The 230,686-nt window shown below is 43.9% G+C and carries 183 protein-coding genes and 3 pseudogenes (2 of these 186 cut by a window edge); 44 read left to right on the top strand and 142 right to left on the bottom strand.

The features are described 5' to 3' along the window. Positions 1–841, top strand: the final stretch of a protein-coding gene (locus tag IFU39_RS15525; RefSeq protein ID WP_192133517.1) for a cation-translocating P-type ATPase. Its footprint begins 1,811 nt before the window's first position; 841 of the gene's 2,652 nt are visible here — the last part of the coding sequence; the start codon falls outside the window, past its left edge; it ends in the stop codon at positions 839–841. A gap of 127 nt (positions 842–968) precedes the next feature. On the opposite strand, the gene IFU39_RS15520 is transcribed toward IFU39_RS15525, so the two are convergent. Further along, the gene (locus IFU39_RS15520) at positions 969–1,169 is read right to left on the bottom strand and encodes a hypothetical protein (protein WP_101314998.1); all 201 of its coding nucleotides are present in this window, start codon (positions 1,167–1,169) and stop codon (positions 969–971) included. Positions 1,170–1,245: 76 nt separating this feature from the next. Then, the gene (locus IFU39_RS15515; protein ID WP_192133516.1) at positions 1,246–1,629 is read right to left on the bottom strand and encodes a VOC family protein; all 384 of its coding nucleotides are present in this window, start codon (positions 1,627–1,629) and stop codon (positions 1,246–1,248) included. A gap of 296 nt (positions 1,630–1,925) precedes the next feature. Here IFU39_RS15515 and IFU39_RS15510 point away from each other — a divergent pair, with 296 nt between their 5' ends. Further along, positions 1,926–3,266, top strand: a complete 1,341-nt coding sequence (locus IFU39_RS15510; RefSeq protein WP_192133513.1) for an MFS transporter — start codon at positions 1,926–1,928, stop codon at positions 3,264–3,266. Between the two features lie 156 nt (positions 3,267–3,422). On the opposite strand, the gene IFU39_RS15505 is transcribed toward IFU39_RS15510, so the two are convergent. Further along, positions 3,423–4,079 carry a DUF2625 family protein gene (locus tag IFU39_RS15505; protein ID WP_091013641.1) on the bottom strand — a complete coding sequence of 219 codons (657 nt, stop codon included), beginning with the start codon at positions 4,077–4,079 and terminating at the stop codon, positions 3,423–3,425. Positions 4,080–4,343: 264 nt separating this feature from the next. Here IFU39_RS15505 and IFU39_RS15500 point away from each other — a divergent pair, with 264 nt between their 5' ends. Beyond that, positions 4,344–5,741, top strand: coding sequence for a DUF1565 domain-containing protein (locus IFU39_RS15500; protein WP_244660994.1), 1,398 nt, complete (start codon positions 4,344–4,346; stop codon positions 5,739–5,741). A gap of 217 nt (positions 5,742–5,958) precedes the next feature. Here the strand turns inward: IFU39_RS15500 and IFU39_RS15495 are convergent, their stop codons facing one another. Both IFU39_RS15495 and IFU39_RS15490 read right to left on the bottom strand, forming a co-directional pair. Further along, positions 5,959–6,942, bottom strand: a complete 984-nt coding sequence (locus IFU39_RS15495; protein WP_091013636.1) for a sensor domain-containing diguanylate cyclase — start codon at positions 6,940–6,942, stop codon at positions 5,959–5,961. A gap of 25 nt (positions 6,943–6,967) precedes the next feature. Next, positions 6,968–7,774, bottom strand: a complete 807-nt coding sequence (locus IFU39_RS15490) for an alpha/beta fold hydrolase (RefSeq protein WP_192133511.1) — start codon at positions 7,772–7,774, stop codon at positions 6,968–6,970. A gap of 218 nt (positions 7,775–7,992) precedes the next feature. On the opposite strand from IFU39_RS15490, the gene IFU39_RS15485 reads away from it, so the two are divergent. The 5 genes from IFU39_RS15485 to IFU39_RS15465 are packed head-to-tail and all read left to right on the top strand — an operon-like array spanning position 7,993 to position 11,759. Then, entirely contained in the window at positions 7,993–9,207 is a 1,215-nt protein-coding gene (locus tag IFU39_RS15485) for an MFS transporter (RefSeq protein ID WP_091013631.1), read from the top strand. After that, positions 9,200–9,769: a TetR/AcrR family transcriptional regulator gene (locus tag IFU39_RS15480; protein ID WP_091013628.1), complete on the top strand. Its 570-nt coding sequence runs from the start codon at positions 9,200–9,202 to the stop codon at positions 9,767–9,769. The genes IFU39_RS15485 and IFU39_RS15480 overlap by 8 nt, the downstream gene beginning before the upstream one ends. A 46-nt stretch (positions 9,770–9,815) precedes the next feature. Next, entirely contained in the window at positions 9,816–10,466 is a 651-nt protein-coding gene (locus IFU39_RS15475; RefSeq protein WP_192133508.1) for a hypothetical protein, read from the top strand. Positions 10,467–10,500: 34 nt separating this feature from the next. Continuing rightward, a complete protein-coding gene (locus tag IFU39_RS15470; protein ID WP_105599872.1) occupies positions 10,501–11,058 on the top strand; it encodes a DUF1697 domain-containing protein in 558 nt (185 codons plus the stop codon). 53 nt (positions 11,059–11,111) lie between these two features. Next, positions 11,112–11,759: an Imm50 family immunity protein gene (locus IFU39_RS15465; protein WP_192133506.1), complete on the top strand. Its 648-nt coding sequence runs from the start codon at positions 11,112–11,114 to the stop codon at positions 11,757–11,759. An 80-nt stretch (positions 11,760–11,839) separates the two neighbouring features. Here the strand turns inward: IFU39_RS15465 and IFU39_RS15460 are convergent, their stop codons facing one another. The 3 genes from IFU39_RS15460 to IFU39_RS15450 all read right to left on the bottom strand — a co-directional run bounded on the left by IFU39_RS15460 (position 11,840) and on the right by IFU39_RS15450 (position 14,748). Then, positions 11,840–12,283, bottom strand: a complete 444-nt coding sequence (locus IFU39_RS15460) for an Hsp20/alpha crystallin family protein (RefSeq protein WP_192133504.1) — start codon at positions 12,281–12,283, stop codon at positions 11,840–11,842. Between the two features lie 191 nt (positions 12,284–12,474). Beyond that, positions 12,475–13,677 carry an MFS transporter gene (locus IFU39_RS15455; protein ID WP_192133502.1) on the bottom strand — a complete coding sequence of 401 codons (1,203 nt, stop codon included), beginning with the start codon at positions 13,675–13,677 and terminating at the stop codon, positions 12,475–12,477. A gap of 111 nt (positions 13,678–13,788) precedes the next feature. Beyond that, positions 13,789–14,748: a helix-turn-helix transcriptional regulator gene (locus tag IFU39_RS15450; protein WP_091013614.1), complete on the bottom strand. Its 960-nt coding sequence runs from the start codon at positions 14,746–14,748 to the stop codon at positions 13,789–13,791. A 243-nt stretch (positions 14,749–14,991) separates the two neighbouring features. On the opposite strand from IFU39_RS15450, the gene IFU39_RS15445 reads away from it, so the two are divergent. After that, positions 14,992–16,578, top strand: a complete 1,587-nt coding sequence (locus IFU39_RS15445; RefSeq protein ID WP_192133500.1) for a choice-of-anchor I domain-containing protein — start codon at positions 14,992–14,994, stop codon at positions 16,576–16,578. A 509-nt stretch (positions 16,579–17,087) separates the two neighbouring features. On the opposite strand, the gene IFU39_RS15440 is transcribed toward IFU39_RS15445, so the two are convergent. Both IFU39_RS15440 and IFU39_RS15435 read right to left on the bottom strand, forming a co-directional pair. Further along, positions 17,088–19,331, bottom strand: a complete 2,244-nt coding sequence (locus IFU39_RS15440; RefSeq protein ID WP_192133498.1) for a carboxylesterase/lipase family protein — start codon at positions 19,329–19,331, stop codon at positions 17,088–17,090. Between the two features lie 724 nt (positions 19,332–20,055). Next, entirely contained in the window at positions 20,056–21,969 is a 1,914-nt protein-coding gene (locus tag IFU39_RS15435) for an AraC family transcriptional regulator (RefSeq protein WP_192133496.1), read from the bottom strand. Positions 21,970–22,198: 229 nt separating this feature from the next. Here IFU39_RS15435 and IFU39_RS15430 point away from each other — a divergent pair, with 229 nt between their 5' ends. Continuing rightward, complete coding sequence (locus IFU39_RS15430; protein WP_244660992.1) at positions 22,199–23,851, top strand: alkaline phosphatase; 1,653 nt, start codon at positions 22,199–22,201, stop codon at positions 23,849–23,851. A 164-nt stretch (positions 23,852–24,015) separates the two neighbouring features. Further along, positions 24,016–24,381 carry a VOC family protein gene (locus IFU39_RS15425; protein WP_105599888.1) on the top strand — a complete coding sequence of 122 codons (366 nt, stop codon included), beginning with the start codon at positions 24,016–24,018 and terminating at the stop codon, positions 24,379–24,381. A gap of 116 nt (positions 24,382–24,497) precedes the next feature. On the opposite strand, the gene IFU39_RS15420 is transcribed toward IFU39_RS15425, so the two are convergent. From IFU39_RS15420 to IFU39_RS15405, 4 genes are all read right to left on the bottom strand, one after another. Continuing rightward, positions 24,498–25,721 carry a GNAT family N-acetyltransferase gene (locus tag IFU39_RS15420; protein WP_192133494.1) on the bottom strand — a complete coding sequence of 408 codons (1,224 nt, stop codon included), beginning with the start codon at positions 25,719–25,721 and terminating at the stop codon, positions 24,498–24,500. Between the two features lie 192 nt (positions 25,722–25,913). After that, a complete protein-coding gene (locus tag IFU39_RS15415) occupies positions 25,914–27,392 on the bottom strand; it encodes a methyl-accepting chemotaxis protein (protein ID WP_192133492.1) in 1,479 nt (492 codons plus the stop codon). A gap of 300 nt (positions 27,393–27,692) precedes the next feature. Further along, complete coding sequence (locus IFU39_RS15410; protein ID WP_091013596.1) at positions 27,693–28,736, bottom strand: pectate lyase family protein; 1,044 nt, start codon at positions 28,734–28,736, stop codon at positions 27,693–27,695. 289 nt (positions 28,737–29,025) lie between these two features. Beyond that, positions 29,026–29,868: an AraC family transcriptional regulator gene (locus tag IFU39_RS15405; protein ID WP_105599895.1), complete on the bottom strand. Its 843-nt coding sequence runs from the start codon at positions 29,866–29,868 to the stop codon at positions 29,026–29,028. 114 nt (positions 29,869–29,982) lie between these two features. Between IFU39_RS15405 and IFU39_RS15400 the strand changes: the two genes are divergently transcribed. Beyond that, a complete protein-coding gene (locus IFU39_RS15400) occupies positions 29,983–31,968 on the top strand; it encodes a beta-galactosidase (RefSeq protein WP_192133490.1) in 1,986 nt (661 codons plus the stop codon). A gap of 135 nt (positions 31,969–32,103) precedes the next feature. On the opposite strand, the gene IFU39_RS15395 is transcribed toward IFU39_RS15400, so the two are convergent. The 7 genes from IFU39_RS15395 to IFU39_RS15365 form a co-directional block, all read right to left on the bottom strand. Next, positions 32,104–33,246 carry a DUF4179 domain-containing protein gene (locus IFU39_RS15395; protein ID WP_192133488.1) on the bottom strand — a complete coding sequence of 381 codons (1,143 nt, stop codon included), beginning with the start codon at positions 33,244–33,246 and terminating at the stop codon, positions 32,104–32,106. Further along, positions 33,236–33,766: a sigma-70 family RNA polymerase sigma factor gene (locus IFU39_RS15390; RefSeq protein WP_192133667.1), complete on the bottom strand. Its 531-nt coding sequence runs from the start codon at positions 33,764–33,766 to the stop codon at positions 33,236–33,238. Before IFU39_RS15390 ends, IFU39_RS15395 begins: the two co-directional genes overlap by 11 nt. A 191-nt stretch (positions 33,767–33,957) precedes the next feature. Then, complete coding sequence (locus IFU39_RS15385; protein ID WP_192133486.1) at positions 33,958–34,359, bottom strand: hypothetical protein; 402 nt, start codon at positions 34,357–34,359, stop codon at positions 33,958–33,960. 36 nt (positions 34,360–34,395) lie between these two features. Beyond that, positions 34,396–34,722, bottom strand: coding sequence for a hypothetical protein (locus tag IFU39_RS15380; RefSeq protein WP_192133483.1), 327 nt, complete (start codon positions 34,720–34,722; stop codon positions 34,396–34,398). A 13-nt stretch (positions 34,723–34,735) separates the two neighbouring features. Beyond that, the gene (locus IFU39_RS15375; RefSeq protein ID WP_244660991.1) at positions 34,736–35,452 is read right to left on the bottom strand and encodes an SMI1/KNR4 family protein; all 717 of its coding nucleotides are present in this window, start codon (positions 35,450–35,452) and stop codon (positions 34,736–34,738) included. After that, positions 35,412–36,092 (bottom strand): hypothetical protein, encoded by a 681-nt coding sequence (locus IFU39_RS15370; RefSeq protein ID WP_192133481.1) that lies wholly within the window; start codon positions 36,090–36,092, stop codon positions 35,412–35,414. Before IFU39_RS15370 ends, IFU39_RS15375 begins: the two co-directional genes overlap by 41 nt. A 28-nt stretch (positions 36,093–36,120) precedes the next feature. Then, a complete protein-coding gene (locus IFU39_RS15365) occupies positions 36,121–36,588 on the bottom strand; it encodes a DUF6386 family protein (RefSeq protein WP_197997799.1) in 468 nt (155 codons plus the stop codon). 188 nt (positions 36,589–36,776) lie between these two features. Here IFU39_RS15365 and IFU39_RS15360 point away from each other — a divergent pair, with 188 nt between their 5' ends. Beyond that, positions 36,777–37,154: a PilZ domain-containing protein gene (locus tag IFU39_RS15360; protein ID WP_091013573.1), complete on the top strand. Its 378-nt coding sequence runs from the start codon at positions 36,777–36,779 to the stop codon at positions 37,152–37,154. 83 nt (positions 37,155–37,237) lie between these two features. On the opposite strand, the gene IFU39_RS15355 is transcribed toward IFU39_RS15360, so the two are convergent. Both IFU39_RS15355 and IFU39_RS32950 read right to left on the bottom strand, forming a co-directional pair. Then, on the bottom strand, positions 37,238–38,581 hold the full coding sequence (locus IFU39_RS15355) for a uracil/xanthine transporter (protein ID WP_223199750.1): 1,344 nt from the start codon (positions 38,579–38,581) through the stop codon (positions 37,238–37,240). Between the two features lie 50 nt (positions 38,582–38,631). After that, positions 38,632–39,219, bottom strand: coding sequence for an ankyrin repeat domain-containing protein (locus IFU39_RS32950; RefSeq protein ID WP_192133477.1), 588 nt, complete (start codon positions 39,217–39,219; stop codon positions 38,632–38,634). 184 nt (positions 39,220–39,403) lie between these two features. Here IFU39_RS32950 and IFU39_RS15345 point away from each other — a divergent pair, with 184 nt between their 5' ends. Next, complete coding sequence (locus IFU39_RS15345; RefSeq protein WP_192133475.1) at positions 39,404–40,306, top strand: LysR family transcriptional regulator; 903 nt, start codon at positions 39,404–39,406, stop codon at positions 40,304–40,306. Between the two features lie 71 nt (positions 40,307–40,377). On the opposite strand, the gene IFU39_RS15340 is transcribed toward IFU39_RS15345, so the two are convergent. From IFU39_RS15340 to IFU39_RS15315, 6 genes are all read right to left on the bottom strand, one after another. Next, positions 40,378–42,282: a beta-glucoside-specific PTS transporter subunit IIABC gene (locus IFU39_RS15340; protein WP_192133473.1), complete on the bottom strand. Its 1,905-nt coding sequence runs from the start codon at positions 42,280–42,282 to the stop codon at positions 40,378–40,380. A gap of 128 nt (positions 42,283–42,410) precedes the next feature. Beyond that, positions 42,411–43,262, bottom strand: coding sequence for a BglG family transcription antiterminator LicT (gene licT / locus IFU39_RS15335; protein ID WP_036668684.1), 852 nt, complete (start codon positions 43,260–43,262; stop codon positions 42,411–42,413). Between the two features lie 233 nt (positions 43,263–43,495). Next, complete coding sequence (locus tag IFU39_RS15330; RefSeq protein WP_091014346.1) at positions 43,496–44,920, bottom strand: glycoside hydrolase family 1 protein; 1,425 nt, start codon at positions 44,918–44,920, stop codon at positions 43,496–43,498. Positions 44,921–44,941: 21 nt separating this feature from the next. After that, positions 44,942–46,615, bottom strand: coding sequence for an S-layer homology domain-containing protein (locus tag IFU39_RS15325; protein WP_192133471.1), 1,674 nt, complete (start codon positions 46,613–46,615; stop codon positions 44,942–44,944). A 170-nt stretch (positions 46,616–46,785) separates the two neighbouring features. Further along, positions 46,786–48,243, bottom strand: a complete 1,458-nt coding sequence (locus IFU39_RS15320) for a glycoside hydrolase family 1 protein (protein ID WP_192133469.1) — start codon at positions 48,241–48,243, stop codon at positions 46,786–46,788. A gap of 290 nt (positions 48,244–48,533) precedes the next feature. After that, positions 48,534–48,827 carry an antitoxin Xre/MbcA/ParS toxin-binding domain-containing protein gene (locus IFU39_RS15315; protein WP_192133467.1) on the bottom strand — a complete coding sequence of 98 codons (294 nt, stop codon included), beginning with the start codon at positions 48,825–48,827 and terminating at the stop codon, positions 48,534–48,536. A 148-nt stretch (positions 48,828–48,975) separates the two neighbouring features. Here IFU39_RS15315 and IFU39_RS15310 point away from each other — a divergent pair, with 148 nt between their 5' ends. The 3 genes from IFU39_RS15310 to IFU39_RS15300 all read left to right on the top strand — a co-directional run bounded on the left by IFU39_RS15310 (position 48,976) and on the right by IFU39_RS15300 (position 51,756). Beyond that, a complete protein-coding gene (locus tag IFU39_RS15310; protein WP_192133465.1) occupies positions 48,976–50,040 on the top strand; it encodes a suppressor of fused domain protein in 1,065 nt (354 codons plus the stop codon). Between the two features lie 64 nt (positions 50,041–50,104). Continuing rightward, positions 50,105–50,866 (top strand): LuxR C-terminal-related transcriptional regulator, encoded by a 762-nt coding sequence (locus tag IFU39_RS15305; RefSeq protein ID WP_192133463.1) that lies wholly within the window; start codon positions 50,105–50,107, stop codon positions 50,864–50,866. Positions 50,867–50,976: 110 nt separating this feature from the next. Beyond that, complete coding sequence (locus tag IFU39_RS15300) at positions 50,977–51,756, top strand: hypothetical protein (RefSeq protein ID WP_091013550.1); 780 nt, start codon at positions 50,977–50,979, stop codon at positions 51,754–51,756. 114 nt (positions 51,757–51,870) lie between these two features. Here the strand turns inward: IFU39_RS15300 and IFU39_RS15295 are convergent, their stop codons facing one another. Then, the gene (locus IFU39_RS15295; RefSeq protein ID WP_105600034.1) at positions 51,871–53,622 is read right to left on the bottom strand and encodes an ABC transporter ATP-binding protein; all 1,752 of its coding nucleotides are present in this window, start codon (positions 53,620–53,622) and stop codon (positions 51,871–51,873) included. A gap of 143 nt (positions 53,623–53,765) precedes the next feature. Between IFU39_RS15295 and IFU39_RS15290 the strand changes: the two genes are divergently transcribed. The 3 genes from IFU39_RS15290 (at position 53,766) to IFU39_RS15280 (ending at position 58,654) form a co-directional block, all read left to right on the top strand. After that, positions 53,766–55,208, top strand: coding sequence for an ABC transporter permease (locus IFU39_RS15290; protein ID WP_192133461.1), 1,443 nt, complete (start codon positions 53,766–53,768; stop codon positions 55,206–55,208). A gap of 40 nt (positions 55,209–55,248) precedes the next feature. Further along, positions 55,249–56,760, top strand: a complete 1,512-nt coding sequence (locus IFU39_RS15285; RefSeq protein ID WP_192133459.1) for an ABC transporter permease — start codon at positions 55,249–55,251, stop codon at positions 56,758–56,760. 73 nt (positions 56,761–56,833) lie between these two features. After that, entirely contained in the window at positions 56,834–58,654 is a 1,821-nt protein-coding gene (locus IFU39_RS15280) for an ABC transporter substrate-binding protein (protein WP_105599918.1), read from the top strand. Between the two features lie 60 nt (positions 58,655–58,714). Here the strand turns inward: IFU39_RS15280 and IFU39_RS15275 are convergent, their stop codons facing one another. From IFU39_RS15275 to IFU39_RS15265, 3 genes are all read right to left on the bottom strand, one after another. Continuing rightward, entirely contained in the window at positions 58,715–59,356 is a 642-nt protein-coding gene (locus IFU39_RS15275) for a sugar O-acetyltransferase (RefSeq protein WP_192133457.1), read from the bottom strand. A 62-nt stretch (positions 59,357–59,418) separates the two neighbouring features. Further along, entirely contained in the window at positions 59,419–60,402 is a 984-nt protein-coding gene (locus IFU39_RS15270) for an ROK family protein (protein ID WP_244660990.1), read from the bottom strand. Between the two features lie 516 nt (positions 60,403–60,918). Further along, on the bottom strand, positions 60,919–61,368 hold the full coding sequence (locus tag IFU39_RS15265; protein ID WP_197997798.1) for a hypothetical protein: 450 nt from the start codon (positions 61,366–61,368) through the stop codon (positions 60,919–60,921). Positions 61,369–61,510: 142 nt separating this feature from the next. Between IFU39_RS15265 and IFU39_RS15260 the strand changes: the two genes are divergently transcribed. Together IFU39_RS15260 and IFU39_RS15255 are read left to right on the top strand one after the other, a co-directional pair. Further along, on the top strand, positions 61,511–61,780 hold the full coding sequence (locus tag IFU39_RS15260; protein ID WP_244660989.1) for a hypothetical protein: 270 nt from the start codon (positions 61,511–61,513) through the stop codon (positions 61,778–61,780). Between the two features lie 182 nt (positions 61,781–61,962). Continuing rightward, positions 61,963–62,463 (top strand): AAA family ATPase, encoded by a 501-nt coding sequence (locus IFU39_RS15255; RefSeq protein WP_197997797.1) that lies wholly within the window; start codon positions 61,963–61,965, stop codon positions 62,461–62,463. A gap of 135 nt (positions 62,464–62,598) precedes the next feature. Here the strand turns inward: IFU39_RS15255 and IFU39_RS15250 are convergent, their stop codons facing one another. The 3 genes from IFU39_RS15250 to IFU39_RS15240 all read right to left on the bottom strand — a co-directional run bounded on the left by IFU39_RS15250 (position 62,599) and on the right by IFU39_RS15240 (position 64,326). Next, positions 62,599–62,802, bottom strand: a complete 204-nt coding sequence (locus IFU39_RS15250) for a hypothetical protein (protein WP_047843932.1) — start codon at positions 62,800–62,802, stop codon at positions 62,599–62,601. A gap of 73 nt (positions 62,803–62,875) precedes the next feature. Next, positions 62,876–63,397: a hypothetical protein gene (locus IFU39_RS15245; protein ID WP_143786462.1), complete on the bottom strand. Its 522-nt coding sequence runs from the start codon at positions 63,395–63,397 to the stop codon at positions 62,876–62,878. 191 nt (positions 63,398–63,588) lie between these two features. Next, positions 63,589–64,326 (bottom strand): cyclase family protein, encoded by a 738-nt coding sequence (locus IFU39_RS15240; RefSeq protein WP_192133451.1) that lies wholly within the window; start codon positions 64,324–64,326, stop codon positions 63,589–63,591. 200 nt (positions 64,327–64,526) lie between these two features. Here IFU39_RS15240 and IFU39_RS15235 point away from each other — a divergent pair, with 200 nt between their 5' ends. Beyond that, positions 64,527–65,162 (top strand): type 1 glutamine amidotransferase family protein, encoded by a 636-nt coding sequence (locus IFU39_RS15235; RefSeq protein ID WP_192133449.1) that lies wholly within the window; start codon positions 64,527–64,529, stop codon positions 65,160–65,162. Here IFU39_RS15235 and IFU39_RS15230 read toward each other — a convergent pair. Continuing rightward, complete coding sequence (locus tag IFU39_RS15230; protein WP_341073785.1) at positions 65,146–66,093, bottom strand: NADP-dependent oxidoreductase; 948 nt, start codon at positions 66,091–66,093, stop codon at positions 65,146–65,148. The two genes, IFU39_RS15235 and IFU39_RS15230, sit on opposite strands and share 17 nt — an antisense overlap. Before the next feature lie 176 nt (positions 66,094–66,269). Between IFU39_RS15230 and IFU39_RS15225 the strand changes: the two genes are divergently transcribed. Then, positions 66,270–67,148 carry a PhzF family phenazine biosynthesis protein gene (locus IFU39_RS15225; RefSeq protein ID WP_192133447.1) on the top strand — a complete coding sequence of 293 codons (879 nt, stop codon included), beginning with the start codon at positions 66,270–66,272 and terminating at the stop codon, positions 67,146–67,148. A 74-nt stretch (positions 67,149–67,222) separates the two neighbouring features. Here IFU39_RS15225 and IFU39_RS15220 read toward each other — a convergent pair whose 3' ends face one another. From IFU39_RS15220 to IFU39_RS32940, 5 genes are all read right to left on the bottom strand, one after another. Then, on the bottom strand, positions 67,223–68,170 hold the full coding sequence (locus IFU39_RS15220; RefSeq protein ID WP_091013519.1) for an alpha/beta hydrolase: 948 nt from the start codon (positions 68,168–68,170) through the stop codon (positions 67,223–67,225). 109 nt (positions 68,171–68,279) lie between these two features. Next, on the bottom strand, positions 68,280–68,996 hold the full coding sequence (locus IFU39_RS15215; protein ID WP_192133445.1) for an expansin EXLX1 family cellulose-binding protein: 717 nt from the start codon (positions 68,994–68,996) through the stop codon (positions 68,280–68,282). Between the two features lie 338 nt (positions 68,997–69,334). Continuing rightward, positions 69,335–70,540, bottom strand: coding sequence for a cation:proton antiporter (locus IFU39_RS15210; RefSeq protein ID WP_076216431.1), 1,206 nt, complete (start codon positions 70,538–70,540; stop codon positions 69,335–69,337). 3 nt (positions 70,541–70,543) lie between these two features. Next, on the bottom strand, positions 70,544–71,050 hold the full coding sequence (locus IFU39_RS15205) for a cation:proton antiporter regulatory subunit (protein ID WP_036617317.1): 507 nt from the start codon (positions 71,048–71,050) through the stop codon (positions 70,544–70,546). Further along, positions 71,040–71,513 carry a GreA/GreB family elongation factor gene (locus tag IFU39_RS32940; protein ID WP_091013515.1) on the bottom strand — a complete coding sequence of 158 codons (474 nt, stop codon included), beginning with the start codon at positions 71,511–71,513 and terminating at the stop codon, positions 71,040–71,042. Before IFU39_RS32940 ends, IFU39_RS15205 begins: the two co-directional genes overlap by 11 nt. Positions 71,514–71,900: 387 nt before the next feature. On the opposite strand from IFU39_RS32940, the gene gdhA reads away from it, so the two are divergent. Next, entirely contained in the window at positions 71,901–73,286 is a 1,386-nt protein-coding gene (gene gdhA / locus IFU39_RS15195) for an NADP-specific glutamate dehydrogenase (RefSeq protein ID WP_179198416.1), read from the top strand. A 155-nt stretch (positions 73,287–73,441) separates the two neighbouring features. Further along, positions 73,442–74,296 carry a pentapeptide repeat-containing protein gene (locus tag IFU39_RS15190; protein WP_192133443.1) on the top strand — a complete coding sequence of 285 codons (855 nt, stop codon included), beginning with the start codon at positions 73,442–73,444 and terminating at the stop codon, positions 74,294–74,296. 158 nt (positions 74,297–74,454) lie between these two features. Here the strand turns inward: IFU39_RS15190 and IFU39_RS15185 are convergent, their stop codons facing one another. The 6 genes from IFU39_RS15185 to IFU39_RS15160 form a co-directional block, all read right to left on the bottom strand. Further along, positions 74,455–75,432 carry a diaminopimelate dehydrogenase gene (locus IFU39_RS15185; RefSeq protein ID WP_370739099.1) on the bottom strand — a complete coding sequence of 326 codons (978 nt, stop codon included), beginning with the start codon at positions 75,430–75,432 and terminating at the stop codon, positions 74,455–74,457. Positions 75,433–75,644: 212 nt separating this feature from the next. Further along, the gene (locus tag IFU39_RS15180; protein ID WP_192133441.1) at positions 75,645–76,223 is read right to left on the bottom strand and encodes a hypothetical protein; all 579 of its coding nucleotides are present in this window, start codon (positions 76,221–76,223) and stop codon (positions 75,645–75,647) included. A 32-nt stretch (positions 76,224–76,255) separates the two neighbouring features. Next, the gene (locus tag IFU39_RS15175; protein ID WP_165790037.1) at positions 76,256–76,402 is read right to left on the bottom strand and encodes a hypothetical protein; all 147 of its coding nucleotides are present in this window, start codon (positions 76,400–76,402) and stop codon (positions 76,256–76,258) included. 47 nt (positions 76,403–76,449) lie between these two features. Then, entirely contained in the window at positions 76,450–77,433 is a 984-nt protein-coding gene (locus IFU39_RS15170; protein ID WP_192133439.1) for an alpha/beta hydrolase, read from the bottom strand. Positions 77,434–77,666: 233 nt separating this feature from the next. After that, positions 77,667–78,422 carry an exodeoxyribonuclease III gene (locus IFU39_RS15165; RefSeq protein WP_036617303.1) on the bottom strand — a complete coding sequence of 252 codons (756 nt, stop codon included), beginning with the start codon at positions 78,420–78,422 and terminating at the stop codon, positions 77,667–77,669. A gap of 110 nt (positions 78,423–78,532) precedes the next feature. After that, complete coding sequence (locus IFU39_RS15160) at positions 78,533–79,090, bottom strand: GNAT family N-acetyltransferase (RefSeq protein WP_192133437.1); 558 nt, start codon at positions 79,088–79,090, stop codon at positions 78,533–78,535. Positions 79,091–79,221: 131 nt separating this feature from the next. Here IFU39_RS15160 and solA point away from each other — a divergent pair, with 131 nt between their 5' ends. Beyond that, complete coding sequence (solA, locus tag IFU39_RS15155; RefSeq protein WP_446740343.1) at positions 79,222–80,355, top strand: N-methyl-L-tryptophan oxidase; 1,134 nt, start codon at positions 79,222–79,224, stop codon at positions 80,353–80,355. A gap of 130 nt (positions 80,356–80,485) precedes the next feature. Here solA and IFU39_RS15150 read toward each other — a convergent pair whose 3' ends face one another. The 9 genes from IFU39_RS15150 to IFU39_RS15115 form a co-directional block, all read right to left on the bottom strand. Then, positions 80,486–82,330, bottom strand: a complete 1,845-nt coding sequence (locus IFU39_RS15150; protein WP_192133435.1) for an RICIN domain-containing protein — start codon at positions 82,328–82,330, stop codon at positions 80,486–80,488. 40 nt (positions 82,331–82,370) lie between these two features. Continuing rightward, the gene (locus IFU39_RS32935) at positions 82,371–82,805 is read right to left on the bottom strand and encodes an AbfB domain-containing protein (RefSeq protein WP_244660988.1); all 435 of its coding nucleotides are present in this window, start codon (positions 82,803–82,805) and stop codon (positions 82,371–82,373) included. After that, positions 82,780–83,724, bottom strand: a complete 945-nt coding sequence (locus IFU39_RS15145; RefSeq protein WP_244660987.1) for a glycoside hydrolase family 43 protein — start codon at positions 83,722–83,724, stop codon at positions 82,780–82,782. The genes IFU39_RS32935 and IFU39_RS15145 overlap by 26 nt, the downstream gene beginning before the upstream one ends. Before the next feature lie 439 nt (positions 83,725–84,163). Continuing rightward, positions 84,164–87,202 (bottom strand): beta-galactosidase, encoded by a 3,039-nt coding sequence (locus IFU39_RS15140; RefSeq protein ID WP_192133433.1) that lies wholly within the window; start codon positions 87,200–87,202, stop codon positions 84,164–84,166. 329 nt (positions 87,203–87,531) lie between these two features. After that, positions 87,532–89,028 carry a glycoside hydrolase family 30 protein gene (locus IFU39_RS15135; RefSeq protein WP_192133431.1) on the bottom strand — a complete coding sequence of 499 codons (1,497 nt, stop codon included), beginning with the start codon at positions 89,026–89,028 and terminating at the stop codon, positions 87,532–87,534. An 87-nt stretch (positions 89,029–89,115) separates the two neighbouring features. Continuing rightward, a complete protein-coding gene (locus tag IFU39_RS15130; RefSeq protein WP_091013492.1) occupies positions 89,116–89,961 on the bottom strand; it encodes a carbohydrate ABC transporter permease in 846 nt (281 codons plus the stop codon). Beyond that, positions 89,954–90,841, bottom strand: a complete 888-nt coding sequence (locus IFU39_RS15125; protein WP_091013489.1) for a carbohydrate ABC transporter permease — start codon at positions 90,839–90,841, stop codon at positions 89,954–89,956. Before IFU39_RS15125 ends, IFU39_RS15130 begins: the two co-directional genes overlap by 8 nt. 90 nt (positions 90,842–90,931) lie before the next feature. Next, positions 90,932–92,203, bottom strand: coding sequence for an ABC transporter substrate-binding protein (locus IFU39_RS15120; protein WP_091013486.1), 1,272 nt, complete (start codon positions 92,201–92,203; stop codon positions 90,932–90,934). A 180-nt stretch (positions 92,204–92,383) separates the two neighbouring features. Further along, positions 92,384–93,412, bottom strand: coding sequence for a LacI family DNA-binding transcriptional regulator (locus IFU39_RS15115; RefSeq protein WP_105599944.1), 1,029 nt, complete (start codon positions 93,410–93,412; stop codon positions 92,384–92,386). A 290-nt stretch (positions 93,413–93,702) separates the two neighbouring features. Between IFU39_RS15115 and IFU39_RS15110 the strand changes: the two genes are divergently transcribed. Further along, on the top strand, positions 93,703–94,065 hold the full coding sequence (locus IFU39_RS15110) for an iron-sulfur cluster biosynthesis family protein (RefSeq protein WP_017687018.1): 363 nt from the start codon (positions 93,703–93,705) through the stop codon (positions 94,063–94,065). Between the two features lie 373 nt (positions 94,066–94,438). Continuing rightward, positions 94,439–94,864: a hypothetical protein gene (locus IFU39_RS15105; RefSeq protein WP_091013482.1), complete on the top strand. Its 426-nt coding sequence runs from the start codon at positions 94,439–94,441 to the stop codon at positions 94,862–94,864. 85 nt (positions 94,865–94,949) lie between these two features. Here the strand turns inward: IFU39_RS15105 and IFU39_RS15100 are convergent, their stop codons facing one another. The 4 genes from IFU39_RS15100 to IFU39_RS15085 all read right to left on the bottom strand — a co-directional run bounded on the left by IFU39_RS15100 (position 94,950) and on the right by IFU39_RS15085 (position 96,770). Continuing rightward, complete coding sequence (locus tag IFU39_RS15100; protein ID WP_091013479.1) at positions 94,950–95,384, bottom strand: hypothetical protein; 435 nt, start codon at positions 95,382–95,384, stop codon at positions 94,950–94,952. 104 nt (positions 95,385–95,488) lie between these two features. Further along, the gene (locus tag IFU39_RS15095) at positions 95,489–95,782 is read right to left on the bottom strand and encodes a hypothetical protein (RefSeq protein WP_192133429.1); all 294 of its coding nucleotides are present in this window, start codon (positions 95,780–95,782) and stop codon (positions 95,489–95,491) included. Between the two features lie 12 nt (positions 95,783–95,794). Next, positions 95,795–96,196 carry an NAD(+)--rifampin ADP-ribosyltransferase gene (gene arr, locus IFU39_RS15090; protein WP_192133427.1) on the bottom strand — a complete coding sequence of 134 codons (402 nt, stop codon included), beginning with the start codon at positions 96,194–96,196 and terminating at the stop codon, positions 95,795–95,797. A gap of 229 nt (positions 96,197–96,425) precedes the next feature. Continuing rightward, complete coding sequence (locus IFU39_RS15085; RefSeq protein ID WP_105599956.1) at positions 96,426–96,770, bottom strand: winged helix-turn-helix transcriptional regulator; 345 nt, start codon at positions 96,768–96,770, stop codon at positions 96,426–96,428. A gap of 197 nt (positions 96,771–96,967) precedes the next feature. Here IFU39_RS15085 and IFU39_RS15080 point away from each other — a divergent pair, with 197 nt between their 5' ends. After that, positions 96,968–97,696, top strand: a complete 729-nt coding sequence (locus IFU39_RS15080; RefSeq protein WP_105599957.1) for an SDR family oxidoreductase — start codon at positions 96,968–96,970, stop codon at positions 97,694–97,696. 330 nt (positions 97,697–98,026) lie between these two features. Here the strand turns inward: IFU39_RS15080 and IFU39_RS15075 are convergent, their stop codons facing one another. From IFU39_RS15075 to IFU39_RS15060, 4 genes are all read right to left on the bottom strand, one after another. After that, a complete protein-coding gene (locus IFU39_RS15075) occupies positions 98,027–98,539 on the bottom strand; it encodes a pilus assembly protein (RefSeq protein WP_146117045.1) in 513 nt (170 codons plus the stop codon). Positions 98,540–98,787: 248 nt separating this feature from the next. Beyond that, positions 98,788–99,432 carry a hypothetical protein gene (locus IFU39_RS15070; protein ID WP_192133425.1) on the bottom strand — a complete coding sequence of 215 codons (645 nt, stop codon included), beginning with the start codon at positions 99,430–99,432 and terminating at the stop codon, positions 98,788–98,790. Positions 99,433–99,566: 134 nt separating this feature from the next. Further along, a complete protein-coding gene (locus IFU39_RS15065) occupies positions 99,567–99,905 on the bottom strand; it encodes a hypothetical protein (RefSeq protein ID WP_192133423.1) in 339 nt (112 codons plus the stop codon). Between the two features lie 103 nt (positions 99,906–100,008). Then, entirely contained in the window at positions 100,009–100,485 is a 477-nt protein-coding gene (locus IFU39_RS15060) for a hypothetical protein (RefSeq protein WP_192133421.1), read from the bottom strand. Positions 100,486–100,711: 226 nt separating this feature from the next. Between IFU39_RS15060 and IFU39_RS15055 the strand changes: the two genes are divergently transcribed. The 7 genes from IFU39_RS15055 to IFU39_RS15025 all read left to right on the top strand — a co-directional run bounded on the left by IFU39_RS15055 (position 100,712) and on the right by IFU39_RS15025 (position 107,323). After that, positions 100,712–102,391, top strand: coding sequence for a PucR family transcriptional regulator (locus IFU39_RS15055; RefSeq protein ID WP_192133419.1), 1,680 nt, complete (start codon positions 100,712–100,714; stop codon positions 102,389–102,391). A 231-nt stretch (positions 102,392–102,622) separates the two neighbouring features. Further along, on the top strand, positions 102,623–103,399 hold the full coding sequence (locus tag IFU39_RS15050) for an ABC transporter ATP-binding protein (protein ID WP_017687011.1): 777 nt from the start codon (positions 102,623–102,625) through the stop codon (positions 103,397–103,399). Beyond that, on the top strand, positions 103,399–104,265 hold the full coding sequence (locus IFU39_RS15045; RefSeq protein WP_105599969.1) for an ABC transporter permease: 867 nt from the start codon (positions 103,399–103,401) through the stop codon (positions 104,263–104,265). The genes IFU39_RS15050 and IFU39_RS15045 overlap by 1 nt, the downstream gene beginning before the upstream one ends. A gap of 53 nt (positions 104,266–104,318) precedes the next feature. Continuing rightward, entirely contained in the window at positions 104,319–105,347 is a 1,029-nt protein-coding gene (locus IFU39_RS15040; RefSeq protein ID WP_192133417.1) for an ABC transporter substrate-binding protein, read from the top strand. A gap of 11 nt (positions 105,348–105,358) precedes the next feature. Beyond that, entirely contained in the window at positions 105,359–105,544 is a 186-nt protein-coding gene (locus IFU39_RS15035; RefSeq protein ID WP_105599972.1) for a hypothetical protein, read from the top strand. Then, on the top strand, positions 105,541–106,917 hold the full coding sequence (locus tag IFU39_RS15030; protein WP_192133414.1) for an amidase: 1,377 nt from the start codon (positions 105,541–105,543) through the stop codon (positions 106,915–106,917). Before IFU39_RS15035 ends, IFU39_RS15030 begins: the two co-directional genes overlap by 4 nt. Positions 106,918–106,936: 19 nt before the next feature. Then, the gene (locus tag IFU39_RS15025; protein ID WP_192133412.1) at positions 106,937–107,323 is read left to right on the top strand and encodes a RidA family protein; all 387 of its coding nucleotides are present in this window, start codon (positions 106,937–106,939) and stop codon (positions 107,321–107,323) included. Between the two features lie 182 nt (positions 107,324–107,505). Here IFU39_RS15025 and IFU39_RS15020 read toward each other — a convergent pair whose 3' ends face one another. Further along, positions 107,506–109,563: a methyl-accepting chemotaxis protein gene (locus IFU39_RS15020; protein ID WP_192133410.1), complete on the bottom strand. Its 2,058-nt coding sequence runs from the start codon at positions 109,561–109,563 to the stop codon at positions 107,506–107,508. Between the two features lie 479 nt (positions 109,564–110,042). On the opposite strand from IFU39_RS15020, the gene IFU39_RS15015 reads away from it, so the two are divergent. Further along, complete coding sequence (locus IFU39_RS15015; protein WP_192133408.1) at positions 110,043–110,465, top strand: hypothetical protein; 423 nt, start codon at positions 110,043–110,045, stop codon at positions 110,463–110,465. Positions 110,466–110,599: 134 nt separating this feature from the next. Here the strand turns inward: IFU39_RS15015 and IFU39_RS15010 are convergent, their stop codons facing one another. The 5 genes from IFU39_RS15010 to IFU39_RS14990 all read right to left on the bottom strand — a co-directional run bounded on the left by IFU39_RS15010 (position 110,600) and on the right by IFU39_RS14990 (position 116,938). After that, positions 110,600–111,763: an iron-containing alcohol dehydrogenase gene (locus tag IFU39_RS15010; RefSeq protein WP_192133406.1), complete on the bottom strand. Its 1,164-nt coding sequence runs from the start codon at positions 111,761–111,763 to the stop codon at positions 110,600–110,602. Positions 111,764–112,032: 269 nt separating this feature from the next. Then, the gene (locus IFU39_RS15005) at positions 112,033–112,911 is read right to left on the bottom strand and encodes an amidohydrolase family protein (protein WP_192133404.1); all 879 of its coding nucleotides are present in this window, start codon (positions 112,909–112,911) and stop codon (positions 112,033–112,035) included. After that, entirely contained in the window at positions 112,898–116,065 is a 3,168-nt protein-coding gene (locus IFU39_RS15000; protein WP_192133403.1) for a GNAT family N-acetyltransferase, read from the bottom strand. The genes IFU39_RS15005 and IFU39_RS15000 overlap by 14 nt, the downstream gene beginning before the upstream one ends. 238 nt (positions 116,066–116,303) lie before the next feature. After that, positions 116,304–116,639, bottom strand: coding sequence for a type II toxin-antitoxin system PemK/MazF family toxin (locus IFU39_RS14995; protein ID WP_091013425.1), 336 nt, complete (start codon positions 116,637–116,639; stop codon positions 116,304–116,306). Continuing rightward, positions 116,636–116,938: an AbrB/MazE/SpoVT family DNA-binding domain-containing protein gene (locus tag IFU39_RS14990; RefSeq protein WP_017687001.1), complete on the bottom strand. Its 303-nt coding sequence runs from the start codon at positions 116,936–116,938 to the stop codon at positions 116,636–116,638. The genes IFU39_RS14995 and IFU39_RS14990 overlap by 4 nt, the downstream gene beginning before the upstream one ends. A 431-nt stretch (positions 116,939–117,369) precedes the next feature. Between IFU39_RS14990 and IFU39_RS14985 the strand changes: the two genes are divergently transcribed. After that, on the top strand, positions 117,370–117,975 hold the full coding sequence (locus IFU39_RS14985) for a DedA family protein (RefSeq protein ID WP_192133401.1): 606 nt from the start codon (positions 117,370–117,372) through the stop codon (positions 117,973–117,975). Between the two features lie 116 nt (positions 117,976–118,091). On the opposite strand, the gene IFU39_RS14980 is transcribed toward IFU39_RS14985, so the two are convergent. From IFU39_RS14980 to IFU39_RS14970, 3 genes are all read right to left on the bottom strand, one after another. After that, positions 118,092–119,291, bottom strand: coding sequence for an MFS transporter (locus IFU39_RS14980; protein WP_192133662.1), 1,200 nt, complete (start codon positions 119,289–119,291; stop codon positions 118,092–118,094). Between the two features lie 377 nt (positions 119,292–119,668). Continuing rightward, complete coding sequence (locus IFU39_RS14975) at positions 119,669–120,706, bottom strand: ROK family protein (RefSeq protein ID WP_192133398.1); 1,038 nt, start codon at positions 120,704–120,706, stop codon at positions 119,669–119,671. Between the two features lie 199 nt (positions 120,707–120,905). Continuing rightward, the gene (locus tag IFU39_RS14970; protein ID WP_192133396.1) at positions 120,906–121,175 is read right to left on the bottom strand and encodes a hypothetical protein; all 270 of its coding nucleotides are present in this window, start codon (positions 121,173–121,175) and stop codon (positions 120,906–120,908) included. 109 nt (positions 121,176–121,284) lie between these two features. Here IFU39_RS14970 and IFU39_RS14965 point away from each other — a divergent pair, with 109 nt between their 5' ends. Next, positions 121,285–121,500 carry a helix-turn-helix domain-containing protein gene (locus IFU39_RS14965; RefSeq protein WP_192133394.1) on the top strand — a complete coding sequence of 72 codons (216 nt, stop codon included), beginning with the start codon at positions 121,285–121,287 and terminating at the stop codon, positions 121,498–121,500. 49 nt (positions 121,501–121,549) lie between these two features. Here IFU39_RS14965 and IFU39_RS14960 read toward each other — a convergent pair whose 3' ends face one another. Continuing rightward, positions 121,550–122,770 carry an SIR2 family NAD-dependent protein deacylase gene (locus tag IFU39_RS14960; protein ID WP_192133392.1) on the bottom strand — a complete coding sequence of 407 codons (1,221 nt, stop codon included), beginning with the start codon at positions 122,768–122,770 and terminating at the stop codon, positions 121,550–121,552. Then, the gene (locus IFU39_RS14955) at positions 122,733–124,028 is read right to left on the bottom strand and encodes a hypothetical protein (protein ID WP_192133390.1); all 1,296 of its coding nucleotides are present in this window, start codon (positions 124,026–124,028) and stop codon (positions 122,733–122,735) included. The genes IFU39_RS14960 and IFU39_RS14955 overlap by 38 nt, the downstream gene beginning before the upstream one ends. Before the next feature lie 318 nt (positions 124,029–124,346). On the opposite strand from IFU39_RS14955, the gene IFU39_RS14950 reads away from it, so the two are divergent. Continuing rightward, positions 124,347–124,958 (top strand): TetR/AcrR family transcriptional regulator, encoded by a 612-nt coding sequence (locus tag IFU39_RS14950; protein WP_090809647.1) that lies wholly within the window; start codon positions 124,347–124,349, stop codon positions 124,956–124,958. Positions 124,959–125,152: 194 nt separating this feature from the next. Then, a complete protein-coding gene (locus IFU39_RS14945) occupies positions 125,153–126,475 on the top strand; it encodes an amidohydrolase family protein (protein WP_192133388.1) in 1,323 nt (440 codons plus the stop codon). A gap of 68 nt (positions 126,476–126,543) precedes the next feature. Here the strand turns inward: IFU39_RS14945 and IFU39_RS14940 are convergent, their stop codons facing one another. From IFU39_RS14940 to IFU39_RS14920, 5 genes are all read right to left on the bottom strand, one after another. Then, positions 126,544–126,759 carry a type II toxin-antitoxin system HicB family antitoxin gene (locus IFU39_RS14940; RefSeq protein WP_192133386.1) on the bottom strand — a complete coding sequence of 72 codons (216 nt, stop codon included), beginning with the start codon at positions 126,757–126,759 and terminating at the stop codon, positions 126,544–126,546. Between the two features lie 119 nt (positions 126,760–126,878). After that, positions 126,879–127,472 (bottom strand): YdeI/OmpD-associated family protein, encoded by a 594-nt coding sequence (locus tag IFU39_RS14935; RefSeq protein WP_192133383.1) that lies wholly within the window; start codon positions 127,470–127,472, stop codon positions 126,879–126,881. 185 nt (positions 127,473–127,657) lie between these two features. Then, entirely contained in the window at positions 127,658–128,398 is a 741-nt protein-coding gene (locus IFU39_RS14930) for a hypothetical protein (RefSeq protein WP_192133381.1), read from the bottom strand. Between the two features lie 316 nt (positions 128,399–128,714). After that, entirely contained in the window at positions 128,715–129,251 is a 537-nt protein-coding gene (locus IFU39_RS33230) for a DUF5412 family protein (protein ID WP_192133379.1), read from the bottom strand. A gap of 171 nt (positions 129,252–129,422) precedes the next feature. Next, entirely contained in the window at positions 129,423–130,268 is an 846-nt protein-coding gene (locus IFU39_RS14920) for a polymorphic toxin type 44 domain-containing protein (RefSeq protein ID WP_192133377.1), read from the bottom strand. Positions 130,269–131,046: 778 nt separating this feature from the next. On the opposite strand from IFU39_RS14920, the gene yidD reads away from it, so the two are divergent. Then, on the top strand, positions 131,047–131,151 hold the full coding sequence (yidD, locus tag IFU39_RS14915) for a membrane protein insertion efficiency factor YidD (protein ID WP_192133375.1): 105 nt from the start codon (positions 131,047–131,049) through the stop codon (positions 131,149–131,151). A gap of 42 nt (positions 131,152–131,193) precedes the next feature. Here the strand turns inward: yidD and IFU39_RS14910 are convergent, their stop codons facing one another. The 53 genes and pseudogenes from IFU39_RS14910 to IFU39_RS14650 form a co-directional block, all read right to left on the bottom strand. Further along, entirely contained in the window at positions 131,194–131,697 is a 504-nt protein-coding gene (locus tag IFU39_RS14910) for an EVE domain-containing protein (RefSeq protein WP_192133374.1), read from the bottom strand. A gap of 67 nt (positions 131,698–131,764) precedes the next feature. Then, a complete protein-coding gene (locus IFU39_RS14905; RefSeq protein WP_192133372.1) occupies positions 131,765–132,712 on the bottom strand; it encodes a helix-turn-helix transcriptional regulator in 948 nt (315 codons plus the stop codon). Positions 132,713–133,587: 875 nt separating this feature from the next. Further along, on the bottom strand, positions 133,588–133,992 hold the full coding sequence (locus IFU39_RS14900; RefSeq protein WP_192133370.1) for a hypothetical protein: 405 nt from the start codon (positions 133,990–133,992) through the stop codon (positions 133,588–133,590). A 1,120-nt stretch (positions 133,993–135,112) separates the two neighbouring features. Further along, positions 135,113–136,315 carry a tetratricopeptide repeat-containing glycosyltransferase gene (locus IFU39_RS14895; protein WP_192133368.1) on the bottom strand — a complete coding sequence of 401 codons (1,203 nt, stop codon included), beginning with the start codon at positions 136,313–136,315 and terminating at the stop codon, positions 135,113–135,115. Positions 136,316–136,887: 572 nt separating this feature from the next. Next, positions 136,888–137,355, bottom strand: coding sequence for a 2-C-methyl-D-erythritol 2,4-cyclodiphosphate synthase (gene ispF / locus IFU39_RS14890; RefSeq protein ID WP_192133366.1), 468 nt, complete (start codon positions 137,353–137,355; stop codon positions 136,888–136,890). A gap of 502 nt (positions 137,356–137,857) precedes the next feature. Then, positions 137,858–139,636 (bottom strand): amino acid adenylation domain-containing protein, encoded by a 1,779-nt coding sequence (locus tag IFU39_RS14885; protein WP_192133364.1) that lies wholly within the window; start codon positions 139,634–139,636, stop codon positions 137,858–137,860. Between the two features lie 19 nt (positions 139,637–139,655). Next, on the bottom strand, positions 139,656–140,765 hold the full coding sequence (locus IFU39_RS14880; RefSeq protein WP_192133361.1) for a nucleotidyltransferase family protein: 1,110 nt from the start codon (positions 140,763–140,765) through the stop codon (positions 139,656–139,658). A 37-nt stretch (positions 140,766–140,802) separates the two neighbouring features. Then, the gene (locus IFU39_RS14875; protein ID WP_192133359.1) at positions 140,803–141,219 is read right to left on the bottom strand and encodes a VOC family protein; all 417 of its coding nucleotides are present in this window, start codon (positions 141,217–141,219) and stop codon (positions 140,803–140,805) included. A 267-nt stretch (positions 141,220–141,486) separates the two neighbouring features. Next, positions 141,487–143,424: a serine hydrolase domain-containing protein gene (locus IFU39_RS14870; RefSeq protein WP_192133358.1), complete on the bottom strand. Its 1,938-nt coding sequence runs from the start codon at positions 143,422–143,424 to the stop codon at positions 141,487–141,489. A 195-nt stretch (positions 143,425–143,619) separates the two neighbouring features. Next, on the bottom strand, positions 143,620–144,582 hold the full coding sequence (locus tag IFU39_RS14865) for a pyruvate kinase (protein ID WP_192133356.1): 963 nt from the start codon (positions 144,580–144,582) through the stop codon (positions 143,620–143,622). An 11-nt stretch (positions 144,583–144,593) separates the two neighbouring features. After that, entirely contained in the window at positions 144,594–145,193 is a 600-nt protein-coding gene (locus IFU39_RS14860) for a deoxynucleoside kinase (protein WP_192133354.1), read from the bottom strand. A 319-nt stretch (positions 145,194–145,512) separates the two neighbouring features. Next, positions 145,513–146,031, bottom strand: a complete 519-nt coding sequence (locus tag IFU39_RS14855; protein ID WP_076216326.1) for a dCTP deaminase — start codon at positions 146,029–146,031, stop codon at positions 145,513–145,515. Continuing rightward, complete coding sequence (locus tag IFU39_RS14850) at positions 146,028–146,528, bottom strand: dCTP deaminase (RefSeq protein WP_192133352.1); 501 nt, start codon at positions 146,526–146,528, stop codon at positions 146,028–146,030. The genes IFU39_RS14855 and IFU39_RS14850 overlap by 4 nt, the downstream gene beginning before the upstream one ends. 68 nt (positions 146,529–146,596) lie before the next feature. Further along, a complete protein-coding gene (locus IFU39_RS14845) occupies positions 146,597–147,622 on the bottom strand; it encodes a thiamine-phosphate kinase (protein ID WP_192133350.1) in 1,026 nt (341 codons plus the stop codon). 689 nt (positions 147,623–148,311) lie between these two features. After that, complete coding sequence (locus IFU39_RS14840; RefSeq protein ID WP_192133348.1) at positions 148,312–149,694, bottom strand: glycosyltransferase family 2 protein; 1,383 nt, start codon at positions 149,692–149,694, stop codon at positions 148,312–148,314. A gap of 437 nt (positions 149,695–150,131) precedes the next feature. After that, a complete protein-coding gene (locus tag IFU39_RS14835) occupies positions 150,132–152,927 on the bottom strand; it encodes a glycoside hydrolase family 3 C-terminal domain-containing protein (protein WP_192133346.1) in 2,796 nt (931 codons plus the stop codon). Positions 152,928–152,944: 17 nt separating this feature from the next. Then, on the bottom strand, positions 152,945–153,727 hold the full coding sequence (locus tag IFU39_RS14830) for an ABC transporter permease (RefSeq protein WP_192133344.1): 783 nt from the start codon (positions 153,725–153,727) through the stop codon (positions 152,945–152,947). Positions 153,728–153,736: 9 nt separating this feature from the next. Then, a complete protein-coding gene (locus IFU39_RS14825; RefSeq protein ID WP_192133342.1) occupies positions 153,737–154,519 on the bottom strand; it encodes an ABC transporter permease in 783 nt (260 codons plus the stop codon). Continuing rightward, the gene (locus IFU39_RS14820) at positions 154,516–155,532 is read right to left on the bottom strand and encodes an ABC transporter ATP-binding protein (RefSeq protein ID WP_076217258.1); all 1,017 of its coding nucleotides are present in this window, start codon (positions 155,530–155,532) and stop codon (positions 154,516–154,518) included. The genes IFU39_RS14825 and IFU39_RS14820 overlap by 4 nt, the downstream gene beginning before the upstream one ends. A gap of 947 nt (positions 155,533–156,479) precedes the next feature. Continuing rightward, positions 156,480–157,559, bottom strand: a complete 1,080-nt coding sequence (locus IFU39_RS33415) for a glycosyltransferase (protein ID WP_192133340.1) — start codon at positions 157,557–157,559, stop codon at positions 156,480–156,482. A 1,035-nt stretch (positions 157,560–158,594) separates the two neighbouring features. After that, complete coding sequence (locus tag IFU39_RS14810) at positions 158,595–158,873, bottom strand: hypothetical protein (RefSeq protein ID WP_192133338.1); 279 nt, start codon at positions 158,871–158,873, stop codon at positions 158,595–158,597. A 273-nt stretch (positions 158,874–159,146) separates the two neighbouring features. Next, a pseudogene (pstB, locus tag IFU39_RS14805) lies at positions 159,147–159,901 on the bottom strand (phosphate ABC transporter ATP-binding protein PstB). 96 nt (positions 159,902–159,997) lie between these two features. Continuing rightward, positions 159,998–160,901 (bottom strand): annotated as a pseudogene (gene pstA, locus IFU39_RS14800) (phosphate ABC transporter permease PstA). Then, positions 160,898–161,865: pseudogene (gene pstC / locus IFU39_RS14795) on the bottom strand (phosphate ABC transporter permease subunit PstC). The pseudogenes pstA and pstC overlap by 4 nt, the downstream one beginning before the upstream one ends. A 105-nt stretch (positions 161,866–161,970) precedes the next feature. Then, positions 161,971–162,834 (bottom strand): phosphate ABC transporter substrate-binding protein, encoded by an 864-nt coding sequence (locus IFU39_RS14790; protein WP_192133336.1) that lies wholly within the window; start codon positions 162,832–162,834, stop codon positions 161,971–161,973. Between the two features lie 70 nt (positions 162,835–162,904). Further along, complete coding sequence (locus IFU39_RS14785) at positions 162,905–163,558, bottom strand: stalk domain-containing protein (RefSeq protein WP_244660986.1); 654 nt, start codon at positions 163,556–163,558, stop codon at positions 162,905–162,907. Positions 163,559–163,866: 308 nt separating this feature from the next. Further along, a complete protein-coding gene (locus tag IFU39_RS14780; protein WP_192133334.1) occupies positions 163,867–164,694 on the bottom strand; it encodes a sugar phosphate isomerase/epimerase family protein in 828 nt (275 codons plus the stop codon). A gap of 149 nt (positions 164,695–164,843) precedes the next feature. Further along, the gene (locus tag IFU39_RS14775; protein ID WP_192133331.1) at positions 164,844–166,163 is read right to left on the bottom strand and encodes an LLM class flavin-dependent oxidoreductase; all 1,320 of its coding nucleotides are present in this window, start codon (positions 166,161–166,163) and stop codon (positions 164,844–164,846) included. 33 nt (positions 166,164–166,196) lie between these two features. Then, a complete protein-coding gene (locus IFU39_RS14770; protein WP_192133329.1) occupies positions 166,197–167,381 on the bottom strand; it encodes an MFS transporter in 1,185 nt (394 codons plus the stop codon). A gap of 154 nt (positions 167,382–167,535) precedes the next feature. Beyond that, positions 167,536–168,561 (bottom strand): hypothetical protein, encoded by a 1,026-nt coding sequence (locus tag IFU39_RS14765; RefSeq protein ID WP_105601696.1) that lies wholly within the window; start codon positions 168,559–168,561, stop codon positions 167,536–167,538. Then, positions 168,554–172,237 carry a non-ribosomal peptide synthetase gene (locus IFU39_RS14760; protein WP_105601697.1) on the bottom strand — a complete coding sequence of 1,228 codons (3,684 nt, stop codon included), beginning with the start codon at positions 172,235–172,237 and terminating at the stop codon, positions 168,554–168,556. The genes IFU39_RS14765 and IFU39_RS14760 overlap by 8 nt, the downstream gene beginning before the upstream one ends. A gap of 37 nt (positions 172,238–172,274) precedes the next feature. Beyond that, complete coding sequence (locus IFU39_RS14755) at positions 172,275–173,147, bottom strand: ABC transporter permease (RefSeq protein ID WP_047843969.1); 873 nt, start codon at positions 173,145–173,147, stop codon at positions 172,275–172,277. Beyond that, positions 173,144–174,124: an ABC transporter ATP-binding protein gene (locus IFU39_RS14750; protein ID WP_017686951.1), complete on the bottom strand. Its 981-nt coding sequence runs from the start codon at positions 174,122–174,124 to the stop codon at positions 173,144–173,146. Before IFU39_RS14750 ends, IFU39_RS14755 begins: the two co-directional genes overlap by 4 nt. An 87-nt stretch (positions 174,125–174,211) precedes the next feature. Beyond that, positions 174,212–175,486 (bottom strand): ACP S-malonyltransferase, encoded by a 1,275-nt coding sequence (gene fabD, locus IFU39_RS14745; RefSeq protein ID WP_192133327.1) that lies wholly within the window; start codon positions 175,484–175,486, stop codon positions 174,212–174,214. A gap of 30 nt (positions 175,487–175,516) precedes the next feature. Then, entirely contained in the window at positions 175,517–176,587 is a 1,071-nt protein-coding gene (locus IFU39_RS14740) for an HAD-IIIC family phosphatase (RefSeq protein WP_192133325.1), read from the bottom strand. Between the two features lie 58 nt (positions 176,588–176,645). Next, entirely contained in the window at positions 176,646–176,879 is a 234-nt protein-coding gene (locus tag IFU39_RS14735; protein WP_017686948.1) for an acyl carrier protein, read from the bottom strand. A 35-nt stretch (positions 176,880–176,914) separates the two neighbouring features. Next, positions 176,915–177,766 carry a 3-hydroxyacyl-CoA dehydrogenase family protein gene (locus tag IFU39_RS14730; RefSeq protein ID WP_192133323.1) on the bottom strand — a complete coding sequence of 284 codons (852 nt, stop codon included), beginning with the start codon at positions 177,764–177,766 and terminating at the stop codon, positions 176,915–176,917. Between the two features lie 27 nt (positions 177,767–177,793). Continuing rightward, complete coding sequence (locus tag IFU39_RS14725) at positions 177,794–186,787, bottom strand: SDR family NAD(P)-dependent oxidoreductase (RefSeq protein ID WP_192133321.1); 8,994 nt, start codon at positions 186,785–186,787, stop codon at positions 177,794–177,796. Next, positions 186,765–194,510, bottom strand: a complete 7,746-nt coding sequence (locus IFU39_RS14720; RefSeq protein WP_206759562.1) for an SDR family NAD(P)-dependent oxidoreductase — start codon at positions 194,508–194,510, stop codon at positions 186,765–186,767. The genes IFU39_RS14725 and IFU39_RS14720 overlap by 23 nt, the downstream gene beginning before the upstream one ends. Positions 194,511–194,538: 28 nt before the next feature. Next, positions 194,539–206,481: a non-ribosomal peptide synthetase gene (locus IFU39_RS14715; RefSeq protein ID WP_192133316.1), complete on the bottom strand. Its 11,943-nt coding sequence runs from the start codon at positions 206,479–206,481 to the stop codon at positions 194,539–194,541. A 13-nt stretch (positions 206,482–206,494) separates the two neighbouring features. Further along, a complete protein-coding gene (locus IFU39_RS14710; protein WP_192133314.1) occupies positions 206,495–210,343 on the bottom strand; it encodes a type I polyketide synthase in 3,849 nt (1,282 codons plus the stop codon). Positions 210,344–210,363: 20 nt separating this feature from the next. Continuing rightward, entirely contained in the window at positions 210,364–212,928 is a 2,565-nt protein-coding gene (locus IFU39_RS14705) for a non-ribosomal peptide synthetase (RefSeq protein ID WP_192133312.1), read from the bottom strand. A gap of 23 nt (positions 212,929–212,951) precedes the next feature. Further along, entirely contained in the window at positions 212,952–213,659 is a 708-nt protein-coding gene (locus tag IFU39_RS14700) for a thioesterase II family protein (protein WP_192133310.1), read from the bottom strand. An 88-nt stretch (positions 213,660–213,747) separates the two neighbouring features. Beyond that, positions 213,748–214,554, bottom strand: coding sequence for a helix-turn-helix domain-containing protein (locus IFU39_RS14695; RefSeq protein ID WP_192133308.1), 807 nt, complete (start codon positions 214,552–214,554; stop codon positions 213,748–213,750). Between the two features lie 74 nt (positions 214,555–214,628). After that, positions 214,629–215,435, bottom strand: a complete 807-nt coding sequence (locus IFU39_RS14690) for a phosphotransferase family protein (RefSeq protein WP_047843976.1) — start codon at positions 215,433–215,435, stop codon at positions 214,629–214,631. A gap of 143 nt (positions 215,436–215,578) precedes the next feature. Further along, the gene (locus IFU39_RS14685) at positions 215,579–216,775 is read right to left on the bottom strand and encodes an acyl-CoA dehydrogenase family protein (protein ID WP_047843977.1); all 1,197 of its coding nucleotides are present in this window, start codon (positions 216,773–216,775) and stop codon (positions 215,579–215,581) included. Positions 216,776–216,867: 92 nt separating this feature from the next. Next, positions 216,868–217,293, bottom strand: coding sequence for an acyl carrier protein (locus IFU39_RS14680; RefSeq protein WP_206759561.1), 426 nt, complete (start codon positions 217,291–217,293; stop codon positions 216,868–216,870). Positions 217,294–217,423: 130 nt separating this feature from the next. After that, entirely contained in the window at positions 217,424–217,861 is a 438-nt protein-coding gene (locus IFU39_RS14675) for a GNAT family N-acetyltransferase (protein WP_192133306.1), read from the bottom strand. Between the two features lie 249 nt (positions 217,862–218,110). Next, positions 218,111–219,010, bottom strand: coding sequence for an ROK family protein (locus tag IFU39_RS14670; RefSeq protein WP_192133304.1), 900 nt, complete (start codon positions 219,008–219,010; stop codon positions 218,111–218,113). 28 nt (positions 219,011–219,038) lie between these two features. After that, positions 219,039–220,511, bottom strand: a complete 1,473-nt coding sequence (locus IFU39_RS14665) for a glycoside hydrolase family 32 protein (protein WP_192133302.1) — start codon at positions 220,509–220,511, stop codon at positions 219,039–219,041. Positions 220,512–220,536: 25 nt separating this feature from the next. Continuing rightward, entirely contained in the window at positions 220,537–222,144 is a 1,608-nt protein-coding gene (locus IFU39_RS14660; protein ID WP_192133300.1) for an ABC transporter substrate-binding protein, read from the bottom strand. A gap of 55 nt (positions 222,145–222,199) precedes the next feature. After that, positions 222,200–223,081: a carbohydrate ABC transporter permease gene (locus IFU39_RS14655; protein WP_036617174.1), complete on the bottom strand. Its 882-nt coding sequence runs from the start codon at positions 223,079–223,081 to the stop codon at positions 222,200–222,202. 16 nt (positions 223,082–223,097) lie between these two features. Beyond that, positions 223,098–223,958: an ABC transporter permease gene (locus IFU39_RS14650; RefSeq protein ID WP_223200008.1), complete on the bottom strand. Its 861-nt coding sequence runs from the start codon at positions 223,956–223,958 to the stop codon at positions 223,098–223,100. Between the two features lie 540 nt (positions 223,959–224,498). Here IFU39_RS14650 and IFU39_RS14645 point away from each other — a divergent pair. Next, positions 224,499–225,575, top strand: a complete 1,077-nt coding sequence (locus IFU39_RS14645; protein ID WP_192133297.1) for a LacI family DNA-binding transcriptional regulator — start codon at positions 224,499–224,501, stop codon at positions 225,573–225,575. Between the two features lie 119 nt (positions 225,576–225,694). On the opposite strand, the gene IFU39_RS14640 is transcribed toward IFU39_RS14645, so the two are convergent. The 8 genes from IFU39_RS14640 to IFU39_RS14605 form a co-directional block, all read right to left on the bottom strand. Further along, entirely contained in the window at positions 225,695–226,513 is an 819-nt protein-coding gene (locus tag IFU39_RS14640; protein ID WP_036617166.1) for a purine-nucleoside phosphorylase, read from the bottom strand. Positions 226,514–226,679: 166 nt separating this feature from the next. Continuing rightward, positions 226,680–226,850 (bottom strand): hypothetical protein, encoded by a 171-nt coding sequence (locus IFU39_RS14635; protein WP_017686928.1) that lies wholly within the window; start codon positions 226,848–226,850, stop codon positions 226,680–226,682. Positions 226,851–227,053: 203 nt separating this feature from the next. Continuing rightward, positions 227,054–228,055, bottom strand: a complete 1,002-nt coding sequence (locus IFU39_RS14630; RefSeq protein WP_105601718.1) for an endo-1,4-beta-xylanase — start codon at positions 228,053–228,055, stop codon at positions 227,054–227,056. Between the two features lie 239 nt (positions 228,056–228,294). Then, positions 228,295–228,642 (bottom strand): hypothetical protein, encoded by a 348-nt coding sequence (locus tag IFU39_RS14625; protein ID WP_105601719.1) that lies wholly within the window; start codon positions 228,640–228,642, stop codon positions 228,295–228,297. 65 nt (positions 228,643–228,707) lie between these two features. Then, a complete protein-coding gene (locus IFU39_RS14620) occupies positions 228,708–229,586 on the bottom strand; it encodes an aminoglycoside phosphotransferase family protein (RefSeq protein WP_105601721.1) in 879 nt (292 codons plus the stop codon). A 41-nt stretch (positions 229,587–229,627) separates the two neighbouring features. Beyond that, positions 229,628–230,107, bottom strand: coding sequence for a DinB family protein (locus tag IFU39_RS14615; RefSeq protein WP_091020290.1), 480 nt, complete (start codon positions 230,105–230,107; stop codon positions 229,628–229,630). Between the two features lie 75 nt (positions 230,108–230,182). Then, positions 230,183–230,389 (bottom strand): hypothetical protein, encoded by a 207-nt coding sequence (locus IFU39_RS14610; RefSeq protein ID WP_181155580.1) that lies wholly within the window; start codon positions 230,387–230,389, stop codon positions 230,183–230,185. Between the two features lie 209 nt (positions 230,390–230,598). Next, positions 230,599–230,686: the 3' portion of a hypothetical protein gene (locus IFU39_RS14605; RefSeq protein ID WP_091020292.1), read on the bottom strand. Its footprint extends 191 nt past the window's final position; the window shows 88 of its 279 coding nt (coding positions 192–279); its start codon lies off the right edge, out of view; it ends in the stop codon at positions 230,599–230,601.

Below are 230,686 nucleotides of genomic sequence, written 5' to 3'. Positions count from 1 at the left end.
CCGGATTGTTCGTGCATGGCAGCGTAAGGGCAAAGTGGCAGCCATGACCGGAGATGGAGTTAATGACGCACCAGCGTTGAAACAAGCCGACATCGGTGTAGCGATGGGTAGCGGAACAGATGTCGCCAAGGATGCGGCTGCCATGATTCTGACGGATGATAACTTTGTCTCCATCGTAAATGCGGTCAGTGTTGGACGGATGGTATTTGATAATATCAAAAAAGCCATCGCATACCTGTTCGCCGGTAATCTCGGCGCCATTATCGCCATTTTGTTTGCCTTGATCGTCGGCTGGGTTAATCCATTTACGGCTCTTCAGCTGCTGTTCATCAATCTGGTGAACGACTCCCTACCTGCCATTGCTTTGGGTACAGAGAAACCCGAGCCAGATGTCATGCGGCGTAAACCCCGTGATATTAACGAGGGTATCTTCGCAGGTGGAACCCTGCAGGCTGTGATTACACGTGGTGTCCTTATTGGTGCGGCTGTTATTGTGTCCCAATATATAGGACTTGGCATCTCGGAGGAAATCAGTGTGGCTATGGCCTTCACAACCTTGATTCTCGCACGCAGTCTGCAAACATTTGCAGCACGTTCCAACACACAAACCATCTTCCAAGTGGGCTTCATGACCAATAAATTCGTGCTTGGCTCCATTCTGGTATGTCTGTGTCTCTATGCAATCACACTGATTCCAGGTGTTCGCGGTGTATTCGCAATCCCGGATACATTCGGCTGGAATGAGTTCCTAATTGCAGGCGGACTTGCACTTGTCGCCGTCATTCTGATGGATGTCATCAAGTGGATTCGCAATCGCGGCAAACAAGTTACTGCGGCGTAAGATTTGCAGTTACAACATGCACAAACAGGCGCCCGTTATCGGAGCGCCTGTTTATTTACAGTTTTTTTTACACAAAGAGAACAGTCCACACACATACTGATGTTTCTAAAACATCCTCGCAAAATGTTTAAGCATTAAGCTGATATCTATATACCAACCAACAGATGGACAGGATAAGGATACATAATCCCCAGGATACCGAGGGGATGGTCGCCGACCAGTTAAACTTTTCTTTCCCTTTTGAACCATTTGTTAATCCGGATGCTATCAGAGCCACTCCAATAATTAAACCGATCTGGGCAAACAACAACAAAAATCCTTCTACCATGTAGATTACTCCTTTAAATACTCCGCTATCGATTTGAACATCCTTAACGATTCATAAGTCCTTTTTCTGTATCTAATTATCCCTGTTTGATGCCAAAAGCGATCCATCGTCCATCGATATCCTCGATCACAAACTCCTTGTTATTATAGTCTGTATGATTGAGGGCACGTACGATTTTCACATCTGCATTGATCAATTCCTGTTGAAGCTCTTCCTGGTTCTGGGTGATAAAATATGCATCATATCCATAGCCATATAATTCTCTGTTGGGTATAACTTTCTGTCCATTGCTTTGGGTTAAAATAATCTCGGTAAGATCACGATACAGGCAGATGTGAGGTTCCGCGGCATCGAGATATTCGACGACCCGAAAGCCCATCTTTTCTTCATAAAACTGCGCGGTTCGATTCATATCCAGCGTCGGAAATACGCTATGGGACATTAATAATGCATGAGTCATGGGTATAATCTCCTTCATTTTCAATTCAACATGCTAATTCCTTACATATCTAGTTACCTAACCGCTGATCCATCTGCTTATGTATGTTCAATGATCATTTTAGTTAAATTCAGGAAATCCGTCTATTGTTTATTATTAAAATCTTACTATGCTCATCACATCCGAATCCGAATGAATTAGTATGACATTATTGCCATATGATAAATTTGGGTGTAAAATGATATATTGCTTTTCATCACATATCTATTAAAAGTTCTATCCGAATTCATATTCATACCCAAGACAGGAATGGTACCGTGAAAGATAAAATTGTCATGCCACTCTGGACATGCTGCTTGTTCATCGTTGTGATGAATACCACCATGTTCAATGTTTCTTTGCCAGTCATTATTCAAGATCTACAGATTACCTCGGACCTGGGGTCTTGGGTCATCTCAAGTTATTCGATTGGTTACGCCCTGTCGACGGTGATCTACAGCCGATTGTCAGACCGTATCCCGGTACGCAAACTGTTAACGGTCGGGCTTCTGATCCTGGGGTTATCTTCATTGCTGGGGTTGTTCGCGCATAACTTCGCTATCTTGTTACTGACACGCATTCTGCAATCTGCGGGTGCAGGAGTTATGGCAGGTCTGGGTCTCGTCATTGCAAGTCGTTACATCCCGGTGGAACGACGCGGAGCTGCCATCGCGCTGATCTCATCAGGTAGCGCCATGGCTTTTGGACTTGGCCCCATTGTCGGCGGACTCATTAGCGAATACTGGGGCTGGAACGGACTTTTTGCCATAACGGTGCTTGTCTTGCTCGCCCTGCCTGTATTGCTCTATTTCCTTCCACGGGAAACAGTCAAAACAGATCAGCCGTTCGATGTTATTGGTGCCATACTAACCGTCATTAATGCCACTACACTTCTCGTCGCGATCACCCAGCAATCCTGGTTATGGTTTGCCGTGGGCGTTATTTCACTTGTTGCACACCTCCTGTATATTCGAAAAGCGAGTCTTCCGTTTGTGAATCCACAAGTATTCCGAACGCCAGGATACACCCGGTTAATCCTTATCGGATTCTGCGTGCTGGTCGTGAATCTGGGCAATCTGTTTTTGATGCCGCTTGTGCTCGCTGATCTATATGGACGCTCTTCGCTCGCCATTGGTTTGCTGATTGCTCCTGGGGCAATTGTTGCAGCATTCTGCACCCGTTTCGTTGGACGCTGGATCGACCGTTATGGCAATATGCGATTTATGATCATTGGACACATCCTGCTCGCAGCGGTACTTGCCTTATTCATGCTCGGACTTGATCAATCCGCCCTGATCATTACCAGTGGTTATCTCTTTTTCTCACCGGCACTCTCGGCATCCATGGCTTCATTGAATAATGAAGCGTCACGTGTGCTGCCCAAGGCACAGATTGGTTCAGGAATGGGGATGTTACAATTGATTCAGTTCTTCGGTGGATCGGTATCTGTAGCCGTGTGTGGGTTGCTGTTGCACAGCATTCCGGGAGTATCAGTAGAGGAAGCTTATCATGTGGTGTATGCTTGTCTGTTGCTCATCTGTGTTGTTTCACTCGGGCTGACCATCTGGCATAGCAGAGCTTCACGCTCAGGCATTAAACCTGTTACATTGGACAATTGATAATTGAGGTTTAAAGTTCAGAGCAAAAAGGCCCGCGCCAAGCGCGAGCCTTTTTTAGTTTGGAACAGAAATGCCGTTTTTTTTTAAAAGTGGATCACTCAATGAACTTGAACTTCCCGGTTACTTTCCTGATTTCATCCTACAGCAGCATGCCAACTATTTACCGTCCAGTGCGAACTTCCAGGCCTCCATGATGCTAATTGGGGCTTTACTGCTGCTCTCGCCGCCACCTTCCTGCGTCCAAAGTGGTGGGTAATACGCGAATACTTGACCTGTCTGTAGCTGAGACATATTCTCTTGCCAGCCTTTCCAGCGAAAGGTCTGATAGAACTGCTCCAGATCGCCATTTGCCAGCCAGTTGATGAAACCTGAATATGCCAGTTCTGTCGATTCCCATTCGAGTGTATCCGGTGCAAAATAATAAATGTGTCCCGTGCGGCCATACTTGCCTGTATCCAGTCCGAAGAAACCGCCTGCCGCATCATATGCAACGACCATCATACCCTCCAGCACATCTACCCAAGGTTGCTCACTTACCCCATTCCAACTGGTGAGACTCCCAGATGTACTGTCACCACCCGCACCAAGCAGCGTGATCCAGCCATGGTCCAGTACGATACCTTCTGTCTCATAAGCAACAGCCCCCAAATAGGATTTGGTACTTATTTGCAGACGATAGAGGGTATCCGTTCCAGCCTCCTGCTTTGCTGGAACATACACATATGTATTTTGCCCACTATCCAGGAGTTCCTTGAGTTCTTCCCACGCGTGATTCTCCCGATCTACTAATTCAGCTACAGTTAATGTATTCATGAGCAGTCTCCTCGCTGATTTTATAAGAGCATATCATGGGTTATTAACCCGTTCAAATCTGCTATAATCTAGGGCGTGTCTAAAAACTCCGAAGGAAGCAGATTTTGCCGAATTTTCGTTCCAAGCAAGGAAGTTTTCCGCAGGCGTGCCGGGGCACGTCAAGGGAAAGTGACGCAGCAGGGGGCGAAAAGGCGGAAAAAGATGCACTTCAGCGAGTTTTGAGACACGACCTAGCTTCAAAGCTAAATTCAAGGGGGAAACGATTTGATTCGCGTAGTTATACTTATGATTCCGATTCTGATGGTGCTTGTATCCGGTTGTCAGAATCATACATCTGCCATGAAGGAACCCGTTTCTGTTCATAAGTCTGATCCCCAGGTCATCCATTACATATCACCCCAAGGAAACGACTCGAATAAAGGCACCATTCAATCTCCTTGGAAAACGTTGCAGCACGCAGCAGACCATGCTTCGCCAGGAAGCATCATATATTTGCGTGAAGGTGTCTATCATCAGAAAGTCAAAATCACCCGGAGCGGTAATTCTTCCGCTAATCCAACGCTATTTTCAAGTTATCCTCAGGAGCAGGTTATCATTGATGGTAAAGGTTTATCTGTTCGGGGCATTGAAGGGTTAATTGAAATTGAAAATGCCAGTTATATCACGATTCAGAATCTCGAAATTCGTAATTTTACAACCACACTTGGGGGCCAGGTTCCAACCGGGATCTATGTCCACGGAGCAGGTGAGCATATTCAGCTGTTAGGCAACACCATACACGCGATCTCTAGTTACGCACCTCCTGAAGGTCCCGATTTGCGGGGCAGGGATGCCCACGGTATTGCCATATATGGCACAGAGCACCCGCAAGCATTACGCGATATCATCATCAAGGATAATGAATTGTATGATCTTACACTTGGTTCCAGCGAATCACTTGCAGTCAACGGTAATGTCGATACCTTTGCCATACAGGACAATATTATCCATGATTCCGACAATATTGGTATTGATCTGATCGGGTACGAGGGTACGTCCGAGGACGACACGTACGATCAGGCTCGGAACGGCATTGTACGAGGCAACGAAGTATACGATATTACGTCCAATAACAATCCCTCCTACGGTACAGACCTGCCCAATGATACCAACTCGGCGGGCGGCATCTATGTAGATGGCGGGAAAGATCATATCATCGACCAGAACCGGGTATATCGGAGCGATATCGGAATTGAGATTGCCTCGGAACATGCCGGACGTTCGACCAGCAACATTACCGTGCGTGATAACCTGATTTATTCCAACAGATTGACGGGTATTGCCATGGGAGGTTATGACGAGGAACGAGGAGCTACCGAGGATAGCAAGATTATGTACAATACACTTATAGGGAATGATACCCTGAATGCAGGCAATGGACAGTTATTCATGCAGTCACGGACAAAGAACAATACGTTCATGCGTAACATTCTCGTATCGGGCAGCTCGGAAGTACTAATATACAACGAATATACTAGCAATACCGGCAATGTGTTTGACCATAATGTCTATTATTCACCAGGAGAGCAGGAAGACGCCCTGTGGGTTTGGAAAATAAAGCCTACTCCGGCATCGCCGCCTACATCAAGGGATCTGGCAATGATGCACACTCCATATATGTGAACCCGGCATTTATGGATGAACCGAGCGAAGATTTTCGTCCTCAGGCGAATTCTCCGGCTAAGGCGTATGGTTACCTTGCTCCGCGATAAATCAACCCTGAGTCTGTCATCTCAACTTAGTCAATCTGTTTCACGCAAATAAAAGGAGCCTGTGCATGTGGGATCACTTCCCCCATGTGCACAGGCTCCTTTTCGTTTCTTTTGATGCAATCCAATCCTTAACTTCTTACCATCTGAGCTGCATGTGTCACCCGGTTTCGTCCTCCGGTTTTGGAGGCATACAGGGCGTTGTCCGCTCTTTGGAACAAGGACTTTTCTGTATCTTCCTCTACTATAGTGGCCGCACCGATACTCACCGTAATGTTATATTCACTCCAGTCGGCTGAAGCAACCTGTGAACGATATCGTTCTGCGATACCGATCGCCTGCTCCTCTTCACAACCTGGAAGAATGATAACAAATTCCTCCCCGCCGTAACGTGCAACCACATCCGTACTTCGCGACACCGATTGCAGCAGCCCTGCCAGATTACCTAGCACCAGATCCCCGATCGGATGTCCGTACGTATCATTAATGCTTTTGAAATGATCAATGTCCACAACGAGAAGGGAGAAATAACGTTGTTTCTCCTGAAACATCATTAAACTTTCAAACATTTTTTCCTGGAAAAACCTGCGGTTCTTCAATCCTGTCAACAAGTCGGTGGAGGCCAGTGTCTCCAACTGATCATTCACTTTAATTAACGCCTGCTCTTTAATTTTATATTCCTCATGCAGTCGTTCAAGTTCTTTATTCGCTTCTTGCGTCGCTTGATACAGCTCCTGTAGTTTGGTTTTGGTATGCAAAATATCCTTCTCATGTTCGATTCGCTTACGCATGACTACAACGACACAATCTACCACACTCTCCCCGTTACGAGTCTGACGAACACCGTTAAGCAGAACGGGAACAGCCTGCTGATCACGAGTACGAAACGTGAAATACATCTCGTCCACATGTCCATATAACTGGATGTAAGGATAGAAATACGTATGGAAAAATACCTTATTGCTCACCGACATGGTGGATTCAATATGTTGCCCTATGAGCTCATCGCGTTCATATCCAAGCATCGTAAGCAAAGTTTGATTAACCGACTGTACGACGCCCGAATCAGAGATAGAAAAGTATCCACAGGGAGCCAGATCTAATTGTATATCCATGGAATAACTGCCTTTCTTCCGCGTTTTATGCGCTCGTTAAATAATCCTTAATCATTCGGATGGTTTCTTCCGGTTGACTTAGATGCGGATAATGTCCCTTGGCCGTCATCTGTTGCAACCTGCTATTCTTCAGATGAGCGTGTAAATAATCCCCTACTTCTACCGGGGCAATGCTGTCATCCGAGCACTGAAGAATCAATGTTGGCACAGTTGCCTGCTCCAGATCAATACGACAGTCAGATAAAAACGTCACTTCGGCAAATTGTCTTGCAATATGCGGATCTCTGGAGCAGAAGCTTTTCTCCAATTCTTCCGTCAGCTCTTTCCGTTCTGGATTGTTCATCACAATGGGTGCCAAATAACTCGCCCACCCAATAAAATTCATCTGCATCATCTCAAGTAATTCATCGATATCATTCCGATCAAAACCTCCATAATAATTCGGCAGATCATTCACGTAACGTGGGGAGGGCCCTAACATTATAATTTTTTTGAAATATTTGGGTTTCTGAATGGATGCCAGCATACCAATCATACTGCTGACGGAATGCCCGACAAATATGGTGTCCTTTAGCTCAAGCGCTTCCATAATTTCCAGCACATCCTGAGCGTATCCTTGAAGGTTGCTATATTTGACAGCATCATAATAGTTAATTTGAGATTCGCCAGATCCAACATAATCAAACAACACCACACGGTAGTTCTCCATAAAACCTGGAATAATGTAACGCCACATATCCTGATCACATCCAAAACCATGAGCAAATACAATCGTTTGGCTACCCGAGCCAAGTACCTTAACATTATTTCTTACAAGTATATTAACCGTCATTGCATATCACCTCTCCGAGGTAGTATTCACTTGAATCATTTTATCTGGTTATTATACCGGAAAATGTTGGGATATGAATTAAAAATTATTAATACTTCTCTCACCCACCAAAAAATAATGAACCCCTGCTCTGAATGTGCGCTTTACAATCTGACTACCGTCAGGTAAAATCAGTTCAACATGTCGCGCGACAGAGATCAACATTACGGAGGAAAACCATGAGTACTTCAACATTCAGTCCTACACCTCAGCAACTCTGGGGAAGATCATTTATTTTCATCATGTTAGCCAACGCATTATTGTTTATGGCATTTGAAATGTTGCTTCCCACCTTGCCTTTGTTTGTCTCAAGTCTTGGTGGCGAAGCCTCCCAAATTGGGCTTGTTACCGGCGTATTTATGTTCTCTGCCATCTTGATTCGACCCTTCACTTCTGTTTTGGCATCTCGAATAGATAAAAAATATCTGTTAATTATCGGCATCACTATCTGTGCATTAATGACAGGTGCATACTACCTATCGTCAGGTATTTGGATGATTCTTATATTTCGAGTGATCCACGGATTCGGATTTGGTTTGGCAACGACATATTTTGCAACGATTGCCACTGAAAACATACCAAGAGATCGCCGGGGAGAAGGTATGGGGTATTTCGGCGTAGGGGAGACGGTCGCCATATCCATCGGTCCTTTGATTGGAACAAGCCTGTTGTTTAGGTACGACTACCAGAGCCTGTTTATGGGAGGTATGTGCATTTTGCTGTTAGCTCTCCTGATGACAGTGTTTGTCTCCAGAAAGCCGAAAACAGGAGGTAGTAGCGAGTCCATGCAAACTCATGTACCTTCGGTGAAACTGATTGAAAAGAAGGTACTCTTCCCTTCTCTCCTCATTATGCTTGTTGGTATTGCAGCGGGTTCAATCATGTCCTTTGTGGCTTTATTTGCTGCCGAAAGAGGATTCGAGAATATAGCCTGGTTTTTCTTCATCGTTGCCATCGCCAGCTTCGCCGTTCGACTGTTCTCGGGGAAAATGTTTGATCGATGGGGACCAGGTTCCGTGTTGTTACCTTCTGCCGTGTTTGCAATCGCGGGACTACTGGTTCTGATTATCGCCCAGAGTAATGTGCAATTCCTGATCGCCGGCGCGTTATACGGCTTTGGTTTTGGTGCCATATTCCCGGCGATTCAGACCTGGTGTGTGAATCTTGTAGATGAACATGAGCACGAAAGTGCGATGGCTTCCTTCTTTAACTTCTTTGACCTCGGAATTGGCGGTGGTTCGTTGATCCTGGGCGTGGTGGCTTCTGCATTTTCCTATACGGTGGTGTATGCTATCTCTATAGGTATTTTTGTGGTATATATCTTGTTATATTTGGTATACTCCCAAAAACAGCAGAGGTATACCGCTCGCCAACTGGAGGTAGACATTGAGTAAAAAACGAATCAAGGAAATTGCCATTCAACATTTTAATCGTCTGGGTTACGAGGGGACCAAGATGGCGCAGATTGCCGAAGAGGCAGGCATTCGCAAGCAATCCCTGGCTTATCACTATTCATCCAAGAAAGCATTATTGCTGGAGTTATATGAGGAAGTTGTGCAGGAGGAACAACAGTTTGTACGCCAATTTTTCAGCGACTCTGTTACCCAAACCCATGCTCTGGATCAGCAGCTATATGCCTTTTTGCATGAACACAAAAATCGTTTTCTGACTCATCCAAACGTCGCTTTTATGTATATCCTGTCCTTTATCACACCACTGGAGGTGCATGATTTTGTACTGGCCCAGTATCGAACGTACCTCGGGACACTGAAGAAAGAGCTGGCAGCCGTATTTACCAGACATCCTGATATACGCCTGAGTCCGGAAGAAGCCACCGTAGCTTTTGTCACCGTGATGGATGGATTGGATGTACAGCTCGTGTATGAGACACGGCAATCCTATGAACAAGCTTTGGCAATCACCTGGAATGTCTTCTGGTCAGGCATCCAGCGTTAACGGATCAATTACGATCAGACTACACAAGTAGGAGGAATCAGACAGAATGCAACAACTGGATGCGGCCCTAAGCCGTTTTGTGGAACAGCAGGATTTATATAATGAAGCTTATGGACTTTTCAAAAATCATGATCTGCGTCCCCGCGAACAACATCACCAGCCGGAAGTGGATACACGAATACCTCTTTCTCCAGAACTTCAGTATCTGTACAGTCATTATGAAATGATGGATGCTGATGCGGAAGGTACACTCAAAATGAAAAATGCCGCCGTCGAAATCGGTGATGCAGCGCTGATCTCCTTTGTCGCACCTGAACATCTGCTTCGGCAGCAACTGGGTTTCCGCTGGATTGGCATGAATGAACCTTATGAGGAGTCCTCCACTTGGCCAAAAAATCACGTCGTCATCGCAAACTTTAACGATGATCCGTTAATTGTAGATGTGGAAGCACCAAACTCTCCCGTATATGCCGCTTTTACAGGTGGAGAACCAAACCGTGTTGCTGATTCGCTGTCAGACTTTTTCAGTGCACTAGCCATCCTGATTGAAGCGGCGCGCACCTATGCCGGAGAAGTAAAAGATGAAGAAACCTATGAAACCAAGCCCGAGTATCTGGAGCAAGTGGAACCTTTATTGCAAGATTTGTTGGGAGAAGAGTATACTGCTCATCTTTTCGAATATCTGTCCTTTTGTTAAAACGGTGAATTGAAGGAATTGGAGGGGTGCCCATATGATCTATGTGGCTTTGCTACGAGGCATTAATGTAGGCGGGAACAATAAAATCAATATGAAGCAGCTGAAAGAAACGTTTGAACAAGCAGGCATGCTGGATGTTGTTACCTACATCAACTCTGGCAATATTATTTTTGCCGATCATCAGGAACGTGCCAATGCGAATGTGGAGATATCCCATGTGTTAGAACAGGCCATCGCTGCCGATTTTGGCTTACAGATCAGGGTAATGGTGCGGAATATGGATGAAATCCATAGCGTTATTCAGGCGCTGCCAGAAGAATGGGTTAATGATGACACCGCCAAAAGTGATGTGATGTTCCTTTGGGATGAGATCAATGAGCCCTCTGTGCTGGACCAACTGCCCATCAAACCGGAAATCGGCACACTGATCTATGTTCCCGGAGCGATTTTATACTCAGTCAGCAGAGAAGATGCATCCAAAAGTGGCATGAACAAGCTTGTGGGTTCCAAAGTCTATGCTTATATGACGGTTAGAAATGTGAATACCACACGTAAGATATATGCCCTGATGCAAGCAGCAGCAGAGAAATAATACAGACAGGTGGAGATGATGCCACGCAGCTTGTGGCAATTGGAGGTAGTCTAATGAACAGAGCATGGACATTAAATGTCAGCGTCCGATCCGTAGAGCGGGAACCTTTCTGGTATGCACCCCAGACTCCCTGGCAGATACAGGGACAAGGTTTTCGAGTGAAATTCCATACCAATAGGGCAATCGACTTGCTTGCTCAAGATCGACTGCTTGTTACCGTTGGTGAGGAAGGTACCGCGAACTGGGCTGCTTTTATCGGAACAGTCGTGGAATGCGAACCAGACTCTCTCCTGCTCTATACAAGTCCTCAGTACGAGGCACAGTTAATGGATATTCGGAGGTTGGAACGCGAATTTTCTCCTTTGGCTTCCATTCTCGGAGCGCAGCATGTAATCGAAACTCTGGGCTATTTCCCTCCCTTCCATTATGACGAAATTACGGATGTGCAGCTGGAAACAGTCCAAAATATACAATCCCTCTCTCTTGTGCTAACGCATAATGCTGATCAGGAATCGGAACAGCAGGTGCACTTCCATTTTGAACATATTCAGCAAGAGTTGTTCTCCCCTATGGAGGCATCTAACGTTTGTTTACAGCTAAGTTTCACTTATGCAGCCGATCAGATTCGTGTTAACTTGGATGCCGTATCCGGCTTCTCCGCTACATTCCTATGCAGCACAATTCATATTCAATTCCATTAACCCGGTTATGTAAAAAATCCCTTCATGGGACAACATGAAGGGATAGCTCAACTTCTTCAGCTACACATGTTGCATCTGGTTTAGTCAATCTGAATGCGTCTGCGAGATTGATCATCACCAGGACGTTTCGGAATTTCGAGCTTCAGCACACCTTCTTCCAATTTGGCCTTAATGTGCTCCTCATCAATATGATCTACATAGAAACGCCGGATAAATTCGCCGGATCGGCGTTCCTGCCGAATGATCCGATTGGAGTCATCCTTCTGCTCCACTATATCATTGCGTTTGGCACGAATAATCAATTCATTACCTTGAACCTGAATGTCTATATCCTCTTTGGCAATGCCCGGAAGCTCGGCTTCTACCAAATATTTGTCTTCTTCCTCACGAATGTCGGTCCGGAATGGCTGGGAGCCAGTTCCAAAAGGGGAGAGGAATGAGTTCTCAACCATGTCATTGAAGGATTTCAACATGTGTCCGAACGGGTCTTCATTTCGTTTACGAAACGGAATCAGATCAAACATGAAAATCAGCTCCTTTTGTGTGGTTGGTTTATTGGTGTTGCTTACATTGATTATTATAATACCCGTGCAAATAAGGCTCAAAGTCCGTAAAAGACGAAAAAAACCGATTTTCTTTCACCATGGTTCACTATTTTAAAATAGATCCTTTTTTCTTTTATTTTGACCTTATTTGATCTTCTGACTTTATCTGACTATAACGAATGAATGGGCTCCGTTACAGTATTGGATTCATTCTTCCGCATTCCCATCATCATGATTGCCAGCAAGACAACCAGAACAGCTACGAGCATAAATGGAACATGTTTGTCCACCTGATAAAGTGTCGTTGTAAGTAAAGGCGTAATGACGGCGGATATCCCCTGAATCGCTGCTACCAATCCCGCTGCACCTCCCTGCTGTTCTTTGCTAACTGCCAGCGAAGCACCTGCCATGAACCCCGGCATCATCAGACCCGAACCCATGCCAAACAGGAAAAACGAGAAATAATACATGGATAACACATTAAAGACCAAAAAAAGGATCATGCTTGCGATCAGAAAAAGGGATCCGAGCAAAATCATTGGGCGTGGCTGCCATTTCAACCATTTCATCTGAATGACCTGCATGATCAACATCGCTGCTCCAGATAACATGAGTCCAAACGAAACCATTCGGGCAGTCGCCGCTGAGGATAGAGCCAGTTGATCCTGAAAATAAAATCCCCCGACAACCTGTAGTGTCATGATACCCATCATCGTGACTAAGCCGGCAGCAAGGTACATTCGTAATCCACGTTGGAACGGGTTTACTTTAGGCGGTTTTGCCTGAATGACCGGTTTGGCTGACGGGATTAACAGCAAGGCAATAATAAACGCAGCGATCGCTATAAAAATGCCAAAATAAAGCGGCCAGAGCAGACCGATAAGTGTAAAAGCTCCTGCAATCGCTGGTCCGAATACAAGGCCAAGTCCATTCGCAGCACTGATAATCGCCATCCCGCTTCCCCGCTCTTCACCTTCTGTCACATCACCCATATAGGCTTGGGCAGAAGACAGCACCGCCGGAATGAACATGCCGATCAGACTGCGCGTCACAATCAGAAGGGTTAACAATACGCCCCCTCCGATCCATGCATTTAATCCCCCATACAATGCCAGTGCAAATAATGCACAGCTCACAGACATACCTATAAATCCAATCAATATGACTGGTTTTCTTCCTCTTATATCACTCCATCTGCCCCACACCGGAGCCATAACAGCCATCATAATGGAACCAAGTGAGATAATAAGACCGGAATGGCTTTCTTTCATGCCCAACTCGCGAATAAGCGGCGGCATAATGGGTGCAATTAGCATCAGACCCAACATGGCTGCAAATACGCTAAAAAAAATACTTCCTCTGATTCGGTTCATGCTCATACACTCCTCTATATTTCAGTACAGTATCCACTGTACCTGGAGTATACAAGGCGGAAAGAATCCCCACTGCCTCCATACGGAACAATTCACGCCAAGACGGATTTATTAATAAATCTTTTTCATCTCTGAGGGCTTCACGCCGAATTTGCGATAAAATTGCTGCGAAAAGGCACTGACATTGCTGTAACCGACCGCAATCGCGGCCTCGGTGACGTTGTTATTCTGATTGCGCAGCAGCTTCATGGCGTTGTCGAGACGAACCTGACGCAAATATTCGAAGACCGTGCTTCCGAAAAGTGCCTTGAATCCTTTTTTTAATTTAAAATCGTTAAGACCTACTTGTCTGGACAATGCTAGCAAAGATGGAGGATCTACCATACAGGCCTCCATAATCTCCCGTGCCGTATGTAACTTCCGGATGTCCTCTCTGGAGAATCCCGCGGGGATTGGCGCCAGATCAAACAGTTGGATCATAAATCGATTCAAGATCTCCAAGGCTGTCGCTTCCATCATTAAGGATGATCGATAACTGTTGTTTAATTCCACAATCAAACTGTCGATCATCGTTCGTATCCGGTTATCCAATTGAAATACAATCGGCCTGAACACTTTTCGTCCCAACACCTGATTAAACGCAATCGACTTGAAACCACCCAGTTGTGCCGCAGCATAATTGAACAGAGAAACCGGAATCCCCAGCGAAAAGGACGTATACAGCTCCCTTGCCGGAGGATGAAACCACGCTTCGAAATCATGCATAAAAATAAGGGCCCCTTGCCCAAGCGATAATGAATAATCCTGACCGGATATATCCACATGTCGCTCTCCTGACAAGGCAAATTGCAATTCCACAATGGGTGTCTCGGACGCAAAATACGTAGGATAAGGCTGAAGATATTCAACCTGGGAATATAAAATCTCAATGCCACTGTATGTTGTCACTCTTTTGACCTTACCGCTACCCGCCTTGGGAGAGAGCAGATACGTGTGTTCATCTTGCTGACTGTAAGGTTCCTGGGTCAGGTAATGCTGATATACTACGCCTAATGCATCATCCATGCGCATGGTATTCACCTCGCCTATATCTTGATCAGACTCATCAGTAAAGAAAGTCCGAATTAATTGATAATGATTCTCAATTAATTCTAGCGTATTTTCTCCCGTTCGACCAGTCCTATATATATGAAGGTCACGTATAACCTTTTACACAAATCGCAGACTTCTCTTACCTCACCTTAACATTAGCTCCCTATACTAAAACAATTGCACAACTCATTACACACGAAACGATAAAGGGGATCTGGAACATTGAAAAAGAGAAATCAATGGCTTGCCGTTCTGTCGATGACTGCTATTCTTACCGCAGGAGCAACCAGCTACACATCCATGATTCATGCTGCTGACGTAACTAAAACTACCAATAATCATGTCGTACTGCGTACAGCCATCCAAAATATGCAGGGTACGGTCACATGGAACGGAAGCAGTCGCAGCGTTGATATCCAGATCGCAGATACTAAAGTACAACTTCCAATAGGAACGTCTTCAGCCACCATCAACGGTGTGAAAACTCCTTTGGACAGTAAAAGTTACATCACCAAAGGTACAACGTATGTATCTTCCCAAACGCTAAAATTAATTAAGGATCAACTGATCCTGAAACAAAATAAAAGCGGTTTTGAACAGACCGCATCCTTTCAGATGCCTGGGGGCAAAGCAGAAATATCAGCCTCTACGCCAGATGGACAGCGCCTGCTCGTAACCGAAGCAGACAATGGTAGCATTGCCATACTGGATATTGCTGACTTGAAAAACATCAACGTCCTGAAGACAGTCAGCTTCCATGACCTCTCCGCCAAAGCTGAAGTCACAAGCGTAACGGTGTCCAAAGATGGTAAATACGGTCTTGCTATTATTCGTACAGGGGATACAGATAGTGAAGCAAACAAAGGGTTGCTTGCCATTGTGGATCTGACAACCTACAAAACCGTCAAAACGTATGAACTCGGCATTGGTCCCGACTCCATTGCACTGTCACCTGACGGTCTGCATGCGGTTATCGCGATAGAGGATGAAGAGCTGAATAAAGCTGCGGATGAAATTGACTATGCCAACACCAAACGTCCGGGTAGCATTATGGTTGTATCTTTTGCTGGCGGGAACGTATTGGAGGGTGAAATCACCAACTTGCCGGTCTCTTTGGACAAGGTAGAAGGCGCCATCTATCCGCATGATCCACAACCGGAGTATGTTGCCATTAGTCCAGATAGTAAAACAGCAGCCATTACGTTACAGGAAAACAATGTCGTTGCCATTGTAGATCTGGAGACAAAAAAAATTAGCTCAATCTTCGCTCTGGGTACCACTTCACATCAAGCAGATCTGAAAGATGATGGTATCGTTCAGTTTAAAGAGACGTTGACCGCTCGTTATGAACCGGATGGAATTGCTTTCTCGGCAGATGGTAAATACCTGCTGACAGCTAATGAAGGGGACTTGGGCAAGAATGAATTTGAGGATGGTGTAAAAGCGGGCGGACGCAATATTGCTGTCTGGGATCTGCAAGGCCAGCGGATGTACGATAGCCAGAACCTCATTGACAAGGCAACCGCTATGGTTGGCTTGTATCCAGATGATCGCAGTCCCAACAAAGGCAGCGAAGTGGAGAATCTGACCGTTGCTACTGTGGACGGCACTACGTATGCAGCCGTAGCTTCCGAAAGGGCAGATGCCATTCTGTTCTTCGATCTTGCTGATCCGGTCAATCCGGACTACTTGGGTCTGATCCCTACAGCAGGAGAATCACCAGAAGGAATTCATCGTGTTAACGGACGCAGCCTGTTTGTAAGTGCAGATGAAAGCACCGGAACGCTTAGTTTTTTTGCCAAGAAATAGTTCGAGTGCACTCGGTATGTAAAGACTGAAATGAACATTTTCACTTTGTATTGAGTAGGAAGGGGCGATGAAGCCCCTATCCTCTCATACTATTGAACGCACTATTCCATGTACCCACATAAAATGCTGCAAAGGTTATCGAGATTTTATATTTTCCAATTCCCGCCTGTTCCGCTCGACTTCCTCTTGTAATACTCGTACTTCCATCCTTAATGCGGATACTTCCTCTTTGACACCAGACCTCTTCATCACAAGATAGAAAACCAAATATAATATAAGACCAATCATAATAAAGAAAATTAATAGCGTTATAATACCTGCAATACCAAAATTACTAACTCCATCCATAATGTACGTTTTCCCCTTTCCCACATCTTATTAATTTATATTTACAACAATACCATATTTAAGTATAACGAACAGTATAAAAAGCCAAGAGAATATGCTCCCTTGGCTTTCAATTTATCTATATACCTTTTATCTATATATACCTTCCTATCCGGTGATCCTTATTCCCAGAAAAAACGACCTGCGAACACTTTTTCCGTCAACAGTTTATACGTTTCTTCAGGCAATTCTTTTTTCATCTTTGCCATAACGGCGTCTTTGCCTTGATTATATTGTGTGGACATGCCAATCTCTGCGGTTGTATTACTTGCATCCAGACGCATGATTGGGGCTTGGGCATTTTTCGTCCAAGGTGTCCATGCCGTTAGATCAGGTGATCCACCCGTACCTGGATTGCCTGTGTACAGGAACTGCTTCAGATATGCTGCCATCGCGGCGGACAACTGATCACGTCCTGGTTTGTTTGTATCGCTAAAGTACCCATCAGGGAAATAGGCAGCAATTCCGTCTGCGTGTCCTGTATAGAAGTCCATATCCGCACCATGTGGTGCGCCCAGTAACGTGAGCAAACGCTCAGAGATGACCCCAGGTTGTGTACCCCATGCAAAACGATACGCATATACCGGTGGCTGACCTGCTTCATTTGTCAATTGCTCCGCTACACGCTCTGCATTAAAGCCTGCATAAGCTTCGCTTCCGTATTTCAACGCAGCATCATATTGTTCCGCCTTGGTTTTGTCAGTAAACAGAGTTTCATCCGTGATGGATGGAGAGAAGTTTGGATCACCGAAGGCAAATCCGGAGAACTCCGTTTCCAGGCTGCCGAGCAATACTGGAACTTTCTTATAATTGCCATTATTGATGGCGTCAAATCCTTCTTTTGGAATCACTGTGCCATCACGGAACAGATGCGGGAATGGGTCCATACGGATTGCCGTTGCACCAAACGCTGTGACCAACTTGTCCGCAGGCAGTGCACGCAGGTAACTCTCCAGCTGTGCCTGAGATTGTTTACCAATCCATGCTTTTGCTTCTTCTGCGTTAGCCGCTTTTCCCTCTTGCACGAGTAGCTTCACAAGTACATCCTCGGATTTTTGCTCGCCTTCTTCCGGTGATGCTGTCGTCAATCCTCCGCTGAAAGCAACTGCTTTTTGATACAGTCCTTTGCTAAGTGGCGAGATCAGAGTTGCCAGCACATCACGTGCACCAGCAGATTGTCCGGCTAATGTAACATTGCCTGTGTCTCCGCCAAACCCTTCGATATTATCCTGTACCCACTCTAGTGCACGGAATGCATCGAGCAGACCATAGTTACCTGAGTCATCCAGGGCATTGCCTGTTTTCAGTGCTGCATTCTCGAAGAATCCAAGGGCTCCCAAACGGTAATTCACTGAGATGATAATGCTGTTGGTGCTCCGTGCAAGCTGTTCACCTTGAAAATCTTTACCTGATCCGGTCATATTCCCGCCGCCGTGCAGGAACACCATAACCGGAAGTTTCGAACTGGTTGTGTCGGGACGCCAGATATTGAGATACAGCGAATCCTCGCTTCCTGCTGTAGTCTTGCCGGAGATCTGCAAGCTGTTCGCTGCAAATTCCTTAGCCGATCTGGTTCCTGTCCATGCTTCTGGTTCTTGCGGGGCTTTCCAGCGCAGTTCCCCTACCGGAGGTGCCGCGTAAGGAACACCAAGCCAGCCGAGCGTGCCATATTGCTCATAGGTTTTGCCATCAATCGCGCCATACTTGGTCTGTTGCACCGTTTGAGGTTTGAACGACCCAGCTTCTTTATGTTTCAACCAACTCTGCTCCAAAGTTCCACTGCCATTCTTGAGCTGTATCTGCAAAGCCTGTGCGGTTGCCTCTGCCATCAGGCGATTGGTAAGTTGACTCGCTCCCTTCCCTTGAAGCGCCATGATTCCTTTCCCAGCCGCATAGGTGGAAGCCGCTCCCTGCTCATAATCCGTACCTGCTTCATATCCAAGCACCTTCAGCAGCATCTCGGCATAACCTTCCGCTGTAAGGGGTGCATTAGGTTCAAACTTCTCCGTTCCTGTTACGATCTCAGACACATATGGATGCTGCTTCAAGTAACCAACGACCGGTTGTAATACTTTGCCCGCCTGAGCCGCATCGTCATACGTTTCCGATCCCTGATAAGCGAGTGCTTCTTTCTCCAATCCGGACAAACGCAAGTAAAGTACTGCGGCCTGAATGCGTGTTGCCTTTTTGTTCAGATAAGCTGCATTAACACCTTGACCGCTACCGCGAATAAGCTCGGATTGGATCAGCTTGTCCATCGCTGCTGAAGAAGAAGGTCCTGTATTGCCTGCTGCATAAGCTGGTAGAGCGGATACACATAACCCCAGAATTGTTGCCACGGCAATCGAACGTTTAATGGTTTTCATGTCATAAATCTCCTCGCTGTCGAATGGTGTGTGATGGGATAATTTCATTGGAAATGTTCAGTTGAAATGCGTATCTAAGAATCAGTATTCCAATGTCTGGATGAGTCTATATCTCTATTTATGAAAAATTAAATCTGCTGCGCTCCTTTCTGCTCGAAATATCTGCTACGGCGCTTGCGGTAATGCCATCAGGCATTTTTTTATATAAAAAAACCTGAACCGAAGGCAAACAGACATCGCTTTAGCGTGGTCTACTGCCCTCAATTCAGGTTTTGCCTGCAATCAGTAACAACCCTGAGGAATGAGGTTCATTCCATATGATAATGTAAACGCAATCAATCGTTTGATGAACAAAGAACCAACGAATGAACTGAAACAGGTATTGCCCTAAACACGGTTACAATCCTGTTGTTATGGTGATGTTAGCACATAATGTAAGCGTTCGCAATATCTTTTTTTAATCGTCAATATATATCTCTGAAAGGGTAACATTAAAAACAAGCTCTGCAAGTTCCATATCATATCGAATCGGAATCTACATTGATTCGGGTATCTGCCTAGCTAGAAGCCCATAAATATTAAGCATGGCGGTCGCTGCGCCCAGCGGTTGTAAGCTTTAATCATACAGAACCGCCGACATAACAAAACAGGCCATAGGCGCATTCACCTATGACCTGCTCTGATATGACGTGATTCGCGTCAAACTTGTAGAATGTTATGTTCTTTATTCCTGTAGCTTGCTCACTTGCTCAATCAGGCTATCCAGCCCCTTGTCAACCAGATAAGGTCCATAATTCCAATAGTTGCGAGAAACATTAATGATCCGATGATTTTTGATCGCAGGAATACTCTGATACACCGGCTCCTTGAACAGTTCAGTCATCTGCTCCATCTCTTCATCTTCCATCTGGGTGAAGAAGTAGTCTGCAGGCTTATCCGCCAGCTTCTCCAATGAAAGCACGGTTCCACCATCTGCATAGGCTTTGTACTGTTCAGGCATATCAAATCCGAAATCCTGGTATATCAGCTTGCCCAATGTGCCACCTTCTCCCCCAAGTAATACCTCCTTATTGTAGATGACAAAGGACATGGCCGTGGTGCCCGGTTCAATATTGATGTTCAGTTCATCCCGAATCCCCTTCAATTTATCTTCAAAGGTAGCAATCCATCGCTCTGCTTCCTCTTTCCGATCCATAATCTCACCCATCGTTCTCAGGGTGTTGATCACATCCGGGTCACCGCCCCAGGCTACCGTAATCGTGGGTGCAATTTTCTCATAGGTGCCGATCACTTCCGTGCTTGTATAATCAGGTACGATGATCAGATCTGGCTCCAGATCCGAGACGACTTCTACGTTCCCCGTTCCTGATCCGATATCCGGCACATTAGCCATCTCTTCCGGGTACAGATCCAGTGTTTCCTTGTTGGCACCCGCCGGCTTCATTCCGAGTGGCAGCAAATAACCACCATATGTGATCACAACCGGTTTGGCAGATTGAGCTGGAATCTCAACCGTTCTCCCCGATGCGTCGGTATACATTTTGGTTGCAGGCAGTGAAGCATCTTCATTTGCTGTTGACTGTGGATCAGCTCCTCCCCCGCAGGCTGCTAATAGCAGGGATAAACTAAATAATAAACTGACCGCCAAAGTAGGCTTAAAACGAACATTCAAGTCATTCACGCTCCAAGTGTTGTATTGATAATGATTATCGTTATTATCAATATAGCGTTGTGTGAGTTCTCCAGCAATGAACGATTCCGACTTCTTATTAGTACGATTTGAACCTTTAAACAGATGACTGTGCATTTTATATTGAGCAGGAGTTTCTCCCATCATTCGTTTGAAGATTCGGCTAAAGTAGTACAAATCTTTATATCCGACGCTCTCAGCCACATCACGAATCTGAGCCTCTGTCTCTGTTAGCAATACTTTGGCTTGGTTCATCCGGGTTTGGATGACGTATTCCATCGGACTGCAACCGAATTTTCGCTTGAATACCCGTGCCAGATAATGACTGCTGTAATGAAATTGGGCCGCCATATCCTCCATGGACACTGGATGTGCGTAGTGCTCCTGAATGTATGCTGCAATCTGCTCGGCTAATTCTGGAGGATCAGCTACCTGATCACTCGCCTGCTTCCATTGACGAAACTGTTCGTATACAAACTGATACAACAGTCCTGTAACCTGCAACCTGTCCAATTCTTCGCTGCTTGCCCAGCATTCATGCATTCTCTCCATTATGGGAATTAGCAACAGCGGATATGTTGCTGCAAAATAATACTGCTGCGGGGAAAATTCATACTCTTGTTGTACGTTTTCTACTCTCGACGGGTCGGTACCAGTGGAGCTTGGCTGGGGTTTATATAAAATAAGATAATATTCCAAGGGGAGATCCAGACAATGGATATGTATAGTTGTGCCTTTGCCAACATGCAGAACCTGCGTCTGGTTGGACCTGAGCTTTTCTTTACCCAAATGAACAATGGCTTCTCCTCTGACCATCAGCAAAAAAGCATGGGCTGGCAAAACATAAGGCTTAAGAACCTGTCCCGGCTTCAAGACCAGATGACGAATGTCCATGAGCTTCACCTGATTTTTATTCCACCACTGAATGGCTTCTGACCATCCTTTCATTACAAACCACCTCAAAGCCGATCATTAGACGAGGGGCATTCCCTAGCCCGATTTTCTCCTTAACATACAAGAGTGGTCCTCATTTTGTCCAGTTCACCGGAATTCTAGCATCCTTAACTAATCGTAAATTTTACATATAGTTAACCCATTTCATACGTTAGTTTAGCAATTGTTGTATACACTTGGTTTGAGATACCAAACTATACATATATTCTAGGAGGATGCATTCATGTTAAACCGGTTTAATGTCCGTGCAGCCAAAATGATGCTCGCGGTGACAACAATTGTTACGGCTACACTCGGAGGAAGCAGTGCAGCGTGGGCTGTGGAAGACACCACCTCAACAACATCTGCATCACCGATTAAAAATGTAATTATTCTGATTCCTGACGGTATGGCTAACGATGCTACCGCTCTGGCTCGTTGGTATAAGGGCTCGTCCCTGACACTGGATTCCATGGCAAGCGGCATGGTTCGGACTCACTCCGCCGATGCGCCGATTGCAGACTCAGCTCCTGCCGGAACTGCTTTTGCAACAGGTTATAAATCTCATACCGGATTTGTTGGTGTACTGCCGGACAAAGCTACGATGCCTGGACAAAAGGCTATTGCGACTGGAGACGAAAGAAAACCGGTTGCTTCCGTGTTGGAAGCATCCAAACTGGCGGGTAAAGCAACCGGCATTATCGCCACATCCGAGATTATGCACGCCACACCAGCGGACTTCTCCTCTCACTATCCAGACCGTAAAAACTACGATGCACTCAGCAAACAACAAGTCTTCAATGGCATGGATGTTGTGTTGGGCGGAGGTAGCAAATATCTTGAGCCAGCCGGACGTAAAGACGGCGATAATCTGATTTCGTCCATCAAGGCACTGGGTTACGATTACGTCACTACACCCGCTGCAATGAAAGCATCCGATTCGAACAAGCTTTGGGGTATGTTTGCACCCGCAGGCATGGCTTATCATATGGACCGTGATCCTGCGAAGCAGCCAAGCCTTGCCGAGATGACATCCAAAGCCATTGAAGTTCTGTCCAAAGACAAAGACGGCTTTTTCCTGATGGTCGAAGGCAGTAAAGTGGACTGGGCAGCTCACGCCAATGATCCGATTGGTATTATCAGTGACGTGCTGGCTTTTGACGATGCCGTAAAGGTAGCCATGGATTTTGCCAAAGCCGATGGAGAGACTGCCGTTGTGGCTGTTACGGACCACGGCAATGGTGGACTCACCATTGGTAACAACGCAACTTCCGGCACTTATGACAAAGAGCCGTTGTCCACATTTATCGGACCTTTGAAAAAGGCTAAGCTAACAGGCGAGGGCGTTGAAGCGAAGTTGAATGCGAAGCGGACAAACATCAAAGCAGTGATGAAACAGTACTATGGTATTACCGATCTGACTTCCGAAGAGATTGCCACAATTAAAGCGGCCGAGCCAGGCAGTCTTAACTATGCAATCGGTCCAATGATCAGCAAACGTGCAGGGATTGGCTGGACAACCGGTGGTCATACAGGTGGAGATGTCGTGTTGTACACGTATGCTCCGAACAATGACCGTCCATTCGGTGTGATTGATAACACGGATGTCGCCAAATATATGGCACGAGTACTGGATCTGGATCTCGACAGCGTGAGCAAACAATTGTTTGTACCTGCCAAACAGGCATTTACGACCAAAGGCGCGACGTACAAACTGGACCTGACGGATGCCAAAAATCCGAAGATCCTCGTTACCAAAGGCAACACCAAGCTGGAACTGCAAATCTACAAAAACATTGCACTGGTAAACGGCAAAAAGACAACTTTGGAGGGTGTCATTGTTTATAACGGTGTAGATGCATTTGTACCACAGACGGCCATTGATCTGATTCAATAATTCGCTAGAACTGCTGGAACTATAGGAGATTACACCATTTGGCTGCCGAATATTTCGGCAGCTATTTTATTGTTTACTGATAAGGAGTAGGCTCCTGCTAGCGCCTATCGTATAATGAACATAACAAAAATACATATCATGCAAGAAAAAGGAGAGATTCACCCATGTTGATCAAATTAAACTGGATCACGCTGAGGGTCAGTAATTTGGAAGCTTCACTCGGGTTCTACCACGACATACTTGGACTTCCGATTCAGCGCAGATTCGAAAGCCGCGGACGGCAGATTGCCATGCTGGGCATGGAGAACGAAGCCAAGCTGGAACTAATTGAGGGCAGTGAATCCATTCTTAAACCAGAGGCCGGCGTGTCGATCGGTTATGAGGTGAACTCGCTGGATGAAGCCATGGAACGACTAGCAGAGCTGAATATTCCAATTGTACGCGGCCCCATCCAGCCCAATCCGCACCTGCGTTTTATATACATTACAGATCCAGACGGCTTCGAGGTACAACTCGCAGAGCATGTTTAATTAGGCGATTGTGAAATGAGTGTGCGTATCACGATAACCAGTTGTTTGTGCATGTGTGCAGTCAAACCTGTATGCACACCCCCTCCTAGGGCAGCGTAAAACGTTATTATGTCTGTTTACAGCTTCATGCTGCGCATCAGCGGAACACCTATGCGATTCAGCAACCGATCAAGCAGCAGCCAGCACCAGCGTCTGCCCCATGGAAGCTGGCGCTCATACACAGCGGAATATTCAAAATCCGCCACAGCACCGCGATTGCGCTTGAACTGTGCAGCCCCGGCGCTCTCATGTAACAGATGGCCGTTCTCTCGAGCCTGTCCGATCAGGCATGCCGATAACATGCGGTATAGTCCTACAGACTGGGGCACCGCCGTATCGTAACCAAACAGCGGCGTTGTCATGATTCCATTTCGGCAGAAATAACCCATCACCGCGTCCAGGCGCCCCTCCTTTCGCAGTCCATAGAGTCTGAGTGTTCCTGATGCCATCGCAGCAGCAATGAAACGCTCGGTAAATTGCGGATTGTGATAGGAGTATTTTTCAAGGTACAACAGCTTGTACAATTCCACAATTCGCGGAATATCTGCATCCGTCATATCTGACTCGGAAACGAATTCGTAGTCGTGCTTGGCCAATAATTCGTAATCCCGCTTCAACAGCCAGCGCGATTTCGAGTTGCCAAAATTCGGATCATGCGCTTGGTACAGATAGATTTGTCGGCTCGGAATCAGTCGACACCCCGCTTCTGTTAGTCTCGCCGTCAGATCGGGATGAAGTCCCGGACACAAGGAACGAAACACAATGACATGCTCTGGGTATCGCTCTTGTACCGCTGTAAGCAAACATTCTGCCTGTTCACCGGACATGGCTGGATAGAGATTGGTGGACAACAGCCAGTTGTTCACATGCACCACTTTGTTGATCTGCGATTGCTTCATTCCCCAACCGATTAGACTGAGCAGCACAGAAAGTCCTTTTTCCAACATGGGCTTCTGCAACATGCTCAATTCCTGTTTGGCGTAACTCACGTAATGCGTATATGGCGAACAAACGTAAGCATTATCATACTCTGTATCATTCACCGTCAGCGGAATAACGAGATCATCAATCCGGGCGAGCAACAATGTCGTTTCCACGTTGGACATAAAGCTTTGGGTCCCGTCCAGCATCATAGGCTCCAGATAAGCTCTGGCATATCTGCCGTCCTCTGTATCGGGCCAGTCCATGCCTTCGAACGAATGCTGATCATAAAGACGCACGCGTTCAGCGTGATTATCATTCCTAACTTCATATGTACGGTCATCATAGGCCGAGCTGTCTTTCATTCCTTTATTCTTCAACCTTTTACTCCCCCATGAGGTAACATCTTCTTTTAACTACCATTTACATGGTTAGTTCTACTCTATTCATACTCTACACAACACACTGTATAGGAAAAAAATGTCGGCATCAAGCTGTTTTGCAGATAAAAAAGGCCCGTCCAGTACGCTAAATACGCACCGACAGGCTCTCAACTATTAATATTAGTAATATTAAAGTTTGTTCACAACGGAAGAAGCTTGATGATCCGAGACCAATTCATTCAGGTCTACAATCAGTTGCTCCAGTTCTCCAAAGCTCTCTACCATCTTCTGTGTCAGGTTGCGTTGTTCTTCCATGCTTGCCAGAATCTCTTCTGTCGCTGCACTGGATTGCTCAGTCACACTCGAAATCTCGGAAACCTCATTCACAACTCTGGTGGAAGATTCCTTCATGGTCGCCGAACTAGTCTCGATATCTGTCGCTTGATTCAATACATGCTGAGAGTTGCTGTTGATGGTACGAAATACTTCCTCTGCCGTATGCACGCTATCTCTCCCTTGTTGTAACGAAAGACGAATGCGTTCGAATCGATCCGTCAGTGCCTGCGTCTGCCCTTTTAATCGAGACAGAATGGTTGCGATATCACTTGCGGACTGACCCGAGTTCTCTGCCAACTTGCGAACTTCCTCTGATACAACAGCAAACCCGCGTCCATGCTCACCCGCACGAGCGGCTTCAATGGCTGCATTGAGTGCGAGCAGGTTGGTCTGACTCGCAATATCCGCTATGCTGTTCAGCATAAGTGTCATGGATTCACTTTCCTCGTTGAACTTTCGCATGTCATTTGCAGTTGTATTGATCGTTTCATATAGATCTTGCATTTGGATGTTCAGCTGGTCCATCTGTGTGCTTCCTGTTTGCGTGCTCGTTGCCATACTTGCGGACAACTCTTTCATCTGTTGGGAATACGAAGCAACGTCCTTGATATGCTGATCCGACACAGATAAGGATTCCGAGATCTCGGCTACACTGGTCGCCTGAAACTCAACACCTTTTGCAACCTCACTGAACCCGAGTGTCACCTCATTGGTGATAGAACCGGTCGCATTCACTTTTTCCTTCAATTGATCCGTATAACGTGATAAACCTTCGACCGATTCCTTCACACGCTCCAGCATGGTTTCCACTCTTTGCTTAGAATGCTCCACCTCATTCTGGCGTACTTCACTTTCATGGAAGAGCCTTTGATTCAGCTGGGAGACCAGCATCAGAATGACTCCCGTGAGAGCGAATAGTCCCACATTAACGATATTACCTATTAGCTCAACAGAGTCAACGGTATTCATAACAAATAACTGAAGAACACTGTTGACTAGTAATACCGAAAATCCAACCACAAAAAATTTCTTGTTAGGAAATAACAAAAGAACTGCGGTTATGACCAAACTTAACGCAAAATTGACCGTTCCCCAACCGACATAGACTCCACATATTGTCAGTAATACGGTAATCAGCCATGGAATGAGATGAATATGTTTCTTTTTCGCATTAGCGTATGTAATCCAAACTACAAAGATCAGAGCTACTCCATTGGACACAAGTAACTTCGGCATCGTAAAGGCCAGACCCATACCAATGGCAATAATAATCCACAAAATGATACCGATTAATTTGTTCCTTTTCCAAATAATTTCGTCCATACGATCCATGCATACCCCGTCCTTTTAAGTAGGTTAAATGTGAGTTGTAGGGCCTTCCTGTACTAGATCTAGTAGTCTTTGGTCCTGCTTATGTGCAAATCGCAAATACGCATCGCCTTAACATAGTACATATTAACTTCACAAGTATGAAATCAGCGCTACTTTATGTATATCGGTATTGTTAATTAAAAATTAATATGAATTGTAAAATGATATGTAAGCATATCATTTTACAAAAAAAAGGTCTGTCTTATGCGTTATGGTGCACAAGACAGGCCTTTTGGGTCGTGAAAGGATGTGCAGCAACTCTTACTTGCCAAATACAAGTGTCGTATTGGAGGAACCTGCATACTTGGTGACGAACTCACGTGCGTAGCTGGCACTCTCTACCTGATAACTGTAATTGGAGCTTGGTCTCCAGTTCGTTTTAGGAGAAGTCGGGCTATTCAGGGCCGGCGTACTGCCCGAATCCGTAAACTCACCTTTTCCTTTGTCATCCAAGATGCCGCCCTTTTCAGCACCTGCACCAAAGTAGTTGTTTTCGGAATAAATCCGTGCTTTTTCACCAATTGTGATGGCCTGATTAAAGTTGTTTGCATAGTTGTTTTTGAGATGGAAGTAACCATATCTTAAAAGCCCAGGACCACGTACATATAAATTTTCGAAGTAATTATTGGACATCGTCACATGAGGTACTCCATTGTAACTGCTGTTACCATCATTCGGATGACCGAGGATGACGCCATACTTATGGTTCGCAAATTTGGAATTGCTAATCGTAATATAGTCGGCGCGATCGCCAATATACAGAAGCTTGTCCAGATCACTACCGCCAGAGCTGTAGCTGTGACCAGCAAACGTCACATGATCAATCCAGTAATTGGAGCCTGAAGTGATATACATCTGGATATCATCATTGGCATTAATATTGGAAGCGTGTTCAAAAGTCAGATTCTGAAATATCACATTGCTTGAACTGCTTGTGGATCTGAAATGAATATTCGTTAATGTATGTTTGCCAAAGGAACCTACCAGGGTCTTGTTCGCTCCGAATTCAACTTTTTGCAACGTAGAGGAGGAAATATTCTGTTCAACGACGACAATTTTGGCCGTAGATCCCGCCATGTGTGTTCTCAAATCATTGAGATTACTAACGTAAACCACCTGACCGTTCTTGCCACCTGTCGTAGCTGACTTGGATACACCATTCTCATTCTTGGCACTGCCTGCAAAACCAGTCAACCCGTTCGTACCTGTGTTTGGATAACTAGCCGCACCATATGTAGACGGGGCTGTGGAGACAGTTAACAACAATAGAGTTACAGCAAGTAAAAGCATCGAAAATTTCTTCAAAATTTCACCATCCTTTATAATATTATCCTCAAATACAACTCGATTATATCGTGTAACTTTGGCTGTGACAATACGAAAATTGCAAAAAGACAATAATTATCATTTTTATGCAACAGCAGATCAGATATAGTGAAAAAACGTAAAACCAGGCCATTCGTTCACACAAAATAGAGCCGCTAATTAGCGGCTCTATTAACGAGTACTATGTGATCCAACTTGGAACTGATCTGCACTCGGATCAGTTCCTAAAGCCTCTGACAAAAAAACATCGCTTGCGGATAATAATATGTTACGACTTCTGATAGCTGCGGCGGAAGGAGCCAGGTGTAATTCGTTCCAGCTTCTTGAAGATGGCTCCATAATAACTGGTCGATTCGAAACCGACTTGACGAGCAATATCCTCCATCCCGCGCTGCACATTATCAAGCAGCAATTCCTTGCTCTTGTTGACTCTTACCTGATTAACATAGCTGATGGGACGAATACCTGTCGTTTTCTTAAACAAATGACAGAAATATTCTGGTGTGACACAGATCAATCCAGCCAGCGTTGGCAAAGTAATCTCTTCAGCATAATGTTGTTCAATATAGTCCAGAACCGGTTTTAATCGCTCATACTGCTGCCCGACCGTATCGCTGCCCTCAACAGATACGCGTTGAATAATCTCTGTCAATAAGGTATAGAGAATGGCGGAACAGGCGTAATTGCTTAATGTCTGCTCTTGTGGTGTTAAAGCAGCTTGCAGCAGCTCCCGCATTCGGGATAGAAGGTATTCAGGTTGTGCAAGCGTGTATACGCATGTGTGGACAATGCCCACGGTTTCAAATAAATTTGCTGACCCATTGCCATCGAAAATGATCCAGTCGACTTCCCAACTGTCGGATAGCGCATAGTATTCGTGCTTCTGTCCAGGGAATAACAGCATGCCCATACCTGGCTTGACGATATGTTCCGTTTCACTGAGCTTGAGCTTACCCACACCGCTGCGGCATTGTATCCACTGATAATCCTCAATGCCTTGGTCTCGGCGGATATGCTCCTGTTCATGATGCAGGCCAATGCCAAGTAAATAAAAAGGGAGCAGCTTGTCTCGGGCAGATAACACCGGAAAATTACGATTGGGATGAGGCATACGTCTAACTCTCCTGATCTTAATATTGTTATACCATATTAATTATTTAAGATATTCACTCAAATTAATATAACATATAATCGCAATATATTGATAAATGAAGGAGATCACAGGATGACAATTAAGATCGGAATTGATTATTATCCAGAGCAATGGACCCCGGAGTTATGGGAAAAAGATGCCCTACTTATGCAACAGACGGGGGTTGCTGTTGTGCGAATGGCAGAGTTCGCCTGGAGCCGAATGGAACCGACTGAGGGTAATTATCAGTTTGAATGGCTGGATGCAGCTATAGAAGTATTCGCTTCGCGTGGTATGGAAATTGTGTTATGCACCCCCACCAATACCCCGCCAAACTGGATGACTACCCGTTATCCGGATGTGCTGCCCATGGATGAACAACGCCACATCATTCGGCCAGGTGTCCGTGGACATCGCTGCAACAACAGCCCTTCCTTGAGAATGCTGGGCTCCAAATTTGTGGAAGCGATATCACAGCGCTATGGTAAGCATTCCGCCGTTATTGGCTGGCAAATCGATAACGAGATGCACTACCAGGAATGCCATTGTGATACATGTAATCGCGCATTTGTTGCTTGGCTGCAAAAGCGTTATTCCAATCTGGAGGAGTTGAACCGGGAGTGGGGTACGGTCGTCTGGAGTGGTGAGTACAGCAGCTGGGCTGAGGTAACAACACCACTCGGTGCCAGCAAACCGATGAATCCTTCCTATCTTCTGGAGTACAAGCGATTTTGTTCTGACAGCGTAGGCTATCTGCTGGGATGGCAGCTTGAGATTTTACGCCGTAACTGTCCAGACCAATTCGTGACGCATAACATGTGGCAGTATCCGAATAGCCTGGACTATTATGATATGCACAACGAATTGGACTTCGTCTCTGTTGATTATTATCCGAATGAGCTGTATCGCGATTATGGCGATCGGTTTCCGAGGAACGGAGCGCTTACGCTGGACTTGGTTCGCGGCATCAAACGCCGGAATTTCTGGGTAATGGAACAGCTCAGCGGAGCACAGGGAGCCTGGATGCCGATCCAGCGCACCCCGTATCCTGGACTGATCCGAGCTCGCTCCTGGCAGACAATCGCCCGCGGTGCGGATATGGTCGTCCATTTCCGCTGGCGGAGTGCAACCGTCGGAGCCGAACAATTCTGGCATGGGCTGATCGACCACAGCAATGTTCCTGGACGCAGGTTCAGAGAGTTTGCCGAGCTTACTCGCGAGGTGAACCAGTTAGGAGAACTGCTGGCCGACTCAACCATTGTTACCCAGGTTGCAATTCTGCATTCGCATGATCAGCATACGGCACTTTCCCTTCAGCCGCAGGCGGAAGGAGGAATGCACTATATAGACAACTTGTCCTCTATGCATAATGCATTTCTGAGAATGGGTGTTGGTACAGACGTTATCAACTGGACCGAGGAGCTCGACGGGTACAAGCTGGTCATTGTCCCTTCTCTCTTCCTGTTAAGTGAAGAAATAGCACAGCGACTGGAGCGATTCGCAGCTAAAGGGGGGACGGTTGTCCTCACCAATCGGACTGGTGTGAAGAACATGAGGAATGTATGTGAGATGCTGCCTCTGCCGGGGCTACTGGCAGAAGCAGCAGGTGTTGTCGTAAGTGAATATGATGCCATCGGCAACAGTGAGCATCGGATACGAAACGCGGAGGGCAAGACATTCGCTGTAAAGCAATGGTGTGATCTACTGGAACTGCGAGGTGCAGAGCCGATCGCCTGGTATGACAACGACTTTTACGAGGGTGTACCAGCGGTTACTGTCAATAAGCTTGGTGAAGGTGAAGTGTATTATGTCGGCACTTGGCCGGAGCCATCGTATTTCTATCAGTTGTTTGAAGGCATATTGAAGGAAAAGGAATTGGCGCCCAAAATCCAGCTGCCGGAAGGTGTCGAGATGTCGATTCGAACGAAGGGGGAGCAAAACTTCCTGTTTCTGATCAATTTGACGAATGAGCAACGAGAGGTTACACTGAACGTTCCTTATCGCAGTTTGTTGACCAACGAGAGATTGGATCAGAAGTTGACTCTTCCAGCTCTGGGAGTAGATATTCTAACTGTGTAAGATCAGCAGCTTTTCATATTTAAGAAGGGATGTCTCACAAGGCTTACGACCTTGAGGGACATCCCTTCTCTGCTTTCACTAACGTACACCTAATCCGAATAAAAGTACTGCCAGTTAGTTAGTTAGTTAGTTTGTTTATTTGATTTTTATTGCCAGCTCATCATTCTTGGCTTCCTGCAAATCATCATAGACCTTACCTGGTTTGCCACTAAGTTTTAATACCAATGACTCCGGATTGTCCAACAGATTGCTGCTGAAAGAATACATCATTCCATCTTCAGTTCCGCTTCCACCTACCATGGATAACTTGGTCTGCTTCCCATTACTGGAGGTCGAAATGATCTCACTAGGTCTAACGACCTCGGTGATCGATAACTTCGGTTTGTAATCATTTTCTTGATCAGGTGCATATTCAAATCTGACCCGAGTTACCAGCGGAGACACCTCCACCTCTGACAATAAGACCTCATAGCCTCCAAGAGCAAAAGTCCGATTAACGTTGATGATTTCCGTTTTGGGGATAGAGAATTTGGGATCCAGCGCAAAAGAAATATTCATTTTTTTGGAGAATTGATATTTCCGTTCCTTTTCCCCTTTTTCTGAATTTTCCACCACATCTGGAACAACGGAAGAAAGCTGAAACTGAAGATTCACTTGCTCAGGCAGCGGTTTATTTCGACTTCGCTCAATTGTATTCCGGCCATAAATGGTATGTTTATCATTCGAGAAATGCCCCCCTCCTATATTTCCGTTATCAAGGACATAACCTGTTCTTGCATCCGTCATCTTGGTATTGACTATCGAATAAATCTCTTGCGAAGCATCCGTTCTGGCGGTATACAATACGGTTATCCTGTTCTCATCTGCCATAACTGCATTCACGGTAAACTGATATATTCCAGATGTAACCGTCCGATCCACGAGTTGCACATAACCATTATTGAGCGTTGAAGTAATCGTGGCACGGTCCATATCCGAAGTTAGCAGGCCACGAAAGGGCTCTAGTACTCCCCAATCGGTTACAGGCTCAGTATATGTTGCCGGTTGTTGCCCATAGTTTCCAAGTGGGCCTATAAGAAACCAACCTGCAGCCAAGACCGTGACCAGCACTGCCGTGATCCATTTGACACGAAAGGTCCTACCTGATCGTTTTGTTCTAGCCTTTGCGAGACCACGTTGAATTGCCGCAGTCGTGTCCGCCGGATTCCAGTGCTGGTTCTCTCTTTTCACCTGATATGCGTCTGCAAGAAGTGCTTTCTCCTCCGGGTTAGTGGTCATGCCAATCCCTCCTGTTCTTCATCAACTTGCGCAACTGTTGGAGTCCTTTGTGCTGCCAGGTCTTAATCGTCCCTTCCGGTTTGCCGAGGATCGAGGCAATATCCGTCAGTGTCATGTCGTTATAATATTTCAGCAATAACACATGGCGATATTTTGGTTTCACCTTTTGCAAAAGAGATTCAATAGCTATTCGATTATCATCAACGCTAATCATCCAAGACGCCGGAATGCTGTCCTCCAGATCCTCCTTCGCCAGAGGTGTTGCCCGCTTGCGGCGCCTCTGTTCATCGATGCAGACATAGATCAGAATCCGAATGATCCACGACTTGAACGCCTTCTCATTGTTCAGCGTACGACGTTTAATCCAAGCCCGGCATGTCATCTCCTGCACAGCTTCCAGCGCATCTTGCCGGTTACGCAGGTAGCTATAGGCAATAGAAATGAGCGTATCTTGATGTTCCTTAATAGATTGCACAAATGCCGTCTCGTCTTCGGTCTGCACATAGATCCTCTGGTTCATCTCTGCTTTTGTTTCCACCCCGCATCCCTCCTTCTCTCTCTTTCTGTGGTATAAGACGGGTGAGTGAAGCAAACGGTTTTTATTCATCAAAAAAAGCTCCGCCATCATCATGAGGGAGCTTGATTACATAGCACTTCGGCCGCCGGTATACTGAATTACGCACAAGCATGAACAATTCAAGATCAACTAACTTACAGGTTACCGGTGACTTCGATCCCGTCGGCCAATTGCAGATGGTTTCTCACCCAAGCTGTGAACTGATTCAAAAAATTCCGTAATTCAGGCTCTGCAACCAGCTGTTGATCCAGCTCTGATAAAATCCCCACCCACACTTCCTTCGTAATCGGATTCTCCCAGCAGGGATCAAGAGCCTTCATCTCTTCTCCAGTTCGAGGATCAGTTAAGGGAAATGCGCGATCCAATGCAGGACGAATATAGTCAAAGTCTTCATTATATATGAACAGCATGTCTTCCATCTCTACTTCAACCGATTCTTCTATGTATAAAGGGGATAAAACAAAACCCACATTCCGCTGCGGACCCTGATACTGATACATGAGCGCAGGAATTGTCCTCTTTGATTTTTTAGCCATATATGCTCCTCCTGTTTCAGGCAAATCTCTTACCGATCAGAGTTCAAACCAGATTAAATCACCATCAACCTGGCTGGTTTCTCGCTCCATCTGTTGCATCCAACTCCGCGCCTCTTCACCCCAGATATGAAACAAACAGTAGATATACGACTCCCCATCCACAATCTCTTCCAACCCGGAAGCCTCTTCTATCCACACTTCAAGGGCTCTCGGCCAGGAAGGATCTTCACGTTTCAGTACAAAACCGTTGGCTTGGCGTTCTAAGCTGTACATGTTGGTAAACGTTAATGCACTTGCCAGACGCTTCACAACTTCAGGTAAAATCGCAGGCTCCGTTGCTCTAATCCCATATTCCCAGCCCAATGTACAACCTCCTTTAGACTTCGTTCGCTCCAGATTGTTGCTTTTGTTCATGCATTTGATGGATCGAACGATCCAACCACAACTCATACCAGTCCAGAAAATGTAGTCGATTCGAATTGCCCCAATACTGATCAGGATAAATTCCATTACGGTTAGCCCGGTCATCAACCCAGACCTCTCCGTAGGAGGCTCCCTTAACAATCAGATTCATGGATATGCCACAGCCAAAATCACTGATGCGCAACATGCCTGCTGACCACTTTGGATCAAAATATTCATGTTCCAGCGCTTCCCATTCCTCTTCTTCCTTGCTGTCATCGAACCAGTCATAGTTCCAGTTCCATGCTTCCGTGAATTGGAAAGGGTCCGAGACCGCGTTCAGCTCATCTTCATAACCAAGCACAGCGTATACGCCATCATCCGGATTTTCCAGACCATAATAAGGTCCTGCACCACCTGTTCCCATATGAAGAAGCCATATCTTATAATCCTCCGGCAACTCAATTCGCCATTTCTGTTCAAATTGCGCAATATCCTTCTGCGTCCACACAGACGCCATTTCATATTCATGGTTCTCTGCGCCAAACAGGTCCAGATCCGGGTCCAGGCTTCGTAGAGTGATCAACTTTTCACGCATACGCTCCAATTGCATCTTGTACATGGCTTCCCCATCTCCCTTAGCTACTCTATTACGTTTGTTCCACGGCGTACCCGCGTTGCTGTAACTCATCCAGTACTACTGCCACATCTCGCTCAGGACACAACTGCTTAATCAGGCTGGCGGTCACCGGTTTTTCTTCATATACTTCAGCTACGGCTTCCAACGGCAGATCCGGCAAGTCATAGTACCCTTTGGCCCAATCAACGTAATCTACCGGGTTCTTCTCCAAATATCCCAGCAAAAATTCTGCACCACCTCTGGCGTCCGCTTCACCTTCCTCGGCCATCGCCATCTGAATCCAGTTACCAACCTTCCATGACAAGTCGTTCCCTTCCTGCCATAGGCAAAAGGTCACATCCTCCAGATCCAATGTTTCCTCCTGATCTCTCAGAACAGCCATCAACGTCTCCGGCACTTCATCGTACATTCCCGGATAAATCTCACCATCCTCACGAGCATGCGGACTTAAAGGTGACTCATGATCAAATCCTTTGATCAACGTGCCTGAGTTCGTAAACAAGACATGCAGATGATCACCTGCGCCGTTATTGATGCTTCCCCATGCCACACCTGGCTGAAGTTCAGCTTCATAATGATGAACGCGTAGCCATTCTTCCTCCGAAAAGATAATATCCAAAGCAGCGAGTATTCTCATTTGTTTACGCAGGGCATCTGCATTCATCATCGTTATCTCGTTCCATTCCTGCATATGAATCCCTCCTGTTTGTATCTGTACACTATATCCGGATTAATTCATCCAGCGTGTTATTTCCCTGAATACTTGGTATCATGACAATGGTGATCCGACTAGCTTCTCTGGAGACGATACATGCATAATTTCCAGGTTTTAACTGAAACAGAACCCCTTCACATGTCTCATCCGGCTCTAATTCACCGCCAGTGACATCATCCGCCGCCCCCAGATAGACGTGCCCAGACGGAACTTGCAGATGATACACCTTTTCCCGTTCCGCTCCGCGATCTGGATCTGAATCCTCCTCTACATCCTCCAGGCTCCATTCCACCTCATACACTCCATCTGCACCCAGATTCAGGAACAGACAATGACCTGCATTCACCTCAGCCAGCTCATCCACTGGAATGGACCACCAGTCCGAAGTATCCTCAGCACGATGTTTTAACGCTGCTAGATCATACAGGCACAATGTTGCCGTATCTGTAACCATTTGAAATGTTCCTCTCATATTCACCCGTCCCTTCTGTCTGATCCAGGTCTGACCTCAGAAATATATTCCATCATTATATCAAGCCTGATACACGTGTAAAAGGAACCCATGGACCATCTCTGCTTGCGCAACTCTTCATTTCTTGCTCCAAATGGTCGATATAAGCATAACTGACTTTTTTTGAACCTGATGGAGGAAGCCAAGCCATGTCAATGAACAATAGAAAAGAACCCTTTCGCTACACATTGAAGGAACCAATCCACTTTGAGATCTATATTCTCAGCATCAACGGGGTTAACGCACCAGCCAAACCCATTCAGGCCGAACTCTGCGATATCAGTCGATCCGGCTGTCAGCTGTCATTTCCGCTGTCCCTTCCTGTAGAGAATAACGATATTCGGATTGGAATGAATATGCTGCTCTTTGAAGACCCTCTATATATGGAAGGCACTCTCCGCTGGGGTCAAGAAAAAAACACCTCATGGCATTATGGTGTTCAACTCGAAATGCAGGATGGGAACCAGGACCGTCTCTCTAGAGAGATGCGAATGCTTGCAGGACAAGGCAAAATTATTGTGAAATAGTTAGATGCCATATAGACTGATAACAAAAAAACAAAACAAAAAAAACAGCCCAATCAAATTGGACTATCGCAAGATGAAACTCTTTATGCCGCTTTACTTACTGTCGCTGGTTGTTCCATTTTGGACCAGTTCACGGTTTTTTCAAGAACCAGTGAGACCAATACCCCAATGACGAGACCATTACTTATGATCGGGATGAGGTACATGGGCAAGGTTTGAAAGGCCTCAGCAGGAATATTCATGACTGCAACTCCCGTGAGGACCGGCAACGCTACACGATAGATCGTTTTAGAATTAAACGTTGTACCTTCAAGCGTTCTTAGTGCCGTGCCGAACATCTGAAGATAAGCCACGAACAAAACCGCACTGCCGACGCTTGGTGGTATTTGTGCAAAAAATGCTGTCACTGAAGGTGTAAGACCTATCATACATAACATCCCCGCTCCAATTATCAAGGCAGCACGACGCAGAATGCGAGTACTCTCCAAGAATCCGATCGATGATGCAAATAAACCAAAGGGCAGCACACCTACACAGGCTGACAACATCGTGAACAGACCCGTTAGCGCATAGGAATGCCTATACTGACGGCTTGTTGTTTCTGTCCGGTATAGTTTCTCAACTGTGCTTAATGTGGTGATCGAATTCGTCATGTTCACCAACCCCACGAAAAATGCAGTAATGACAATACCCGGTTCCCATCTGGGTGCTCCCCACGGAAACAGTTCGAGACCTGCCGGGGCCTGATTCGGCTGTCCGCTATGCTGTCCAGGAAACAATAGACTATAAGCGATCCAGCCTGCCACAATCCCAATCAGGATCGCGTAGTTCCCCAGTTTCCCCCTACCCTTTAATTGAATCCATGCCACCAAAAACGCAATGACAACGGACAATGCGGCAACAGGCAGATCGAAACGACCAAACTCCGTATATCCAATCATACCTTTGAAAAAATTCATGGTTAATTGAATCGTCATTAGAAACAACATGGCACTCTTCACCATAGGTGTGAACAGCTTTTGCAGCACTTGCGCTGCTCCCAGCCAACCCAGAATCACCATCGTTAGTCCCGCTAACAGAAAACCTGCAGCCAGTCCACCGCCAATACGCTCCAGACTCATACCTGCCGATGAAGCAGATACCGTCAAACTTAGCGTCAATCCCCACCATAACCCTGACGGACCATCCATAATCGCATATCGATGACCAAATACGGCTTGAAGAATACACACTGCTCCGGTAAGGATAAATGCGTGCTGCATGGAGGCAGCGATGGCATCCGGAGACAGATGAAAATTATGTCCAATGGATAGCGGAACAACAACGGTATTGGTAAACAGGAAGAAAAACCACTGTATACCTGCCAAAATCAGTGAAGATACGTCCTTCATATTCTTTTGTAAAAAATGCTCTTGATGTCTGTTCATTCGTTCGGAATATCCTTTCACTGTTCTGTATTATAAATGTATAAGTCTCTTCAGACTTGGGTTAATAGTCGTTCCATCTCGGCATACCGATGCCGGCTCGCATGTGCAAGCGGTGTAATCCCGTCCCGATCCGCAATCTTTGGATCTGCACCATATTGCAAAAGCAAGGCAACGATCTGCTGGTGACGCGGCCCGCCATCTCCCAAAATGACCGCTTCCAGTAAGGCTGTCCACCCCAGGTTGTTGATATGGTTCACATCCACATCACTGCGTGTCAGCAGAAGCTCCACAATGTCCACATGGCCCCGATCTGCTGCTGGGATAAGAGCTGTACCGCCAAAACGATTCGTTAACCTCGTATCTGCACCTGCTGTAATCGCCAATTCGACCATGCCATACATACCTTCAGCACTCGCATATAACAGCAGGTTGTCCAATCGTGCATCCCGAAGATTAATGTCGGCTCCGGCATCCACTAACATCCTTGCCGTGTCTATCTTGTTACCGTGCACCGCAGCCAGCAGAGGTGTTCGCCCCAATGCATCCCGTTCATTCAACCGGCTTCCCTGTTGTGTGATAAATCGAATGACCTCATCGGTATGTCCCGCTTGCGCAGCATCATGTATTGTTCTAACCACGTTGTTTTATCCTCCAATTCAAGGTCTTTCTCATGCAATAATATTCATATAGAAACCAAACTCTGTTAGTCAGGTATGCAAATCTAATGTATGGTAACATAAGATCGTAGTATATTAAAAATACATGTTTTGTTGGCTTTCCATACGAATTACATATACATTGCAGGCGAAGGAGAACAACCACTTGGATATCAAACAATGTCGCTATTTCATTGCCATTGCTGAGGAGAAACAGATTACAGCAGCTGCCCGAAGACTTCACATGGCTCAGCCACCCTTAAGCCAGCAGCTTAAGTTAATGGAAGAAGAGCTTGGTGTGATTCTATTTGAACGCAAAGGACGTATGATGGAGCTAACGCAGGCGGGTCGCAGCTTCTATGATTATGCGGTTACCTTGACCAAATATATGGAGGAAGCTGTAATGGAGATGCAAAGTTTCCGTCACGGCATACGGGGCAAACTCACCATCGGCATCAATACCATATCGGATCGCCTGATCCCGCAAGCACTGCAACAGTTTCGCACCACCCATCCACAGGTTATCTATAAAATTCAGCAAAATGAGTCTGCACAATTATGTCGCCTGCTGGAAGATGGCAAAGTTGAACTCGCCTGTGTACGCATGCCCGTCCAGACAGAACGCTATGAGGTGCTGCACCTGCCACAGGAGCGACTCTTCTATATTTCTTCAACACCGCTGGATAGTCCGACAGAGATGGGACCAGGAGCGGAGATGGGGACTTATTTTGAGCAGCTTACAGGTATCCCTCTACTGCTTCCAAGCACAGAAGGACTCGGTATGTTCGAGCTAATTTTGGACAAGTTCCGGGAGCATCAGGTTATCCCCTCTATCATGGGTGAGTGCTCAGACATTAATATGTTGCTGGAACTGGTCCGACTCGGCTTCGCCAGTTCCATCGTGCCTCACACGGTACTACAGCTATATCATGAGCACCCATTCCACGTATATCGCATCCATGATCAGCATTCCACGGTTGGCTCGGCGCTGGTCTGGTTGCAGAACCGTTATTTGTCCAAGCCTGCACAGCACTTTGTACAACTGGTGCAGGGTATGCTTCCCATGTAAAAGGCTATAAGCAAAAAAACAGCAGCTTTACCGGATTACATTCCGGTGAAGCTGCTGTTTCATTTCTATGGTTAAGCTTTAGCTGTGAACAACAAGTCTTTTTCTTTGATCGTAGTGCGACCAGCAGACTCAATCGACTCATACTGGTGCATGTTTGTAATAATAACTGGTGTAATCGTTGTATAACCGGCTTTTTCGATCTGTTCCCGGTCGAACTCCATCAGTACATCACCTACGGCAACCTTCACACCTGCTTGAACTTTAGGCGAGAAGAATTGACCTTTCAACTTCACGGTATCAATCCCGATATGAATCAACATCTCTGCGCCTGTATCACTTACCAGACCAATGGCATGTCCGCTCTTCGATAACGAGAACACAGTACCGTTAATTGGAGAAACCACACGTCCTTCAGATGGTTGAATCGCAAATCCTTTACCCATAATCTCTTCAGAGAACGCAGGGTCTGGCACTTCGCTCAGCGGTTTAACTTCACCTGTGATTGGGCTGAAGATTTGCTCATCTTGTGCTTTTGCTTCTTCAGTTACAACAGCAGAAGTTGTTGCTGCTGGTGTTGCCGGCTCACCTGCTGGTGCTGGCTCTGTTGCATTTTCTTCTTGGAATCCAAGAATGTACGTCAGTACTGCTGCAGCTACGATGGCAATCAAACCACCAGCCAGAGCATAGAGCAGTGTGCTAATTGCTGGACTGATAAATGCTGCCACACTCGGCAGACCTGCAAGTCCTGTAATAACGTACGATTTAACATTGAAGATACCCATGAATCCACCGGCAATCGCTCCCCCGATAAGGGCTGCAATAAACGGTTTTTTGAACTTCATGTTGATACCATACATCGCTGGTTCCGTAATCCCCATGATAGCCGTGAGACCTGTGGAATATGCAAGGGATTTGGTTTTGCCATTTCTCGATCTGAGACCTACACCAAATGCTGCACCACCTTGTGCCAAGTTAGCTGCAAACATCAGTGGAATAATAAAGTCGTAACCCAGTGTTGTCATCGAACCAACTACGATTGGCAGCAACGCATAGTGCATACCTGTAATGATTAGCAGTGACATCGTACCACCAATCAGAATACTTGCGAAGATGGACATGTTATCGAACAACCATGAAATACCACCGGACAAACCATTACCAAGAACCGTACCCAATGGACCTACTGTCATCAATGTCAGTGGAACCATAATCAACAAGGTAACTGTTGGAACAACCAAGAGTTTAAGTGAGGCATGTGTTACACGATCAACGGCTTTCTCTACATATGAAGCAATCCAAACTGCTAGAACAATCGGAATAACTGTAGAAGAATACGTTGCCGCTATGACTGTAATCCCCATAAATGATGAGTTGTGACCATCCGCCAGTAGTGCTGTAATGGTCGGATGCATAATCCCTGCTGCGAGCGCTGCGGCAATATACATATTGCTACCCAGTTTACGGGCAGCACTGATTGCCAGAATGATCGGCAGGAAGTAGAATGCACCGTCACCAATCGCCGACAAAATGATATAGGTTGAACTAGTGTCGGACAACCACCCAAGTGCGACAAAGATGGCCACGATCCCTTTGATCATACCAGCACCCGTAATTGCAGGCAGGATTGGTGTAAACATACCTGAAATGAAGTCGAACAGCGCACTTATTGGATTTCTCTTTTTCTTCTCCCCAGTTGAAGCGCTTGAGGTTGCATTATCTGCGGTCGGTGATTTGGACATGTTGCCAACGAGTGCGTTATACACGATAGGTACATCGTTACCGATGATAACCTGGAACTGTCCACCGTTTTCCATCACGCCCATCACGCCTGGTGTATTTTTTAGCGTCGCTTTGTCCGCTTTTTGGTTGTCATTCAGGTTAAATCTGAGTCTTGTCATACAGTGTGTGACTTGATCGATATTCTCTTCGCCACCAACAAGCTTCAAAATATCCTTGGACAATTGTTGTTTATCCATTGTGTTTTGCTCCTTTTATGTGTAATGAAGGTTAAAAAAAAACCTAAACACTGAACAATGACAAAGCAGAAAAGCTTATCATTATTCAACGTTTAGGTTTTGCCTTTTTAGCAGTAACAATCCCAATTTTATTCAATTGTTTGTTCATTTCTGACAACTCGTTCAATATGAATGGTCAGATACAGTATTTCTTCCTTGGACAACACCCGATTATAGATCTTACGCGTATAGTCACTGATCCTTACTGCACATGCATGTGCTTCCGGATACTGCTTGCTCACCAAGTCATGAAGCGGGTTATCTTCTTCTTTATCTTCAATCGCTGTTCCTTGCAACACACGTTGGGCAAAGAACTTCAGATGAGTTAAAAACCGATAATAACTCAATGAATCTTCATCAAGTTCAATCACAAAGCTACGTCTTACGATGTTAAGTATGTCCTTAACAATGTTCGTAATACTGATCGTTTCCCTCATCTCACCGTTCATCTGGGCATTAACCAGATGCATTGCAATGAATGCGCATTCGTCTTCGGGTAACAGGACACCTAACGTTTCCTCAATAATCTGTAGCGCCTTGAGTCCAATGGCATATTCCTTCCGGTACATGCGCTTGATCTCCCAGAACAATGCGTTACGGATCTGCAATCCTTGACGATGTCGATCAATGGCAAAATGAATATGATCCGTCAGTGAAATGTAGATGCTTTCATGCAGCTTCTCACCTAACACCGTCTCGGCATAACGGATAATCTCATCCGAGCACTCGACATATTCAACCGGGATATCAGACAGAAGTGTTTTAAGTTTCTGTGATACTTCCTTACTTTCAAGCGAGAATATTTTTTCGACGAGACTCTCGTCAATCGATTCACCAGTATGCTTTTTGAAGGCAATTCCACGTCCCATAACGACCAGTTCGTTTCCTCCCGGATCAATTACGGTAACTACGTTGTTGTTCAGCACCTTCTCAATTTTCATTTCTTCACATCACCTTGCACCGTCAAAGTAGTAAAAGGCAAAACCAAAGCAGGTCACGAAATATGCCCCGCTTCTGGTTTTGCCTGATTGAACAGTAACAATCCAGTATTCATTAGCCTTAGGCCCATCTTACCATATAATTATCCATATGACAATGTTTTTGTGAAAGCGGTTAATGTGCGTTAATGTGACATAAAAAGGTGCTAGTACAACTATGCTTATAGAACTAGCATTTACTCGTTACTGTTCTTAAGACTTGCGCCATTTGTACTAATAACTTCCTTGTACCAATGGAATGATTTTTTCTTGTAACGATCCAATGTTCCTGAACCATCATTGTTGCGGTCTACATAGATGAAACCATAACGCTTCTTCATCTCTGCTGTTGAAGCACTTACCAGGTCAATACAGCCCCATGACGTATAACCCATCACTTCTACGCCATCCTCAAGAGCTTCGCCAACCTGTACCAGATGGTCATTCAAGTATTGAATACGGTAATCATCGTTCACGGTTTTATTGCCATCTTCGTCCGTGATCAGCTCATCGACTGCACCCAGGCCATTTTCGACAATAAACAATGGTTTTTGATAACGGTCCCAGTATTTGTTCAAGGTTACGCGCAGTCCTTGCGGATCGATCTGCCAGCCCCACTCACTCGCTTTCAGATAAGGGTTTTGCACACCTGCGAACAGGTTTCCTTTTCCTTCGATACGTTTCTCGGGATCACCAGTCTCACAGATACTTACATAATAACTGAACGAGATAAAGTCTACGGTATGCTTCAGAATTTCAGCATCGCCATCTTCAAACTTAATATTGATATTATTCGCTTTGAAATAACGATTAATGTATTTTGGATAATAACCACGTGCATGGATATCAGCAAAGATATCATTGCGCTGTTCAGCATGCATCGCTGCAACCACATCATCCGGGTTCGGAGTCAGCGGATACGTAGGCATGCTCAGTACCATACAGCCAATTTTGGCTTCAGGCATAATTTCATGTCCCAGTTTTACTGCTAACGCACTGGCCACCAATTCATGATGGATTGCTTGATACAGATCCTGTTTGGACAGTTCTGCTTTTGGCGTATAGATTCCGCCGCTCATGAATGGCTCTTCCAGAATGGAGTTGATTTCGTTGAACGTCAGCCAGTATTTAACTTTGCCTTTGAAACGGTTGAAAAGAACTGTTACATAACGCTCGTAGAAATCGATCATTTTACGGTTAACCCAGCCATCATATGTTTTGGACAAATGCAGCGGTGTCTCATAGTGAGAGATCGTTACGAGTGGTTCAATCCCGTATTTGTGGCACTCATCGAACAGGTCATCATAGAATTGCAGACCTTTCTCGTTTGGTTCCAATTCATCACCTTTAGGGAAGATACGGGACCAAGCGATAGATGTACGGAACACTTTGAAGCCCATTTCAGCAAACAGTTTAACATCCTCTTTGTAACGGTTGTAGAAATCGATACCGATCAGTTTCAGGTTATCTTCTGTAGGTGCTTCCGTTCTAGGCGTTGTAATCCCGTGTGGCATTACATCTTGAACAGACAGACCTTTGCCATCTGTATTATAAGCTCCTTCAAGTTGGTTGGCTGCTACAGCGCCGCCCCATAGGAAGTCTTTCGGAAATGGTGTAGTCATATCAATCATTCCTCTCATTATTTAGTCTTCTAAGTGTCGATTCGCCTTTGTCAGATACAAGCGGCCCATAATATCATGAAATTCTTCTCCATCAACCACATCATTAGGTGCAAAAAGTTGTGCCTCTTTGCCGCCCATAATATCGTATTGTGAGCTGTTTCGTATTGCTTCATATGCCCAATGAGTCGGAGGTACATCATCAAACATAGCCGCCTCTGATTGATCAGGTTCTATACCCAAGTTTTTCTTCATTTTGTCCAAAATAACCGCTAATTGAGCTCGTGTTATATCACCTAATGGGGAAAATTTATTATTCCCCGTTCCTTGCATTACACCTGCTTCTGTAACCTGCGAAATAGCCTTTTGAGACCATCGCTCAAACGTATCGCTATAACTCTCTTCATATTGAGGATTTGGGAGTTTCAAAAAATCAGCAATCCATACGGCAAGCTGAGTCCGATCCACAATTTCATACGCTTTAATTCTCCGGTCCATCCGGGTATATATATCGGCATCAGATATTCCTTTGTCTTGATTAAACAAAAAGTCAGGTGTCTGATAACTTGCCAAAGCAGGAACCCACGACCAATGTTTCAATCCACCATAGAGATTATTTCCTTCCATGAAATCATCATCGTATACGAAAATGTCCGGATCACTCCCTAGTTCCAACAACGCTTCATACGCAAGTATACTCGTACGACTATCTGTTGTAGGATCACCCTTAGCATGGTGAAGCCAAATAGGAACATTCACTATATCTTTAAGTGCATCTTTAAATCCATCCACAGACCCCGTATAATCTGCAACTGTATCCTTGGCCGCAATGACAACAGCTCCTGCAAACAGATCCGGATATTGCATCATAAACCGAAGGGCTCCGCCACCCCCACTAGATACACCAGCCAGATAAATCCGATCCGGATCAACCTCCCCTTCAGCTACAAGCTTCTGGATCAGCTCATACTGTGCAACAAAATAGGCTTGCATTTTAGCCAGTTGTTCAGTGTTATCGTAAATTTTGAAACTGTAATTCTCGGGATACTGTACAGCAAGCACGGAAGTATCATACCCCGATTCTGTCCAGACTACTGCTCCACGATTAGCCGTAAGATGACTTCTACCATCCGTACCTACTTCTCCCCCGCCATGAAGCCATACGACAAGCGGTTGTGCGTTGGTGGAAGGACTACGCTTCAGACGGTAAGACAACGTTTCACCGTTGCTGCCCGTGTACGTACCTTTTTCAAAATCATCGACGGTTCGGGTAACAACCTTATCCACATTGGTCTCATCAAAAGATAGCTCTGGATACGTTTTGTTCGTTACCTTAAATTTTGAAATCATACCTCCAGGATATTTAAACGGCTCGACCTCCATATGGATGGTATGATCCTGAATCGTCAATTTTATCCCGTCGTCTGCATAGTTAGTTTGTACAATTTCTTCTGCTTCATTTAATGGATAACCATCATAATTGCCTGTAATTTCGAAGTCAGAAGCTTTTAGATTCTGATATTTCACGGGATTGGCAATGGTAATATCAAAGGATTCGACCATTTCTCCCGGATCACCTACATAGGTATTTGCCTGAATCCGACTGACCTCAACACTTTCCGCACTCGCTGCTGCAGGCCAAATTGTGGTTAGGCACAGGGTTAATGCTAGCATCCATCTCGCACTCTGTGTGCTCATGTTCCATCTTTTCAAACGACAATCCCTCCAATGTAATGTTGGGCAACACATGGAAAAGCGGACAAGCACTAACCAAAAGGGCCCTCAAAACCATGAGTTCATTGAGATAGCTACTTTCGTGTTAAGTTTTGCCCGCTGTTTATGCGGTAACAATCCTTGTAACGAGAGAATTACAGCTGCTCACCATTGCTGGAGATTACATTTTTGTACCAGTCGAATGAATCCTTTTTGGAACGTTTGAGTGTTCCGTTACCTTCGTCATCCAGATCCACGTAGATGAAACCATAACGTTTGGACATTTCGGAAGTGGACATGCTCACAAGGTCAATCGGGCCCCATGCCGTAAATCCAATCAGATCGACGCCATCTTTGATGGCTTCTTTCATTTGTTCGATGTGTTTTTTCAGGTAATCCACACGATAGGAGTCATGGATCGAACCATCTTCTTCAACTTTATCATAGGCACCCAAACCATTTTCCACGATGAACAATGGTTTCTGGTAACGATCCCAGAAGTTGTTCAGGGTTACGCGCAGACCGATCGGATCGATCTCCCAGCCCCAGTCGGACGCTTCCAGATAAGGGTTTTTCACACCGCCAGTCAGGTTGCCGGATGTCTCTGCTTCGTTGGCAGAAGCGGATTTGGTCACGGACATGTAGTAACTGAAGGAGATGAAATCAACGGTATTGTTCAGCAAGATCTCGTCATCGCCTGCTTCTTTTTGGATCACGATGTCGTTTTCTTCAAAATAACGAGCCATGTAGTTCGGGTATTTACCACGAGCATGCATGTCCGTGAAGAAGAGGTTGATCTGATTCTCGTGCTGAGCCAGACGAACATCTACCGGATTACATGTTGCTGCATAAGTTTCCATACGAGCAAGCATACAGCCGACTTGGGAACCTGGGATAATTTCGTGTGCAAGCTTCGTAACCATGGCACTTGCTACAAATTGATGATGAAGCGCTTGATACGTCGTCTGCAGTTTGTTGTCCACTTTATCGATCAGAATGCCGCCGCCAGTGTACGGGCTGAACAGCATAACGTTAATTTCATTAAACGTCAGCCAGTATTTCACTTTATTTTTATAACGGTTGAACACCGTTTCTGCATATCGAACATAGTGCTGAATTACTTCACGGCCAGCCCAGCCATTGTATTTTTGCGTCAAGCCAAGCGGAGTCTCGTAGTGAGACAATGTAACGAGTGGCTCAATACCGTATTTCAACAATTCGTCGAATACTTCATCGTAGAATTTCAGACCTGCTTCATTCGGCTCTTGATCATAACCGTTCGGGAAAATACGTGCCCAGTGAATGGACAAGCGGAATACTTTGAAGCCCATCTCAGCGAACAATGCAATATCTTCTTTAAAGTGATGGTAGAAATCAATACCAAAACGTTTTGGGAAACGTTCTTCAATTTTGCCAGAGAGAATCTCTTCAATTCGGGAAGAGGAAATTTCCATGGCATGTCCGCCTGTACGCTTCTCTTTCGGAACATGAGCAATCATGTCCGCTGTGGAGAGACCTTTGCCGTCCTTATCGAATGCACCCTCCAATTGATTGGCAGCTGTAGCGCCACCCCACAGGAAGTTTTCGGGGAATCCTTTTTTTGCCGTGGTCATGAACAACAACCTCTTTTCGAAATTTATTTTGGTTTTTCCAGGTGAAAATGGTGTGATTTAGAGCAGAAAACAAGAAAAACCTAAACTCAAGGTAAAATAGCACCAAAAAAAGGGGCCTTCATTTCACCATCAGTTTAGGTTTTGCCTGTCTTCACAGTTACAATCCATCAAAAGATGTTATTGCGTATTCTGTTGTGTTTGCTCTTGTAATGTAAGCGTAACATATCTATTTTGCAAAATCAACTTCACTGGATCATAGGATCGTTCGCACATATACTCCATAAGAAAAATTAACGTGGCATACGCAAAATGGCTGCCCTTAAAGCCTGCGCCCCCTCCTCGGTTTCCAGGTACGTAGCGGGACTTTGGTCCCCTAAAGCCGGGATATCTTTCATGATCCATTCAAAAGTGTACTCCCCCATTTCATACAAAAGTACCCGACTTATATCCGCCGGAATCCCTTGTCGTTGTGCACGTTCTGCCCACGCGGGCTCCAGCTTCTGTTCAAGTTCTTCAAACAGTTCGGAAAATGAGTCCCAGCTTGCCTGATTAAACTCTCTGAAATACATATCTTTCATACTCATGTAAATTCACTCCCTGGATTGCAATTAATAACACCGAAGTCCTATCTGACACAATTCATCCTTAAGCCGCTTGAATCCGTTTCTGTAACAGGTAGACTTAATTTTAAATGTTTTTCGGGGGAAAGACTAGTACAGGAGGATTCAACAAATGACTTATGAAGAAAACACTTCCGGTTGGGATGCAATTGATAAAGCCATCGGTGAGCTATACGGTGAACAGGAGCCGCACCATTATGGAACATCCATTCCTTACATGCTCGGAGGTCCGGACCCTCTCGATGGCATCAGTGTTTATGCAGTGAATACACCCATGCCCCACTGGCATTTTGTCACATATGGTTTCTCTGAATTATATGAAAAAGAGATGCAGGATGCATCCAAAAGCGGGTATGGTTTTGAACTCACATTTCGTCTTACACGCAGTGAAGGAGAGACTGATCCGCCAGCCTGGGCGCTGAATCTGCTTCAAAATGTAGGACGTTACGTGTTCACTAGCGGAAATATCTTTCAGCCAGGAGATTACATGGACGCCAATGGACCCATCTGTCTGGAGTCCGATACTTTGTTGACTGCTCTCTCGTTTATTGAAGACCCGGATCTACCGGCGATCTCTACACCTAATGGTTCCGTGCAGTTTATTCAGATGGTTGGGATTACAGGTCGGGAGCTGGAAATGATTCAAACGTGGAATGCGCGCGGCTTCCTCTCGGCCTGCTCCAATTTCATGCCCAAATACGTGACTGATCTGATGAGAAATTCGTACGCAGATATTCCTTCTGTTGTACAAGCGGTTGAGCATGGAATGGAACAGGACGGATCGAGCACAGCGTTTTTATTCATACAACAACTGGGCTGGGAGTCCCCGCGTAAAAAAATGCTGATAGTGACCGTTCCGGGCAAACTCCAGCTTGGAGCCAAACAGGCTGTATTAGTCGGAACCATCCTTCGTAGCCGAATTTCGAAAGGTACCTCTCTATCCTTGATCGGACCTGATACTACTATTCTGTTCGAAGCCGGAGAACATCCTTCAGTACTAGAATCGGACAGGCAAGTTACCCTGACGGTGAACAAACAAATTGTTGAGGAGCTGGCAGAAAACCTTCAACCCGTTGAAGGAACATTCGAGATAAATTCACTGGATCATATTCTCGTTCAGATTGTTAAAACAGAAATAAAAAACCAGGAAGGGCACGTAATCAAAACCATTGGATGACGCACCTCAGATTCAATCAGAATCCTACGCTTACTAGCGACTGTGCAGGAAGGAGGAATCAAACATGCCTGCCATTACACTTGCCTCGCGGCACAAGGAGTCCGCCATGTGCCAACATGTTACCGAAACAGATCCGTTCGATTATTTACCAAAATCTCAACTGGACAGGCTTCGCAAAATCAATCATTTCCTGATTCATGCATTCCAGAACAGCCTCTCGGATATTAAAGAGAATTTAACGGGCACTTATCTTTTTCTACTCACAGGTATGGACGGTGTGCTTCTCTCCATGGATTATAGTCCAGATCTGGAAGCCGTCGTAGAAGGTTCGCCCATCCGTCCGGGCATGATCTTCACTGCACAGAGCTGTGGAGTTAACGCCATATCAGAAACGATGGATAACAATAAGCCTGTACTGCTGCTACCCGAGCAGCATGAAAGTCCTTATTTTCAAAGCTGGCATTGTTACGCCGCACCTTTGTTCATGGGATCGCAACATGTCGGTTATCTGGATGTGTCCACCATTAACGCGGATATGCAGGGCGAGCTTATTGCTATTGCCAAGCTGATTCCTGCATATATGCAGAACAGTTACCAGAATAAGCAGACTACTGAACCTTGTGACAAACCTGCAGTGGAGTTCACCGAGCGTCAGTTAACCATTCTGGAAATGATAGCCGGAGGCCTCACGGTAAAAGCCATTGCTTTGAAATTAAAGATCAAGGAATGCACCGTGAATCATCACAAAAAAGTGATTTTTAACAAATTAGGTGTGCAATCCAGCACAGAAGCTGTTTCAATTGCCAGCCGAATGTCTTATGTATAGAAGACCCCTATAGATTCCTATAGGTAGTATATGAGAACGTTTGTGCTACAATTTAGGAAGCAGGCAACATGTAGAGAGAGAAACAAACACACACATTTCAGGAGGGTAATATGACAATTCCAAAAAAAGCTTCTTTATTCGCCATGCTCATTATGATTATGCTGGTTGCAGCCGCTTGCGGTGACAAAGCAGATAACACAGCCGCAACAGAAGAGCCTACCCCGACAGAAACAACGACGGGTACTGATTCTAATACAGCCAATACAGAAGAAACAGAGAACACAGAACCAGCAAGCGAAGAGTCCAAGGAAACTGATAATTCCCAAGACGTTGAGCTGGGGACCACTGAAAAAGGTTCTTACACCAATGACTATTTCGGCGTATCTCTGAAATTCCCGGAAGCATGGGAGTTCCAGGATGCTGCAGGCATGAATGAGCTGACAAGTGCTTCATCCGAAGCGATTGCTGGTGATGATGAAACAAAGAAAAAACAAATTGAACTGTCTCAGACCAAAACATTGAATCTGCTTATGGCTTCAAAATACCCATTGGACGGAGGTCAAGTTGGCCCTTCCGCTATGGCCATTGCTGAGAAAGTGAGTTTGTTGCAAGGCATTCGTACAGGTAAAGACTACCTGGAAGCAACCAAAAAATTCATGGTGGATAGCCAGTTCCCTTACGATTATAAGGAAATGACAACGGAAACCATCGGTGGTAAAGAGATGGATCTGATGCAAATCACGATGGATCCAGGTGACGGTTCAACCATTACTCAAGATTACTATAGTACAATTATTGAAGGATATGCTTTCAACTTCATCTTCACTTACATGGATGATAAGACCAAAGCCGAGATTGATACCATCAAGAAATCGGTTCAATTCAAATAATTGCTTTTGATTACTGCCATTATATGAAGAACATATAACTTAACCCCGATAACGATCTGTGGAGATCATCGTCGGGGTTCTTTTGTCGTTGAAAAAGACTATATATTGCACTGTCTAGCTAGATATGGCTACCCAGTGCCCTTCCGTGACTTCTACCCACTTGGAATGCTCGAGATTATAACGGTCCTCTACTTCAACATTTTCTCTAGGTGTTTCTCTGCCAACATGTCTCTTTTTCTTCGCTTCTACCGCTGGATCAGGCACAGGAATCGCAGACAGCAATGCCTTGGTGTAGGCATGTTGTGGGTTGGAATATAGTTCCTCACTCTCGGCCAGCTCTACAATTTTCCCGTTATACATCACAGCCACTCGGTCACTGATATGTTTAACCATGGACAAGTCATGTGCGATGAAGAGATACGTCAATCCGAGTCGCTGCTGCAACTCTTCAAGCAATTGTACGATCTGAGCCTGTATCGACACATCCAGTGCAGACAGTGGTTCGTCACATACGATGAATTCCGGCTCCACAGCCAGAGCTCGCGCTATACCGATCCGCTGTCTTTGTCCTCCCGAGAATTCATGTGGATAACGCTGCGCATGGGTAGGATCAAGTCCCACCATCTCCAGCAATTCCTCCACACGCTTCTCCCGCTGAGATGCTGTACCTGCAAGTTGATGAATATCAAGGGCTTCTCCAATGATATCCATAATCCTCATTTTGGGATTCAGCGATGCATAAGGGTCCTGGAAAATAATCTGCATATGTCTGCGCATCGTTTTCATCTCCGAAGCTGATAAGCGATTGAGCGGGACTCCTTTAAACAGTACATCTCCACCTGTTGGCTCATGCAACCGCAGAATCGCACGCCCCGTGGTTGATTTTCCGCTGCCGGATTCCCCTACAACGCCGAGCGTCTCTCCTTGACGAATATGGAAACTGATATCATTTACGGCCTTTAAGGTATTGCCTTTCCCCAGATTAAAATGTTGTTTGAGCGACTTCACCTCAAGCAATGGCTGATCATCCTCGAGATCTCTTGGGACCAACGATACCGGTTTTGGCTTTTTCTTCTGATCCAGACGTGGTAATGCATTCAGAAGCCTGATCGTATACGGGTGTTTGGGATTAGCAAAAATCTCTGTTGTAGTCCCGGTTTCCACAATCTGTCCTTCTTTCATCACAACAACCCGATCACACATGCCTGCTACTACGCCCAAATCATGGGTGATCAGAATAATAGATGTCCCAAGTTGCTCTTGCATATCTTTCATCAAATTCAGAATCTGTGCCTGAATTGTAACGTCCAGTGCGGTTGTCGGCTCATCGGCAATGAGCAATTCAGGACGACAAGCAAGTGCAATACCGATCATGACTCGCTGGCGCATGCCTCCAGAGAATTCGTGCGGATACTGGTTGTAGCGGATTTCACTGCGAGTTATCCCCACCCGCTCCATCATCGCGGTCGCCTGCTTCTTGGCTTCCCTTTTGGACACCTTCTGGTGTTTGATCAGACTCTCGGAGATCTGTTTCCCCACTTTAATGGTCGGATTAAGGGAACTCATCGGGTCCTGAAAGATCATGCCAATATCACGTCCACGGATACTCTCCATCTCTTTCTGCGTTTTATTGGCTAGGTCGACACCTTTAAATAGAATCTCTCCCTTTTTCATCTGTGAAGGCGGCGATGCAAGCAGCCTCATAATGGAACGTGCGGTTACACTTTTTCCACTTCCCGATTCTCCTACAATACCTAGCGTCTCACCTTTTCGTACTTCAAAACTTACTTCTCGCACTGCCTGAAACTCACTCTCTCCAGAATGAAAAGAGACCGATAGATCATTCACTTTCAGTAAAGGTTCCATGCCATCACCAGCTCTCATCCGTTTTTTCACATACCCATATGTATACAATTATTACCTTGACAATTGTTTAGACCCTAAATAATATATACTATATCAATCGGAATAATGCAATTTAAACCTGAATGAAAGGAGGTGCGCTTGGTTTGAATCTTGCAGAAAGCAGCAGACTCTCGCGGTTGGTACATAATTTAAGCTTTATTTATGGCAAAATGCTGCTTCATCCTTCCTACCGATATGTTTTGTTCATTCTTGGATTACCGATCAATCTGGTCGTGTTTCTAATATGGCGTTCAAATCGAAAAAATGACGGCTGGGTAGCTGCCAGACAGGCGGCTGAGCGAGAACTGCTCGCTTCTTCCTACCGGAACAGGCTGAAGTTGGAAGTGGAAGAACAACTGCGTCGCAAACATCGTTTTTTCCAGCAGCAGGTCAGTGAGGGAGAATTCACACGTCAGACCGAGGAATGGTTGGAAGAAAGTGTTCAGAAAGAGTTGAAGGAGCGGACGTCTCGAATACTTCAGGAACAGGGAAGTCACCGTCTTACGATGGCTGATACATTCCACTCACTGATCGACAAACCATGGTTTTTCACGATATCCCTTATTCCCGGCTTTCTGATGTATGGCATCCTCTTTTTGTATGGAAATCCTTATCTAAAGTACATATTTGAAAGAATACTGATGACGGTATTTGTCATTCTGGGCATAGCCACACTCGTATTTACGATTTTGTATCTGTCTCCGTTTAACCCGGCAGCTAACATTCTGGGAGAGACAGCAACGCAGGAACAGATTGCCGCATTCAATCAGGTGTATGGCTTGGATCAGCCTTATCTTACACAGCTCTGGAACAATATCAAGGGCGTCGCCTTCTTCGATCTTGGCAAGTCTTTTGCAGGAAATGAAGACGTAACAGCTACGATTGCAAGGAAGTTTCCCATTACCTTGACACTTGCGGTCATTTCCCTGCTGTTAGCACTTGTCATTGCATTACCCATTGGCATTATCTCAGCAATTAAGCCTAATTCGTGGTTCGACTACACCTTCATGTTCATTGCTCTGATTGGATTATCGATCCCGAATTTCTGGCAAGGACTTATTTTCATTCTGAATTTTTCAATCAAAATGCAGTGGCTTCCCGCTACCTTCAACCCGCAGAACTGGCTGTCGATCATTATGCCAACCATTGTACTGGGTACGGGACTCACAGCTGCGGTGGCCCGGATGACCCGGTCTTCTACACTGGAAGTCATTCATGAGGATTATGTGATGACTGCCCGCGCCAAGGGGTTAAGCGAACGTCAAGTCATGCTGAAACACGCAGTACGTAATGCATTGATCCCCATCGTAACGGTGGTTGGACTTCAATTCGGAGCCATGTTGGGTGGAGCAGCAGTGACGGAGAAAGTGTTTAATATCAGCGGTCTCGGCAGCTATATTGTGGATAAACAATTTATCCCCGATATTCCGAGTATCATGGGCGGAGTAATCTACACAGCAATTACGATCTCCATTATCAATGTAGCGGTTGATCTGCTGTATGCTTTTATTGATCCAAGAGTGCGCTCTAAGATGAAACAACATTAATGTGTGAACTTTTTGAACTACCTCTTAAAGCAGGTGTACTATGACAAACTCGTCTTTAACACAAGAAATGCGTTTTCGGCTTAAGTCTTCTCGAGAATACAGTCAGGCCAGCTTCGCCTGGATCACGTCCCTTCTCTTGACTGCCTTGTTGCTGTTCAACAGTTATGACTGGAGTGGGCAGACGTTCAAACCATTTCTGCTAATGATCCTTGGGATCTATGTATTCTTCACACTGGTTCAAAGTATCATCACCCTTCGGATTCGAAAAGACTTGATCCGTACGGGTACGGTCACTGCTCTGACTCGCAGGATCGCCTGGGTTCAGCTACTTGCTATCATTTCAGGCAATATATTTATCGTAACGGCAGCCTTTCATCTGATTCGAAAAGCGAGGAATGTGGAGTATACCTTTGCGGTGTACATGCTGTTAACCCAGCTGTTCGTGATTGGTGTATCTGCGTTAAATATCTTCAAACCTTATGTGGCTGACAACTTTCTGCCAGCCATGGCGGTGCTCATATTTATTCTCGTCATTGACCTGGTCGTACTGATTATCGTATCCCGATATAACGCGACCTCTATCCTCCCTCGCTGGATGATCGGTGTCAGTGTAGTGCTGATTCTGACCTCAATCACAGGTAATGTATTTGCACTATTGCTCGGCATTTCCATCATTGGACGCATTCGCAGACAGGGGAAACAAAAATCAAACTTCTGGAATGATCTGTGGGAGCGACTTGCTCCAAATATGACTGCCATGTCCGGTTTGTTTTTTATTATTTTTCTGTTCTCGATATCGATCTGCAGCTTCTTTACCTTTGACTACAGCATGGCTGTGGAAAATAACTACTCGGCGCTGCTTCAACCCCCTTCCCTAGCGTATCCCTTGGGAACGGATGACTTCGGACGATGTTTATTTTCCCGGATTGTATTCGGTGCCCGGATCTCCTTGATCGTAGGTTGCATGTCGACCATCATTCCAGTGTTGATCGGTGGAGTCCTCGGAGCTTTCTCCGGCTTCTACGGCAGGCATACGGATAACATCATCATGCGGCTGCTCGATATTCTCTATGCCATTCCGGGAATTCTGCTTGCTATTGCGATTATTGCGGCGTTTGGAGCCAATACGATCAATCTCATTCTGGCGCTGAGTCTGGGTTCGATTCCAACTTACGCCCGTACCATGAGAGCCAGTGTTCTCTATGTATCTACTTTTGAATTTGTGGAAGCTGCACGTGCACTGGGGTACAACAATCGTACGATTATTTTCAAACACATTATTCCCAACTCCCTTGCGCCCATGATTATCAAGTCCACACTCACGATTGGTGGAGCTGTTATCGCTACCAGCAGTTTGAGTTATCTGGGACTCGGCGTGGAGCCGCATATTCCGGAATGGGGTAACATTCTGAAGCTCGGCAGTACATATCTGGAGACCCACTCTTATCTGGCGATTTATCCAGGTTTGGCTATTATTCTGCTGGTTCTTTCGTTTAACTTTCTCGGTGACGGTCTGCGTGATGCGCTTGATCCCAAGCTGGAGAAGGCCTAAATGATTTGTTGAAATGAATGATATAGAAAAAAGAAATCACACATCACACATTCAAAATATGGAGGGTAATCCCATGAAAAAACGTACACTGATCTCATTGCTATTAATTCTCGTCATTGTGATTTCTGGTTGCAGTGTAAAAACGAAAACCGAATCCCAGGCGGAGACCGCACCAGCAGACACAACGGAAACTGCACAAAAACCGGCTGACATTGAACTGCTCGCCATGAGTTCTTCCGAAAATGATGTAAACATTGTACGCGACCAGCTGACTAAAAACGGCTTCAATGTGAAGTTGAATCTTCAGCCGGATTACGGTAGCTTCAAATCCCAGCAGGATGCAGGGAATTATGACATTGCCTTGTCCAGCTGGACCACGGTAACGGGAAATCCCGATTATGCGGTGCGTTCCCTTTTCAAAACAGGTGGAGATTACAGTATCCTCGCAGATGCGGAACTTGATAAACTCATCGATCAGGCAGCTACTCAAACTCCAGATGAGTACAAAGACACGTACAAACAATTGGAAGATCGCTTGGTAACGGATCAGGCGTATATCGCTCCTCTGTACATTTCCCTAAAGAGTCAGGCTGTGAACCAAGACATTCTGAATGTTGACACCGTTCGTCTCTCCAAATCCCGCGCCATGGCTTGGGAACCGATTGAGTTCAAGGACCGCTCCAAAAATGCCAAAGATCCGTTGATTCTGACGCAAAGCGCATCCGTACTGACTTCCCTTGATCCAATCAAAGGAAACGACGGCTCCATCAACCAGTTGAATACCAATATGTATGTACGCCTCGTTAACTTGACAGATGACGATCAACTGACAGCAGAAGGATCACTGTCCCATAATTTCAGCATTGCTGAAGGTAATTCCGACTATTACTTCATTCTCAGAGACGATATCAACTTTGCGAAGATTGATAACAAAAAAGCGGTAGATACAGGAGAACGTGTTGGTGCAGATGATGTGATCTTCTCCCTGGATCGTGCTAAGAATAAAGATTCCGTTCCGGATCACCGGACGTACAGTCTGCATGAACACATCAAAGAAGCTGAGGTTGTAACGGATCTGAGTGCATTAAAATCCATCAAACAATCCAGCGGCAACGGCACAATACTCGAAGCATTGGAACAAGGATTGGGCAGCAAAATTACAGAACTCGTGACGGACAAAACCAAAGCAGATAATAGTGCAGGTAAATATCAGGTCGTTAAACTGACAACAACTGAACCTTTCCCGCAAGTACTGAACTACCTGGCTCACCAATCTGCGGGTATCGTGTCCAAAAAACAGGTGGAGAGCATCAACACATATGATGTAGCTTCCTTTGACGTCAACAAAGATATTCCTTACGGTGATCAGAACACGGTGACTGAAGGCGCAGCATATAATAACACCCTTTATACTAGCGGACCTTATATTTTGTCTTATAAAAATGACTATGAAGGTGTATTCTTAAAAAATCCGGCTTACCGGAAAGGCACGGAAGATGAGCCAAAAATTGCTCAGGTTAACGTCCGATTCATCGCGGATGCAGACAGCGCCCTCTCTGCTCTTCGCAGCAGTGAAGTTCACTTATACTACGGTGTACCTGAAACCAAGTATGACATCATCGAAAATGACAGCAAGCTGAAACTGCAAAGTCTGCCAAGTAACGCTGTCTCCTATCTGTTGTTCAACACGGCCAATCGTGAAGTTGCCAAGAGCAGTGACCTGAGAAAAGCCGTGCTGTACTCCATTAATCAGGATGAGATTTTGAGTTTCTACAAGAATAACAAACTCAAAGCATACTCCACAGTAAGCCCGCTCGTTCAGACGGGGAATGAGTTGAAAGCTGATCCTGCAAAAGTAAAAGAATTCTTGAGTAACTACAACGCCTCCAAGTAAACGTACAACAAAAAAAGGTTGTCACCAGGATCATCTATTTGATCCTGATGACAACCTTTTTTATTCTTCCAGCACACGGCAATCTGCCAGAACATCGGGATAGTTTCGCATGCTGTCCGCATCAGTAATTTTGCGAATAACTTTGCACGGTACGCCTGCTGCAAAAGAATGCGGTGGAATATCACGAGTCACCACGCTACCTGCTCCAATGACACATCCATTTCCAATCGTTACGCCTCCGCATACTGTAACGTTTGCCGAGATCCATACATCGTTACCAATTGTGACCGGTTTGGCATAACATAGTGACTTCACATCACCATTTTGGTCCACCATCTGTCTCCGCTCGCTAGCAATCATGGGGTGAATGGGGGTAACAATTGTAACGTTGGGTCCAAAACTGGTATAGTCCCCAATCGTCACTTGCGCATCGTCTTGTATCGTCAAATTGTAATTACCGAAGAAGTGATCGCCTATCCGGGTATGCACACCATAATGAAAAAAGATAGGGCCTTGCAGGAATCCACCTTTACCGATCTGCCCCAGTAACTGTTGCAATATCTGATCCCTTTCCTCAGTCTGTTCCTCAAAGGTCTGACTGTAACGCTGACTGAGATTATGGGCCCGCCTTTTGATGGTCTTTAATTCCTGATCACTTGGACTAAACAATATGCCCTTCATGATTCTCTCTTCTTCACGCATGATGAATCCTCCTCAACACAAGTTAGCTTATCAAAAAAAAGCCACAGACATGGCCTGTGAGGTTATAAAGCTTCTGATAGAATGCTTGATTTCAACGCCTGAAGAACCATTCCCCTTAACCCAGCATCAAAATCATGTTGAAACGAGTCCAAATGTACGATCTCGGGCAATGACGGCATGGGATGCTGCTCCATGTACTGTTTCCACGCCAAGTCCAGTTCTTCTCTCTCCACACGTTCCTGATAAATGACAATCTGGTGCGGGGCAACGACGGCATTAATCGTTTGCAGTATGTGACATACGTTCACTACAAAATCATCTTTGCTCATGTCACGTTTCCAATCTGGTGAATAAGGAAGATACTTAACCTCACCAAACATCCCGTTTTTCCCGCGGATCATATGTCCGTTCAACATCATGCCCATACCCGGCGGATATCGGTTCGGAAAATAAATTCCTGCTACACTCTGTTCCTTCATATCTGCATGCTGTGCACAGTATCCGCTAATCGCTGCATTCACATCATTCTCCACGAGAACGTTCAGTTGGAACTCGCTCTCGATCTCACGTATCAGATGTGAATGGATAAGCTCTTCATGACTGCTCACCGTGATGTCCCCATCCACGGCTTGCCCCGGAATACCGATGCCGATCATATCAATGGAGGGATACTCCGCAACGAAACGTGCAATAAGTTGCAGCACATGTTGTTTATCGAAAGCAGGCAAGATGCTCTCTTCCTTCAACACAACCTTATTCTCCAGATTCATGACGGTTGCCGAAATCAACTCCTGACCTTTCATCTCCTTGATGTAAAGAACCAAAGCAAGCTTAAAGTTATAATTATATCGATATGCCTGAGCAGGACGACCGCCATTAGAGGGAACCACTTTATCCTGGAACAACTCTCCGCCATCACATAATTCCTGAATCAGCGCATTAATGGTAACAACACTAAGATTGGTGAGTAAAGCTAATTGCGGTTTGGTGGCCGTCTCGATCTGCTGCATGACTTCACGCACATTATTCAAATTGATGTATTTCATCATTGTAGCGTTGGCTTTTTTCATAACCCTCTCGTTTCTACTCTGGTTCAATGGAGCCAAAGCAATGGTATGGATGTCATTCACACCATATCATAACATAATGCCTTACTCGAACACATGAGTTCCATCGTGCTGGCGATGGATCGAAATCGGCAAAGCTACTTGGTTCACTCAAACAAATCATCCATTGACTTCACAGGCTTCACTTCAATTGGTTGCTTGGACAAGACCATACTGGCATAGGTACCTGCCCAGATTATAACTGCCATAATAACGTAGACCATCCATACTTACCTCCCTGTTTCATGCGGATTATAATTTTGCGATCCTTCCCCACATGTGACTATTCCTTTAGTTAATAAATAAACTTTATAAAGTGTATTTCGTAAGTATGCAAGGATAATAGTTCTTTGTCAACTACAACAACACGTATCAACTCGATGCCCATAAAAAATAACTGCCGAAAGAATCATTCAACGATTCTTTCGGCAGCCGTTTGTTCAATATACAAGTAGTTTATTTCGAATAAATTCGCTGTAACCCGGGCAATAAGGTCACAACTTGAATACCCACTCCCCATGCAAAATAGACCAAGTGAATGATAGAGACATCCTGAATCCAGTACACCTGCACCATAATCCAGATGATGAGAGCAAACCCCGAATACAAGGAAAAAGTCCAAGCCCAATAGCGGTCAGGATAGAGATTCAGTCTCTCAGCCGGCCCCCAATGAACGTAGCGGATGAGCGAAATAGCAATCGTCGTAGGCATCACGCCAAGAACCAGCAATAGGATGATCCCCGGGAACAAAAAACTGGCAAACGGAGAATTCTCCAAAGATGCGGGCAAATTCACCATACTTCCGGATGGGTCTATGATTAAAATGACGCCTCCAACGATCGCCCCAATTCCCAACATTCCATGCATCAAAATGAGTAACCACGATCTGCCTATACGCTGCTTCATCATGAATTGCTCCTTCCGTCCTCTCGTTTCTCAACTTCATATATGGAGGATTATGCTCAAACCCTCTAGTACCATTCTCACACATGCCACGTATTGTTCCTGTGTTTCTTTTCACTATATTGAATCTCGAAAATCATTCGTAATGGAAAAACTTGATAAAAGAACGTACGTTCGGTATAATGGGGATATCCTGAATAAGCGAGAGGCAGATATGGACGACAAATTTATTAAGGAATTACGCGAGATTAGTCGGGATGACAGACGAAGATCGGAATTTATGATTCAAGGTTTGAAGGAAACACTGCAAGAACGCAAAGAAGAAGGCATACTCAAGCGCTGGATACGGCGTAAGAAAACTGAAAAAAAAATCTCTCAAAGATTTAATCAAGATCCTCACTCGGATCAAAAGTAACAACATAAAAAGGAGGCATAATACGCCTCCCTTGCTATTTACATATTTGAATCATTTAGATTAGTTAGTTGTGACTTAACCCATAAGTTTGCCAAAATTCACATTATGCTTCTAATAAATCAAACCCTGGCTTGGTTCTTGATAACTTTCTTATCTGACTTTCTTATACAGGGAGTGAAAATATGACAAATACTTCGGGCTCAATATCAAAAAAGAAGGCGATAATTCTGGTGACAGGAATGTCGGGAACAGGTAAATCAACGGTTCTGGGCGAACTTGCTCATAGAGGGCATAGCGTTATCGACACCGATTATGATGGTTGGAGCGAGAATGTGGATGGTTCTGGGTGGTTATGGCACGAGAATCGAATTGATGAGCTGCTCACTGAACATAACGAAGGTACTTTATTCATTTCGGGTTGTGTATCAAATCAGGGGAAGTTTTACCCGATGTTTGATGCAGTAGTGTTGTTAAGTGCCCCCCTCGAAGTAATCCTTGAACGTATAGCTTCCCGTAAGACGAACGATTATGGAAAAACTGTCGAACAACGTGAAGAAATTATACAAAACGTCGCTAGTGTTGAGCCTCTCTTACGTGCTGGAGCTACTGTTGAGATCGACACCAGGAAGCCACTTGATGAAGTTTTAACAGAGCTTGAGCTCATTGCCAACTCCACTAACTGATCACTTCTTCGCACTGTACAAAACCTCCCAGTTCGACCAATCTAAGTACCTTGTTAAACTAAGCAACCAATCACAATGATCGGCTGCTTTCTTTGTTTTATTGAGTTAACGTTTCCCGCTAGCTTAAGAGTAATTTCACTTTTTTAATTGAGTCATCTTTTTAAGGAGTACCGCGGTGCAGACAGATATAACACTGGCTAAGTATAAAAGAGCATATGCTATGGCAGCATAATATGTAAGTTCAGCTTCAATATCAGAGCTTGTAAGAAGAAGAATAATGGAAAAGCCAACAACAAAAACTACAGTACCTAACAGAACATTTTTAATTCCTTCTTTCACATATTCACCTCCCAGGGATTTTTGACAGTTCCCGACCTGCTATTTTAGCGTTTATAATCTTTCCTCCCTTAGACTATTCTTGATTGTGATCTAGCCCTTTCCCAAAACAAGTCTTTAGGTTGTATGATTCGAAAAATTCGGAACGAATATCCAGTGTTTTAATAGTGAGTAGATACCCATTTATCGTATTAGTAATCATTTCAATTTCAGATACATTGTATGAAGTTATATCCATTTTCGAAATGATCACTTGCTTACTAAGCACTTTTGATAAAGAAGAGGTAATTTGTTTCTTTACATCGTCATTTAAACTTTCAAACTGGAGTACAAGGCTTTCAAGATCATCCTTGCTACCTTTAATCAAACTGTGGGATTGGATAGCACTATGCTTTGGAGATGAAGACTTGATAGCATAAATCTCAATGATATCATTCATTTTAAATTTAAAGTTTTTACCTTCTTCTGTTTCAACAAATAGGTAGTCTTCCTTTAATTCTTTAGCAACACCACGGAAAAATTCATCTCGATTATTAACTTTAAATACTACAGAATGTTGTTCTTTAACTGTCATCTCAATAAATTGTCTCTTATTCATCATACTGTGCAATGTATCCCCCTCCCCTTTAAAGATAAAGTATTCTATATGAGGTATGTTATTCCCTTTTCATTAAACTAACCTGCCCGTTAGCTTAACTGAAAGACAGCCGACTATTTAGCCGGCTGTCTACTTGAGTATTCTGAGTTCTGTGCCTTATTTAACTATTTCAGCTTTTGATCTACCCCGTTTCACGGCAGAATGGCAAAGGATCGAACTGGAAAACCAGATGCTTTTTCCGCCTTCGGTACGATGTTGAAGATCACCGCACCTTTAGCCGGCACCTGATCCAGGTTTGTTAACAGCTCAACTTGATATGTATCCTGGGCGAGTACATAATATTCTGCCAGGAGTGCTCCATTCTTCTGATAATCCACGGCCGAATCCGTGTCAAAGGTTTCATGCCCAATGGCTTGTACCTTTCTTTCCTCAAATAAAAACATGAGCGCACCAACCGACCATCCGGGTGCATGACTGTTGCCCTTATCATCCTTGTTATCAAATGTTTCATGGTTAGGCCAGCGTTTGCTCCAATCGGTACGTAAGGCTACAAAGCTCCCAGCTTCAATCACGCCATGCTGTCTTTCAAATTCAAGAATATGCTCCACATCCAGTGTGAAATCCGGATTGTTCTGCACTTCAGCGGACTGGTCAATGACCACAAGTGGCAATACAAGCTCCTTCAAGCCCAACTCATCCAGATACCGGGTATCCCGAACGAAGTGGATCGGCGCATCAAGATGTGTCCCGTATTGACCTGGGAACTTGAAGCTCTGGGCAAAGAAACCTTGATCGTGATCAAACAGCGTATCGAATTGTGCTGCCTCAAAAGCTGAAAAATGTGGAGAGTCCGGTCCAAAAGTATGGGTCAGATCCACCCATTTCTTTTCTTTTAACAATTGAATGGCTTGAATGAGTTCGTTGGACATCCTAATCACCTCATGCACAAAATGGAATAAATTTCTCCTATTATATCTTATTCCACTGCAATTGGGGAGCATTCCCTATATTGGTTCTTAGGGCTATAAATTTCAAATTCGAAAACTTCACTGACCGTAGTTGTCAGTGAAGTTTATTTATAATAGGAGAGTAATCCATTCAATCATGAATAACAAAAGGAGTGTGTATGATGCAAACGAGGAACGTATATCTTTATGTATTCGATACGATGTCAGACTGGGAGGTAGGTTATTTAACTGCTGAACTTAACTCGGGAAGGTATTTCAGGAAAGAGATCGAGCCTTTGCAGGTCGTAACGGTAGGTGTAGATAAACATCCGGTAACTACAATGGGCGGATTAAACATCCTCCCCCATATTTCTATTGATGAATGTACATTGAGAGGTGATGACGTCATCATTCTTCCAGGAGGAAACACCTGGATGGACACCATCCATGATCCTCTATTGAAAAAAGTTGCTGCCTCTATAAAAGAGGGTACGGTTATTGCGGCGATTTGCGGTGCGACAGTTGCACTTGCAAAAATAGGGATGCTGGATTCCAGACAGCATACAAGCAATGATTTAGAATACCTGAAGATGATATGCCCAGATTATACTGGAGAAACATATTATGTAACGGAGCCTGCAGTAACCGATGGAAATCTAGTTACTGCATCTGGAATAGCTCCGTTAGAATTTACGATGCATGTGTTGAAGCTGTTGAATGTCTATGCACCAGAAACATTACAGGCCTGGTACAATCTGTATCAGACTCAAGAGTCAACATACTTCTACGAGTTAATGAACTCTATTGCACCTGAATAACGAGTTTACCGCGTGTATGATGGGATTCACTTTTCTCGTGTGCTTCCCTTACTCCCTGCTCAGTTAACGGGTAGGTTTCATCAATAATCGATTTGAGCTTGCCTTCCGCAGCCAGTTCAGCCAGCTGATCCAGTTGATCCCCTTTGGGCTCCATCATGAAGACGTTGGCCGTTACTCCGGCTTCCTTGGCAAGCTTCTCATCCGGTTGTTCCACCAAGGATACCAGATGCCCGCCAGACTTTAACACCTTGAAGCTATCGCGCTGAATATCACCGCCCATGGTGTCCAGCACAACATCATAACCGGAGAGAATCTCCGAGAAATCTTCTTTTTTATAGTTGATAAAATGATCTACACCCAACGAGCGAAGCAACGCTTCGTTTGATTCACTTGCCGTGGAAGCCACTTCAGCGCCGAGGGACTTGGCAATCTGTATTGCATACGTTCCCACACCACCTGCACCAGCATGAATGAGTACCTTCTGCCCTTTGCCTAAACGTCCATGATCCACAAGGGCTTGCCAAGCCGTCATCGCAGCCAGCGGGATCGCTGCCGCTTCCTCGAAGCTCAAATTCTCCGGTATACGGGCAATAATGTCTGCATCAACAGCAACATATTCTGCATAAGTTCCGAATTGACGCGGACGCGCAAATACCCGATCACCTTCTCTGAACCGCGTGACATTTGAACCTGCTTCAGCCACAATACCCGCAACATCGCCGCCCAGAATCAACGGAAAACTCTCCGCTGCTTCTTTCATATAACCTTGTCTGATTTTGAAGTCCACCGGGTTCACCGACGTGGCATGTGTTCGAATTAACACCTGATTCACTCCACATGCTGGCTTGGCTACTTCCTTTTCCTTCAATTGTTCCGCTCCACCAAATTCTTCAATCACAATTGCTTTCATTAGAAATCCCAGCCTTTCCATTGATTATCGTTATACTCTCTCTCTCCCTTCATTACCCTTTCCCGGCGATCACTTGACCTATTCATTCAAAATTCACAGCAATCTGGGATTCACAAGCCCGTTCAACAATCGTGATATAATGTCCATTATCATTACGTTAAATCTTAACCCAATAACTGAACAAGCGAGGTAACACGATGGAAGTAGAAGTAAGTACATTACATGCATTTTCGGACAAGGTTTATGGTGGAAACCCCGCAGGTGTTGTTTTACAAGCAGCGCATTTGTCTGAAACCCAGATGCAGGAGATTGCCAGACAAGTCGGTTTTTCAGAGACTGCATTTGTTATGCCCTCGGATCAGGCTGATTTCAAAGTGCGTTATTTCACCCCAAGTGATGAAGTCGATCTATGTGGACATGCCACAATTGCTTTATTTTATCTAATGAAGACACAACAGCTCGTTAATGTTGGTACATATACACTGGAGACACTAGCCGGAATTCTTAAAGTTGATCTCGCAGTCAATGGAGAAGTCTATCTGTCTCAGACGTTGCCAGAGTTTGGGGAGATCGTGGATCGACAGCAGATTGCCGATTCGTTACGTATTTCTATGGAGGATTTGCATTCCGAACTACCTGTACAGATTGTGTCTACCGGGCTACCCGATATCATGATAGCCGTTAAAGATGTTGATGTTCTGACCAAAATCGATCCTGACTTCCAGCGTATCAGTGAAATATGCAAGGCTCATCACGCCATAGGTTATCACGTGTTTACACTCAAATCAGATGCTGAGGACGTTCTGGCAGAATGCCGTAATTTTGCACCACTTTATGATATACCGGAAGAGAGCGCAACGGGCACATCCAATGGTGCCATGCTCTGTTATTTATCCCAGTACAACCAGCTTACAGATCCTCATCATCACACGTACACGATCAGACAAGGGTACACCATGAACCGCCCCTCTGAGATCCGAGCCAGATTAACTTTGGACAGCTCTAATGAAATCACACAGATTCAGGTTGGCGGTCGTGCAATTCATATCAAAAACATTCAAATACACCTCCCTTAGTGGGAGGTGTTTTACGTACTTAGGATATGTAAACTATCTTATGCGAAGCAGTGTAATAGCCTGGCCTGTGGTCATCATTGAATTTGTTGTAAAAATCGTAGTACCGCTACCTCCAACTGGTTCAGTCCTGGCTGCTCTATAGGAAAATGGCCTGCCCCTTCCAAGATCACACATTCCTTGTCTACCACCAGACGATCAAAAAAAGATTGGCTGAACCTGATCGGTGTCATGGGGTCCAGATCAGGGTGAACCAACAGGACCGGACACTGATTGAACTGTTCCGGGCTTACCTCAGGTTTTTTATTAAGGAATGTTCTTAATAATTCCAACGGAATACGTGTAGCTGCCGCTTGTGGATCATTCATAATAAGCCGGGTTAAGTCCTTGTTATTAGTAATCAGTTGCATACGGGATACCTGTTTGACCGAAATACGTACATGATCCAGCAGAGCAGGAAACATATCCATCATCCGTTTTCCCGCCCGGCTTACCAGACGATTCGGTGCAAGCTGATCTCGCATTTCCTGATTACTCGTGTCTACAAATGTAGTTGCGATCAAACCCTTAACATGCTTGCTGCGTGCACTGGTGTGATAGGCAAGCATACCTCCGATGCTACTTCCCAATACAACGATTGGCTTGCCATCTTTTTTGTGTTCCCGTTCGATGAGTGACACAAGCAGCTCTATCCAAAGTTCGTAGTTAATACGTGTACCAGACATTGCGTAACTTAAACCATATGGCGGAAGATCTGGCGATACCACCTCGTATCCATGTCGCTGCAACATGCGGGCATATGGAGCGAGCAACCTGCCGTTACCCCCCGCACCATGAATGAACAGAATTTTGAGTGAAGACTCCGGCGCAGGCAAGCGATCGATATGCATATTAACCCCATTTGACTCCCACCATTCTTCCTCAGGAACTGTATGCTCCCCTAACCTCACTTCTTCCGGGAAAAAGCCCTGATACTGTTTCCAATAGGGATGTGTTGTCTGATATGAAGGCAAACTTTTTTTCATACGGTACATTCTCCTCTTTTCGTATACAAAAAAAGCCGTACAGTGTACGACTTTTCGTTAAGAATACGTCTATGACCATACTTCTTTTTATAACACCTTCGTATATCTGTCAATCGGGAAACTGTACATTGCCCGGTACGATATATGCACCACCTGACCCATCATTAGGTAGAGCCGGGATCGTGTCATTTAATACCTGACCGCGAATATCGGTAATACGAACGTTTAGTTTTTCTTTGCCCAGTCCAATTCCGAGGAAATGATTATAGTCTTGCTTTTCAAGATTGAGCCACGTACCATCCTTCTGTTTCACTTCGAACTTCAGCACCGGATATTTGTGATTACGAACCTGAATGGCTGCCCACCACTGACTGCTGCCTTCCTTGATCCGATAGGAGACATTGCCTTGAATTGGAGCTTTGACCACTTTCCAACTGATATTGATTTTGCCTGCCTTTGGGTCACCGATCAGGTTAAAGGCATTCGGTGAGAGATCCAGCGCTCCGCTGGCACCCTCTGGATAGAGGTCTGTTACATAGACGGTTGTTTTGCCTTTAGGACCCTGCACCTCGAGATAGGCTCCCGCTAAAGCGGCTTTGACACCGTTATAATTGAGTTGGAACGGATTAAGTGCAGTAATCTTCATGTCCGCCGGGATGGGATCAAGCAACACTGCACCTCCCGAGTAACCTGAGCCTGTATACGTCGCGTAACCCTGATATGTATCATTCCATGCAGCAGATGCAGGCAGAGCAAATAATACGAGACTGAGCAACATCCCTGTACCGGCCCATTTTAACCGTTGAAATCTACTTTTCTTGTTCATGAGCTATTCCTCCTCGTCTGTTCTCGTGTAAATGATCCTTTCAACTGCTAGATTTGAATATAACATTATTTTACATAATGACTGTTTATTTTCAATCCCTATCTACCAAATCACATCCAAAGTCCTGCCTCTGGACTTGAACATTCATGACCACGCACAAGATATGGATACATACCATAATTTGGTTGAATGAGCATAACTACAAGCCGACATTAGGACGATTCCCAGTAATAAAAAAACGCCACACCCCGGAGTAATTTCTCTCTCCAAATGGTGTGACGCCTATTAAACACTCCGGTCAGAATACCCGGTCTGTCCAAGGACAGCCAGCGTTTGACTCAACCCGTTTCCCTTCGTTTCATCCGCTTCCTTAGTCGCTCATACGATGCGTAAATCCGCGGAGATTCTTTTGTCAGGATAGGCCCCAGCACAGCCAGAATTAACACATACAACACGGCAAACGATTGGATGGATGCCATCAGCCCTCCGGCCTTGCCGATGTTCGCCATGATAATGGAGAATTCGCCCCGCGAGACCAGGGTAAAGCCCACATTCAACGAGGCCTTAGGGCTCATTCCAGCCAGTCTGCCAGCGATCATACCTGCACCATAGTTACTGGCAATCGTCAGAATAACGGCAATAATCGTCATCCCAACAGCTCCGCCAAGTGAAGCCGGCTCGATGGTCAGACCAAAACTGAAGAAGAAAATGGCACCAAAAAAATCTTTGAAAGGCATGATCTGATGCTCAATCCGACTCACATGTCTTGATTCGCCCAACACAAGCCCCATCATCAATGCTCCAATGGCTTCTGCTACATGCAGTGTCTCCGAGAAACCAGCCACCAGGAAGAGCAGTGTCATGACGGTAAGCAGAAACAACTCTGATGACTTGATATTCAGTGCCTTATCAATATATTTGATGCTTTTCCTGCCAATAATCAGGAACAGCACAATAAACAGCAGGGCAGACAGCGATACCAGCAGAACACTTAAGAATGAAGTTGCCCCGCTGAGCACAAGCCCAGTCAGGATGGAGATATGAATCGCGATGAACAAGTCATCAAACATGATCATGCCCATAATAATCTCTGTTTCAGGGTTTGCCGTGCGTTTCAAATCAACGAGCACTTTAGCTACAATGGCTGTAGAAGAGCTGGTCATGATCCCGCAGACAACAAGTGTCTCCTGAAGGGGCAGATCCATGAACCACCCCAACAGCAATCCAGAGACAAAATTCAGACCAACATAGAACATGCCCCCGGTCAGAATGGCTTTACCAGACTTTAATAACCGGGAGACCGAGAACTCCAAACCCAGATAAAATAACAAAAACAAAATGCCAAGCCTGCCCATAAATTCAATAAAGGTCGAACTTTCGATAAAACGTAAATCCACTATGCCGATCTGTGGTGCATGTGGTCCAACAGCCATACCAATCAGGATATAGAAAGGAATGACCGAAAATCGTAATCGTGAAGATATCAGCCCAGTAAGTGTAATCAGCGCAACGGCAATTCCCACTTCGAATATGAGCATATCCATAGGCTAAGTCCGTCCATCAGTCAACAATTGTTTGAGATGTTTGATCTGATTCCGTTCACCGGCAACTACAATTGTAGCTCCAGCGGTAAAAGCATAATCCGGGCCTGGATTAAAATGCTTCTCCTTATCCTTGGTCACAACAGCGAGAATTACGGCGCCCGTGGCCTGACGGATATCCAGTTCACCAATCGTCATGCCTACGCTTGCGGCGTGAGGCTCAATCCGTAGCCATTCGATTAACAGCCCTTCAAGCATTACTTCACGTTCATCCTGAAACTTCGGTTTATAGGTCATACCACCAACAATAGCGGCTACCGCCCGGGCTTCATCATCGTCCAGGGTGACAAGAGATACCATATCACCCACCTCTTCAGGTGTATCCCCTGACTCCATATGGAACAGGTCACGTCGCTCATCGTTATGAATCACAATGACCAAATGCTCACCACTACGGGTATGCAACCAGTATTTACGTCCAATCCCTGGTAAGTCCGTCTCTTTAAAGTGCATGATCTGCACCCCCTAGCGCCGGCTCGTTCAAGGTTTCGCTCCTCAGCTCAATCCCCGTAATGCGTATCCTCATGGAACCTGATGGTGTATGAACAGACCTAATTTCCCCTACACTGCCAAGCAGTAATTGACTCCCCACTGGAGAGAGGAAGGAAATACGCCCCTCATCAGGATTGGTATCCTCTGGCATGACAATCATGAACGAATCCGATGTATGAAAATCGATATATTCAAAATCAATATGACTACCGATCAATACCGCCGAGTCCAGATCTTCATCCGGGCCCAGGAGCAGTTTTTCCACATACTCCTTATATGCCGATAATTGTTTTTCCAATTGTATCCGCTCTGGATCGCGCACGTCGAAATAGGCGTCGAGAAATGTTCTTTTCTCTTCACCGAATGTAAATAGCTGGCTCACCAGCTTCTCTCTGCAATTATGGCGGGAAGTCCTATGGTTCATAATAGATTTCACCCCCTATACAAGCCTTGTTCTCCATGTTGATTGGCATGTTTCTCTTCATCATCTTGTTTTCCTCCTTTTATTTTAAAAAGCCCCCGGGATACGAGACCTTCTTACCATCTTACCAAAACTAATATTTTAATCCAGTATATTCGTCTAACTTGCTTTTTTATTATCATTTGTGGTCATATCTTCCATTTAATAACTTAATTCTTCACATCATATGGTAGATCCATAGAACATTTTAATTACTGCATAAAAAACATTTTATGAATTTATATCTCGTATTTTTATTTGCTTTCCTGTATATTTAACTACAAACTTTTATTCAATTTATGCAAATAGGTATTTACAGACTTTAACACGATAAAGGAGTGCATCGAAAAAGTGTCCACGATAACAAAAGAAACTACAGAGTCCGTTCAAGTTACTGCCGCAGATTATGTTCATTCCGTTTATGAGTCGGTTGTCGCCAGAAATCCGCACGAAGATGAGTTCCATCAGGCTGTCAAAGAAATTCTGGATTCCCTTATTCCTGTTATTGAAGCACACCCCAAGTATAGGAACCATAGTCTGCTGGAACAGCTTGTTGAACCCGAACGCGTAATCACATTCCGTGTCCCATGGGTAGATGATCAGGGCAAAGTTCAGGTTAACCGTGGATTCCGGGTGCAATTCAACAGTGCCATTGGCCCTTACAAAGGCGGACTTCGCTTCCATCCTTCTGTATACTCGGGCATCATCAAGTTCCTTGGCTTCGAACAGATCTTCAAAAATGCTTTGACTGGTCTGCCCATTGGCGGTGGTAAAGGCGGTTCTGACTTCGATCCCAAAGGAAAATCGGATCTGGAAGTCATGCGTTTCACGCAAAGCTTCATGACAGAGCTGTACAAATATATCGGTTCCGATACGGATGTACCGGCAGGTGACATTGGTGTAGGCGCAAGGGAAATTGGTTACATGTTCGGGCAATACAAACGTATTCATGGCGGGCATGAGGCAGGCGTATTGACAGGTAAAGGTCTGCTGTACGGAGGAAGCTTGGCACGTAAGGAAGCGACTGGCTTCGGCTGTGTGTACTTCGTGAAGGAGATGCTGCAATCCAAGGGGCTCAGCTTCCAAGACAGCACAGTCGTTGTCTCCGGCTCTGGTAATGTGTCCATCTATGCCATTCAGAAGGCACAGGAGCTTGGAGCTACAGTCGTGGCGTGTAGTGACTCAGGTGGCTACATACATGATCCACAAGGCATCAACCTGGATACCGTGAAACGTCTGAAAGAGGTTGATCGTCTTCGCATCAGCGAATACATCAAAGAACACCCGCATGCTACATATACCGAAGGCTGTGAAGGCATCTGGTCTATCCCTTGTGATATTGCTCTTCCATGTGCAACGCAAAACGAGATTGATGAAGAAGCTGCGGCCCTGCTGGTTAAAGGTGGCGTGAAGGCCATTGGCGAAGGCGCGAATATGCCTTCCACCCTGGATGCCATTGACGTCTTCCACGGTGCAGGCGTGCTGTTTGGTCCAGCCAAAGCGGCTAATGCCGGCGGTGTAGCCGTGTCTGCTCTTGAAATGTCACAGAACAGCATGCGGTTGTCCTGGTCATTTGAAGAAGTAGACGCGAAGCTACATGACATCATGAAGAACATCTACACCAGCTGTGTAGAAGCTGCTGAAGAGTATGGCTGTGAAGGTAACCTCGTAGCCGGAGCGAATATCGCCGGTTTCCTCAAGGTAGCCGATTCCATGATTGCTCAAGGTGTAGTTTAATTTAAATACGTGATTCTCCACGATCAAAGGGCGTTCCCATCAATTTGGGTAACTGCCCTTTTTTTCTTGTCTTCAATTGCTCTAATCGCAAGGCAATGGTAAAGTGGTACTGACGTAATTCCATCTATTTGTACTTTTATAAGGAAGTGTTCACATTGTCTAACCAACCATTTTCCAGCACTGCGAATCCTCATCTTAGCGCAGACTGTGAGCAATGTTTTGGCCTGTGCTGTGTTGCCTTGCCCTATGGCAAGTCATCTGACTTTGCTTTTGATAAAGCCAGCGGCACACCCTGTTCCAATCTGCGCACGGACAATCGCTGCGGTATCCATACCCAGCTTCGGCAGAAAGGGTTCAAAGGTTGCACGGTATACGACTGTTTCGGAGCTGGACAGAAGCTGTCCCAAGTGACCTACGCGGGCAAAGATTGGCGTGATCATCCAGAGTCTGCAAACGAGATGTTCGATTGTCTGCCTGCCTTGCGACAACTTCACGAGTTGCTCAGTTATATGAAGGAAATGATGATGAGACCGGAGACGTCATCCCTTCACTCGGCATTTGGTGAGTTATATGAGGAGATTGAGCGCTTGAGCAATCTGGAGCCTGCGGCTCTTCTCCGTCTGGACATCGCCAATTATCGGTCCAGTGTGAATCAACTCTTGGTCCAGGCAAGTGAGATGGTACGCGCGAATGTGCCACCCACCGCTCATGGACAAGGGCAGTCGAAGAAGAGTAAAAAACGTACCGGAAGTGACTTTTTTGGTGCCAATCTAAAAGGGGCTGACCTGCGGGGTGCAAGCTTCCGAGGGGCTTTAATGATCGCAGCCGATCTCCGATATGCAGATACACGAAATGCGGATTGGATTGGCGCGGACTTGCGGGATACGGATCTGGGCGATGCAGACCTGAGAGGTGGCATCTTCCTGACGCAATCCCAGATTAATGCAGCCAAAGGTAATGTGAATACCAAGTTGCCGGATCATCTTAACATTCCCTCACACTGGGTGTAGGGTGCCATTTCCGCAAGAGCACGAGCAGGGATACAAACAGGATAGTACCTGCCAATTCATATGAATGTATGAATCGTATACAGCAACAGCAAAAAAACAGCTCGTCCTATACATCCAAGGACGAGCTGTTTCTATAAAATCACTGGAACGAATCAGAATTATAACAAGTCGCGGCGAAGATCTTCAGCCGATTTTGGAGACAAGTGACCGAGCGGAATATCAAATACCGTTTTCGCTCCCTTGTGTCCTTCCACGCTCAAGCGTTGTGCGGCTCTTGCATACGCTACAAGTACGCTTGCTGTAAATTCAGGATTGCTGTCGAGTTTCAGACCAAATTCAATAATTTGCTTTTGACCAGCACCTGTAACCCCACTGCGAATTACAAATCCACCATGCGGCATACCTTCATGCTCGGATTTCAATTCTTCTTCGCTAATGAACGTTACAGTTGTATCGTAATCTGCAAAGTAGTTAGGCATCGACACAATCGTCTCACGGATCTCATCCTGATTAGCACCATCTTCTGCTACCACATAACATTGACGCAGATGTTTCTCACGTGTAGACAGCTCTGGTGTCTCCCCTGCACGAATGCGGTTGATCACCTCTTCAACAGGTACAGTATACTGTACACCCGCCTTAACGCCTGGAACACGACGAATAGCATCCGAGTGGCCTTGGCTCACACCTTTGCCCCAGAACGTGTACTCTTTTCCTTCTGGCAGGATGGACTGTGCAAGCAGACGGTTCATGGAGAACAAGCCTGGGTCCCAACCTGTGGAAATGACACTTACGTGACCGCCTTGCTCTGCCGCAGCATTAACTTCTTTGTAGAATTCAGGAATCTTCGCATGTGTATCGAAGCTATCTACCGTATTGAACAACTTGGCGATGGCTGGTGTCTGCTCTGGAAGGTCGGTTGCAGAACCACCACAGAGGATCATAACATCAACCTTGCCTATGTATTGCTCCGCTGCAGAGATATGCTCAAAACGTACTTCTGTGCTTTCAGCGACCATCTGCTCCGGATTACGACGTGTAAACACAGCAATCAGTTCCAGATCCTCGTTCTGGGAAATGGCTTTCTCTACACCTTTACCCAAGTTACCGTAACCAACAATACCCACTCTAATCATGTTCAATCCTCTCCTGTCTTCTTCTATAGTTGTCTATTACTCTGTTTATAATGATATAACATATCATGTAACCTGTCAGGTTTCCAGTTCGAAATAAAAATACCTTGCAGCGGTGCAGCAATAATGCGGCTCCGTATGCAAGGTATTATGGCGTTCATTCGTTATTTTAGGAAGAAAAAAAGCAGGAAAGAAAAGTAGCCCTTATCTTCTGCTTATGATTCTGTCCAGGTCAACGTCAGTTCAATGACGCCTTCCTGTCCCGCCAATGTTCCTCCAATCAAGGACCAGACATCCTTCGTTTCCGGATCGGTTCCCTGAATGATAATATTTTTGTCATCGATCGTCTGACCTGCATCGGTCAACTTTTTGGCGTTGAAGTAATCTTTATACAGCTGGGATACGGTTTTCATATCTTGTTCAGTGGAGAAAATCACCATGGCCGATTGCTTGCCTTCATTCTCACCAGAATTGGCTAAACGAATCGTAGCATCTTCCGGCAACGGGAAATCACTTGGCAAGTTCTCCGGCAACTCATTGGTTCCAGCAGTTGCTTCCTCACCACGATCTGAATCCGAGTCGGTTTGTGCAGTCGTGCCCTCCGTTTCGGTCACTGCACTTGTTGTTGCTTCGCTTGCACCTTCATTAGTCGCTTGTTCACCAGTTCCAGAGGAAACTTCAGTGTCCACCTTCTCCGTATCACTCGGTTCGTCTGCTACGCTGCTGCAAGCACTCAAGGCCACCATCATCGCCAGCGCCGCACAGGCTAATATATAATTCCTTCTCTTCACCATCCGTTACCACTCCTTCTGCTTCGTTTTATGTGCTAATCACGTTCAAACGGCTGGATCACAGGCACCGCATGAACGTTATTCTTAACCCATATCACAGATACAGATAATACACTTAGAGACAATAGACAACTGACTACAAGAATGGACAGGAAGCGGGTGATTACTTTAAACTTTTTCATCCATCCCTTCTCCTCTTGTTAATCATGTATTTGTGGAATCATGTTACTCATAGGTCACTGGACGGTGTCACTAATTTCATGATCTCGGCGGCGACAATATCCGGTTGACTGTTGTGGATACTGTGTGTCGCTTGTGGAACCGTCAGCTGTGTTCCGTGTCTTGACCATGAAGCAAAATTCGCTTGGTCGTCCTGCCATGCATGACTGTCCTCATCCAACTCCTCCGAACCGGCTGTGAGGATCGTCAGGGGGAAGCCAAACTTCGTTTTGTTCTCAAGCACACACGCTGCATTTGTTCTGGAATTCCGAACCTCTTCCATGACATTGTCATTGTACGCATGTCTCAGCGTGGATATCGTGACGGCTTTTTTCATCGGTTCCGTTACCAGATTGGGGTCAATGACCAGAGATGCCATCATGCGATCCGATTGCAACAATGTTCGTGCGATGCCTGTTTTCACCAGAAAACGGGACCCATCCATCATCCATTCCGGTGTATTGAGGTCCGTACGACTGTAATACTCCGGGCTTCCGCCATCGATCATGACCATGCCAGCCACCTCATCAGGATACCTTTGCGCAAACCGCAGTGTCTCCAGCGCACCCAGGGAGTGACCGACCATGATGTAAGGGGGACGTTGACCGGATGTGCGCAGCAATTGATGGATCTCTTCCGAGATGGTATCAACATCACGAGGATCATCCGTATAGTCGCTGTATCCGTATCCGAACCGATCATATACCGCAATTTTCACCTGTGATTTCAACTTGTCATATAGCGGACTGAAATCCACATACGGATTGGGTGTACCCCAGCCTGAGGCAAACACCACGGTTACCTCTCCTTTTCCAGCGGTGTAGAGGTGCATATTGCGACCACTCACTTCATAATACTTGCCTGGCGGGGGATAGGACTTCATATCCTGCGTGGATTGATATGCTTCATACGCTGTACCTGCCAGCAGCAAAAGTCCTGTGGCAAGCATGATGCCTCCCAGCACTTTTAACCCTCTCCGTAACCCCATCTTCATCTTCTCTACCCCTTACCCCAAAGGTTCATCTATATATGTATGCTTCAATCGTACCCAAGAAATAGCGGGATTGAAACAATCCCGAGTCCAGTTCTTTCCCCAACCAAAGTCCAGTGTCCCTCCCCTACCTGTGACGCAAAAAAAACTGCAAATCTCCCATTCAGGAAACTTGCAGTTCATCTATACTTGTATTCTAAAACTCTTACCTCAATCTATCTCACGATGATCCTTACCTATAGTTGCAAAGTAAGACCCACCGGGCAATGATCACTGCCCATCACGTGGCAGTCGATATGCGCATCTGCCACCTTAGGTGCCAATTGATTGGATACTAGAAAATAATCAATGCGCCAGCCCACGTTCCGTTCTCTAACCTTCGGCATATAAGACCACCAGCTGTATACATCCGTACGATCCGGATACAGATGGCGGAAGCTGTCTACATACCCGGAAGCAAGCAAATCAGTCATCTTGCCACGCTCTTCAAGGGTAAATCCGGAATTGCCCAGATTGGGCTTCGGATTCTTCAGGTCAATCTCCTGATGAGCCACATTCAGGTCACCACAGACGATAACCGGCTTAGTCTGCTCCAATTGCAGAATGTACCCCCGGAATCGATCCTCCCATTCCAGACGGTAAGGCAGCCGGGTCAGATCCCGCTTCGCGTTAGGGGTATAGACGTTCACCAGATAAAACTCATCATACTCCAGTGTAATCATCCGTCCTTCCGGCTCACTGTCCTCCTCCATCCCGTAACGAACAGATAAAGGTTTGATTCGGCTAAATACAGCCGTGCCGGAATATCCTTTTTTGATCGCATAATTCCAATATTGATAAACATCTTCCCCCAGGTCCATCTCAATCTGTCCGGCTTGTAATTTGGTCTCCTGAAGGCAGAAAATGTCCGCCTGACTCTCCTGATAATAATCCATGAATCCTTTGGTCACACATGCCCTTAAGCCATTCACATTCCAGGACACCAGCTTCATATCCTCATCTCCTCACATCTCTCCAATATAGCATGAGCTCATTCAGAGGGACAAGCCTCATGGCTCTGGAATGAGATGGAGTCATTGGAATCCTTATGGGGCTAGCTTGCCTATATTTCGCTTCGTAACTTAGAGAACACCGCAAGGTCAATATATCTGCCTTTCTCAAACTCATGCTGCCGCAGTACACCTTCCTGTTGAAAATCAAGTTTATGTAACAGGTGAATTGACGCCTCGTTCTCCGGTTCAACCTTTGCTTCGATCTTGTTGAGCTGCATGCATGTGAATCCAAAATGTAACACAGCATGGGCCACTTCAGTCATAACACCGCGGCCCCAGAAAGAGGAACGCAAATCGTATCCAATCTCTGCACGGTTATGTACATCTTCATAGTTCAGGAACCCACAGGTTCCGATCACTTTACGAGTTTCACGGTCTTCGATCATCCAGCGTAAACCCGTGTGTTCCTTGAAAATCTTCGTATACCAATTCATCTCACCCTGTGCATCCTCCACGGATTCAAAGGGAGTGAACGGCATATATTGAACCACAGCTTCATCGGAATATAACGCGAGCAGATCATGGCTGTCCCCAGCCTCTGCTGACCGGAGGATGAATCGTTCTGTCTGAATTAATGGAAATAGATCAAACCTAAATTGCTCACTCATGCGAGGTCTCCTTTGCAACATTCAGTGTAGAAGTCCATTTTACTACACTTGCCTTCATCAAGCTTTTACTATTAATATGTTCTATTAAGGCATTACTGTAGAAAAGAATACATAGGAGAGGACGTGCTATTATCACACAATCATATGACGTTATTATCGTTGGAGCCGGCTCCATGGGTATGAGTGCAGGTTATTATCTATCGCGCAGTGGATGCAAAACTTTATTAATCGATGCCTTTGATCCTCCGCATACGGAAGGAAGTCATCACGGGGATAGCAGACTGATGCGCCATGTGTACAGTGGTGGGCCTGACTATATTGCCATGGCATTACTTGCACAGAAGTTATGGCACGAGCTGGAGGAAACGACCGGAGACCAACTTTTTGTTCCTTCCGGTGTAATAAATGTGGTAGATCCGGAGATTCATTCCTTCCACAACCGATTGAGCCATGCAGATGATGCAGGTATTCGGTATGAAACGTTGCACGCAGCCGAGGTGATGAAACGCTGGCCAGGTATTACAGTACCTGAACATTACGAGGGCATGTATGAGCCTGATGCGGGTTATCTGTATAGTGAACCCTGTATTCGTGCCTTCCGCAAAGCAGCCGAGGCTCATGGTGCCACCTTGTTAACACACACTCGGGTGGAGCATATCGAATACGGACCACATTCCGTGGCAGTTCAGACTTCAGGTGGCGAGACATACCATGCAAATCAAATCATCCTGAGCGCTGGCGCCTGGTTTCAGACATTAAAACCTTTCGTGGATCTCCCCATTCAGGCAGTGCGTAAAACGGTTGGATGGTTTGATGCACCACAAGCTTTGTACGGCGAGGCACACTTCCCCGGTTTTACACTGGCAGGAAAAGAAGGTACATATTATGGATTTCCAAGCATCGGCGGATCAGGTCTGAAGATGGGTCGTCATGATACGGGCCAGGTGTGGACACCAGGAAGTACAATGGCTCCATTTGGTACGGAAGAAACGGACGAGGGGGATCTGCGCAGGCTGCTCGAACTTCATATGCCTCAGGCAGCTGGAGAATTGAAACGTGGTAGTGTGTGCAAGTATGAATTCACTTCGGATGAAGATTTTATCATCGACCGACACCCTGCCTATGAACGTGTGTGGCTAGCAGGCGGTTTCTCCGGTCATGGCTTCAAGTTTGCAAGTGCCATTGGGCAGATTCTATCCGACTTGGTGCAAACGGGGTACACGGATCAGGATATTAGCAGGTTCACCCTATCCCGTTTTTGTTAAGTACCAGCTGGGTGGATGAATATATGTATGTCTAAAATAGCTACTTTTCTTGAGGGTGCAGTGTTGCTTGGAGCACTGCACCTCCAAGAAAAAAGGACACGTAATAACGTTTAATTCATGCGTACTCACACTAATTAACTTTGACTAGGCTCCATTGCTGATTGGCTCCGCCGTTGTCGGCCCACTGAATGGTTGAGGCACCCGCGGTTAGAGACCCTTGATTGATGTCAACCGTCAGGCCACTGTTTCGATTCGCAAGTACCACATATCCTCCCACATCAATTGGCAGCCATTGCTGATTGTTGCCCCCGTTATCCTGCCACTGAATCAGAGCGGCTCCGCCTTGTGTAGAACCCGAATTCACATCCAGCAAAAGCCCACTGCCCACATTGCGGATGTTGTAATATCCGTTACCTGCGGACTCCAGCTTCCACTGCTGGTTGGCTGCTCCATTATCATTCCACTGAATGATTGTTGCCCCACCCGTAGAAGAAGCACCGTTAACATCGAGTGCAAGTCCACTATTGCGGTTGATTAATTTGTAGATGGCCCCGGATTCATATCCTGTACCGCCATTGTAAGTTGCACCGGAAATGACGTAGGTTGTGACCGAATTGGCCTTGGCTGTAGCCGTAAAGGTTTTGTTTTGCACCGAAATATTGGTCAGTTGCTGCAACTTCTCAGTCGAAGAGGTCCGATATACCTGAGCAGACGTGCCTGTGTTCGTAAAACGACTGAGATCATAGGTTACCGTTGTATCCGTCGATTCCGAATTGGTCGTGACCAACACGACTTTGCCGGAAGCCGCATCATAGGCTGCAAGGGTATTGGCATCACTCATGCCGATAATCTTGTACCCAGGACGAATAAATTTGCTGTAATTACCCATGACATAGTATTTTTGGTTCACGGTATAACTGGTCGTTTGGGTATTGTTCAACACGTTTTTGAAGAATCCCCATCCGTCGGCACTATCCACGGCTTGCCAATACACCCATCCACTTGCGCCCATATTGCGAATATCCTTGAGGATGGTTCGTGACATCGTAAGTCCGCTTGCATCCCCATCGCCATATTCCGAGGTCCACAGATGTTTGCCCGCAGACGTCGCTGTGTTGCGCAAAGCCGTACGATTGCTTCCACCATACGTATGCGTATTGATCTGAGTAATCGCTGATTTAACCGCATTGCTGTAGCTATTGAACGACACATTGGTATCATCGATACTGTATTCTTCCGGTGCGCTCAGCTTCGTGGACAGACCCTTCGCATTCAACGAAGCTTGTAGCTGACTCAGAATTGTGTTCTGATCCGCCCGGTCAAAGTGCATGCCCTCCTGGTCATTGCTCTGCTTCCACCATGTCGAGATCGGTTCATTCAGCGGAGTTACACTATCAAATGTGATCCCCCAGTTATCCCGAAAATGCTTCACAACCTCGGTTAAGTAATCGGCAAAATCATCGTAGTAATCGGGCTTGAGGTTGTTACCTCCATTGGCCGAACCGGACACATTACCACTGATGGTCATCCAGTAAGGTGCGGAATTCGCAAAAGCTTCGATGACATTCACGCCTTGCGCTTTGGCAGCTTGCAGCATATATCGTTGGTTTGCATCTGCATTCCAGTCATACACGCCCGGAGAAGGCTGGTAACCAGGAACGGCTTTGCGATATTCAAGGATATTGGACGATGGATTATCCCCGCCTCCAATGTTGTACCGCAGGATATTCAGCCCCAGTCCGGTATTCGCGTTGAACATTTTCTCCACATACTCATCCCGATTGGAGTATTCTCCAACCACCTTGCCCCACCACGCGAGGGATGTTCCCCATCCTTCCATCGTCTGATATTGCTTCGATGGATCGGCAACAGCCGTGTAGGCTCCCGCAGCAGATACCTCTGTGCCCAGACCCAAACTACTTGTTAGCAGACTTCCTGCCAGCAGCAGCGAGCTCATTCGTTTTAACCACTTCATCCGCTTCACTCCTTATTATTTTTTAGAAAACGAACACCCATTATTGTGCAACCTCTCGGAAGGTCGCGTCTGACTTATCAAGTGCGGTAACGACAGCTTCCAATTTCAGCACATTGTTGTAATGTCTAAGATACAGGTTCGGATTACTAAACGAGGCATATGATGTCCAACTGGCGTTAGCAAGTCCATTTACCCGTTTGAACGTGGCGTCATTTCGGAAGGTAGTGCTGCCGTCATTTTTCACGAGTGTGATGTTGCCATTATTATTGCGCAGGAAATAACCCGGATAATTCATGGACTCAAACGAAATGCCTGTTGCATTCGACAGCCCGGGAACGATACGGAATTGTGCATCCTCCGCCGGACTGACATTGGCATCGATCCGTGCCTGATAGTTGTAGTGACGTATGAAGCTGCCTGGCACATTGAATGACTCCAGCTTGCGGATATCACCCGGCTGTCCGGACTCTTTCAAATACGGTCATATGCCGGACCAGTCCGGTAAGACCCGCAATCTCTTGTTTGGCACCCCAGGTCTGGAAGTTATCAGCAGAGTCGCTGTAATAATATTTTTGTGTTGCATAGCCGTCAAAGTAGATTCGCCAGGAACCATTATCCAGCTGAACAAGCGCCGGACCTTCCACCCAAGAGCCCCAACCTGCCCAATCTCCTGTACCTTTGAAGGTATAAGGACCCTTTAGCGAAGTGGATGTCGCATATTCGATGTATTTAGTGGTCTCGTTTTTGGTAAAAGCATGATAGGTTGAGCCTGTCTTCACAATAAAAGTGTCGATATAATTGGGAGCAATGCCTGCCAGTTCAGTAGGTGCAGACCATGAGGTAGATGTTAGATTGCTGCCTGAAGCGGTAATGACATAAGGTTTGAAATTCTCATAGTTGCCTGGTGAGAGGGACACGATAACGTTCAGACTGCCGTTGCTGTCTTTGAACCATTCCGGTGCCCAGGTGTGTGCGATTGTGGCAGGTGTGGATAATGTAATGTTACGAACAAATGTCCAGTTTACCTTATCCGTGCTGGAGGCGATGCCGATGGTGTTACCCGACCAGTTCGTGGTGTAGACGACGTAATATAGACCATCTGTGTGCTTCATGATGCTTGGATCGCGGATCAGATTGGCCGGAGGTGTATAGGCTGGCCCTTTTAGCAAACCGTAGTGTGTCGCATTATAGGATTCATAGATATACATATTGGACTCACTTGTGTTCGTGAAGGCGGATATCGTATAGACACTTGTCGCTGCTCTGGCTGTATTGGGGAATACCATGGTTAATAGAAGCAATGTTCCAAGCAGCAGGATCATCCCGGCCTTGAAACCTTTGGACTCTCCTACTCCTACTCCTACTCCTATTCCCTCTTCCTTCTTCGTCAACATTGGGTCATCTCCTTATCCATGAGTGATGAACAGAGGATTACCTTACTGTATTACCAAAGACAAAGCGTACCTGGGACTGCCACTGATGAGCAACACCTCACGACTACCTGTTCAAATTCCAATTACATGAAGCATCACTCCCTTCACAAGTCATGGATGAACACTCTTTATATATGTAAACGGTTACAATTCATTAATCTACAAGTGTTACCTTAGTTCGTTGTACCAACCTGATCACCACAGTTCCCCCATTCCCTTAGCTAATTCACTCACAAGACTGAATCCAAAGATTCACAAGCTCGGGTTATTTGACTAAGAAAATGAGGTAGTGTGACTGTGTTAAAAGGTGAAACGTAGCGTGCGACTCGAACTATCTCGATCCAGTTCTTGTTCTCAACCATAGTTGAATCGGTAAGACAGCTAACGATCCATACATGAACTATTCCACCGCAACCCACGGATAACGGGATAATGCGTCCAACAGGAATCGTACCCGTTCTGGCGTTTTTCCTTCTTCATCGAACAAAAGTAATTCATTCTCTTCCTGTAGCCATGCTACTGGAATTTTGTAATCCTCTTGCGGACCAATCTGCCAGTAACGGCCCAGATGATGTCCGTTCAGGTGAATCGTTCCTTTGCTCATCCCGGTCAGGCGAAGCATCAGATTCACTTTATGATGCTCCGAAACCGCAGGCTTCGCGAAACGCCAGCGGTACCAGACCGGCTGACCATACGATCCTCGGATTGGAGTATGATTGGATACAGGGTGAGACTTCTCACTCAATGTAGCACGATTAACCGATTCATTCGTGGTGTGGGGCACCAGATTGGCAGTACAATTGCCACCTGCGGCGATACCAGGCTGTCCTGCACGCTGGATTGACCCCTGTGCTCCAGGATGGATCGATTCCTGTCCTACCTCGTAGCTCACCCATTGTTGCGGAAGCAATGCATCCGTCCCTGCCATACGCCAATCCTTCAGTTCTCCCTGACTCGGATATGTGATTAGTTCCAGTCGATCCAGCGAAGAGCGGCTATACGGCATTTCCAGTGTATTTGTCTCTCCGGGCTTGATATACAAGGATATGTCTAACGTCTGGAAGGCAAACCAATCCTGATATCCTTCCATCGGAACTTCGATGCCATTGATACGAAGGCCTTTGCTCAGTGCACCCACGAGAATCGCACGATCCATGCCATCCAGCGTAAAGCTTCTGCTCAGAAGTGGAGATTCTTGGAGAGAGTTCACCTCATCGAGATGCACAAGTCCACTCTCCATACGCCAATCCCGACGAATATCCTGAACCTTGCCATCCAGATACACAGCACCAGCCAGACCTTTGCTCTCACCTAAATACGGAGAGAAGTTCAATCTGCCCATATGCTGTACCAGAATCTGAAGTGTATTCTTCCCTTTGGCCACCTGCAACTGCACTCCAGCGGCACCTATCTGACGCACTAGTGCCTGCTGAACACCATTAACGATGATTCTGGCAGTATCTTGGATATCCGGCAAAATGAGGTTAGTGATCCCTTCGGTTGGACTCTCGAAATCACATTCGTACAATAGATAACCAAAATCTTGTCCGTATCGGGAAAAGTCTTCGGGTTGTCCACTCGCCGAGCGTTGCTTCGCAGTTAACGTAATACGTGACATCTCAGGAGAATCAGACAACGTCGGCGCACTCGGTAATGTCCACGGAAGCTGCTGCTGTATACCTGTAATAGACTCCTCACCGTCAAAGAACTCGTGACCTGTTAACGTCCGTTCTCCATCTGTCCAGTCACCAAGCAGCATTATCATGCGATCCGGATCCGTGATCATGCCCTTGACCTGACCAGATGACAACACGTCCACGTCATCGAACCCGATCACATAACGTAGTCCCTTCTGATCTGTTGCTTCCAATCGCCATGTTCGATTCATCATCTCTTGATCCAGAATGACGAAACGGATCGGTGTGCCGTTTGCTTCCAGTTGAATCATTCCCGGCTCTTGGAAATGGAACAGGTCGAAGCGGTGTACATTCCTTGATGAATCATGCTCGACCAGCACTTGCAGCGAACTGTCCATGACGTTCAAGTCCACGGCTTCCAATTCAACTATGGAACGCTGCCCTGCTGGGGCCACGATGAACAGGGTCAATACTCCATTGATCATTTCATTGCCCGTAATCATCGTTCCTGCAGTCAGGTATACCTGTTCAGCAATCTGTACTCGATCCAGCAACGGAACAATCTGTCCTGGATTCAGCGATACGGGAAGAGTCCGGCTTTCCTCTAGCGTAATGTGCATGGTCTCCCGTTCATCCTTGTGACTCTCCAGGAACCAAATCTTCTGGTTGTTAGCCTGTCTGCCTCGTACAGATATGCCTTCAGGATGACGTACAACGATCTGTTCTTCTGGAATTTCCTCTGTTTCCATCAGAAGGGCCCCGAAAGCATGGACGAAATAGGACAAATTCTTGGTTACTGCATATTTCGGTGTCACCCGTCCATATTCGTTCAGCGGTGCATCATAGTCATAGGACGTAATCATGAAGATGTCACTGCTACCCATCGTTCTGCCGCCATATCCTCCGAAGTTCGTGCCACCATAGAACATGTAGTGACTGATTCCGGTATACCCGGCACGCAAAATCTCCATGATACGTCTCTCCAGCAAAGGCGCTGTCTTCTGAATGGCTGAAGGCCCTCCCCAATTCTCAAACCATCCGGTCCAGAATTCAGTGACCATCTTCGGGGTGTCCGGCTGTTTGACTCGAAGTTTCTCATAATGCCCGTCAGCACCTGACCAGAAATTAGCCCCTTCAATGGTGCCTTCCGCCCCGCCAACGCAAGTGATCAGCGTAGCGTCAATGCCACGTTGCAACAATCCATCTCTCAGCGTATTCATATGGTCACTTGCAGCAGCGTCATCCATAAGATACCCGTATTCATTCTCCACCTGAACGAGAATGACCGTGCCCCCAGCGGACAGCTGGCGTTCCCGAATAATTGGCACAAGCCGGTCAAAATACAAATTCACATAGTGCAGATACGTCTCATTGTTTTCCCGGAATTTCACGCCGTCCTTCGTACCAAGCCAGTATGGAAAACCGCCAAAATCCCATTCTGCACAGATAAACGGACCCGGACGTGCGATGACCCACATGCCCAGTTCTGCACACAAATCCAGAAATGCTCCGCAATCGTTGTCCCCTTCAAAGGACCACCGTCCTTCTTCCGGTTCATGCACGTTCCACGCAAAGTAGGTGTCGATGCAGTTCATGCCTGCCAGCTTCGCCTTCAGCAGAACCTCACGCCATTCCTCCTTTGGCATACGGAAATAATGGATCGTTGCACTGTTCAGAAATACACGCTCTCCATTCAGAAAAAAACTGCGTGCATCGTATGTTAATTCAGATTGAACACTGTTCTCAGCCCTGGCGGTGTTCTTATCCTGTTCCTGCAGCAAAAGGGATGCTTTCTCTGTCAAAGATATCCCCTCCTTCTCTTTATTGATATAAATTGAACTAAAGCTTATTTACACTGCGCACTTCGATGACAGAATAACCTTCCGATCGCTGTTATCCCCAGATTTTTTGATTTTCTTTTCTCAAAGGGGAAAATCCGGGGATAAAGGCGAGCGCTTCGCTTCTTCAGGTTTTTTCTGTCCTCTCCGTTTGGTGTAAATGTTTAATTCAATTTATATAGTTTCATATGTCCTATGACTTTTTTAAAAATATAAGGCAAAACAAATCCGTTGAACTAGATGACAATTTACACCGAGACTACAATGACAGAACAACTTTCAGATCACTGTTATCACTTTGACTGCAACGTTACGCCTTCCAGTACAACGGTTGTGATGGAATTGTCGGCCGTAGGCACTTCCAGTCCGTTAGCGTACACCGGTATGTCTTCAAGCTTCTCCATATTTCGCTCTGGTGAAGTCTGATACACCTGCGCGTTGGATGATTTTCCATACGCATACCCTTCCAGTTCAAACGCCGTTGTTCCAGCCGACAATTCATTACGAATCACCAGCACCAGTCGTTGATGTTCTGCGTCATAGGCAGCCAGCGTACGTCCACCATCCGTTGGAATAATCGTCGCGCCGGGACGAATGAACTTCGTAAACTGGGCCATGCCGTAATACTGTTTGGTCATCTCGTACTGCTCTTCTCCGTTAAAATTGGCATGAATGAAGCCCCAGTTATTATTGGCGCCTTCATCTTCAACGGCCTGCCAGTATACCCAGGCGGATGGCTGCATGATTTTCAGATCAAACATGATCCGCTCCGCCAACTCCTGCACCGAGGTCATATCCTCATGACTGTGCGGCTCGCTGCCGCCGGTTCCGTACTCGGACATCCACAGCTTCTTGCCATGGCGCTCTGCCAGCGTGCGCAGCTCTTCCATTTTGCTACCATTATAGGAGTGGGTATTGATCTGCTGGATTACGTCCAGCGTGTCCTGATCATAGAGGTTGAAATTAAACACCGTCTCATCAATACTGTTATCGTCCGCGGCACTAATGACGGTTCCATCCAGTCCTTTGCTCTTCAACGATGCAGCGACTTTCTTGATAATCTCGGCCTGCTTCTCATTCGTAAAATGACTGCCTTCCTGCATATTGCCTTTCTTCCACCAGTCGGAGGAAGGTTCATTAAGCGGATTCAGTGTACGGAAAGTGATCCCCCACTCGTCCCGATAATGCTTCACAACTTCGGTCAGATAATCGGCAAACGCATCATACTGGTCGTCACGCAGGTTATTGCTGCCATCCACGGCTCCGGTAACCGATCCACTAATCGTCATCCAGTAGGGTGGTGAATTGGAGAATGCTTCAGCAATGTTCACGCCGCGCTCCATCGAGCCTTGTAGTACAGCACGCTGACCTGCATCGGCATTCCAATCCCACTCCCCAGGTTCAGGCTGAAAGCCAGGTACATCCCCACCGGGACGGAGGGCTTTCATCTCCGGATTTTCCTCACCGCCAATATTGTAACGAACGATGTTCAGACCTAATCCTTTCTCCGGGTCAAAGACCAGATCCATCACTTCACTCACTTTCGCCTGATCCTTCCATCCCCCAAGATCGTTGGCCCACCAGGCAAGTGACGTGCCCCAGCCTTCAAAATGATCATAGGACTGATCCAGCTTCAAACGTACAGGCTGCCCTTGGAACTCAAGTGTTTTGGATGATTCATTGGCAAAATGATTGATAACAATTCCTCCTCCTGCCAGCAGGGCAACCAGGGCCACACCCATGAGGATGTAACTCCGTTTGCTCCTGCTGCGTTGTTCTTTATGCGCCATGGGCTATACAATCCTTTCTCCATGTACGTTAATGACTTCATTGACCTTGAACAACAGGTTCAATACATACACGCTACACACCTTCTGTTACTTGATTCCGCTGCTTCCGCCGCTAATGTTCGCTTCATAGACATAACGTTGTCCAAACAGATAGACCAGCACCATCGGAATGGTGAGGAAAAGGGAAGCGATCATGACAAGGTTCCAAGGCGGCATCTGTCCGCCACCTACCGTAGTCAACAGCTGCACCCCGAGTGCAAGCGGCATTTTCTCCGGGTCATTGATATAGATGAGCGGCCCCATGAAGTTGCCCCAGTTATAGGAAAATGAGAAGATCGCAATCGCTGCCAGAATTGGATACGTCAGTGGCAGTATGATCCTCCAATAGATTCCCGGGTGGCCCATTCCGTCGATCATGGCGGCTTCATCCAGTGATTTGGGAATACTCATGACGAACTGTCGAATCAGGAATACGTTGAACGCTCCGGCGAAAAAGCTCGGTACGATCAGCGGGTAAAATGTATTAATCCAGTCCAGGTGACGGAAGATGATGAACTGCGGTACCATCGTCACCTCACCCGGAATCATCATCGTACTGAGCAACACAATAAACAGGAAACGGCTTCCTTTCGCTTTGATCCGGGCGAAGCCGTAGGATACGACCGAGGCTGATAATACCGATCCGACAATCGTAAAGACGGTGATGATAATCGAGTTTTTGAGATACGTACCAAGATTGTTATTCGTGAAGATCGTATAGAAGTTCGACCATTGGAACTCCATCGGTACGAAGGTAAAGGCTGACTTGACGGTTGTTGCGTCACTTGCCAGTGCAATGGAGATCATGTACAGGAAAGGTGAAGCAAGCAGCACCCCGACCAGAATCAGAAAAATGTAGGATATCGTCTTCTCTACAGTCGATGGATTACTCATTGGCTTTTCCCTCCTCGTAGTGCACCCATAGCGCCGATGAACGGAATACAACCAGTGTCAACGCCATGATGATAATGAATAGTACCCAGGCAATCGCCGATGCATATCCCATTTTGTAGAATTGGAATGCATTCTGGAACAAGTAGGGAACGACCATCTGACTTGAATTATCAGGTCCGCCGGCAGTGACGATGAAGACCTGCGCGAAGGTCTGGAGCGCTCCGATCATGCCAGTCACGAGATTGAAGAAAATGACGGGAGTCAGCATCGGGAATGTAATATGGAAGAACGATTGTGTACTTTTCGCACCATCGATGGCAGCGGCCTCGTAGAATTCCTGCGGTATTCCTTTCATACCTGCAAGCAGTAATACCACACCACCACCCACACCCCATAAGGACATGAGAATCAATGCAGGTTTAACCCAGTTCGGATCAAGAAGCCAGGCAGGACCCTGAATACCGAAGATCGCAAGTGCCTGATTGATCAATCCTTCCGTCGGCGCAAGCAAGTGGATGAAGAGCAATGAACTCGCAACCACCGGAACGACGGAAGGCAGGTAGAACAGAATCCGGAAGAAAGTAATACCTTTGATCTTCTTGTTCAGGTAATACGCGATCCAGAGCGAGATCGACATGCCCAGAGGGATCGATATCAGGGCGTAGAAGAACGTATTTCCCACCGCTTTCCAGAAGATCGGGTCATCCGTCAACAGTGTTTTGTAGTTGTCTATACCGATAAATTCAGGGGACTGGAACAGATCCCAGTTCGTGAAGCTCATATAGATGGAAAATAGGATTGGTCCCAGGGTCAGCCCCAGAAATCCGAGCAGCCAAGGCGAGATGAAGATATAAAACCATTTCCCGTCCTTTTTTTTCACGTTAAGCCCTCCCATGACGCAGAGAGCAGATGAAATCCGCATTCACGCCGAATTCCACCTGTCCTCCTGTCGATGCTATTTGAACAACCTCTATTTGTAGAGTCTTTCCAGTCCACTCTGGATTTCGGTTACGGTATCATCAAGCGAAGCTTTGTTATTGAAGTACACACCCAGCTTGTCGTTAATGAGCTTCATCATTTCGTTCCATTGCGGGTTGAATGGTTCTGCATAGATCGTCGATTCACTGAACGCAGCCATGTTAATTTTTTTGCCACCATATTCAGCATTGAGGAATTCATCACTGGACAGACCCGCTTTGGTTGCAGGAGCATCCTGACCGGCTTTGACCATTGGCATCTGCGCTTCTGGTGTCGTCATTGCTTCAATCACTTTGAATGCCTCTTCCTTGTGTTTGGAAGCGTTGGTAATCGTTAAACCGTTGAAGAATGCGTTTGTTTCGCCCCATACCGGAGAAATATCCCAGTTGATGCCTTCGACCTTAGCAAGCGAACCAATGTTCCAGAAACCGGTTGTTTCCATGGCGATCTTGCCTTGTGCAAACAGCGGATCGGCTCCGATATTCCCCATGTCGGCAATCTCAGTTGGCGTTGGTCCTGCACCGTGGGTGAAGGTCAGATCATTCATGAATTGCAATGCTTTACGCACAGGCTCCGTATCGAAAGTTGGTTTGCCACTCTCATCGAACAATGAGCCACCGTTCTGGTAGATCAGTTGCATCCATTGCGGCCACCAGCTGCCTGGGTAGTAGCCCCATTGAGTCGTTTTGCCGTTCTCCTTCACCGTCAGCTTCTGAGCAGCCGCCATCAGATCATCCTGCGTCCAATCTTTGGTTGGGTATTCCACCCCGGCTTTATCAAACAGATCTTTGTTATAAAAGAGGACCATTGCGCCTGCCCGATCCGGCAAACCAAATTGCTTGCCATCATACTTCATCAGGTTTGCAATATCATCGGAATAACGCTCAGACATGTTCACATTGTTCGCCTTAATCATGTCATCCAGCGGTATAATCTGATTCTTGGAGGCGTAGGCCTGATAGTTCTCGGCAATCATCATGATGTCAGGTGCTGTTCCTCCGGCGATCATCGTCTGTACCTTCTGGTCATAATCTCCTGCAACCACGTTGAGTTTCACATTAATATCGGGATACGTCTGCTTCACGATGTCGAGCCGCTCCTGATAAATTTTCTTCTCATCCTCCGAGCCCCAGATCGTCATGCTCAAATCAACCTTGCCACCGGACTCGCCGGAAGAACCGTTTTTACTCCCGCTGCTACAGGCTGTCAGACCCATTACCATGACCAGCATCAATAACGAAATGACCTTTAGACTTCTTCTCATACGTTACGCCCCCTTGATATAATGAATGGATGACTACACTGAAACCCGTTTCATGAAATGGGTTTCATTAAGCTGAAACATAAAACCCGTTCCACTTTATGAAAGGGGTTTCATTCACGCACTCATTATATTTCACCCTTCGAGGAAATGTCAACGCTTTCTTTTCCAATTACAGGCCCTTTATCTTGCAGCAGGTCCTGTACTTTGACGCACAATCAGCTCCGGTTGCAGAATGATCTGCTTCTTCGGTTTGCCTTGGTTAATCAACTCATGCAGTACATCCACAGCCTGTTTGCCAAGCTGATACGTGTTCTGTGATACGGTTGTCAGTTCCGGTATAACGGCACTGGCGAGCGGTGTATCATCATAACCCACAATGGATATATCCTGTGGAATCGAGAGCCCATGCTCAATCGTCGACTTGATTGCACCAATGGCCGTATTGTCATTCACACATATGACCGCGGTTGGCGGATTGTCCCGATCCAGCAGTTTGGACATTTCCCGTTTGCCATCGTCGATGGAGAAGCTGCCGAGCAGTTGCCGTTCTTTTGGTATTTCGAGCCCATGCTCCCGAAGTTTCTTCTGCACAGCTCTGACCTTGACCATGGTGGTTGATAACTCTTTCAGCCCGCCGACAAAGGCGATATCGCGATGCCCCAGTTCAAGCAAATGCTCAGCTGCAAGGGCCGCCCCTGCTCCTTCATCGGTATACACCCGGTGGAACCCGCCTTTGGCAATATTGCCATTGACCAGCACGATCGGCATGCGTTTGCCCATATCAATCAATTCCTGCGCCATGTCATCCGGACAGACCTGCATGTTGATTCGCCCGCCGAGAAAAATAATCCCGTCTACCCGCTTCTCTCTCAGGATGGACAAATATTCAGATTCCCTGTTGTAGTCGCCTGCGGTATTGCACAGAAAGAAGGTATACCCCAATCCGCGAGCCTCATTCTCCGCACCCCAGAACACTTCCGGGAAAAACGGATTTGTAATGTCCGGCAGGATGATGGCAATGGTGCCCGTCTCTTTCTTGATCAGACTGCGCGCCTGCGCGTTGGGCTGAAACTGGTGTTTTTCGATGATGGACATAATCTTCTCTCGGGTGCTTGCACGCACAGGTGCCGTATCATTCAGTACCCGGGAGACCGTCGCTACAGATACATTTGCTTCCTTGGCGATGTCGTATATGGTGATCGGTGTCATAGCGGAACCTTCCTTTTTCTCTAATTTTCCCTATTTTCCCTGCTTATCATACCAGATAAGGAATGCTGATGAAATGGGTTTCATTGACGGGCGAATGATTTCACACTGAACCTATAGAAGTTCCGGGTATGACATTCATACGTGAATTGTTCGTTGTATTACGCATTAGCGTCAATATTTTCAACCGGACATGTTTGCTTTTCTTTATTTCACCTTCTAATCAGCGTTTAAGGTCCATATATTAAATTGTAAGCGAATTCATTGGAGATTAGAGGAGTGTGAACAACGTCATGATCATTCAAGTCAGTCCGCTGGCAGAAGCAAGACTTACTGAAAAGCTGGGAGATCGACCAGGCTATTTCAAATTGTTTTATGATACCGATGGATGCGGTTGTGACGGAATTGCGGTACTTCTGATCTTAAACGAACCGGATAGCGATGATGTTACCGTAGAAGCGGGGTCGCTTCCCTTTGTAATCAACAAACAGCAGCAGATTTACTTTGAACCCTCTCTGCGTCTGCAATCCGAGCACAGTTTCCCTTCATTCCGATTAAGTAGTGATTCCATGATCTATGGCAGTAATGTTAAAGTCCATGATTTACGAGATACCGCAGACGTAGCCCCTCAGCCCACTGGATGGTTTGTACGATAAACGTTGAATATGCACTATAATCAAAACCTCCCAATCCCATATGCTCCGTGGGACAGGAGGTTTTTTTATAAATTTCGATGAGTTCATTAGGCATTATTTTCGAAAACATTTCATATTCGTGCAGTGCCTCTGTACCTCTGCCAATCTATTTCCGACCATTTTTCAGGACAAAAGAGGTGAAAATTTGATTAATTAATATGGACTTTAGTTTAATACAAATAATTACAAGCAAACCGTATACTTAGATAACCACATATGAATTTAGGAGATACACAAAATGGAATACCTGATTAAAGATATAAGTCTAGTTATACCAAAAACACGGTTAGACAATGTATCCGTTTAGAAGTGTCGAGGAGGAAAATTGAAACTTATGAAGTCACCCACAATCCTGAACGTAGTCCGCATCTTGTTGAGTATTAAAGTTATATACCTCATTGTTTCTTTCAGTGTATTTCTCTATATTTTCAGTCAAAATCCTGAAGCCTTTGCCGGTTATCAAGTGAACGGCAATGATCTGATTAATTTCTCTAATGAAATTACTGGGAGAATCATATTTTTGATCATTCCTAGTTTGCTTGCTATCATTTGCATCACCAAACGACAATTCAGATCGACTGTTACGTTCCTGAGTATCGCTTTATTTATCGGACTACTGAATGAAGGATTATTAACTGGACTTATTCAACTATTCGCCTTGTTAGTTGTGCTCTTACATCGACCAAGTAAGATATTCTTAAAGCGCCAGGATTCAAATGACACAGAGACACAATACATCGCCAAGAAGAGCCTGACTTAAACGTCTGGCTCTCTTTTGCTTTGGTTTATTCACAAACAAATCCATTAAGCGTACTTATCTACCCGACAACTCAATGTAACTAAAATTACTTCACAAGAATTTCAATTGGATTCATGGTTAAAGAGATATCCGCGGTCATATCCACAATGAGATTTTGTTTCCCTTTTTTGGTTACCATAAATTCATCTTCAACCTCAACCACTTGACCTGATATAAATTCAGTTACATATCCTACATCCGTATAATTACGCTCCTCGTTACTACCGGAGAAGGAGAAACGAATTATAGGTTTTCCATGGGTAACTTCAACGGGTTTAATACCTGTATATTTTAAAGTCCCTTTTACTTTCATTGTCTCACCCGTGCCTATAACAGTTGGTGTTGTTACTTCGAGAACAAAATCAGATGCGACTACACGTTCAGTAACTTTATCTTCAATTTTCTCTGTTGATGAACACCCAGATAACATCGCGAATACCACTGATACCAACATTAAGATGCTATTACTCATTTTATTCATTTCACATCACCTCTCTCATACTCTAACGAATGATATATGGAGAGGGTTGCTCAATTCGTTCATTGATTCCCTGAAATATCTTTTACCAATAGTCCAATCATGTATCACACGAATTCAATTAACTTCCTATCTATTTCTGCGATATCACCAATCTCGGATGTGCCATCCCAAAGAATTATTGAAGAAGCTTCATCGTTTTCAACAAAATCATCAAGTTTGCACAGTTCACCCATGAACAGAGCTCCATACTCTGTCCGTTCCGGTCCATGAAAACTTGGCTGGAGTCTAAACTTCATTAGCCCTTTGAATTCAGCTGTATCCAGAATTTGATTGGTTTCCTCATACAATTCTCTAATTACAGCATCATATATAGTACTTAATAGAAGTCTACCGATCATTCAATAGTTAGACTAATTTAGAATCTCACCTTTATCTATTTTCGCCAAGCGTTTATGCCAAACTGCGAGTTGTTCAGGCGTTTGTCGCACCCAATCTTTCACTTCACCAACAATTTTTAGTGGGGCTATGCTGCGATATGATCGCGTCGGATTGCCTGGAAATTTCTTATCCGTCACATTTGGGTCATCTTCCCATTCGCCTGTCGGCTCAACGAGATACACGCGCGGTTCACCACCGCCTTTTGCCAACTCAGCAGCTAACCCAGCCCCATCACGCAAAGCTGTAAAATAAATGTGATTCATCACAACATCCGGATTGTAATTAGAGCGAAAGCCAGCTGTGAGCAAGTCACCAATCTGCAAATCTGCTCGTGTCCCATGATAAAAAGGACCTTTGTCAAGAATTTGAGCCATCTCGCCACCACCTCCAAATTTAGTAAGATGCTCTATTTTATCATGAACCTGCCCTTAGATTTTTCTCGCATAATACATCCATAGTGCCAAAAATACGATTAAAACAAATAATAAACAAGTTAGTAAGGTGTAAAATATCATGGTTGAATCCCGCTATGCGGCGCGGTGAAAAATGGAGACGCCTACGATTTCCGACACGGCTATTCATTAAGACTTCCCGATCGCAGACTTAGGATTGAAACTCTTTTCCCCATACTCTTATAGACTCGATGATACTCGACAATTTATTTCCTTGTTCAGTCAGGGAGTATTCTACTTTGGGTGGCACAGTGTCTTCTACGACCCTCTTCACAATCCCATCCGCCTCGAGTTCCCTGAGTTGTAAAGTCAACATCCGTTGTGTAATCCCTGGTATTAATCGTTTAAGTTCATTAAATCTGACCGATTTTTCGGATATAATGTCGATAATGATTCCCTTCCATTTTCCTCCTATCATATGTAAAACCATTTCAACAGGACAGGCCTTTATAACCTCTTCACTGCAGTCGCCATAATTTTTTAATCCATATCCCATATTGCCACTCCATTCATTAAGTTACAAAAATGTGCGTACTTATAAGTATCAATCATTTCCACTATATTAACTATATCAGAAATGAAAGGAGATATATCACGGTTACAATGAGAGAATCTAACTAGCAGTCACAACTATAAGAAATAAATACACTTTTGTAGGTACAGATTGTAAAAACAGATTAGGGAGGAAATTTTATGAATAAATCCAAGATCGTATTAATTACAGGCGGCAACAAAGGTATTGGTTTTGAGACAGCAAGACAATTGGGAAACATGGGGTATGAGATTTTAATAGGAGCAAGAAGCGAAGAAAAAGGACATGAGGCCGTAACGCGCTTGGAAACGGAGAACATTAAAGCTAAAACGGTGGTTCTTGATGTCACAAAACCCAGCTCCGTTCTCTCCGCAGTAGAATGGATTGAACAAGAATATGGATACCTTGATATCTTGATTAATAATGCAGGCGTGTTTTTTGAAGGCAACACATCTCCAAGGGAACTGGAACTGTCCGTTCTCAAGAATACTTATGAGACAAACGTTTTTGGCGTATTTTCTGTCATCACTGCATTACTTCCATTGCTCCAAAAATCTTCTGCCGGAAGAATCGTAAATCTTTCCAGCGCATTAGGTTCCTTAACTTTGAATTCAGACCCAACGTCGGAATTTTATAATGTGAATTCGCTCGCCTATAATAGTTCCAAAACGGCTGTAAATGCTTTAACTGTTTTCTTTGCTAAAGAATTAAGAGATACTCCTATTAAAATCAACTCGGTTTGCCCTGGATTTACAGCTACCGATTTAAATGGTAATACTGGCTATCGCACAGTCGAACAAGCAGCTTCCAGTGTAGTTAAGCTCGCCACAATCAATAATGATGGTCCAACGGGTAGCTTTTTTGATGAAAATGGAGTTGTGCCTTGGTAAACCATTTTACCCGTGCAGTTTCTGAGTATTCCGCAAGCTATATGCAGTTTACCCCGTCCCACTCACCAGAGTAGCAGAGTAGACATTCTGTGTAATCAACGGCTATAAGGATTTGTTCATGTCCACTATCGGAATAGGGTCAAATTCATGTGTCTGACCAAGGACATGAACTTGACCCTTTAAAATGAAAAAAACGCGCTTAGAGCGGGTTTGCATAGGGCTGTATTAATTGACTCCATAACTTCGCAATCTGCGATCTACAATCCAGTAATGTACATTTAATATTGATTGCTAAGTTGAATATGTATTTAAACTAACCTGCCCGTTAGTTCAATAAGATAGATCAACAACATCGTCCAACTCTGAACAAGCTGATCCCCATACTTCCCCATCAACACGATAACCGCCACCACTCCATTGAAGCAAGTAGTCTCCAGTACTCATACCTTCTGAGTAACCTTCTTTAACATTTATCCAATCTAACGATTCCCCGGGAGCAATTGTTCTAGAGAGATACACTCTATTAGTATCCAAGTGCGTTAAACTAACATTGACTTCATGGCTACTATTGTTCTTCATAAGCAGTTTTATATGTACAAATTCCGGATTTAAGGAAAAGGGTTGCTGCACCGTAGCTCCTCCAGAAGCAATAAAGTGGGAGGGTTTACTCGCTTGTTCACTTAAATAATTAGAAAGGATTTCACTTTCGGACTTGCTTGAAAATACAACAGATTTTGGAGGAGACAAATTCTCTTGAGTTGGACTTGTTGAATCACAGGCAGTTAGGGTCACTGTTGTTAAGGCTAATGTTACAACAATATAAAATAGTCTCTTTTTCTTCAATACTTCATCCCCCATATTCTTTTATTAGTTTTTCTTTAACCTGTAAAAAATCACTTGTGACGAACAACGCTATTAATTAGTCAAAAGTTACACTTGTAATTCGCAAGATGACATTGAGTTAACCTGCCCGTCACCTGAACAAAAGCAGCCGATTAGGTTAATCGGCTACTTTATGTGGTTTATTGACCTATCGTATTCCCTTAGTGTAACAAATGACGACTGGGACTGATATCATTAACACTTCAGTATCATTTAAAACCGAAATGCCTCTCAACTTCTAATAACATCTGCTCTTTATTGGACTGAGATGTTCTCATAAACCATTTTAATTGATACTGCTCTGCTTGTTGCAGATAATGATTCGATGCTCTAACCACTGTGTTTAATGTTTCGTCCCGTGCACGTTGTGGATCTGATAAACTAGGAAACAAATCTTCCATGCCTCTCAGATGATCTCGATCCAGATAATTTGCTCGAATGAGGTCATCTTCTGCAAACATATAAATAACTCGGTTGGGGTCAGCAATCTCCCTTAGATAAGCAGGTTCCATAAAAGTATCTACTACGATTGGCTTCTCTTTCCCCATCTGTAACAAATCCAAGATGATAAACTCCACACTTTCGTCAAACACGGAATTTAACCAGTGATTTCTATCATTCCCTCGTCCTAAAAAGAACCATTCCCAATCAATGAAATGTCGCAAAATTGCTGGATGATCCTGCGGATTAGCCTTTTTTTGATAATCAAACTTGTGGTCATCTGAAGAATAATAATTCATATCCCATTTTGAAGAAAGCAAATTAGTCATCGTGCTTTTTCCGCCGCAAGGGCCTCCACATATCCAATAAACATGATCTAAATATTGTCTCAATAGTCGGTCTGAAATTTTCATTATATGAACATCTCCTATCTCCTAGTATAAGATTATTTTCTTATAAGGGAGAACGTCTCTTGTCCTATTTGCACTAAATGTCCAAGTAGCTGGCATTTTTACACCGCCTTTCCTAACTTCCTTTTATGACAAATTTATTCCTCGGAATCGCTTTTCACAAAATAATTACCATGAGAAAAAATTTGTTTGGTATCGGCCGTTAAATGATCTAAGTTATCAACCGTTTCCTTCTCGGTAATGTAGGGGTCTTTCTCGGTTACCCTTTTAAATGTTCCAAAAGAAGTCGTTATACCACTGACATTTTCTAAAGCTCTATTTATTTCCTCTTCTGATAATTTTACTCCTGGACCAAAATCTGGATAGTTTGGGTTATCCGCTGTTGCATCATCATTATGATGACCAGCATAAATGCTTAAAGCAGTCACTGCCGAAACAGTCATTATCAATGCCGTACTGATCAAGAATTTTTTCATTGGATGTCACTCACTCCTCAATCGTTTCAATAGTATGCATTCATATATCCATTGCCTTCTAGTTCAAGTGGGCCTATGTTTTAGTAGAAGACAGGTACAACAACTAATGATCTGTATACTGCATAGCGTGAATCGGTGTACCTTTCGTGACTTCACCTGTCCATGTATTGATTTCTAGTGGCTCTACTAAAACCTTCCATCCATTTCCGCTTTTGAAAATTTTATATGGGAGTGGCGGTGACTGTTCATAGTCTTGTCCTGCATACTTTTGAACGACATAAAGTTGAACTTCATCCGTATTGATTTGTTTGCTTTCCACAATCTCATACCCTGTAGTTGGATTGGTCTTCAAGTCCTTTACATATTCTTCTTCACGACTCTTCTCATCCAAATAGTTTGTATCTTTAGCATAGAACATCATCCCCTCTACATCCTTAGCAATGTAAGCATCAAAGTACTCAGTTGCGGCTTCCATCGGAGTTTGGGCTATGACTCTTTCCGCAGTTGTAGTCGATGCAACTAAAATAGAACTAGCAACAACACTGGCAAGTAGAAGCGATACTAATCCTTTTCCTTTCATGGATCGAGAACTCCTTTTTAGTGATAGAATTGTTAATAGGTATCAAATTTTTCTTTATATCTATTTAGTATAACGCATTGAATTATTGGAAAGTTTTTATATTTATGAGAAATTTGTTTGCATTGAATTTCCGAAGGCTAAGCCTCTTTATCCAAACTCTTCTTTACGCCCACCTCACTTAATGTTAGATTTTATAACATATTATGATGAAAGCGGTGGGTTGAAGATGGATCTGCAACAGTTATTGACTATCCCCATTCTCTCCAAAGCAAAGGTTATTGCCGGACATCGTGGCCTCGATCGCTTGGTGCAATCCATTAATATTATGGACGCGCCAGATATTGTACAATTCCTGAAACCCGGAGATATGCTGCTGACCAACGGTTATATCCTGAAAGACCGACCCGAAGCTCATCTTGGATTCATTACTGACATGCATGCGATTGGTTGTGCGGCGCTTGCTGTCAAGACACAGCGCTTCTCTCTTGAATTATCTCCGCAACTGCTCGAGACAGCGGACAGGCTGGGCTTCCCGATCATTGAGCTGTCTGAGATAGACAATACACTCGGTGAAATATTTCAACATTCGATCAGTGCCATCCTACAGAACAAAACCCATGAGCTCCACTATGCCTTGTCTATTCACAAGCAATTTTCCACGATGGTGATGCAAGGAAAAGGCATCCCCTCTATCGTAGATACGTTGTCTCAGTTGTTATCCTCACCTGTACTGCTGCTTGGCTCCAAGAAACAGATTACGGCCAGCTCCCATTATGCAGAAAAGATGGATGACCAGTCTCTCGCCATACCCTTACTGACATTTATAGATGAGCACCCTTCATTCCATACCACAATCTCAATCTGTCTGCTTACAGCTGAGAAATATCGACATGCCGAGTTTCATCCCATCTTCACGGATCGGCACGAGGGCTATTTGATCGCACTATACGACAGTTCCGCAAGCTCTAAGCTCTCCACTCTGGCACTGGAACAAGCCGTCAATGTAATCGGTCTGGAGTTAACCAAGAAGCAAGCGGTCAAGGAACGCTCCCGCCGTTACAAAAATGAATATTTCTCCGATCTCATTCAAGGCTTCATTCGTTCGGAACAAGAAGCGCTGCATCGCGGCAAGAAATACGGGCTGCAGGCAAAAGGAAGTTCCGTTCTCATCATCGCCAAGATGGATGAACCTTTAACGAACAAACCTAATCACATTCTCACTCCCTCAGGAGAAGAGCGGTTCATCTCGGAACGAGACGCTAATTACGAGCTGATTAAGCAGGAGTTCACCAAACTGGATCTTTCTTTTGTCATGTTCACGAAGAATGACCAGTTCGGCATACTCGTCTTTTTGGCCGAATCATCTTGGGATGAACACACTGTTATTCAGCAGCTTGAGTGGATTGCGGGCAATCTGTATATGGCGTCGCAGCTTAGTCTTTCTTTCGGAATAGGCAATCCCTACACGAATGTACTGGATATCGGGCTTTCCTACAAGGAAGCAGTCAAGGCACTTCAATCCGGCTATCAGATGCGAAAGACCCGCTTCGCCCATTCCTATCAGACGATGGATATAAGTCGCCTGCTGCGTATGATTCCCCACGATGAAATGTTACAGTTCCATCAAGAAACCTTTAAACCCTTCGAAGGCCGAGATCCAAACGAGCGCAGCGAACTTATGAAGACCTTGTCCTCCTTCTATGAGAATCATTGCCAGATCGTCGATACAGCGAAAGAGCTGTTTGTACATCGCAATACAGTGATCTATAGGTTGGAGAAATGTGAGAAACTAACCGGCAGGAACATCAAGGACCCGATGGAGAGCCTGCGCTTCCGTCTGGCCTTTGCACTGGAGTCGCTGCTGAATGTTAATTCAGCCCTTAGCGAAGCTGATCATACGTCTTGAACGGAAAGCGTGTCATGTATATTGACACGTTCTTTTGTTTTTCTTTTCATATCCAATCTTCAATTGTTCATTTTAACTGATTTAATTGTATTTTTATGTTCAAAGTAACTAATGACAACAGGACCCACAGTCTATATGATTAGGAATATATTAATTAATGTCACTTTAATTAACATCAAATCACATCAAGAAACAAACCATCATCAGGCTGTAGGAAAGGGGCTACCTATCATGGCTATACAGATACAAGGCGTATCCAAATCATTTGTCAGTGCAACCGGAGAAGATATTCAAGTACTCGCTGAGGTTTCGATGCAAATCAAGAAACAGGAGTTCTTCAGTATCGTGGGACCGAGCGGCTGTGGTAAGAGTACGATCTTCAATATTATCGCGGGTCTGCTTAAGCCAACGAATGGCAAGGTTATCGTCTGTGGCGAAGAGATCGATCAGACCACCGGGCATGTCGGCTATATGATGCAGAAGGATCTGCTGCTGCCTTGGAGAAGCATCTTGGACAATGTCACGCTAGGCTTGGAAGTGAAGGGCATGTCCAAAAAGGATCGCGGCGATATTGCCATGGATTATCTGGATCGTTATGGCCTGGCTTCATTCGCAGAAGCCTATCCCTCCACACTATCAGGCGGTATGCGCCAACGTGTAGCCCTCATACGTACCCTCGTTACCCAGCCCGATATTATACTACTGGACGAACCCTTCTCCGCACTGGATTATCAGACCAGACTCATTCTGGAAGATGAAATCTTGTCCATCCTGAAATCCGAGGGCAAGACAGGCGTGCTTATCACTCATGACATTGAGGAAGCCATCGCCATCTCCGACCGCATTGCCGTCATGAGCAAACGACCAACAACCGTGAAGCAAGTGTATGACATTGGTCTCGCCTCGCAATATGGCTCAGCATTGAAAGCCCGCTCCGACCACAAGTTCAAACAGTATTTTGAATCGATCTGGTCAGAGCTTGATATCCAAATGGGGAGGATCAGCTAATGAAGAGCACATCACCTGAAATTACCCTTACCGGAAAACCTGCTGGAGTTGTGAAGAGCAAACGCAGACAGTCCACCTTCTCCAAAGAATGGCTAACCACGATGCTATGGAGATTCATTATTGTAGCGGTCATCCTGGTGATCTGGGAATCCGCTGTTCGTTTGGAGCTGGTTAACGGATTCCTCATGGGATCACCAAGCGCCATTCTGGATGCCGCCATCACGATGGCCAGCTCAGGGCAACTGCTTACAGATGCTTTTGCAACGGTGAATGCCACTGTTATCGGCTTCGTAGCAGGAAGCTTAATCGGCTCGTTGGCAGGATTGCTCATGTGGTATTCCAAATCTGTTGCCCGTGTACTCGATCCCTTCATCGTAGCTATGAACGGTATCCCGAAAATTGCACTTGCCCCCATGATTATTATCTGGTTCGGTTCAGGCATCTTCTCCAAGATTGCTCTCGCCTCTGTCGCAACGTTTATCGTAGCGCTATTATCCGCCTACCAAGCGACTCATCAGATCGACGAATCCCAGATTAATCTGATGAAATCCTTCGGTGCAAAAAAATCACAAATTTTCCGCAAAATTATCGTTCCTTCCTCTCTGCCATGGATCATCTCGGCCTTCCGGATCAATATTGGTTTGGCATTAGTGTCTGTTGTAGGTGGAGAATTCATCTCTTCTGACAAAGGACTCGGACATATGGTATTCGTCGAAGGTAACCTGTTCAACCTTCCAGCCGTATGGGTTGGCGTGTTCATGCTGATGCTGGTTGCCATGTTCCTTTACACCTGTGTCGGTTATATCGAATCTCGTCTCCTCCCATGGAATGACAACAAGAGCAGCAGCAAATCTACATCTGTCTAAGCTGACCCACAACGACTAACTTAACTATGACCATTAAAGGGGCCTGATGACTAATGCGTACATTCAAAAAGATAGCTATCCTAGCAACGATGACGGTGATATTGACCACACTACTCAGTGCATGCGGAAGCAATGCTACAACACCTGCGAGTGGCGGAGGTACATCCAGTAGTGAGGGGCAAGATGCTACGAAGGTGGATAAAATCATGGTGTCCGAGGTGTATCACAATCTGCTCTACCTTCCGCTCTATGTAGCGAATAACCAAGGATTTCTAAAGGAGAATCGCATTGAGCTAACCTCCATCCGTGCTGCCGGAAGTGGACCAACAGCATTGTCTTCGGTCATCTCAGGCGAGTCTGCATTCTCCTTCCACGGTCCTGAGCATGTCGCATTCGCGAATGCAAAGGGCGGCGATGCTCGCTCACTGGTCCTTCTGTCCGGCAGTGCTCCTGTTTGGGCGGTTGCACGAGAAGGAGTAACGGTGGACTCAACAGAGGATTTCAAAGGTAAAACCATTGTTGTAGGTTTGGCACCTACAAGCTCCAACAGCTTACTGCGGAAGCTTTTCGCTGACAACAACATTGATATCGACAAAGACGTGACGATCACCGAGGTTCAGAATGGCTCCGAGCTTGGTGCTGTATTAGCCGGCAAAGCCGATATTGCTATCGTCTACGAGCCACAGTTAGATCAAGGCATTGCAGAAGGGCTGCATATCGTCCATGATTTCACGAAGGATTATCCTGACTTCGCCTTTGCAACGATGAATACAACCGCAAGCTTCATTGAGGACAATCCTGATCTCACCCAGCGCTTCGTCACCTCCATCGAGCAAGCCCTGGACTATATTCAATCCAATCCTGATGGTGCCAAAGCAGTCGCTGTGAAGGAGTTCCCCAATCTGGACAAAGAAGTCGTGGAACAAGCCGTACAACGTATGATTGACAGCAAGGTATACCCTGCTGAGGGGCTCATCAACGAATCAGCTTTTAACACCGCAATCGATATGCAGCGCTTCATCGGCAATCTGAAGGAAGAACTCGCTTACGAAGATATTATCGATTCAAGCTTCACCAAATAGAGAGAGAAAGGGTGATTACTCTGAAACAGGACGACTATCTCACACACCGCCGTACGGAAAATGCGAAATACACGAACGGAGTTATTACGAGCGAGGAGCTTGATCTATTTACAGCCGACTTGGAGCTGATTCGAGGTTTCAAGTTGCCAGAAGAAGTCGGCCCCAATGCTCCGCATAGGAGGGTGCCTCTGCGATGATTACGAAACCACTGAACGAACTGACGATTACGGAAGCCGCAACATTGATTAAAAACAAGACGATATCTCCTGTTGAGCTTACAGAGTCCTATTTGAAACGAATTGAGAATGTAGAGCCTGCTGTGCAAGCCTTCGTTACGGTTACCGCGGAACAAGCATTGCAGGCCGCAAAAGAGTCTGAGCGTAAGCTAATGAATGGCAACTATCTCGGCCCTCTGCATGGCATTCCCTATGGAGCCAAAGACATTATCCATACCGCTGGCATACGCACCTCGGCTGGATCTAGTACCTATCCTGACTTCGTACCAGAGACGAATGCTACTGTGATAGATAAGCTACACGCTGCGGGCGCTATCCTGCTCGGCAAGACAACAACGACGGAATATGCCTTCCAGGGAGGAGAAGCACCAACCCGCAACCCGTGGAATCTGGAGCACACCCCAGGTGGTTCCAGTTCAGGCTCCGCCGCTGCTGTAGCTGCTGGTATGGCCTCCTTCACTCTCGGAACTCAGACCTTTGGATCTCTGCTCAGACCCGCAGCTTACAATGGATTAACCTGTATGAAGCCAACTTACGGCAGGGTTAGCCGTAACGGTGTCATCACAGCCAGTTGGAGTCTGGATCATATTGGCGCCTTCACTCGATCCTCACAAGATAACGCGATCGTTCTGGAAGCGATGGCCGGGCAGGATGAGCTGGACTCCTTCACATTGCCTCACGGCAAGCCAGACTTAACAAGCGCTCTTGAGCATCCTGTTTCAGGAATGGTGATCGGGCTGCCAAGCAACTTCTTCCAGACCGATGAACCGGCGATCTTGTTAGCGGTAGAGTCGGCACTCACTGTACTTGAGAAGCTGGGCATGCAATGGAAGAAAGTTGATCTGCCTTCTTATATGGAAGAGACCATTGCTGCTCATCGTACGGTTATGCGGGCAGAAGCTGCCGCCTTCCATCAGGAACGCTTTGCGGAAGCCTCTGATCGCTACGGTCACACGATGCGGGAGCAGCTTGAACTCGGCTTTCAAACGAGTGCTGTTGATTATTTGCAGGCACAGCGCATCCGAACGATATTCCGCAGCGAGATGATGATGCTTTTCGATGAAGTGGATGTGTTATTGACTCCATCCACGCCGTATGTGGCCCCCTATGGCTACAAGACCGGTAGTCCCATTTTCAACGGACCTTTTACCAATACAGGGCTACCTTCCATTACCGTTCCCATTGGGTTTGATCCTTCCTCAGGAAAGCAACTACCAATCGGCATGCAGCTTGCTGGTCCACTCCTGAGAGAAGACCGCTTGTTGTCCATCGCCCATCATTATCAGCAGGCTACGAACTGGCATCAGTTAACACCCAATATACACTCTCACTAGGAAAGGAATGATAACTTCTATGTCTACCATCATACATGCCAGTACAGCACCCAAGTTCCCACTTCCTTTCTCCCACGCTGTCCGTGCAGGAGATATGGTTTACGTCGCAGGTCAGGTAGGCGTTGATCCACAGACCCTTAAGCCTATCGGCGGCATTAAGGAACAGACTGAGCAGTGCATTCGCAATATTGAGGTTATCCTGCAAGAAGCAGGACTTACACTGGATCATATCGTGAAGGTAACGACTCATCTGGCACGAGTGGAGGATCAGCCCGAATACAACGAAGTATATGCGCGAATGATTAAGCAGCCCTATCCCGCCCGCATTACCGTATTCAGCGGGTTAGGCCCTTATTTAATTGAGATGGAAGTGCTGGCGTATGCGCCATCCATTCGAGGAGAGTAGCACATCACCAAAGAGCACCTGAAGCCATAAATGGCTACAGGTGCTCACCTTTTTGAAAAGCCCGGTTCTCTTTTGAGAAACGGGTTTCTTTCGTATTCATTTAACTGTGCAAACTGAAGAAATTCTACGCTGTGTCTCACAGACTAGCTATACTGCTTCTCACTACGCAGTTGGCTGCTATGCTACTTTATTTTGAAGCGGGATGATTCCTCGGCAAGTTCTTTGGTCAGTCCATCAATTCTCTGCACCATATCCGCCAAGTGTTCTGTCATACCGGACTGCTCCTGCATCGTCGCTGTGACTTCTTCCACAGACGCGGATACTTCTTCACCAGAAGCGGACAGATTCTGTGCAGCTCCAATGACGTCATCCTTATCACGTTCAATAGATTCGATCTCAGTAGCAATAGCCTGAACCTGGCTCATCATCTCATTCATATTCTCAGTGACAAAATTGAATGTCTCCTTGGTCTGGCTAACACTGCTCTTATGCTGCTCCGCAATCTCCTCAATAGCCTGAACACTTCGGTTATTCTGCTCCACGTGATTAATTGTCTGCATGACAATTCGGTTGATATCCTCCGATTGCGCTGTCGTCTGCTCTGCCAGCTTGCGAATCTCGGAAGCAACCACGGCGAAGCCGCGCCCTTGCTCACCCGCTCTTGCAGCCTCAATGGAAGCATTCAACGCAAGTAATTTCGTCTGATTCGCAATTTCGGCAATGGTACCTGTAATCTGGTGAATGCCCGAGGAGCTTTCAGCGAGTTGCACTGTAATTTTGGAGATGTTGCCAACTTCGATCTCGTTCTGCCCGTTTACCGCAATGAGCGCATCAATAACTTCATGATTATTTTTGAATGCATCCGTAATTTCATCTGCCTTGAGCATAACGGACTGCGACATCTCATTCACGTTCTCAATCTTGTTGCCGACATTCATGAATTTATCAACAATGGATTCGGTATCGTTCGCCTGGGACTCCATAGCTCGTGAAATCTCAAAGGCTGTTGTCGTTGTTTCAGCAATAGTGGTCGAGGTTTGCTGAGTGGACTTTTCCAGCTCGGATGTACTTGTTTTCAGGATGCCGATGGAATGGTTCATGCTGGAGATCAGTTGTTTGTTCCCCTCGGCCATCGTGTTGAAGCTATCTGCCAATACTTTAAATTCCCCACTATACTTCCCTTGTGCCTGTACCGTAAGATCTCCTCCAGCCAACTGTTTGAACAACAGTGTGATTCGGCTAATCGGTCTGGTTACCAGTTGCGAGATCAGAATGCCTGCAATGATCGACACCGCAATAGCACTGAACAGAACAATGTACATTTGATTCGCCATCCCTGTCAGCGGCTTCTTCACATCTTCATACGTATCCTCCACAATGACAGTCCAATCGGATTTCGGAATTTTGGAATAGAACACTACTTTTTCCTCCGTGCTCGCCTCCCCTTGTTGCAACTTCTCATTGGCAGGCAGATCAATCAGCGACTGATACTCAGAGGAATCCATCTTCTGACCAATCATTTTCTCATCTGCTGAATTAAAAATAACCAGGCCTAAACGATCCAGAATAATAACTTTTCCTTCTTCGTTAATCTTGACGTTCTGTAACTGATTGACGAAAAATGAGGTCGAGGCAGTCGTCGCAAGCACGCCTTTCACTTCCTTGTTATCACCGTAGATCGGCATTGCAAAGACGGTCCCCAGCGTTCCAAGAGATTCAGAGATCACACCTTCGCTGACATAGTTGTGCCCTTGAAGTGCCTGCTGAAAATACGTGCGTTTGGCACGTTCCCCACCGACCACTTCGGGATTGTTTGCTGCAACCACAACGCCTTCCCGATCCAGGAGAATTAGAACGCTACTGCCCTCCATTCCTGTCAGGCTATCTGCCAATATGCCATTGGCCTTGTTCACCAGTTCGCTATTTTCCGAAAAAAACGCGTCATCACTCTGTCCTGCTGTATCTCGAATCTCCAGTAAGTCTTGGAATGTCCGATGTGTTGTGATTAGAAACGTGGACTGCTCCTCCAGACTTAGTGAAGTAAATAAACCTGCTCCAATCCGGTCAGAAGTTGACTGGATCTCATCCTTGCTTTTGTCCAGTGTGATCTCTTCTGCCACTTTGTAACACAGCACAGCCGTCACGGCCAGTACGATGCAGACCAGAATACTGATCATCATTGGCAATTTGAACCGAAAAGACATGTTGGTCAAGCGTTGCCTCGCTTTTGCAGATAACATGAATACATTCACCATCCATCCTCATTCTTGTTGGGCCCCATATAATATGGGATAACTTTATATCGGTTGTTATTAAATAAACGTCCAGTGCAGAAAGCGCTTTCAAAAATATTTTCCTTATTCTTATGAAGCGGATAACTGTAGGTCCAAGGCCGGTGTTGACGATTGGAAAATGTAGACTTTGGGTTAATACAAAATATGACATCGGTCAATGTCTGTAATACATATCGTCCCCCGGTTCTGACCATCGTATGGATCACAAGACGAAGCTATAAGCTAACCATTACGTTCATGAGCCAGGCTCTATTGTTTGACATTGTGTTCTTTCAGAATTTCCATGTCTAGTTTCACATCTTCATGTTGCTCTGTCTGTTGCTCCACAAGCCCAGCAAGGTGTATCTGAAGCAGGAAGCTCCTTCGCGAGATGACAACCAGGAGAATCTGAGGTTATAGGTTCGAAGTAGAAGAGGAGTAGTGGTATGGTAAAAACAGCTTTACCCACACTTTTAAATGTCGTGCGCATTTTATTGAGTGTAAAATTGATCTACGTGATGGTGTCCTTTATTGTGTTCCTCATCGATTTTAACCAGAATATGGAGGCCTATCTTGCTTTCTCACGCAAAGGAGATGATCTGGCTTACGCCTCTGGCGTAATCGTAGGCAGAATGTTGTTTATGATTGGACCAAGCCTGCTCGCCGTTATATTCATTACCAAGAGAAAGTTCAAGCTCACCGTCACATTTCTAAGTTTGGCGCTACTTGTTGCTATTTCCAATGAAAGTAACCTGTTTATCCTGATTCATCTCTTCGCCCTGCTCATCGTGCTCTTGCACCGTCCAAGCAAGTTGTATCTGAAACGGATGTATACTGGTGGCAATGATGAAGCGGTTGAACAATCTTAAAGTGCTCGCAAGATATGAATCTGGAATATACCGTTGAAGGTACAATAGATGATGTTAAAATAAAAACAAGGACTTTCCTCAGTCGTACAGGAAGGTCCTTGTTTATTACATTCACTATATAAGTGAATTTCCAATTACAGTGCGGCTTGATAGATTTGCACGACATCTTCACGCTGCAATTTTTGGAAGAATCCGAACGGGCCGAATCGCATCGCTTTATCAGCCATCGCGTCAATCTGACTATCGTCGATGTCATAGTCAGCCAGACGGCTAGGAGCACCGATCGAAGTCCAGAAATTACGCAGGGCTTCGATGCCTTCTTCAGCCACTTGTTTGTCTGACTTTCCATTAGGATTGATATCAAATACATTTACAGCCATACGTTTGAATCGATCTACATCCACATCCAGATTATGCTTCATCCAGTGTGGGAACAGTATGGCGAGGCCACCCCCATGAGGAATGTCATACACGGCTGACACAGCATGTTCTATATTGTGAGATGCCCAGTCTCCAGCAAGCCCCATATTCAGAACATCATTAAGCGCCATTGTTCCACAGTAGAGAATGGTTTCGCGCAGTTCATAGTTTTCCGGATCTTTGATCAGACGAGGGGCAGTATCAATGACGGTACGAAGAATCGTCTCACAGAATCCAAGCTGAACCGGTGTATTGGTATCCAGATGGAAATAATGTTCAAACACATGAGACATCATGTCCACCATACCGTATACCGTCTGATCCAGTGGTACGGTGTATGTGTACTCCGGATCAAGAATGGAGAACGCTGGGAATGAATACTCGCTGAACCATGCCCATTTCTCCTGCGTATCCTGATTCGTAATCACTGAACCGTTATTCATCTCGGAACCTGTTGCTGCCATCGTCAGAATTGTACCCAGTGGAAGTCCGCCTTGCGGAGTTGCTTCGCGCACAACAACATCCCACATGTCACCATCGTATTTGGCTCCTACTGCGATGGCTTTACCACAGTCAAGTACACTGCCGCCGCCAACCGCAAGAACGAGATCAATATGATGTGTTCTGCATAGTTCTACACCCTTATGAACCGTAGACAGACGAGGGTTCGGTTCTACACCAGCCAATTCCGTCACCTCTGCCCCGATTTCATTCAACTGGCTGATTACCTGATCGTACAGCCCGCTGCGCTTGATGCTTCCACCACCATATACAAGCAAAATACGCTTTCCGTATTTTGGAACTTCGGTTTGTAGTGCTTGAAGTTGCCCTTTGCCAAAAATCAGCCGGGTCGGATTATAAAACTGAAAAGATCTCATTACGTATGTTCCTCCAAAAAAGTCTTAAATTTTGTGCATCCACCATTATAGTTCTCTTTATTCGTAAAAACAAATACAGGCAAGAAGGAGATAACAGATGAGCATGGAGTCTCTCAGAGATAGATACGGTATTCCTGAAACCAAACAGCTCCTGCCAGCGAAATGGCAGGAGCTTATACGGCAGAAATTCAGCGTGAACATCGCATGCTTTCTTGAATGACATACACGGATGATATCCCCTCATACATTAAAGTTTCATTACTTCCCTTTTAACCCAGATCGGCAATCCGCTGTCCAATACGTGGAAACAGCCCAAAGGCATTCTCGTAGAACACCTTATCATGATGCTGTTCCGGTACAAGTCGACGGACAAATTCGGCATACAGGTCGATAGGAGCAAGCGGCCAATCCGTGCCAAACAGCATTTTCTCGTAATGATCTGAATAGACCAAGGCCCGGCGGAAATGATCCATGAACAAAGGCTCGTTCATGAAGCGTTCAAAATGAGGCCGATCCCCCACCACCAGACCGGACAGATCCGCATACACGTTCGGATTCTTCGCCACCACTTCAGCTGCATCCATCACCCAGGGATCACCCAGATGACAGATCATGAAGTTCACGCCACGTTGCTGAAAGGCCAATTCATCCACGGTCAGTGGATGCGAATACTTGAGCAGCCCGTTCATGGAGTACGTGTCTCCTGTATGAATCACGACAGGCAGGTTGTACTTGGCTGCAAGTTCATAGACAGGGGTATAGATTTTGTCATACACATAGTGATGATAGTATCCGGCATAGAGTTTGATTCCGGCTACCTCAGGGGATTGCAGTCTAGCTTCAATCCGGTCGAGCTCGTCCTGAGCATTTTTTCCATCCAGCGCATTGGGATTAATGCCCACGCATTCCATGAGGAATGACGGAACCTTCACTTCCAAATCAAGCCCCATCGGGTTAGGGGAACTGGAATCCGGGAACGCTCCCTTCGTCTGCTCCGTAACCCCCATTCCAATGCCCAGAATGACGTCGTTTTTATCGAATTCCGCCTTAAGACCTGCGGCTGAGTAATCCACTTTGGACAGATCGATCGCTGTTCGGTGAAAGCTGTCGATGTCCGACAGATGAATGTGAATATCAATGATCGACATGTGAAGCCTCCTTTTCATCGGTAGAAGTTACAAAATTCAGTTTCAGAAGGTCATGCACATCCGCTGAACTCAGCGGGATTGGTCCCAGGACCAGATAGGTCGGCTCCGTCCAGACCGTCTCCCCGTGGTGAAGTGTCAGATGATGATTCACGTGCAGACCCGTCACCTGATTGTTGGCAAAAGCCCATGCACTCTGATTCGGGTAACGATGGACCGCATGCAGCATGTTCTTACGCGAAACCGATCCGACTCGCAAAAGGTCTTCCAGTGGCAGGCCCACATCTACTTTGCCTAATGGGAATCGATCTTTGCCCGGTTGTTCGATCCAACCTTCTGCAAATACAGATGAAGGCTGGAGGAAACGTTCCTCCGCAAGCGAGTAATCCGTCAGCGTCAGGCCACTTTCGTTTGTCACCGCAAGCAGCGTGCAGAGCACAGGAACACCCGGCAGCATCAGATAATGCTGGTGGATCGTGATTCCCCGATTTGCTTCATGCTTCTCAATCCGGGTAGTCAGCTTAATGCCCTTCCAGACGTTGCCGTATTGATCCTTCTGCTCTGTCCAGGAAGCGACTCTCTGTTCCAACTGGCGGCTGAAACCATTCATGCCCGGAACTCCCACTCCCAACCCGCCGTACCACGGATTCCACCACGAGCGTGGAGCCGGTTCAGGGTACGAGCTGTCCAGCCATTCTTCGCCTGCAACTTTCAGTGAGTGTACTACACTGCCGAATTCTGGAGCAACGGCGATCGACAATACGCCATTGTCTACAGTGTATACAGGTCCCGAAGAACCTTCTTCAATCTTCTGCTTCACCTCTGTTCCGCTCTGCGGGAACCAAAGAGCCGTTCGCTCCTGAATCCGATCTTCGCCCCGGTATAGCCCACGAACTTTCCAGCCACTCACGTGCTGGTGGCGATCCACTTCGTCTGGTGAAAATGTCAGCTTGGCTGAGTTTAGACTCTGCTCCGGATTGAATTCCTTCGCTTTTACCATAACCTCCGGTTCGCTACCCTGCTGTACATACAGCTCCAGCTTGCCCGCAAGCGGAACCAGTTTATGTTCAGTCAAGGTTGCTTGCAGCACATCCGGGGCAAATGGATTTCCCTCACTGAGTGTCAGATCCAGATGACTGTCCAGCGATGGAATGACCGGGTTACGCTGTTTCCGTGCAAACGCACGGAAATCATGCCATTTGGCAAACGTGTTCAGAGCAAACACCGTTTCCTTGGTTCGTGCTACAGCCCCTGGCTCCAAACGTCCCAGCTCATGCTGCAACCCCAGCGTGTATTCTGGACGAAGCAGCTTCAGGGAAGGGTCCCAATAGATGCCGCACGCGCCATACTCTTCTTTGCAGAACAGCCAGTTCTCCGTAATCTGTGAGCTATTCCAATGGTTCGGATCACCCGCATAATCATCGCCCATGTCCACGAAGCGCCCCTGATAAGGAAGGATCAACCTGTTACCATAGAACCCGAAGTTATTCATTAGAAACAGGTCCTCTTCCCAGGCGGTATCTCGTGTATTTTCCACCTCGTGGTGGAATTCGGCGATTCCATTCGCAGACAGTTTGACGACGGACTTAATCTGTAAGCCCGGGAAGTCCTCCGAGTCATACAGTGCTTCAAGAACCTGACGCTCCCCTTCGGGATAAATATTCACTTCTTTGGCTTGTTTCTTGGATAACTCTTCGGCAAACGGCTTACCCAGCTTCGGATAAGTCCACCAGAATGAATGACGGGAACCGGGATATTCAATCCACATGTTATTATCTTGCTTGCTCATATGAATGGAGAATGCACCGTTGACGGCCACCCATTGATCCTCAATCTGCCCGCCATATTTGCCCTCGATCCCCTTCATCAGGACAGAAATTTTGCTTGTAAAAGAGATCGCATGGTTCCCCACTGGGACAGCTGTCACTTCTACTTCTTGGGAATAGAGACCATATGAACGCAAGGTGAAAGGCACAGGCACAGACATTTTACCTTTGGCTGGCACCGTAAAGCGCACCGAACGCTCCGCCCATTCAAGGAATTCATCCTCTGGCAGGTCCAAGCTGAACTCCGTTTCTGCATCCACATTATTTTCCACATTCAGAATTAACTCCGCCGGGATACCTGGATAGAGCTCCTTCACGGGCAAAACAGTCTTGATCTTGGCCGGGAATTTCGGGGCAATACCTAACCTGAACTCCGCTTTCTTACCACCGATCAACCATGTGCTGGCAACAACGGGATGGGTCTTATTGTTATTCTGTTCCTCTGTAATCGGATCAAGGTGAAACTCACCTTCCACGATGATGGTTTCTCCCGGAGCGACTGTTCGAACAACGTCCAGCGCAAATCGAATATTTTTGTTATCCTCGCCCTTGATCTCAACCGCCAGATCGGACGCAGAAGTGTTCTTAATGCGATAGCGAACCTTGTAGCTGGAACCGAAAACCAAATCATGATCATCGACCTCTGTGGAGATTTCGTAATGCGGTGTTTCGAGGGCAGTCAGCCCGCGGCCCGACTTTTCAAACTCAGCCCGCAGGGAGACCTCTCCCTTTTTCCACGTATAGTCAAAGAAATCAAACCCACGCTCCCGTCGGCCATCCGGCTCGACGACAAGTTCACGCGTGCTGTCTGCATACCAATCCAGCTCCTCGAAATATGGAGCGAGTGCTTCGGTCTGCAAGATGGTGGGGATGAAATTCATCAGATGCACATTCTCATCTTTTTTCTCCCAGAAGAATCCGCACTTCTTGTACATCGGTACAGCCTTCGTATTGCCTGCCCATGTGAACAGATCCAGACGGGGCCATCCAGCCTCTACGGTCTTGCGCACAGCATTCAGGATCAGGTTGCGTCCGACCTTATACCCGTGATAGTCGGGGCGTACGTTAAGCAGCGGTACATATAACGCTCTCTCGTCATAGCGGTAATGAGCAAAACTGCAGAAGCCAACTACCTCTTTCCCATGAACGGCTAGAAAAGCATGAAGATTGGACGAACTCTCCATCTCCCGGCGAACCGTTTCCTCTGTTCTAAGGTTGGTGCCACCTCCCCAGCTCTCATTACTGCGGTTCCACATATCTGCGAGTGCGGCAGCGTAAGAGGGATCGTATTCAATAATGTGAATTTGATCGATAATCGAAGTTACGGTCATGTTCGGATCTCCTTCTCTGTATGTATAGGATGTTGAAGAAGCTAGTGATAGTCTTATCATACTATAATTGGAAGCATTTTCAGAGGATTAAAAATCTTTCTTATCAACTTATAAGTGCCTTTCGGAAGCTCTTATTCGAAGCGTCAAGGATGGACGAAGCTATTTAGATATGAAAGAAAAAATCCACGTCTTTTAGTTAGACGTGGATTTAGGAATATGATCAGCTACTAATTTTCATTCATGCCAATATAGAACGGACATTGCGTAGAACTGATTTCATAAATTCAGAGGTTGGTTCGGCATGCCCCGCAATTTGGATACGTCGTTGCCGCACATCAAGACTCTTCAACTGATCCGTCAAAACAACACCTGAAAATGGCAGGTCTTCTGGTAGTGTAACTTCAAAAGGATAATCCTTGGCTTGGCTGGTTATGGGACATACAACGGCAAAACCCGTTATTTCATTGAATTCAAGTTCCGATAGAACAATAGCCGGTCGTCTCCCGGCTTGCTCATGACCCGCTTGAGGATCAAAGTCAAGCCATATCAGATCGCCTCGCTTGGGAATAATCAAAGTAACTCGTTCCCTTCAGTGCCAAAGTCTATTTCTTCATGTCTTGTATCCTGTTTCACTTTAGAGAGCAACGTCTTTAGATGGTTACGAAGTTCCTCATTGGACTCTACAGGCTTGGTTTTTGGACGCAACAACAATTCATTATCTTCTGTCACCAAAATCTCGATTTCCGAGCCTTCTTCCAGATTAAGACGCTTAAGCAATTGGTTAGGAATACGAATTGCACTGCTATTTCCCCATTTGCTAAGTGTGGCTGTAGTCATGGCAATCCCACGCCTTTCGTTTGATTGATGCTCCAATTATACCTCACCTCCCTACAGTTGTATATCTATATGATATACATGAAACAATAAAAGGATACATTGTATTCAACCATAATATGGATCTGGTCGATAATCGAAGTTTCGGTCATGTTCTGATCTCCTTCTCTTTATGTACAGGATGGTGAAGAAGCTAGTGATAGTTTTATCACGCTATATTTGGAAACATTTTCAGAGTGTTATATTGGTGTCAGGGGCCGGGTGATATGGAGTTCATCTTGTTCGAAGACCGACCGCCTGCTCAACGCATGTCGAATGAGATATTGCTTATGTATGACCTAACATATCCCGCTGTGACGGGCTAAATCGGATATGCATGTGAGTTTTGACAAGCTCTATTCGCTATTGTTACTCTTGGTATAGGAGTGTTTCTAAACTATAAAAAATAGATAGATTTGTGGAGGGAAAGCATGACGGAGTGGATCACGCAATTTATACTTTTTTTCAAAGACTTGTCGTACGCAGGTCTCGTTATTGCCTTGTCATTTGAATTCGTACCTGCTGAACTCGTGCTGCCCATGGCGGGATATTGGGTGTACCTTGGAGATATGAAACTGTGGCTGGCTATCCTGGCTGGTACCGTAGGCGGAACGTTTGGCCCTCTGACGTTATATGCCCTGGGACGGTACGGCGGCAGACCTATGGTCGAAAAATACGGCAAGTATTTCTTGATTAAACCTCATCATCTGGACGCCTCCGATACGTTCTTCGAGAAATATGGCAGCGGGGTCGCTTTCTATGGCCGTTTTGTACCTGGCATTCGGACCGTGATCTCCATCCCTTGCGGAATGGCGAAGATGAACGTGTTCAAATTCAGTCTCTTTACATTCTTGGCCATGCTTCCGATTACCTCGTTGTACATCTACTTAGGCTTCAAATTGGGCTCTCAATGGGAGCACGTGGATGAGATTGTTAAGCCTTATATCGTTCCAGCAGCGGTGGTTTTCTTGGGTGCTTTTGGATTGTACGTGCTTTTGAAACGTTGGAAAAGAAGAGCGGCTTTGAACAAGTCATAGGAGTTAGTTAAGATACTAGTGATAGATGATAAACCGTACTAATCTACTCATATATTCATATGCAAAGCCCCACCGATCATGGCGATCAATGGGGCTTTTATCTTTGCAATTGATTTCTATATCAGTTCCTGCCTTCTTTTCAAATACACATACAACACTACACCAGATACCGCACAGATCACCGCACATAATCCAATGAATCCATATCCCGCCTGAAGCCCGCGCAGCAGTCCCAACTGAGTCGTTGAACCGTATATATTCTTCACACCTTCAATGACCCAGCCAATCACATAGTTACCAATGACACTACCAACCCCCATCAAGGTAACCGTGAACGTAATCGCCGTGTCACTGCCGTTTGGATATCTGCGTGCGATAAACGCCATAACTGTCGGATAGATCATCGCTATACCTGCACCGGATACCGCAAAGAAGAATGCAAGACTCTCTCCTCCGGCAAGCGCAATAAACGTACAAATGGCTGAGAACGCAGAGAAGATTATCAGCGACAGTACAAATCCGATCCGGTCTGTTAGAGGGCCCAGCAGCAAACGTCCAAGCGAGAACGTGAGGAAGAATGCTGACAGTAACCCCGAAGCTTTCACCGTGTCCCACGTATAGGCTTTCTCCAGGAAGTTAACGAGCCAACCCCCAACCGCCAGTTCCGATACCACGCCAAAAGAAAGAATGAGCACCATCAGCCAGATGGCTGGATCACGTGTTAACGTCTTAAGCGAGGTCCGATCTTCATGAGGAAGATCGTCCCCCGGGAATTTGCTGCGCAGCGCTGCAATGATTGGCAGCAAACAAAGTGACAACATCACCAGATACATGCCGCGCCAGTCCAGTACATGTCCGAACACACTCAACGACATCACCCCTGTCGCCAGCAAAGGCGCCACCGTTGAACTCAGCCCATAGAAGAAATGGGACAGGTTCATCATCGTACCTGTGTTTTTCACAAAGATCCGGGCACCCAGAATCGCCAAAGCAATCTCCAGCATGCCGTTACCGATGTACATGAAGAAGTATGATGATGCAAAGAGTGGATAGGTATGAGACACATAAATGAACACACCCGATAGGATCATCGATGCAAACGAAATGATGCTAACCGCCTTGATGCCCCATTTGCGAACCAGAATAGCCGTGAAGGAGCAGGCGATCAGGTACCCTAATGCATTCAGGGACAATAACGTCCCAAGCTGTTTCTCATCCAGATTGAAGTCGAATTGAATGCGCGGAATGGCCGGGCCCTTAATATTTTCCGATATGCCAAATACGATAAATCCCAGAAATATCGTTGCCAGTTGCATAGCGTACAGCTTGTTGAACTTTCGTTTGTGGCCTTGTGTACCTGCTTGCTGATTCAAAATAAGTTCCTCCAGTGTGTCTATATAAGTTGAAACAAGGGTCATTAACTTGGACACTCCGATGACAGAATAACCTTCCAATCGCTGTTATCCCCAGATTTTTTTTGAATCCCCTTCTCCAAAGGGAAAATCCGGTGATAAGCGTATGCTTCCGATGTAGCTTTCTTTCAGAAAGCTTTTAGGCGACCGCTTTGCTTTTTCAGGTTTTTTCTGTCCTCTCCGTTACCTGTTTAATGAAATAGTTCATTTTATATAAAAGGATTACTACAATTTTATTCGATCAGATAGGAAATCATCCTTCTGATTGACTTTCAGTTCCTTCACCACTGCTTCTCAATTACCTGAATGCGGTAGGTCAGGCTCTCCAGCGTAACAGCTACCAGCCCCGTCACATATTCTCGCCGTGTATCTCTTTGGATGATCAACTCCGGCATATGTTCCTGTGGGATCAGGTGATCCCGACAGCCTTGTAACAGGTCATTCCGCATAGCCGGGTCCATTGTATCGCCCGTAACGACAATCGCTGCCGGGTTAATAATCGCAATGATGGAGATCAGCGTTTTTGTGACGAGTTCCTGCAACCCTTCCCCCGTTTTCAACATGCGCAGCTGCTCTTCCCGTGACACGCCAAAAGGTAAAAAGGACACCTCACCGCCAAATTGTGTGTTCCCCGTCAGCGGACGACCATCAATGATAAAGCCTGCACCCGGAAAATGATTCTCCGGAAACGTCACCACCGCGAAGTTCTTCTCTTCCTCAAATTGCTGCTGGTTGTAAAGTCCGTAGACCGTCAGGTTCATGTCGTTACCAATGACCACTTCCACGTCTTCATATTGCTCCTTAAGCCTTGGCCCGAGCGGCTGATACGTCAGCTCCGGTACATCGCAAATTCCAATCACGCCGTTGTGCGCCACACCAGGTATGCCAATACCAATCGCCTGCACATTGTGGTGTTGTTCGATCAGATTTGCAATCAGCTCCTCTACCACCGTTACATTGATCTCATCCAAAAAGAGTGTGTGTTCATCCGCCATCTCTCCATTCAGATTGGCATATGTATGTGTGATCGAGTGAATGCCGCCATCTGTTCGAATAATCAGGCACAGTACGCTTGCGTAGTCCGCATTGAATTGATACTGACTTGCAGGTCTTCCCCCGCTCGATTCATCCGGACCCAGATCAATAATCTCACCCGTTTGGAGTAATTCGTTCAGGATCGTGCCGCATGTCGCAACGCTGAGTTTGGTCAGGTTCGCAATGGAAGCTTTTGTGCCTACGCCCATGGATCGGAGCGTATTCTTCACCAATTCAACGTTAATGCGCTTAACCTGTTGGGTGTTGTGTGATGTAGGTAACATCGTTAGTTATATGCCTCCTTTCGTTCATTTCGAACCATTCAACGAATGTTTTTAAAAGTATTTTAATAATTGAAGTGTAGGGGGATTTGGAAGGAAAGTCAATGCTTAATTGAAGGCGGAAAACGTTTGGATGGAAAGGCAAAAGGACAGCGCAGGATCATCTTATATGATCCTGCGCTGTCCTTTTGTTAAGGTGGTTTTATGTAGACTGGCTCATTTGATTTGCCAAGATGCTCTTCTCCAGTCGAACTTTAAATAACTTTCGGTTCAAATCCTGTTCCATGGCATGTAGGTGATATGCAGCCTGTTTCACCGTGTCCATGTGCAGCACCCCTGCTCGCTTGGCGATAATGTCTATGGCGTCCAATATGAGTTTGTTGCATGTGACCAGTTGGTCTACGTAATCATCTTCCTGTTGGACGAGTTGTGTGTATTGCAAAGCGAGGTCTTCGCTGTTAGTACTTGTCATGTCACCACTCCTAAAATTGGTACGCATAAGAGTACCAGATATACAAAAAGTATATGGTACGCTCATGCGTAACGTCAAGACCATATGGAAAATTTAGGAGTGATTAAGCATGGCAAAGAAAGTCGTTGTTAATATTCATAAACTCACGGAAAAACATAATATCTCGCTGCGCGAACTGGCTCGATTGTCTGATATCCGTCACGCTGCATTAAGTGAGTTGCAGTCAGGTAAACGAGAGAATATCAATTTTGCCCATATTGAGCGGATTGCAGAAGCGTTGGATATAAATGATATTAGGGAAATTATTGAGATTCGGGAAATTTAGATTTCTAAACTTATTTGAATCCAATTACGCATAAACAGTCAGCATAACCTTATTCTACAATATAATTAATAAGAGTCCTGAATGCTGGGATAAAATCATTATAGTTTGTTGAACCATCTTCGTTCTTTCCAAGATTTAACCCAACTACTCTAATATCTTTATCCCGATTATATCTTCTAACTTCTTCAATAGTAGGATTTGCTATCACCATATAATGGTGCCCTTTAAACACATCATGGAATTTTTCATACATATCTTCGAAGAACTTATCGTTAAAAGAAAAGCCAACAAAGAAAGAAGTTCTACTAGCCAGAATAACTTTTAACTTGTCCATTAAATCCTTTTCTTCATATAGCTTAGCATAATCTTCCTCAGTCACTATCATCGTTTCTTTTCTAGTAATGTGACCGTGTATATGAAGAACTTGCCCTGTTGCACTAAAAAGATTTGGCATATTGTCGATATCTTGCAAACATAATGGAGGACAGTAACTTTTTTGTTGGGAACTAAAATCCTCTATACAATGATCGTAATTTGTTGTAATATACACGCTTGCTTTAAGTTTTAGTATATCCCCTATGTTATGTTCCGTTACAAGTACATCATTATTCTTTGAAGCTTTGATAATTTCAATAATTTTATCTTTTATTTGATCGTCTCGATTCAAACGTGTAGATTTTTCTTTTAAATAGCTCAATGCTTTAAGAAGATCACCTGATTCTGTATATTCTAAGTATGTTAAACGTTGATGTTCCTCAGGAAACTTTGGCGCCAACTCTTTTAGTAGTTGAGTCCAATTTGGCAGGCCTAATGGAACTGAAAGCCCTGCCCCTATGAACGGCACAAGATTTTTTTGCTCCTCTTTTAAGTCTTGAAGATTATCGTAGGTTGGTGCATAAAAGTATTTCTTCCGTTGGTATTCTTTAATGCTTTGTTTTAAAGCTTCTACATTTTCTGAAGGTAAAGTATATAAATTACTTATATCATGTGCAAGTCTGTTGGTGACCAGTTCGCCACAAACACTACATGATTCATTTTCTTGTTCTGAAACGTAGCCAAATTCATTGTTCTCTAAATCACAAGTATAATAAATAGTTTTGGAGCTTTGTTCCAAGATCCACATTATCATTTGTTTGAAATGTTCTTCAACAAAATGCTCGTTTATGAAGTCATCACTAAATCCATGGACTTGATTTTCGTCTAAAAATCTAATTATCTTTGGAATAGAGTTGTCAATAAACTCTATAGGAATTAAGGTTGTCAATAACATTGTGGATGATCTCCTTATTCAAATGGCGTTTAGCACCAAAAATTACTTTAAAATATTTTTTTTTCGCTTCTATAGTAGTCTGAATCGTATCAATGTTTGAACCTTTATTAGGTTCAGTAAACCAAGACATAGACCAACTTTCTAAATACTTGGTACTTTCGAAATCTGTCAATAAACTATATAGAGTATCTGCATTAGCAATAGATTTATCTGCTCTTGTATTTCCTGTAGAACTTTTATTTGCTCGTGAATTTTTATAAGAGATCCTAGTTGGATATCCTTGAAGACCAATTGACTTGGCTTTTAGACTCATTTCTTTTTCATTAATGCTATTCATTATATAAATCCCCAAAAGAAGGGCTGAAACTTTTGCTTCAAGCTCTTTTTGCTGGGATTCAGTAACCGGGTTCTTACAATCGTTTAGCAAGCTTATTGCATTTGTACTAAATCTATTGATTTCAGCTCTCGATTTTTCATACAAATCTGTTCTAACATCATCAATCAGCTTATTAAACAAGAACTTACAGAAAGTTGACATCCCTTCCTGATCTTTTTCCTGTGAAAATTCAATTTCAATACCCAATGGGTTAATTACCTTCTCCATTATGAAATTATATAAGATTGAGGGAGTATTCATTTTTTCATTATCTGCTTCATCTTGCACATTAGTTGTATGTTTATGCAGTACCAAAATACTTTGCTTATTAAAGTCTATTTCCACTCCTGCTAGTAAATACTCAGGAACAGTTTCATTAGGTTTATTCTTGTGCACTCTTTTTCTCATTACGTTCCGACCAATAAGAAACCTAACTGTTTCAATCAAACCTTCTTTTTCAGTGTAATCAAATCCCGCCATAAAACTAGCATCTGTTCTTGTTACATGAAGCAAATCCATAATATAGAATCCTCGTGTCGTCATAAAAGAATGTAGTTCATTCGTGACGTTCGCTTTGAATCCATCAATAATCTTTTCAACCCTTTTTAGGAAAAGTTCTTTAGGATGAAGAGTTTTTGTAGCAATCTTATGAATATAAGTATGAGTGAGCCTACCATAAAATAGTTCTTCAAAAAAAATTTTATCAAAATCTTTCTTTCGACTTCTATGATTATTAATCAGGTTTTCGTATAGAACTGCGAAACCCTCATCTGAATTTTCGTTTATATTTAACTCCGTGTTTAATCTTTTTACAAAATTTGCAGGCTTAATATGGTCAATAAACTTTTTTCCATTAAAAATGTACAGTTTCTCTGGTTCCATAAAATGCCTCCGTTTGTTTTTTACATGCATACCTTAAAGTACTATCATCTTATAACAATAAAGTAGTATTACCAAGAGAGCATATGTTTGTTAGAATTTTACTTTTATAAATAAAAGTCTATATTTCAATCAAAACCTAAATATTAATTTAACATCTATATTTTTATCATTTATCTATAATTTCTAAATATACCCTTTTTACAGATTATTATATATCTAGAAGCAATACTTAAGTAATGCACCTCCCATTTGACCCCCACCTAAAAAAGGTCTATCCTAATAACGAATCAATAATTCACTATTAAGGAGACGTTCCCGATGGTGCAAGCCAAGAAAGACGAAGTCAGGAAAGAGATTGAATATGCGGCGCTCAAAGTCTTTTTTGAAAAAGGCTATGTGGATGCCAAGATGAGCGATATCGCGGATGAGATCAATATTTCCGTGGGCAATATCTATACTTATTTTAAGAACAAGAAGGAACTCTTCTACGCCGTCGTGCCGCCGGATCTGGTGGATTATCTGAAAAATGTGCTGGTGGAGACGATTCACTTTGACAACCAGACCTTGTTCGAGGAAACGGATAGCGAGCGAAAGTCGGCGCTGTTGCAGGAACAGGTGGATGTATTACGGAAATACCGGAATCAGATCGTCATCATTTTTGAAAAGAATAAAGGCACCATCTACACCAACGCCAAGAATGAACTTGTTGAGCTGATGATCGAAACCAAGAAGGCCTATCTGAAGAATCAATATAAACGGTATGAGATTGGCACCGAGGAGAACTTGATCCTACTGAACATCCTCGCACACAACGTGATCGACATGAATCTGGATCTATTGAAGCGGGATATGAGTGAGGACAGCCGGAAGCAAATATTCGAAGCGTTGTATGTATACAGACTATACGGCATGAAGAGCCTCAACGAATAACGCTTCTTCTCATCACTTATGCCGTGCAGACAAGCGTGCAGATCAGATCAATTTCACTTGGTTTGCACGCAAAAAACTTCATCATAGATCAGCCTATTTTTTTGATCTAAAAATGAATTAATTATTCATTATTGAAACAGACATCTTCTTTGCCCTAACTACTCACCTCACCCACATTTCAAGGAGGAACACACATGAACACCGCTTACGCATTAAAAAACGTCAATCTGATCCACGGCGACTCAAGCCGCAATCTTCAAAAAAACATGACGATTCTCGTCAATGAACAAGGTCTTATTCAGGATATCGGCCGAGATCATGAACTCAATATCCCAAGTCACTACACAACAATCGACCTCTCAGGCAAATACGTAATGCCAGGACTGATCAACGCCCACGTGCACCTCTTTGCAGATGGTAAACCGTTCAGTCTCTCGGTCAGCGAAGGCATGTTGAAGTTCGCATATGACCGAATCCTGAATACCAAACTCGGCAGAAACGTTTTGAAAAAACGCATGAAACGCAACGCACTGACCGCACTCCATGCGGGTGTAACAACGATGCGCAGTGTGGGGGAATTCTTTTACACCGACGTCCAGCTGCGGGATGAGATTAACAACGGCGACTTTGTCGGTCCTAATCTGCTTGTCTCCGGGTTTTTCCTAAGTGTCACGGGCGGACATGGTGCTCCATTCCTCGCTCTGGTGGGCGATTCTCCGTGGGAAGCACGAAAAAATGTACGGCTGAATGTGAAACACGGTGTGGATCTGATCAAAATCTGTGTGACGGGTGGCGTGACGGATGCGAAAATGGTGGGCGAAGCTGGTCGTTTACAGATGACGGTGGAGGAAGTTGCAGCGATCTGCGATGAAGCGCATAAGATTGGCCTGCGGGTGGCAGCGCATGTGGAAAGCACGGAAGGTGTACGCGTTGCGTTACAGGGTGGCGTGGATACCATTGAGCATGGTTCGGAGATGGATGACGAAATCATTCGTTTGTACAAAAATAATCCCAATGCCCTGAATGGCTATACCGCACTCATCCCCACCCTGCAAGCCACCTATCCATCCGCCTCACTGGATACCAGCGTAACGAAGGTCAGTGCAACGGTAAAAGAGAATTCCAGACTCGTCTACGATTCCATGCTCAAAGGCGTCAAGCAAGCGATCGAAAACGACATCACCATCGGGATTGGTACTGATGCCGCCATGCCTTACGTGACTCACTATCATATGTGGAGGGAGATGGACCACTACATTAGACAGGCCAACCTAAACAACAAACAGGTCATCGACATGGTGACCCGAACCAATGCGAAGATCTTAGGCGTAGATGATGTAACAGGGACGGTGGATATCGGCAAACATGCCGATCTGATTATTATGGAGCAAAATCCGCTGGAACATATTGAGGCCTTGTCAGACATCTCTATGGTCATGGTCAAAGGAAATCTAATTCAAACACCATCTGTTACAAGAATTAAAGAAGTCGACGATGTTCTAAGCTCAGTTTGGTGAATTCAGATATGTAAACATAGAATTCATCAGTAATACGTAATATTTGCTTCAATTAAATACGCTTTATCTTAAGAGTTGAATAATTCAGGCATTATGCTTTGAGGTGGCGGAATATCTTCAACAGGTTCTCCATCCAAAAATAATTCAAGTGCTTCTTTCGCCATCACTAATGCTTCTCCAACTGAATTGCCACAGGTGATACATCCAGGCAGATCAGGAAATGTAACATTAATTCCATCTTCAGCAAAATTAAAAATTGCGTAGTATTGGTAAGTTCGAACCATATGGGACACCTTCTGTTATCTAAATTTTTTCAAAAACAGCAAAAAGCCTTTCGTATTATATTCTGAAAGGCTTTCAATTCGTTTAACTCTTCATTTCCCTCAAATATATTGTTATAAGATTAATCATTCAATCCTTTGCCCTCCAGGATCGGCTGCATGTACTTCTCGATTCGTGACACTTTTGTTTTGGATTGCTTTGGTTGTGAGAAATAATAGAGATATGCCCGCTGCCGTCCGGGTGTGAGTGCTTCAAATGCATCTCGGAAAGCAGGATTTTCATCGAACTGCTGCTGAAGTTCCTCAGGAACGCTATATTCGGCAGTCTTTTTCATCTCCACCTGCAATCCGGCTTGTTCCACTTCAATCGCTTGCTGGATGTAGGCTTTGATCATAGACTCCTGCTCCACAATCTGCTCCAGGCTGGTGAAGCGAAGCTGGCGCTCTGCCTGTACATTCTCCGTCTGCTGAACCAAAATGCCGTGTGTATCCTTCAGCAGAGCACCTTTGAAGAACAGAATGGCCACGTACTCTTTGAATCCATGGATGAGAACGATGTTTTTCCCATCGAGCATATAACAAGGATGCATCCATTTCATATCCTCTGTCAGGTCAAAATCTCGAATAATCTCTCTCAACTTCGCGGACTCTTCCTGCCACGATTTTAGTTTCTTGATATAGCCGTCAACTTTGCGATTTCCACTTGTTTCTGTCATGGAGAAGTACCTCTCTTTATCTCATGTTCTTATAGGTTCAATTGTACTGTTTTTCAGTGGATTGTACAGCGTTGCTTACAGAGCTTTTATTGACCTTTCCACTTGAATTTAAACCTTAATAGCCGGCTCCCAAGTAAGGGGTTGGCTGTCTTATTTAATTTTACTTGTTGATTCAACAGAAAGTCTTATGAACCTTCAAGCACCTTATCTTCAATAACAGGCGCCGGTATTTCTTTAATCTCAACGGATTCTTCCGGAGCAAAGCTCTGGATCTCCATCGGCATAGAATCCAGGTACTTGTATTCTTCGGTCTTGGTAGAGCTAGTTACAATTTCACCGTTTTTGTCCTTCTGATAAATCACACGTTTCGTAGGGAAACCCGTATTTACATCAATGGTTACAACTTCCTTGTGGAGATTATCCTCGGAGATAGCATTTTTCTCGTTACTCTCTGTAGCAGACCGGGATTGTGTGCCCGCAGTTTCTAGTACTGTCCAATCCTGACTCTGTAATTCTGCTTTAGCATTCTCCAACAGCGAGATCTGTAGCAACTTCTCATTTTCAGCAGCAATGTTGTCCGGCATGGTCCAGGTATTCCCAACTAATTCCCCTGTCTCGAATTCTCGACCATAGGAAGTGATTTTCTTACCACCATCTTCAATAATCAATTTATTATGAAGCTGGTTATCACGGTATTCCTCAGTGATTTCTGTCAAATTCACGCGGTCCCGATAGCGAACAATGTATGATCCATCTTCAAACGATTCTTTAATATAATCTACTTTACCTTGGGTCGCCTTAAGTGCTGCACTTTCAACATCGCTTTGAGCACTAACTACAGATGGTTCATTCAGGTACATGTATCCACTCACAGATACGGCTATCAGTGGTATGATGAGTAGTGAAACCAATGTTTTTTTCTTCACAGGTTGACCCTCCTCTTATTTAGTCAGTATATATTCTTAATGCTTTATTCTGATTTTTAGGTGCCTAACATTTCATATCCGCTACATAATTATCCGTTTTGTACTTAACAACCCACTTAGTGAGGAATTAACCATACTATCCAATATGGAACTTAGTGTATTACGTTCGCATTTAATCACTTAACCATTCAAAGTGTTGATGCTACTTTCTAACACAAAAAAAAGCGATACTCTTGAGGGAATCTCGCTTTAAGTTTATTATGAAATCAGCATCTTCACATATTATAAAATATTTTGGAAGTTGAGCTTAAACAAATCAATTAAGGTTACGGCGTACAGTTTCTCCATTCAATAAATTTACAGTTTGATCATTAATTGAGATTGTGTGGTTATCAACCCATTCCAACTTAACTTGATCTGTCTTTCGCTCATAGTAAAATACTCGTTTAAACCAAAGAGGTCCTTTTAGTTCTCCTATAACTCCAGAAGACCCCATGGCCCCAGCGTCAGTTTTAAAGAAATTTAATGTATAGTTCTTGTCTGGTGAATGCGTAGTCGTAAGTAATTCTTTTGAACCCGAAAACATGGATGTAAATGATAAAACACCAAAAAGTAGAACGATCAGTACTACCGAAAGAAGTGTGGATATCCAACTTCTTACCTTAGCTGACTTGCTCGATTTATCTTTGAAACTTATTAAACTTAGGACCAAACCTATAACTGAAAATAGTAGAATCACGTAGTTTGGTGGTATAACTAACCATTTATTATTCATGTTAGAATACAGTGAATACATCGAAATAATGGACAAAAAAAGTACTAAAAACAAAGCTAACCAGCTTATTTTTTTCACTAAAAATGAACCCCCTTTTCCTTAAATAGATAAAAATTCGCGGTTAATACATCTTTCCTGCTTAATGAGATGACACATATCTCTCAATATATAAAGAAAATGATTCCTAATTTTACAGGAATCATTTTCTTTATATTATAAAGTTTAGTCGAAGATTATGTCCATTGTTAATTATCTTGTAGCGTCATTGAATCCTTGTTGTATAGCGGCTCTATCATTTTTATCTTCTGGAGTCCAGATATCACCGTTAGCATACTGACCACCATAAAACAAAATTTGCAAAGGAAATAAAAATTGTCCAGTGAACCCATAATTGTAATTTCCAATATATTCAGTAGTTACTGTTCGACGTCCTGTGTGTGTATCGGCCAACCATTGTTTCTGAGCACCACCCCAACCTGGTTGGGTTTTATAATCCCAAGGTCCACGTATATTTACTTTTGCTTTAAACCATATTGCTGTGGACGCTGTTGCTACTAATGCGGGTTGGCCCGTCGTAGCGGAAGAATAAAAAACATTCCAATAGTAACTCGTCAGTTGGTTTCTATTTGCTGTAACCATTCCTTTAAGATCCAGAATTTCGCTATATGGTGTAACTATATCATCAGAAGGATTAGAAGGTTCAACAGTAATTAAATTGCTTGGTTCTTCTCTTGATAACTTAGCGATTTTTTCGTCAGATACCATCTGAGGGTCATTATTATCGTCAATATATGAGTAGCCCGCTCTAATCAGAACATTTGTTGATTGAAGACTATTAATATAGTCTTGGTATACGTTTTCATCTGTAACTCCAAGCTTCTCTTTATTGACTTCAATTTCATTGATGTTGATCAGACCTCTTACAACTTTAATAAGGTTAAGATCTTTAGCTTTTTCATGTAATTGTTGGACTTGAGCGACCTCTATTACTTCAGAGTCTGCAGCTTTTGCAGAGAGATTGAAACTCATGAATAGCGCTATTGCTAAGATCGTTCCCAGTACGTACTTCAGTGATTTGTGATTTATAGTATTCATTTAGAATAACTCCCTTCAAATTAAAAAGTTAGACGAAGTTACTATCCTCCTTTCAACATATGAGGCTTTGAATAAACAGCTAAAGATACTATTGTTAACTCCTATTTTGGAGTAGACAATCAATTCAACTCTGGTAAAGAAGTTAAGTTAAATTACCGCTAATATATGTATTTATACATAATCTAAATTAAACATATATATATTACATAAAAATATCTATTAAATACATCGGTTCTATTATTTTACATTTAACTGTTACAATTTGTCAACAACGGCGAACTATTTTGCTTAATACCAACATATCAAATCCATAAGATATAAAGAAAGCCATTCTCCTAATTTCAGGGTAGCTTATCGAATGGATACTAAATACGAGATTGCACTTCAAAAATAATCTTATGCTCGCTCTTGTTCCTGGAGCTTCAGTGTAATGTTAACTATCGGTTTGTACGTGCTGACTGATACATATCTATCAAATCTATTTCTTGCTGAATTTGAAAACTAGATTCTCACTCGTTTTCTAAATCTTTTCAGGAAATCTCCCTTCAGAAAGCGGGTTTGATCCTTATTAGATGTACCCTAGGCAGCGTGCAATATTTCCATTGAGTTGCTCGTCAGTCATAACAGACAACCGTGACAGTTGATGGTTCATATACAGACCTCCATCCGGATTTGGATAGCACGGACCGGGTTCTTTCACAAGAAGATATGACTCCACATGTATACAACCCACTTTTACTTGCATACCCCCATTTTGCAATCATAGCTGTTCGTGTATATGATTCAAGCTATTGAGAAATACGGGGCGATCAAAGGTCTTTCCTTGGGCATCCATCGTCTTCGCAAATGTAATATCAACGGTGGAGGATATGATTATGCTTAAAATTAAAGGGTCCATAGACAATCTATGGGCCTTTTGCTTTAGTTAACATTTATGGCTTAAGCTAATATCCAGTAGTGACTGTATCTCATCTTCCAACATGGAGGAAGCTATTATCATAAAGTCTTCTGCTCCAATCTCAAAATGGCCTTTACGAAATGAAAACCCCCAATTGCGATTCCCCCGTGTAAAACTAAGTTGGTCTAACAACGTTGCAATCTTTACTTCTCGACACCGTAGATAACGGAGATCTCGGCGAAAGGGTACAAATGATTCCGACATCTGATATTGGTATATCCTGTCATCGGTAATTTGACCAATAGCGGTAAACGCCTGAAGTGGCTTGCCAGCTGATATGTCTGTACGTGGAGAATAGTATATCAGCCAGTTACCCGGAGACATCTGTCGCAACAGTGCTGCCTTACCATGGCACAACTGCGCAAATCCTCCCTCTACGGCTACATTCACATGAGAAGCAGATACAACACCAATCCAATATCTGCTGTCTATCGTTTCCAATGATTTCAATGCTTCCGCTGCACTTCTCATCCTGCAACCAACTCCCTTTAATCTGTGATATATCAAAGTATAAAAAAACACTACTGACAGGTGTATGTCAGTAGTGTTTTAAGATGTTTTTGGCTACTTCCTGCATTCGAAAGCGTAAAGACTCCGGCTCCAAGACCTCGATATCTCCACCCCAGCCAAGTAAATAGTGCAAGATTTCCTCGGGATAGCGGACACGAAAATGAAAAATCACACCTTCCTCTTGCTCCTCGAATGCATCCATATAAAAATGAATTGCCTCCATAATTTTGTCAGCAATTTCGGGTTTTGCCCTGATTATTATGTGTTCGTTACGGTCGTCAGGAGGTCGATAACTGTTTAGATTAAAGCCAGACGGCACAAGGAACTGATCCTCCAGCACGGAAAGTTCAGTCATCCGTGACAAACGAAAATGACGGATGTCTTGTCGCATATCACAACGTGCAATCAACACCCAATTCTCCTGTACAAGTGAGAGTCCATAGGGTGAAACCTCACGCATGTTATACCGATTGCCATCCGTTCCTGGCATTTTTTTCAGATACATAAAGCTGATTTTACGTTGCTCCAGAATGGCATTACGTATCTGGTTAAGGTATGTTTTCACCCGCGCTCGGGTTAAAGGTTCAACCGTATGAAGCAATCTCATCGTTTCCCGAACACGTATGGATTCGTTACGAACGGATTCTGGTAAAATCGCTTCAATTTTCCGTTGAGCCGACCTAGCCTCCATCGCGTATTCTGTATCCAATCTCTGTTCGATAAAATCAGCTCCCATGAGCAGGGATACGACTTCTTCTGCGGTGAAGCTTACTGGGGGCAGAAAATATCCTTCCATGAGGGAATACCCATGACCCGGAGCTCCCATAATTGGAACGCCAGCCTCACTTAATGCCTGAATATCTCGATATATCGTACGTACACTTGTCTCCAATTGAGCAGCTAAATCTTCTGCTCGTAGCATCTTCCTTCGCTGCAATTCAAGCGTAATCGCAAGCTGCCGCTCCGTTTTGTTCATTTTCCAAGCCCCCACCGTTTCATCATACAAACCTAACTTATTCTATTACAGTAACTTGTACTCGCGACTTCTGCTAAGAACTGGCGGAACTAAAGATATCGAAAATACAAAATTGCAAAATTGCATCCCTACTCAATGTTAAGCCTGTACTTCCACATAAATTTTTTTCGCCCAAATAAATTGATTAGAGTGCAACTTATGGGAAGGTGTGAAAAAAGTGACTTTCATTGAAAGATACGTGATCAACGATACTGGGACTATAACATTCACAGGTAATACTTTGGGTCTGAGCCGGTCCAATAAGGTGGGTGTTCCAGGTACGGGAAAAGAGTTATTGTTTATATACTTCCGCAGCTAAAAAACCATTCTCAAAGAAGGAACCTATGACTACAATGACATCACCGATGTAAAATTTTTTACGGTTTATCCCCCTCAGTACATCGCTCATTGGCACAAATAAGGGTGGTTCTCTCATAAAAGTCTATACCTATTTCACCGACCATAACATCCATATCTGAGGTTGGAACGAGAACAAGTGTCGTCGTAACTGTGCAGAAATTTCCGCTCCAAACTTCTGCTGTATTGTGAGGTAGTCACATTCGGATAAATGAAATCTTTCGACCATTGGACTAGGCGTACTGCATTATCTACATCGGCAAGCATTTCTCCTCCGTGGTCTGTTTGGATCCAATTCAAATTGCTCTGTTAGAACATCAATCTCTTTTCCGATTGTTTTAACCAATATGTCGGAGCGATGAGATTTCGTTGTTTGACTCACATTATAGCAATGTTCACCATCATCTACATTAATGGTCTTAGAATCTGTATGACATGTATGACATCTTACCCCTTTCCTGCATGGTTGGTTGTTAGTATTAAGTGAGTAAGTCCCATCGCAAGTTGAAGCCCGTTATTCTTTGGGAATGGAATCCACGACATGCTTTCATCATGAGACCATTGTTTGAGAGAAGCTCCTTGAGAAAACCAATAATTAATGAAAAAAGCAATATGCTTATTAAGATAACTAACCCCTGCCTCTGTTCCCATCGATACATTACAGTTTCCAGCCAGAGGAGTCCAAAAAAGATCATGTATAGAGACAATCCTAGTAGATCTATAACCTCATTAATAATAAGTTGCTTCTTTGCTTTAACCGACTTTTTCAAGAATAACGGATTCGTAGTAGCTTGGTCATTCTTTGCCACCTTTTTCTTAGAACATACTTGATAATACATTCGTTTGAGAACAAGAACCATCCCCGTTTTAAAAGGTAATTTCATTTGCAATCCCTCCTAGAAAGTAATTTATACACAAAAAAAACCAAGAGGAATTGTACCAAATAGACACAAATACACCTTTGGGGTGGGTTCACAAACATATGGCCCTCATTAGTCGCATGACAGAGGATAAATAAAAATAAGGTACACAAGGTAACAACTACATTTACCATTTTTGTTGATTTTACACAACTTTACGTTAAAGTACACGCAACTATTTCTGCTAATACAATGGTATCTAAGCTTGATTCCCTTTCGAACTCATCTGTTAGTTCGTCCGACGTCGCTACTAATCGTTCCGCTGCATATGATGTTTGTGCGTAAGTTCTGAATGTCAACACAAAAATAAGAAAGAAAGTTATACACCCCCTTGCAATTGCAAGGGCGCAGATCGTGGATGGTTCAACTACTAACCTGAATAAAACAAGTGCCTTTGGAATTCATTTGGGACCTGATGCCAAGTCAAAGAGAAACAGGAGTCTCTTCATAACGCTTTTTCAGTTTCAAAATTTCAGGGAGCGGTCCTCTGCAGGTAAAAGCATAACTACTACTTTTATATCGCATTTCTGTAGCTGATAGCTGCACATTTTTTTACTATTTGTAAAAAAGTTAAGAGTAACTGGAGTGACTATCGCTACTTACTTATCAGTGTATTTCTATTCTTGGAATTATGAATTACTCTTTATTAGAGAATGTAGTTCGCGGAGATTAGAAAATTGTCAATAAGAATGGCGGTGGAAGATCGAAGTTGACATACTTAGGATGAGGTTGTAGTCTTTGCGTATGCAAACAAACGTCTTTAGGAAGAATCCTCCGCTTGATGGGGAACTAATCGATACCGATACGCTTTTCAGCATCGGGTTTACCTCCGTTCTATCCTAACCAAATAAGAAAGTAGCGAACAAGCATTCGTTATTATAGCGAATGGTCCTCAAAAATCAAACGGTTGTCATTCATCCCACCACTTTAGAAATGTGGGATGAATGACAACCGTTTGTTAAAGTTTAGTTGAGAAAGATGCCCTCGGTCTGTATCTATGAATTCTTGAGCAACATAAATCGACCACTGAGCGGAAGTTCTGCTCCTTGTAAACAAAAACTTACGAGTTTTGCAGTCTATCTTTTTATGCAATACAATTTATTTGGTGATTCATCCATGTGTTGATTTCCTTGGTTTCTTCTAAACTTTTCAACGCTTCTATCATACATTCAAAAATATTAGTAGAATTACGATTCATTAAATCAATCGGTTTTTGAAAAAAGAATACATTTTTAGTGCTATCAACATTTTTATAAATAATAGGCTCTAATAAATATGAATTAATTTTTATAGCATTGTTTATCATATCAACAGTAACATGTGGGTTTTCAATTTTTTCAAGATAAGCTAAATTCAACAATAATTGCAATTCGTTCGGATTGATATCAAGCGCTTGGTAGTAACACTTCTTCGAATTTTCAAGATCCCCATTTATCCATAATATTTCTGCTTTTAAAGTTAAAAATTTCGCCTTCCAATACAAATCAGATATCTGATCTACATGTACTAACTCCTTAACTTTTTCAAATTCGCCCTCTAACATAAAAAGCCTACATTTATAAAATTCCACATAATATCTCATTCGTTCAGTACATCTATTTGAATTCAAAATACTATCAAAAATATTTAAAGCTTTGTCATAATCTCTCGAAGTCGCATATTCTACGCCTAAAAACATCAACAGATTCATATAATAATAAGTTCCTTCATTTTGAGTGAGTGTTTCTTCTAATAATTTTGTGTAAGATAATCTCTTCATTTCACTATTCTGTTTGACTAGAACATCTATATGTTGAATTGGAGCGTCAAGAAATTTTATCTCACCTGATAAATCCTTTACAGAATATGTAACTGAAGAATGAATAGGTGATGGATCATAACGGATTTGAGGGTGACTTCTAAATAAACGTGACATAGTTGACTCAAAAAACAAACCATTACCCAAATATTCATATCTAGGTAATCTAGCTAACATAACTTCAGCAGGAGCTTGTGAACAAAAATTATGTATAGTAGTTATTGTTCTATCATCTAAACGTTCATCCGTATCTAATACAAAAACCCAACCAGAGTTTATTGCATTTAAATAAACATTTCTAGTTTGATCTAAGATAGTTTGGGGGCTGAAAATTATATCGCATTCAAACTTTTCAGCAATTTGTCTTGTATTATCAGATGAACCATTATCAACTATAATAATATTATTTGTTAATTTTTTCAGATTCCTAATAGCATCTTCCAAGAGCGGAGCTTCATTTTTTGTTAAAATACAACCAGTTATTTTCATTGTTGAAAACACTCCTCATATCAATTTTTTGCAGTGTTTATAATAAGGATGCCTATAGTTTGACTAGACCTCATAAGCGGTTGACTGTGCTCATATAACCCACACAATTCCAATGTAAAAATGTACTGGCTTGTATAAAACTCAATATCAATTTTCAACCAAACTCTTAATCTGTTATCTATATTCAAGACTTCATGTTAAACACAAAAAATCTCCTATTAAAGAGAGGTGAACGTCGACTCCATATACCCAACGATTAGGAGGTCCAACGTGGATATCATAACGTGAACTACCAACCACCTAAGAGATGTCGGCTTCTTGATCAATTAAGCTACTGCCTCAAGTTTACAGGCTAGTTCCTAGACCGAATGTGTGCAATTTTATGCAAATCCTCGTTCTTCTTTTTTTTGGATTCATAGGAATTCATTTTCAACGGTAACGCTTCCTTTTGATTGTTCCCTTACTACCCTAAAATGAGTAAAGCGATGCCGAGATGCCTCATTTGAAAATAATGAGGCATCAGCATGAATAGTTTAGCGTTTCAACCGATGTTAGAACTCAAGCTGATTTTCTTAAATAGCACACACAGTACAAAAAACTTGTATACCCTTCCCTTTACCGAACTCTGTCAATTCTTCTCCCGATGTTGCAGTAATACCTACACAATTAGCCTCAATGTCAAGCAAATTAGCTATTGAATTACGCATGTCAGCAATAATAGGTGATATTTTGGGTGTGGAACATTCTATTGAAAAAGAAACATTAGATATCTTCAATCCATTCAGATACTTTAATGCTTCCTTAACGTATTCTGCGCTATTCAGAATTCCTCGTTCCAAACACATTTCGTCCGCAATTTTCCCGAGGATATTCACACATGTAATACTTGAAATTGCATTTGTCAATGCGTGAAGAACAACATCTCCATCGCTGTTGGTAAAAAATGATTTATCACTGTCTACCTCCACTCCACCTAAAATGAGTTCTTTGGTACCATTTGGATCAAATCTGTGGCTATCTTGCCCAATACCTATCTTCATACTAGTTACCTCCTGTTAGTCTTTTCAAGATTAATTTTTGAAACACTTTATGTGTTTTCTAATTCGACTCCCGGTGTATCGAGGAATCAGTTGGGTAAACTATGTTTCGTTAAAATTGATATTAACCCATTTTTATTATATCACCTTCTCTAAAAGCTAAAAAATATGAATGGTTCATCCATGCTATAAATGCGTCGAATCTTTGTACCATTCAAATGGAACGTTGAAAAAAATTATCAATAAAAACTAGTCAATAGATGCTACCATAGGCCTGCCAAGCAGGAGATCCTAAATGATTAAGCATAATCCTTCACCCTTGCTTGGCGGGATAATTTCAGTTGTCATTCAAAAAATATGAAATTAGGGACCTATGGTTAGTTAATTTGAATGAAATATTGCGTTACTTATATGAGTTTCTATGGATGGTGGGTATAAGATCCGCAAGAACCTTATTCATTACTTCCGAAAATCATTCGAAATAATTTTAACGTAACCTATAATCTCAGTTTATCTTTTGGGTAATGTACTCAGCAAAATCTTTGACTTTTACAAATGAATCCCTGGCCAACATGTTGTCATCAAATATTATGTCAAACTCTTCTTCCATATCAATAATTAATTTTATGAAAAATACTGAATTAACTCCGAGACTTACCAAATCCGCCTCAAGGGAAATTGATTGTTCGGGGATTTTGGGCAGATTTCTTGTAATTATTCCAAGAGTTCTTTGTTCTAACGTTGATAGTTGTGGCTGGTTATTTATAACTTTACTTTTCTCTGGTAAAGAATAATCATAGTTCCGGTCTATCTTCCCGCTTGAAGTATAAACAAAATCATCAATTCTAATAATATCAAGTGGAATCATATATTCCGGTAAATAGCCTGCTAAATACTCGACAAGAGTATCTTTGGCTATTTCCTTTGTGCTAGTATAATAACAAACCAGAGCGTTATGATCATGTACCATTACTAATGCATGGGTAACGTCAGTGTATTTCATCAACATCTTTTCAATTTCCTCAAGCTCTATTCTATAGCCACGTATTTTAACCTGATTATCAGCCCTTCCAACGAACACAATATTACCATCATCTGTCCGTTTTCCTAGGTCTCCGCTTTTATACATCCTGCCATGTTGATGTATCAAATCCGGCAAAAAACTTTTACTGCTCAAATTTTCATCGTTAATATAGCCACGAGCAACACAAGCACCAGAAATATAAATTTCTCCAACCTCATTCACAGCACATTCAGTTAAATCTTCATTTAATATGTTTATCATTGTATTATCAATTGGCTTTCCAATTGGAATTTCAGATAGTTTTGAAAAAATATCATGACTTAAGCTAAAGCAGGTTACTATAATTGTAGTTTCTGTAGGACCATACACATGATGTAAATTAGTATTTGTATTTCTACCAAACAAACTATAAAACTTTTCTACTAGTGTATGGTGCAAATATTCTCCACCAAAATATACATTTTTCAAAGATTTAAGCTTATCCATGGAATCCTTATGTTCTGCAACATCTAAAAATAATTTAAACGCCGATGTTACAAAGTTTATTGAAGTAACGTTATGTTCAAATATTTTGTTTATTAAGATGTCCGGGTATTTCTCTTCGTCTTGTTTCAATATACATAATGAAGCGCCTGCAAAAAACCATGCGAATAATTCAAATATTGAAAAGTCAAAAGTATAAGAATGTTTTAGAATCAGAACATCATCGTCACTTAATGAATGTTCTTCTTTCCTCCAACTCAAAAAATTGACCACGGATTTATGTTCAACCATCACACCTTTAGGCTCACCCGTTGATCCGGAGGTAAATATGATATAAGCGAGATTCTCGGAAGAAAATTTGATCTCCAAGCTTGAACTCTCAAAAATGTCATACTTTACTTCTTCTATATTGATAAACGGCACAGTACTTGGAGCCGACAATTCTGTGTCAGTTAATAGAATTTTTGCATTGCTTTTTAATAAGAGGTAGTTGAGCCGTTCAACCGGTTCATTCACGCTCAAGGGTAAATAAACGGCACCCGCCTTCAAAACGGCTAAAATACAAATAACCATTTCAAATGAACGTTTTAGTTGCAATGTAACTATATCACCAACCATGACATTTCTCTGGATTAAATATCTTGCCAGCTGGTTAGCTTTTTTATTAAGCTCAGAATATGTCATTGTGCCGCCATCATAAATTAAAGCAATCTTATCTGGTGTTTTTTGTGCTTGGATTTCAAACACTTTGTTTATTGTCAAATCTTTCACATTCATTTTAGAGAACCTCCACTTGTTAGATTTCTAGAAATCTTGGTCCTTCTAACATTTCATCGCTATTGTCACACGAAAAAATCCGTTCATAGAATCCTTTTTTAAATTTCTGTTTCTCACCGAGTTGATTCTCTCCAAATTCTCTCATAAAGTCTTGATCCACTACTCCTAATTTTTCCATGATTTCATCTTCATATCCATCGTTATATACTAATTTTAAATAGAACATTGTGTAATATATTTGTTTTTCTAGATTGTTCTTTTTGGCAAACGAAACACACGATTCAAGTGATACATTATCCATACATTGAATGATATATTCTCTTATGTCACAAAGTTTTATTAAACTCATATCTTTTCCAAAAAATATAGTTAATGTGTACGTAGCTTCGCCATAAAAATGGGTGCAAAGATGAGTAAGAACATGGGATGGATTGACATGTCCTGTTCTTATGTAGTTGTCAATTATTTCATTAATTGGGTCATGGTTCAATGTATCATCTAATGCAAATCTAAAGTCAAATAAATAAAATGGGGTAAACCGATTATCATTTAATTTTAGATAAGGTGGTAAGTTACTCATTGATCTCTTCCACATAATTTCCTCTGCTCGAGAAATTGGAGTTATTGTATTATCTATTTCATTGTATATGCCGTTGCTCTTGATAAAACCAAGGGATTCCATTGCATCTTCTAGTTTCGCTATATCTGAATACTTAACAAGAAAGTCAGCATCTCCACTATATCTAATACCATAATCTTTATACATATTTGGTATTAAGTAAGATCCCTTTACGGGAATACAAGTAAGATCATGTTTTTTAAATTCATCTAAAGCTTCCTTTATTTTCAATTGATAATTTTTATTTCTTTCAGATATTGAGATACTTGCGCTGGTTATTACTTCTCTTAAATATTTTGGGATGGATACATCAGGACAATATGTCTTGATATTTTTCCAGCATAATGTCATGGTTTTGTGGTACAATGTTAATTTGTAAAACTCAAACCAATTAATTCTGTTTTCACTAAGCAAGGTAGTTAATTGTTCTTTTTGATTTTCAGAAAAAGTAAGTCTGCTAGTCAATATAAGCAACTCTTGTTCAGGGGTCCATTCAAGTTTCGTTTGCATATTATTTTTCCCTCCACTTATAGTCTTGTTTATTTCATTAAACCTTTTCTAAGAATTCTATTTTGTTCCCATCAAAATCACTATAAAATAAAACTTTACTTCTCCCAAACTTATTACTATCTACATTAAAAACATCAGAAACTGGACTAATACCTTTGTTTCGTAAAACAGATATTTTCTCATCTAAAGAAGGCACTAATATTGTTATAGATCCCCTAGACTTTATTACATCATCTGTTTTTTTATCCACAAATTCAATCAACTCGATCATTGCACTTCTAACTCCAATTCTCAATAATACAACTCTGCATTTTGAGTACATCCCAGCAGAAATAAATCGCACTAAATCTCCATTCACTTCAAATTCATCCACTAATTCAAAACCCAAAGCATCAACGTAGAATTTTAGTGAATCATTTATAGAGCTCACAAAAAAATCAGCATGCAAAAGCATGTATTCACCTTGCTTTCAATAATATTGTATCTACGCAAATGTATAGTTACTGAAAAGAACGAATTCAAAAAAGCAACCTTTAATTGTATTTCGATAATAGTTAAGCCTTCATAAAATGTGTAGTTACTCATGAAACTCATGGGTTATAAGGTCTCTAGGCGCTTCTATCAATTAACTTCAAAATTACAACGGTTTCTGCTGAAAGTATGTATCGTTTTTCTCACATTTAGCACTAGTTTAACAAGTGTCAAATGAGTGATACAGCTTCTAACTAATCTCAACAGAAAAATTCATCGTGCCTTCGTTGATAAACAAAATAAAACCGTCGCACGTTTCAGTGATATCTACACCAGACTCGCTATCAAATTTCTGTTCTAATTCAGAATTGAGAATGATAATACGTACATCAGCAGGTTTATCGATATGAAGTTTATTTCCAGCTTTCATACTGAAAATCTTATTTTGTCTACCTTTTATTGAAATAACACGTCCAGATTGAAGTGGTTTTATATAAACCGAGTCAATTAAGTTATAACCAAAAGCATATAAGTATTCGACACCTCCCTTCTCATAAATATAAGGAGCGAATCCTTTTCGTGCTCCTTGGAGTGGTGCATTTAATATCATTTCGGTTTCCCATTCTCCAGAAGGAGTCACAGGCAAAGTGTCCGTGCCAAATGGCCCAGTATATGCAAAAAACAACACTCCTTCTTCACTTTCAAATTCTTTAATTGTTAAAGAAAATCCACTGGGCGTCAGCACCGTATCGGCTGGATGCGCATCACATACGATATATTTTTTACCAACACGACTCTTCCATTTTCCCGTAAGCGAAGGAAAAGACGTGCACTTTTGTGCCATCGGATTCTTTCCCCAAAATGGTACTGTATTTATCAAATAAGAATTTTTTTCATGGTTTTCAAAAGTAAATACAAATGATTTCGTATTGGAAACAAATCGTTGTCCATCATAAAATAACCCAGTGACCCAATCTTCCCAGACATCTTGTTTCCTGAATTGAATTTTAAGACTATCGTTATCAAAAATGGCGCGGAAACTATGAGTATTATTGTAATATACACCTGAAAATCTTTCTGTATATTCAACAGGTATAGGCTTTTTTTCAATATCGAACTCTTTTTCTTTTTTCTTTTTCCGTGTGTTGATGTTATATTCATCTAATAACAAGCTGCAAAGTTCGCTTAATATATCATAGACAACGATTCTATTGTCGTTTGTCACTGAAATCGCGGCTGCAAGTTTATACTTTGGGCTAACAAGGAGAAAAGTACGGAACATATTTGTAGCACCGCTTTTCACAAGCACATTTTCACCGAAATCGTAGGGTTCAAGTGAAAAGTTTACCGAATCCCAACCCAATCCGAAGTTTTCTGCTATCCCGGTGATTACAGATTTCCCTTGTGAAAGAGTTGTTTCATGTAGGCTTTCAGGTTTGAAAACTTCTTTCGGATCGATAAATAAATATCCTATCTTTGCACAATCAATAATATTTGTTATTATTCCACCTGATCCTGTACACATAATGTATTCTTCTTTTTTCTCTTTTTCCTTAACTCGCACACGATTTTCCGGAATATTTCCTCCTGAAAAAGTTGAAAGTGCACCTACAGGTTTTGCTATATGGTCTTGTACAAATTGTATGAAACTTATGCCTGATACTTCCGCTACAACCATTTCCGCCAATATGTAGCCGTCGTTGCAGTAAACGGAGTTATTCCCCGGAGTATCTTTTAGTTTTGATTTGGAAAAATAATCGTAGAACTCTTCATATATATCTTCAGTAAGCCATTTTGTACTGAATGAATATTTTAAATTTGCCCCAGGCAATCCTGAGCTGTGATTAAGGCAAGTTCGCAGTGTAATTTGCTTGTATCTTTTGTCCTGCATCCTAAAACGGGGTAAATACTCCGTTACTGACACATCGAGGTTCACTTTCCCCATTTCAACGAGCTTCATAACCGCGATGGCGCAGTAGATTTTCGATATAGAACCTACATTATATAAATCGTGTACTGTCGCAGGGTTATCTGGATTTCCGTCCTGCGTCCCATATGCTAAAGCAGCTATGAGTTCACCATCTTTAATAAATGCGGCACTTATTGCCGTTGCATTTTTATTTACTTTAGCATCCAATAATTCTTTCATTTTCCCCGCTAAATCCACTCTAGTCCCAACTAAACTCATGTTTACCTCCATGCTTTTATATAAATATATCACCAGTTAAGTTTACTTTTAGGTTGCGTTAAGCCATAAAAAATCAGATGCAAAACACCAGAAAATCTAACCAAGTGATTCAAAAACATGTTAAATACTTCAAATAGTAATATATTCAGCTTTTAATATAGATTTAAAAAGGAACTTTTTCTAAGCGTTGCTTTTTCATTGCTTTTGAGCCAATATTTTGTTAATAATAGAAACGGCAATATCCACTCTTCCAATCACTACTTCAGTATTTAAAATGATACCACCCGGATTGTACTCAAGCATTTTTGTCACATCTATAATTTCTGCAGGGTTAGGAATCACGTTTTTTGCTAATGATTGCAGAATTCCAGTAGCGAAATACAATTTTTTGTTTAGATTTCTTGTACTCTTAGCAATTTGTTCTTGAAACTGGTAAAGATTATTATAATCAGCGTAAAGCCTAAGATCTCCTCTTCCTATCATGATGTTTGAATGGCATGCAATGTCGTCAATGTTTAAAACAGAATTTTGAGTCTCAATTTTACTTATGATTTCGAAATCAGGTGTCTTGTTACCCAGAAACTCGAGCACATCGGTAGAATTCATCACAAATGACAAAGCTATGCTATCAGGATTAACTACCTCAGTAATTTCTCTGTATGTATTCAGTAATTGGCTTTTCATTAATTTTCCAATGGAGATAGATTTTCCAGTATAAATTATGCATGAATTTTTAGCTCTCACAACAATATGATCTGTATGTACTTCTTCTACCACCCAAACACCTTCACCATCAGAGTAATATATGGTTTCTCCAATGCTTAATTCTAAAACACGAGAATCATCGACGAAAATAGTATTTGACGAATTTATTGATATTTTAAACAAGTGTTCTGGCTTTACAGTATAGACACCAGCCTCGTTATTTAGATACAGACGTGGTTTCTTATATGGAAATGGGAAGTCTAGCATAATTCTAATGGAATGTTTTTGCTTTAATTTAGCTATTTCGATAGCTCGTTCATGTAGTTCATTTAAATCGTCGTATTTTGCTAAATTAAAGCGCAAACTATTTATACCCTGACGTAATAGCTCTTCAATTTGTGCATCCAAAGCATTACCAACATGTATCCGCCCAATTGTGGCTATTATATCCATACAATCACTCCTTAAAGTGCAAAATTAAGTATTTTTCTATACAGTTTCATGTAGCTTTCTTCGGACAATGGCTCTGTGTTATCAACGACAATAACATTTTCAAAAGTTGCACATGCTTCTAAATACATTTTTCTGGCCTTAATAAGGTTCTCTAAGCCATCATTGTTCTCCATCGGCTTAGATTTTTGTAACAAACGTTTGTAGGCTACTTCGGGATCAATGTCTAATAAAATTACAAGATCTGGAGTTTTAAGCGTTCTAATAAATGCATCAATAAAAAACTGGTTTACACCCAAAACAGATGAAAAGACCTTAGAACATAACCAGAATCTTTCCGTAAGAACAGTTCCGCCATTTTCCAAATCACATTGAATTTTTTCATAAACACTTCTTAAGTCCAGTAAATAGGCTAAAGAAATCAACTCGTCGTTGAAATACTTATACAATGCATCATTTGTCACTTTGCGTAAAGAATCAATGTTCTCGCTAGGAGCAAATCCATGATAATAAATAACATTGCTCAATTCTTTCTGCATGAAAGCATTTAGGCCTCTAGCAAAGGTCGTTTTCCCTGCACCTCCCATACCACAAATGCTAATATGTTTCCCCATAAAATTTCCTCCATTTCTATTTTGTATACCTCTCGAAAACGCAGAGAAATACCAAAGCTTTAGAAACATAGCATCAAATCCGCTCTTGTTTCATGAATGTGTTTTTTCAAATTGTTTTCCATGTCTCCGCTTGAAATTACATCAATATTACTATAAAAAATGTAAAAAAGAGAATTACCACATTGGTGTTTTACTTAATAAGTGATACCAAATAAGGAATGAGCCTTGTTAAAGATGACGAAAAGCATAACACAACCAAAGGGGACTAAGAAGTCCCCTTTGGTTCCCTATATCAGCCTATCTCTAATCTAAAGCTTCCTTAAACAAAGTCTTTATATATCTGGGATGCCTTAGCTCCTTTACTCCCTTGATATTTGCCATCGTATAACACAATCTCACCTTTTGGCACCCAAAAGGTGACCTGTCCTATCAACATATTAGGAAATACTTTTACAGATTGAACTGCATGTAACTGTAATGTCCATTGATTGATGGATCCGATATCAATCAAGTCCGCTGTAATATGAACAAACAGTCCCAATCTAGCTATTGAAGACTTAGCGCGTATTATGGGCACATATTTATTACTCCCCATAATTTCATTTGTAAAACCTAAGTAAATGCGGTTCGATTGTAAGACCAATCCCTCTTTAGGTATTTCGATATCTTCTGTTTCCTGTTTCACCTTCGGATCCAGTATATCGTTCTTATATACCTTTAAACTGCTTCCTAACGAAAAATCATAACTGTTGGGATTAATCTGTCGCTTATTAAATGGAGTAATATGTATATTCTCGTTTATCACTTCTTTTTCAATTTCACATCCAGTTAATATCATGCCTCTAATCTCCCTTCAGGAGTGTTAAAATGAGTATAACTCCCTTGATATAAACTTATATCACCCTGGGGTTCCCAAAAGCTTACTTGTCCAATAATCATCGATGGATAAATTTTGATTGGTTGTACACATTTCAACTCCAGAGTCCATTTATGTGATTCTCCTAAGTTCCCCAAATCTGCTGAACATTGTAAGAACAAACCCAATCTTCCTAAAGAAGATCGTCCTATGAGCGATGTCACATAATGGCTACTGCCAATAATTTCATTGGTAGTTGCTAGATACAAGCGGTTAGGCATAAGCACTATCCCATCTTCTTTTATATGTTTGATTTCAGAAGTTATGGTTTCCCCCTCTTCGTTCACCGTTACTTCGCGATAAAAATCACCGAGTCGATAATTATAACTATTGGGGTTCAAGTGTTTTTCGTTGAATGGGATAATATCTATTTTATTTTTTTTTATCATTTTCCTAATTTCGTTGCCTGTCAATATCATGCTTGCCCTCCCTTCCAGCGATGGTAATTTAAACGCTAAATCACTATCGCTTTGTTTTAAATATCAAATCAAATATAATAATTCCAGCCTGAGGCTTTTATTTCGTAATTTTGACTATCTCTATTGCAGAAAACAGCCCCTGTATTATTGCCTTTTTGTATTCTTCCTATTATGTATAATCCCGCCTCTTCAAGTTTAATTAGATCGTTTTTTTCAATATTCTTATCAAGCGTTCCAATTAACTGAAAATCTGCTCCAGCATTAAAAACTAGATCGAGAATCCCCATTGTTTCATGCTCAGTAATTTTCCAACTCAGTGGATGAATCTGTAATTTATCGAAATCCAATGTAATCTGCATATCGTTTATTTTCGCAATCTCATGTAAAGATTGATAAACACCATCGGTATTGTCCATACAAGTTATTGAATATTTCGGTTTCATTTCAGACAACATTCGTGACAACTCACAACTGAGTAGGGGGTATTTGAATACCGATTTTAAGATTTCCTCCTCAGTTTCGTTAAACGTAAACCCTTCTCCTTTGGTTTTTGTAAAATACTTAAATGAAGTCGGAGTTATTCCAATATGCTTTGTAGCAAAAACATAATCGTTATCTTGACTTCCAGAACGATAGATCAAATTAGGGATTTTGCCTTTTCCGATCGAAGTTGCTGCCAAATTCATTTCTACACTATCACTCAAGTCTCCACCCAAAATTAAACAATTATTATCTTCGCAGGCTTTCTTTGCACCCTCCATGATTTGAGTAAATTGACTTACTTTCATATCTTTGTTAAAAGCTAAGTTTAGCAGAATTCCATAAGGTTGCGATCCGCTGGCATAAATGTCACTGATGTTTAACGATGCTAAATAATATCCCAATTCATAATCATTAATTAGTCCCAACTCATAGCTTAAAAGATCAGCCGGTACACGATCAGTTGACATTGTAACGCAGTCACTTTCTCCGATAGGAATCACAGCGCAATCATCTCCGGCTAACGAATTCGCCTTCATAGGGTTTATCATAGGAATTATGATCTCTTCAATTAACCGCTTTTCTCCATACTCTTTCAACATCAATTCGCTCATACAAAATTCCCTTCCTTAATAAAGTTCGCATCCAAATAACGAAAAGCCTGAAACACCAACGCAATTTCGAGTGTCCATGATATCGTTTGCATAAATTGAAATAAATTATGTAGTACAGAAAAATTTCAGCAAATGTTTATTTGGGAGGGACGTGATGTAATAATATTGCTTTCCTTAAACTGATCTACGGCGAGCAACTCTTCCTTTTGGATAACTTACGGTTGTTCACTCGTTAGCTATGTTTTGCGTATATAAAATATATTCTGTGTTCAGCGTAAAAAAGGGATACTCTCTTACCATGTTTTCGGAATTTCGGTTTTCCTTTTATACCATGTTCCACATTCGATGCAGATGCTAGCTTCTGAAACAAAGTTTACGAATCTTTACGATTCTGGGTTTTGTTCTAACTATTCGCTCCACAGCTTCGCAAAAATTAGCTCGGTAACCCTTGCACGGAAACTTTTATTATTGAATATCGCATGAATGATTATACCTATTTTAACAGATAAAAACAACTTTGTAAATTATTTAAAAATTTACATTTAAAAAACCAAATACATATTACCAGTATACATTTCCATTGGCACTAATCATGAAATTAGTAATCAATGATGCATAAATATCGAAAAGACTTTTAAACGAAATGAAGTATCTCAAATAATGAATAAACTATCATAATTATTAAATTTTCAAATATTATTGATGATCTCAAAAATCTTACTTTTATTGTTTTCTTCTATTTCAACAACATTAATATTATTTTCCTGAGTTATAATAATTAAATTTTCATATTCTATCCAACTTGCATTTTCCACTTTTTTCAATACTGAACTAAAGGATTCAGTATATATAAAAAATAGTCTTTTTGATATTCTAAGCAATTCCTGAATGAAATCTTTTAAGATTTTCTCGCTAAATATTCTGAAATAATCACTAACTATAATCGCATCAAAGTATTTATCTAAAAATGGCGTATTAACACCAAGTAGATACACTATATTTTTATCCGGAAAACGCACCCCTAAATAATTAAAAGTATTCTTATTTTGAACAAATATGTCAGTTGCAGTATTCAATTGATTAATAAATGCGAAGTTATCAATTCCAATTGTAGCAACCCTCGAAGAATTGCTTATTATTTGATTTATACACTCAAATAATTTTGTTTTATAACGCGGAATTATATGCTGTAAAACTAAATTATTATATTTACTCAGAGCCTGACTATAATAAGGGCCAGGGTAATATAAATACAACTCTGTATCAAAAGAATACTGTTTACGATGTAACATTAATTCATTCCTTGCATTACTAAGCGTTTTTTCATTTGAACTCTCTGATGAACTAAGATGAGGAATATGCAAACAAGTAGATGCCTGATCTGCAATAAATAAAGCCCCCTCTTTGAATAGTCGGTAACACATATCTGTATCTTCTGCTCCCCAACCTAGAAAAGCATCATCGAATCCGCCTATTTTCTTTAATAGATAATTAGAAGTAGTTAATGCTGCAGTCCAACCGATTGACCAAGGAGCAGATAAATTGCTTAATTCATTATTAGTCATTTCAAAAAGTCCAGCTCTTCGATCTATCCATTCAGGGATGCCTGACAGTTCTTCTGTAATTTTTTTGAAATTTGTAGGTGAAACACAGTCTATAACTGAAACATCGTCTTTCTCAGGCTCAACATACATACCTAGTACAGAATGATAAACGACCAGTTTTTCACCTCTTTCTTTAGTTATAGAGTAAATATTTCCAACAAAATCGTTTGGAATTAATACTCCACAATCTAAAAATGTAATCCACAACCCCTGACTAGCTTCTATCCCTGCGTTTCTAGCTCTTGCTCTACCAGAAAGATCATCTCTCTCCCGAAAAATATATTTAATATGTGAAACCTTTTTTTTATACTTTTCAAAAACATCTTTCGTGTTATCAGATGAACCATCATCCACAATAATTACTTCAAAACTTACGTCTACAATTATAATTTGTTCAGTTATATATTTTAACGATTTCTCTAATAAACTTGATCTATTGTAAGTAGGTATAATTATAGATAAAAACAACTTTTTTCCTCCTAGTCGAATATTCACCATATATCCTAAAACGAATGGCTTCATTTGCTAATGATGTACTCGTTGATGAGGTTTCTCAGTCATGTATAAACCCTCAACTCTATGTCTTTACAAGCAAATCACTGATGTATTTAAAACGGGATGCCATTTATAACTATAACTCGTTGTTATATGACGAAATGAAACTTTATAGAATAAAAAAAGAGAGCTCCTCAAGTGTATATCAGGTTTATCAGACAGATAAGGTTACCTTCTCCGAAGAAAAAGTTATCCTCAGCATAAGAGGAAGAAAACTCGTTTAGATATCCCTCTCAGCAATAAAAACTATTATTTTCATGTATAAACCAAATAACATCAATTTCAGACGCTCTCTTGAAAAGTCCCATATATTCCCCCTTCTTATTTAATAGGTTTTGGAGTGAGTTTACTTAATTCATCTTTATCCAATCAATGTATACACCTTTACTAAATTTGATACATAGATTAGTAGACTTTCTATCTTCGATTAAGCAACTTATATCCAAATTAACACTATACCATTCTCCAATTTTTGCAACTTCCTTCCTATCTAATAACGCTCCTAGAACTCCTCCTTCTCTAACTTCTATTACTAGATCTTTAAGATATGAGTTTACGTACAATTCCAAAGAGGTATCCTCTTCTAAAATCACATCATTAAATAATAACCAAGATTGTTCACTTTCAGTATAGACTACTTGCTCTCCGCTACTAGACTTGGATAACAATACATTGAAAGCGTAGTCATAGTTTTCAGCTTTTGTTTTAGTTTTCAAAGATCTGGACGGTTTATCGTTGCCCATGATCTTTATATCTTGCTCTAAACGAATATCCTCTGAAGAAGATCCTATCGAAAATGTGTACACTGCTTCTTCAACGCTATATCTCTGTTCTCTAACATTCCAATACGCAAGTTTAGAAATCGGGATGGAGAATTCGATCTTCCTATTTTCACTTGGATTAAGATTAACTTTCTCAAATGCCATTAACTCTTTCAATGGTCTTTTCAACTTGTTAGAATTGCAACGTACATATACCTGAACTACTTCATCACTTACTTTAAGACCAGTATTGGTAATATCGAAACAGACGACCACATTTACATCATCAGTATTTTTTACTGTTAGATCGGAATACGTAAATTTAGTGTACGTTAATCCATGCCCAAATGGATATAATACTTGGTTCTTGTAATAGAGGTATGTTCGTCCTCCATTTATTATATCGTAATCGAATATATCAGTTAGACCTTCAAGATTACGATACCAAGTCATCGATAGCCTACCAGCAGGACTATAATCTCCAAAGAGCACCTCTGCTAGTGCATTTCCAAGTTCTTGGCTACCATGCGAAGCATATAAAATTGACGGCACTAAGTTATCAACTTCAGTAATAGTAAATGGGTAGCTCCCAACTATACAAACAACAACATTTTTATTAATATTATACATATTTTTTATTAGGTTTAGTTGAGATTCTGGAAGTTCTAATCCAGGGCGATCTTCATCTTCCTTGCCATTTATCAGAGGATTATTACCAACAAACACAATTACAGTATCTGATTGATTGGCTACTTTCATCGCTTCATTTTCGCCATTTACAATTACCTCTAATTCAAAAACTTCATTCAAATCATTACTTTCCTCATGTGATTCTTTAAATTTAACCTTATCGTCTATAACGGATAGAGATTTGTTATTCCAGGTTTTTATGCTGACACCATTTTGTAAATCAATAGTACTAAATACTTCTCTGACAAACCATCCAAATGCCTCTTCTGCAGTAGCCGATATTTCTTTTTGGAAGGTAACATATTTATCATTCAGCATAGATTTAATTGTCTTCTTATTCCATCCCCAGTCACAATATTCGAAAATTTCATTATCGGTAATTTGTTCACCACTTGCCGTTATCTCACCTGTGGTTTGGTTTACGGACAAGTACTTTCCAGTTTTCTTTGATTTTATTGCTATATAATCATTTCCATTATGAAAATTCACATCGATTGCTGAGCCAGTTCTATTAATTATTCCTTGCAATGGGGTTACTTTATAAGAAAAATCACCGCTATACCAATCTCTATATAAAACATTGGACAATGGTCCTACCACTGCTACACTTTTAAGCAGATTTGTATTGAGCGGAAGGGAGTTATTGGTGTTTTTTAGCAAAACAATGGACTCTCTAGCTGCTTCTAATGATAATAAATTGTTTTCTTCACAACAAAGATATTCTTCTGGAATACTGGAATATGGATTTAAGTGATCTGGATCAAATTCACCTAACTGAATTCTTCCTCTAAATACATTTTTTATCGCTCTATTAAGATCTGATTCCTCAAGTAAGTTTAGTTGTAATGCTTCTTTAATTGAAGTTACTACTAATTCAGCTTCATCATTAATACTATCTACTCCACTTTTAATAACTAGTGATACAGCTTCTGCATATGAAGAACAATATTTATGTGAATCAACTAGCATTTTCATATCACCTGCATCACTCACAATATACCCTTCTAGTCCCCAAGATTGCTTTATAATATCCTTCATTTCCGGATCTATTATACAAGGCAATCCATTTACACTGTTATAGGCAGGCATTATTGAAAAAGCTCCATAATTCTTTATGATTTCCTTGAAAGGCTTGATATAATATTCGTATTTATTTCTATTATCAATATTCGATGAGGATACTAATCTATTCTTTTCATTATTATTCCCCATATAGTGCTTTAAAGTAGATAAAGCTCTTTTATAAAATTGATGATTTCCCTGCATACCTTCTACAAACGAACGGGCAAGCATTGAAGTAAGTAAAGGATCCTCACCATATCCTTCTTCTGTTCTACCCCAACGAGGATCCCTTAGTAGATCTACCGTTGGCGCCCACAAAGTAAGCCCTCTCTTTTTATTTAATTTTTGATAATAAACCCTGGCTTCTTTCCCAATAGTCTCTCCTATTCTGTTCATCAACTTAGTGTTCCATGTAGAAGATAAACCAATCGGTTGCGGGAAACTAGTTGCCTTACCAAGCCATGCTAAACCATGAGCAGCTTCTCCACCTATAACATATTCGTTAATGCCTAGTCTCTCAATCCCTCGCTGGTTTGTTGGCATCAGATATATTTTTTCTTCAAGTGTTAATCTCTTAATTAGGTCGTCTAATCTTTCTTCGATGTTTTTAAAATGGTTATTAAATATACTCATCTTGTTTTCTCCTTCTCTCAGTGACCTGAACTTTCATATCTCTGAATGGCTATCCCAAAAAATCTAAGCATACAATAGACACTATATGCGATTATCAGAGGATACATTGATAAAAATATTAACGATCCTTCTTTTTGTAATAATATTACGGTAGGAACATAGCTTATAAAGGCATACGGAACTACTACTATAAGAGCTTGCAATGGAAGGCTATATATACTCATAGGGTATTTAGAAAATTCTGAAAGACTATGGTTCGCTATCATCAAAGGATTTCCATTTTTAGTCCAAAAAGAAATAGTCGCAACACAATAATTTATTGATACACGAATGATAACTCCAAGAATTATGAATACTATAACCAGCAATATATTCAAAGCACTCAACAGATCTAAATGAATCATAGAATAACTCAAAAGTACTAATCCTATTAAGCTATTACCAATTCCTTGAGATCCAAATCCAAGAGTTGCTATTTGAATCATAGGAGAGACTGGCCTCAGTAGAATTCTATCAAACTCACCAGAGTTGACAACTGATGTGAGAGACCATAATCCATCAAAGAAAATTGACACCAATCCCTCAATTACATAAACAATGGAATATATCAGAAGAATCTCTTGAAGATTCCACCCATCAATACTAGGAATTCTATTGAAGATGGTTAATATAAAAATAACACCTAAGAATTGAGTTAAACTTCCACTTAAAATTAATAAAATGAAATCGGCACGAAATCTGACTAAAACCCTAAGATTAGCATAGAGCAAAATAAAGTAAATTTTTAGATTCCTTATCATTGACCTTTGCTAACCTCCATGTATAGTTAATTTTTTTATTCCAAAATGATAAATAAATTTCACAGCAATGCAAAAGAACAATATCCAAAAAAATTGATTCATTATAAGACTTATCATAGTTGTATAATCGTTTCCTCCTAAGAATATACTTATCGGTGTATGTATAATTGTTTGAAAAGGTAAAATTTCACAAATGTTTTTCAGCCACTGAGGGAAAAACTCGAGCGGAACAAGCGCCCCTGAGAACAAATTAACTATTGCAATTCTTGTCCACATTACTCCTTGAACATTATGAGTCCAAAACGACATTAACGAGGATGTATAAACAACTAAATATTTTATAAGAAGGGCATTGATAAAACTGAAGAAAAAGAATAACATATTAAAATTAAAGTTGAGGTAACCATTACCTAGAAATAATAGAATAATAAAACCAATCATTAGATTAATAACAGTTGTAAAAGCAATGGTGGTCCCAATCTCAGTCATAGTGTTTTTGTTGTGACTCATAGGGCGAATGAGTGTCATAGCAATCGAACCGTCTATAATTCTTTTAGCGCATCTATATTCAGAGTTAGAATCAGTATTTATAATAAAAACTAGAACCAGATAGGTTATCATGTCACTCCACGTATATCCAGCAATTACCGATTGTCCTGCATATATCGTTCCCCACAGATTCAACATTAAGATTAATGAAATAATACTAATAAATATATCAATTAAGGTAGTTACCGGATAAGCTATCTTTACTTGTAGAGTACATTTAGCAACTGACAAATATTTTTTCAATTGTCTTCCTCTTTCCCAAGATTAAGTGTGCCCTCATAAACTTGTTTCAATATATGTTCAATTCCTGTTTGCTCAGTTTGCATATCAATTATGTCTACAACACGCATAGTTCCATCAAGTACTTCCTTCATTGATATTTTAGTAGAATCGAAAGAAATGGAAAATTCTCTATCTGAAGTTCCCTCTATACTTATATTTGAACCGTTAATCTGATTGTACAGTTTACTAATATCAACAAAATCCTCTGTTCTGACATGAATTTTTCTAAATCGGCCGTAGGTATCTAATATATAGTCTACTCTTCCGTCATAAAACACCTTTCCTGAATCAATCAAAATTAACCTCTCACAAATCTCTTCTATATCTCCAATATCATGTGTGGTAAGTAAGATTGTAGTTTTATATTCCTTATTGATAAATTTCAAAAAAGCTCGTATTTTTTCTTTAGCAACAATATCTAGTCCTATGGTCGGTTCATCAAGATATAAAATTTTAGGGTTATGTAATAAAGCTGCTGCTATGTCAGCTTTCATTCTTTGACCTAAAGATATTTTTCTAGCAGAAAGATGTGAAAATTCACCTAAATTAAGTATTTCATTAAACACTCTCAAATTTTCTTTGTAAGTTTTGTCATCAATCTCATATATATCTCTTATCAAATTAAACGACTCAGATATTGGTAGATCCCACCACAATTGAGTCCTTTGACCAAATACTACTCCAATTTGTTTCTTGTACTCTAATTTTTGTGTTTTCAAGTCAATGTTGTTAATGGAGATTTTACCTTCACTAGGTTGCAAAATACCTGTTAGCATCTTAATAGTCGTAGATTTTCCTGCACCATTTTTACCTAAATAAGCAACGCTTTCTCCCTCTAAAATTTCAAAATTTATATCATCCACTGCATTTTTATAAACATGTTTCGGTGCAAAAAAATGCTTTATACTTCCCCTTAAACCAGTTTCTTTTATAGGTTGTTTATAAATTTTTTTTAAATTTTCAACTTTAATCATGTTTAATTAGCCCCTTCATGTTTTATAGATAAAATCCAAGTTATACATAATGAATTTAATTAATCACTATGCATAAAGCCCTTTTGGTTAAATCCAGCCATCATATTAGAGGCTAATATACGGCTTTTAGAGGTAAAAGCAAAAGTGGTGAGAACTTTTTTTAAAAAAATATTACATTGATGTATCTAATTTTCGTTGTTATTCGCATATCTTAGAACTTTATTTTCATTCTAGCTTACACCTAGAACATTTGTCGTATTTTTCTTTATTTCAATATATCGTGATGAGGGGTGCATAGAGCCGCAGATCATCTTTGACATTTACTTTGAAGACTAAACAGGTTACTATACCTATCGCACACTTGCTTCATATGCATATGGATATAAAATTCAGATAATCGTCGTCATCCCGAATAGATCATTAAACATCTCATTGCAATGTAGGTTGTTCCATTCAAATTCCTCCTGGTAAGCGGTTACTATTGTCCTCGAGGATTATTAGGTATAATCCTTGTGCCTTGACGTATTGAGCAGATTCATACACCTTCATAAGGTCATAATCTGAATCCAACTCAAAGAATGCAATACTTGTCCAAGTTATACTTTTCTCTTTAGATATAGGCATCCTTCAAGTTTGCCGATTTGACACCATTGCTAACGTAAGCTCGACTTAATATCCAAACCAGGCAACAATTTCATTACCGAAGAGTCAAACTTTTCAATTATTTGGCATTTCAAGTTTACTCACTCTTTCGTTTGACAAAAACACAGCCAGTTTGACGAATGAAGAAACTCTTCAAACTCTCGTGCTGGTAACGAAACCGAAAATTAAATGCATCGAAATAGAGGTTCGTTTTTTTATTTCCAAAGAAAACAGGCATACTTAAAGATACATAGCGACTTTCTATCATTTTCAAACTTGAAAGTAAACTTTAAATGCGAGTTAAATCAAAGCTTTTCTAATTTTAATTGAACTATATTTAGAAGTTCTTCCTCAAATTTATTGGACACTTGATCAGTACTAAAACGTTCTACTGATTGTGAGCAAATTTCAGATTCTGGTAATTTTAAAGATTTATTGATGATACCGTCCAAAATATCGACAAGCGCTTCTTCATCTCCTGACGGAAATAGCCATCCATTTTCACCATTTCTCACAATGTCTGTTGGGCCGGATGGACAATCACTTGAAACAACCGTTATTCCTCTAGAAAGAGCTTCTGCTAAAACAAGACCAAAGCCTTCATAGTTTGAAGCAAGCAATAAAACATCTACTTCTCGTATACATGACCATGGGTCATCCTTCCAACCCAACCAACTAATTTTGTCATTTATTTCTTTTTGTTCAGCTAATTCAATTAAATCTGGATAATTTTTCCCCTCACCAATAACTGTAAAATGCCAATCCCCTTGGATTTGTGACAAAGCATTGATTATTAAATCTACTCTCTTTTGATAATTATACAATCTACCAACATACAGTAATTCGATCCTCCCGGAACTTGATCTAGGTATTAATTGATCTCCTAAAACAACGGGATTGTATATTAATTTACTTGGTATTTGAGGAGTGAATTTCTCTAAATCCTTAAGTAAACCACTGCTAATACAAAGGTGACCATCAGCGTAAGAAACCATTTCCCACTTTCTTATATTTGTTAGATTGAAATGAAGCCAAGTGACTACACTACAATATATATCTAGAATTTTTACTGCTTCACTCGCTATTTTAGTTGAGAAAGGAGAAAGTGTAACAATAGCATCAGGGAACGGTTCCTTTTTAATAATATTCACACATTCTAACAATTGAGTCGAAAACTTATCTTCCTCATCTTGAAACTTAGTTTCAACACTAAACATATGTTCCACTGGTAGAAACCTTTCCCAATAAGGATCATCAGATTTTTCAGTTAATATAAGCTTTAATTCATGCCCACGTTTCAATAGTGATGTAGCAATCAAATTAATCACTGTTTCCATACCACCACGTCCGCCAAGTTTATAATCGACAAAAAAATATAATCTCACTCATTCACCTTACCTTTCTAATTTCATTGCAAAACTTAGAGCACAGACCAAGCTAGGAACGAAAACGTTTTACAATATGACATATTAAATATCTTCATCCCTTTATCCTCCATAAAAAGAGCCTTACAATTCCAAAACAGATAGAACCCTTTTACTTGCAAACTCTTCATTATTTGATAGTAAAATCAGTGTAAATTACTTAAATAATGATGAATACAAAAAAAGCGCTTTCATTTATATCGTTAGAATACTTAACAATATTCTCTTTGTACAGGTCATCATAACCTGCCGGAATTTTGGAGGTCTGTAATGAAGCCTAAGCATACTTTTTTAATATGTATTAATTCCACTTGTATTATTTATTAGATACTTCTCAATCTTGGAACTTCACATCCAACATTACCCATTATAAGCCATTTTGTTCAATAAAACAACATTATATGCAAGAATAGCACTAGATGAATTAGTAATTGAATAAGTACTACCACAAATGATAATAATAGTAGCCTTCATTTGAATCTGTTCTTTCCAAATGAACCAACGCATTTGTTGCACTGGATAGAAGGAATAGAAACAATATGAAGCTAGCAAGTACTTGATTATTCATTCTATATTTCTAATCCTATTTTCCTACGCATCATAAAATACAATATATCACAAATGAATATAATACTCCCACTAATGAAAAATGCTTCTCTCACTTGCACTACTATAAGATACTTGGAGTGTTCAGAAGGCCATGAGCTGTTTCCTCTAGTCGTTTGTTTTTTTTGGAAAGACCGTAATATAAAATTAGATAGAGCAGGGAGATTGTAAAATTTAATGAATTTTCGGCACGAGACTTACCTTATTAGTGTCTATATCCTTTCCACTTATTGTTAAATATGATAAAAATATAGCCCCTGTTCATACACTGCCGTTACCTTCAATGGAGATCTTGGCTATAGTCACATTGTCAACAATAAACTTTAGTTCGTATTCATAAGTAAAGTCTTTAACCCTGGAGTTATCTTGTTCTCTTTTTATATTCTAGCCCTAAAACAGATCATACGTTAACTGCTGCCCAGCTTTCACATCTTTATCTTTTGTAGACCGAAAAAGTGACTTAACTGATTTTAGGAGCTCACCTTTGACATTAACATTTCCGATGTGCTTTATATTGATCGAGTGGACGAATCTTCCCATCCGGATTCGGAAGTTCTTTCCGTCCTGCAGGCTGGGAGCGATATGATAGGTTCCGGTTATCAGCTTGTTTCCCAGTTCCTCCAGGAAGCGCTCGGCACCACACTCCTGAACGATGGTGTCTAATGCCACTCCATCGCCCCCCCCCACTGCCTTAACCTGTTTCCATGCTCCCCAGAGAACATCTTCTCGGTAAACCTTTTCATATAATGCATGAAACCGGCACCTTGGATGCTCCTTGGCCGCCAGATATAGTACGTTTTGAAGTTGTCGATCTTTTACTTTGGCTTACCCAGACCGGACTTTCACCGGCTAGTTGTGTCTAGCTTGGCTAGGCATGCAAAACAGAAAAAAGTCTTTCAGATTATATCTGAAAGACTTCCACATTCCTCAACAAAAAAACAATCAACCAAATCTACCACTAATATAATCCTGCGTACGCACATCGACTGGCTCGGCGAACATGCTTTGGGTAGCTGAATACTCCACTACTTCGCCGTTCAGGAAGAAAACAGTCTGCTGGGATACACGAACGGCTTGCTGCATGTTATGAGTCACCATCACAATGGTATAGTGCTCCTTCAGTTCATGCGTCAGCTCCTCAATCTTGAAGGTAGACACGGGATCAAGCGAAGCAGTCGCTTCATCCATCAGCAGAATATCCGGCTCCACTGCCAGCGCACGTGCGATACAGAGGCGTTGTTGTTGTCCACCAGACAGACTTAACGCAGAGCGCTTCAGGTTGTCTTTTACCTCATCCCACAGGACAGCAGATCGCAGGCTCTGCTCTACAATCTCATCCAGCTTTTTCTTACCATGAATACCATGCTGTTTAGGGCCGAAAGCCACGTTGTCATAGATGGATTTCGGAAAAGGGTTCGGTTGTTGGAAGACCATGCCGATCTTCTTGCGAAGGGTCTCCACATGGACTTCACCGTTATAGGTATCAGTTCCCCCTACGCTACTTTGCCTTCAATCCGTGTGCCGGGTATCCGGTCATTCATACGGTTGAGCGTACGCAATAGGGTTGATTTGCCACAACCCGACGGTCCGATAAATACAGTAATTGCCCGCTCAGGAATTTTAATGGACACATCCTTCAGCGCTTGAAACTGACCGTAATACAAATTCAATTTATTGATCTCAATAATAGGTTGCACAAGGCGCCCTCCCGGGTTGAAATGGAATGATTTGCAGATTCAGCTTAAACAGTTGGAGTTGTTCCAGAGGATACCGAGTAGCGGCCCCCTCTTTCATCAGGCTTGATTTTTACGTGCTTTCAACCACAAGGATACACGGAACAGCACATTAATGAGCAACGCTATAAAGATCAGCACCGCTGTGGTTTTCTGCGCAATTTCCTCGGCATCCGGCAAATGGCTTCCGATTGAATTTACCAGAGATGTACGGCAAGGGTTCCTCCCGGCGATAACAAATTAAAGTCCCACATCTCCCCTGAGGTAGACACTCCAGCGGTTAGAATAATGACGGCACTCTCACCAAATGCCCGACCTGCCGTCAGGCAAATACCCGTCATGATCCCGTTGATAGCCACCGGCAACAACACTTGGCGGATCGTCTGAAGATGCGTTGAACCCAGCGCAAACGATCCATTGCGAAGTTCCACCGGAACTGCCCTGACGTATTCCTCCGTTACTCTGGTTAGCACAGGCAGGTTCAAGAAAGCCAGACTGACGGCTGCGCCCAGAATGGTAAGACCAATTTCAAAAAAACTCCACAAACAGGGCAATACCGAACAATCCAAAGATGATGGATGGCACAGAGGACAATCCCTCCACGCAAATACGAACGGTCTCGATTAGCTTATTATTTGGTGCAAACTCTGCCAGATATATGCCTGCCGCCATACCAACCGGGATGGAGATGAGCAGGGACAGAATCAACACATAGAACGAGTTGAACAGCGCCGGGCCGATCCCTCCCCCTTCTTCAATCTCACTAGGAACACCATAGAGAAAATCCCAGCTTAGCAGAGGCAATCCTTTTGTTCAGCAGCAAGAATAACAGTCCAACAATAAATAAAATGACGACAATACCAACGCCCCATACCATGCCGGTAAAGAGCCGATCCATCACCATCGATGAACTTCTCCGTTTGCCAAAAGAATAAGCAGCGTTCGCCTGCTTCTTCACACTCATACGTTTCGGTCCCCTCTCTTCTGAAGCAGTCTTACGATAACGATCATCAGGATTGATATCGCCAGCAGGATAAAGCCCATCATGTACAGACCATGATTCCAGGTAGAGTCGAATTCCACACTAGAGCCTTGCATGACGATATTACTGGTCAGCACGGCTGTTGGTGTGAACAGACTATTCGCGAGTTGCGCTGTATTACCGATGACCATCACCACCGCCATCGTCTCACCGATCGCACGAGTCATCCCGAGAATAACCGCGTACATAATCCCACCTTTGGCAGCAGGTAAGACAACACGAGTCACGGTCTGGAATCGGTTCGTACCGAGTGCATAGGCTGCATCACGGTATTTGTTCGGTACGGCAGATATGGCATCATCACTGATCCGGTTAATCGTAGGAAGCACCATGATGGTCAGTACAATGGACGCAGCAAGTAATCCGTCAGCCAGATCACGTCCACTAATATCCCTTAGCCAGGGGATGAGGATCGTCAGTCCCAGGAAACCGTATACCACAGAAGGAATACCCACCAGCAGATCCAAGACAGGACGCAAAATATGGCGAAGCCATTTGGGTGTCATTTCGGCCAGAAACACGGCAATGTGACAGAGAGTGGAATGGCGAACAACATTGTGAGACCCGTAAGAGCCAGTGTTCCGAGGATAAAGGTCAGTGCACCATAATGTTCATTTTCCGGGTCCCAGTTCGTGGAGAAAAAGAATTCACGCAGCGACACATCCGCAAAAGTGAGAACGCCGGTACGAAGCATCAGGATTAAGATACATAAGAGAACCAGACATACAAAGATCGCACTGCCGATACATACCATGCGAAACAGGTTATTGGACCACCTTAAACGCGCCTTACGGTTAAACCGTGATCCCGATTCAGGAGCCTTGCCAATACTTGTACCAAGCTCACTTGTGGCGGGGCTGTTCGTGGATGGATTCAAATCAATCATGAAGTGCTCTTCCTTTCACATAGAGAAGCCAGCTTGCGAACGTGCGCAGAAGCTGGCTATCCCTGTTCTTATGAAATGTGAGAATGACGAACGTTTGAAGCTCCGTTATTTTACAGCCGCAAGCGGAATGAATTTCAGCTTTTTCAGGGAACCGTTCTGGAATTTGCTGCTTTGGATGTAATCAATGAACGCTTTGGTTGCACCGGTAGGTTGACCTTTGGTCATGTAATATCCGATACCCCATACTTTGTAGGTTTTGTTCAGAACATTTTTCTCTGTTGGTGCAACGCCATTGGTGGATACAGCCTTCATTTTGCTAGTTACATAAGGAAGGTCAATATAACCGATCGCATTCGGTGTCGTTTCAATGGTTGTTTTCATATCACCGCTGGAGCCAACTTCTTTATAGTTATCGCCTTTGCTCATGAAATCCTTGCCGTCGAGCGATTTTTGCTGGAAGTTGACCCGTGTGCCGGAACCAAACTTACGGTTAACAACAACGATGTTGGCGTTCGCACCGCCGACGTCTTTCCAGTTGGTCACTTTGCCAGAGAAGATATCCTGCAATTGTTTCGTGGTCAGACTGCTTACACCCACATTGGTGTTAACAACAGCCGTAAATACCGTTACCGCTACCGGATTGGCTACCATTCCATCAAATTTCTTGAAGCCAGGTACATCCTTGGATGCGTCCCAGTCCACAGCACCAATGTCGGCAATTCCTTTACGTACGGATTGAGGGCCTGTAATGGAACCTGCGGCGGAAGCCGAGATTTTAACTTTTGGATTATCTTTCTTGAATTCACTTGCAGCCTGAAGAGTCAGTGGAAACAACGCCGATGAACCGTTGATGACAATTTTACCTTTCTCTGTGCTCTTGGCAGCGGATGCCGTCGTCGCTCCTCCAAGTCCACCAATTAGCGATACAGCCATAAGCATTGCTGTGAAGGGTTTGATCCATTTTTTCATTTTTATAAACTCCTCTCGAATTATAAAATAATTAATATCAACACGTGTCTATCATTCTGGATCAAAAAAATTACTTCGTAACAGCTCTCCAGCTGCCAGCCGCTTGAACCAGAACCCGGCCGTTTTCAATCACGGCGATTTGTGGTCCGGCAACGGTAATGGAGGATACATCGGAAGATACGGTATATAACTTGGTTTGTTTTCCTGTCACCGTGTCGATGGAAATAATGACGCTATTGCTGTCATCTTGCGCAACCAGTACGTACAAGACGTCACCCGATAGAATCGCTTGCTCTACATCGTGAACGCCATACACCGTTGTTGCCTCCTGGGATGAATCCACAGATTGCAGCGAAGCATTGCCATCCTCGGATGGTACACTTACGTAGTAGGCTTTCTGCCCGTCAACGGACCATACAAACACTTTGTCATCCGTTGAAGTCGTTAACTGCACCGTGTGACCATTTAACTTAATCACCGTAGTTCCACTATGTACTTCCGCTTGCGCGCCAATAGCCTTGATCACATCACGGAGCGACACAAGGGTCTCACCATTCTTCACGATGGAACGAACAACGACGCTGTTTCCGTTTATTGTAAGCGTGGAGTTATGCACCTGAGCTTTACTAGCCGCAGGTTTCACTGCTGGAGCAGCTGATACTGCACTAACCACAGAAGTTGTTAATACTGTGGCTACCATGGACACTACTAACACCTTTTTCATTGACATTGGCTTTGGTCACCCTTCTTTTCTCCATATAAATTTGCCTTGTATGCCGTGCCCTGCTGTCTGGTATTCTGCATGTATCATCAGTATGAGAGCTTGTCCGCCTCATCCCCCCAAACTTCCACGTTCATAGTAAAAATGACCTATCACGTTTGTAATTATAGGAGCGAATTGTAAATGGAAAATCCCGGAATTTTTAACGAAATGTCAATGTTTTCATATCAATACATTCATATGATTAGACACACAAAATGACCCATACAGAATGTATGGGCCCTTGCTGTCATTATATATTTTCTCATACATTATACTGTGGCAAACACCTGATCGAACCCAGCCTTCGACTTGGCAAATTGTTCGTTCGTACCAAGATTCGATGCCGTTGCCAGTACTTCCTGAGCCACCGCACCATTGTAACCAATCGCCTGCAGATTTCTCAGAAATCCACCCAGATCAATGACCCCTTCGCCGGGATACAAACGCTCATAATCCAGCAATTCTTCAACGGGTAGATCATAGGCATCATTAATATGAACATGAACAATCTGCTCTTTCTTCAGTTTCAGCAGATCTTCCATCGGTAAACCATTTGTATGCCAGTGATAGGAATCTACCAGTAAACCTACGTTAGGCGCATGGATCGTCTCGATCCAGTCCAGCGTATCTTCCACACGCCAGATAAACGGATTCTTCCATTGTGTCCGCAAATGGTGGCAGCCAACAAACTCCAGACCTAACTTAATCCCGTAAGCATCCAAGATATCTGCACAGAGTCTCAAGCGTTTCGTAGCGGCGGCCATAAATTGCGCTGCCGGTTGATCCGTTGAGGGTAAAATATACGTGCAACAGCTATAACAGTTTAGCGCAGCAGAAGCTTCTGCCATAGCGACCAACGATTGCAAACCCTCACGAAACTGCTCATCTGTCGTCCGCCACTCTACCGTCAGGCCCGATGAACCGATGATCACCTGATTGCTTTCCAGCAGATGTTGCGCCCGTTCTTTGCCATACGTCTCAATCAATGAGAGCGGATTCAAATCTACAGATCCGAATCCGTGCTTGGCCGCTTCTGTGATATATTGTTCATCAGACTCGATATTGCCCAGTCCCGCATTCGTTAACCCTCTAATCATCCCAATCTCCTCCTGTGACTCGTCTGGAATTGCAGCTTGTGTATCATTTTCTTTATCATTTTATAATAGCAGTACTCTCCGAAAAAGAAACCATCAAAAAAGAGCCGCAACAACGTTACATTAACGTCATTCCCGCTCTAACATCTCTATCACACGCTCTCCAGCGCATACCGGTTACGCGGAATCTCAAGACCCAGATTCTCCCTTAGCGTCTCATGTTCATATTCTGTACGGAACAGCCCTCGTTCTTGCAGAACCGGAACAACGAGCTCCACGAAATCTTCCAATCCATTGGGTACTACTGTACGAACATTGAATCCGTCTGCCGCTTCGCCTTCAAACCATGCCTGCATCTGATCTGCGATCTGATCCGGTGTACCAATGAACGATGTACGTGGGGTAGACGCTAACAACGCCACTTGGCGCAGGGTCAGCCCCTGTTCGCGTGCCTGCTGCTTGATCTTGTCCGTTGTACTGCGGAAGCTGTTGCTGCCGATCTCCCCAATCTCGGGAAAAGGTTCGTCCAGCGGGAATCGGGAGAAGTCATAATGATCGAAGTACCGCCCCAGATAGTTCAACGCCTGATCAATACTAACAAGTTCGGCAATTTCCTGATACTTCTGCTCCGCCTCTTCCTCAGTTCTACCCACAATCGGGCCGATGCCCGGGAAGATCAGGATATCTTCTGCCTGACGTCCATATGCCACCGCTCTTGCCTTCACATCCCGGTAGAACTCCCTTGCTTCCTCCAGCGTCTCATGTCCTGTGTAGACGGCATCCGCCGATCGGGCGGCCAGATCTTTACCAGATTCAGATGAGCCCGCCTGGAAAATCACCGGATGGCCCTGCTTCGAACGCCCCACATTAAGTGGACCCTGTACCGAGAAATGCGCTCCCTTGTGATTCAGCGTATGTAGCTTGGCAGGATCGAAAAATACGCCCTGCTCTTTGTCTCCGACAAAGGCATCGTCCTCCCAGGAATCCCAAAGGCCTTTGACCACATTCAAATGTTCTTCTGCAATTTCGTAGCGCAGCGCATGGTTGGGATGTTCGCCTTTGCCAAAGTTCAGTGCCGATCCTTCCAGAGGTGAAGTAACCACATTCCATCCGGCTCTCCCATCGCTTAATTGATCCAACGAGGCAAATTGCCTCGCAACCGTGAAGGGTTCACTATAGGAAGTAGACAATGTAGCAACCAGCCCGATGTGGGAAGTTGCCCCGGCGAGTGCGGACAGAAGCGTCAGAGGTTCAAAGCGATTGAGAAAATGAGGATTGGACTTCTCGTTGATAAAGAGACCATCTGCAATAAAGAGCAGATCAAACTTCCCTTTTTCAGCGATACGCACCTGCTTCTTGTAGAATTCCAGACTAACGCTCGCGTTAATTGGAATATCCGGGTGACGCCAAAAGGGAATGCTGTTACCCACTCCGTTCAGATTAGCTCCCAACTTCAATTGTCGTTGCGACATATATATTCCTCCCTATGTTGTAGTGATGACCATTCAGTTCAAGTCCGCCTGTTTCACATTACTAACTCTGACTGCCCAAGCCGCTCCCAGCAACACAATCCCTGTGAAGAGAAAAATAAACGGAATGCCGATCCATCCACCGAGTAAACCACCGATTAACGGTCCAAGTACAATACCGAACTGACTCGCCGTCTGACTCAGACTGACAGCCCTCCCACGAAAATCGTGATCAGCATACTTGATGATCAGCGCATTAAGCGCCGGATAGACTGCCGCAAAGAACAAACCATAAACAAATCGCAGGCTGCCAAAATAAATCAGATTCGTTGCTGTCATCTGCAGCAGACTGCCAATTCTACCGCCAATCAGACCAATAAATAGTGTTTTCTCGTATCCGATCCTTCCACCAATCTTGCCCCATCGCGGCCCCATAATGACGGTTGCCACACCAATCGCCGAGAAGACAATCCCTGCACTGAGTGTTGCACTGCCAACATCTCCGCCAATCTGGACGACATAGAGCGTCAGCACCGGTTCGATGATGAGCACGGAGGTAGAGACTAAGAGAATCAAACCATAGATTCGCATCAAACCCGGCGTGGAAGCCGCTCTTTTCAAATCCCCTATGATCTTCGTTGGAACGATCGTACGAGTTTGTCGTGACTCCTTAACACCCAGGACCATTAGAGCCGCGAGCAATGTAATTACAGCGGATGCAATGAAACATCCCCGCAGTCCGATCCAGTGACTCAATACACCACCGGCAAGAGGACCAAGAATCCCACCCGCAGCGCTGGCCGTGGAGATCACGCCAAGTGCGTAACCCACCTGTTTCTCCGGAGTATTGGTACCGATCAGTGTAATCGAGGCGGGATGGAAACCAGCCATGAGTCCCTGAAAGACCCTCACCGCGATAAACGTATACGGATCATACACAAAGAAGTTAGCCAGATGTGCAATGCCTAGCCCCACTCCGGAACGGACCAGCATCAGTTTGCTGCCATATTTATCAGCCAGTGATCCCCAGAAGGGTGCGCATAATCCGCTGATCAGAAAGCTGATGGAGATCGAAATACCCGACCAAGCTTCCAAGCCGCTCTGGATACCGAGATCATTTTGCAGGAATATAGGAAAGAACGGAACGAACAGCGAGTACGCCATATGATTGAAAAACAGGCTTAACCACAGAATATACAGATCTCGCTTCCATTGTGGCATCTTGGCATTCTCTATACTATATAATTCCTATATAAAAAGCAGGTCATTATCCATATTAGGGTAACGTCATCGGAACGTATAATAGAAAAGTTCAATAGACCCATTCAAGAATTATATGAATGGGTCTATCTTATCGTAGATACATCGTATTTAATTATTGTCCTAACTGTGATTGATACTCGTATTCGAATACATGTTTCATAATATCCAATTCCATATTTTTCAATTCAATGATTTTATCCAGCATGACATCATACTTTTTGTATACACCCTGCTCCATGATGAATTGATTCATATACATGACCAGATTACGGAGTTTTAAAGCTTCGCTAACCAGTTCTTCCAACCTTATTTTTATCGAAGGATCGGGGAGAAAGTCAAATATGGCTTGAGCAAGCAGTTGTTTATGTTCGTAAAGCAGGTGAAAAGGATGTATAGCAAACGGCTGATTTTGCATCCCTTCCTTCTGCATCCCCAGCATATCAATCATCTTATCGTATATTTCACTTCCAAGATAACGGTGATCCTTTCTCAGAACACTGCGAACTTGATTAGTCTCTCCTACGTATTCTTTCAAAATATTCATTAGATCCTCTTTGGAGAACTGGAGAACCGTTTCATAATAATATTCACTTGGTTCCTTGTACTCTTCTGTCTTTTCAATGGCCCATATTCCGTTTAGGTAATCCGTAGACCATTCAGCATCGAAATTCGAATCTTGAATAACAGTGATCTCATCATAGGGAAGCCATTTCTCACCGTAGAATCCATCCCAAAAATCATGGCACAGAAACTCTTTACGATCCGAATCGAATCCAGAGATGAATACCTCATGTTTACCACCACCAGGAATATTTCTCAGGAAATAAATATAATTATTCTTTTGAATTAGTTCCACTATAAAATCTTGCAGTTCCCACTGTTTTAAAATCATATCTCTATCGTACACCCTTGTAATCAACATAGGGCATGTCGACATTTTGAATTTGTGCCAAGGATAATACTGTGAACAGACGTCCAATCCATAGCCCCCTTCATCATTGTGATGCAGGATGACCAATAGATAATTATGATAAATCCAGCTACGTGAACGTTTGTCCAAGTCCAGCATGGAAAAGAGACTCGCGTGATGTGGGTAGGTAGTCATTAAAGGCTCGTTCACTTGCAATTTTTTAATCATGACTGATCTCCAATCCTGAGCAATTTATTAAGTTATGCTTCTCCAGGTCATGGATGGCTTCCAGCTTGCTTGTGAATTTTCTCCACTGATTATGTGTCATATTCTCCCGATATACCGCCTTCGCCAGCACATTACGTAACTCACTCCAATGATCCTGTATTGCCTGAGCAGCAGAAACAAGATCGGTATGATGTTCATATAACCGTTGCATACGATAGGTTTCGACCTTTTTGGCATTCACAATGTCTACAATGGATTGTAGAACAAGTTCAGCATAGACCATATCAGGTGAATCTTCTTCATTGAACTGATACGTCTTCTGTATGAAGGAAAGAAGATGGCTCAGTTCCTGATTAATATCTCCTGGTGTAACGCGCACATGATCAATAAACATGTCACGCAGTTCTCCCAGCATGATGCTGTTTCTTTTGTGTGAGACAGTTTCACAAGCTGAAAATGCGTAGAACGTGGGTACTTCTTCTTCCTCCATGAAATGCCGTACGAATCCTTCGTAAGCTTGTACAATATCTTTCATAGGCATCTCCATCGGTTGATACGTGAGATTGTCCCGGTGATCATGTTCTATTACATGGAACACTTGCCGTTGGAGATCATACCCATAGATTAATAAGGAATGTGGCCAGTGGGTACGTAAATACATGTCTTTGCGCAAGGACTCGTAATAACAGTCCACTCGAATAATTACTGGGCGGTCCAAATTAACCGCTTCTATAATCTCTTTTCGTACATCCTCGCTGTAGGTCTTCGTTTCATAAGTTATCCCCATACGCTCAATTAGCTGGTCATCTGATAATACAGCTTGATACTCTAATCGGAGTATGCCCTGATGTTCATCGAATCTATAGTGCATTCGGTCGTTAATCATCACAGGCAGTACACCAATAGAATAGAAGTTCAATACGGGAAAGAGTGAATTATAGAAGCAATTTTTGTAGAAAACATCATTAAACGGCTCTACTCCTGCGATGATAACTATTGGCCTATGGGAATGATGTAATATAAGATGATTCGCTTCCGCCGTTGCCCCGACTTCCTCGGTAAATTGCTTCATTGCACCATCTGTCTCTGGCATATCCTGCTCTTCAAGAAGTATCTCTTTTTCAGAGTTATACTTATCCGCTTCATATCCCTTGTTTCGAAGCACTTCAGCCAGTGATGCAATAGTCTCATGCCGCATCACTTCATCAGCAGTAAGCGGAATACTCTGCCTCTCCATATTCGCCTCAAGTTTGATGACATTCAGTGAATGCCCTCCAATTTCGAAGAAGCGGGCATGAACGTCAATCTCTTTTAATTGCAACAGATCCGACCACAATTCGGCGAGTACCTGCTCTAATGCATTACGTGGAAGTGTAATATCTGTCCCTTCTCCCTGTAAGAGCAAGGGATCTGGAAGAGCTTTTCGGTCCAACTTCCCATTGGCCGTATATGGCATATGATCCAACATGGTGTATCTGGAGGGCAGCATATATTCAGGCAACTCTGTCAGCAAAAAAGATCGCAATTGCTCCTGATTGAGACTTTGGCTCTCCGTTACTGTGTAATAGGCACATAACAGGGACTGCCCATCCTGATCTGACCGAACTGTGACCGCAGCAGCCGAGATAGCCGGGTACTGGAGCAACCTGTTCTCGATCTCCCCGAGTTCGATCCGATAACCACGTATTTTCACTTGAAAATCGGAACGACCCAGATACTCCAGATCTCCATTAGCATTGAGACGTGCGAGATCTCCTGTTTTATACATATAAGCGCCTTCATGAAAAGGATCTTTTACAAACCTCTCGGCCGTAAGCTCAGGTCTGTTCCAATAACCTCTGGCTACTCCATCTCCTGCGATGCATAACTCTCCCGTTGCTCCGATTGGCATATGCCGATGCCGCTTATCCAGAATATAAATACGGGTATTGGCAATCGGATGACCGATCGAAATTGTCGTGGTAGGCGAAAGTTCCTTAATGCTCGACCATATTGTTGTTTCTGTGGGCCCATACATATTGTAGATGCGGGCAGAGGTCATTCCCGCTACCTCTTCATACAAGGCATACGGTAGAGCTTCGCCTCCAATCATCAATATTTGGATTACGCTCCATACCGGTGAATCGACTGTAAGCCCAATCTGAAGCATCCGCAGTCGAGAAGGCGTTATTTGAATTAATTCAATGTTGTGAGTAACAATTAGATGCGCAATACGGCTTGGACTTAACTGATCCTCTTCTACTGCCATGATCAGTGTTAACCCGTTAGCGAGTGCCCCAAGCGTTTCCAGTACAAAGATATCAAAGGAGAATGTTGTGAGGGCGAGAATTCGTTTGCCAGCCTCAAAAGAAATGCTGCGGGATACACCTTCCACAAAGTTTCCTAGTGCCCGATGTTCAATCATGACCCCTTTTGGCCTGCCTGTAGATCCGGAAGTATATATCAAATAAGCCAACTGCTCCGACGAAACAACTGGCAGAGAGATATGTTGTTCATCCCATTCTTCCATGCGAGAAATATCGATTATTTGTCCTGTGTATATGAGTGAGCCGATCAGATCGGGCTTCGTTAGCAAAATCGCAGCCTGGCTATCCTCCAGCATGAACTGCAAACGATTATTTGCATATGCGGGGTCCATTGGCATGTAAGCAGCCCCCGCCTTAAGTACACCCAGCATAGCCAAGAGCATGTCTTCCGATCGCGTTAACAGAATTCCTACAATAGCGCCTGATCTTACTCCCTGAGCTAACAGGTATTTCGCAAGTTGATTTGATTTGCAATCCAAGCTTTGATAGGTAAGGATATTTTCTCCGCAGATCACTGCGGGAATATCCGGCTGTTGTGCAGACCAAGACTGAATCATCTGGATGATTGAACGAGCTTTAGGAAAACGGATCTCCGTATCATTCAGATGTTCAATAACCTGATCTTCCTTGCGCGAGAGCATCTTTATATGATGTAATCCCTCATCTGGATGGGCTGTACAAATAGAGAGCACACGCATCACGTGGTCTACAATCTGTTCAATAGTTGCTGGAGAATATATTGCGGCATTGTAATTCATGCGTAGCGCCAGCCCCACTTTAGACATTTGAAGTGAAAACACCATATCGGCTAGGGGGCCTGTTTCCTGTAGATTCTCCTGCATATTGTCCATACGAACCACAGTGGCCACCCTTGGCAAGTCTGTCCCTTCATGACCAAGCAATTCAAGAATTTTCTCCAGCGAAAGATGGTTAAACTTTTTGGCCGCACCCACAAGGGTCCTGAGCTGAAGAACGAGTTCCTTAAAAGAACACTCTTCACCAAAATTGATGCGAATAGCACGTAGTTGACTTGAATTTGTTGCACCAGACGAAGCGGGAATACCTACAGTTATATCGTCATTGTCCAGATAACGGTGTAACACGTATGTGACACCTGCCAGAAGAAGAATAAATGCCCCTGCTTCGGTGTTCCCGGAAATGCGAAAGATTTGTTCTGAAACAGGTTGAGGAAATGCAATTTGCATCTCCTCAAACACTTGCTCACCCCATGTTCCCCTCGTTTGTTCACTAGGAAACATGCTGAATTGAAGGTCCCCCGAGAGATGGTTTAGCCAATATTGCTTCTCCTCTTCGAACTTTCGGCTCGATAATAGCAAATTTTGCATGAATGCACCTGGCTCTGCTGACAATTAGCACGCCTCCCATTCTCTTTGGGATCAAGAATAATCAGATTAGGTTGAGACCTTTTTTCTTTGCCATCTTTTCTACCTTGCGCAGCATAACGATTGAGATAATTGTATACGAAATGGCAAAAAAGATGAGAATGCACCATTCCATCCAGATCGGTGCAAGGGGCACCCAATCTGTTTTGAAACTGTAATAACGCACCATATCATACCCCCAGGTATAAGGCAGGAGATATGCGATCCAACGAACGACTGCCGGAAACTGGTCCACTGGGAAATAAGCACCTGCTACAAATTCAAACATGATAAACAAAATACCCACAATGGATGAGACCTGGCGGTACAGAATCCCCAGTAGTGCAATCATGACGCCAAGCGCCATTAATGCAACGATGACCACAAGACAGGTGACTAGAATCATCATGGATTCAGCAAAGTTGAGACCTGCGTACAGAACAAGCAGAATATACATCGGTATGAACACAATGACATTCATTAATGCACTGGCTACAACCGTCCCTACATAATACGCATAACGAGAGATTGGATTGCAGTACAGATACTCCAAAGTGCCGTTATGGAGATCATTCGTCACGGCGCCGAGCGGTGCGTTTAACGCTACTCCGTAGAACAGCCATACAAGTATTGCACCCAGATAAAAGATAAACAGGTTATCTCCTTGAAGTACATTCTCTCCCTCGTATACAACAAACGTGGACATCAGCAGGAAAAAGAGTACTCGTAGACCCAACTGTAGGAAGTTACCGAAGAAGTTGGGCAGATACCTTACAGCAATCTGCAATTCCTTCACGGTTGTTGCCCACACGACGGTGAAAAATCCGGTAGGTTTACCTATCGCTTGCAGCTTTAGCGTTTCCTGACCTGTCCCGGTTTTAGCGTATTCGATACTCACTGTTCTCTGCCTCCTGCCAATGTGTACTCTAAATTCTCATCAGACTTCACATAGAGCTGAACAAACAAATCTTCAAGAGTTAGTTGTCTATGCTGAATGGTCGTATGGATATTGCCTTCTTTTAATTCACTAATAACCGCGCCCATCCCGTCGTACAGGTTCGTGATTCCGAAGGAAACCGTGTCTTCCTCCTCACGAATAATAGTGGAAGTTACCTCCGGCAGAGCAGTGATTCGCTCCTGAATGGAAGGGGGCAAGTCTGCTCTGGGAATGTCGATGAATTCAACTGCGCCCAGATTGGATTTTAGTTCGGCAATTGTACCTGTTTTAAGGAGCGTTCCTTTGCGCATCAGGGACACACGGTCCGTCATGTCCTCTACCTCAGTCAGAATGTGAGAGGTCAGAATGATGGATTTCCCTTCATCCCGCACATAACTTTTAATGAACTCACGTACACGTCTGGAGATCACGGGATCCAGGCCCTTGGTCGGTTCATCCAGATATATCACTTCAGGATCATGCAGCAGGGCTCGCATAATGACAACGGTTTGCTTTTGGCCTCCCGATAATTGCATGAATTGCTTGTTCAGATGTTCCGAGAAATCCAGATACGTACTTAATTTGTCAATCTGGTTAGAAATCTCTTGTTTGCTAAGTCCGGTAAGTCTTCCAAAGAATATTAAGTTCTCTCGAACAGTTAATCTCGCATAAGCAGAGCGTTCAGTATCTTGACCCACGTATCCAATTAGTCTCCTGATGATGTTCGCATCGGTATCCAAATCGTAGCCGCCGATATTGACAATTCCGGAGTCCTTGGTCAACAGAGTCGCCAGGACTTTAATAAATGTTGTTTTCCCTGAACCGTTGGTCCCCAGAATTGTGTGGATCTCACCCTTGCGAAGCTCAAAGGACATGTTATCTAACGCTAGGTGTTTACCATAGGACTTAGTGACGTTCTCAGCGGATAGCACTCTCACTTGTTCTCCCCCTTTATGTATTGCCTGTATTGCTGAATTCATGGGAGGGCGAATACGCTATTACAGCGTATTTCGCCCCTAATGTAATCACTTTACGCCGACAGCTTCGTGTACCAGATACTCAGCCAGTTCGTAGTGATGTCCAGTATCATCAATGATATGATTCATCCACTGATTTCTTTCTTTAACAGGTAACTTTTTAGTTTCAAAGATGCCCTTGAGCAGTTCCAACGCTTCTATCATTTGCTCTTTTGAGGGTTTGTCCCCCGCATTTTCAACCTGCTCCTGAATTGCCTGGATTCGTTTGTAACGCTGAACAACACCTTGTTGATACTCTGCTTCATCCCAATTCTGGTTCGGCGTTGCCACTGCAATGGCTAAACATTTAGTTATGACTGTGGGTACTCCCTTTTTCTTCTTGCCATCCGATTGAAACATGCTGATCAATTTTTGACGTTCCGCTTTTTCACCAAAGCAGAGCGAATTGATATCAGGACAGTTCGTTTTAGTCAATTTATTCAATACATTTTTGGGTCCCATTTCGATGGCAAGTGTGACACCGAAACGCTCAAGGTATTGAAGAATCCGTGTCCATTGCACAGGTTTGACCATCTGATCTGTCAGCAATCCCGGAATTCGCTCCACATCACCATAAGGTTGACCTGTAACATTGGATAGTACCGGCCATTTGAACATATTGTACGAATACTTTGCCAGTTCTTGACCGAGCCGCTCTGCATCTTCCGCCATCAGCGAACTATGAATGGGTGCACTGGACATTAGGGGAGTAACCTGACCATCGGCATCCAATACGGCTGCTTCGATCTCCTCCAGTACGTATTGATGACCGGATACGGCAGCTTGTGTTGGCGAATTATAACAGGAGACCACAGCTACACCCTGCTCGCCGCTGTATTGTTCACAGAGTTGCTCCACAATGGATGCGTCAATACCGTCCATAATCGTCATGGATCCTGTGCCCCGATCAATATGAATCTGCATCATTGCACCGCGCAATTTGGTGATTTGAACAGCATTGGAAAATGTCATGGCACCTGAACATACCAACGCCGAATATTCACCCATACTGTGACCTGCACAAAATTGTGGTCGAATCCCCACTTCTTCCATATACACTCTGAAAGCCGCTACATTCGTTGCCAGAAGAGCAGGTTGCATGTTCTCATTCTGATTCAGTTCAGATAGACTTCCTTCAAAACATAGTTTTGCCAGATCCACACCTGCAACGTCACTCGCTTCCTCATACGTTTGCTTGGCAATGCTATATTGATCATAGAAACTCTTTCCCATACCTACATACTGAGAACCTTGTCCCGGAAACAGCAGTGCTATTTTTTCCATGTCGTAACCTCCATTAATAGGGTTGGTGTATTAATTATTAATAATGTTCAGTTCCACATATGAAGGAATTTTCTGAATATAGCTCATGTCGTGTTCAAAAATGACAAGGTCCTCTTCCTGATGGATTTCTTTGAATCCGCCAAATTTATAGGTCAGATACATCATCCGATTACGATCGGTCATTTTGAATTCAGCCCGTATCTTGACCCCGGCTTCTTTCGCCTGTTCCAGGATATAATTCATGAGAATCGTGCCTACCCCTCGCGACATTACACGGCAAGACATCAGCAGCAGCTTCACGGTCCAGTACTCCTCTTCCATCTCAAGCAAAGCGAGTCCAATTTTTCCATATGCTCCATACTTGTCTTCCAGTCCTGTAATGAGAAGTTTGTGATTAGGAGATTGACTGAGTTGTTCCAGATCTTCATAGGAATAGGTATACCCTGTAGTGTTCAGCTGATGAGTCCGCACCGTTAACTCTTCTGCACGCTGCAGATCATCTCCCTTGAGGGGAGAAATCGTAAATGTCATGCCAAGTGAAGCCAGAAAGTCATCTTTGGGACCTGTGAATTCCTCTTCCGCCTTATTACGGATCTCATCGCTTTTGTACATTAAACGGCGAAGTCTGGAGTCCTCTGTAATAAAACGGGGATTCATCATCTCCATATCGGGAATGTCCAGGTACTGGGCAGCATCTATGCATCGAACTTCAGCATGCTCAAACTGTACCTCTTCCAGCTCAAACATCTGATCATCCACAAAAGCAACCGTATTCGCTCCGATATTAATGGAAGTTATGATGGATTGAATCGAGCTCGACTTGGAATTCCAGTGAATCTGGGGGTATAGGAAGTATTCATGAATTCCGAATTCCTCAAGCTTCTCCATGGCTGTCTGATGGTCATTTTTACTGGCGATGGATTGCAGAACCCCACGCTCGTCCAGTGTCTGGATCACATCAATAATTCCCTCTCTCAAGACAACATTCTCATCTTCCAGAAGGACACCTTCCCAGATTGTATTATCCAGATCCCAGACGACCAGCTTCACCTTCTCTTGCTTTTGCTTGTCCATTACCGAACTTACCGATGGATCACCCATACCTGAACCCCTCCTTGGCATATTGTTCCAAACTATTGCTTCAAGACCTTCAGGCAGTCTATGCTGTCTTTCGTTCAATCAGTTCATTAATCTTGTTCAACGTACGGAAGTTGCTCAGATCCATATCCTGGGTCTCAATCCGAATGTTGAATTCTTTCTCCAGAAACATCACCATCTGCATCGCAAACAGGGAATTGGCAAAACCCAATTCAAAAATATCCTCATCATCCTGAATTTCACGTTTGCGATAGAAACGACTCAGAAATGTTTTTACTTTGACTTTGGACTCCATGCACAGTCACCTCGTATAATTTATAGTCGATACACTTACAGAATCACGTGCTCAAAGAAGCCTTGACCGCTTTTTGCGCCTAACAATCCGGCATCCACCATCTTGCGAAGCAAGGGACATACTCTATATTTCGGGTCCTGATAACTCTCATAGAGTACATCCAATGAATGAACCACAGTATCCAGACCAATCAAATCCGCTGTGTGAAGCGGGCCCATCTTATGTCCAAAACATTTGACGAATATGTCATCAACCTCTTCCGGTGAAGCTACCTGATCCTGAACGACAAAGGCAGCTTCATTCATTAGAAGATGGGATATTCGGTTGGATACAAAACCGGGGAGATCTTGTACCAGTATGGCTTCTTTGCCCATGGTATGGAGCAGGGATCTGGTCGCTTCAATCGTTGTATCCGAAGTGTGATAACCCTGAATAGCTTCGACTACGGGCTTTAACGGGACCGGATTCATAAAATGTACACCGATGACCTTGTCAGGCCGTCTGGTGATGGAACCAACTTTTGTTATCGAAATGCATGATGTATTGACCAAATAAATGCAAGAATCGGGGCAATAGTTTTCAAGCTGTGCATAGACCTCTTTTTTCACATCCCATTGCTCAGGCACGTTCTCAATAATGAAATCAGCATCGCTGAGCGAATCGTAATGTGTCGTAAACTCCACACGCGAAAGCACCGTTTCCGGGTCTTCGGCCTCGGTATCCTTGTTGTAGAATCCCGAGAATCTGATATTAGTAAACAAGGCTGTTCTCGCCTGATCCAAAACTTCATCACTCACGTCGATCAAAACCACGTTGTGCCGGGACTGGGCAAGGCTCTGCGCAACCCCTTTTCCCATGACGCCTGCTCCGATTACACCAACCTTCATTCCTATCAACGCCCCTCTGTGATCTGGCTAGAAATTGAAATTCACTTCTTCATCCACAGCTTCATCCGTGATATCCGTGACACGATCAACTTCAATATCATAGATCAATGTATCTGGCTGCTCTGAAATTATCTCAAGAATTTTCACGAAATCTTTGGCGATATATTCAGCTGTGCCAGGCAAGAACAAGCTCGTATTATATTCCAGAATAAACTCGATCGTACCCTCCCGCTCAATCGCATCCAGTGCCAGATCAAACCGTGAAACTCCACTGTCATAATCAATTAATGTGCCTTTGAAAGCCTCAATCTCTCCGGTATACATCCCTACATTTTGCAGTGCAAAATACACATCAAACAGCGGATTTCTGCTCGGATCACGTGTACTATTCACAAGTTGCACAATTCGGTCGAATTGACAGTCCTGGTGCGCAAAAGCCGATAACGTACGCTGCTTCACATCCAGAAGTAACTCCCTGAATGAGTCATCAGGCACAGGTTCGTTTCTCAGGACGATTGTATTCACAAACATGCCAATGGTGGCATCAAAGTTACCCTGTTGACGACCCGTTACAGGCGAACCGATGAGTATATCACTCTGGTTCGTATATTTATGCAACAGGACATTTAAGACGGATAAGAGCAACATGTATAGCGTTGTTCCTGTACGTGCTCCAAGCTTGCCTATACGAGCAGTTAGTGCTTCGTCGGCATAAAAAGTCATTTTGGCTCCATCATAGGTTTTTCGATCCGGCCGTATAAAGTCTGTTGGAAGTTGCAGTGTGGGCAATGGCCCTTTCAGCGTTTCCAGCCAGAAGGCTTCCTGTGATTTAATCGAATCCGATTGCTGATAATGGTTGCTCCATTCCGAATAATCTCTATACTGATAAGGAATATTCGGTAGAGGTGAACCACTGTACATTGACGTGATTTCGTGCATCATATTGTCCATCGACATTCCATCTGTAACCAAGTGATGCACATCGAACATCAACAGATGGCGACCGTCATCCAACGAACCAACAATCATGCGGATCAACGGTGCCGCTTCCAGATCAAACGGTCGGACAAACTGCTTCACTACATCTTCGACTGCTTCCGTTCCACGAATGACATCTGGCAACGTTTCGATTGAAAAATCCACGTTCTCGTGAATTCTCTGAATCGGCTCTCCTTGTTCCCAGTGAAATGATGTACGGAACGATTCATGGCGCTGAATCAGAGTGTTCATATAACCGTTCAACGTGAATGGGTCAAAATCCCCCTCCATAATCAACGCTTTGTTCAGGTTATAGCTGATGTTGTCCGGGTCCTGAGTGCAAAGGTAGAATATCCTTTTTTGAGCTGATGAAAGTGGATATTTTTCTTTGACTTCTGCATGAGGGATAGACTGTTGTCCGACTGTTGCATTCTCCACATCGACCAGAGATTGCAGGTGAACTCCCAGTCCCCAGATCGTCGGATATTGCAGCACATCCGAAGGATTAACCTGTATCCCCGTTTCCCTGTATATATCCGATGCCATCTTGAGTCCAATAATGGAATCTCCACCATATTCGTAAAAATCATCATACAGATCCATTTCTGTCAGTCCCAAATGAAGTGACCAAATCCGGGATAACATCTGTTCCATGGCTGTATATTGACCATCATTACGGCCGTGTAACGAGACTTCCTTGTTCAGCGTTGCCTTTCTCATCTCCACTTCAGCAATCACGCCGGCACTTTGATCCTGAATCGTGTTGTATACGTCCTCCGACATCATCATTGGCATGTCACCTACGTAGGCCATATATTCCGAGTCATAATTCAGTTCGCCGATGATAGACCGATGCACTTTACGCTGAAAAGCCTGGTCAAAGGCCTTTAATGCAGAATTTGTTAAAACAGACTTGAACACCATGTCGTCATTTACGCCAAAATCTTTGGCCATCCCGGTCTCTTTCCAGGCCACCCAATTGATCGTTAATGTACGTCCACCCCTGCGGTTGCGATACGCTGCATAAGCATCCAGATAACTATTCGCTGCTGAATAATCTCCTTGACCCGGAGAGCTGAATAATGTTGAAGTGGTTGAGAACAGAACAAGAAAATCCAGAGAGTCGTGGGCTGTTGCCTGATCCATATTCCAGGTTCCCTGGACTTTCGGAAGCAACACACGGTTAAAGGTCTCCGCATCCTTGGACGCAAGGAATCCTTCACCAGCTACCCCTGCACCATGAACAATGCCATCCACTTTGCCATACTTCTCTCTGATGTTCACCATGAGTCTTGATACTTGTTGAAGATCACCTGTATCCACGCTGTAGAGACCTACTGTGGAACCTTTGTTCTCAATCGACTGTATCCATTTAATTTTGTTGCATTGCTCCAGATCCTTGTTATCCTCCAAAATGGCTGGCCATGTTTCCCGATCAGGGAAATCCGATCTGCCTGCAAGAATCAAGGTAACGTTGTGTCTGTTGGCAAAGTGTTCTGCAAATGCTCGGCCAATGCCGCCCATTCCGCCGGTGATGAGATAGACCCCCTGCTCCTTAATGGTTACATCAGAGAGCTCAGCTCCCAACAGATCTGTCTTCCTAAACTCTTCCACATATCGTTGACCCTTCCGATAAGCAGTGGCGTAGAAAACATCATCTGCATTCATTGCATTAAGCAAAATAGGAATAGCGGTGTCATCATCTATATCCATGACTTTGCATTCCAGTTGAGGATGCTCTTGTCCAATCGCTTTACCCAAGCCAAACATCGTAGCATATTCAGGAGCAAGATGTGATTCGTGGCCGCTAACTTCGTGAACGAACTGGGATAACAGAACAATGCGCATTCGATTTCGCAATCCTGCACCCGCAATGGCTTTTGTGAGGTAAAACAAGCTATGCACCCCTCGGCATAAGGCATCCTCCAGTTCCTTCGGACTCTCGGGTGCTATATGACCATTTATGGTAAAGGTGTGAATAATCTGATCTATTCTGTGGTTCTTCGTAGCCTTCAATAATTGCAGATACTGCTCCTCCGAACCATCGATCTGATAATGAACCGGAGAGATCTTCGCATATGTTGCACCAAGAGTAACTTCAATTACATGTGCTCCACGTTCAGTAAGTTCCCGGGAGAGACTGTCACATAACGGAATTGTCCCCTTCAAAAGCAAGACGGTTTGCGGATTCGGAATAACCCTTTCAGGATTATTCGCTTCCACCCAGCCAATGGTGTAATGCATCGTTGGTTCTTCCTTCTGCACAACCGATGGTTGAACCGCAACTCGTTCGGGAATATCAATCCAGCAACGATTGCGCTCGTAAGGATACGTTGGAAGATGCAGCCTGAAGGTTTCCTCTTCTGCGTACAATCTGGACCAGTCAATATCGGCTCCCTGTGTATAAAGAATCGATATTTCCTCCAAGTGCTGATCTTCCCATCCGTGCTCGTTAATGAGCTTCAGTACCCTGTCTGACTGCTCGTTTAATTCACGAAGTTTTTGTTCCGTCAATTCGCCAACACCTGGCTCCTTCGTCTCAGGAACCATTCGATGTTCAGATGCATAAGCAACGGGCGGTTTAATCTCGCTAAACGGGCATCCACGCAGCTTGTCCAATCGGGCTAACAGCTCTTCTTTGTCTTTAAAAGCAATGGCGATACGCAACTTGTAGTGTCCTCTTCCCTGAGCAGCTGTTCCGCACAGGCTTAACAGATCCAGTTCATCGTAACTATCGAGATAATCATGATAAGCTGCGATCAATCTGGACAGAGAGTCCTTACTTTTGGCGGAAAGAGGCAAAATATAAGGTCTGCGTTCCTCAGCTTGGACAAATGTCTGTACTGGGGCCTCTTCCAGGATAACGTGACAATTGGTTCCACTAATCCCAAACGCGCTGATCCCACAACGTCGCGGTCCTTCCTCGGAATGCCAAGTACGCAGACGGGTATTCACAAAGACCGGTGAATTGGAAAATTCAATCATTCGATTAGGTCGATTAAAGTACAGCGTCGGAGGAAGCTTTTTCTCACGCAGTGCCATAACCGCCTTCACCAAACTAATCACTCCAGCAGCCTCCGAAGAATGCCCCAAGTTGGTCTTGATGGAACTCACCGCACAGAACTGCTTGCGATCTGTGTAGCTCGACAGTGCATCGGATATGCCCTTAATTTCAATCGGATCTCCCAATGTCGTGCCCGTGCCGTGTGTTTCAATGTATGTGATTGTCTCCGGTTCAACTCGTGCATCCTCCAAAGCAGATATAATTACCTCTGTTTGAGATGCCGGATTAGGTGCCGTGATGCCTATTGAACTGCCATCCTGATTCACAGCCCCGCCTTTAATTACAGCATGGATCGAATCATGGTCATCCAGTGCCTGCTGAAGTGATTTCAGCAGTACCACTGCAACCCCTTCTCCAATACCTGCTCCATCTGCTTCATCATCAAAAGCTTTGGAGCGATGATCTGTAGACTCGATGCCAAGTTTCATATTTTCATCATCCACCGGGCACAGGTTAATCTTGATTCCGCCAGCCAGTGCATAATCACATTGCCCACTACGAATAGCTTTGCAAGCCATGTCTACAGACACCAATGAAGATGAACAGGCCGTATCAATAACCATGCTTGGGCCCTTTAAATCCAATAAATATGAGATCCGCGCAGACATCATGGCTGTCAGATTACCCACCATGGAGCTTGAACCGCTCCCAGGATCAACTTCATATAAGAGACGTGCATACAGATCTCGCAAGGTTGCCGCATATCCAAGATATACGCCCGTTTTACTACCACTCAATCTGGTGCCGCCATACCCTGCATCCTCAATTGCAGTCCACGCAGCTTCAAGAAATAATCGCTGATTGGGGTCCATAAGACTTGCTTCCTTGGGCGATAACCGAAAGAAACCTGCATCAAACTTGTCTATGTCTTCCAGATACGCGTTCTCGTTGTATTTCATCTGTGCCTGGCCATGACCTGTGAACGCAAAATGCTTGTCAATATCCACTTTTCTCGATTCCGGAAACGACCGAACCAGATCCGTGCCGTTGACGAGATGCGCCCACAGCTCCTCAGGTGTGGAAGCAAGTGGCACATTCACAGCCATGCCGATAATCGCAATATCTCCATCTCGTTCCGCCGCAGTACGCTTCTTGAGATGCATCGCTGGAGAAGGACGCTGTTCCTCCTTCTTGTTTTTTCCACCGATAAATTTTGCGAGATGATGAACATTCGAGTATTCGAACATGTCCGTAACATTAATGGTTCCTGGAAAAATCCGCTCAATCTCACTCTGAATTTTCATCAGCAGAATAGAGTCCGCACCTAATTCAAAGAAGTTGTCGTGAATATCAATTTGATCAAAACCTAATATTTTTCTGCAACATTCGGCCACACGTTTTTCCGTATCACTAAACTCTTCGTTGAGACTTCCTGTCAGACTTACTTCTCCTGCTGGATTTGTTGCTACACTCTTTGCTTTGCTCGCTTTTTCCTGCTTCTTTTTCTCCTTGAATAGTTCAATTTGCGCAGTCAGCACAGGAGAAAGCATTACCCCTGATTTTTCGAGCAGGAAGACTCCACCGTTCTCATAATTGAGATAACCTACAAGTGCTCTCGGTACATTATGGGATAACACCTGCTCAAACCCTTCAAGAGCCTTACTGGTTGGCAGCGTCTTAAAAATGGTATCGATTGTGAAACCACCTTCGAGGGCCATACCGGTTTCTTTCCAGGTCGTCCAGTTCACCACATGTGTCCTTCTGCCGAGCTTGTTCCGATATTCCCCGTAGGCATCCAGATAAGCATTGGCTGCGGTATAATCTCCTTGAACGGCTCCGCTAAACATCGTTGCTACCGAAGAAAACAGAATAAAGAAATCCAGATCATCCGAATGGGTAACTTCATCCAAAATACGTGTACCCATCACCTTAGGATTGAAGATGCTTTTAAACTGGTCATCCGTACGATTCATTAATAAGTCGGATCTTCCGATTCCCGCGCCATGGATAACCCCCCGAATCTTCCCATGACGTTGACGCAGCTCTTCTACAATTGGAACTATCTCTTCTTTTTTGGAAATGTCAGCGTTGTATATTTCAACGCTAGCTCCCATATTTTCAATATCAAGCACTCCCTGAATCTTTCGGCATAACGACTGATCCTGCTGTGCTTCCAAAATTGCTTCCCATGTTTTCCGGGGTGGAAAGGCAGTACGATTAATCCAGGCCAGATGTACCTTGTCCCTGCCAGCCAAATATTTGGATACTTCAATCCCGATACCTCCGGCTCCACCAGACACAAGATATATCCCTTCTGAATGAAGAGCTGGAAATTGTCCATTGTTACTGTCCGACTCTGCAACAGGCTGGAGTGTACCGAATGACTGAACATACCGTTTTCCGTCTCGAATGGCGGTAAGGAAGTGATCTGTTTTTCTGAAAACAGACTCTGCACTCCCCTTGCTCCATAGCATATCTTCCACGTCGATAACTCGACATTGTATGTTCAGATGCTCCTTACGTATCACCTTGGCAAGACCTTCTAGCGGTGCGAGTTCAGGTCTAAGAAGGTGTTCTTTGCCTGTGACATGATGGACACATTGGGTCAAAATCACCATATCCATATCATAATCAATACCATGTCTGGTCAATGAACGAACCAGATACAGCAGGCTGTAAACGCCGCGTTCCTGTGATTCATTCAACTCCACCAGATTCTGAACAGAAGTGTCCGAAGCAAAGGTAGGTGCGTAGATGACCTGTGACCATGATTTTAAATCCAAAGCATTGACTAAAGAATCAAAATCGACCTCTTTCGAACCAATTCGAAAATCAGTATCGTTCCTCTGTTCAAAGTAATCTCCCGGGCAAACCTTAATGACGTCCTTACCCGATTGTTGCAAAAGCAATGCAAGGTCAGCCCCACCTTTGTCATCGGCTGTAAAGAGTACAACTCTCTCGCTTGAATGAACTTCGTTATCCTCGTACTCTCCCTCAAGCTCATGCCACGTAAGAGAAAACAATCCGTTGTCAGGGTGGACACTCTCTTCTGCTGGTCTGCTTCCCATGTCAATCCAGCACTTCTGCGGATCAAAAGGATAACCCGCCAGAGGTACGGTCTTCGTAGACTTGCCCTCATACAGACGCCACCAGTCCACGGATGCCCCTTGCACGTAAAGAGTACACAGGCGCACCCAGTCGAATGTAGCCTCATTCATCTGGTTCAATTCTTGTCTGACCTCTTCACTTAACGCACGAACGTTTTTCTGGGTAATATCATGTCCCCCTGAAACTTCCCGATTGTCGCTGATCAGTCGGTGTTCCCCATAATGAAACCAAGGTGCTGTGAACGTGTGAAAGTCTCCAGATATAACCTGGGTTAGCTTAATGCGCAAATCCTCCAAATGTTCAGCCAAAATGATCACTCGGTGAGCATAATGTCCGCGACATGCATTGGCTGTTCGACACACATCCAGTAATGAATACCTGTCAGGGAAGGCAGATACTCCGTCCAGATACTGTTTCATCAGGATTTGAATTCCATTAACTGATCCCGCAGACAACGTGAATGGATGAACACCCGTATGCCCATCATGCGTAACGTTCAGCGTGGCCTGTACAGGAGCTTCTTCCAGCACTATATGACAATTCGTTCCGCTCAAACCAAATGTGCTTATCCCGCATCTACGCGGATCAGCACCTCGCTCCCACTCTCTTAACCTTGTATTGACATAGACGGGTGAATTCCCAAAATCAATATTCAGGTTTGGATAATTAAAATGAAGGGAAGGCGGGAGTTTCCGATGATACAATGATAAAAGTCCCTTGATCAGACTGGCCATCCCTGCTGTTTCATACAGATGCCCGACATTGGTTTTGACCGAACCGATTGCACAAAATTGCTTTTTATTCGTATATTTTCGAAAAGCACGTTCCAGCCCCTGAATTTCGATAGGGTCACCCAGATTCGTTCCTGTTCCATGAGTTTCAATATAGGCCAGGGATTCCGGGTGGATACCTGCTCGCTTCCACGCTTCCTCAATTACTTCGGATTGAGCAACCGGATTGGGGGCCGTGATGCCCATGGACGTTCCATCCTGATTTAAGGCGATGCCTTTGATTACACCATAGATGTGGTCTCCATCCTTCTGAGCCTGACGAAGCGGCTTCAAAATTACTGCAGCCACACCTTCACCCATACCGGATCCATCTGCTTCTTTATCAAAAGCTCTTGTCCGGTAGTCGGTGGATTCAATCCCAATCTTCAGAAAATCATTATCCACTGGCAAAATATCCAGCTTAACTCCTCCGGCAATCGCCATGTTGCAATCCCCGTTCATCAGCGATTTACAAGCCAGATAAACGGATACTAACGAGGACGAACAAGCAGTATCCACTACCATGGTCGGTCCTTTTAGATTAAGCAGATACGAGATGCGGGTAGGAAGCATTGACGCGATATTTCCAGTCATCGCAATAGACAACTCTTCCGGATTAGTATCCTTGATCATTTCCTTATAGTTGTTGCTATTGGCAAATCCGGTAAAGACGCCGGTATTGCTTCCTGCAAGCCTTTGCCCGCCGTAACCGGCATCTTCGATGGCATGCCATGCCGTTTGCAAAAATAAACGATGACAAGGGTCCATCAGACTGGCCTCTTTTGGAGAGAGACGGAAGAACTTATAGTCGAATTGATCCACTTCATCCAGAAAAGCACCATCCAGATATTGAAGGAATTCGTCTGAATATCCGCTTAGTCTGAGGTACTCATCCGTTACAGATTTTCGATCAGATGGATAATCACCTATGCAATCAATCCCCTGCTCAACAATGTGCCAGTATTCCTCCGGATGATTCGCATGGGGAAATTTAAGGCTCATGCCTATGACTGCTATATCCTCTTGATGATTTGCTTCTTCCTGCTTCAGCAGATTGATGACCTGAATCCCCGTCACTTTGTCAATTTTGCCGGAGGCTATGTTTTCAACAACATGTTTGTAGACTTTCTCCACAAGCTCACTCCCCTGGCCGTATTTCATCCAAACGATGAAGAATGTCTTCGACAGATACTTCCCCGTCCTGCAACTTGTCCAGCATATGGCTTAATGAGTCATTCCAATCTCCGTCCTGCTCTTCTGATGCGGATGTTATCGGTGCAGCTTGCAGGATATGTTGCTCATTGCCTGCAATGTAATTGCTGAGTTTGTCTACGGTTGTATATTCGAACAGATCTACCAGTTTGATCTTATTGGGGAAATGCCGATCCAATAACTCATGCATCTGGCCCAACATGATCGAATCTCCCCCTAATTCGAAGAAACTGTCATAAATATTGATTTCACTGAACCCTAGTACCGAACCGAAGATTTTGGCAATCAGATCCTCAGCATCGCTATATGCTCCTTCTCCTGTCCTGCCATCCAGAGTAACTTCTGCATAACCGGTCTGGTTCTGAGTTTCAGTAAAAACAGTCTTCTCATCAGTAGCGAGGGATCTCAGGTCATCAGATAATCTCACAGCAACACTTGACATCATGCCAAGCAATTTGCTTTCACGATTGATCTCGCCGACGATTACCCGATTCAAGGTCATTCCCATCGCACGATCCAGCCATGCAATGCCCTGCTCCGTAGGAATGGCGGAGAATACGCCATCCACATTGATACCGTAACGAACGCCCATCCCCGTATCTCGCCATGTGTTCCAATTCATAGTTAGGGTTCGTTTCCCAAGCTTGCTTCGATATGCAGCAAATGCATCCAGGTATGCATTGGCAGCAGCATAGTCCCCTTGGCCCGGAGCAGCAAACACCGAAGAGATCGTGGAGAAGAGCAGGAAGAAGTCAAGATTATCCTCAAGCGTGACCTGATCAAGCGCCCATGTTCCATAGACTTTGGGACCTGTCACCGCTGAGAACTGTTCCTCCGTCTTGCGCATCAGCATGCCTTCACCAGGTACACCAGCACTGTGGACTACGCCATGAATGGGACCGCAAGTATGTCGAAGTTCATCAAATACCTCACGTAGCCTATCCAGATGCCCGATATCCACTTGATAAAATGAACATGACGTTCCCTTCTTCTCCAGATCCATCACCCGGTTTATCGTCTCGCACACTTCCCTGTCTCTGTTCTGATCAAGCCATTCAGTCCACTGGTCACGCGGCGGAAAAGGTGAACGGGCAAGCAAAGCAACATGTCCTGCTCCCTTGTCAGCCAAGTACTGGGCGACTTCCAAACCAATGCCTTTCGTGCCGCCAGTAATCACGTATACACCGTCATTTTGAATTGCTGGCGAATGGCCGATTACCGTCGTATCGTCCAAAGTCTCGAACTGTTCCTCATAACGAGTACCTTCCCGGTAAGCAACAAGATATAGCTCAGACTTTCGGCCGATCTCTTGTAACACATCTTCAGCAGAGACAACATCATCCACGTCCAGAAACTTGCAGGATATGCCCATCAATTCCTGACCTACAACCCGTCCCATTCCCATAAAAGGAGCTTGTTGCGGCTGAAGGACACGTTCATTGCCTGTCACTTCGTTCACATAATCAGATACCAGCGTAAGGCTTAGTCCGCGTTCATAACCCACATGTGCCAGCGCCTGTGTAAGATACATCAGGCTGCGAGCCCCACGCTGCTGGGTCACCTCTAATTGTTCGATACTCTCGGGAAACACTGTTTGTTCAGTCGTTGACATATGGATAATATGTGTGAATTGATACTCGGATTGAAGATCGGTTAACAAGTCCTCATACGCCTGTTTATTTGAATCAACGCCATACCATCCATCGCCTGGAGTAGAATCCTTTTGAAGTCCAATCTCTACTCTTACAACCCTCCGACCCGCAGCTAGTAATCTCTCATAGATCGATGCCGAAAGAGTGGTTTTTCCTGTGAACAATAACACATCTCCAGATTCGGAGGACATCCATGATGTCCCATCGTTGGATGGCGTGTTAACCCAACGAATAACATGAAATGGTTGTTCCATACGTTCCACTTTTACCGGGGCGACGTCGGGTATGTCCAGCCAGTGTGTCTTACGCTCGAAAGCATACACCGGGAGCCGCACTTTACGAGGTGCCTGTCCGTCATTCCATAATAATGGTGGCAAATCTGCGCCCGCCGAATACAACTCACTAATTTTGACCTGCATGGATTCGTCCCTGTATCGGCCGTCCCTCCAAGCTAATGCCACTTCTTGAATTTCGGTGTTCAAACTTTCCTTCTGAACCAGAGTAAGATCATCCGGACGTCTAATCCCATCCGTACCTGATACCAATCGGTGTTCTCCATAACGGTAGAAAACCTGGCCTGTTTCGCCCAGTTCAGACTCCCAAAAGTAGAGCCGGTTCAATTCATTCAAACGGGAAACAAGCTCCATTGTCGTATTCACTGCAAAAATTAATCGATGCGGATAATGACTGCGCCCAGCTTGGACCGTGTAACAGATATCCTGCAGATCCATTTGTAATAATTGCGGACCATATGCAACGTACCTTGTAACAAGTTGCTGCAAGCTCTCACGTGATTTGGCCGAAAGCATGAAAAACTGTGGCCCAACGTGAGGAACATGGTCAGACAGTTCTTTATGGATATAGTCTGTCGGTGGCTCTTCCAGCACAATATGGGCATTGGTTCCGCTCATGCCAAACGCACTGACGCCAGCTCGCCGCGGATGGCCTTCAACCTCCCACTTACGAGTAACGGTGTTGACGTATATGGCAGAATCGTAAAACGGGATATTTTCATTGGGTCGATTAAAGTGAATCGTTGCAGGCAATTCCTTGTTTTTAAGTGCCAACGCAGTTTTGATCAACCCGACGATTCCCGCTGCTTCAAGCAGATGACCCATATTGGCTTTGACAGATCCAATCGCACAGAAATTTCGTTTGTCGGTGAACATACGGAATGCATTTGTCAAACTGTTTACTTCAATCGGGTCCCCTAAAGGTGTACCCGTCCCGTGGGCTTCCACATAACCAATAGTCGCAGGATCAATGCCGGCATCATCCCACGCTTTGCGAATCACGTCTTCCTGAGCCGCCGGATTTGGTGCTGTCATCCCGGCAGAACTGCCATCCTGATTGGATGCTGATCCCTTAATGACTGCATAGATTTGGTCGCCATCCTGTTTAGCTTTTTCGAGTGGTTTGAGCATGATTACACCAATGCCTTCGCCAAATCCCGTCCCTTCCGATTCCTCATCAAATGCACGAGTGATTCCATCCATGGATTCCATGCCTATTCCCATGCGTGTATTCGTGTGATGAATCGGCATGGTATGGATTTTAATCCCACCTGCTATGGCCATTTCACATTTGCCGCTACGAATCGATTGACAAGCGGCATCTACAGCAACGAGGGATGATGAACAGGCTGTATCTACGACCATCGATGGCCCTTTCAAGTCCAGCATATAAGATACTCTTCCAGAGGTAACTGCTGCTGTGTTGCCCACCATAGCGCTGGATAGAAGAGTCGGATTGGTTTCATAAATGAGTCGTGAATACATATCGCGAATATTCGGCGAGTATCCAACAAACACCCCGGTATGACTTCCACTAATGTCTTCTACACAACCGGCATCTTCAACTGCTTCCCAGCATGCCTGCAGGAAGAGACGCTGATGCGGGTCCATCAGGCTTGCTTCCTTGGGAGACAATCGGAAAAAGGTACTATCAAACTTATCAATCTCATCAATATACGACCCTTCCACAAGAGCAACGCTGCCCTCAGGAAACTGTTTATATCGAATATAGCGATCAATGGCATCCTTTCGTTCTGCAGACAATGTGGTCCTGCAATCCAACCCGTTGCGAATATTGTCCCAGAACTCATCTGTGGTGTTGGCGTTAGGCAGTTTGACGGAAATGCCAATAATGGCTATGTCCTGTTCCGTTCCTTTCATCGTTGCATGATGTGTCATGTTGTTGCTTCCCTGGCGTTTATCCACCAGAAAACGGGCCAGCTTATAAACTGTTGCGTGCTCAAACAAATCCGTAATCATAAGTGAACCTGGATCAAGCAGTTCCAATCTGGCATGCATCGTTTTTAACAAGAGGGAATCGGCTCCCAGTTCAAAGAAATTTTCATGGATGTTAATTTCCTCGAAACCCAATACCTGTCTGCAAACATCAGCGACACGTCGTTCTGCTTCGGTGTAATCCTCTTTTTCTTTTCCCGTGAGGATCACCTGACCCGCGCCATGTTGTGAAATTGATCGGGTAGAAGCCATATCTGCTATAGATCTGGTCGTAGACTTCATCCTCTTCAATCGTTCGAGCAAATGTGGAGCAACCCGAATCCCTGAACGTTCGAGTAAAGGAATGCCCCCACCATTTATGTTTAATTCCCCGATAATAGCGCGGTCTACTTTTTGAGTAACAACGTCTGCGAGAGTATGGATCGCCTGTTCAGGCAAAATGGCCTTAAATATAGTATCCGCCGTAAAACCCGAACGTGCTGCCATTCCCCGCTCCCTCCAGGTCACCCAGTTAATGGCGAGTGTGTGAAGTCCCTGCTTGGTTCGTTGTGCGGCGAACGTATCCAGGTAGGCATTGGCTGCAACGTAATCTCCCATCGTCAACGTGCTGAATGTTGTAGCGACAGAAGAACATAACAGCATAAAATCAGGCTGATCTTGTCGGGTAAGTTGATCAAGCAGCCATGTCCCCCTGATCTTGGGAGCCAACGTGCGCTTGACGTCATCTTCACTCTTCTGATCGGTAGACAGATCACTTCCCGTTCCTGCGCAATGCACAATTCCACGTATAGAACCAAACGTTTTTCTGATACCATCCAACGTATGGGTAAGACGCATTTCATCGGATACATCTACGCTAAAATAAGTTACCATTGCTCCGAGACTTTCCATGGCATCTATTTCACGAATAATCTGCTGAACAGCCGTCTGGTCTTTCCCATTCTTACGAAGCAGCGGCCATTGCTCTCTGTTGGGTAATTCTGTCCGTCCCAGTAGGACAATTCGTACCTTTGCCTGACCAGCCATCCATCTCCCAATCTCTGAACCTATCCCCCCTGCTCCACCCGTTATGATGTATACTCCATCTTCAACCAGTTGCCAGTCCCTATTTTTCTGAGTCTCTGTGTCCCATTCATCCAGCTGTTCAACATAACGAATCCCATTCCGATAGGCAAAATTCTCGTTGGAGATGCCTATGCCACCAACCAACTCCGGAATAGATTCAAGTGAACTATGTTCATCTCTGTCAATGCACTGACAACGGATATGCGGATATTCCTTTCCTATAACGTTAGCCCAGCCGATCAAGGCAGCGTGCTCAGGATACAGTTCCACCTCGTCCCCCGTCACTTGATAAGCAGTTGTCGTAGCAATTGATATGCCTACAGGGCCAGACACTGCTCTCTGCACCAGAGATTTGACCAGTCTGAACAGACTCAGAGGACCCTCTATTTCCGCCTGAGAAAGATCCGCCAGATTATGCACCTGCATTCTGGGCGTTGAACTCAGTAGATGAATAACACGGGTTATATCATTGAAAGGCAATGCACCAAGCAGATGATCATAAACATCTTCTGAAGAAAGTTGCACTAGACCTGAGAGTCCTTCCATAACGGCAACATCTCCGTCAAATGTCACGGATACCAGCTTTCTTCCCAGATTACGCAAGGTGGTTTCAAGCCTTTCGCCTTCAAGGTCTTTATCTTTTCGCAATATCAGGGTTATCCCATCATCAATTGGCTGCTGCTCCTCATCGGGTATGGATGGTTCCAAAGAATCCGCGATCCAGCGTGTTCTATACATACTCCGAGTCATGTCATCTGTCTGGCGTTGATCCATGTCCGCTTTCCAGTCCAGCCAGCATATGTTCGGTTCAAACTGGTATGAAGGAAGTGGAATTCTGCGCACAGACTTTTCTCTGTACAGATCTTCCCAACTCACATCGGCTCCCTGAACATACAAATCACAAATGGCCTCCAACAGCACTTGTCTCGGATGAACATGAGGTTCAGCAAGCCATGCTTGGGCCTTCTGTCCAAGTAGTCTGACCTCCTGCTCCGTGATTTCCCCTGTACTCCGCGTGGACTCCCCTGCACCGGCTGTTATAATCCGATGTGTGCCTGTGTGAACTCCGTTTATCTCGAGATCAGGACCACCATTTGCGGCTGATACCAACTTCAATTTTCTTTCCAAATCCTTGCGATCACTGTAAGTGATCGCAAGCCTTTGAGTGTAGTGCCCTCTTCCGGTATTAGCCGAGAATGATAGATCTGCCAGCGAAAGTTCAGGATTTGAAACGAGCAAGGCCTGATAGGCATGCACCAGCTTTGTTAAGCTGGCAGCACTTTTGGCAGAGATCGTTAAAATTTGCATATCCGGGATCGTTGCGGTACCTGCCCTGTGATAATGTGGCGGCTCTTCAACTACAATGTGACTATTGGTTCCACTTAGACCAAACGCGCTGACACCACATCTGCGTGGAGCTCCTTCGGCATGCCATATTCTAGGGCGAGTGTTGAGATAGACCGGAGAATCTTCAAAGTTGATTTTTGAGTTTTGACGCTGAAAATGAAGTGTGGGTGGCATCATGCCTTCACGCATTCCCATAATGACCTTGAAAAGCGAAGCCATACCAGCTACACAATCCAAGTGGCCCACATTTGTCTTCACTGAACCGATAGCACAGAATTGTTTCTTGTTTGTAAACTTTTGGAACGCTCTGCGAATGGCCTCAAACTCTATGGGATCTCCCATATCTGTCCCTGTACCATGTGTTTCAATATAATTTAGCGTCTCCGGGTTAATCCCCGCATTTTTCCATGCTTTCACCAGCAAATCTGTCTGTGAAGCGGTATTCGGCGCGGTGATGCCTACGGAAGTTCCATCCTGATTCACAGCACTTCCTTTAATGACTGCGTAAATATGGTCTCGATCCCTGAGTGCTTTGTTCAAAGGTTTGAGGATAATAGCGGCAGCGCCTTCACCCCACACCGTCCCATCCGAATCTGCATCGAACGCCTTCACTTTGCCATCTGGCGCTTCCACACCAAGCTTGTTCCCTTCATCCAGGGGAAACAAACGTATCTTTACGCCACCAGCGACAGCCAGATCACAATCTCCGTTTCGAATGGCCTGGGACGCGAGATGGATGGCTACGAGAGAAGATGAGCATGCTGTATCGAGACACAGGCTCGGCCCCTTCAGATCCAGCAAGTAAGAAATCCGGCTAGCCAGAATGGAGGCCAGATTACCTGGAACTGCACTGGGATCTGCCTGCGGCTCCAAGTCAGTGATTAATCTTTTGTAGTCATATACTTCATCGTTACGAAACCCAACGTACACACCTGTGTTGCTTCCTTTAAGTTTACCGCCCCCATATCCTGAATTCTCAATGGCGTGCCAAGCCGTTTCAAGAAACAACCGCTGATTGGGGTCCATGAGAGAAGCTTCACGGGGAGACAGGTTGAAGAAACGATAATCGAATCGGTCAATATGATTCAAAAAACCTGCTTTGGTATACGTGAACGACTCTCCCCGTGTCTTCATATAATAATCTGTGAAAGATTGTCGTTCTGCGGGAAAATCGCTGATACTGTCCACACCGTTAACCAGATTGCTCCAATATGCCTCGAGTTCCTCTGCACCCGGGAATCTGCCGGACATTCCAATAATGGCAATGTCCTTAGTCGAAACACTTTCGATATCGACCGATTCTGCCCCGGATTCCAGGAGATCATCCAGTTTAATACTTCCCATTAATCCTTTTCTCATTTTGCTCTCCTTTACAGTCGGCTTGAGATCATTCGAGTATCGGGTTCAGTAGTTTAAAGTAGAGTTGCAAGAGTGACTCTAGCTTGCTCTTCCGCCATTTCATTGAACGGAATCCACATACAAAGTGCAGGCTGTCCTCCTGATGAACCACTTGTAACGTTAAGTCGTACAGTTCAGACACCGGCACTCCCGAAGCAACTGCACCAGCGTTATAGAACAAAGGTAATGTTCCTGTACCGGGCTCCTGCAAAAGTGTACTAACATGTTTGGTGTGGAAGGTCTCTCTGCCATCTTGACCCTTGGATTGATGGATAAGCTGGAATAATTCATTAAATTGTTCCAACGAGCCGAAGTCCAGATCAAATACTTGAATATAGTCGGCCTGCCCAATGGCTGCATGCACACTCATCCGATCACTGTTGGAGGTCTGTGCGAGAAGGTACGCAAAGCCGGCAAATAAAATATCATCCACCTCCACGTCCCACCTGCTGGCAGCATTCACCACACGATCATAGAGTTCTGCTGATAAGGCAAACTGCAACTCTTCTGTTTCGTTTGATGTTGAATCTCCTTCCACGAAATAATCCATGGACAAGGGGATGCGGGAGCGGGATACATGGATTATATCCATCTCTTCCAACTGGTTCTCGATAAAAGCGGTAATATCCGAAATAGTTGGCAAATTAAACATGTCGGTTATTTTCACAATTCCTGGATATTGGTCATCAAGTCTGGCATGTGCTTTGATCATCAGTACAGAATCGCCGCCGATCTCAAAGAAATGCTGATTCACACCAATGTGAACATTGCCAAGTACTTCGCTCCATATCTGTACCAATTGTTTTTCAATATCATTGGCAGGAGCCTTGTATTGGACCTGAGCTGTGTGTAGAGCTGTTGGTTCAGGTAATGCATTACGATTGATTTTTCCATTTGCTGTTAAAGGGATGGCTTCCAACCGGATAAAGAATGAAGGCACCATGTACTCCGGCAATCTGGATATCAGAAACTCTCGCAATTCAGCAATGGAAACTTCTTGATCAGAGACATAATAGGCACACAGATATTTTTTCTTTTGCTCGTTCTGCCTGTCCATTACATACACACGCTTCAAGGCGTGGTGCTGAATGAATATGGCTTCAATTTCACCAAGTTCCACGCGATGCCCCCTGATTTTGATCTGGTTGTCCTTTCTGCCCAAAAATTCAATGTATCCCTCTTTGCGCATGACGCCATGGTCTCCCGTTCTATACAATCGACCAAGGAGCGGATGCTGAATGAATGCTTTCTCCGTTTTATCCAAGTCATTCACATATTGATTTGCAAGACCTACTCCGCCGATAAACATCTCACCTGGAACATCAACCGGACATGGACGCAGTTTATAATCGAGCACATGGAATGTTTGATTCGCCAACGGATACCCGTAAGGGATACTGTTCCACTCATCAGATATTGAATTAATAGGGTAATATATAGACCAAATACTAGCCTCTGTTGCACCACCGAGACTCACAATGCTTGCATCAGGACACAGATTTCTGACTTTGCCCGGTAACGATAGAGGTATCCAGTCACCGCTGAGCAGTATAAGACGAAGACTGTTTTGACGGTTACCCTCGTTTGTAATGTTTACTGCTCTTTCTATATCAGAACTTTGGATATTTAACTTAGCCAGCGGAGCGTTCTGTGCACCCAGGACTGCTACGGAACGTTCCGATAATAGGGATGGGTCAGCAGCCATTGGGTTTTCGCCATAGGATACCGATACGCTTGGACCTTGTCTGATATAATTGCTGCTGCTCCATTCTTCCGTAGAAGCCATTTCATCGTCTGGCTTCAATCCTGCTTCCACCGTGTGAAGCCAGATCTGATTTTCATTTAAATTGAATAACGGTTTTACTTTCTCAAAAGGCATATCTCCGATCGAACACATTCCAATGCCCAACATCTCTCCAACACTGTTTAGTGTGGATACCATAATTCCGGTATCAATAAGGGAGTATAAATAACCTTGCGCACCATATTTCGGCATGGTTGCTTCCGCGTTGTAAATGAAGAAAACAGTAAACGCTGAAGACTGATAAATGGATCTGTTCGTGTAATAGTGCATTTCGTCAGTGAATGACTGATTCCCATGAATAAGGCGTACCGTGTGATCCACTGGACTAAAGTAGTACAAGCCCGCCTCCATTCCCGCAACTCTTCCTTCCTTCACATACACAAACACATCTATCGGGTATAGTCCTCCCGCAGAAGGATAGTAATAACGAATTTCCTGTCCTTGATCATACTGACCCAGTACTCCCATCAGATCGGAGAACTGTTTCATAGTGACAGGCTGATCCTCCTTAAAGGAACGATGAGAACGTCGCTTGGAGATGAAATCAGGATATTTAACACCACGCTCCAGTGAGACCTCAAGTGTGGTGTTCTCACCGAAATTACGATGCAACTGTATTTTTTTGAATGCCTCGTATGCCTGTGCATCGTATGCCACCTTTTCGTCATACGGATTGCGGAATAACTGCGTCTGCTTCTTGAAAATTTCTGCTGGCTCCATAAGTCCGCTGACCAAAGCACGTTTGCGAATAAGCAGTTCCATGAGCGAATTCACTTCACTAGCAGGTACATTCGGGAAGAAAGAAGCAATCTCGGATTGCCGAATTCCCTTTTGTGCCAAGAAATACAGTTCAGGGAACATACCTGTTGCATATGCAGGGCATTTGAACTCATCCACGTAGATATGCTTTCCATCCATTCGCCACAGTGTGGAGAATGACCAATGGTATACCGATTCTACTGACTCTTTCTCCACAGCCAGTTGGGTTGACGCCTGAATCTCTTCATCACTTGCCCAACGGTAGCTTCGTCCAGCATCGGATTCCAGGCGATCCATGAACATATCTATAATTGCTGGAACCGAATTCCAGATTGTAACCTGATGGCGATCAACGGCCTCTTTCATCATTCGGATATCTCTTTGGTCGGATACAATTACGAGAGCTGCACCCGAGGAAAGTGCACCGAACACGTCATATACGGATAAATCGAAACACATGGAAGATACGCCAAGCATGCGATCCTTCTCATGAACACCGAACTTTCGGTTCATATCCTGAATCGTATTCGTTACAGCCCCATGAGTAATCGCAACACCCTTCGGTCTACCCGTACTTCCCGAGGTATAGATTACATATGCAATATCATCAGGTGTTCCAGATGGCTCACCTTCGAGTAGAGGATAACCTGAAGCCGAGACCTGATCATAGGCATCCACGTCCAATACAATTTGGCAATCACTATTCTTAAGCATGTAAGCTTGCCGATCTTCTGGATAATCCGGATCAAGTGGTACATATGCCGCACCAGTGCGAAGTATAGCCATTACATTTACAATGGTCTCCATACGGCGCCTTGCCACAACGCCAACTCGATCCCCTCGCCCGATCTCCTGTTCAAGTAAATATCCTGCCAGTTGACCAGATCTTCGGTCCAGCTCCGAATACGTCATCCGCTCATCCTCAAACAACAATGCGTCCTGATCTGGATAATGTTTAGCCATACGGTCAAACAAATGTTGCAATGTTGTTGGCATGATATTTTCTTCTGATTGGTTATACCTTTCCAAAATGCTGCGATCGACTGAAGGAATGTCAGGCCCCGTAATCGTTTCTCCCACAATTAGGCCATCCAGCAGCGCAATATATTGCGCAAACATCGTTTCGACCACCTGTTGGTCAAACAAGTCATCCACGTAATCCCAGGTTAGCGTTAGTTGCCCTCCCGCATCCGAAGCCTGATGATCCAGATATACCTGCGATGTTTGGCTAACCCCAGTTCGAACCTTTCCAATCAGTCCCTGAGTTGCTTCCGATGTCTCACGTTCATTAAAGATCATACTTGTGAAGACAATTGGCATTACGGTCTTGTTCCCCATTTGATGGTGCTTGGAGAGATCACGTATGAATTCGATGCCTTCATAATGCCTGTGCTCCAGCGCCTCCAGTATACTGTCCTGAACATGACGCACATGACCCATAAAATCATTCCCCGAAGCCATATCCACATCAATTAAAATCATGGAAGTAAAGTCCCCAATGATATCCTGTATGCTTGGGTGGAATGGATAACGATTGAAGACTGTCAGGTTCAGTGCAATCTTCTGTTGATTGCTCCAGTACGATAAGATCTGGGCATAGGCTGCACAGAGAAGCGCTGAAGGTGTTAGCCCGTGTACATTAGCAACCTTTTTCAATATCTCCCAACGCTGTGGTTCAAACACTTCATTAAGTCGCTTGAATTTGGGCTCACTGATCTGTGCAGGATCTGTCTTCAATGGGAGTGCAGGTGCTGCTGGGAACTCCTCTACTCGGGCACGCCAGTATTGTTTATCAGCCAGGTACGTATTCGATTTACGGAATTCATTGTAAGCAAGAATATAATCGCGGAATGTAAATGGATTAGGCTCCGGATCAATCTCGGGATGATGATAGAATTTCAGTAGATCATTATTGAAGATCTGTATGCTTGCCCCATCAGCAATGAGCAGATCATATCCAAACAACAGCAGATGTGTATCCTTAGATATTTTTTTCGCACGTATCTCAAATAATGGCCATTGCTCCAATTCAAAAATATGATGAGACATACGTTCTCTTTCGGCTATGATCACCCGTTCCATCTCGTCAGGACTCAAACTACTGATATCTTCAATATCCATCCGATATACCGGTACATGTGGCAGGATTCGTTGCTCTCCGGTAGGCAGGATAATTGCCCGCAACATAGGATGATGTTCAATCAGCTTGATTAGTGCTTCATTGAAGCGCGTCATCTCCAGTTGAGTTTCGAATTCGAGGTACCCGTGTGTCGATGTGCCTCCCATTTCAAAAGCCTGACTTCTTCCTGCGACATAAGCCATCTGTACCTCGGTCAGCGGGAATGGTCGGCCTTCAGGATCAGGGCACGGATCATGCTGAGGATAATGAATTGTTCCCACTGACTCTTCATTTTCCACAGAGCTCTCAAGCAAAGACGCCAGTTCATAAATATCTCTCAGGGCCATAAATTCCTTGAAGCTGAGACGTTGATTGAATTCCTGCCCAATCCGATTCACCAGCTGCACCATTAGAATTGAATTGATCCCCATCTGGAAAAAGCTATCGTGAGTTCCTATTCCATTCATACCAAATACCGATTCACAGAGTTCAATCAGCTTTTGCTCCGTTGGGCTTTCTGTTCCTGCAAGTGCACAGGACTGTTGTCCAAAGGTTGGCTCCGGTAACGCTTTCCGATCAATCTTTCCATTGGGTGTAAGTGGAAATTCAGACAACTGGATTAAATGCTGAGGAACCATGTAATCCGGAAGTGCTTTTGCCAAAAGACGCTTCATCTCCAATTCGTCATAACTGCGCTCCGCTGAGTAATAGGCTACCAGTACCTTTGTTCCTTGCATGTCCACTTTATCTATAACGACAGCCTGCTTCACGCTAGGAACTGTAGATAATCGGCTTTCAATTTCTCCAAGCTCAACCCGATACCCCCTGATTTTCACTTGGGAATCCCGTCTGCCAAGGAATTCAATGTATCCTTCTCTTCGCAAGACTCCAAAATCACCTGTGCGGTATAAACGTCCCAATTCCGGATGATTAAAAAATGCATTGTCGGTCCTCACCGGATCATTAAAGTATCCTTCAGCCAATCCTGCTCCACCGATGCAGAGCTCACCAATGACATCGACTGGGCTCAGGCTACCCGTGTAATCAAGCGTATAGAATGTCTGATTCGCAAGTGGTCTTCCATAAGGAATGCTCTTCCAATCAGACTTGACAGTATCAATGGGATAATAGATAGACCAAATGGATGCCTCTGTCGCACCTCCCAAGCTGATAACCTGTGCCGAAGGAAAACGCCCATGTACTTGCTCTGGCAATTTCTTCGGTATCCAGTCCCCACTGAGCAGGATGAGTCTTAATTGTTCATTGGTTTGGTCGGTTACGTAATCTGCCATCAGTTGCATAATGGCTGGAACTGAATTCCAGATGGTTACTTTATGCTGTTGTATCGCGTCGTACATGTCATGAATATCACGTTGGTCAGCAATGATCACAAGTGCTGCACCCGTCGCAAGTGCACCGAAAATATCATAGACTGACAGATCAAAGCACATTGAAGAGATACCAAGCATCCGATCTTGATCCGTCACTTCAAACTTCATATTGATATCCCGAATGGTATTCATTGCCGGGCCATGGGCAGTAGCTACCCCTTTTGGGGTTCCCGTGCTGCCAGACGTATAAATAATGTAGGCAAGATCGTCAGGTGCTGCGTTATTTTCCAGTGGCTCCACTGGCAATTCAGCCAGTCCCTCAAACGTATAAAGTTCGGGTAATAACAGCATTTTGCAGTTACTATTTTGTAAAATGTATTGCTGACGATCTTCGGGATAATCGGGATCAACAGGCACGTATACCGCTCCTGCTTTGAGAATGCCGATGGTATTCACAATTGTCTCCATACCACGTTTGGCTAACAACCCCACCCGGTCTCCCCGTGTTATTCCTTGTTGCGTCAAGTAATGAGCGAGCTGATTGGAACGTTCATCCAGCTGTTGATAAGTCAATTGCTGATTACCGTAAATCAATGCTGTCTGATAAGGAGTCTTGGTCGCCTGCTCCATAAAAGACCCATGCAGTGTAGATATAGGAAATGATTGTGCTGTTGCATTAAATGCATTCCAGATGGCCTTATCCTGTTCAGGCAATTCTGGTAAAAACTCGATATTCTCTTGCTCACACAGATGAGTAATTATCGCTGTATAATCATCGAACATGGCGGAAAGTGTATCGTAATGAAAAAGATCCTGAATATAGTCCCAGTTAATGGTCAGTTTCCCGTCAGTCTCCATTACCTGATTATCAAGGTAGACTTGGGAGGTCTGACTGATACCCATTTTCAGATCTCCGATATGCTGCCAGCTTCCGATGGCATCCACAAATAATGTGCTGGTATATACAATCGGCATAATGGCGGAAGTACCCGCTTCTCGATGACGGGCCAGTTCTCGGATGAATTCCACGCCGTCATAATGTCGATGTTCCAACATATTGAGCATGCCACTCTGCACGTCTCTCGCTTGTTCCCAGAAAGGTTTGTTTTTTTGTTCGTTAATTTCGAGCAACATAATGGATGTAAAATCACCGATAATTTGATTGGTTTCTTCATGAAATGGAAAGCGGTTGAACGCCGCCAGATTGATGGCAAGTCGATCCTGATTGCTCCAACGGGCCAAAACTCGAGCAAAGGCAGTACATAGAAGCGCGGAAGGTGTTACATTTTTTTGCTGCGCCTTATGCTTTAGTTGCTCCCACAGATCTTGTTCCAATACCCAGCTTAGCCGTGAAAATTGCGGTTTCTTGATATGTCTGGGCTCCTGCTTCAGTGGAAGTGCTGGAGCGGAAGGGAATGTGTCCAACTGATCCATCCAGTACTTCTTGTCACGTGCGTACATCTCACCCTTTTTCAGTTCTCCGTATGCCATCATATAATCCTTGAACGAAAACTTGAGTGCAGGAAGTTCCTTTTCCGGCTCACGGCAATAATGCACCAGGTCCTCTCCAAGGATCTGGATACTCGCACTGTCACAGATCAGCAGATCATAACCAAATAACAGGTAATGCCGTGTATCATCTATTTTAAAAGCTTTGAATTCAAACAGCGGCCATTGGCTCGGCTCAAACACATGATGGGACATTCGATCCCGTTCCACCTCAATGTGTTTCCACTTTTCCTGCTCATTCAGATGGCACACATCAACGATTCCCAGTTGATAGTCTGGTACCTGTGGCAATATTCGTTGTATGCCCTCCGGCAATATGACCGCTCGCAGCATTGGATGACGCTGAATCACTTTTTGCAATGCTGTCTGGAAATGCGTCATGTTCAATTTGGTTTCCAATTCCAGATAATAGTGAGTGGATGTCCCCCCCATCTCAAACCGCTCGTCTCGACCTAACAGATAAGCCATCTGTACTTCTGTCAAAGGGAAGTCCTCATACAGGGTCGCCGGTTCCGGCTCTTGCTGGGGATACTCGGATATCGCACCAGCTTCCTTGAGTGCACCAATCAGATGAACTGCAAGCTTCGCCAGATTCATACCTTCAAAGAACGTGTGGTAGTTTAGGTGAACATGGTAGCGTACCCGTATTTCAGTAATAATGCGCATCATTGATATTGAATCAACGCCGAGTTCAAACAAGTTGTCGTATACATCTAACCCGGTAAACCCGAGAACATGTCCCACCAGTTGGGCAAGTTCCTTCTCCTTAGTTGTATATATACCGTTATCTCGTCCGTGCAGTTCAACCTTCTGCTCATATTCAGTTCTCGTCAGCTGGTTGTTATGATAATTCAAATGATTACGTTCCTGTTGAATTCGAGCTGTCATGGCTTCCGAAAATTGAATAACCCTTGACGACTCTATCAACGGTAGGAGTTCACTCGCATAATTGGGCTCACCGATCAACACTCGGCGTATACGACGGCTCAATACCATGTCAAAAGCACTGATCGCTTGATGAGTCGCTAACGTCTTGAATGCTGTATCCACATTCAGACCAAATCTGGCAGCCATCCCGATTTCCTTCCAGGCCGGCCAGTTAATGGTTAGCGTTCGGCCCGATCCATTTGCGCGGTAAGACGCAAAGCTATCCAGAAAACAGTTTGCAGCAACATAATCGCTCTGTCCCGGTTCTCCTAACATGGATATGCCAGAAGAAAACATAACGAAGAAATCGAGTGGTTCCTGCGCTGTTATTTGATTCAGAACCCAGGTTCCCTGAACCTTCGGTCTCAGAACCTCTTGGAATGCAGTCTCTTCCTTACGGATAATCAAGCCATCATTGGCAACACCAGCGCTATTAATTACCCCATGGATTTGTCCATATTTTGTTCTCAACCTCTGCACAACCTGAGTCATCTGCTCCAGATCGGAGATGTCTGCACTGATTAATTCAACACTTGATCCTCCGGCTTCAAGCTCCATAATGGTTTTCATTCGTTCAATCATTTCTATGGATATTATCTTTGGATCTTCTTCTTGAATAAGCTTGTCCCACACAGTGCGATCAGGCATCGCCGTACGACTGATTAGTGCCAGACGAATGCAGCGTTCATCAGCCAGATGCTTCGCGAATTGCAAACCAATTCCGCCTGTTCCACCAGCAATAAGATATAAACCGTTCTCACGAATAGTCACTTCCTCATGACTGGCTTCCAGAATATTGGCAATATCCAATTCTTCTACGTATGACTGATTATGTCGATACGCCACTTGGAAACGGTCATGGGAGCCATTCAATTCTGCATAGATCGTATCCGCATCGGTATCTGAATCCACATCAATGAATCGGCAGGATATCTCCGGATACTCCTGTTCAATGACTTTTGCGAATCCGTTAAGCGTTGCATTCTCCGGTCTTACCTGACCTTCATAACCCGTAACTGCATTTGCTAGAGAGGATATGAATTGAAGCTGCAGTCCCTCTGTCATATGATGATGTAGAAGGGCACGGGTCAAGTAGAATGCACTCTGAATTCCACGGTCCTGGCTTAACTTCAATTGTTCCTCGCTTTGTAAATAATCATCTGAATCATTCTCTGCCAGAGTAAACCCGTGAATGATACGGGTTAGCCCCTGACCCTTCATATCATCCAATAACTGAATGTAGTCCCTTTCATCGCCACGAATCACATAGTGCGAATCATCATACTTCTCGTAACGATCCCCCCAGGCTACCTGAATGACTCGTGCTTCGGGCTCACGCTCCAATCGGACCGTCAAGGCAGCATTGACTTGATCGTTTCCGCGGAAGAGAAGTACGGTGCCTTTCATTTGTGAGACGACAGAATCTCGAGATACGGGCATATATCGTTGCCATACAGCTTGATAAAACATGCCCTCTGCCTGTACCTTTTCTGATCTTCTGTTACGTTTTGGAATGTCGATCCAACATCTGTGCGTCTGAAATGCGTAGGATGGCAAACTGACCTTGAATACACTCTGATTCGCATAGAGCGCTTCCCAGTCAGCATCGCCCCCAGAGACATAGAATGAAGCAGCCTGATGTAACGCATTGACGTCTTGCTGCCCACTGTTCATGAATTTTCCAAGAGCTTGTCCCAGCGATACGCTCATCTCATGCCTGGATGAGAGCGACATTCTGAATTCCTGATCCGCTGCCTCCTCATCTTGAACCAGCTTGTGAAAGCCTGTATAGATGTGCGAACCATGTGAAGTACCAAATAGCTGCTTTGAACGCTCCAGCTGGATAAGTTTCTGATGCAAATCGATGTTGCTGTCCATTATGATTGCTACCCGATATGGGAATTTCCCTCTTCCCGTGTTGGCGGTATAACATATATCTTGTAATGTTGGCAGTTCATCTTTTTCAAGAAAATAGATATACTTACTGATCATCTGACGCAGCGATTCCTCAGACTTGGCGGACAACGTCAGAATGGATGGCTCTGTTACAGAAGTGTTCGCTTTATGCTCTGCATTTGCCCGATCCGGCGCTTCCTCAAGCACAAGATGGCAGTTGGTTCCCCCAATTCCAAAAGAACTGATACCACACCGTCTTGGGGTTGTTCCATCCGTGGTCCACTCTCGCAGTGTAGTATTCACGTAAACGGGTGATCCACTGAAGTCAATCGCTCTATTTGGCTTTTCAAAGTTCAAGGTTGGAGGGAGTTTTTTATTTTTCAGCGCCAGAATTGCTTTAATTAAGCCAGCAGTTCCAGCCGCTTCGTACAGATGACCGATATTGGTTTTAACCGAACCGATCGCACAAAATTGTTTCTTGGAAGTATATTTCTTAAACGCGTTCTGAATTCCCTTAATCTCAATGGGATCTCCCAATTCTGTCCCCGTACCATGCGGTTCGAAATACGAGATCGTTTCGGGATCGATGTTACCGTCCTCCCACGCTTTTACAATCAACTCTGCCTGAGTGGACGGGTTTGGTACAGTCAATCCGCCAGAACTTCCATCCTGATTGACGGCCAAACCTTTAATTACCGCATAGATCTGATCACCATCACGCATTGCAGCATCTAGTGGTTTCAGCAACAAAGCAGTGACTCCTTCGCCCATTCCCGCCCCATTTGCAGAATCATCAAATGTTTTGGTCCGGTAGTCTGGAGATTCCATCCCGATCTTCTCATTCTGATTCTCGCGTGTCATGAGATGAAGTTTCACACCGCCCGCGATTGCCATATCACATTCCTTGTTCCGGATGGCCTGACATGCCATGGCGACAGCTACGAGCGAAGAGGAACACGCTGTATCAACAACAATACTGGGTCCCTTCAGATTCAGAAGATACGAGATTCGATTGGATAATATGGAAGCCAAATTCCCAACGATGGACAGTGCACTTGTCTGCATCGTTTCGGTAATATATCGCATATACATATCTTTGATATTGTTGGAAAAGCCTACATAGACACCTGTATTGGTGCCCGATAATTTATCGTTACCGTATCCTGCATCCTCCATGGCATCCCATGCCGTCTCCATAAACAAACGCTGATTAACATCCGTTAAACTGGCTTCTTTGGGAGGCAAACGAAAGAATTCATGGTCGAATTGGTCAATATTGTCCAGGTACGCCGCTTCGTAATATTGAATATCTCCCTCAGGAATATCCATATAAGAGAGAATAGCGTCCATATCCGATTTTCGTGTCTTGGGAATGGGACGTATGCAATCTACACCACTCTGGATATTATCCCAGTAGTCATCCAGTGTTTCCATATTGGGCAACTTGGCTGAAATACCGATGATGGCGATATCCTTGACGGATTTCTTTTCCCCTTCTTTTAGCATTTTCACGATCTGAGCCGCCGTTGTTTTGTTCATCTTCTGGTCCTTGACACTCTCTACCAGGAGCTTCAGAATTTTCTCCACGCTTCACGTCCCCCTACATCTTTTGAAGGTTGATGATTGCTTCATCCAGATCCATTGCTCCACGTTCGATCTCATCGAACAGATTCTCAAGATCTGTATCCCGTTCCTCTTCGAAAGTTTCCTTTTGAGGAGACTGGTGAGGCTTCTGCTTTTCTGTGGTGCTCATATAAGTAGTTAGTCTGGAGATACTTGGATATTCAAACAGATCGGTCAGTATGAGTTTTCCAGGGTAAGTTTTGTCCAATTTCAAGAAAATCTGCTTAATCATAATAGAGTCTGCACCGAGTTCGAAAAAGCTGTCATGTACATTCATCTCTTTAATGCCTAAATATTGTCCAACTATATTGGCAATAGTCCGGTCCATCTCCACGGATGATTCCAATTCAAGTTTATACTTTTCCGTTGGGATCTGAACAGTAGAAGCGGATTCCTTATTCATTGATATTTGCTTTGCTCTCTCCGGCATTCTCATCCATTTTTGTAACCTTTGTCCGATGTTGGCATCAAGATGAAAGTGGTAGTTATTCAAAATGTTTAAATAGGGTGAATTCCAGTTCATTTCCCCCACCAGCAGACGGTCGGTCTGTTTTCCCATTATTTCGAACAATCGATCCAATGCCCACTCTTTGGGCATCGCTTTGAATAAGGTGTCAAAATCAAACCCGGCTCTGGAAGCCATGCCTACCTCTTTCCAGGTAGTCCAATTCAGCGTTATCGTACGCATCCCTTTGCGGTTCCGCATTGGGGCATAGGCATCCTGATATGCATTCGCGGCGGCATAAGCAGCCTGTCCAGTAGAACCAAATAACGTAGCGACGGACGAGAACATGACTAGAAAATCTGGCTGATCTTCGGCTGTTAGCTGATCCAGTAGATGAGTCCCCTTCACTTTCGGAGCCAGCATTGCTGTAAACTCTTCCTCAGTCATCTGGTCAGCTTGTTGTGTACTCCCAACGCCTGCTGCATGGATGATGCCACGTATACAACCAAATCGACTTCTTAATTGTTCAATGGCTTGACTTAACTGATCCGCATCGGCAACATCAGCTCCAAAATACATCATCTGTCCGGCCCGTTTCTCCATATCAAGTAACCGAAGAAGCTTACTTTTTAGATCTGGTGAAGTATTTTTTGCATTTAGAATGATGTCCCAATTGTGACGTTTGGGCAGTGGCGTTCTTGCAATCAAAGCCAGATTCATACGTCCAAATGATAGCAAGCGTTCAGCGATCTCCATCCCCAGACCACCAAGTCCACCTGTAATAATGTATACGCCGTCTTCTTTCCAGTTCATCTCAGCATCAGGCATGGAACCCACATCAGCAGGTGCGAATTCAGCTTGATATGCTTGTCCATTTCTAATCGCCAAAGACTTCTTCTCCAACGGCCCCAAAATGTAACGCATATACTGAGAGGTATCCCAATCTTGGTCAACATCTATACAGAAGCATTCGAGATTCTGAATCTCACGCTGTACCGTATGTCCGAAAGCCAGCATCGCTGAATTCTCCGGATACAGAACTTTCTCGTCACCCGTCACTTCATTAGCAAAGCTTGTCACCAAAATCATCTCAACCTGCTCTGCAAAGACGTGTGAGCATGCCTTGGTAAGTCTCCATACAGACATAAGACCTTTGTCCAGCCTGTTCTCCTTAATTTCTGTATGGTCAAGTGATGCTATATGCACGATCCGATAGGGACCTCCAAAGGACACTTCCTGCAAAAGTTTGATATAATCACTCTCGTTATTTCGGATTACATATGTCTGTGCATCCTGTTGAAGGTAAGATGTTCCCAATATCACTTCGATAACTGCTACTCCAGCTTCACGAATTTGGTTCACCAACTGGGTTGCATGTAGCTGTGTATCATTTCGTATTATTAAAACACGTTCAACATTATGGATGATGGATGAGTTAGTCTTGCCGATCTCGCTCCAAGGCTTCCATGACAATGAATAATACATCGCTTCTTCCTCAGTCTGTACCGAATTATCGGGGTTAGTATCAATCCAGCACTTACTCTCCTCAAATGAATATGTGGGCAAGCTCAACTTGTTATAGGTCACATCTGGATAGATTCTTGACCAATTAATCTGAGCTCCGCCTTGGTAATGTGTGCACAACTCCTCTAGCACGTTTGCTCTATCGCATACTTCGATATGCCATTTCGAGATAAGTTCTTCCGTAGTGAATATCTGATTACTTTTTCTGAATGTATCTTGTTCATATCTACCGGTCTTGGGTTCTGCAAGAAAGTCGTTTAAATGCTGCAGCAATTGATCCAACGAATTGACCACCCACACCGCTCGGTGTGCATGATGCTGTCTTCCAGTAGCTGCTGTGCAGCATACATCCCTCACATCGGCCTTCGGGTTCTCATTGATCCACTTCACATATGATTGCACCTGACGGGAGAGATTTCCGGATGATACGCTGGAGATCAAAAAGGGATATTGGTCATCGCGCCCCAATTCCACTGATATGTTCGGAGCTTCTTCCAGTACGACATGACAATTGGTGCCGCTTAACCCAAATGAACTGACTCCACATCTTCGAGGAGTGGCCGCTTCCCACTCCCTTGAAATGACATTGACATAGACTGGTGATGTATCAAATTCGAATTTTGGGTTTGGCTTATTAAAATGAAGTGTAGAGGGAATACGTTTGGATCTGAGTGCCATAATCGCCTTCAGCAGACCCGCCAATCCTGCACTGTCGTACAAATGGCCCACATTGGACTTAACCGATCCTATCGCACAGAATTGTTTTTTGTCCGTAAATCTGCGAAAAGCCGATTGGATACCTTCCAGTTCAATCGGGTCCCCAATGAGCGTACCTGTTCCATGTGCTTCCAGATAGGAAAGACTCTCTGGATGAATTCCAGCATCACGCCAAGCATGCGTCAGTACTTTTTCATGAGCTACCGCATTGGGCGTTGTAATCCCTGCCGAATACCCATTCTGATTCACAGCTGTGCCTTTTATGACTGCATACACATGATCATGATCCCGCAATGCCTGTTCCACAGGTTTTAGTACAACACTTACTACACCCTCACCCATTCCTGATCCATCCGCATCTTCATCAAAGGTTCTTGTTGCTCCATCACTGGATTCAATACCGATTTTGTAATACTCTTTATCCAGTGGAATCATATTCAGCCTGATCCCTCCAGCGATAGCCATATCACAACTTCCTTCACGTAATGCACGTACTGCCATATCCAGAGCAACCAGCGAAGAGGAACATGCTGTGTCTACAACCATAGCCGGCCCCGTCAGATTAAGTAGATAAGCAATTCTTGCAGGAATGATGGACGAAAGATTACCTACGGTGGCGATTGGTAACATGTCCGGACTTAATTCCTCGACCATCTGTTTGTACTTGTAACCTTCTTGATCTCCGATTACACCCACGTACACCCCAGTTGAACTTCCAGCCAAACGGTCACCACCATAACCTGCATCCTCAACCGCACGCCATACCGTTTGCAAAAACAATCGTTGGACCGGACTCATCAGCTTGGCTTCCTGTGCACTCATACGGAAGAAGGAATAATCAAATTCATCGATTTCGTCCAGATAAGCTCCGTTCAAATAACGCACATGCTCCAATGAACCTTGCTTGTGAAGCAAGTATTGATCCAACTGGCCCTTTCGATGATTGGGCAATTCACGTATGCAATCAATTCCATAATCAAGCATCTTCCAAAATTCATCCAGCGACTCTCCGGTCGGCAACTTCGCACCGATACCTATAACAGCTATATCATGTCTATTATCCGTTGTTATATCCAGTTCAATAGTAGTGTCCTGGTCATCTTCTTCCCATTGCTCTCTGTCGAACAACTGATCAAGCATGGCCGTCCCCCTATGAAATTTCATTTCAATTCCGGTTGTACCAATAGTTGAAGTCCTCTCACATAATTGGCAATAAGACGCTTCACACGGCTCTGTTTTAATTTGCGTCCATTAAAACGACAATTGCACTGCAGAGTATCACCTTCGTCCGACACCAGGATAATCAGATCGTAATAGTTCAATACATCGTCCGATGCCTTGAACAGATGCTGTTCACCATATAAAGGATTAATTGCCCACTCCGTGCTGCTTGTTCTGATCTGGCCCATCTGCTCGACGGGAAACGCTCGATCTGAAGGCATGGTTATGATCTGTTGATGAACATTTTGAAAGAGCTCTTTCATTGTCTTGTATTGATCGAAATTCAATCGTACAGGTGTAATCATTCTCGCTGTACCATAGGATACGTGCATATCAATAGAGGGTTGTTCTGACAAAGTGTGTAACAAGTAAGCATACATAGCTGATGCCAATACATGAATACTGATCGCTTCAGATTGTGCAATCAGTCGCATATCCTGTACCAATGAAGCTGGGAGAGTGAATTGATACGACAAGGCTTCGTAACCTCGATCCGTATGGAAAAAGCTCCGATCCATCTGTACAGACTCCAGTTCCACTCTGTCTTGTCTGATCAGATTCGCCCATGAGACAATAGAGGTATGTGAATACAAGCTGGAAATTGCCATTTTGTTTGGAAATGCATCATCGATTGCCTGATGAATCTGCGTTACTTTTAGCGAATCGAATCCAGCTTCAGCCAGGTTGTCCGTTACTCCGACATTCCTAAGTCCCGTTACGGACTCAACAATCTCAATCAGCTTTTGTTCGATATGATCACGAGCTGGTTGTACTTCTTTGATCTCCTGCATATGGCTTAACATGCTCTGAATAGATTGTTCGATTTCACTAAATTCTCCTGTTTCGTACCGCTCCTGAAGCCTGTAACGTTGAAATTTTCCACTCGTCGTTTTAGGAATTTGCTTAATGGGCAGCACGGACTTGAGTTCAATCCCCATCCGCTGCTGAATATGTGCTTTGGCTTCTCCAACTCTTGGAATAAAAGATGGCAAGTCCTTTTTATACAGTACAAACATTACAACGCTTTCCGATCCTGTAAGTGGATTGGAGACACCACATACAGCGACTTTCCCCAGATCAAACTGCTCCAGTTCCTCCGTTACACGTTCAATATCATGCGGATATACGTTTTGACCATTGATGAAGATAATGTCCTTGGTTCTGCCCGTAATGACTATTGCGCCATCATTCATAAATCCAATATCTCCAGTACGAATCCATCCATCGGCTGTACTTGCTTTTTCCGTAGCTGCCGCATTGTTGTAATACCCGCTTGTTACACTCAATCCTTTAATTTGAATACTGCCCAGCACCAATTCCTTGACCGGCTTATCATAATCATCACATATTCGTACATCACAGTATTGAACCGGCTTGCCTACTTCCACAAAAGAAACAGCATGTTCTGAGCCCGGTTCAACTTCTATGAATGGTTTCCCGGTCTCCAAATATCGTCTGTCCAGTACATAACAAGTCAAATCACCGACGTTACCAAAGGAAACACCAACAGTTGCTTCGGCCAAGCCGTACGCCGTCAGCATTGTATTGGAGGCCAGCCCATAAGGACTCATCGCCTCCAAAAAATTGAAACAAAGTGCCGGAGATATCGGCTCAGCACCGTTCATAATAAAACGTACCGTAGACAAATCCGTTGATGAAAAGGTTAGTGGATTATATGAATCCAGAAAATATTTATAAGCAAAATTTGGAGCATATAGTTGGGTGACACGGTGTTCAGAAGTTTTGGTTAACCATAATGTAGGGTGACGGATGAATAAGGAAGTTGGCATAATAAACTGTTGCAGACCTTGGAAGGTACTTGTAAGATGAAACGCAATCAGACCCATATCATGGGTCAGGGGTAACCAACTCAAAGAACGGTCATTAGAGGAGATTTGGGTTGCTATATTCATAGCTTGTATATTTATCATGACATTGCGGTGTGTAATTACTACACCCTTGGTTTGTCCTGTAGAACCTGAAGAAAATTGGATAAAGGCTATGTCATCCGGCTGGATGCTAGCTTCAATTCCCTCAACAATAGGTTCTTCTCGTACGTTCGAGATGCCCTGTACTATAAAGATTCGGGCATGCATTTCGCAGACAACCTCTTCCAATCCATTCTTCCGGGCAAACTTGTCCAAGCTTTCCGTGAGATCCTGATCAGCAGCAATAAACGGATGATTCAACGTTTTCCACACATTGTAAAGCTTCATTCTTTGCTCCTGATTTCCGCCTAAGGTTATCGGAACCGGTATGATTTTTCCAAGCGTGCAAGCCCAAAAGGTGACAATAAACTCTTCTTCCGAGTTCAGTTGGAAGATCAATTCATTACCCGGTTGCATCCCAAATGCTTGAAGTTCTCCTAATCGGATTTTGGCTGATTGCAGAAGGGATTGGTACGATACAACCTTTTCTTCTTTGCTGCCATTCAGAAAAGTAATACCTCTGTCTGTGACTGAACCAAGGGAGTTAAATAATTGAGCCAAGTTATCCATGCTCATAACTGGAACACACTCCTTGTCAACTAGATTACGTAAGGTTGCAGCTTTTCATTTATAATTCTCGTTGTTTCCTGAATATTATCCTGGATATAGAAGTGTCCTCCATCCAATTTGACAATGTCACATTGTGAACCAGCGTACTTTTTCCATCCGATCAGATCGCTAGATTTCACTCGGGTATCACTTCTGCCAGTTAACACGGTAATATCACTCTGAACCTTGAAAGGCTTGGGCTGAAAACGATAGAGTTCGACAATCCTAAAATCCGCTCTAAGTACAGGTGCAAATAACGAAAAGAGCTCTTTATTGGTAAAGACCTCATCCGACGTTCCACCCATGTTCTGAATCGTCTCTCTGAACTCTTCGTCTGGTAATGTGTGAATATTCTCATCCTTGAAAATATGTGGTGCACGATTGCCTGAAAGCATCATATGTTCAGGCAATTGTTTCGTTGACTGTGCAAGTCGGTAATATAGTTCGAGCGCCATCCAGCTTCCCATGCTATGTCCGAAAATAGCATAAGGCCCATGAATTAGCGAGGAAACCGTGGGGTAGATATCCTCAATCGCTTCTTCAAAGCTTTCATAGAACGGTTCTCCCACTCGAGCGCCTCTTCCTTTTAATTCGATCGGTATTACGTCAATAAAAGGGCTTAAAGATGATTTCCAGCGATGAAAAATCATGGCTGATCCACCTGCATGAGGCAAACAAAAAAGTTGAATTTTCTTCATTAGCCCTATCATTCCTCGTATTCTTATTTTTATCGTAATTTATCATTTTACGTAAAAAAATACAATATTTTCTGTGTTATTGAATACATTATGTAGATTGAATAGATAGGGACAAATCTCCCTTGTTACTTCTGAATTGATTGCGATGTTCGGTCGGACTTTTGCCTACTTTTTTCTTGTACATTGCACTAAATTGTGTACTAGAACTGTACCCTAGCTTCGTTGTAATTTCAGAGATTGGAAGATCCGTCTTGGTTACGTATTCCTGTGCCTTATCCACCCGAATCTGCTGTAGGTACTTCAGTGGCGAAACATTGAAAACCTTAGAAAACAGATTACACAGATACACTGGATTATAACCAACCATATCCGCCAGAAATTGCAGAGTAATTGGCTGTTCATAATTGTTTTGGATATACTTGCATATCATAACCAAGTTGCGTTTGACCGAGTCCTCCCGATCCGTTTCCGGTCGCATCAAATTAGCCAGATTCGTTTGATAGTAACTGGAGTATACTTCAAGAAAATCTCTTTCAGCTATTTCGATGTCTTCTCTACTCTCTACCGTTCGGTTCAACAGGCTTACAGCAAGATCATAGTGTTTACTACCATTCTCACTTAATATGTGACAGCTTGGCAGTCGCTCAAGCAAATCCGATCCAAAAATAATACCTCTCATTTTCAGAACAGGTTTATCGTAATTTTGCAGTCTTATTTTATTTGCCAGCAACACAGCCCCTGCCTTAACCTGCACCGTTTTGCTAAACACACTGATTTCCAATGCATCCATAACCTCAAATATGGCAATCTGTCTTCTGAGAGACAAGTCAAATAGATGTTTTTTTTCACGGACGACCATATCATAAGAAACAACAGAACGTAGTTGGAAATCCATTATCGTTAACCTCCTGATTGTTTTTCGGACGGTTTTGACAAGTACGGTGCTATACATTCATCCCTAATCTTGATCTAAGTTGTGTTGAATTTTTTAAGCTGATTACGAATGTAATCCAATAAATCTTTTTTTTCCTCAGGTGGTATCCACTCCGTTAGTCTGGCTGCAGCAATGGGAAGAACCCAGCGATGTATCTCGCGAATGTCCATGCCCGAGAGAGACAAGTAATACTCAATATACGCTTTACTCATCCTGCTTTTGATTATCTTCAGCAGAACTTTCATCATCAATGGAGCGCCTTTGGGCAAATTTCCGTATTTCAATAACACTAGCGTCCTTGCCACATCTGCTGCTGGACAGCCCGATGCGCCTGTCATCCAGTCTATGATCCAGGATTCTTTGCCTGTAATCACATTATTGGGATGGAAATCCCCATGACATAGAGATCTGCCTTCCGGCAAACTATGTACATAGTCCATAATCTGTTGCTTCTCAATGTCCGATAGATCACTTGCGTTTGATATATTCTTCTCTAATACAGTCTTATGCTTTTGTTGAATCCGTTCACCCGATTGCTGGTGTATTTGATGATGAAGTGCTGCCATCTGCCTTGCTCTGCGCTCAATGGACCATGGTTTAATAATCATCTCTTCCAAAAGTGTCCTTCCACTGGCCAACTCAAATATGATACCTTTACGATTATTGATCGTCACCATATCAATTGTTTGTGGGCATTTAACTCCAAGTTCCAAAACGATTCGAGTATTATCAAACTCATGCTGAATCGCTTCCGCAGAGAAATCTTCTCTGAAAAGTTTCAAAATTGAAGTTTCACCATGTCTGAATATTTCCGCTGTCTGTCCCTGCCCAATCCGTTTCAATCCTAATCAGCTCCGTATCTTTCCTAAATCAATTATGGTAAAACATCAAAGAACCTAATGATCAAGCCCTTTTTTCATAGCATAATGAATGATCCTGCCTAATGCAAAAAAAGGGCTCTTCCTTAGGTCCTGCAATGCAAAATCTAAACGTTTCGATTCGCGCTATCCTTAACTTTTTCCGCTTTATTTGAACGTCTCATTTCACGGCGGTGTGTTACAACCTCCTGTGTTGCGATTAAAATCTCATGCATTTGAGTCGTGCCTTCGATAATCTCATTGATTCGGGCATCCCGATAATATCTCTCTACGGGATAGTCTCGATGGCAACCATTGGCACCATGAATCTGCACCGCATCACTGGCAACTTTATTCACCATGGTTGAAGCAAAATATTTGGCAGTCCAAGTTTCCATAATGCTCTCTGGATCACCCACATCTCTTAAATATCCTGCTCTGTAACACAGCATCCGTGCCGCTTTCATATTCACTGACATTTCAGTGATCATTTTTTGTATCATTTGATTCTCGCGTATAGCTCTTCCGAATTGGATTCTGGAATTGGCATAATGTACTGATGCATCCAGACATGCCTTGGCTAAACCGACACAGCCACAAGCGATCGTGTATCTTCCATAATCCAGACAAGGTAAAGCTACATGTGATAACCCTGTACCAACTTGACCCAGGAGGTTTTCCTTCGGAATACGACAAGAATCCATTTTCAGTTCAGCAATCATTGATGCTCTCGCTCCAAGCAACCCGCTCATAGGTTCAACGCTGAACCCAATGGAATCTCTCTCCACGATAAACGCTGTCGGCTTGTTCTCACATTGGGCAAGAATCAAAAATACGTCTGCAAGCTGCCCCATAGTAATCCATTTTTTATGACCGTTAAGTATGTATTCGTCTCCGTCTAATACGGCCGTTGTTTCAATGCTTTTGGCATCGCTTCCAACACTCGGTTCTGTCAATCCGAATGAACCCAAAGTTGTTCCCGTAGCTAATGCTGGCAACCAGTATTGTCTTTGTTGCTCCGTTCCCCAACGCAAGATCGCTAAACCCACCATCCCCTGAACGGTTAACAAACTTCTAACAGAGGAGCAACCACGTCCAACCTCTTCGTTAAGAATCCCGATAGTGATATTGTCCAGTTCCATCCCGCCATATTCTTTTGGCAACATGGAGCCCAGATAACCAGCCTCAGTTATTTTCGCAAGGAGTTCCGGATGAATTCGTTCTTCGCTGTCGTTTAAACTAGCGTATGGAATAATCTCGCTGTCTACAAAATCCTTGAATTGTTCCTGCCACATCAATTGCTCCGCATTCAGTTCAACTTTCATCACATATCACTCCTGATTTTGAGGTTATAAGTCCAATAAACGGAACTCGATGCTGTGATTGTCTGATATGAGCTTGTTTCGTCATTTTCCCTTTATGACTCATTGGGAATCTCATAATTGATGCACTTACGCAAACTGTCTTTCAGATGTTGCAATGTTGTGAAGTTCTCCAATTCAAGATACTCATCGTCCATCTCAATATTGAATTCGTTCTCCAAGGCAATGATCAGTTTGATAAATGAAATGGAGTTTAATCCAAGAACTCTTAAATCCTCATCCAACGCACTTACATCCAGCTTTTGTTCAGAAAACATTTCCACGACCTGATAGAAGTGAATATCAAACTGATCATAAGCCACAGGATATTCTTGCAAAAAAGATTCCTCCTCCATATGAGACATGTAATCTTTGAAAATCCATTTTTGTGACACCATTTCTGTGATCAGAATCTGTTCGAACGTTTGCCTAAGAGTATAGGAATCGGAATAAAAAAGTCCTACATTTTGTAAATATTCCATATATTCTCTGACTTCGATACTATCATAATCTTCCTGAGTCAAGCAATCACTATTGCCATGTATTCACAAATATTTAATAGGTTCCCACCTTCGAGATGATATCCCTATCTTGCGACAAGGATTCATTCTCTCAAAGGTGCTTTGACATAAACACATCGACCTCATCTTCACTGTCCAATATAAATCCAAATCGTTCATACAATCGCCGAGCAGGGCTTCCCTGCAAAACATTTAAAATAACCCGTTTCCCCTGAACTTCATCCTGTTCCAGCAGCATATTCAGTACCTGAGTTCCTATTCTCTGGCCTTGATAATCGGGATGTATATAGAAATGTTCCAATAGATATGCCTCAGACTTGGGCTTCAACGCTACACAACCTACCATTGAACCCTCCACTTCAATAATCTGTGTCTGGGCAGGATTGAATGTATTCCGGAAACGTTCACGCACCTTCACATCATCGTACCTTCCCAGCCTGGTTAGATCATCGTATAATACCAAGGCTCGCAAATCAGCGAGTTGCTCTTGGTCTGCCTGTACAGCTTGACGCATTGTTATTGGGTTCATTTGTTGAATTCCTTTCCATTAGAAACACGTTAAATTTTGAATGTCTTGTCGCATGATAGGGATAGAACACTAAAAATCATACCTTTGGCAGCTCACTTGAGCAACACCGGATTTTAGAATGCACTATATTTTTCAAACATATTGAACTCCTCAAAAAATAAAAAAGCCCAAAAAGGACGGTGCAGTCTTGCTTATAGAAATAAGCGAACCCGCAGCCATCCATTCTGGGATGTAGATTACTATAGAAAACTATGAAACATGTGAAGCTTGTGCTGCATGTTGTAATGCTTCCAGACCCAATGCTAGCGCACCACACAAGCCTGCATGCTGGCCCAATCTGGGCTGCACAATATATTGGTCGATATGTTGCGTGATTGGGGCAGCATTTACATAACCATTGAGATTCCGCACTACCTGCTCCCGGATCATAGGAAACAGATGATCTTGCTGCATCACACCACCACCCAAGATGATCTTCTGCGGCGAATGAAGCAAGATGGCCGTAGTAATCGACTCCGCAATGTAAAAGGATTCGATCTCCCACGCCGGGTGATCTGCCGGCAGTTCACTGCCAGGGATCTGCCAGCGAGCTTCAATGGCTGGACCGGCTGCCATCCCCTCCAGACAATCGCCATGATACGGGCATAATCCGGCAAAGTGATCGTCTGGATGGCGTCTTGTCCGAATATGTCCACCCTCGGGATGTAACAATCCGTGTACTCGTTGGCCCCCTGCCACAAGTCCGACACCAACTCCTGTGCCAATCGTGTAATATACACAGTTATCCAGCCCTTGCGCCGCTCCCCACGTCACTTCACCGAGCGCGGCAGCATTCACATCCGTATCCCATCCAAAAGGAACCGGAAATTCATGCTTCAAGGTTCCAATCACATTACAGTTTCCCCACCCAGGCTTAGGTGTGGTCGTAATATAACCATAGGTGGGACTATCCGGTTGTAGATCAATCGGACCAAAGGAGCCGATCCCCATGGCTTCCACATCTTTATCCCTGAAATAGTCGATCACCTTGGCAAGAGTGGTCTCCGGATGTTCTGTTGGAAAGCTGATCCGATCTTCAATCTGTCCATGCTCATTACCTACACCACATACAAACTTCGTTCCGCCCGCTTCTATGGCTCCAATACGCATCGTTCTGGGCTCCTTTCCTTCATTACAATTAACCTTTAGCCTTGGTTGGTGATATCTCATAGATATGAAGTGAGGAGAATACCAGATCTGTATTTTCTGCATGAGCAGAGATGCCCTTGGAATCCACATCCGGATAGATCAGATCCGTAATAACCGCCTGACCATCATTTGCAAATACCTCCACAGATGAATGATCTACATAGATACGCAAACTTTGATTCGCATTTACATCTTTTAACTCAGCTGCATGGCAGCTCAGGAAATGTTCATGAAAATCGCCGATACCCGATCCACTACGATCGATATATACTTCCCCTCGGTTGGCGTCTACGCCAACGAGCGTTTCGTTGTCAGCTCCGCTTCTTAAGGCAAAATGGAACGACTGATCCTGAGCCCACTCTGCATGGATCTCATAGTTCACTAGTTGCAAAGCGTTCAACTGCTCACTCACTTGCTGAATCGAAGCATCCTGTAGGGACAATACTGGCGTACGTGCTTGCTCAAGTTCACGTGCAGGACGTTGAATCAGTATGACTTCTCCGGATCTTGTCTCCAGTGACAGCTCCCGGGCAATGGTCATTGCTCCACGATAATCATTGGTTGGCGTCTGATTGGCATACATCCAGTTGCTCATCCACCCCATAAACAGGCGTCTGCCGTCTTCAGCCGGAATGTCAGACCAACTAACTCCCGCATAGTTATCCCGGCCATGATCAATCCAGCGAATCGTATGGGATGCCTCATCTGGAACAAATGTACTTCCATCAAAATCTCCGGTAAAATATTGCGTTCTGGACCCTTCTATGAATGCAGGATCTGCACCGATGCTAACGAGCATCACCCATTTCACCTGCCCTGAATCTCCATCCACTGCAAGTGGGAACAGGTCCGGGCATTCCCACACGCCATCGTGTGAACCTATCCCTTCGCCAAATTCACTTCCTAGCGTCCAATCCTTCAGATTGGGAGATCGGTACAGACATACCGTTTGACCACAAGCGATAATCATAATCCATTCCTTGGTCTGCTCATGCCAGAACACTTTGGGATCACGGAAATCAACAAAGGACTCATGCGTTAATACCGGATTACCCTCGTACTTAGTCCAGGTTCTGCCGTTGTCTTTGCTATACGCCAGACTCTGGGTTTGTATGGCATCTTGGTTTTTAACTTCAAGATGATGGGTGAAAATAGCAACCAATCCTGGCTCACCCTCAAAGAATCCGCTCGTATTATTCCAATCCACTACGGCGCTTCCCGAGAATATAGTGCCATTCTCATCGGGGAGTAAAGCTATCGGAAGTTCCTCCCAGGAGATCAGGTCCCTGCTCACTGCATGGCCCCAATGCATGGGGCCCCATGTGGTTCCATGTGGGTGATGCTGATAGAACAAGTGATACTCCCCATTGAAAAACACCATGCCGTTCGGGTCGTTCATCCACTTCTCTTTCGGTGAAAAATGGTATTCATTTCTGTAATCTTGTTTAAGAATTGTCGACATTATGGTTTCTCCTCCGTACTTTTCTTTATTTGTTATTACGGTCATATCCTGCTTGTTTAATCTGTAGCCATTCTTGCAATCCAAGGCGATCCAGCTCTTTCAAGTAAGCATCCCACTCCTGATCTATTTTCCCGTTTTGATACCATTCTGTACGCAGACGTAACACGTAGGCGAAGAGATCGGTCTCAATCGTGGACAATCGATCCAGTTCATCAATGGAGAAGAACACACTTGGATATACGTTCTCCGCTTTCATATGCGGAACCATAACCTTGTCGAGAAGTTCCATGCGCCAAGCCGCATCTTCCGGTTTGGTTGTGTATTTGTCATAATAACTGTCGAGAATGGCCAATGGTCCTGCGATACTGGTTTTTTGTCTGAGTTCCACAGGTGCAGATCCTTCCAGCGGAAGATGTTTCAGCATGCCTTTGGCTTCATCGAATTCAAAAATATTTTGCTGACTCTCGTCTCCATAGGTACCCCAGTTGTTCTGCACAGATTGGAGCGGATCATACAGTTGGTCTACCCACTTCGCTGTGGATTCCAGGTTTTTATTGCTGCTGGTAATGACCATGCGACCACGATCAAGCCCAATCCCGTTTGTTCTTGTGACATTGACCTCTCCGTTAGGCCCGGCAACCGGAGGCAGAACATCATACGTATCATTCATGCCTGTAATGTTAGCCTTATCCCATGTGAAGTACATGCCGTACTTGTTATCCTTGCCTTTCGCCAGGTACGTGTTCCAATCCTGCTGGTACGATTCGACATCGATCAGCCCTTCCTGAACCAACTCATGAATGTATTTAACCGCTTCCTTGTAGCCTTCATCAGCTGCTGTGAAGACCACTTTCCCATCATTGGTTACCACGGTATGATCCCAGTTCTCTCCGAGTCCAAATGCCGCAAAGAGAAATGTCAGATCTTCTCCGCCCGGTTTGTTAATGAAAGATAACGGAATTTCGTCGGCCTTACCGTTGCCGTTTGGATCTTGAGTTTTGAACGCGATCAATACTTCTTTCAGTTCTTCGGTTGTCGTTGGCATCTTCAGTCCAAGCTTGTTCAACCATTCCACATTAATCCAGGGCAAGTTATCCACTGCCTGAATCCGTTGTTTGCCACTTCCGAGTTCTTCAATCCATGGGAATGAATAGATATGTCCGTCTGGAGCCGTGATCATGCTCTTGTATTCGGGAGCTTCCTCCAGCACCTTTTTCAGATTAGGCATGTGTTGTTCAATCATGTCCTCAAGTGGAATGATCGCCCCGTCCTTCGCCAGTTTCAGGAGATCATAATCCCCGTAACCTGCATCAAAAATGGCATCCGGCAAATCACCGCTGGCAACCGCCAGGTTTCTTTTTTCTGCAAACACATCACTCGTATAGTTCTTCCAGTTGATATGCACATTGGTTTTCTCTTCGAGTCGCTTGTTAATCAGCTTGTCGTTTGGATCAGCGGGAGCCAGCGGAGAGCTCTGTGTTATAAAATTCAATGTCACCTTGCCATCAGGGGATTGCGCCTCACTTGCCGCGCCGCCTCCACCTCCGCCACAGGCGGTTAGAAAGAGCATTGCAGATAACATGGAAATGGATGCCGTTGTAACGGCTTTTTTGGACTTGTTCACTTTTTTCATAATAATGACCTCCATGAGTTGGATTGGATCAACTTACTGTATCGCAGGCTGTTCACTATTTGAGGGAACCGACCATGACACCTTTTTCGAAATACTTCTGGAAGAACGGATACATGATGATGAGTGGCAGACTCGAAATGACAATCGCTGAGTATTTAATCATCTCGGAGAGCCGTTTCAGTTCTGCCATCGCGAGTTGATCACTGATCATGCCCGGTGCAGCCTGATTCTGAATCAGAATGGAACGCAGAACGAGCTGTAACGGATGCAGGTTCGGATTATCGAGATAGATCATTGCATCAAAATAGGAATTCCATTGCCCAACGAACGCATAAAGTGCGAGTACAAAAATGATCGGTTTCGACAACGGAATGACGATCTGGAAGAAAATCTTCATCTCAGAGGCTCCATCCACGTTTGCAGCTTCTTTCAGTTCTCGAGGGACTCCTTTGAAAAAGGTTCTGGAGAGAATGATGTTCCAGACGTTAACGGCTCCAGGGATGATGATCGCCCACACCGTATCCAGCATGCCGAGATTACGTATGAGTAGATACGTAGGGATTAATCCCCCGCCGAAGAACATGGTAATGATAAAGATAATCATGAAAAATCCACGTCCCGCGAGCCTATCATCCGACAATGCATAACCTGCAAATATGGATACGGTCACGGTGATCAGTGCAAAGGAAACCGAGTACAATACCGCATTTGCAAACCCCCGAATCATGGCTGGATTGGACAAAATCATCTGATATCCGTCCAGGCTCCAGTCCGATACATTAAAGGACAGTCCACGATTCAGTAACACCGTGGGGTCCATGAATGAGGCGATAACAATATAAATCAGGGGAACAACCACAACCAGTACAGCACAGGTGAGAAAAATGGCATTGAGTGTGAGGATCAATCGATCCATTCCCGTGTGTTTAACAACCATGGATAATACTCCTTTCCTAATAGAGGCCTTCGCCTTCATTCAATTTCTTCACGATCAGATTCACCGTCACTAGCAGAATCACATTGATAACCGAGTTGAACAATCCAACTGCCGCAGAATAAGCGTAATCTCCAGACTGTAGTCCCACCTTGTAGACATACGTGGCAATAATCTCGGAGGACGGCAGGTTCATGGACGTCTGCATCAGATAGGCCTTCTCAAATCCAATGGACATAATCCCGCCAGCTGCAAGGATAAAGACGATGGCCATAATCGGACGAATCGTTGGAAGGTCAATGTGGCGAATACGCTGAAGGAGATTAGCTCCATCCAGATTAGCCGCATTGTGAAGCTCCGGATCAACATTGGCCAAAGCCGCGACGTATATGATGGAAGCCCAGCCGGCTCCGGTCCAGATATCGGACAAAATGTAGATCCAGCGGAAATATTCCGGTTCAGACATGAACATAATCGGCTGACCTGTAATCCATGTGGCTAATTGATTAATCGGCCCTGTCGGTGAGAGGAAGATGAACAGCATACCCACAACGACAACAACCGAGATAAAATTGGGTGCGTACAGAAACAATTGAATATTTTTCTTGATGCCAGCTTTGCGTACCTGATTCAGCATGAGTGCCAGTAAAATGGGCACCGGGAAACTGAATATCAATCCCAAAAAGCTGAGTTTAAGCGTATTCATTAAAATGATATCGAAATTGGGTGAAGCTATAAATTTCTCAAAATGCTTCAGTCCTACCCAATCACTGCCCATGATGCCTTTGATCGGACTGAAATCCTTAAACGCAATGATGGCTCCGTACATCGGAATGTACTTGAAGATAAGAGTCAAAATTAAGGCTGGTGCAAGCAACATATATAAAAAGTAATTTTTTTTGAGCTGCTGTAACCTATGACCGCTTGTCGTCCTCACTTTCAGTACCCTTCCTCCGCCCTTTTTGCTGTCGGCTATGTTATCCAACACGATACCCCCGTTCATTCTAGAAGTTGACAATTGTTTTCAGTAAGGGCTTTCAATATTTACAATTGCCTATTTGATAATTTACAATTTATCAGGTTTCAACAGATTTAGTCAATACGTTTTGTAAAAAAATATTTGTGCATTTGATCATTTTATCTTTGCATTAATGTAACTAAAGAGGATTAAATTTGCATATATACAGCACTGAATCGTTAATACCCGCATAGATATTTCTATATCATGACTGTAATAGATTATCATTGTTACACTAATTAACAAAACTTCTGGAACAATTATGAAAATAGAATTCGACTATCTAAATGTAAATGTAATTGTGCATTTGTAAAACAGAGATTGCTATTTGTCCCGTTCTATTATACATTTGACTTAGAGAAGAATATGGATAACTATTGATGATTAGAGGTGAAGCATTAGATGGCAAAGGAAAAAGTCACGATACAAGACATTGCTGATGCTTTGGGGATTTCCAGGAATACGGCTTCCAAAGCATTAAATGATAGCGGAAACATCCCGGATGAGACCCGAAATCGTGTAATTAAAAAAGCAATTGAACTTAAATATAAACAGTTTGCCTATATGGAAAATGAGCATGTTCTAACCAAGGCTCCGGGCAATATCGCCCTGTTAACTGAAAACCTGCCTAATACATCTCACTTTGGTTCGTTGTTAATCAGCGGTTTGGAGAAAAGAATCAGTGCGGAGGGATATAATCTCTCGATTCACATCGTGCGTGAAGACGATCAAGATGCACTTACACTTCCCAACAATTTTGATATAGCCAAAGTAGACGGCATCATTTGCATTGAATTATTTGATCTGGAATATACACAGCTGATTACCGATCTGGGCATTCCCACCATCTTTATCGATTGCGCTTCCAACATATGTTATCCCGAATTCAAAGCAGATCTGCTACTCATGGAGAATGAACATAGCATCTATCAGTTAACCACAAAATTAATTGAGAGCGGCTACACAAGTATTGGATTCGTCGGAGATTACAATCACTGCAAGAGCTTTAATGAACGATGGGTTGGATATCAGCGTGCTATGCTGGAGGCGGGGTTGCAGGTCGACCTGTCCCATTGCATCGTAGATAATGATCGCCTGTGTTTCTCCAAGCCAGGATGGTTGAACCAGCGAGTAGGAGAGCTGGCATCCCTACCTTCCGCTTACGTATGCGCTAATGACTTTATAGCAGTTGATCTGATCAGGGCGTTAAAAGACAGAAATGTCGCTGTGCCACAGGATATTGCGATATGCGGATTTGATAATGCACCCCAATCTCGAATTATTGAGCCAGCATTAACAACGGTTCATATTTATAGCAATGAGATGGGCATTAAGACTGCGGAGATGCTGTTATCCCGGATTAATAGCCCGACACAGCCGTATCAGGTCTCCCACATTGTGACCAAACCCATTATCAGGGAGTCCACACCAGCAATCATGGACGATCATTCTCAGATGGTTCATAGTTCTGCAAAATAAAAAAAACGTATGTCTCACGAGTAACAACTCGTGAAACATACGTTTTTTTGTGGTTTCGATTTGGCTGGATGGAAACTCTATCCTATCCATCGTGGCCTAGATAAAAAATCATCTCGCGATTAGATCTCTTTCAAAATGCCTTTTACAAGTCCGATAAAGGTTGTTTTCACTTGCGCAGCCACTTCAATAACTTCATCATGACTTAACGGCTGATCCAGAATACCACAGGCCATGTTGGTCAGACAGGAAATGCCTAGTACCTTCATACCGCCATGAATGGCAACAATGGCTTCAGGTACCGTGGACATACCCACTGCATCCGCACCCATCGTACGAATCATGCGAATCTCCGCTGGTGTCTCATATGCCGGGCCACTCCACCATGCATAGACACCTTGCTGCAGGCCAACATTCTGCTCTTCTGCAACCTTAAGGGCAATACTGCGCAGTTCACGATTGTATACCTGTGATACGTCTGGAAAACGAACACCCAGTTCAGCATTATTTGGTCCCATCAACGGGTTATTGCCTACCAGGTTAATATGATCTGTAATGAGCATCAGTTGACCCGGCTCAAAGCTTGTGTTGATGGCTCCGCAGGCATTGGTGATAAGCAATTGCTCGACACCCAGCGCCTTCATGATACGAACGGGGAAAGTCACTTCGTCCAATGTAAAACCTTCATAATAATGAAGGCGGCCTTTCATCGCTACAACCGTTTTGCCCATCAGTTCACCAATAACCAATTCATTGGCATGACCGATAGCCTCCGATTGGGCGAAATACGGAATATCTGTATACGGAATAACGGTCGCATTTTCAATCTCATCCGCGAGCGCTCCCAGTCCGGAACCCAGAATCATGCCTACGGCAGGTTTGGTATGGATTCGGTTTAATATGTAATCTCTTGCTTCCTGAATATGTGCGGATTGATGCATAATGATATCCTCCTGATGATCTGAATTGAGTTAACGAAAACTGAGGTAATGAGTTGCTACTCATCAAGTGTAATGAACAATGGTCATGATGTAAATGGAAGCTGTTCTATATACAATAAAAAAAACGACCCTATGCTCCAGAATCGTTTAAAAACATGGACATACCCTATTCCAATGTATATTTGTTTCTACTTTTCATGTAATCGATTGTCATGATCAGTAACAGCATGAATGTTGCAAACATCAGCGGTTTGGCAAAAGTGCCTTCTTCAAAAATATAATACGCAGCGACCAAGTTTCCTGCAAATATTAACAGATAATTGCGGGTGCGATCCATCTTCTCAACTCATTTCGGAAAAGAATATTGTTCGAGATTGCCTTTCTTTTACCCTATCACACAATTCCATTTAATACCATATTTTTATCATCCACACAACTCAACGCCTCTATCATTCACGAGATAACCGTACTGTATAATCTATATTAAGTACAGCAAAAAATCGGCCACATCGTGACCGATTCTCTCCACTTCCCTGATGTTCAGGACATAGGGTTAATGATACGCCAAAATGATTCCTTTGGCTGCAACTGTTGATCAAAAACAAAGGGCCAATTTTTGCGTCCGCGTACCGGGAAATGGTCTAACCAAGTATAATTGTCGGCCACTCCCCAGAACGTCACAGAGGTAATGGATGATTTATACTCACGGAACAAATTGAAGATTTCTTCATATCGACGCTCCTGTAGCTCAGCCATCTCCGAAGTTGGCCCGGTGAGGTCCGTTCGACGATCCTCATAACGAAACACGGACATATCCAGCTCCGTAACATGCAACTGCACATCCAGTGAAGCATAACGCTCAATAGCCATTCGGATCTCTTCAATCGAAGGACCATGAATATTCCAATGTCCCTGCATGCCTATTCCATGTACAGGTGCTCCCTTGTCCAGCAAAGACCGAACCAGATTGTATATCTTCTCCCGTTTGACCGGATCCGTCTCATTGTAGTCATTATAGAAAAGAAGCGCATTTGGATCAGCTTCATGAGCCATACTGAATGCTTGCAGCAAATAGTCTTCTCCCACTAGCTGTAACCACTTCGTGTCCCGCATGAACAGGTCGGTCTTATCTTCAATCGCTTCATTGACGACATCCCATGCATATATTTGCCCTTTATATCGACCTACTACCGTATCAATATGTTGCTTCAAGCGAGATAATAGCAGCTCTCTGGAAGCAGGAGCACCTGAGGTATCCTCAAAGACCCATTTCGATGTTTGATTATGCCAGACCAAAGTATGTCCGCGAACCCCAATACCTTGAGCAACAGCAAAATCAACAATTTTATCCGCCGCCTCAAAAGTATAACGATTCTCTTCCGGGTGAATTTCTTCGAATTTCATCTGATTTTCAGCCGTGATGCTATTGAAGTGTTTGGCGATGAAATCCCCTTCGGACTGCAACATTCTGGTATGTACAGCAGCACCTATTTTGAACGTATTAGCGTACGCAGCATGTAGTGATGGAATTTCGGTTGGCATTTACAATTCCTCCCTGCCATTTTTTATCCATCATATCGTTTGTTGAATACGCTTACAATGAACAAATTATACTTCTTCCCCCTCATATTTAACTATTTATGATCCTGGGACCTGTTCGCAAAACAAAAACACCTCCACGTTTGTTCCGCTGCTCATCGCAACAGAACATTTCTTCGAAGGTGTTTTGTGATCGGGAGGTTCAGTTAAATTCAACACATGTACAAAGAGAGTATGAAGCGTTACAGCTTGTCTACCTGTAGCAAGGTCACCTGTTTCACTGTGCATGCCGGGTTAATTTGCTCCTCGGACAGAATGTTTAGCTTAATCAGGCTTTTCAGCTTATGACTGTCTACCTTGGACAACAATCGCCAGATGTCCGGGTCTGGAAGAGAAGCATACAGCTTCTGATCATCGTATTCCTTCCGGTTCTGCAGCACTGTTTTCACGGTGTAACCACCAACCTGCGTCTCATAGACCCCTTGTTCTGTACAATAAGCGACAATCTCATCTCGTAGTACAGACAACTGCTGCTCAATATCTTTTTGCTGCTGCTTCAGGTCAAAGTAGGTTTGTACTTTCTGCTCCATATCGATCACGCTCCTCTACTCTCATGGGTATGCGAGGATCGCTAGTTTAGGACTGGCTGTTTATTTTATTTAAACAGCAGGTGTTCATTCAAATACGGATTATGGACAGCCATGCTGTGAACCCTTTCCATTACATCTGGCCCCATGGGTACATCCCCAACGCGCCTTAACAGAATCCAGCGCAGGCAAGCCACAGCTTCAAAAACCTGCTCCTCTTCCAGCGTGTACACATAACTTGCAGAACGTGCAAATTGAGCGTGATACATCTCGCCGTAACTTTCCCCATTATAGATGGTGATCAGAAAAACAGACCATGCCATATCGTACCTTGGATCACCATACTGCCCATTAGTCCAATCGATGATGCTGTAACGGTTGTCCATCTCAAGAATGTTTCCCAGATTATAATCGCCATGAATCAAGCGGTCCTGTCTGATCTGGACCTGCTGGATCAAGTTTGCCAGAAGATCATTTATATCGTCATGTAATTCAATTTGAGGAAAAAAGTATTGAACAAAATCGTACCTGAATATGTATTCTTCATCTTCTCCAGTACTCACTTCATTCACCGGATAACGATGGACCTCCATTAATCGCTCAGCCAAATGTGTCAGTTTGGTTTGTGTTAATTGGTTAAGCGGCTTTCCATCATAGCTCGTTAACAGCACTTGATTCTCTTGCTCGTCTAATCCCCAACCGTAGGGTTTGGAAACACGAATTCCACTTTGATAAAGCTTGGACAATAATCGATATTGTTTGGCGATATCCGGTTTGGAATCCTTGTCCCAGACTTTCAATACGTACTGCTGATCTTGCATTTCAATTCTCATCACACTCGCTTCCAGTCCAGGTGGCAAGGGAATGATCTGAACCTCCTGTTCAATCACCTGCTGGATACATTCATCCAGTTCTATCCAATTCATCTGGCTAAGTTGAATTGTCATCGTTTTCCTCCGTTCATTCATGTCATGCCGCTTTCTCCCTGTTAGTCAGGTATCATCAGGCCTTTGCCAATGACATTGGCGGATACAGGCTGCTTACCCAATTCTCTGGCCCATACCGACAGCTGTCCCATATGGTGAATCTCATGGGCGATCACATGTCGCATTACTTCTCCCCATGAATATGTACTGACCTTGCCAGCTGAGCGATGATCAATAAAAGCTCTTTTTTCCATACTCGAATCCCATGCTGTAACAAATGCCTCCACATCAGGACGTAACTTGCGATCGAGTCGCCTTACTGCCTCAAGATTCTGGTAGTTTGCAAAATCTTCTGCATCATCCGGTTTGTCCTGAAGCAACTGAAGCCAGCTCCACTCTACATCAATGATATGAAATAATGTTTGTAATATGTTGCCTACTCCGCCCATGCGAGGCCGAAGCAATTCTTCAAGCGGTACATCTTCACACCACACATACCATTGCTCACGCACCATCCAGTTATAACGAAAGAATGTTTCCATTGGTATATTCCCCTTTATCAGCATATTTTTCAGAGAGATTTGATCAATTCTGTATTGGCAAAGGTATCCTCCGAATTAATTCTTGTCCATATCCCTGCCTCCCGGTGGAAGGTGGCCTTCTTCAAAACATTCTTTTACATAGTTCCGATCGTGCTCTTGTCCATCCCATTGATGCAAGTACCGACTGGTCTCATATATGGACTCAAGTTCAGGAATATCGGATTCTTCCACATTTGAGATAATAAGTCGGTCTGACTTCCATTCTACTGGAAGTTGTTTCATCGTAATCACTCCATCTTTATATTCTATATAAAGTTGCACTATTGAATATTTACACTTACCACTCCGATGACAGAACAACCTTCCGATCGCTGTTATCCCCAGATTTTTTTGATTCCTTTTATAAAGTTAAAATCCGGGGATAAAGGCGAACACTCCGCTTCTTCAGGTCCTTTCTGTCCTCTCCGTTTTGTGTAAATATTCAGTTCAATTTATTTAGTTAATTTCTTTTTTATATACAAGATTACATGAATTCCTGCATAAATAAACAGGACATTGAACAAAAATAGAAGTACATTT

Source organism: Paenibacillus sp. CFBP 13594 (genome assembly GCF_014842675.1).
GTDB lineage: Bacteria > Bacillota > Bacilli > Paenibacillales > Paenibacillaceae > Paenibacillus > Paenibacillus amylolyticus_B.
The sequence above is the reverse complement of the archived record's forward strand: the minus strand, read 5'-3'. Positions and strand labels throughout refer to the sequence as shown.

What these genes read in the sequence shown, in the direction of transcription:
- IFU39_RS14675 (WP_192133306.1), bottom strand. Translation starts at nt 217,861, where the DNA reads ATGAACCCAATAACAATGCGTCAAGCTGTACAGGCAGACCAAGAGCAA.
- IFU39_RS15520 (WP_101314998.1), bottom strand. Translation starts at nt 1,169, where the DNA reads ATGGTAGAAGGATTTTTGTTGTTGTTTGCCCAGATCGGTTTAATTATT.
- IFU39_RS15495 (WP_091013636.1), bottom strand. Translation starts at nt 6,942, where the DNA reads ATGGATATACAATTAGATCTGGCTCCCTGTGGATACTTTTCTATCTCT.
- IFU39_RS15135 (WP_192133431.1), bottom strand. Translation starts at nt 89,028, where the DNA reads ATGGCGCATAAAGAACAACGCAGCAGGAGCAAACGGAGTTACATCCTC.
- IFU39_RS14905 (WP_192133372.1), bottom strand. Translation starts at nt 132,712, where the DNA reads ATGAACAAAACGGAGCGGCAGCTTGCGATTACGCTTGAATTGCAGCGA.
- IFU39_RS15040 (WP_192133417.1), top strand. Translation starts at nt 104,319, where the DNA reads ATGCGTACATTCAAAAAGATAGCTATCCTAGCAACGATGACGGTGATA.
- IFU39_RS15005 (WP_192133404.1), bottom strand. Translation starts at nt 112,911, where the DNA reads ATGTCGATCATTGATATTCACATTCATCTGTCGGACATCGACAGCTTT.
- IFU39_RS14680 (WP_206759561.1), bottom strand. Translation starts at nt 217,293, where the DNA reads ATGGAATATTTACAAAATGTAGGACTTTTTTATTCCGATTCCTATACT.
- IFU39_RS14870 (WP_192133358.1), bottom strand. Translation starts at nt 143,424, where the DNA reads ATGAGTTTAGTTGGGACTAGAGTGGATTTAGCGGGGAAAATGAAAGAA.
- IFU39_RS14950 (WP_090809647.1), top strand. Translation starts at nt 124,347, where the DNA reads ATGGTGCAAGCCAAGAAAGACGAAGTCAGGAAAGAGATTGAATATGCG.
- IFU39_RS15430 (WP_244660992.1), top strand. Translation starts at nt 22,199, where the DNA reads ATGTTAAACCGGTTTAATGTCCGTGCAGCCAAAATGATGCTCGCGGTG.
- IFU39_RS14625 (WP_105601719.1), bottom strand. Translation starts at nt 228,642, where the DNA reads ATGGAGCAGAAAGTACAAACCTACTTTGACCTGAAGCAGCAGCAAAAA.
- IFU39_RS14875 (WP_192133359.1), bottom strand. Translation starts at nt 141,219, where the DNA reads ATGCTTTTGCATGCTGATTTTTTTGTGAGCTCTATAAATGATTCACTA.
- IFU39_RS14685 (WP_047843977.1), bottom strand. Translation starts at nt 216,775, where the DNA reads ATGAAAGTTGAACTGAATGCGGAGCAATTGATGTGGCAGGAACAATTC.
- ispF (WP_192133366.1), bottom strand. Translation starts at nt 137,355, where the DNA reads ATGAAGATAGGTATTGGGCAAGATAGCCACAGATTTGATCCAAATGGT.
- IFU39_RS15450 (WP_091013614.1), bottom strand. Translation starts at nt 14,748, where the DNA reads ATGCGCATGGATGATGCATTAGGCGTAGTATATCAGCATTACCTGACC.
- IFU39_RS15235 (WP_192133449.1), top strand. Translation starts at nt 64,527, where the DNA reads ATGCAAACGAGGAACGTATATCTTTATGTATTCGATACGATGTCAGAC.
- IFU39_RS14895 (WP_192133368.1), bottom strand. Translation starts at nt 136,315, where the DNA reads ATGAAAATAACTGGTTGTATTTTAACAAAAAATGAAGCTCCGCTCTTG.
- IFU39_RS15360 (WP_091013573.1), top strand. Translation starts at nt 36,777, where the DNA reads ATGTCAATGAACAATAGAAAAGAACCCTTTCGCTACACATTGAAGGAA.
- IFU39_RS15175 (WP_165790037.1), bottom strand. Translation starts at nt 76,402, where the DNA reads ATGAAAAAGTTTAAAGTAATCACCCGCTTCCTGTCCATTCTTGTAGTC.
- IFU39_RS15180 (WP_192133441.1), bottom strand. Translation starts at nt 76,223, where the DNA reads ATGGTGAAGAGAAGGAATTATATATTAGCCTGTGCGGCGCTGGCGATG.
- IFU39_RS15310 (WP_192133465.1), top strand. Translation starts at nt 48,976, where the DNA reads ATGACTTATGAAGAAAACACTTCCGGTTGGGATGCAATTGATAAAGCC.
- IFU39_RS15260 (WP_244660989.1), top strand. Translation starts at nt 61,511, where the DNA reads ATGGAAAAACTTGATAAAAGAACGTACGTTCGGTATAATGGGGATATC.
- IFU39_RS15300 (WP_091013550.1), top strand. Translation starts at nt 50,977, where the DNA reads ATGACAATTCCAAAAAAAGCTTCTTTATTCGCCATGCTCATTATGATT.
- IFU39_RS15475 (WP_192133508.1), top strand. Translation starts at nt 9,816, where the DNA reads ATGCAACAACTGGATGCGGCCCTAAGCCGTTTTGTGGAACAGCAGGAT.
- IFU39_RS15295 (WP_105600034.1), bottom strand. Translation starts at nt 53,622, where the DNA reads ATGGAACCTTTACTGAAAGTGAATGATCTATCGGTCTCTTTTCATTCT.
- IFU39_RS14885 (WP_192133364.1), bottom strand. Translation starts at nt 139,636, where the DNA reads ATGAATGTGAAAGATTTGACAATAAACAAAGTGTTTGAAATCCAAGCA.
- IFU39_RS15325 (WP_192133471.1), bottom strand. Translation starts at nt 46,615, where the DNA reads ATGAGCACACAGAGTGCGAGATGGATGCTAGCATTAACCCTGTGCCTA.
- IFU39_RS14655 (WP_036617174.1), bottom strand. Translation starts at nt 223,081, where the DNA reads ATGGTTGTTAAACACACGGGAATGGATCGATTGATCCTCACACTCAAT.
- IFU39_RS14860 (WP_192133354.1), bottom strand. Translation starts at nt 145,193, where the DNA reads ATGGGGAAACATATTAGCATTTGTGGTATGGGAGGTGCAGGGAAAACG.
- IFU39_RS15385 (WP_192133486.1), bottom strand. Translation starts at nt 34,359, where the DNA reads ATGGCTAAAAAATCAAAGAGGACAATTCCTGCGCTCATGTATCAGTAT.
- IFU39_RS15375 (WP_244660991.1), bottom strand. Translation starts at nt 35,452, where the DNA reads ATGAGTTACAGCAACGCGGGTACGCCGTGGAACAAACGTAATAGAGTA.
- IFU39_RS14850 (WP_192133352.1), bottom strand. Translation starts at nt 146,528, where the DNA reads ATGATATTGACAGGCAACGAAATTAGGAAAATGATAAAAAAAAATAAA.
- IFU39_RS14695 (WP_192133308.1), bottom strand. Translation starts at nt 214,554, where the DNA reads ATGGATTTCCAACTACGTTCTGTTGTTTCTTATGATATGGTCGTCCGT.
- IFU39_RS15210 (WP_076216431.1), bottom strand. Translation starts at nt 70,540, where the DNA reads ATGGATATGCTCATATTCGAAGTGGGAATTGCCGTTGCGCTGATTACA.
- IFU39_RS14935 (WP_192133383.1), bottom strand. Translation starts at nt 127,472, where the DNA reads ATGACAGAAACAAGTGGAAATCGCAAAGTTGACGGCTATATCAAGAAA.
- IFU39_RS15080 (WP_105599957.1), top strand. Translation starts at nt 96,968, where the DNA reads ATGAATAAATCCAAGATCGTATTAATTACAGGCGGCAACAAAGGTATT.
- IFU39_RS15490 (WP_192133511.1), bottom strand. Translation starts at nt 7,774, where the DNA reads ATGACGGTTAATATACTTGTAAGAAATAATGTTAAGGTACTTGGCTCG.
- IFU39_RS15415 (WP_192133492.1), bottom strand. Translation starts at nt 27,392, where the DNA reads ATGGATCGTATGGACGAAATTATTTGGAAAAGGAACAAATTAATCGGT.
- fabD (WP_192133327.1), bottom strand. Translation starts at nt 175,486, where the DNA reads ATGGAAAAAATAGCACTGCTGTTTCCGGGACAAGGTTCTCAGTATGTA.
- IFU39_RS15020 (WP_192133410.1), bottom strand. Translation starts at nt 109,563, where the DNA reads ATGTTATCTGCAAAAGCGAGGCAACGCTTGACCAACATGTCTTTTCGG.
- IFU39_RS14650 (WP_223200008.1), bottom strand. Translation starts at nt 223,958, where the DNA reads ATGTTGCTTGCACCAGCCTTAATTTTGACTCTTATCTTCAAGTACATT.
- IFU39_RS14940 (WP_192133386.1), bottom strand. Translation starts at nt 126,759, where the DNA reads ATGGTTCGAACTTACCAATACTACGCAATTTTTAATTTTGCTGAAGAT.
- IFU39_RS14710 (WP_192133314.1), bottom strand. Translation starts at nt 210,343, where the DNA reads ATGCTTGATCAGTTGTTCGACAGAGAGCAATGGGAAGAAGATGACCAG.
- IFU39_RS14740 (WP_192133325.1), bottom strand. Translation starts at nt 176,587, where the DNA reads ATGGGTGATCCATCGGTAAGTTCGGTAATGGACAAGCAAAAGCAAGAG.
- IFU39_RS14790 (WP_192133336.1), bottom strand. Translation starts at nt 162,834, where the DNA reads ATGAAAAAATGGATCAAACCCTTCACAGCAATGCTTATGGCTGTATCG.
- IFU39_RS15460 (WP_192133504.1), bottom strand. Translation starts at nt 12,283, where the DNA reads ATGTTTGATCTGATTCCGTTTCGTAAACGAAATGAAGACCCGTTCGGA.
- IFU39_RS15010 (WP_192133406.1), bottom strand. Translation starts at nt 111,763, where the DNA reads ATGAGATCTTTTCAGTTTTATAATCCGACCCGGCTGATTTTTGGCAAA.
- IFU39_RS15150 (WP_192133435.1), bottom strand. Translation starts at nt 82,330, where the DNA reads ATGAAGTGGTTAAAACGAATGAGCTCGCTGCTGCTGGCAGGAAGTCTG.
- IFU39_RS14780 (WP_192133334.1), bottom strand. Translation starts at nt 164,694, where the DNA reads ATGATTAGAGGGTTAACGAATGCGGGACTGGGCAATATCGAGTCTGAT.
- IFU39_RS32940 (WP_091013515.1), bottom strand. Translation starts at nt 71,513, where the DNA reads ATGAACCATAGGACTTCCCGCCATAATTGCAGAGAGAAGCTGGTGAGC.
- IFU39_RS15355 (WP_223199750.1), bottom strand. Translation starts at nt 38,581, where the DNA reads ATGAACAGACATCAAGAGCATTTTTTACAAAAGAATATGAAGGACGTA.
- IFU39_RS15255 (WP_197997797.1), top strand. Translation starts at nt 61,963, where the DNA reads ATGACAAATACTTCGGGCTCAATATCAAAAAAGAAGGCGATAATTCTG.
- IFU39_RS15120 (WP_091013486.1), bottom strand. Translation starts at nt 92,203, where the DNA reads ATGAGAAGAAGTCTAAAGGTCATTTCGTTATTGATGCTGGTCATGGTA.
- IFU39_RS14965 (WP_192133394.1), top strand. Translation starts at nt 121,285, where the DNA reads ATGGCAAAGAAAGTCGTTGTTAATATTCATAAACTCACGGAAAAACAT.
- IFU39_RS14865 (WP_192133356.1), bottom strand. Translation starts at nt 144,582, where the DNA reads ATGGATATAATAGCCACAATTGGGCGGATACATGTTGGTAATGCTTTG.
- IFU39_RS15285 (WP_192133459.1), top strand. Translation starts at nt 55,249, where the DNA reads ATGACAAACTCGTCTTTAACACAAGAAATGCGTTTTCGGCTTAAGTCT.
- IFU39_RS14775 (WP_192133331.1), bottom strand. Translation starts at nt 166,163, where the DNA reads ATGTCGCAACGACAATTGAAGTTGGGAGCTAATCTGAACGGAGTGGGT.
- IFU39_RS15215 (WP_192133445.1), bottom strand. Translation starts at nt 68,996, where the DNA reads ATGAACAAGAAAAGTAGATTTCAACGGTTAAAATGGGCCGGTACAGGG.
- IFU39_RS15145 (WP_244660987.1), bottom strand. Translation starts at nt 83,724, where the DNA reads ATGTTGACGAAGAAGGAAGAGGGAATAGGAGTAGGAGTAGGAGTAGGA.
- IFU39_RS15105 (WP_091013482.1), top strand. Translation starts at nt 94,439, where the DNA reads ATGAAGTCACCCACAATCCTGAACGTAGTCCGCATCTTGTTGAGTATT.
- IFU39_RS15055 (WP_192133419.1), top strand. Translation starts at nt 100,712, where the DNA reads ATGGATCTGCAACAGTTATTGACTATCCCCATTCTCTCCAAAGCAAAG.
- IFU39_RS15515 (WP_192133516.1), bottom strand. Translation starts at nt 1,629, where the DNA reads ATGACTCATGCATTATTAATGTCCCATAGCGTATTTCCGACGCTGGAT.
- IFU39_RS15400 (WP_192133490.1), top strand. Translation starts at nt 29,983, where the DNA reads ATGACAATTAAGATCGGAATTGATTATTATCCAGAGCAATGGACCCCG.
- IFU39_RS14700 (WP_192133310.1), bottom strand. Translation starts at nt 213,659, where the DNA reads ATGAAGAAAATTCAACTTTTTTGTTTGCCTCATGCAGGTGGATCAGCC.
- IFU39_RS14770 (WP_192133329.1), bottom strand. Translation starts at nt 167,381, where the DNA reads ATGCCACAATGGAAGCGAGATCTGTATATTCTGTGGTTAAGCCTGTTT.
- IFU39_RS15425 (WP_105599888.1), top strand. Translation starts at nt 24,016, where the DNA reads ATGTTGATCAAATTAAACTGGATCACGCTGAGGGTCAGTAATTTGGAA.
- IFU39_RS15280 (WP_105599918.1), top strand. Translation starts at nt 56,834, where the DNA reads ATGAAAAAACGTACACTGATCTCATTGCTATTAATTCTCGTCATTGTG.
- IFU39_RS15370 (WP_192133481.1), bottom strand. Translation starts at nt 36,092, where the DNA reads ATGCAGGAATGGAACGAGATAACGATGATGAATGCAGATGCCCTGCGT.
- IFU39_RS14635 (WP_017686928.1), bottom strand. Translation starts at nt 226,850, where the DNA reads ATGGATCGCACCCGCAATTATCTGTTAATATTTGCAGGAAACTTGGTC.
- IFU39_RS14900 (WP_192133370.1), bottom strand. Translation starts at nt 133,992, where the DNA reads ATGAAATTACCTTTTAAAACGGGGATGGTTCTTGTTCTCAAACGAATG.
- IFU39_RS15000 (WP_192133403.1), bottom strand. Translation starts at nt 116,065, where the DNA reads ATGACCGTAACTTCGATTATCGATCAAATTCACATTATTGAATACGAT.
- IFU39_RS15050 (WP_017687011.1), top strand. Translation starts at nt 102,623, where the DNA reads ATGGCTATACAGATACAAGGCGTATCCAAATCATTTGTCAGTGCAACC.
- IFU39_RS15230 (WP_341073785.1), bottom strand. Translation starts at nt 66,093, where the DNA reads ATGGAAAGGCTGGGATTTCTAATGAAAGCAATTGTGATTGAAGAATTT.
- IFU39_RS15485 (WP_091013631.1), top strand. Translation starts at nt 7,993, where the DNA reads ATGAGTACTTCAACATTCAGTCCTACACCTCAGCAACTCTGGGGAAGA.
- IFU39_RS14855 (WP_076216326.1), bottom strand. Translation starts at nt 146,031, where the DNA reads ATGATATTAACTGGATGTGAAATTGAAAAAGAAGTGATAAACGAGAAT.
- IFU39_RS15115 (WP_105599944.1), bottom strand. Translation starts at nt 93,412, where the DNA reads ATGACACCGATCACCATATACGACATCGCCAAGGAAGCAAATGTATCT.
- licT (WP_036668684.1), bottom strand. Translation starts at nt 43,262, where the DNA reads ATGAAAATTGAGAAGGTGCTGAACAACAACGTAGTTACCGTAATTGAT.
- IFU39_RS15085 (WP_105599956.1), bottom strand. Translation starts at nt 96,770, where the DNA reads ATGGGATATGGATTAAAAAATTATGGCGACTGCAGTGAAGAGGTTATA.
- IFU39_RS15245 (WP_143786462.1), bottom strand. Translation starts at nt 63,397, where the DNA reads ATGAATAAGAGACAATTTATTGAGATGACAGTTAAAGAACAACATTCT.
- IFU39_RS15505 (WP_091013641.1), bottom strand. Translation starts at nt 4,079, where the DNA reads ATGAATACATTAACTGTAGCTGAATTAGTAGATCGGGAGAATCACGCG.
- IFU39_RS14665 (WP_192133302.1), bottom strand. Translation starts at nt 220,511, where the DNA reads ATGTCGACAATTCTTAAACAAGATTACAGAAATGAATACCATTTTTCA.
- IFU39_RS14640 (WP_036617166.1), bottom strand. Translation starts at nt 226,513, where the DNA reads ATGCATCAATCCGCACATATTCAGGAAGCAAGAGATTACATATTAAAC.
- IFU39_RS15220 (WP_091013519.1), bottom strand. Translation starts at nt 68,170, where the DNA reads ATGAAAAAAAGTTTGCCTTCATATCAGACAACACATCCCTATTGGAAA.
- IFU39_RS15270 (WP_244660990.1), bottom strand. Translation starts at nt 60,402, where the DNA reads ATGAAATACATCAATTTGAATAATGTGCGTGAAGTCATGCAGCAGATC.
- IFU39_RS14835 (WP_192133346.1), bottom strand. Translation starts at nt 152,927, where the DNA reads ATGAGTATATTTAATAACCATTTTAAAAACATCGAAGAAAGATTAGAC.
- IFU39_RS15470 (WP_105599872.1), top strand. Translation starts at nt 10,501, where the DNA reads ATGATCTATGTGGCTTTGCTACGAGGCATTAATGTAGGCGGGAACAAT.
- IFU39_RS14730 (WP_192133323.1), bottom strand. Translation starts at nt 177,766, where the DNA reads ATGAAGGTTGGTGTAATCGGAGCAGGCGTCATGGGAAAAGGGGTTGCG.
- IFU39_RS15390 (WP_192133667.1), bottom strand. Translation starts at nt 33,766, where the DNA reads ATGAACCAGAGGATCTATGTGCAGACCGAAGACGAGACGGCATTTGTG.
- IFU39_RS15275 (WP_192133457.1), bottom strand. Translation starts at nt 59,356, where the DNA reads ATGCGTGAAGAAGAGAGAATCATGAAGGGCATATTGTTTAGTCCAAGT.
- IFU39_RS15340 (WP_192133473.1), bottom strand. Translation starts at nt 42,282, where the DNA reads ATGGATAAACAACAATTGTCCAAGGATATTTTGAAGCTTGTTGGTGGC.
- IFU39_RS15110 (WP_017687018.1), top strand. Translation starts at nt 93,703, where the DNA reads ATGATCATTCAAGTCAGTCCGCTGGCAGAAGCAAGACTTACTGAAAAG.
- IFU39_RS14765 (WP_105601696.1), bottom strand. Translation starts at nt 168,561, where the DNA reads ATGATTAAAAAATTGCAAGTGAACGAGCCTTTAATGACTACCTACCCA.
- IFU39_RS14720 (WP_206759562.1), bottom strand. Translation starts at nt 194,510, where the DNA reads ATGAGAAAAGGATTAATGGGAAGTATTAAACTGGATGATCTCCTGGAA.
- IFU39_RS14970 (WP_192133396.1), bottom strand. Translation starts at nt 121,175, where the DNA reads ATGACAAGTACTAACAGCGAAGACCTCGCTTTGCAATACACACAACTC.
- IFU39_RS15185 (WP_370739099.1), bottom strand. Translation starts at nt 75,432, where the DNA reads ATGATTAGAGTGGGTATTGTTGGTTACGGTAACTTGGGTAAAGGTGTA.
- IFU39_RS15395 (WP_192133488.1), bottom strand. Translation starts at nt 33,246, where the DNA reads ATGACCACTAACCCGGAGGAGAAAGCACTTCTTGCAGACGCATATCAG.
- IFU39_RS15320 (WP_192133469.1), bottom strand. Translation starts at nt 48,243, where the DNA reads ATGACCACGGCAAAAAAAGGATTCCCCGAAAACTTCCTGTGGGGTGGC.
- IFU39_RS15100 (WP_091013479.1), bottom strand. Translation starts at nt 95,384, where the DNA reads ATGAATAAAATGAGTAATAGCATCTTAATGTTGGTATCAGTGGTATTC.
- IFU39_RS14920 (WP_192133377.1), bottom strand. Translation starts at nt 130,268, where the DNA reads ATGAATACTATAAATCACAAATCACTGAAGTACGTACTGGGAACGATC.
- IFU39_RS14735 (WP_017686948.1), bottom strand. Translation starts at nt 176,879, where the DNA reads ATGGAGTCCAAAGTCAAAGTAAAAACATTTCTGAGTCGTTTCTATCGC.
- IFU39_RS15070 (WP_192133425.1), bottom strand. Translation starts at nt 99,432, where the DNA reads ATGAAAATTTCAGACCGACTATTGAGACAATATTTAGATCATGTTTAT.
- IFU39_RS14610 (WP_181155580.1), bottom strand. Translation starts at nt 230,389, where the DNA reads ATGAAACAACTTCCAGTAGAATGGAAGTCAGACCGACTTATTATCTCA.
- IFU39_RS14670 (WP_192133304.1), bottom strand. Translation starts at nt 219,010, where the DNA reads ATGCGTATTGGAGCCATAGAAGCGGGCGGAACGAAGTTTGTATGTGGT.
- IFU39_RS14820 (WP_076217258.1), bottom strand. Translation starts at nt 155,532, where the DNA reads ATGATTAAAGTTGAAAATTTAAAAAAAATTTATAAACAACCTATAAAA.
- IFU39_RS15440 (WP_192133498.1), bottom strand. Translation starts at nt 19,331, where the DNA reads ATGAAAACCATTAAACGTTCGATTGCCGTGGCAACAATTCTGGGGTTA.
- IFU39_RS15060 (WP_192133421.1), bottom strand. Translation starts at nt 100,485, where the DNA reads ATGAAAGGAAAAGGATTAGTATCGCTTCTACTTGCCAGTGTTGTTGCT.
- IFU39_RS15025 (WP_192133412.1), top strand. Translation starts at nt 106,937, where the DNA reads ATGTCTACCATCATACATGCCAGTACAGCACCCAAGTTCCCACTTCCT.
- IFU39_RS14660 (WP_192133300.1), bottom strand. Translation starts at nt 222,144, where the DNA reads ATGAAAAAAGTGAACAAGTCCAAAAAAGCCGTTACAACGGCATCCATT.
- IFU39_RS14645 (WP_192133297.1), top strand. Translation starts at nt 224,499, where the DNA reads ATGGCAAAGGAAAAAGTCACGATACAAGACATTGCTGATGCTTTGGGG.
- IFU39_RS15160 (WP_192133437.1), bottom strand. Translation starts at nt 79,090, where the DNA reads ATGAGTGAGCAATTTAGGTTTGATCTATTTCCATTAATTCAGACAGAA.
- IFU39_RS14960 (WP_192133392.1), bottom strand. Translation starts at nt 122,770, where the DNA reads ATGTTATTGACAACCTTAATTCCTATAGAGTTTATTGACAACTCTATT.
- IFU39_RS15165 (WP_036617303.1), bottom strand. Translation starts at nt 78,422, where the DNA reads ATGAAGCTGGTGTCCTGGAATGTGAATGGCTTAAGGGCATGTGTGACC.
- IFU39_RS14615 (WP_091020290.1), bottom strand. Translation starts at nt 230,107, where the DNA reads ATGGAAACATTCTTTCGTTATAACTGGATGGTGCGTGAGCAATGGTAT.
- IFU39_RS15015 (WP_192133408.1), top strand. Translation starts at nt 110,043, where the DNA reads ATGGTAAAAACAGCTTTACCCACACTTTTAAATGTCGTGCGCATTTTA.
- IFU39_RS15240 (WP_192133451.1), bottom strand. Translation starts at nt 64,326, where the DNA reads ATGTCCAACGAACTCATTCAAGCCATTCAATTGTTAAAAGAAAAGAAA.
- IFU39_RS15095 (WP_192133429.1), bottom strand. Translation starts at nt 95,782, where the DNA reads ATGATCGGTAGACTTCTATTAAGTACTATATATGATGCTGTAATTAGA.
- IFU39_RS14910 (WP_192133374.1), bottom strand. Translation starts at nt 131,697, where the DNA reads ATGAGAAGTGCAGCGGAAGCATTGAAATCATTGGAAACGATAGACAGC.
- IFU39_RS15365 (WP_197997799.1), bottom strand. Translation starts at nt 36,588, where the DNA reads ATGAGAGGAACATTTCAAATGGTTACAGATACGGCAACATTGTGCCTG.
- yidD (WP_192133375.1), top strand. Translation starts at nt 131,047, where the DNA reads ATGATTCAAGCTATTGAGAAATACGGGGCGATCAAAGGTCTTTCCTTG.
- IFU39_RS14955 (WP_192133390.1), bottom strand. Translation starts at nt 124,028, where the DNA reads ATGGAACCAGAGAAACTGTACATTTTTAATGGAAAAAAGTTTATTGAC.
- IFU39_RS15465 (WP_192133506.1), top strand. Translation starts at nt 11,112, where the DNA reads ATGAACAGAGCATGGACATTAAATGTCAGCGTCCGATCCGTAGAGCGG.
- IFU39_RS14785 (WP_244660986.1), bottom strand. Translation starts at nt 163,558, where the DNA reads ATGAAAAAGGTGTTAGTAGTGTCCATGGTAGCCACAGTATTAACAACT.
- IFU39_RS14985 (WP_192133401.1), top strand. Translation starts at nt 117,370, where the DNA reads ATGACGGAGTGGATCACGCAATTTATACTTTTTTTCAAAGACTTGTCG.
- IFU39_RS15205 (WP_036617317.1), bottom strand. Translation starts at nt 71,050, where the DNA reads ATGCACTTTAAAGAGACGGACTTACCAGGGATTGGACGTAAATACTGG.
- IFU39_RS15305 (WP_192133463.1), top strand. Translation starts at nt 50,105, where the DNA reads ATGCCTGCCATTACACTTGCCTCGCGGCACAAGGAGTCCGCCATGTGC.
- arr (WP_192133427.1), bottom strand. Translation starts at nt 96,196, where the DNA reads ATGGCTCAAATTCTTGACAAAGGTCCTTTTTATCATGGGACACGAGCA.
- IFU39_RS14980 (WP_192133662.1), bottom strand. Translation starts at nt 119,291, where the DNA reads ATGCAACTGGCAACGATATTTCTGGGATTTATCGTATTTGGCATATCG.
- IFU39_RS15435 (WP_192133496.1), bottom strand. Translation starts at nt 21,969, where the DNA reads ATGAAAGGATGGTCAGAAGCCATTCAGTGGTGGAATAAAAATCAGGTG.
- IFU39_RS15455 (WP_192133502.1), bottom strand. Translation starts at nt 13,677, where the DNA reads ATGAACCGAATCAGAGGAAGTATTTTTTTTAGCGTATTTGCAGCCATG.
- IFU39_RS15265 (WP_197997798.1), bottom strand. Translation starts at nt 61,368, where the DNA reads ATGAAGCAGCGTATAGGCAGATCGTGGTTACTCATTTTGATGCATGGA.
- IFU39_RS14725 (WP_192133321.1), bottom strand. Translation starts at nt 186,787, where the DNA reads ATGAAATACGGCCAGGGGAGTGAGCTTGTGGAGAAAGTCTACAAACAT.
- IFU39_RS15130 (WP_091013492.1), bottom strand. Translation starts at nt 89,961, where the DNA reads ATGAGTAATCCATCGACTGTAGAGAAGACGATATCCTACATTTTTCTG.
- IFU39_RS14845 (WP_192133350.1), bottom strand. Translation starts at nt 147,622, where the DNA reads ATGAGCGAATTGATGTTGAAAGAGTATGGAGAAAAGCGGTTAATTGAA.
- IFU39_RS14630 (WP_105601718.1), bottom strand. Translation starts at nt 228,055, where the DNA reads ATGCCAACCGAAATTCCATCACTACATGCTGCGTACGCTAATACGTTC.
- IFU39_RS15225 (WP_192133447.1), top strand. Translation starts at nt 66,270, where the DNA reads ATGGAAGTAGAAGTAAGTACATTACATGCATTTTCGGACAAGGTTTAT.
- IFU39_RS15170 (WP_192133439.1), bottom strand. Translation starts at nt 77,433, where the DNA reads ATGAAGATGGGGTTACGGAGAGGGTTAAAAGTGCTGGGAGGCATCATG.
- IFU39_RS14880 (WP_192133361.1), bottom strand. Translation starts at nt 140,765, where the DNA reads ATGCAAACGAAACTTGAATGGACCCCTGAACAAGAGTTGCTTATATTG.
- IFU39_RS15330 (WP_091014346.1), bottom strand. Translation starts at nt 44,920, where the DNA reads ATGACTACACCATTTCCGAAAGACTTCCTATGGGGCGGCGCTGTAGCA.
- IFU39_RS14620 (WP_105601721.1), bottom strand. Translation starts at nt 229,586, where the DNA reads ATGACAATTCAACTTAGCCAGATGAATTGGATAGAACTGGATGAATGT.
- IFU39_RS14830 (WP_192133344.1), bottom strand. Translation starts at nt 153,727, where the DNA reads ATGATAAGGAATCTAAAAATTTACTTTATTTTGCTCTATGCTAATCTT.
- IFU39_RS15405 (WP_105599895.1), bottom strand. Translation starts at nt 29,868, where the DNA reads ATGCCTCATCCCAATCGTAATTTTCCGGTGTTATCTGCCCGAGACAAG.
- IFU39_RS15045 (WP_105599969.1), top strand. Translation starts at nt 103,399, where the DNA reads ATGAAGAGCACATCACCTGAAATTACCCTTACCGGAAAACCTGCTGGA.
- IFU39_RS15065 (WP_192133423.1), bottom strand. Translation starts at nt 99,905, where the DNA reads ATGAAAAAATTCTTGATCAGTACGGCATTGATAATGACTGTTTCGGCA.
- IFU39_RS15315 (WP_192133467.1), bottom strand. Translation starts at nt 48,827, where the DNA reads ATGAGTATGAAAGATATGTATTTCAGAGAGTTTAATCAGGCAAGCTGG.
- IFU39_RS15030 (WP_192133414.1), top strand. Translation starts at nt 105,541, where the DNA reads ATGATTACGAAACCACTGAACGAACTGACGATTACGGAAGCCGCAACA.
- IFU39_RS14945 (WP_192133388.1), top strand. Translation starts at nt 125,153, where the DNA reads ATGAACACCGCTTACGCATTAAAAAACGTCAATCTGATCCACGGCGAC.
- IFU39_RS14705 (WP_192133312.1), bottom strand. Translation starts at nt 212,928, where the DNA reads ATGAGCATGGATAACTTGGCTCAATTATTTAACTCCCTTGGTTCAGTC.
- IFU39_RS14975 (WP_192133398.1), bottom strand. Translation starts at nt 120,706, where the DNA reads ATGTTACCTACATCACACAACACCCAACAGGTTAAGCGCATTAACGTT.